Origin of the sequence: Nocardioides seonyuensis, from assembly GCF_004683965.1 — a bacterium.
In the GTDB taxonomy this organism is placed as follows: domain Bacteria; phylum Actinomycetota; class Actinomycetes; order Propionibacteriales; family Nocardioidaceae; genus Nocardioides; species Nocardioides seonyuensis.
The window spans coordinates 3106351-3331792 of record NZ_CP038436.1 but is presented as its reverse complement, the minus strand read 5'-3'; the positions used below and the strand labels follow the sequence as shown (position 1 = coordinate 3331792).

Genomic DNA, 225442 nt, shown 5'->3' with positions numbered 1-225442 from the left:
TTCCGCGGCACCCACACCGCCGGGCGTACGCCCGAGGAGCTTCGCGAGCTCGTCTCCCACGCCGGAGCCGAGCTGGAGCTCGCACCCGCCGAGGTCATCGTGGAGTGGGCGGTCGCGACGTTCGGCGAGCGGTTCTGCCTGACCTCCTCCATGGGGGACGCCGTCCTCGCCCACGTCGCATCGACCGTCGCTCCCGGCATCGACGTGGTCTTCCTCGACACCGGCTACCACTTCGCCGAGACCATCGGCACCCGTGACGCCGTGGAGGCGACCATGCCGGTCAACCTCATCACCATCACACCGAAACAGACCGTCGCCGAGCAGGACGCCGAGCACGGCAAGGACCTCTTCCAGCGCGACCCGGACGCGTGCTGCGCCCTTCGCAAGGTGGCGCCGCTCGCGGATGCCCTGGCCCGGTACGACGCCTGGGCCACCGGGCTGCGCCGTGCCGAGACCCACAACCGCGTGATCGCGCCCGTCATCGGCTGGGACGCCCGCAAGGGCAAGGTGAAGGTCTCGCCCCTGGCGCGGTGGAGCGACGAGCAGGTCGAGCGCTACATCGTCGAGAACAACATCCTGGTCAACCCGCTCGTGCACGACGGCTACCCCAGCATCGGCTGCTGGCCATGCACGCGGCGCGTGGCGCCGGGCGACGACCCGCGCAGCGGACGGTGGGCCGGCACGGCCAAGACCGAGTGCGGGATCCACTCATGACCTTCTTCCACACTTCGAGACGGTCGCAGCGCGACCTCCTCAGCACAAGCACTTCGAGACGGTCGCTGCGCGACCTCCTCAGCACAAGCGACAACGACGTCGAGCCCCTTTCACCCAGCACCAACTCGCACGATGGGAGGCACCCCTGATGGCTGCTCCTGCTCTGGTGGCCCTGGCCCACGGAAGCCGGGACCCTCGTTCGGCCGCCACGATCAAGGCCCTGGTGGCCGAGGTCAAGGCACTCCGGCCCGACCTGCGGATCGAGACTGCGTTCCTCGACCTCTCCAAGCCGTCCTTCCAGACGGTGGTGGACCGTCTGGTCAAGGCCGGGTTCGACGAGATCGTCGTCGTACCCCTGCTGCTGACCGAGGCCTACCACGCGAAGGTCGACGTCCCCGAGGCCATCGCGGAAGCGAGCGCACGACACTCCGGCCTGCGCATCCAGGCCTCCCGCATCCTCGGCATGGAGGCCGCCTTCCTCGAGGTGCTCGACGTCCGGCTGCGCGACGCCCTCAAGGCCGCTCGTGTGCGCGAGCTCGACGCCCTGGTCCTGGCCGCGGCCGGGTCCTCGGACCCGCTGGCCAACCAGTCGGTGGCACGCATCGCGCGCACGTGGGGCGCCCGGCACAAGCTGCCCGTCACCGCCGCCTACGCCTCCGCCGCACCTCCGGCTACCGGCGAGGCGGTGCGCGCCTTCCGGGCCGAGGGGAGGCGCCACATCGCCGTGGCGTCGTTCTTCCTCGCGCCGGGCACCCTGCCCGACCGGGCCGGCGAGCTGGCCCTCGAGGCAGGCGCCGTCGTCGTCTCCGACCCGCTCGGCGCCCACCCCGAGGTGGCACGCGCCGTGCTGGCCCGCTATGCCGTCGGAGCCGTCGAGCTGGTCCCCGTCTGAGGCGACGTACATCGACGCGCAGCCCGGTCAGCCGACGAGCTGCTCCAGCAGGCGCTCGAGCTGGCGGGCGGGATCGTCGGTGACGCCCCCGTGGACGGGGCCCGGCTGCAGGACGGTGCTGCGTGGGGCCTTGAGGAAGCCGAAGCGCTGCCCGGGCGACTGGCGGGCTGCCGCTCCCCCTCGGTCGTCACCTCGGCAGACACCTTCGACGAACGTGAGGGCCTCGCACACCTGGTCGAGGTCGAGCAGCGGGTCGAGCACGCGGAACCGGTCGCGATCGACGTGCCAGCGCACGTCGAGGAAGTCGGCGGACTGGCAGTGCAGCACCACTCCGACGTTGAGGAACTCCTCGCGGTCGGGTCGCGGGACACAGCGCAGCACGACGTACTGGTAGGACATCCTCATCGCAGCACTCCCGGCAGCCATGCGTCGCTCGCCAGGCGCGCGGACAGGAAGGCGACGTAGGCGCTGCGCAGCTCGTTCGGTGTCTCGCCACCCGGCACGGCCTCGAGCCAGGCGTCGGGCACCTCGGCGAGGATCTCGTCGAAGGCCGCCTCGCCGAGGCGATCGACCAGGTCTTCGTGCACCTGGGAGACGTGGCGAGCACAGGACTCGAAGACATGGCCGCTCACGTCCCACGGCTGCGCGGCGAACCTCGCCGGATCGCCGATGCCCCCGGTCCACCCGTGGTGGAAGTAGAGCGACGCACCGTGGTCGATGACCCACAGGTCGCCGTGCCACAGCAGCAGGTTGGGGTTGCGCCAGGAGCGGTCCACGTTGGCAGTGAACGCGTCCAGCCACAGCACGCGGGCGCCCTCCTCGTCGGACACTCCGAGCTGGGCGTCCACACCGAAGGCTCCGGGGAGGAAGTCGATCCCGAGGTTGGGGCCGGCGCTCGCGTTGAGGAGGTCCTGCACCTCCTCGTCGGCCTCGTAGCGAGCCAGCTCGGGGTCGAGGTCGAGGACCACGAGGCGCGGGGTGCGCAGGTCCAGACGTCGAGCCAGGCCGCTCGCGATCACCTCGGCGACGAGGACCCTCGCACCCTGGCCAGCACCGCGGAACTTGCACACGTAGGTCCCCAGGTCATCACCCTCCACGACGCCGGGCAGGCTGCCGCCCTCGCGCAACGGCGTGACGTAGCGCGTGACCGCGACGGTCGGCATCACCGGAGCGAGGCCTCCTCGGCGAGACGCGACTTCTCGGCGTTCACGTCGAACTCGGCGACCGGCCAGCGCAGGTCCATGCCCCGCAGGGTCTCCAGCAGGAGCTGGCCGACGGCGAGGTTGCGGAACCACTTCTTGTCGGCGGGCACGACGTACCACGGCGCGGCTTCGGTGTTGGTGCGCTCGAGCGCCACCTCGTAGGCAGTCCGGTAGTCGTCCCACAGGGCTCGCTCGTCGAGGTCCCCCGGGTTGTACTTCCAGTGCTTCTCCGGGTTGTCCAGGCGCTCCTGGAGCCTGTCCTTCTGCTCGTCGACGCTGATGTGCAGCATGCACTTGAGGACCGACGTGCCGCCTTCGACGAGCCGCTCCTCGAAGTCGTTGATCGCGGCGTAGCGACGCTCGATCTCCGCCGGGTCGGCGAGGTTCCTCACCTTGGCGATCAGCACGTCCTCGTAGTGCGACCTGTCGAACACGCCGATGTAGCCCGGCGACGGCACGGCCTTCTCGACCCGCCACAGGAAGTCGTGGGCCAGCTCCTCCTCGGTCGGGGCCTTGAAGCTGGTGATCCGGACGCCCTGGGGGTCGACGAGGCCGACCGTGTGGCGAAGTGTCCCGCCCTTCCCGCTGGTGTCCATTCCTTGGAGAACGAGCAGGACCCGGCGCTCGGAACCGGCCGTGCGCTCGGCCCACAGGCGCTCCTGCAGGTCGGCAAGCTCGTCGGCCATCGCTGCGAGCGCTGCCTTCCCGTCGGCCTTCTTCCCGGTGAACCCCGGGGCCGCGTCGGTCTCTCGGGAAGCCAGGTCGACCGGGCCCTGCGACAGCCGGATCTCCTCGACGATGCTGGACGTCATGACCCCATCATGGCCGAACCCGGCACGTGGCTCAGCCGAGCACGCGGCGAACCTCGACGCTGCATCCCACGCAGGTCGCGACCGAGCCGTCCGAACGGGGCTCGTCGAACCACGTCCCCCGCGTGAACCCGACCTTGTCGAGCAGGCGCAGGCTCGCCGCGTTGCGGTGGTCCGGCGCGGCGAAGAACGACGTCGCCTCCGGTCGGCGCCGCCGGGTGCGCAGCATCCAGGCCCAGAGGGCTTGGGTGCCGATGCCGCGCCCGACCCACTCCGGCTCGCCGATGACGTAGTCGCAGCCGATGGCATCGGGATCGGGCGCAAGGATCGCGAAGTCGGGGTAGTCGCCGACGCGGTAGTCCTGGACGAAGCCCACCGACCGGCCGTTGACCTCGACCACCCACATCCGGGTCGGCGTCATCCCGTCGACGGCGGCGGCGTACTTCTCCGTGACGGTGTCCAGCGTGGCCGGACCGTCCCCGTGCCACCAGCGGTCCACATGAGGCTCCGCGCGCCAGCGTGCCACGTCTCGAAGGTCGCCTCGAGTCATGGCACGCACGGCGACGACGCGATCGTGGTCGATGAGCCAGCGCTGCGGCTGTGCCGAGAGGTCCTGCGGCACCGGGTCGCCGGTCGCGGTCGCCGTCGTCCGCAGGGCGGCCTCGTAGGCGGACTCCCCGGGCCGCACCACTCCTGACAGCTCGCGGCCCTCGTGGGCCACCACCAGCCGGGGTGGCGCATCAGCAGCGGGCATGTGAGTGACCCTAGGGGCACTCACATGTCGTCAGGAAGCGCATCGGCACCGAGCTCAGCACGCACCACCGCGAACGCGAGGCCGGCGGAGTAGCCCTTGCGGGCGAGCATTCCCGCCAGGCGACGGGTGGCGGCTTGCTGGTCGAGGCCCTGGACTGATCGGAGCTTGCGACGCACGAGCCGACGCGCGGCCTCGCGTTGGTCGTCCTCGTCGATCTGCTCCAACGCTTCCTTGATCGTCTCGTCGTCCACCCCCTTGCGTCGCAGCTCCTGGGAGAGCGCACGGGGAGCGAGGCCTCGGCTGCGCTGGCGGCTCTCGACCCACTGGTGGGCGAACGCGGAGTCGTCGACCAGGCCCACCTCGGTGAAGCGGTCCAGCAGCCTGGTCGCCAGCTCAGCCGGGACGTCCTTCCTGGCCAGCTTGTCGGCGAGCTCCTTGCGGGAGCGAGCCTGGCCGGTGAGCGCGTCGAGGAGGATCTTGCGAGCCACTGCCTCGTGGTCGGCCTCCGGTCCTTGCCCCTGGTGGTCGGTCGGGACTGCCTGTGCGCTCGGAGTCGGGGTCGGCGTGGGTCGTGGATCACCGACCCACGCCTCGACTCCGAGCTGGACGTCGCCGGCCCACGTGGGTGCGGGACGGGTCTCCTCAGGCATCGGCTGGCGGCTCAACGACTCAGAAGTCGTTGACCCCGATGGGCTCGTCACTGAGGTCATCGGCAGGCTTGTCGACGCTCGGAGTGACACCGAGCTTCTCCAGGATGAGCTTCTCGATCTCGTTGGCCAGGTCGGGGTTGTCCCTGAGGAAGTTGCGCGAGTTCTCCTTGCCCTGGCCGAGCTGGTCGCCCTCGTAGGTGTACCAGGCGCCGGCCTTGCGGATGATCCCTGCCTCGACTCCGACGTCGATCAGGCCACCCTCGCGGCTGATGCCCTTGCCGTACATGATGTCGAACTCCGCCTGCTTGAACGGCGGGGCCACCTTGTTCTTGACGACCTTGACGCGGGTGCGGTTGCCGACCATGTCGGTGCCGTCCTTGAGCGTCTCGATCCGGCGCACGTCGAGGCGCACCGAGGAGTAGAACTTCAACGCCCGACCACCCGTCGTGGTCTCGGGCGAGCCGAACATCACGCCGATCTTCTCGCGCAGCTGGTTGATGAAGATCGCGGTGGTGTTGGAGTTGTTGAGGGCACCGGTCATCTTGCGCAGCGCCTGGCTCATCAGCCGTGCCTGCAGACCCACGTGGCTGTCACCCATCTCCCCCTCGATCTCGGCCCGAGGCACCAGCGCGGCCACGGAGTCGATGACGATGAGTGACAGGGCACCGGACCGGACGAGCATGTCGGCGATCTCGAGCGCCTGCTCGCCGGAGTCGGGCTGGGAGACGAGCAGCGCGTCAGTGTCCACGCCGAGTGCCTTGGCGTAGTCGGGGTCGAGCGCGTGCTCGGCGTCGATGAAGGCCACGATGCCGCCCATGGCCTGGGCGCTGGCCACCGCGTGCAGGGCGACCGTCGTCTTGCCGGAGGACTCCGGACCGTAGATCTCCACCACCCGGCCGCGGGGCAGACCGCCCAGCCCGAGCGCCACGTCGAGCGCGATCGACCCGGTGGGGATCACCTCGAGAGGGGCACGCGTCTCGTCGCCCAGTCGCATGACCGAGCCCTTGCCGAACGACTTCTCGATGTTGGCGAGCGCGGCATCGAGTGCCTTCTCGCGGTCTCCACCAGCCATGGGGGTGTCCTTGTCTCTTGTCGGGTACCAGGTACATCGGCGACGCTAGGGCGAGCCACCGACAGTCCCTGATCAGGACCCTCGAACCTGTGGACAACCTCGGCCTGCGTCGTACCTGTGGAGACAAACTATCCCGAACAGGTGTTCGATGCGAGCATCACTCCGGGCGTGTCGTGCGTATCGTGACGCCGGCCGCCACGACCCCGACGGCGAGCACCGAGGTGCTGTAGGCGAGCCAGGAGTAGCCCCACTCCCCCACCACTGGCCCGGACAGCGCCCCGGCGCCGGCCGCAGCGAGGAGCATGAACATGTCGGAGCCGCCCTGCACCTGGGTACGGCGCTCGAGCGGCGCGCGGTCCGCGATGGTCGCCGAGGCGGCGACCGTCGCCATCGACCAGCCCAGCCCGAGCAGGAACAGGCCCAGGGAGATGTGCCACGACATCCCGGCACGCGACGCGCCCGACAGGACGACCGAGGCCATCAGCACGACACCGCCCGCTGCCATGACGGGACCACGCCCCACGCGGTCACACGCGCGTCCGACCAGGGGCGAGAACGCGAACATCCCCAGGACGTGGATCGAGATCACGAAGCCGATGACGTCGAGGTGGGCGCCGCCGTGCTCCATGTGGAGCGGGGTCATGATCATGACGGCCACCATCGCGGCATGTGCGCACGCCTGCGCCGCGACCGATGCCAGCAGCAACGGGTCCGACACGATGACACCCAGTGCTCCGCGCGGAGACGCGTTCGCGACGTCGCGCGTGCCCACGGCTGGCTCGGCGGCCGCCCCGGCATCGGCGAGCGCCCTCGCCGTGAGCAGGGGGTCGGGCCGCATCCCTGCCCAGACGACGCCGGCCGCGGCAAGCATCATGATCCCCCCCACGAGGAAGGGGCCCGTGAGCTCGGGGACCCCGACGCTCCGGGCCAGGACGCCCGAGGGCCCGCTGAGGTTGGGGCCGAGGACGGCGCCGATGGTCGTCGCCCACACGACGGTGGAGAGGTCGCGCGCCCGGTGCTCCGGGTGGGCGAGGTCGGTGGCCGCGTAGCGCGCGGACGCGTTCGCAGCCGTCGTGGCGCCGAGCAGGATGGCGCCGACCAGGAGGAGCGCCATCGAACCGACCTCCCCGGCCACGACGGCCAGGAGTGCGCCAGCCGCCCCGGTCAGGAGCCCGGCCACCTGCCCCAGCCGGCGGCCGCGCAGGGCCATGACACGGGCCAGCCAGAACGCGAAGAGAGCGGCTCCGAGAGTCTGCGCACTCTGGACGAACCCTGCCTGCGCCTCCGACCCCGAGAGGTCGCGCGCGAGGAGGGACGCCGTCGCGACCCCGACGGTGATGCCGACCGCCCCGACCGCCTGTGCGACGACCAGCGGCCGCACGGTACGACGCTGGATCGCCTCGACGTCGACCTGCGTGACGGCCTGCGTCATCGCTCGGACACCGGAAGCTCCAGGGTGCGCCAGACCGCCGCCCACACCTGCTTGGGGGACACCCCTGCCGCCAGCGCCTCGCTGGCCGTGCGCCCGTCGAGCTCGGACATGACCGTCATGTCAGCCCAGCTGCGCGAGTAGTCGGCGCCGAGCGCGTGGTCCATCCGGTCCCAGAACTCGGTGTGCCTCACGCTCGCTCCGCCAGGATCTCGAGCCAGCTGTCCCCCTTGGTGCCGGTCCCGCGGGTGACCGTCTCGACCTGCCAGCCGGCGCCCCGCAAGGTCTCCACCAGCGGCTCCTCGCGCCAGAACACGAAGCGACGCGGCACGGTGACGCTGCCGTGGGTGGACCACGCCTCGCCGTCCCCCTCCTTGACGCCGACGTGCAGCACTCCCCCGTGGCGAGTCGCCTCTGCCAGGCGGCGCAGGACCACCGGGAGGTCCTCGCGCTCCACGTGCAGCAGGCAGGCGCTCGCCCATACCGCGTCCCAGGGGCCGCCCAGCTCGTCGACCAGGGGGTCGAGGACCTCCGCCTCCTGGCCCGCCTCGCGCAGGAGCGCGACGAAGCCCGACGAGATGTCGGTGCGGTGCACCACCAACCCGCGTGCCTCGAGCTCGAGGGCGTCACGGCCCCCACCGCTTCCGATCTCGAGCACGCGCGCTCCGTGGCCGGCACGCTCGGCGAAACGGTCGAGCAGGTGGCGTACGTCCTCGGTCATGCCGGAGGTGCCCTCGCGGTAGGCGGCGGCGAACTCGTCGTAGGCCCGCACGGTCGCCCCCTTGGGGTCCCAGCCGATGTCATGGAGGTGGTGGACGACGTCGTGGAGGTGGTAGCGACCGAGTGTCTCGACGGTGAACTCGCTTCCGTTGGAGCGCACCCCGCGACGGCCCAGCTGGTCGGTCCGGACGCTCGCATAGAGACCGGCCACGTCGCCGGCCGCCTCGACCAGCTCGACGTCGACGGCCTGCGGGTCCTGCTCGGAGTACTTCTCGGCGACCGCTGTCTCGTCCTGGTCCCAGTTGGCGAAGGTGGGCGTGTCCTCGGCGAGCATCGCCCGCAGCCTCTCGGCGAAGATCGTGTGCACGTCGCGCACGTGGCAGGCGTACTCCAAGGGCGACCAGGTGCCCGGATCCGGTCGTTCAGCGGCGTCGGGCCCGCGCAGGGCACGACCGAAGAGCCACGTCGTGTCGCGCAGCAGCTTGGGCAGGTCTTCCACCCCGTGGGCCGCAGCGTCGAACCCGCACTCGGGGCAGCGGCGCTCGAGCACCCAGGTCCAGTCCTTGGTGTCGGGCTCGATCGTCATGACGCACATCCAACCAGCCCTGACGGGTGCGCCACGACTCGGATTCCTGCCGCCGGACGCCGAGATGGCGTCACACTTGTCCAGGGCGCGGAACCACTGGTCTGGACCGGTGCGAACCGTTCGGCGGGGTCAGTGGCACTAGGGGGTGTGATGGGGACCGAGGAGACGGGATGGGAATCCCGGCACGCACCCGAGGAGAGTTCCGACGCCGACCTGGTGCGGGCTGTCGGTGCGGGTGACCGTGCCGCCCTGCGGGAGCTCTTCCAGCGTCACGAGCCGTGGCTGGCCACGCGTCTCGGCCGTCGATGCGCCGACCCGGCCATGGTGGACACCGCGATCCAGGAGACGTTCCTGACGGTGTGGCGCAAGCCGTCGGGATGGCGTGGCGAGGGCGAGGTGGCGGCCTGGCTCTGGGGCATCGCGGTGCGCTCGCTGCTCCACCAGCTCCGGCCGCGCGCGAGCGTGGTCGACCGGCTGCGGGGCCTGCGCGGGTCCCCGATGGCGTCGGCCGAGGAGGAGGTCCTGGCCCGGGTGGAGCACAGCGACGTCGGGCTCGCCTTCGCCCGCCTCTCCCCCGAGCTGCAGGCGGTCGTCCAGGCGACCGTCCTGGACGGGCTCACCACCCGCGAGGCCGCCGCCCTGCTGGGCATCCCCAGCGGCACCGTCAAGAGCCGGATGAGCCGCGCTCGCTCCGAGCTGAGAGAGGCAATGCTGTGACGCACACGTGGCACGCCGAGGAGCCGACCCTCCGCTCGTGGGTGGACGGATCCGCCGAACCCGTCCTCGCTGCCTCCCTCGAGGCGCACCTGCTCACCTGTGCGGAGTGCCGCCGTCGCACGGCGGCACTGTCACCGCCCACGCCCGCCAGCGACGCCGTCCGACGCTGGGAGTCACTCGCCGACGTCATCGACCAACCGCGCCGCAGCAGGCTGACACGGCTGGGACTGGCGACACCCGCCCAGCGCGGTGCGTGGCTGGCTGCCCTCGCGTTGCTCCTCGCGCTGCCAGCCGCGGTGGCGCTCCTCGGTGGCCGCCTCCCGCTCCTCCTCGCGCTGGCACCGCTGGCGCCGATGGCCGCCGTGGCGGCCGCCTACGGGCGGTCCATCGAGCCCGCGGGCGAGATGGCCCTCGCCGCCCCCGTCGCGGGCCTGCGCATCGTGGCCCTTCGCAGCCTCGCGGTGGCGCTCCCGGCCGTCCCGCTCGGGATCGGAGGGGCGCTGGTCGTCGGCCTCCCGCTCGACGCCGCGCTCGCGTGGCTGCTGCCCGGCGCGGCGCTTGCGGCACTGGTGCTCGCCGCGGGCACGACCCGGGTCGACCCCGCGACGGTCGCGGCGGGGCTGGGCTCGGTGTGGGCCTTGGCCGTCAGCATCCCGCCGGCTGCCCGCAGGGTTCCTGCGCAGACCGTGGTCGACCTCGTCGCCTCCACACCTTTCCAGGCCACCGCGCTGGCCGTCGCCATGCTCGCGGTCGCCGTCACCATCGCCCGCCGCGACCACGTCGCCTACCGGAGGACCGCATGACCACCACGGCCCGTCACACCACCCAGCTGGTCACCGCATCCCGACTGACCAAGAGGTTCGGGCCGCTCGCCGCCGTCGACGAGGTGGACCTCTCGGTCACCGGCGGCATCGTCGGACTCCTCGGACCCAACGGCGCCGGCAAGACCACGCTGCTGCGCATCCTGGCGACGGTGCTGGCTCCCGACGCCGGCTCTGTCTCGATGCTGGGCCTTGACCCCGTGAGCCCCTCGCAGCGCACCGAGATCCGGCGCCGGCTCGGCTACCTGCCGCAGGCACCGAAGCTGTACGGCGGCTTCACGCCGCTGGAGATGGTCGACTACGTCGCCGTGCTCAAGGAGCACACCGACCGGGCGTGGCGCCGCCGCGAGACCCGCGACGCGCTGGAGGCGCTCGGGCTGGGCGACAAGATGCACCGTCGCATCCGCACGCTGTCGGGCGGCATGCAGCAGCGGGTGGCGCTGGCGGCCGCGATGATCGGCTCTCCCGAGCTGCTCGTGCTCGACGAGCCTGCCACCGGCCTCGACCCGGAGCAGCGCATCGCCCTGAGGTCGGTGCTCGCCGGCTCGGCTCGCGAGGGCACGGTCCTGCTCTCGACCCACAACACAGCCGAGGTGGCCGCACTCTGCCAGCAGGTGCTCGTGATGGATCGGGGTCGCATCTGCTGGTCGGGCACGCCTGCCGAGCTGGCGGGTGCCGCCCAGGGTCGGGTGTGGGAGTCGGAGTCCGAGGAGCCGACGGCGGTCCGCAGCTGGGTCACCGGACCTGGCAACCGTCGCCACGTCGGCGACCCACCGGCCGGTGCCGCCTTGGTTCCCGCCACCGTCGACGACGGCTACCTGCTCGTCACCAGGTTGTCGCGATGATCGCCGTCCACGTCCAGTCGGCGCCCCCCACCTCCCGGGCCGTGCGCTGGCTTCCGCTGGTCGGGCTGGGCGGAGTCCTGCTGGCCGCGGCAGCCGTGTCCGACGCTGCGAACGGCCCGGTCGAGACGGTGCTCCTCGTCGCCACCGCCGCGCTGGCAGGCGGAGCCGTGGCTGCCCTCCACGACCCGGCAGCGACGCTGCTGGCCGCGGTCCCCACCTCGGTGATGCACCGGCGGGCGCTCCGCCTGCTCCTGGTCGGCGTGCCGGTGCTCGCCCTGTGGTGGTCGGTGGCCGGGCTCACCTCGGGCGCCGACGCAGCCGGTCTTGGTCGACTCCTCGCCCTGACGACGGCAGGCCTCGCCGTGGCGGTCTCCGTCCGGCCGCACGCTCGCGGGGTGCTGGTGGGTGCCTCGGCGCCGCTCGTCTGGTTCGGCCTCGACCACATGGCAGTGCTCGACGGCCTGCCGGCCGACGCGGCCGGTTGGTGGCGGACCGATCCGTGGGCCGTGGTCGCGGCCGCGCTCCTCGTCTGCGCGCTCAGGCGTGCCTCATGAGCGCCGTGACGACCGCGCCGCCATCCGCCCGGTCCTCCACATCCACGCACGTGCTGCCCGCCCTGGTCCGGATCGAGCTTCGTCGGGTGTCGCGCAGCCCGTGGCCTGCCGTCGGCCTGGCACTCTCGCTGTGGATGCTGTGGTCGCTGACCCCCACGCCGGGCGAGTGGCCCGGCGCGACCTACCAACAGATGGCCACGTCGACCCTGCCCCTGCTCTTCGCGATCTCCGTCACCGCCGCGATCTCCTTCCAACGGGGCCGCACCGAGGTGGCTGCGGCGGCCCCCGTGCGAGAGGACCGCCGCGCGCTGGCCCGACTGGTCGGCCTGGCGCCGCTGGTGGCGCTGGCAGTCGTCTTCGCAGCCGCGATGGCGTGGCGGCAGCGAGACATCGGGGGCCTGTGGCTCGGGGTCGAGCCGGGGCGCACTACCGAGGCCCTCTACACCTTGGGCGAGCTGTCCCAGCACGTCGTCCTGGCAGTGCTGGCCGTCTGCCTGGGCGCTGCCCTGGGCCGTCGTACCCCGCACCTGGTCGCGGCGATCCCTCTCCTGTTCGTGATCTGGTTCGTGGTGTTCGTCTACTGGCTGTTCGGGCACCGTGCGGTCACGCCGTTCTCGGTGCTCCAGGTCCAACCAATCCAGGTCCCCGTCGGGCCGCCGTCCGCCGACCCGCTGGCCTTCCCCTCGCACTGGCTGCTGGAGGCTCCCGGGGAGTACAGCCAGGTGTGGTCGCGCGCCTTCGTCTCCGAGGCACTGGCCTGGTGGCACGACGTGTGGCTCGTCGGTCTGGCCCTCCTGCTGCTCGCCGCCGCACTTCCAAGCGGCGTCGTACGGCTCCGGCTCCTGGCGGCCGGATCGAGCCTCGCCGTGCTGGGCGCCGTCGCCCAGGTGGTGGTCATCCCGTGAGGAAGCCGGTGCTCGCCGCGATCCTGCTGTCGTGGGCGCTCTCCTCGTGTGCCGCAGCCGCCGGCGACGACGACGGGGAGATCTTCTTCCCCGGCCCCATGACGGCACAGCCCGCGAAGTCGCCCGAGGCCGTCCCGGTCGTGATCGACACCGACCTGGCTCCCGACGACCTCGCAGCCATCGCCCTGCTGGTGCGCCACCCGGACGTGGACGTCGTGGGCATCACCGTCCCGACGACCGGCGAGCTCACCTGCGTGGGCCTGCAGCTGCTGCCCGACCTGTTCCGGGGAATGCGTGCGTCGCCCCCGCCCGTGGCCTGCGGGGGCAGCGCCCGCGGGCCCGAGGGGCTCCCGTTCCCGCAGGCGTGGTCGATGGGGGCCATGCAGCACAGCGGACTGGTCGTGGACGCCGATCCGACTCCCCTGACCCCGTCCCGGCTGTCCTCCTCGGAGCTGATCGCTCGACTCGCTCGACGGCACGAGGGCCTCCACGTGGTCGCGCTCGGCCCGCTCACCGACGTGGCGAGGCTGCTGCGCCGCAACCCGGGCGCCTACCGCCGACTGGCGGGGATCACGTCCATGGCGGGGAGCGTCGACGCGCCCTCCCACGCCCCAGGCGTGGCTGAGTGGAACGCCGCCGCTGATCCAGTGCCGTTCGCACAGGTCCTCGCGGGGCCGGTGCCGGTCACAGTCGTCCCCGACGACCCGGTGGAGCGCGGAGCTCCCGCGGGCCTGCGTGGCCCCGTCGTCGGCAGCCTGGGTCGAGACCCGGCCTTCGAGACGCCGGCCTACTGGGACCTCGCGACGGCCGGCGTCTTCATCTCGCCGGATGCCGCGACGGTCATCCCGGGGACGTGGGAGGTGGACGTCACCGAGGATCGTGGACGGTTGCGACGCACCGGCGACGGGCCGGTGCACGTGGTCACCGCGCTCGACCCCGCAGCGCTCGACCGGGTGTACGCCACCGCGTTCGGGTGAGCGGTCCCGCACGGCCCGGGATGCGGACATCCCGGGGTCCCGACATGGGGAACGACACACTGGCCCCGTGACGACCGACACCGACTCGCCGGAGACCAGCCCGGCGAGGAAGCAGCGGCCGTTGTGGGTCGAGGTGCTCGCGCGCCTGCTCATCGGGTTTGGCGCGCTGGCCCTCCTCACCAGCTTCGTGGCTCACCTGTACGTCATCCCGTCCGGATCCATGGAGCCCACCCTGGTGCCCGGCGACCGAGGACTGGCCCGGATCGCCGGCGTGGACGCCGACGACCTCGAGCGGGGCTCTGTCATCATCTTCCGCCACGGGGCCACCTGGGACTCGGAGCGGATCACCGAGCCCGACAGGGCGATGGACCTGCTGCGGTACGCCGGTGACGTGGTCGGGGTCGGGCCGAGCCACCACGACTACACCGTCAAGCGGGTGGTGGGCCTTCCTGGCGAGACCGTCTCCTGCTGCGACGGACGCGGTCGTCTCCTGGTGGACGACGAGCCGCTGGAGGAGCCCTACGTGGTGACCGACCTGCCGTTCGCCGAGGAGTCCGGCTGCAGCCGCGCCGGGACTGGAGCGCCGTCGATCCGTTGCTTCCCGGAGGTGACGGTGCCCGAGGGCTCCTACCTCGTCCTGGGCGACAACCGTGCCAACAGCTCCGACTCCGTGGCACTGTGCCGTGGCCTCACCGACCGGCCGTGCGAAGCACGGTTCGTTCGTGCCGACCAGGTCGTCGGCACGGTCGGCTGGCGCTTCTGGCCACTTCCGCCGGGCGATGCGCTCCGAGGCTCCTGAGGTCAGTCAGGTGAGGAGGAGCTTGTCGAGCCGCCTGCGAACCAGCAGCAGCCCCAGCACACCCATCACGAGCAGGTAGGCGACCGACACCGCGCTCGACCACGTCAGCGCGCCGGTGGTGAGCTCGCGGCACAGCACGACCCCGCGGTAGAGCGGCGTCGCCTCGACGACCCAGCGCACCGGCCCGTCACCGAACGCCTCGACGGGGAAGAAGGTGGCCGAGAACAGGAACATCGGGAGCTGGACCAAGGTGATCTTGTCGAAGTCCTGGAAGGACTTCATGTAGGTCGTCAGGCCCATGCAGACCGCGCTGAAGGCAAAGCCGATCAACAGGGTCGCGGGCAGCGCGAGCAGCGCCCACCAGCTGCTGATCATTCCCATGGCCAGCATGACGAGAAGGAACGCCGCGGAGTAGGACGCACCACGTAGCTGGCCCCACAGGATCTCCCCGCGCGCGACGTCCGCGGTGGTCAGTGGCGTGGCCAGCATCTGGTCGTAGAGCTTGTCGTACTTGAGCTTGAAGAAGACGTTGTAGGTGGAGTCGAGCAGGGCACCGTTGAAGGCGCTCGCGGCGAGCATCCCGGGGGCCACGAACTCGGCGTAGGGGATCGACTGGCCGTTGAACTCGAACGTGTCGATGAGCTGTCCGACACCGATGCCGATGGAGAACAGGTAGAAGACCGGCTCCAGGAATCCGGTGAGGAACAGCTTCCAGTAGCGCCGGTAGGTCGTGTAGTTGCGCAGCGTGATGGCCGACAGGGCGCCCCAGGGCGACAGGGCCGGAGTGGTGGCGCGGTGATCGAGGCTCATGAGTCGCCCAGCCTCTGCTCGAGGCCGCGGATCGCCCACCACCAGCCCCAGGCCGTGATCGCCGCCAGCACCACGAGGTGCACCGCGGCGAGCGGCCAGTCGACCGTGTCCAGGCAGAGCATCCGCGAGAGGTCGACACCGTGCCACAACGGCGTGAGCCGGGCGACCCAGGCCAGCAGCGGCCCGAGGTTGTCGATGGGGAAGAACGCCCCGGAGAACAGCGTCAGGGGCACGACGCCGAGCCGGAAGATCACGCCGAAGCCCTCCTCGGACGTCATCCGGGCGCTCACCCCGAACACCACGGTCGCGAATGCCATCCCCACGAGCAGCTGCGCAAGCCAGGCCAGGAAGGGCCCCCACCACGACTCGAACAGCCCGAACGGCGCGAGGACGAGCATGAACACCGCTGTCGCCGAGCCGATCCTGCTCAGCACGAAGAGGAGGTGGGCGTTGACGATGTCACGCACTGCCAGAGGCGTGGCCATCTGCGCGTGGTAGCTCTTGTGCCACTTGATCCCGCCCATGACGGGGTAGGTCGTCTCGCCGACAGCCAGCTGCATGGCGTGCGCAGCCACGAGTCCGGGGACGATGTAGGCGAGGTAGGACGTGGCACCCTCCAACCGAGCCGGGTCGCCCTCGATGAAGCCACCCAGGAGCACGCCCATGCCGACGACGTAGAACAAGGGCGAGACGAAGCTCGAGATGATGCCGCCACGCCACGTGCGCTTGTAGACCGTCCACCAGTAGTCGACCTGGCGCCCGACCCCGTCACGGGCGGTGAGCGAGGTGCTCATCAGTCGACCAGCGATCGGCCGGTGAGCCTGAGGAAGACGTCCTCGAGGGAGGAGCGGCGCACGAGGGCGGCGACCGGTTGCAGGCCGCGCTCGTGCACCTGCGCGAGCACGGCCTCACCGTCGTCGGCATAGACCAGCAGGCGGTCGGGCAGGACCTCGATGCGCTCGCCGAGGTCCTCCACCTTGCCGACCAGGGACTCGTGCTCACCGACCCCGAACCGCAGCTCGGCCACCTCACGCGTGGAGTAGTGCTGGATCAGCTCGCGTGGGGACCCCTGGGCTGCGATGAGCCCCTTGTCCATCACCACGAGCCGGTCGCACAGCTGCTCGGCCTCGTCCATGTAGTGCGTGGTGATGACGAGCGTGACCCCGGCCTGCTTGAGACGGAAGAGCTGGTCCCACAGGACGTGACGGGCCTGCGGGTCGAGGCCGGTCGTGGGCTCGTCGAGCAGGAGCAGCTCGGGGCGGTTGATGAGGGACCGGGCGATGGTCAGGCGCCGCTTCATGCCGCCCGAGAGCTCCTCGACCTTGGCCTTGGCCTTGTCGGTGAGCACGGCGAACTCGAGCAGCTCGTGGGCGCGCTCACGGCAGGTCGCCTTGTCGATGCCGAAGTAACGGCCGTAGATGAACAGGTTGTCGAAGACGTTGAGCTCGTTGTCGAGGGTGTCCTCCTGGGGGCACACCCCGATGCGCGAACGGATCGCGGGCCCGTCGGACGTGGGGTCCATGCCGAGGATCCGGAGCTCTCCGCCAGTGACGGGGCTGACGGACGCGATCATCCTCATGGTGCTCGACTTGCCGGCCCCGTTGGGGCCGAGGAAGCCGAACGCCTCGCCGCGACGGACCTCGACGTCGATCCCCTTGACCGCCTCGAACTCACCGAAGGACTTGCGCAGGCCAACGGCCGAGATCATCGCGTCGCTCACGTGGACCGACCCTAGAGGAGCGGCCTGACATCCCTCGAACCCATTGCGTCCGAGCGTCCCGGCGCGGTGGATCCCAGCAGCGCCCGAGTCAGCACGGCGGCGTCGTCCTGCAGTGCCTCGCTCGCCGCGATCAGGTCTGCGTCACCGGGGGCGCGGCCGGCCAGGGCGGCGTGCAGGACTGCCCGCCGCACCAGCTCCTTGGCGTACGACGCCGCGCTCCCGGCAGCCACCCGGGCGGCCTCGGCCACCGCCTCCTCGGAGAAGTCGACCTGCGCGCCGTACAGCTCGATCAGGCGGCGTCGGGACGCCTCGTCCGGGAGGGGGATCTCCACGGCCAGGTCGACCCGTCCCGGACGCTGGGCCAGCGCCTTCTCCAGCGCCTCCACGCGGTTGGTGGTGAGGAGGAAGACGACGTCGGCGTCCGGGTCGAGCCCGTCCATGGCATCGAGGAGGGTGAACAGCAACGGAGAGGGACCACCACCGAAGTGGTCGTGGTCCCGGTCCTCGGCGATCAGGTCGCAGTCCTCCAGGACGACCATCGCCGGCTGGTGTGCGCGGGCGATCTGTGCGGCTGCGGCCACGTGGCCCATCTGGGTGCCGGTGAGGGCGATGACGGTCGTGTCGGGCTGGGCACCGATGAGGTGGCGCACGGTGTGGGTCTTGCCCGTGCCCGGGGGGCCGTAGAGGAGGATCCCGCGCTTGAGGTGCTGGCCTCGCTCGCGCAGCTGCTCACGGTGCTGGGCCAGTCCGACCACGTGGGCGTGGATCTCGTCGAGGGTGCCGTCCGGCAGGACGACGCGCTCGGCGGGCACGTCGGGCCGGCGCACGAACGTGATGCCCGCGGCGGTTCGTTCATAAGGATTGTCGGTGAAGGTGAGGACCTGTCCCCTCAGGATGCTGTGGTTCATCGCCTGTTCCCTCACCTCCGAGAGGAGGGCGGAGGCCACCTCGGGAGCCGGTGAGAGGACCTCGAGCCTCGACTCGGAGCCGTACTGCCGGTTGCCGGCTCGTTGGAGGACCGCCACGGGCGCGCCGTCGAAGGCGAAGAGGTGGAGCCCGAAGGCCACCGTCGCGCGCTCAGAGTCGGGTCCGGTCGCCACGTTGAGCCGGTCGACCTGACCCTGCCTGAACCTCCCCCACTGTGCCTGCTCCATGAGGTCGCTGAGCGAGCTGTGGTGTCGCTGGTCGCCACCTCCGATGCCGACGAGCTCTCCCGAGGCGTCACGTTCCGCGATCGATGCCAGCGCGATGTCGGTGTCGGCCCACCGGTGGAGGTCGATCGTCTGGGAGACCACGGGCACCTCGTCCGCGGGGACACCGAGATGGGCGTCGAGCCGTGGCAGCAACGGGTTGCCCCGCTTGGCGGCAGGATCCTCCTGCGTCAGCTGTTGCACCAGTCGGGCGAGAGCCGCCCTGAGATCCGCGTCGCCCACAGGGCTGCCGTCCGTGTCTTCCCCCGCGCCGGTCGTCATGGGCGTGAGCCTAGGGGTGGAGCACCTCGGCTGGTCGGCACGAACCACCCGCCACGGCTACCGTGTGGCCATGAAGAGGGACTCTGTGCCGAGCGGCTCGCCCTACGAGCAGGCCATCGGATTCCGCCGGGCGGTCCGCCTGGGCGGGTCGATCGCGGTCAGCGGCACCGCCCCCGTGTGGCCGGACGGTCACGTGGACCCGGACCCGCGCGCCCAGGCCCGCCGCTGCTGGGAGATCGCCATCGAGGCCCTTGCGGGACTCGGCGGCACCAAGGCCGACGTGATCCGCACCCGCCAGTACGTCGTCGACGCCGCCGACGCAGACGCGGTGGGTCGCGTCCACGGCGAGGTCTTCGGCGACGTGCTGCCGGCCAGCACCATGGTCGTCGTGGCCGGCCTGCTCGACCCGCGCTGGAAGGTCGAGGTCGAGCTCGACGCCGTCGTGGACTGACGCCCCCCAGCCGCTCGGGCGGCCGTCGGTGTCGGTGCTCGGTGAGACACTGGCGCCGTGCACGCCCTCGACCGCTTCAGCGAGCCCACACGGGCGTGGTTCGAGGCTGCGTTCGCGGAGCCGACTCCGGCCCAGGTCGGTGCGTGGGAGGCGATCGGCCAGGGACGTCACGCCCTCGTCGTGGCTCCCACCGGCAGCGGCAAGACACTCAGCGCCTTCCTCCACTCGCTCGACGCCCTGCACACGTCCGGACCGCGGGACGACCGGTCGCGCCGCACACGGGTGGTCTACATCTCCCCGCTCAAGGCCCTGGGGGTCGACGTCGAGCGCAACCTCCGCGCTCCCCTGACGGGGATCCGCCACACCGCCGAGCGTCTCGGCACGTCCCTGCCGGAGGTCTCGGTCGGGGTCCGCTCCGGAGACACCCCGGCGGCCGACCGGCGGCGTCTCCAGAGCAAGCCGCCCGACATCTTGATCACCACCCCCGAGTCCCTCTTCCTCATGCTCACCAGCCAGGCCCGGGAGACCTTGCGGGGCGTCGAGACCGTGATCCTCGACGAGGTGCACGCCGTCGCGGGCAGCAAGCGCGGCGCCCACCTCGCCCTGACCCTCGAACGCCTCGACGACCTCCTCGAGCGTCCTGCCCAACGCATCGGGCTCAGCGCCACGGTGCGACCTCTCGACGAGGTCGCCCGCTTCCTCGGGGGCAGCGCGCCGGTCGAGATCGTGGCACCGCCGAGCACCAAGGAGTGGGACCTCCGCGTCGTGGTCCCGGTCGAGGACATGACGGCCCCGGGGGACTACCAGGAAGAGTCCGACGACCCGGTCCCGAGCCGCTCGATCTGGCCCCACGTCGAGGAGCACGTCGTCGACCTGATCGAGCAGCACCGCTCCACGATCGTCTTCGCCAACTCCCGACGCCTGGCCGAACGGCTGACCGCACGACTCAACGAGATCGCGGCCCAACGCGCCGGTGAGGAAGGGGCGCCGCCCGGTTCACCGCCCGCCGCGATCATGGCCCAGTCCGGGGCGAGCGCGGGCGCGGCCACGCTCATCGCCAAGGCCCACCACGGGTCGGTCTCCAAGGAGCAGCGCGCGCAGATCGAGGACGACCTCAAGCGCGGCCGCCTGCCCGCCGTCGTCGCCACGAGCAGCCTCGAGCTCGGCATCGACATGGGCGCGGTCGACCTGGTGGTCCAGATCGAGTCCCCGCCGAGCGTCGCCAGTGCACTGCAGCGCGTCGGCCGTGCCGGGCACCAGGTCGGCGAGACCAGTCGCGGCGTGCTGTTCCCCAAGCACCGCGGCGACCTGGCCCCCACCGCGGTCTCGGTCGAGCGCATGCGCGCCGGAGCGATCGAGAGCCTTCGGGTGCCGGCCAACCCGCTGGACGTGCTCGCCCAGCAGGTGGTCGCCATGACCGCCGTGGAGGCTTGGGACGTCGAGGAGCTCTACACCCTCTTCACCCGGGCAGCCCCCTTCGCCCAGCTGCCACGCAGTGCCTTCGAGGCCACCCTCGACCTCCTCGCCGGGCGTTACCCCAGCGACGAGTTCGCAGAGCTCCGTCCGCGCCTGGTGTGGGACCGCGTCGCGGGCTCGCTCACCGGCCGCCCCGGCTCCCAGCGTCTCGCCGTCACCAGCGGTGGCACGATCCCCGATCGCGGTCTCTTCGGCGTGTTCCTCGTCGGAGAGGGCACCGGCCGGCGGGTCGGCGAGCTCGACGAGGAGATGGTCTACGAGTCGCGCGTGGGCGACGTCTTCGCCCTCGGTGCGACGAGCTGGCGGATCGAGGACATCACCCACGACCGCGTGCTCGTCACGCCGGCACCCGGCATCCCCGGGCGTCTGCCGTTCTGGAAGGGTGACACGCTCGGCCGCCCCGCGGAGCTGGGCGAGGCCGTCGGCGCCTTCACCCGCGAGCTGACCGCCCTCCCGGCCGAGCGTGCCACCGCGCTGGCACGGGAGCAGGGGCTCGACGAGTACGCCGCAGCCAACCTCACGACCTACCTCTTCGAGCAGCTGGAGGCGACCCGGGTCGTCCCCCACGACAGGCAGATCGTCGTCGAGCGCTTCCGCGACGAGCTGGGCGACTGGCGACTCGTCGTGCACTCCCCCTACGGCACCCCGCTCCACGCGCCGTGGGCACTGGCGATCAATGCCCGGCTGCGCGAGCGACACGACGTCGACGGCCAGGCGGTCGCCTCGGACGACGGCATCGTCGTACGCATCCCCGACACCGACGCGGAGCCACCGACCGGTGAGCTCGTGGTCTTCGAGCCCGAGGAGATCGAGCAGATCGTCACCGCCGAGGTGGGCGGCAGCGCCCTGTTCGCCTCACGCTTCCGCGAGTGCGCGGCTCGCGCCCTGCTGCTGCCCCGGCGTGACCCGGGCCGGCGGAGCCCGCTGTGGCAGCAGCGCCAGCGGAGCGCGGCGCTGCTCGAGGTCGCGGTCCGCTACCCGTCGTTCCCGATCGTCCTCGAGGCGGTGCGCGAGTGCCTCCAGGACGTCTACGACCTGCCCGGCCTGGCCACGTTGATGCGACGGCTCGCCAACCGTGAGGTCAACGTGGTCGATGTCGCGACCGACCGGCCCTCACCCTTCGCTGCGAGCCTGCTGTTCGGCTACGTCGCCCAGTTCGTCTACGAGGGCGACTCCCCCATCGCCGAGCGCCGCGCCGCGGCCCTCAGCCCGACCAGGGGCTCCTCGCGGAGCTGCTGGGCCGCGCCGAGCTGCGCGAGCTCCTCGACCCCGAGGTCCTCGCCGAGGTGGAGGCCCAGCTCCAGCGACTCTCCCCCGACCGGCAGGCCCGTGACGCCGAGGGAGTGGCCGACCTGGTGCGCCTGCTCGGTCCCTTGTCCAGCAGCGAGGTGGCGTCCCGCGCCTCCTTCGACCCTGGTGACGCGCTGGCCCAGCTCGAGGCAGCGCGGAGGGTCGTGCAGGTGCGGATGGCGGGCGAGGAGCGTTGGGCAGTCGTCGAGGACGTCGGCCGGCTCCGCGACGGGCTCGGCGTGCCCGTCCCACCCGGCACCCCCGAGGTGTTCGGCGAGCCGGTCGAGGACCCCATCGGTGACCTGGTCGCGAGGTTCGCACGCACCCGCGGTCCGTTCACGGTCGAGGACGTGTCGGCGCGGCTGGGGCTCGGGTCCGCCGTGGTCCGGCACGCCCTGCAGCGACTCGCCGGTCGCGGCCGTGTCCTCGACGGTGAGTTCCGACCGGGTGGCTCGGGTGCCGAGTGGTGCGACGCCGAGGTCCTGCGACGGTTGCGGCGTCGCTCACTGGCGCGCCTGCGCCAGGAGATCGAGCCCGTGCCCCAGGACACCCTGGGACGGTTCGCGCCGACGTGGCAGCACGCCGTGCGACGCGGCTCCCGTGGCCTGCGGGGGGTGGACGGCGTCGCCACCGTGATCGAGCAGCTGGCGGGATGCCCCCTGCCGGCGAGCGCCCTGGAGTCGCTGGTGCTGCCGGTGCGAGTCAGCGACTACGAGCCCGCACATCTCGACCAGCTGACGGCGGCGGGCGAGGTGCTCTGGGCAGGGCACGGCACGATCCCGGGCACCGACGGCTGGGTGAGCCTCCACCTGGCAGACCAGGCCGACCTGAGCCTGCCCGAGCCCGACGTCGAGGACCTCGGCCCCCTCCACACCAGCGTGCTCGCAGCGCTCGAGCCGGGCGGCGCGTGGTTCTTCCGACAGCTCTCCGACGCGGTCGGCAGCCAGGACGACGCCGCGCTGAGATCCGCACTGTGGGACCTCGTCTGGTCGGGTCACGTCACCAACGACACGCTGACCCCCTTGCGGGCCCTCGTGCGCGGCGGCCGTGGAAGCCACCGCAGTCGTCGTTCTCCGCCGCGCACAGGCCGGCTGCCCACCAGAACGGGACCGGCCGACGCTGCTGGGCGCTGGTCCGTGCTCCCGCCCGTCGCCGCCGACCCGACCCGTCGCGCCAAGGCCGCCGCCGAGCGATTGCTCGAGCGCCACGGTGTCGTGACCCGCGGAGCCGTGGCTGCCGAGCGTGTTCCCGGTGGCTTCGCGGCGGTCTACAAGGTGCTGAGCGCGCTCGAGGATGCCGGACGCACCCGCCGCGGCTACTTCATCGAGGGACTCGGAGCTGCGCAGTTCGGGACGGCCGGGGCCGTGGACCGCTTGCGCGCGCTCGCCGAGGTCGCTGCCGACGCCAAGCCCGTGCCCGTCACCCTCGCCGCGACCGACCCCGCCAACCCCTACGGTGCGGCACTCCCCTGGCCCGAGCCGTCCAGCGCGGAGAACGGCCACCGACCGGGCCGCAAGGCGGGCGCCCTGGTGGTCCTGGTCGACGGGGCGCTGACCCTCTACGTCGAGCGCGGCGGTCGCACCCTGCTCACCTGGTCCGAGGACGGAGACCGGCTGGCTCCGGCCGCGTCCTCCCTGGCCGAGGCGGCGCGTGCTGGCGCCATGGGCGACCTCCTGGTCGAGAAGGTGGACGGCGAGCAGCTCCTCGGCTCGGGCCTCACCCCGGCGCGCCAGGCGCTCCAGGACGCGGGCTTCGTCTCGACGCCGCGGGGGTTGAGGCTGCGTGCCCGAGGGTGACACCGTCTGGCGTGCCGCACGCATGCTGGACCGCGCGCTGAGCGGCCAGGTGCTCTCGCAGACCGACTTCCGCGTCCCACAGCTGGCGACCACCGACCTGTCGGGCGGCACCGTCACCTCCACGGTGTCGCGAGGCAAGCACCTGCTCACCCGCATTCGCGTCGACGAGGGGGAGGCTCGCGGCGAGTGGTCTCTGCACACCCACCTCAAGATGGAGGGTGCGTGGCGCACCTACACGCCCGGCGAGCGCTGGCGCCGCCCGTCCCACCAGGCTCGGGTGGTCCTCGAGACGCCGACCGTCCAGGCCGTCGGCTTCAGTCTGGGCATCGTCGAGCTGGTCCCGGGATCGGCCGAGTCAGGGATCGTCTCCCACCTCGGGCCCGACCTGCTCGGACCCGACTGGGACGAGGACGAGGCCGTCCGGCGTCTGACTGCCGCTCCCGAGGTGCCCGTGCACCAGGCGATCCTCGACCAGACCAACCTGGCCGGCATCGGCAACATGTACGCCGCAGAGCTGTGCTTCACCCACGGAGTCCACCCCAGCGCCCCCGTCGGCGCGGTCTCCGACCTGCGGCGTCTGGTCAGGCGCGCCCAGCTGATGCTCGATGCCAACAAGGAGCGCGCCGAGCAGAGCACCACCGGCGACCTGCGTCGCGGACGACGCACGTGGGTCTACCGACAGGACGGCAAGGGCTGCCGCCGTTGCGGGACCCGTGTCGCGGTCTCGATGCTGGGCCCTGCTGGACGCGAGCGCGCGGCCTACTGGTGCCCGAGCTGCCAGCCGGCACCGGACTGAGCCACTCAGGGACGATCAGGCGGCGGAGGCCACCACGTCGCCACCCGAGCGAGCAGCCGTGATCGGAGTCGTCTGGACGCCCAGGGCCAGCTCCTCGACGGCGACCGCCTCGGAGACGTCACGCAGCACCTCGGACAGCGGGAGGTCCATCGCCTGGCACAGCGACGCCAGCAGCTCGGAGGACGCTTCCTTCTGGCCGCGCTCGATCTCGGAGATGTAGCCCAGGCTGACCCGGGCGTCCGCGGACAGCTCGCGCAGGGTCATGCCTCGCTGCATCCGGGCGCTCCTCAGCACCTCGCCGAGCAGTCGACGGAACAGCACCATGTGGCAACCTCTCCTGTGGACCTGCTGAGGGACGTGTGGGGACAACGTCTGGCCAACGCTACCCGACCCCCTGATCTTCCCGCCCGAGGATGCCGTCAAGAAGCGACACCGCCGCGCGGCAGGTGGCCTCCCTGACCTCGTCACGCCCTCCGGGCAGCGCCAGCAGACGAGACGTGGCCCCCGTCGCGCCGGCGACGCCGACCCAGACTGTCCCGACCGGACGTCCTTCCTGCTCGTCCGGCCCCGCCACACCCGTGGTGCTGATGCCGAACGACGCCCCGAGCAGCTCCCTCACCCCGGTCGCCATGGCCTCCGCGCACTCCCCCGACACCGCGCCGTGCCGCTCGAGAAGGGACGCCGGGACTCCGAGGACCGACTGCTTGACGTCGGTCGCATAGGCGACGACGCCACCTAGGAAGACACGCGAGGCCCCCGGCACGCTGGTCAGGCTGCCTGCCAGCAGCCCGCCGGTGAGCGACTCGGCGGTCGCGAGGGTGAGACCGGCGGCCGAGAGACGTCCCAGGAGGTCGTCGACCGGTGACATGCCGCGAGCCTAGACCCCGTGACCGGTTCGGGACGTGCCCTACGTTGGAGCGCATGGCACTCCCCATCGAGGACTACGCCCTGATCGGTGACCGCGGCACGGCAGCCCTCGTGGGCCGGGACGGCTCGATCGACTGGCTGTGCCTGCCCCGCTTCGACTCCCCCGCGTGCTTCGCCGCGCTGCTCGGCACACCTGAGCACGGGCGATGGTTGCTGGCACCAGCGGCCCTGGCGTCGGACACGGAGTCGGTGTCGGTCAGTCGGCGCTACGTCGGGCCCTCGAGCATGTTGGAGACGACCTTCACCACCGAGAGCGGAGAGGTCGTGCTGCTCGACCTGATGCCCTCGGGCGACGGCCGCGCGGACGTCGTACGCCGCCTGCGGTGCACCCGCGGCACCGTGCGCATGCAGCACGACTGGGCGGTCCGCTTCGACTACGGCAACGTCACCCCGTGGGTGAGCCGCGAGAAGGTCGCCGACCAGGAGGTCATCGTCGCGATCGCCGGTCCCGACAAGCTGATGCTCCGCGGCCCCCGCCTGCCCCACCCCGGCAACGGTCACCGGCGCCACCACACCGACGAGTTCGACGTCTCCGAGGGTGAGGAGCTCACCTTCAGCACGACCTGGGTGCACTCCTGGCACGAGCTGCCCCCGCCCATCGGGTTCGACGAGCGGATCGCGGCGACCCTCCGGGACCACGAGGAGTGGTCCGACCACTGCGACGCAGACCTGCCCCACGCCGACCTCGTGCGCCGCAGCCTGGTGACCCTGCGCCTGATGACGCACGCGGAGACGGGGGGCATCGTCGCGGCACCGACGACATCGCTCCCCGAGCACTTCGGCGGGGAGCGCAACTGGGACTACCGCTTCTGCTGGCTCCGAGATGCCGCCCTGACCCTCGAGTCGCTCCTGGTTGCCGGCTTCGCCAACGAGGCACGTGAGTGGCGTGACTGGTTGCTGCGCGCGGTCGCGGGCGACCCGCACGACCTGCAGATCATGTACACCGTCGACGGCGCCCGCCAGCTGCCCGAGCGCGAGCTCGACCACCTGCCCGGCTACGCCGACAGCCGCCCGGTCCGCATCGGCAACGGCGCCGCCGGGCAGCGTCAGAACGACGTGCTGGGCGAGGTCATGATCGCCCTGGAGCTCTCCCGCGCAGCCGGCATCGAGGAGTCCGCCCAGAGCTGGGCGATGCAGCGCGCGCTCGTCGAGGAGCTCGCCGAGCACTGGGACCGACCCGACCACGGCCTGTGGGAGATCCGCGGGCCCGCGCGCCACTTCACCCACTCCCGCGTCATGGTGTGGGTCGCCTTCGACCGGGCCGTGCGCGCGGTGGAGGACCACGGCTTCCCCGGGCCGGTCGAGCAGTGGCGAGAGCTGCGTGACCGGGTGCGCGAGGAGGTCCTCGACCGGGGGTACGACGCCTCGCGCGGCACCTTCACCCAGCACTACGACACCAACGAGGTCGATGCCTCCCTCCTCACCATCCCGCTGGTGGGGTTCCTCCCCGCCGACGACCCGCGGGTGCTGGGGACGATCCGCGCCGTCCAGGAGGACCTGATGCGCGGCGGCCTGCTGCTGCGCTACCGCACCGAGTCCGGCGTGGACGGCCTGCACGGTGACGAGCACCCCTTCCTGGCCTGCAGCTTCTGGCTCGTGTCGGCCTACGCCGCCGCTGGGCTGCAGGAGGAGGCCGAGGAGCTCATGGGCCGGCTCTGCGGGCTCGCCAACGACGTCGGACTCCTCTCAGAGGAGTACGACGTCGTCAACGGCCGGATGGCGGGGAACTTCCCGCAGGCCTTCAGCCACCTGACGCTGGTGCAGGCAGCGCTGGCCCTTCGGTAGCGGCCCCCTCAGCGCGTCCCTGCATGAGGCGCGCTGATCCCGACGACCTCCGGGTTGTGGTCGGAGGAGGCGAACACGTCGGGGCGGTAGAGGTCGGTGCCGATGTAGTTGTGCCGGCTGTACTGGTAGAAGACCGACTCGTTGGCGTTGATCTCCCACACGTCGACACCGGTGACGAGCTCGAGGGCCGCGGGGCTGGCGAAGACGTGGTCGAGCGAGCCCGACATTCCGGCGAAGCTGTAGCTCTTGTCGACCGAGGTGTCGTCGGACTCCAGCCGGGTGTAGCCGGCCGCCTCGATGGCCTGCACCGGGTCCTCCTGGGAGTAGGCGTTGAAGTCGCCAGTGAGGAACACCGCGTCGGTGTGCCGCGCACGGGCGTAGTCGGCCGCGAACTCGGTGAGCGCCTCCGCCTGGGCGACGCGCAGCGGGTTCCAGCACCCCTGTCCGCTGTCCTCGTCAGCGGGGTCGGAGACGCCGCTGCATCCCTTGGACTTGAAGTGGTTGGCCACCACGGTGAAGGTCGTCGCGCGGCCGCCGCCGACCCGCCGGAACGCCTGCGCGAGTGGCTCCCGCGAGTCGGCGAACGCCGGGTGGTCGAGGATCCTGCCCGGCCCGACCACCGAGACGGTCGAGGGGTCGTAGATGAACCCGGTGCGGATGACGTCCTCACCGCTGGGGACGACGTCCGGCGACGGCACGTAGGCCCATCGCTCGGCGCCCGCGTCGGCGTTGAGTGCACCCACCAGGGCCGCGATCGCCTCGTCGCGGTCGTGGCCGTCGACGACGAGGGAGTTCTCCAGCTCCTCGAGCGAGACCACGTCGGCGTCCATGGTGTTGATGGCCTTGACGATCTTGACCTGCTGGCGCTCGAGGTCCTCCTGCTCCCACGCGCCGCGCGGGCCGTTGTCACCGGAGCACCGGTTGGTGGCGACCGGGTCGTCGTCACGATCGACGTAGGCGGTGCACCCGGGCACGTCGGTGCCGAGGGTGGTGAAGTAGTTGAGCACGTTGAACGTCGCCAGTCGCAGGTCTCCCCCGACCTGCCGCGGCTCGGCGGGGCGGTCCTGCTCGAACGTCATCAGCCCGGAGGGCACTCCGACGACCTGCCGCTGAGGCTGGAGCTTCCAGCCGAACCGGTAGTCCAGGACCACGGGCTTCTCGAAGGTGACCGAGGCGCCGACCCGGACCGTGTGGTCCGCGGTGAGCCACGGGACCGGGTCGTCCTGGCCGGAAGCGGTGTTGCGGGTGTTCCAGTAGTTGACCGAGCTCCCGTCGTCGAGCACCACGCGATGGGCGTCGTTGTAGGTGGTGCGGGCGGCGATGCCGGCGGCGTCCTGGGCATCGACCACCTCGGTCGGCGTCATCAGCGGGACCTCCGAGCCGGCGGCCAGGCCGATCTCGCCGTAGAAGTTGCTCGAGGTGACACCGAAGTCGTAGGCGTCGGTGACCGTCGTCGGCGCCGACGGCAAGAAGGCCTCGCCCTCGAACTCCTCGCGCAGCGCGTCGAGCTCGGATCCCGTGGGACAAGCCGTGCCGGGAAGCGCGCAGTCGGTGCCTGGAAGGACGGTGTTGGGGACCACGGCCGGCAGGGCGGCGATCTCGACGGTGCGCGAGGCCGCCAGCTCCGTCATGCCACCGAACTCCTCGACGACGCCCTCGACCTCGACGGAGTCACCGACGGTGATGTCGGAGGAGAAGTCGGGGTCGTAGACGAAGATGCCGTCGGAGGCACCGGGCGTGGTGTCCTCGCCACCGGTCTGGATGTAGAAGCCGTTGAACCCGCCCGTGGGATAGGCCGCGGTGACCACTCCGCGCGTGACGACCTCCTGGCCGGCGATCGGGCTGGCCGCCCCGGTGCCCTGGATCTCCGCGATGGTCCGCGCGGTCGGTCCGGGCGGGACCACCACGCCGCCGCCCGATCCCTGGGGGTCGGGAGCACCCTCGGAGAAGTCGGCGGCGTTGTCGTCGGTGTCGACGCCTGCGGTCCTCGAGGCCGAGGTCGTCGTGGTGAGGGCCACACCCGTCCGCACGGTCTCGAACGTGTCCGCGGACGTGCCGTAGCCGACTGCGTCGACGAGTCCGCCGGCGGTCACGCCCGCGACGTCACCACGTGCTGTGACGGCGCTCGTGGAGCTGGCGAGGAAGACCACGCCGCCGGACTGGGAGAGGCTCAGCCCCACCACAGCGTCGGGGTCGGGCACGCCCGGGGTGCCGGGGACGGAGCCTGCGTTGCCCGACTGGACCAGGAAGTGACCGCCAGCGGGCACGCTGCCCGACAGGCCTGCCACCTGGGCGGTGGCGCCGGTGTTGGACTTGTACTGGACCGACCATCCCGCGAGCGACACCGCCTCGGCGGTGGGGTTGTGGAGCTCGATGAAGTCGTGGCTGAAGCTGGGAGAGCCGGTGCCGCCGCCCCCACCTCCGTAGACCTCGCTGATCACCAGCGCGGTGCCGGTCGTGTCGGCGAGAGAGGGAGTCGGCAGTGCGACCAGGCCGGTTGCCAGGGAGACGGTGAGGGCTGAGGCGAGACGCCAGCCCCGAGGAGTGACAGACAAGGGTGTGCACCTTCCGCGAGATGTGATCCGGGTCACCTTAACCCCGAACGGCGACATCGGCCCTCCCGGACGTCGTCTGGGGCGTGAACGCCGGATGTCGGTCCGTCAGCAAGGTCAGGCGTGGGCGGCCAGCCTCCGCTGGCGCCACCACTCGCGGTAGAACTCATAGCCCGACCAGAGGGTCATCGCGACGGCCCCCGCGAGCAGCACCTGGCTGAGGTAGAAGAGCCACTCACCCGTCGGACCAGGCCAGAAGTCGAAGGCTCCTCCATGGGCCTCGCCGTGCGGAAGCGGCCAGAGCAGACCGGCCAGGGCGAGTGCCTGCAGGGCGGTCTTGACCTTCCCGCTCTGCGCCGCTGCGATCACGACGTCCTTGGCGACACTGAGCCGGAGAAGCGTCACGCTCCACTCCCGCAGCAGCACCAGGGCGGTCACCCACCACCAGACGTCCCCGACGATGGAGAGGCCGATGAAGGCCATCCCGGTCACGGCCTTGTCGGCGATCGGGTCGGCGATCTTGCCGAAGTCGGTGATCAGGTTGTGCTTGCGGGCGAGGTCACCGTCGATCTTGTCGGTGATCATGGCGACGGCGAAGAGCGCGAACGCGACCCAGCGCCACGTCGCGTTGTCACCACCGTCGTGCAGCAGGGCCCACGCGAAGAACGGCACCATCAGGATGCGCAGCGTGGTCAGGACGTTGGCGATGTTGAGGTTGGACACCTCGGACTGGGTCGTCACGGTTGGCCCCCGACCTGCGCGACGAGGTCCACGCCGTCGGTGGCGACGACGGTCGCGTTGACGACGTCCCCCACGGCGATCCCGGACGGGGTGTCCAGGAGCGTGGTGGTGCCGTCGACCTCGGGGCCCTGGTGGGCTGCCCGGCCCTCGACGACCGGCTCGCCGTCCTCGACGTCCAGGCTCTCGACCAGCACCGACACGGTCTCACCGAGGCGCTCCTCGGCGCGCTGGGCGTTGAGCTCCTCGACCAGGGCGGTGACGTGCTCGGTGCGGGCGCGTACCTCGTCCTCGTCGAGCTTGCCGTCGAAGGACTCCGCCTCGGTCCCGTCCTCGTCGCTGTAGCCGAACACACCGGTGACGTCCATGCGCGCCTCGACGAGGAAGTCGCACAGGACCTGCAGCTCCTCCTCGGTCTCGCCGGGGAAGCCGACGATGACGTTGGAGCGGACGCCGGCCGCCGGTGAGAGGGCGCGGACCTGCTCGAGCAGGCCGAGGAAGCTCTCGGGGTCGCCGAAGCGACGCATCCGGCGCAGCACCGTCGCCGACGCGTGCTGGAACGACAGGTCGAAGTAGGGAACGACGCCCGGCGTGGTCGCGATGGCCTCGATCAGGCCGGGCCGCGTCTCGGCCGGTTGGAGGTAGGAGACCCGGACCCGGTCGATGCCTTCGATCGCCGCGAGCTCGGGCAGCATCGTCTCCAGGAGCCGAAGGTCGCCGAGGTCCTTGCCGTAGGACGTGGAGTTCTCGCTGACCAGGAACAGCTCACGAACACCCTGGGTCGCCAGCCACCGACCCTCGGCGAGCACGTCGCTGGGCCGACGACTCACGAACGAGCCCCGGAAGCTCGGGATGGCACAGAAGGAGCAGCGCCTGTCGCACCCGGACGCCAGCTTGAGAGGCGCCATGGGTCCGGCGTCGAGACGGCGCCGCACAGCCCGGGGTCCGGTCGCCGGCGCACCGGTGCCGATGTCGGAGGTGTCGGCGTGCCCCGGCACCGAGATGCTCGAGGCGTCACGGTCCACAGGCGAGATGGGCAGCAGGAGGCGTCGGTCCGACGGCGTGTGCGGGTGATGGACCTCCCCAGCGACGATCGAGCGCAGCCGGGCCGCGATGTCGGGGTAGTCGTCGAAGCCGAGCACCGCATCGGCCTCGGGCAGTGACTCGGCGAGGTCCTTGCCGTAGCGCTCCGCCAGGCATCCCACGGCCACGACGGCCTGGGCACGACCTCCGTGGCCGGCAGATGCCTTGAGGTCCGCCGCGGAGAGGAGGGTGTCGACGGAGTCCTTCTTGGCCGCCTCGACGAACCCGCAGGTGTTGACCACGACCGTGTCGGCGTCCTCGGCATCGTCCACGAGGACGAAGCCGTCGGCCTCGAGCCGACCGGCGAGCTCCTCGGAGTCGACCTCGTTGCGGGCACACCCCAGGGTCACGACCGCCACGTGGAGCGGCTGGCCTGGTCCCGGACCGGGGTGGCTCGGGGCGGGGGCCGTCGGCGTGGAGGTGTCGGTGGTCATCGCGCCTGAGTATGCCGGGTGGGGCGCCGAGTCGTCGCATGCACGAGCAGGTGAGCGCGCTCACCCGGGGCGCTCAGTGCGCCACGAACGTCCCTTGACCCGCGATCCCGGGCTCGCCCACCGGCTTGGCCTCCCCGCCGTCGAGGCTGACGGTGAGGGCACCGTCTGTGGAGTCGACCCGGACGGGGGGCGAGGCGTCGAGGTCCTTGGTCTCCCCCGCCGCAAGGTTGCCCTTGAACACGATCTCGCCCGCCCCGTCGCGCACGACGACGTGCGCTCCGCCGGCGACCGCAGCCACCTTGACCGGCACCGGGTCGGCCAAGGGGGCGCTGCCGACGCCGTCCGGGCCACCAGAGCCGTTGAGCACCGGTGTCTCGCTGCGCAGCTCGGCGGGGGTGTCCATGACCAGGCGCGCGACGGACCAGCACAGCACCAGCGCCATCACCACCGCCACGAGCAGGGACCAGTTGGGGCCGCCTCGGGTGCCACGGATGGAGCCGTGGGCGCCCGTCGCCAGCTCGGCCTCGAACACGCGGCGCGGGTTGATCGGTGCCCTGGCGTAGCGCTCGTCGTAGGACTCCAGGAGCGGGGCCGCGTCGACACCGAGGATGCGAGCCAGCGTCCGCAGGTGCCCGCGAGCGTAGAAGTCACCACCACACGGCTCGAAGTCGTCCACCTCGATGGACTCGATGACGTGGGGCCGGATGCGGGTGCGGTCAGCGAGCTGGTCGATGGTGAGGCCGAGGCGGGTCCGCGCGGCCGCGACCTCCGGCCCGATCACGGGGTCCTCGGCCGGCTCGATCTCGAACTCGTCGATGACCAGCGGCTCGACGGACTCGCCGGCGCGGGCGATCGGACGCACGCGGTCGCCCCAGGCCTGGGTCTCCTCGACCAGGCTCACGCTTCCGGGTCGACGCAGCTCGCGACCCTGCTCCGCCTCGGGAGCGTCGGCGTCCTCGGGCGCCTCGACCTGGCGGTGGACCTCGGAACGTCGTCCGGCGCTCGAGTCGCGCAGCGGCACGGGCGTCGCGCTGGCGACGATCTCCGGCTCCGGCGGGACCGGACCCGGCTCGTCGGCGAGCTCGCCCTGCTCAGGCGCCTCGACGCCGGGCTCCGAAGCCGTGCCTGCCGCCTCGGTCGGGCGCGCCGAGGCCTCGACCTGGACGACGTCGCAACGGTCGTGCGCGATGGCCGACAGCGCCGCGGTGAGGCCCGCGTGCGCTCCTGTCACCTTGGTCGAGAGCCCGAGCGGAAGTGCGAATGCCGAGCCGTGGAGCCGGCGTGAGACCTTCGCCTGCCAGCGGCCGAGACGGTCCAGCCCGGAGAAGAGCAGCTCCTCGTTGTGGGGGACGACCACGAGGCGTCCGTCGCGCAGCGGGCCACGACGCGGTGTGTGCTCCAGGTGGTGCACCGCACTCCACGGCAGGCCGTGCCAGCGCCGACCCAACCGCATGCGTACGCCCTGCGCGTCCAGGACCAGCAGGGGCGTGCGGGCGTCGACGAAGCCCGCCAGCCAGTAGGCGCCCAAGGCGCCCATGACGACGGCGAGGAGCCAGTCGAGCAGTGCCCCGGTCTGGGCGGCGCGCGCGAAGTAGGCGATCCCGACAGCAGCGGCAGTCAGCCCGACCGCTGCCGCGGTGCCGGCGTGACGGCGTACCTCGACGGGGTCCGCGACGAGCGCGAGCGACTCGTCGGGACGCTCGTCCTCGGACCTGGTGTCCTCGACCTGGTCCTGCGTCGTTGCTGCGGTCATGGCGTCGGATCCCATCAGGCTCCCCCCTCCAGCGTGGCGATCACGGCATCGATCTCGTCGGGCTTGACCAGCACGTCGCGCGCCTTGGAGCCCTCGCTCGGCCCGACGACTCCCCGGCTCTCCAGGATGTCCATGAGGCGGCCGGCCTTGGCGAACCCGACGCGCAGCTTGCGCTGCAGCATCGAGGTGGACCCGAACTGTGTCGACACCACCAGCTCGATCGCCTGGACGACCAGCTCCATGTCGTCGCCGATGTCGTCGTCCAGCTCGCGCTTGGACTGCTGCGGGGCTGTGACGTCCTCGACGTAGGTGGGCTCCAGCTGCGCCTTGCAGTGCTTGACCACCTGGTGGATCTCGGCCTCGGTGACCCACGACCCCTGCACGCGCACCGGCTTGCTGGCTCCCATGGGCAGGAACAGTCCGTCGCCCTGGCCCACGAGCTTCTCGGCCCCGGGCTGGTCGAGGATCACGCGGCTGTCACCGAGGGAGGACGTGGCGAAGGCCAGCCGGGACGGCACGTTGGCCTTGATGAGGCCCGTGACGACGTCCACCGACGGTCGCTGGGTGGCCAGCACCAGGTGGATGCCGGCTGCGCGGGCCAGCTGGGTGATGCGCACGACCGAGTCCTCCACGTCGCGCGGCGCCACCATCATCAGGTCGGCCAGCTCGTCGACGATGACCAGGAGGTAGGGGTAGGGCGTCAGCTTGCGCTCACTGCCCGCCGGAACCTCGACCTTGCCGGCTCGCACGGCCTTGTTGAAGTCGTCGATGTGGCGGAAGCCGAAGTTGGCCAGGTCGTCGTAGCGCATGTCCATCTCGCGCACGACCCATGCCAACGCCTCGGCAGCCTTCTTGGGATTCGTGATGATCGGGGTGATCAGGTGCGGCACGCCCTCGTAGGCGTTCAGCTCCACCCGCTTGGGGTCGACCATGATCATCCGCACCTCGTCGGGTGTGGAACGCATCAGGATCGAGGTGATGAGCGAGTTGATGAACGACGACTTGCCCGAGCCGGTGGCGCCGGCGACCAGCAGGTGCGGCATCTTGGCCATGTTCGCGACCACGAACCCGCCCTCGACGTCCTTGCCGAGGCCCGCCACCATCGGGTGGTGGTCGGCTCGCGCCGTGCTGGACCGCAGCACGTCCCCCAGGGAGACGATCTCCTTGTCGGTGTTGGGGATCTCGATGCCGATCGCGGACTTGCCCGGGATCGGGCTCAGGATGCGGACGTCGGCGGAGGCGACGGCGTACGCGATGTTCTTCGACAGCGCGGTGACCTTCTCGACCTTGACCGCCGATCCCAGCTCGACGACGTAGCGCGTGACCGTGGGGCCACGGGTGTAGCCAGTGACCTGGGCGTCGATGCCGAAGTCGTCGAGGACCTGGGTGAGCCGGTCGACCACGGCGTCGCTGGCCTTGGACTTGGCCTTGTGGACCGACCCTGCCTTGAGCACCTCGTTGGCGGGCAGCGAGTAGGCGATGTCGCCCGACAGGGCGAGCTGCTCGACGCGCTCCGGCAGGGGCGTGTGCGGGGGCGGCTCGGCGTGCTCGGAGTCGTCCACGACGACCGGCGTCACCTCCGTCGGCGCATCGGCGAACAGGTCGACGCCGACGTCGGTGCCGTCCTCGGAGTCGGTGTCCGTCGCGACCTTGCGACGGCGCCGCTTCTTGAGCTCGCGGTCGCTCAGCACCGGGCTGTCGTAGGCCGGGTCGCCCATGTCGGGGTCGATGTCGTCGTCGTCCGTGCGGGCATGGCGCCGCGACCGCCCGAGCGCGGCAGGTTCGGCCCCCTCCGGGGCAGGCGTCCTGCCCAGCGCCTTGTCGCGCAGCGCGCCCAGGCGGGCCGGGATCTGGTAGATGGGGGTCGCAGTGATGATCAGCACCCCGAAGAACGCCAGCAGGACGAGCAGCGGCACGACGACGTACGACGTCTGCATCAGGTCGAGGAGCAGGCTCGAGGTGACGTAGCCCACCGCCCCGCCGGCCTCCTGCAGGTTGCTGGCGTCACCGAGCTGGGGCTCGGGGTTGCCGTTGGCGATGTGGACGATGCCGAGGAGACCGAGCCCGAACGCCGTCCACCCGATCACCTGGCGACCGGCCGGGCCGTTGCGCTCAGGGTCGCGGAGGGTGCGCCAGCCTGCGTAGACCAGGAACAGCGGGACGAGCCAGCCGACCTTCCCGACAGCGCCGGCGGTCATCGATCGGGCGAACTCCATGACGCTCCCGGGCAGCTGCCACCACACCGCAGCCGCCACGACCACGGCCAGGCCCAGGATGAAGAGTCCGGCCCCGTCGCGGCGGTGCTCGGGCTCGAGGTCGCGGGCCGACTGTCCGATCGACCGGGCCACGGCGCCGACTGCGTGGGCAGCACCCAGCCAGACCGAGGCGCCCGCACGTCCAGCGGCACCGAAGGTGCGCGAGACAGGACCCGGCCCGGTGCGCACGGCGCGCGGAGCGGGTCGGCGCGCGGACGCGCCAGAACGGCTCCGGCCCTTCGAGGAAGCGCTGGGGCGTTTGCTGGTACTCCGTGATCGGGTGCTCGAGCTCTTGGAACGAGAGCTGCTCGAACTCCGCGACCCCGGCGGGGAAGACGTACGGGTCGCCATGCTCGTGACCCTACGGGAGAGTCACACCAGCCACATGGATCACACCGGCGCGTGTCGCGGTCAGGGCGAGGAACGCAGGGGCAGGCTGAACCGGAAGGTGCTCCCGGCACCGAAGGTCGACTCGACCGTGATGTCGCCTCCGTGCGCCTGCGCGATCCGCGCCGCGATCGGCAGGCCCAGGCCCGTGCCCGGCACCGAGAGCGCGTCCGGGTTGGTCGAACGGTGGAATGCCGAGAACACGTGGCTGCGATCGGCCTCGGAGATCCCGAGCCCCGTGTCGGTGACGAAGACGGTGACGTTCTCGGGTCCGACGTCGAGGCCGACGGTGACCCGGCCGCCCTCGGGGGTGTACTTGACCGCGTTGTCCACCAGGTTGTCGACGACCCTGCCGAGCTCCTCGGCGTCACCGAAGACGACCGAGGGGGCGGACGGCTTCTCGAACACGATGGTGACCCCGGCCTGGGCTGCGCGCAGGGACAGCAGCTCGATGCTCGCCTCGCAGAGCTCGACGAGGTCCACGGCCGATCGCACGACCTCGCGGCGCCCGGTCACCTTGGAGTAGTGGAGCAGGTTGGCGATCAGCCGGTTGAGGCGCTGGCCGTTGCGGATGATCGCGTCGAGCGAGGTCAGGCCGGGCTGCCGCTCCTCGAGAAGCTCGGCGTGGCCGATGATCGCGGTGAGCGGGGTCTTCAGCTCGTGGGAGATCGTGGCGATCAGCTCGCTGCGGTAGCGGGCCAGCTCGCGGAGCTCCTCGACGAGGCGTTGCTCGGTCTCCAGCACGCGCGCCTGGTGGACGATGCGACCGAGCTCGCGACCGACTTCGCCCAGTGCGTCGCGCTCGGCCGACGTGAGCGCCAGGCGCTCGGCCGGGAAGGCGAGGACGATGTAGCCGAGGAGATGCTGGCGGGTCGTGATGGGGCAGATGACGACGCGCTCCGCACCGAGCCAGTCCATCACGCTCTGGAGGTCGGCACGGCTCCGCGGCACCCGCTGCGACCCGTCGTGACGCGTGACCTCCACCGGCTCGCGCGCCAGCTCCGGCTCGACGAGGTCCCGCCGCAGCCCTGGGATGTCCTGCCCGACCGGGTAGCGGATGGGGTGGCCGGCACCGTGCTCCGGCCCCCGCCCCTCGTCGGGGAAGCACAGCACCCACGCCTGCATCGAGTCGAGGCCGTCGGCGAGCGCGATGACCACTCGATTGATGATCTCGTCGAGGTTGCTCTTGCCTCCTGCGCGGACGATCTCGTTGACCATCTCCCCCAGGCGGACCCGCTCGGTCAGCCGCTCGCGGCTGTGGGCGTTGGAGAGCGCGAGTCCCGCCTGGACGACGAACATCTCGAGCAGCTCGCGGTCGTCGGCGTCGGGGATCCGGCCGCCCGGCGGCAGGTCGACCGCCATGTTGCCCAGCAGCTCGCCCGTGGCGGAGTAGAGGGGCGCGTAGAGCGCCGCTTCCGGGTGCCACGCATCGTCACTCTCGCTGACCTCGACCTCGGGGATCCAGGCAGCGCTCAGCCGGGCGTCCGTCATCCGTCCGGGCGGGACGTAGCGCAGGATCCCCCAACGGTCGGCCTGGCGGAACTCGTCCATGATCTGGTCCGAGGGCGTACGGCGGCCCAGGATCTGCTCGATGACCTCAGGTGGGCCGGCGACGTTCGTCATGACGAGCACGTCGCCCTCGATGCGCGCGATGGCAGCCACGCCGTAGCCGAGGACCTCGACCACTCCGTGGACGATCTCCTCGAGGACGTCCTGGGTGTCGGTGGACGCGTTGACACGACGCATCAGCTCGGACAGGCGACGCATCGCGCCCAGGTTGTCCGTCATGCCCCACCCCCTCCGGCCTCCTGTCGAGGAGTCTAGGAGTGCGGCGAGCTGCCTCGCTCACGAATCCAGATCAGGCCTCGATGACGATGGGGATGATCATCGGGCGCCGCCGGTGGGTGCGGTTGACCCAGCGTCCGACCACGCGCCGGACAGTCTGCTGCAGCTGGTGGCTGTCGTCGACTCCCTCGCGCACCGCCTCGGCGATCGCATCGATGATCGGCTGCCGGATCTCCTCGAAGGTGGACTCGTCCTCGGCGAACCCGCGGGCGTGGATCTCCGGGCCGGAGACGACCTTCCCCTGCACCGTGTCCACCACGAGGATGACCGAGATGAAGCCCTCCTCGCCCAGGATCCGCCGGTCCTTGAGCGAGGACTCGCTGACGTCGCCGACCGTGGAGCCGTCCACGAAGACGTAGCCGACCTCGACCTTGCCGGCGATCGCCGCGACGCCGTCGACGAGGTCGACCACGACCCCGTCCTCGCCGAGCACGACGTTCTCGACCCCGGCCTCACGAGCCAGGTCGGCGTTGGCACGCATGTGGCGGATCTCCCCGTGGACGGGCAGCACGTTGCGAGGCCGCACGATGTTGTAGCAGTAGAGGAGCTCACCCGCGCTGGCGTGCCCGGAGACGTGGACCAGGGCATTGCCCTTGTGCACGACGTTGGCGCCCCAGCGCGACAGGCCGTTGATGACGCGGTAGACGGCGTTCTCGTTGCCGGGGATCAGCGAGCTGGCGAGGACGACGGTGTCGCCCTCCTCGATGTGCACGAAGTGGTGGTTGCGCTGGGCGATCCGGCTCAGGGCACTGAGCGGCTCACCCTGGGAGCCGGTGGAGATCAGCACCTGCTTGTGCGGAGGGAGGTCGGCGAGCTCCTTGGCCTCGACCATCACCCCGGGAGGCACCGTGAGGTAGCCGAGGTCCTGCGCGATGGCCATGTTGCGGACCATCGAGCGTCCGACGTAGCCAACCTTGCGACCGTGGGCGACGGCGGCGTCGAGGATCTGCTGGACACGGTGCACGTGGGAGGCGAAGCACGCCACGATGATGCGCTGGTCGCTCTTGGCGAAGACCCGGTCAAGGACCGGGGAGATGTCCTTCTCGGCCGTGGTGAAGCCGGGCACCTCGGCGTTGGTGGAGTCGGTCAGGAACAGGTCCACCCCCTCCTCCCCCAGCCGGGCGAACGCGCGCAGGTCGGTGATCCGGCCATCGAGGGGCAGCTGGTCCATCTTGAAGTCGCCGGTGTGGAGCACCATGCCCGCGCCGGTGCGGATGGCCACCGCCAGGGCATCAGGGATCGAGTGGTTGACCGCGACGAACTCCAGGTCGAAGGGGCCGAACGAGATCCGGTCGCCCTCCTTCACCACGTGGTGGACGGTCTCCTTGAGACGGTGCTCGCGAAGCTTGGAGCCGAGCAGCGCCAGGGTCAGCTGGGAGCCGACGAGCGGGATGTCGCCGCGCTCGCGCAGCAGGTAGGGCGTGGCCCCGATGTGGTCCTCGTGGCCGTGGGTCAGCACGAGTGCCTCGATGGCGTCGAGGCGGTCACGGATCGGCTCGAAGTCCGGGAGGATCAGGTCGACCCCGGGGTGGTGGTCCTCGGGGAACAGCACCCCGCAGTCGACGACGAGCAGGCGGCCGTCGTACTCGAAGACCGTCATGTTGCGACCGATCTCGCCGAGACCGCCGAGGGGGGTGACGCGCAGCCCTCCGGGGGCCAGGGGGGCCGGTGCGGACAGCTCGGGGTGTTGGTGGCTCAAGGTGCTCCTAGTGAGGGGGTCAGAGAAGTCCCGACGCAGCGAGGCCCGCCCGAAGGGCGTCGACCTCGTCGTCGGTGAGCGGCACGAGGGGACCGCGGACGTTGCGGTTGTCGAGGACGCCCAGCAGCTGCAGCGTGGCCTTGGCGGTGGTGGCGCCGTAGTTGGGGACGCCCATCACGGCGTCGAAGGCGGGCGTGAGCGTCTGGTGCAGGCGCAGGGCCTCCGCGTGGTCACCCCGGAGGAACGCCTCGATCATGGCCTTGAGCTGGCTGCCTGCCGCGTGCCCGACGACGCTGACGAGGCCGCAGGCGCCGTAGGCGAGGCAGCCCAGCGTGGCCGCGTCGTCGCCGGAGTAGACGGCGTAGCCCATGTCGACCAGGCGGGAGGCGCCGGGCAGGTCGCCGGTGGCGTCCTTGACCGCGACGACGGTGTCCCAACGACGGATCGCCTCGTAGGTCTCCAGGGAGATGCGGGTGACGGTGCGGCCCGGCACGTCGTAGAGCATGACCGGCAGGTCAGCCGCCTCGACGACGCTGCGGAAGTGGTGGAGCACTCCGGCCTGGCTGGGCTTGTTGTAGTAGGGAGTGACGAGCAGCATGCCGTCGACCCCGACCTTGGCGGCCTGCCTGGCCAGCTCGACCGAGTGTGCCGTCGCGTTGGTGCCGACCCCGGCGATCACGTGCGCCCGGTCCCCGACCGCGTCCTTGACCGCCTGCAGGATCTGGACGTCCTCCTCGACCGTCGTGGTCGGCGACTCACCGGTCGTGCCGCTCACCACGACACCGTCGTTGCCGTGCTCGACCAGGTGGACCGCGATGCGGGCGGTGGCGTCGAGGTCGACGTGACCGTCGTCGTCGAACGCCGTCGCCATCGCGGTGAGGAGGCGGCCGAACGGGGCAGCGCCGTCCATGGCCTGGGGGGACGTCATGGAGGTCAGGTTATCGCTCCGCGTCCGGTGGTCACGCCATACTCCGTGCCATGACGTACGACGACGTGCTCGCCGACCGGGTCCGCACGCTGCTCGCTGGGGTGGACGACGTCAGCGAACGGGCGATGTTCGGCGGGCTGGGGTTCATGGTGCGCGGCAACATGGCCCTCGCAGCCAGCAGCACGGCCGACCTCATGGTGCGCGTGCATCCCGACGATGGCGAGGCGTGGATCGACGGCGAGGCCGTGCGCCCGATGGAGATGCAGGGGCGCGTCACCCGCGGCTGGCTGCTCGTCGACACCGCCGCGCTCGTGGAGGACGAGCACCTCCAGGAGTGGGTGGACCGGGGTGTGGCACGCGCCCTCAGCCTGCCGGCCAAGTGACTGTCCGCCGCCTTGTGGGTGCGAGCGCCTAGGCTCACCCCTGTGAGCCGACGATGAGCAAGATGGACAACCTGCGCGCCATGCGCGAGGCGCGCTACGCCGCGATGACCAAGCGTTCCGAGGGCACGCCCGACACGGCGAAGTCCGCCGCTGCGGCGCGGAAGCGAGCCCCCGTGGCGCCGCCTACCCCTCCCGCGGCCGAGCCGGGCTCCCCGGGCGCTGCCTCGACCGACGGGAAGGCAGCGGTCGACGAGCCCGCGCTGTGCGGCCACCGCAACATGAGCGGCCGCACCTGCACCCGCGAGCACGGCCACGCTGCCAAGAGCCACCGCTACTCCTGAGCGGGCTCACGCAGCTTGGCGAGGACGTGGTGCTCCAGCATCGGCGCCAGGTCGTCGTACTCCCCTGCTGCGGCTGCCGCCATGTCCGTCCAGCGAAGCTCGGCGATCTCGCCGAGCGCAGAAGGCTCCGCTGCGACGTCCTTGCGGGCAAGGAACACCGTCGAGTGCAGCTCGTGCCCCGGCTCGTTGGCCGTCTCCGAGACGAACTCCCCGAGGAGCACCAGGTCCGCGACCTCGATGCCGACCTCCTCGCGGGTCTCGCGGATCGCGGCTTCGAGCGCACTCTCCCCCGGCTCGAGCTTGCCACCGACCAGCATGAAGCGGCTGGTGCCCTGCTTGCGCACGGTCAGCACGTGACCGTCCCTGACGAACGCCACAGCCGCCACCACGATCGTCCGGTCCATGGCGGCAGTGTGCCCTTCTCGGCCGGGCGGTCGCGCAGCCGTGGTCACCACGTGACCTGCTCGGGGTCGGTGACGAGCATCGGATCCACACCGCGCAGCTCTGCCTGCCCGGCGCTGCCGTGCAACGCGGTGAAGTCGAGGCCGGTCCGTTCCTCGAGGAGGTCGAGCGACACCTGATAGGTGTCGAAGTCGTCGAGGAAGCCCTCGGGAGTGAGCGACTCGAGGCCGTCGAGGCTCTGCGTGAGCAGGAAGGCCTTGAGCCTGACCTGCCCCCCGATCCGGTAGGCCACGACCTTCCAGTGCTCGCGCGGCAGCTGGACGATGTCGCGGTAGACCGGGTCGTCCTCGGCGAGCACAGGCCCGGCGAACAGGGTCACTCGACGGTCTTCGAGCCCTTCGAGGGCCAGGACGGCGTTCTCGAGCAGGCCCCACACGCCGCCGCGACCCGACTGGTTGAAGCCGGCGCGCTGCGGAGTGATGTTGGTGAAGAAGAACGAGTCGGAGCCGGCCTGCCTCGCCTCGGCGAGGGTGGCACCCCAGAGCAGGTCCGAGCGCCGGGCGACGTGGCCGCGGTCCAGGTCGTTGTCGTCGTACGCCCGCTCCCCGGTCTGCGCGTCGGCCGGGACACGGGGGTCGAGCTTGAACCGCTCCCCGGACCGTGAGATCGAGTCGCTCGGGAAGAGCGTCAGGCCGTCGATGTTCCACGCCACCCACCACGCCAGACGCCGTGCAGGGTGCATGCAGACCGTGAAGTGCGTGTAGTCGAGGGCGTCGCCGTCCTCGCCCGCGGCCGCGGGTGGTTCGAGAGTCGTCCCGAGGAAGTCCTGGTCGTACCCGAGGTCAGCCATGGCTCGAGTCTGGCGCAGGGGCGGCGAGGGCTCAGACGAGGGAGGCGACAAGCAAGTCATAGGTCGCCTCGACGGCTCCGGCCGTGCTCTGGATGACCACGGCGCCCGGGCGCGTTCCTGTCAACGACTGCAACGCCGCATGACGCTCACGCAGGGCGTCGTCGCCCCCTTGGGCTGCGACCAGCGCGTGCACCGTGGCGTGCCACGGGGCGTGGGTGTCAGCCTCCGCTCGGCGGTTGAACCGCGCCACCGACGACTCCCGGTCATCCATCAGGATCCGCTCGATGAATCGGGCGTTGCATCGACGAGCAGCCGCCTCGAACAGGGCGATCTCCGCTGGATCGATCAACAGCTGCGGAAGCACGACGTCGCGGCCACTGGTCAGATAGCCCTCGATCATTCCCAAGGCAGCCGGGCGTATGAGAGATCCGGCCAGCTGGAAGTCCTGCGACCATCCACCGATCAAAGTGCGCAGGACGTCGATGTCGCAGTTGAGCACCCCGGGATGCTGGGCGACGTAGCGCCGCGCGATCGTGGACTTGCCGATGCCGGGCGGTCCATTGAGGTGAAGGAGGCAGGCCACGTCCAGCTCCTCCGGCAGGTCGACAACCTCTTCAGGTTGTCACACGTGCCTCCCTCCACCACCGGGCTGGGGGGTGGTGGCCTCGCGGCGGGTCGAGGACTAGGACTGCTATATGGTCTGGCGCACCACACGATCTCGGGGGAGACAATGCGTCTTGCACACCTCAGCACTGCCCGCGCGCGTGTCGGCATCGCCGCCGTGGCTGTGCTGGCCATCTGCGCCACGTTGCTCCCGATGGGGGCTGCCGCAGCCGCGGAACGTCGCCCCGACGGCTTCAGCGGCTACGCGTTCGACGCTCGGTGCGCGCCGACCCAGGAGCAGATGGACGCGTGGTTGACCTCCTCGCCCTTCTCCGGTGTGGGCATCTACATCGGCGGGTCGATGGCATCGTGCCGGCCGACCGCCAGTGACCCCGGCCAGCCGCACCTCGACGCCACGTGGGTGGCTCGGCAGCGCGCCGGCGGATGGCGCCTCCTGCCGATCTGGGCCGGCCCGCAGGCCGCGTGCCACACGCTCTACGGCGACCTGATCGATGCCAACCCCGCGGGCTCCTACGCCGCGGCCGACGCACGTGGACGCGCGGAGGCAGCTGCTGCCGTGGCTCGCGCGCAGCAGCTCGGCCTCCCCGCCTCCAGCACGCTGTGGTACGACCTCGAGGGCGGCTACGACGTCACGAACGACGACTGCCGACGTTCCGCGCTTCGCTTCCTGAGCGGCTGGACCTCCGCACTGCACGACCTCGGCTACCGCTCGGGCGTCTACTCCAGCGTCTCTGCCGGCATCCACGCCCTGGACAACGCCGACAACCTGTCACCCGGCTCCTACGTGATGCCCGACCACGTCTGGTACGCCTGGTACAACGGCCGCGCAGACGTCGCCATCGACCCGCAGTGGGTGCGGCCGAGCAGCTGGGAAGGCCAGCGCGTCCACCAGTACGAGGCGCACACGAGCGCGACGTACGGCGGCGTCTCGCTCACCATCGACCGCAACTTCATGGAGATCGACGGCGGCGCGCAGCCTCCTCGCTCCACCCGCCTCTGTGGCAGGACCCGCGTCGACTTCAGGACCTATCCGCGACTGAAGCCCGGCAGTCGCGGCGTCCGGACCAAGACGCTGCAGTGCGTGCTCAGGAAGAACGCCCGCTACCGCGGAAAGCTGGACGGTCAGTTCGACCGAGGCGTCCTCAAGGCCGTGCGGACCTTCCAGCGCCGCCACGACCTCCGCGTCACGGGAAGGGCCGATGCCGCCACTTGGACCGCGCTCTTCGCCAAGGGTTCGACACCCATGCTGAAGGTCGGCGCTGCGGGCCAGCCGGCCCTGCGCCTGCAGCGGTCCTTGCGCGCTGCCGGGTTCCGGTCGGTGAAGCCGACGGGAGTCGTCACCGACCGCACCGCGACTGCCGTGCGCAGGCTCCAGCAGCGTCTCGGTCTGGACGCCACGGGCGTGGTCACGGCCGACACATGGTCGGCGCTGCAGCACGGGAGGCGCTGACAACCAGGGGTCAGGCCGTCAGCCGGCGCTCCAGCCAGACCCACTCGAGCCCCTCGCCGATCTCGCGGCGGGTCTCGACCCACTCCTCGGCGGCATAGACGGGGTAGAAGGCGTCTCCCTCGGGCTCGAGGTCGACCTCGGTCAGGACCTGGTGGGTGGCGTGGGGCAGGGCAGCCTCGTAGACCTGTCCCCCGCCGGCCACCATCACGTCACCGGGCAGGTCGGCCGCCAGCTCGAGGGCGGTCTCGAGCGAGTGGACCACGTGGACGTCGTCATGGCCGGGATCGAACGTCAGGTCACGCGTGATCACGATGGTGCGGCGGCCGGGCAGGGGCCGCCCGATGGAGTCCCAGGTGAGCCGTCCCATCACCAGGGTGTGGCCCAGGGTCTCCCGCTTGAAGTGGGCGAAGTCGTGGGGCAGGTGCCAGGGGATCCGGCCCTCGTGCCCGATGACGCGGTTGCGGGCGAGGGCAGCGACGAGGACGACGCGCTGGTGGGGCCGAGTCATGGGTGGGCAGCTCAGACCGCGATGGGGGCCTTGATCCCCGGATGCGGGTCGTAGCCCTCGACGGCGATGTCGTCGAGGTCGAAGGCGTCGATCTCGGTGATAGCAGGGTTGAGGACCAGCCTGGGCAGTGCTCGGGGCTCGCGGGTGAGCTGGAGCCGGGCCTGCTCGAGGTGGTTGGTGTAGAGGTGGGCGTCGCCGATGGAGTGCACGAAGTCGCCGACCTCCAGCCCGGTCACCTGGGCGACCATGTGGGTGAGCAGCGCGTAGGAGGCGATGTTGAACGGCACGCCGAGGAACGTGTCGGCCGAGCGCTGGTAGAGCTGGCACGAGAGCCGGCCCGGCCCGGACTCCGACGGCGCGACGTAGAACTGGAACATCGTGTGGCACGGCGGCAGGGCCATGTCGTCGACGTCGGCGACGTTCCAGGCCGAGACGATGTGACGGCGTGAGTCGGGGTTGGTGCGGATCCCCTCGACCAGCCGGCTGACCTGGTCGACGTGGCGCCCGTCGGGCGTGGGCCACGAGCGCCACTGGTAGCCGTAGACGGGGCCGAGGTCGCCGTTGTCGTCAGCCCACTCGTCCCAGATCGTGATGCCGCGGTCCTGCAGCCACTTCACGTTGGTGTCGCCGCGCAGGAACCACAGCAGCTCACCGAAGACCGATCGGGTGTGGACCTTCTTGGTCGTCACCAGGGGGAAGCCCTGGGAGAGGTCGAAGCGCATCTGGTGGCCGAACACGCTGAGCGTGCCGGTGCCGGTGCGGTCGGTCTTCTCCACCCCGTCGTCGAGGATGCGCTGGAGGAGGTCGAGGTACTGCTGCACGAGCCAGACTCTAGCCGCGGCGACCGTCAGCCCAGGTCGACCCGCCCGCTGATGGTCGTACGCGTCTCTCCCCCGATCCAGATGTCGTCACCCTCGGCCTGCACCTGGACGCGGCCGGCCCTCCCCAGGGCGGTGCCCTGGGCGGCGACGTACGACGAGGGGAGGGTGCCGTCGGCGATCAGCCACTGCGCGATGCCGGCGTTCAGCGAACCCGTCACGGGGTCCTCCGGCACCGCCAGCTCGGGGGCGAACCCGCGCACCTCGATCGCGCACTCGGAACCGGCCGGATGCAGCCCGACCACCCCGAGGTCGAGGTCGCGCATCGCCGCGTAGTCGGGGTCGAGGGCGAGGACGGCGTCGGCGTCGCGGAGCAGCGCAGCCACCCACCCGGGTCCGTTGTCGACCCACTGCGCAGCGAGGACCTCGGGGACCTCGATCCGCAGCGCCCGCGCGATCGCTGCGACGGTGTCGGCGTCAGCCGGTCCGGACCGCCGCAGGGGCGGAGCCGCGAACGCGAGCACGCCACCACGGCGCACGGTCACCAGACCCGCACCGCACTCCTGGACGAGGTCGTCGCCGCCCGGCTCGCCCCCGGCCTCGAGCCACGCGTGCGCGCTGCCGAGGGTGGGGTGGCCCGCGAAGGGCAGCTCACCACCGGGGGTGAAGATCCGCAGCCGGTAGTCAGCCCCGGGCATGGTCGGGGTCAGGAGGAAGGTGGTCTCGCTGAGGTTGGTCCACCGGGCGAACGCGGCCATCTGGTCGTCGGTGAGGTCGTCGGCCCCGTGCACGACGGCCACGGGGTTGCCCAGCAACGGGACCGAGGAGAAGACGTCGACCTGGCGGAGCTCGTGGGTCATCGTGCCGCCCCCGCCAGCCTGGCCAGGTCGTCGCCGACCAGCCGCTGGGTCGTCCACTCAGCCAGCGGGCTGGCGCCCAGCGAGCGGTAGAACTCCACAGACGGGGTGTTCCAGTCGAGCACCGTCCACTCCAGACGGGGCAGGCCACGCTCGACGCACACCTGGGCCAGGGCCGCGAGCAGCGCCTTGCCGAGACCTGTTCCGCGGTGCTCGGGCAGCACGAAGAGGTCCTCGAGCCAGATGCCGTTGCGGCCGGTCCAGGTGGAGAAGGTCAGGAACCACACGGCCATCCCCACCACCTCGCCGTCGACCTCGGCGACGTGGCAGGAGGTGTGGGCCTCACCGGACTCGGGGAACAACGCGCGAGCCAGGTCGTCCGGCGTGGCCTCGACCGCGTCGGGCTCCCGCTCGTAGTCGGCCAGCGCGTGCACCAGCTGGAGGATGACGGGGACGTCGCCGCGGACGGCAGGGCGGATGTTCACGACCGTGAGGTTAACGCCGCGGCCCGACAGCCTCGACCAGGATGCTCGGCAGCTTGGGGCCTCGCCTCACCTGAGCCGGAACCCCTCGGCCGGGATGCCGCCCTCGGCCTCCCGGCACGACCCGTCGGGCTCGCACAGGACGAGCACGCGGTGCGACGACGCGGGGATCTGCAGCGAGTTGTTGCGGTCGCCTCGCCGTGAGTCGAGGACGAAGGCGCGACCGCCGTCGGGGAGCACCGTGCCCTGGACGACGTAGGTGTAGCGGCCGAACGGCAGGTAGTCGGGCAGGGACGGAGGGAACAACAAGTCCTGAGGCGGGTCGGCCAAGGCAGAGACGTCGCCGCCACCGTCGACCTCGATGACCTCCCCGTCCTCGAGCCGCACCGCGGCCCCGTCGCCGAACGCGACGAAGGAGTCGACGTCGCGCAGCTCGACCACGACCTCGGCCAGGTGGAGCTCCTCCCCGGCGTACCACGGGACGGGCAGCGGGTTGGTCTCCTCCCGCACGTCGGGCCGTGAGCCCCACCAGACCAGCGCGGCCACGACCAGCGCGGCAGCGACCAGCCCGAGGAGGTATCGCCAGACGTCCCGCCACCGCCGGCTGCGGCGCAGCGCCTCGGCCTGCTCGAGCCAGGGCTCAGGACGATCCACCGGACGCGTCGGGTCGACCCCGACGGTCGTGACGGGCGGCGTCGAGCCGGGCTGGTCAGGCAGCCCGGTGCGCTCGCGAAGGGCCCGCCAGACGTGGACGTCGACGCTCTCCTCGTCCACGAGCCGTCGCCACCCGCGCCGGTTGGCGACGAGCACCTCCGCGACGGCCAGGCGCGCCTCCGCGGACGCCACGCCCTCGCGCTCGAGGGCGGCCACGAGCAGGGGCCAGCGAGCCTGGAGGTAGTCCGAGAAGTCCGCGTCGGCGACCATCTCGCCTCCGTTCGGGTCGCCGGCTCCGGCGGCAGGTCAGGCGCTCAGGGACATGGGACCGTAGACGGTCCGGTCGTGCTCGAAGAGGGTCACCGACGCGACACCGTGCTCGGCGAGCTCGGCCCAGATCTCCCCCACCCACGACTCGGCGTCGCCCTGGTTGTGGAAGCGCTGGTCGAAGCCCTCGAGCTCCACCACCGAGCCTGCCTCGTCGCGCAGCTCCCACCACCAGGGCCGGTCGGAGGCCGAGGGCTGCCTGAAGGTCGGCGGCTGTCCCGGCAGCATCACGACTCCCGGACGGAGGTGTCGACGAACGGCGGCTTGACCAGCTGGAAGATCTCGCGGCGTCCGCGCACGTCCACTCCGACCTCTGCGTCCTCGGCGACCATCGTCGGGATCAACGCCAGGCCGATCCCCTTCTTCAGGGTCGGCGAGAACGTCCCCGAGGTGATGTCGGCCAGCGGCACGTCCTGGGTGAGCGTGACGCCCATCCCTGGTCGAGGTATCCCGCGCCCGGTGGCGATCAGTCCCCGCAGCCGGCGCCTGGGGCCCTCCTCCTTCACCCGGGCGACTGCCTCGCGCCCCCAGAAGGACTCCTTCTTCCAGCCCACCGCCCAGGAGAGGCCGGCCTCGACCGGGTTGGTGTCGAGACCGATGTCCTGGCCGTGGAGGGGGTAGCCCATCTCGGTGCGAAGCGTGTCGCGGGCGCCCAGCCCGGCGGGGAGGATGTCGTGCTCGGCACCGGCGGAGAGGAGCTCGTCCCACAGCTCGAGCGCCGCGGAGTTGGCCACCACGAGCTCGTAGCCGCGCTCGCCGGTGTAGCCGGTGCGGCACACCACGACCCCGGTGCCGGACGTGCCGAACTCGGCCTCCACGAAGGACATGTACTCGTGGCCGGTCGGGAGGCCCACGCGCTCGAGGACCTCGTCGGACCTCGTGCCCTGCACCGCGAGGACGGCGTAGTCCTCGTGGTGGTCGACGACCTCGACACCCTCCGGGGCCTCGGCGCGCAGCCGGCGGACGACCTCGGCCGTGTTGGCGGCGTTGGGCACGAGCAGCACGTGCTCGTCGTCGTGCCAGTAGGCGATCAGGTCATCGACGATCCCGCCGGTCTCGTCGTCGAGGCAGAGGGTGTACTGGGCCTTGCCGGGACGGATCTTGGCCAGGTCGTTGGAGAGCGTGGCGTTGACGAAGTCGGCTGCCCCGGGGCCCGACACCATGACCTTCCCCAGGTGGCTGACGTCGAAGATCCCGACCGATGAGCGGACCGCGGTGTGCTCCTTGACGACGCCGGTGGGGTACTCCAGCGGCATCGACCAGCCGCCGAACTCGGAGAACTTGGCACCGAGCGCCTCGTGACGTTCGTGGAGCGGAGACATCCTGAGCTCAGCCATGCTCGCAACCTACCGCAGCGAGCGGTGTCGCAGACCTCGCCTAGCATGCGACGGTGACGACCTACACCCTCCGCAACGCCAACCCCGCCAAGACCAGGACCGACGCCGTGGTCGCCGGCATCGTCTCCACGGCGACGGGCCCCCGAGCGTGCGAGGCCTCGACCGAGGTCAGCCAGGCCTACGGCCGCGCGTGGCTTCCCCTGCTGGCCAACCTGGGCGTGACCGGCAAGGCGGGCGAGGCGGTGAAGATCCCGACGGCCGGTGCCATCAACGCTCCGCTGCTCGTCCTCGTCGGCCTGGGTGCCGACGAGACCGACCACGCCTCCGTGCGCCGGGCAGCCGGGGTCGCCGCCCGCAACACACCCAACGCCGCCTCGGTGGCACTGGCACTGCCGGCCGACTCCCCCGCGCTCGTCGCCGCCGTGACCGAGGGACACCGCCTCGGCGGCTACTCCTACGTCGTCTACAAGTCGGCCGAGAAGTCGTCCCCCGGGCCGGGCGACGTCGTCGTGCTCAGCCCCGCCGCACGCCAGTCCGCCGCCGCCGCCGCCTTCGAGCAGGCGCAGGTCGTGGCAGACGTGGTGGCCGGCTGCCGCGACTGGGTCAACACCCCGCCCGGCGACCTGACGCCCCCGCTCTTCGCGGACGCCGTGACCACCGCCCACGGGCGGCTCACCAGGGGCCGCGGCGCACCCAAGGTGGCGCTCGAGGTGTTCGATCGCGAGCAGCTCGCCGAGATGGGCTGCGGCGGCATCCTCTGCGTGGGCGACTCCTCCGACTCCCCCGCCCGGCTCGCCAAGCTCACCTGGTCCCCCAAGAAGCCGGTTGCCCACCTCGCCCTCGTGGGCAAGGGGGTCACCTTCGACTCCGGCGGCCTGACCATCAAGCCCTCCTCCGGGATGAACCACATGAAGGGCGACATGGCCGGTGCGGCGGCGGCGATCCAGGCGACGTTCGCGATCGCCCGCCTCGGCCTGCCTGTCAAGGTCACCACCTTCGCGCCCATGGCGGAGAACATGGTCTCCGGCACCGCCATGCGCCCCGGTGACGTGGTGTCGACGCGTGCGGGCCGGACGGTCGAGATCGCCAACACCGACGCCGAGGGGCGCATGCTCCTCGCCGACGCCCTCGCGCTCGCGGTCGAGGAGGAGCCCGACGTCATCGTCGACATCGCCACCCTCACCGGCCACATGCAGGTCGCCCTCGGCGACAAGGTGGGCGCCGTGATCGGTGACGACGACGTCGTACGACGCCTGCTCGACGCGGGCGCGGCGGCCGGCGAGGCGCACTGGCCGATGCCGATCCCCGAGGAGATGGCGGACCGGATCACCAGCTCCAAGGTCGCCGACCTGCTCCAGCACGACTGGGTGCGCTGGGGCGGCGGCCTCTATGCCGCCGCGTTCCTGCGAGAGTTCACCGGCGGGATCCCCTGGGCCCACCTCGACATCGCAGGCAAGGAGATCAACACCGGCGGACCCTACGGACACGTGCCCTCCGGCGGCACCGGGTTCGGAGTCTCGACGCTCGTGGCCTACGCGAGGTCGGTGGCCGACCAGGGCGTCTAGGACCTACTTCCCGCCCGCCTTCTTGCGGCGGTTGTAGTCCCGCATCCGCTGGGGAACCCCGACGACCGCAGCGTCGTAGGACGGCACGCGGTGCTGGTTGGCGAAGTCGTGCGCCCACTTGACGCTCGGGACGCGACGCCGGGTCCACTCCCCGTCGTGCGCGACCAGCAGGAGCGTGACGTCGCTGACCGCGGTGCGCGGCTCGACGAACCCCTCGACCCCGCGACGGGAGCTCACGAACTGCTCGAGGTGCCGCACGTCGGCCCCGTCGGAGGCGCGCACGGTGGTCGAGCCGGTGCGTGCGGCGTCACGCGCCGGGCGGCTGGTCCGCCCGGAACGGCGGAAGCGATCGAGGAAGCCCATGCCGTGCATTGTGCCGCGTGACCGGGTACGGGGGTTGCCGAGGCCCGGTGTGGACAGGCTCACAAAGAGTGCAAGGATGGACAGCACCTCGAAGTGAGCTGAATTCTCAGGGCGAAGACCCGTGCGGAGGAGTGTTGGTGGCTGAGTCGGAGTTCGATGTCCTGATCCTGGGTGCCGGTTCCGGTGGTTACGCCTGTGCCCTGCGCGCGTCGCAGCTCGGCCTGAGCGTCGGGCTCGTCGAGAAGGGCAACCTCGGGGGCACCTGCCTGCACGTGGGCTGCATCCCGACCAAGGCACTCCTGCACGCCGCCGAGGTGGCCGACTCCGCGCGTGACGCGGCCTCCTTCGGCGTCTCGGCCACCCTCGACGGCATCGACATGCCGGGGGTCAACGCCTACAAGGACAAGGTCGTGGCCCGCCTGTTCAAGGGGCTCACCGGCCTCATCAAGTCCCGCGGCATCACCGTCATCGAGGGCGAGGGTCGACTCACCGGTCCGCGCACCGTCACGGTGGGCGAGTCGTCGTACTCCGGGCAGTCCGTGGTGCTCGCCTCCGGCTCCTACTCGCGGACGCTCCCCGGCCTCGAGGTCGACGGAGAGCGCGTCATCACCTCCGAGCACGCCCTGCGGCTCGAACGCGTGCCGAAGTCCGCGATCGTCCTGGGTGGCGGCGTCATCGGGTGTGAGTTCGCCTCGGTGTGGAAGTCGTTCGGGGCCGAGGTCACCATCATCGAGGCCCTGCCCCGCCTGGTCGCGGCCGAGGACGAGGCCTCCTCCAAGGCCCTCGAGCGCGCCTTCCGCAAGCGCAAGATCAACTTCATGACCGGCACTCCCTTCGAGAGCGTCAAGCCCACCGACTCCGGCGTCGCCGTCACGGTCCAGGGCGGCGAGGTCATCGAGGCCGAGCTGCTGCTGGTGGCGGTGGGCCGCGGCCCGGCCACCGACGGGCTGGGCTACGACGAGCAGGGAATCGCCATGGAGCGTGGCTTCGTCCTGACCGACGACCGCTGCCGCACCAACGTCGAGGGCGTGTTCGCCGTCGGCGACATCGTTCCCGGCCTGCAGCTGGCCCACCGCGGGTTCCAGCAGGGCATCTTCGTCGCCGAGGAGATCGCCGGGCTCTCGCCCCGTCCGATCGACGAGGCCGGCATCCCGCGCGTCACCTACTCCCACCCCGAGATCGCCTCGGTGGGACTCGACGAGGCCGACGCGCGCGAGCTCCACGGTGACAACGTCACGACCGTGACCTACGACCTCGGCGGCAACGGCAAGAGCCAGATCCTCGGCACCCAGGGCTTCGTCAAGCTCGTCGGGCTCAAGGACGGGCCCGTGCTCGGCGTCCACATGGTCGGCGACCGCGTCGGCGAGCTCATCGGGGAGGCCCAGCTGATCTACAACTGGGACGCCCACGCCGAGGACGTCGCGCCGCTCGTGCACGCCCACCCCACCCAGAACGAAGCGCTCGGCGAGGCCCACCTCGCCCTGGCCGGCAAGCCCCTGCACGCGCACTCCTGACACTAGATTCGACGACAGCCTCACCACTGCCCCTCCCCAGCGAGCGAAGGAATCCCATGGCCTCCGAAGTCACCCTCCCCGCACTCGGCGAGTCCGTCACCGAGGGCACCGTCACCCGCTGGCTCAAGCAGGTCGGCGACACCGTCGCCGTCGATGAGCCGCTGCTGGAGGTCTCCACCGACAAGGTCGACACCGAGATCCCCTCGCCCGTGGCCGGCACGCTGCTCGAGATCAAGGCCAACGAGGACGACACCGTCGAGGTCGGCGCCGTGCTCGCCGTCGTCGGTGACGAGGGCGAGGGCGGCGGCTCTGCCGAGGAGTCTGCAGAGCCCGAGGCCGAGCCCAAGGACGAGGCCGAGTCGGAGAAGAAGGCCGAGCAGGAGGAGCAGGTCGCCGAGGAGACCGGCGAGCTCCCGGAGGGCGACTCCACGCCTGAGTCGGAGAAGGAGGACGCCCCCGCGCAGGAGGAGCCCGCCGCCGAGCAGCAGGCCGCGCAGGAGTCGTCCGACAGCTCGGGCTCCGGCGGCTCGGGCTCCGGCGGCTCGGGCTCCGGTGGCTCCGGATCGGGCACGCCGGTGACCCTGCCGGCCCTGGGCGAGTCGGTCACCGAGGGCACCGTCACCCGCTGGCTCAAGCAGGTCGGCGACGAGGTCGCCGTCGACGAGCCGCTGCTGGAGGTCTCGACCGACAAGGTCGACACCGAGATCCCCTCCCCCGTCGCGGGCACGCTCCTGGAGATCAAGGCCGAGGAGGACGAGACGGTCGAGGTCGGCGCCGAGCTCGCGATCATCGGCTCGGGCGACGCCGCCCCGTCGGCCTCCTCGGAGCCGTCCGGCGACCAGGGCACGCAGCAGGACGAGGGCGCCCAGAAGGACGAGCAGCGCCAGGCTCCCGCCGCTGAGGACGCCGACGCACAGGCACGCGAGGACCTGGCGGAGCAGTCGGCCGAGGAGAAGCCCGCCGAGGAGCAGCCCGCCCAGGAGCAGACCGCCCAGGAGCAGCCGACCCAGGAAGAGCCCAGCCAGGCGAAGCCCGAGGCTGCGCCGCAGGCGAGTTCCCAGCCTGCGGAGGAGAAGGGTGGCGAGGAGCAGAGCAGCCAGGCCGGCGGTCGCGACCAGTCGGCGTACGTCACCCCGCTGGTGCGGAAGATGGCAGCCCAGAACAACGTCGACCTCAGCTCGGTCCAGGGCACCGGCGTGGGCGGTCGCATCCGCAAGCAGGACGTGCTCGACGCCGCAGCCAGGGCCAAGGAGTCCTCCGCTGCACCGGCCGCCTCCGCCTCGCCCGCAGCCGCACCCGCTGCAGCAGCGCCGAGTGGCCAGGCCACCGCGAGCGCGTCGCCGTCCCCGCTGCGAGGCACCACGGAGCCGGTCTCGCGCCTGCGCAAGATCATCGCGGAGCGCATGGTCGAGTCGCTGCAGACCTCGGCGCAGCTCACCCAGGTCACCGAGGTCGACGTCACCGCCATCGCACGGATGCGCGACGCGGCCAAGGCCGACTTCCTGGCGCGTGAAGGCGTGAAGCTGAGCTACCTGCCGTTCTTCGCCAAGGCGGCGATCGACGCGCTCAAGGTGCACCCCAAGCTCAACGCCGCCATCGACACCGAGAAGGGCGAGGTCACCTACTTCGACCGCGAGAACGTCGCGTTCGCGGTGGACACCGAGAAGGGCCTGCTGACCCCGGTGGTCAAGGAGGCGGGCGACCTCTCGATCGCAGGGCTGGCCAAGAAGATCGCCGACCTCGCCGAGCGCACCCGCACCAACAAGATCGGCCCCGACGAGCTGTCCGGCGGCACGTTCACGATCACCAACCTCGGAAGCGTCGGGGCCCTGTTCGACACCCCGATCCTCAACAAGCCGCAGGTCGCCATCCTGGGGCCGGGTGCGGTCGTCAAGCGTCCTGTCGTGATCGACGACCCCAACCTGGGCGAGACGATCGCGGTGCGCCACATGGTCTACCTCGCGCTCACCTACGACCACCGCCTGGTCGACGGCGCCGACGCCGGGCGCTTCCTGCAGGAGATCAAGAAGCGCTTGGAGTCCGGGCAGTTCGAGATCTGACGCGCGTGGCCTGATTCCCGCCTCTCGGTCCGCCGGGAGGCGGGAAAACCACGTGCTGGGTGTCGGTGCCGGCCGATAGCGTGAAGCCACCGTGAGCACCGCCACCATGCCTCCAGCGCCCGTGCCCACCCCGCACCCCGCGCTGGTCGATCCCACAGCCGACCGACGACCGGTCGACTGGCGACGCGTGCGCCGCCCCTTGACATACCTCGCCTTCGCGATGTCGTTGGTCAGCGCCACCGGTGTCTCCCTCGGCAGCGTGGTCGCCGGACAGCTGGCAGAGGACCCCACGCAGGCGCTGGTGTCGCTGCTGGCGATCTGTGTCGTGGGCTCGGCGGTCATCGACACCCTCGCCCGCACGATCTGGGCCACCGTGTGCGACCGCGCGGAGGGCCAGCTGCGCGCCGACCTGCTCGACGCGGCCCTGGCCCAACCCGTCTCGGCACTCACCGAGCAGGCCGTCGGCGAGGTGCTCGACCGCATCGATGACGACACCTGGGAGGTCGGCCAGCTGATGCGCTGGGGGGTCTGGCTGGCCGCTCGCACCGTCCTGGCGTCCGGTCCGCTGTGGCTGGTGGCCAGCCTCACCTGGTGGCCCGCGGCCTTCCTGTTCCCGCTGACGATCGCGGCGACCTTCCTCGTCGTACGACGCCTGCTCCCCGAGATCACGCGTCTGAAGGTCATCGAGGAGGCCGCGTGGACCGACCACGCAGCCGCTACCGAGGAGGGCGTGGCCGCGCGCGACGACCTGCGCACCAGCCTGGGCCAGGCCCATGTGCTGCGTCGCAGCGCCGCGCTCAGCGCCACCATCCACAAGGCCCTGCGTCGCGTGCTGCTGGTCGAGACCCGGGCGACACGGCGCAGCGGTGTGCTGCTGCACGCGTTCCTCGCGGGCGTGGGCGTCGTCGGCGTGGCCCTGGCGACCGCCGACCAGCTCTCCACCGCCGCGCTGGTGACCCTGTTCCTCGTCACCACCACGTTCGTCGGACAGGTCGACATGCTGGCTCGGCACCTGCCCGACCTCCAGGAGGGGTTCGGGGCCGTGCTGCGCCTGCGCGACATGATGGCGTCGCCCGCCGAGCCGGTCGGAGGGGACTCGCTCCCCGAGGGTCTCCTCGACCTCGAGTTCCGCGACCTGCACTTCTCCTACGAGGCCGGCACCTTCGCCCTCGGCCACGTCGACCTCACGATCCACGCCGGCCACACGTGTGCCCTCGTCGGCCGCACCGGGTCGGGCAAGTCCACGCTGGCCGCACTTCTCTCGCGCGCGGTCGAGCCTGAGCCCGGCACCGTGTTCCTCGGTGGGGTGGACGTGCTCGACCTCGACCTGCAGGAGCTGCGCCGTGCAGTCGGCGTCGTCACCCAGCGCACCGAGATCCTGGCCGGCACGCTGGCCCAGAACATCACCCTGTTCGGCCCCCAGCCGCGTTCCGAGGTGGAGGCCGCGATCACCGAGCTGGGCCTCACCGGCTGGGTCGCCGGTCTGCCCGACGGGCTGGACACGCTTCTCGGCCCGGGCGGCACCACCTTGTCCGCAGGTGAGGAGCAGCTCGTCGCGTTCGCCAGGCTCCTGGTCCGCCACGTGCGGGTGGTCGTCCTCGACGAGGCGACGGCTCGCATGGATCCGGTCACCGAGGCCCGGGTGGTCCGGGCGGCGGACCGCCTCATCTCGGGACGCACCGGCATCCTCGTGGCCCACCGCCTGAGCACCACGCGACGAGCCGAGTACGTCGCCGTGCTCGACTCCGGGAGGGTGGTGGAGCAGGGCACCCGTCCTGAGCTCGCCCGCGCCGGTGGTCCGTTCAGCCAGCTGTTGGCAGCCTCCGCCGACGAGGCCTGGGACGCCCGGCCCGAGGAGCGCCCGGAGCCTGACACGGAGACCTCCATCGGCAGCCTGCGCCGCTCGACCTCTCCTCCCCCCGCGCCCGAGCTCGACACCAACCCCAGCCTGGCGCGCGCCACCTGGAGTGCTCTGCGCATCGAGCCGCGGTGGGGCCTCTTCGGCGCCCTGCTCTTCCTGCTCTCCTCGATCACCGGAGCCTTCGGCGCCGTCACCGGCTGGGTGTGGGGTCACATCGTGGTGACCCTGCAGACGGGCGGGGACCCCTGGCCGCTGAGTGCAGGCCTGGTGGTGTCCCTCCTGGTGGGACCGGTGCTCCTGGCCTGGGCGTTCCTGCTCTACCCGCACTGGTGGATCGCCGTCCGCCTGCGGGTCAGGCTGACCGTGCTGCGCGGACAGACCAACCAGCGTCGGCTGGCACGCACTCCCCCCGGCGAGGTCGTGGCACGCACGCTCGACGCTGACAGGCTGGCGCGCTACGCCGACCGCTGGGTCGACTTCGTCAACGGTCTCTTCGTCACCCTCATCACCTCGCTGATCGCCGGCACCTGGCTCGCTGGGCTCGTGCTGCTGGTGGTGATGGTGACCTCGGCCCTGGCGTCCTCGCTGGGTCGCCGCGTCGCGGGGCGTTCCGCGGCGGCGGCGTCGACCGCCCGAGCCCGCTTCGGCCGTTCCCTGGTCTCGGCGCTGGAGTCGGTGCGCACAGTCAAGCTGGCGGCCGCCACCGACCAGGTGCACCACCACCTGCGCTCTGTCGACAGCGGACGCGTGGATGCCGCGGTCCGCGAGCACCGGGTCCAGAGCCTGCTCGACGGCGTGCCCGGAGTGATGGTGCAGTGCGGCGTCGTGGCGTCCTGGGCGGGTTACCTCACCGGACAGTGGGGGCTCGCCACGGCGCTCCTCGTCGCCAATGCCGTGAGCGGTTTCGACTGGTTCGGCCGGGTTGCCGGCGCGGTCGTCACCGAGGCGCCCGGCGTCAACGCCTGGATGCGTGCCACCAGCGACCTCGCCGGTGGCGGGGACCTGATGGCCGTCCCCGACGACATCGACCTCGTCTCCGGGACCGCCCCCGCGCCGCTGACCCCCGAGCGGGAGCCGCTGCGCTCGCTCCGGCTCCGTCAGGTCGACGCAGTCCACGACGACGGCACCGTCGGGGTGCAGGGGGTCGACCTCGGCGTCGAGGCCGGTGAGTTCGTGCTGCTGCTGGGTCAGGTCGGGTCGGGGAAGTCCAGCCTGCTCGGCGCCCTCGCCGGCCTGATCCACTCGGAGGGCACGATCGAGTGGAACGGCGAACCCGTCACCGACCCCCAGGCCCAGCTCCGGCCGCGCCGGGTCGCACACATCGCCCAGGTTCCGCGGGTGCTCTCAGGCACGTTCGCCGACAACATCGCCCTCGACCACGCCCGCGACATCGACGGGCCCGTGGACCGCGCGCGTCTCGGCCTCGACGTCGAGCGCGCCGGCGGCGCACACGCCCTGGTGGGACACCGAGGTGTCCGTCTCTCGGGTGGTCAGGTGCAACGGCTCGCACTGGCCCGAGCGCTGGCTGCGGAGGCCGACCTCCTGCTCGCCGACGACGTGTCCTCGGCGCTCGACGCGGCCACCGAGCTGGAGCTGTGGGCAGCCCTGCGGTCAGCCGGAGCGACCGTCATCGGCGCCACCAACAAGACCGCCGCGCTCGCCTCGGCAGACCGGGTGGTGGTGCTGGCCGAGGGCCGCGTCGTCGACGAGGGCCCCTGGACCGAGCTCGCGCCCCGCTGGTCCCACCTCGCGGGGTGACGCTGCGCTGGCAGGCGTGAGTTGGGTCCGTCTGGTTGGGTTTGACCATGCGCGTCCTGATCGCGGGAGCCTCGGGGTTCCTCGGCACCCACCTGTCCGAGCACCTGCGCGTGCACGGTCACGAGGTCGTACACCTGGTGCGCCGCCCCGCAGAGTCGCCGCAGGAGTCGCAGTGGGACCCCGCCGCCGGGCGCGTCCAGCCGAGCGTGGTCGAGGACGCCGACGCGGTCGTGAACCTCGCCGGCGCGAGCATCGCGGGCAACCCCCACTCCAAGCGCTGGGCCCGGGAGGTCAGGGACAGCCGGGTCGACACGACGGCGCTCCTGGCCCAGACCATCGCTGCGTGTGAGCGACCGCCCGCCTTCCTCGCCGGCAACGGCATCTCCTACTACGGCGACCACGGGGCCTATGAGCTCACCGAGGACAGCGAGTCGCTCGGCGACGCCCTGCTGACCCGGGTGACACGGGACTGGGAGGCGGCGACCGAGCCTGCGCGAGATGCCGGCGCCCGGGTCTGCGTCCTGCGCACGGCTCCGGTGATGGACCGCGGCTCATCCCCCTTGAGGCAGCTGCGCCTGCTCTTCTCGCTGGGGCTCGGCGCCCGGCTCGGCGACGGTGAGCAGTACATGCCGATGATCTCGCTGCGCGACTGGGTCGGCGCGGTGGCCTTCCTCCTCGAGTCCCACGACCTCTCGGGGCCCTTCAACCTCTGCTGTCCGCAAACGCCCACGAACTCAGAGTTCACCCGCGCTCTGGCAAGCGCGCTGCGTCGTCCGGCCATGCTGGCAGCGCCCACGGCGGTGTTGCGTCCCGCCCTGGGCCGGATGGCCCCCGAGATCCTCGGCTCCGTCCGGGTTCGGCCGGCCGCTCTCGAGCGTGCGGGCTACGACTTCGAGGACGAGGACGTCGACGACGTGCTCGCCGCCGCCCTGGCCTGATTGCTCGGCCCAGGTCACACCGTCCGGATCACCCGGGGCGCACCTCGGCCACCAGCCACCGGCCACCCACTCGCTCGAAGGCGATGGCCCTGGTGCTGGCGCGGTCAACCGGCAACGGAACCCGGACGCCGCGCTCCCCGACGGCCACTCCCCCGACGAGCCGATCTGTGACGACCAGGTGCAGGCGTCTCCTCGTCGCGGACGTGGCCGTGATCTCGAGGACCTGCGTCCTGAGCCCGATGACGCGCAGGTCTCGTGCCGTCCAGCGGCGCAGCGCGGCGACATCCGCTGCGCCGGTGTGTGAGCCCGGCACGTAGAGGCGGGCCAGGCCTGCGCCGTCCCCTCGCGCCCACGCCCGCGCCCGCGTGCGATCCCAGGCGCGCAGGACGTCGGCTGGTCCGTGGGCGGCTGCGCGTGGCGAGGACTGTGGCGAGGAGCGTGGTGACGCCGGCGTCGTACCGGTGAGGGCCTGCGCACCACCTCCACCATCACCACCCGGGCGCAGGACCACCACGCCGAGGGTCATCGACAGGCACACGACCGCGATGGTCAGCAGTGCGGGGAGGAGGCGTCGCGGGTCCACGTCCTCACCCTTGCCCAGCCCGCAGCAGCGTGGGGCGTTCTCCACAGGTGATCTCGTGACGGCTGTCCTCTCGGCGTAGGGTCGTCCTCATGTCCTTGGAGTTCCAGATCGCGGGCCTCGGCGACGAGGCCGTCGACTACCTGGCGGCATGGGAGCTCCAGCGCGAGGTGCACGCGGAGGTCGTCGCGGGCGCGGCGCCCGACACCGTGCTGCTGCTCGAGCACCCACCCGTCTTCACCGCCGGCAAGCGCACCGACCCCCACGAACGCCCCGTCGATCCCGGTGGCGCCCAGGTCATCGACGTCGACCGTGGCGGCAAGATCACGTTCCACGGCCCGGGCCAGCTCGTCGGCTATCCCGTCGTGCGACTTCCCGACCACGTCAAGGTCGTCGACTACGTGCGCCGCGTCGAGGAGGCCCTGATCCACGTCTGCGCCGACTTCGGCGTCGCCACCGCACGGGTCCCGGGCCGCAGTGGCGTGTGGCTTCGCGCGGACGACCGGGGTCCGGAGCGCAAGATCGGTGCCATCGGCATCCGCGTGAGCCGCGGCGTGACGATGCACGGCTTCGCCCTCAACTGCGACGTCGACCTGGGGTGGTACGACCGGTTCGTCCCGTGCGGGATCTCCGATGCTGGGGTGACGTCGCTGAGCGCCGAGCTCGGCCGCGACGTGCCGGTCGCGGAGGCGCTCCCACGCGTGCGTGCCCACCTGACCAGCTACCTCGCCTGGCAGCCCTACGACGCGACCCCCGACTACGAGGCGCGGCCCGAGCCGGGTCGCGCCCCTCGCATCCAGCTCGTGACGCCGGGGGCCGGCTCGGTCTGATCCGCACTGCTGGAACGGCGCGTCAGGCTGGCCGAGGCCCGCGGCACCCGCCAGACTCTCCGGGCGCCACCACGCAGGTGCGCGCACGCAGACGAAGCGGGGGCGCAGGCATGGCGACGAGTACGACACCGGGTTCGGCCACGGTGATCAGGACGAGGGGGCTCCGCAAGGAGTTCAGCGGACGCGGCGGTCGTCGGATCGCCGTCCAGGACCTCGACCTCGACGTGCCGGTCGGTGGAGTCCACGGATTCCTCGGGCCGAACGGCTCGGGCAAGACCACGACGATCCGGATGCTGCTCGGCCTGGCCGCACCCACGGCCGGCACCATGCACCTGTTCGACCAGGAGGTCCCGGCCTCGCTGCCAGAGGTGATGGACCGGGTCGGGGCCGTCGTCGAGTCCCCCAAGTTCTCCCCGACGTTCACCGGCCGCCAGAACCTGCGTCTCCTCGCCGGGAGTGTGGGCAAGGGCCGAGGCGACGTCGACGAGGCGCTCGCGAAGGTCGGGCTCGCCGAGCGCGGCGACGACCGCTTCGGGGGCTACTCACTCGGCATGAAGCAGCGCCTGGCGATCGCGGCGACGCTGTTGAAGAGACCGCAGCTGCTGATCCTCGACGAGCCGACCAACGGTCTCGACCCGGCGGGCATCCGTGAGATCCGGGACCTGATCAAGGAGCTCGGCGCGACCGGGGTGACGGTCCTGCTGAGCTCCCACATCCTCGCCGAGGTCCAGCAGGTGTGCGACTCGGTGACCATCATCGGCAACGGCCGTCTGCTCGCCGCCGGTCGTGTCGACGAGCTGGTCGCCGGCACCGGCGGGCACCACGTCGTCGTGGAGGACCGAGATGGTGCCCGTCGCCTTCTCGAGGCGGCCGAGCTGGCCGTCTCCACGACGGCCGACGGCCTCCTGGTGGAGACCGCCCGACCCGCATCGGACATCACCCGCGTGCTCGCCGAGGGCGGCATCTGGCTCAGCCAGCTGTCACCAGCAAGGGCCGACCTCGAGTCGGTCTTCCTCGAGCTCACCGCCGACGAGCGGATGGGCGCCATGCCGAGGCCGGAGGACTTCCGATGAGGAGGCTGCTCATCGTCGAGCTCGACAGGCTCCGCTGGCGCCGCGCGGTCGTCGTACTCCTGGCCGCGGCCGTGCTCGTACCCACGCTGATCTGGCTCTCCCAGGCCTGGAACACCCGGCCTCTCAGCGACGCAGACCTCGCGGACGCGCAGGCCCAGGCAGCCAGGGACGCGAGCGCGGCGTGGGTCCAGCGGGACCTGGCCCGCTGCGAGCGGAACCCCGGGCGGTTCGGCGGTCCCGGGACGACTCCCGAGGCCTGTGCGGAGATGATCGTGCCTCGCGCCGAGAACTACCTCTGGCGTGAGCCCCTCCAGGTCGAGAGCATCCGGGAGAACGACGCCGTCGCAGTCGTCACGATGCTGGCGGGGCTGCTGTTCCTGATCGGTACGACCTTCGTCGGCCATGACTGGAACACCGGCTCCATCAGCAACCAGCTGCTCTTCGAGCCCAGGCGGCTGCGGGTGTGGGGCGCGAAGGCTCTCGCTGTCCTCGGGCTCGGCCTCGTGGTGTCAGGACTGGTGCTCGCCGCGTTCTGGGGAGCGACCGCGCTCCTGGCCGACCAGCGAGGCATCGCCACCTCCGGCGAGGCCTGGGCGGCGGCCCTGGGTTCTGCCGCGCGGGGCGTGGTCCTGTCGGCGCTCGCCGGATTCTTGGGCTTCTCGCTGACGATGCTCTTCCGCAGCACCGTCGCGACGCTCGCGGTCGGTTTCGCCGTGTTCGCGGGTGGGTCGCTGGTGGTGCTGGGGATCTTCGGCGACGGGGCGATGCGGTGGCTGATGCCGACCAACGCGATGGCCGTGCTCCTCGACGGCTTCGAGTTCTACGCCTACACCCCTGCCTGCGAGGCCGCCCAGACGACGATGGGCCAGATGACGATGGAGGAGGGCGTGGTCGACCCGTGCATCCAGCACCTGTCGCTCCAGGCCGGTGCGGCCTACCTGCTCGTCGTGCTCGCCGTGGTCACGGCTCTCTCCCTGTGGTCGTTCCGGCGCCGCGACCTGCCGTGAGGGAGCTCACCAGGCGAGTTGGGACCACAGTCACCGGGTCGTAGAGTGACGAGGTGACCTCCGCCTCCACTCCCGCCTCTCCCACGGCTGAGGGGCGCAAGCTGCTCCGCCTCGAGATCCGCAACGCCGAGACACCCATCGAGCGCAAGCCTGAGTGGATCAAGACGCGCGCCAAGATGGGCCCCGCCTACCAGCAGCTGCAGGGCCTGGTGAAGGGCGAAGGCCTCCACACCGTGTGCCAGGAGGCGGGCTGCCCCAACATCTTCGAGTGCTGGGAGGACCGCGAGGCGACGTTCCTCATCGGTGGGGACCAGTGCACCCGGCGCTGCGACTTCTGCCAGATCGACACCGGCAAGCCCCAGCCGCTCGACCGCGACGAGCCGCGTCGCGTCGCCGAGTCGGTGCAGAAGATGGAGCTGCGCTACGCCACCATCACCGGCGTCGCCCGCGACGACCTGCCCGACGGCGGCGCCTGGCTCTACGCCGAGACCGTCCGGGCGATCCACGAGCTCAACCCCGACACCGGGGTGGAGAACCTCATCCCCGACTTCAACGGCAAGCCCGACCTGCTCACCGAGGTGTTCGAGTCGAGGCCGGAGGTCCTGGCCCACAACGTGGAGACCGTCCCCCGCATCTTCAAGCGGATCCGTCCCGCCTTCCGCTACGACCGCTCCCTCGACGTGATCACCCAGGCGCGCGACTTCGGCCTCGTCACCAAGTCCAACCTCATCCTCGGCATGGGTGAGACCCGCGAGGAGGTCAGCCAGGCGCTGCGCGACCTGCACGAGGCCGGGTGCGAGCTCATCACCATCACCCAGTACCTTCGCCCCTCGGTCCGGCACCACCCGGTCGAGCGCTGGGTCAAGCCCGAGGAGTTCGTGGAGCTCGCGGCGGAGGCCGAGGAGATCGGCTTCTCCGGCGTGATGTCCGGACCGCTGGTGCGTTCGTCCTACCGGGCCGGCCGGTTGTACCGTCAGGCCATGGACCAGCGCAACGCCGCGTCCCTCACCTCCTGACCCAGATAGGCACCTCGATGTCGACCCCCGCCGCTCCCCCCACCTCCCGGCGCAAGCAGCTCGTCCAGACCTACCGGATGTCGAAGAAGTCCGACCCGGCCATCGGCCTGTGGACGCTGGGTGCCTTCGTCGTGGGCGCCACCCTCGGCTTCGTGCTCATGTGGCTGCTGCCAGGCGACGGCCTCCTCTCGACGATCCTCTCGGTCGTCAGCGCGCTGCTCATCGGCACCCTCTGCGCCCTGATCATCTTCGGTCGCCGCGCCCAGAAGGCCGCGTTCGCCCAGATGGAGGGCCAGCCGGGAGCGGCAGCAGGTGCGCTCCAGATGCTGCGCCGCGGCTGGAAGGTCGACCCCGTCGTCGGGTTCACCAAGCAGCAGGACGTCGTGCACCGCGTCGTCGGCCCCCCCGGCATCGTCCTCGTCGGCGAGGGCACCAGCCACAACCGCGTCAAGCAGCTGCTCGCCACCGAGCGCCGCAAGCACGAGCGGGTGGCGTCCGAGGTCCAGATCCACGAGCTCATCTGCGGGCGCGGCGAGGACGAGGTCCCGCTCCCCAAGCTCACCCGCACGGTCACCAAGCTGGGACGCTCGGTCAAGCCGGGCGAGATGACCGACATCCTCCAGCGCCTGAAGGCCCTGGACGCCCAGCGCGGCAAGATCCCGCTCCCCAAGGGTCCGGTCCCCACCTCGATGAAGGGGATGCGCTCGCAGCAGCGCGGCCGCTGATCCCTACAGCGCCACCGTCTGCGACCTGACGGCGAGGTCGTGCAGGCCTCGGCCGTCCTCCTTGAAGACCAGCGGCGGGACCACCAGTGCGACGAGGATGCTGCGCACCAGGGCGGGGATGAGCCCGAGCGGCTGCGACGAGCCGTCACGTCGTACGACGCGCAGCCTGGTCACCAGCTTGCCGAACGACCCTCCCAGCAGTGCCGTGAACACGGCCGTCTCCACCACGAAGACCAGCAGCACGAACCACTCGTTGTAGTCGAGGCCCTGGAACGCGATCACGGCCAGGCTGGAGGCGGCCCAGTCGATCACCAGGGCCAGGATGCGGCGTCCCCACGACGCGGTCTCGGTCACCGCCCCAGCCTAGGTGGAGGATCCCGTTGGCCTCCCGTTCGGGTCGGTGCGCCCACGTGCACCTCGACGCATGCCGGGCATCTGTTACATGCCCGAAACAATCGGGATACGGTCAAGAAACCGTCCGCGCCTACTGTCGCGGGCACCGGCGCAACGTCGCGCTGCCTACTTGGCCGCAACATTCGGCTGGCACGGCCCCCGAGGCCCCAGCCCAGGAGGATGCATGTTCAGCAACAGCGAAGAGCTGCTCAAGTACATCAAGGACGAGCGCGTCGAGATGGTCGACGTCCGTTTCTGTGACCTTCCCGGCGTGATGCAGCACTTCACGGTGCCCGTGTCCTCCTTCGACCAGTCGGTCTTCGACGACGGGCTCGGCTTCGACGGCTCCTCGATCCGGGGCTTCCAGGCGATCCACGAGTCCGACATGCAGCTCTACCCCGACCCGACGACCGCCTACATCGACCCCTTCCGGGTGGCGAAGACGCTGGTCGTGAACTTCTTCATCCACGACCCGATCACCGGCGAGGCCTACAGCCGCGACCCTCGTAACATCGCGAAGAAGGCGATGGCCTACCTGGCCAGCACCGGGATCGGCGACAAGGCGTTCTTCGCTCCTGAGGCCGAGTTCTACGTGTTCGACAACGTGCGCTTCGAGACCTCGGCGAACGCCGGGTTCTACCACATCGACTCCGAGGCCGGCGCCTGGAACAGCGGCTCCGAGGACAACAACCGCGGCTACAAGGTGAAGTACAAGGGCGGCTACTTCCCCGTCGCTCCCTACGACCACTTCGGCGAGCTCCGCGACGAGATGGTCATCGAGCTCGAGAAGGCCGGCCTGCAGGTCGAGCGCGCCCACCACGAGGTCGGCACCGCGGGCCAGGCCGAGATCAACTACAAGTTCGACGAGCTGCTCAAGGCCGCCGACGACGTCATGAAGTTCAAGTACATCGTCAAGAACACCGCCTGGCGCAACGGCAAGACCGCGACCTTCATGCCGAAGCCGATCTTCGGCGACAACGGGTCGGGCATGCACGTGCACCAGTCGATCTGGAGCGAGGGAGACCCGCTCTTCTTCGACGAGACGGGCTACGGCGGGCTGTCCGACATGGCGCGCTACTACATCGGCGGCATCCTCAAGCACGCGCCGTCGCTGCTCGCCTTCACCAACCCGACGGTGAACTCCTACCACCGCCTGGTGCCCGGCTTCGAGGCCCCGATCTCGCTGGTCTACTCCCAGCGCAACCGCTCGGCCTGTGTGCGGATCCCGATCACGGGTGCCAACCCGAAGGCCAAGCGCATCGAGTTCCGCTGCCCGGACCCCTCGGCGAACCCCTACCTCGCGTTCTCCGCCCTGCTGCTCGCCGGTATCGACGGCATCCAGAACAAGATCGAGCCGCCGGCTCCGATCGACAAGGACATCTACGAGCTGCCGCCGGACGAGATGGCCGACATCGACCAGGTCCCGACGTCGCTGGACGCCGTCCTCGACAACCTCGAGCGCGACCACGACTTCCTGACGGTCGGCAACGTGTTCACGCCCGACCTGATCGAGACCTGGATCCAGTACAAGCGCCAGAACGAGATCCTGCCGGTGCAGCAGCGTCCGCACCCGCACGAGTTCGAGCTCTACTACGACATCTGAGCAAGAGGGGCGACACCGCCTCTGACCTGCACAAACGCGAAGCCCCTGCCCGGGTTTCCCCCGGATTCCCCCGAGGATCCGGCGGCCCACGGGCGGGGGCTTCGGCGCGCCTGCGTGCCGGGAGGCAGCTGTGAGCGGCCGCGGTGGACCGCGGAGCCGCCCCGTGGAGGTGTTGGGCGGTGTCGCCGTGTTCGCCCCCGCGAAGCCCAGCGGCTACTTCAGGCTGCGGTGGACCGGCCTCGACGGACGGCGCGCGGACACCTCGGGCGGGCGCGACCTCGGCGCTGCACGGGCCAAGGCGGCCGACATCGCCGCCGGGCTCGCCCGGGCGGCCGGCCCCCAAGCCACCGCCACACTGGGCGAGCTCTTCACGAGGTACCTCGACGAGGGACGCAGCCCGTACACAGGCCGGCGTTGGAAGCGATCGACCCGTATCCAGATCGAGGACAACCTTGGCCGTGCCCTGCGCGGACACGCTCACGTCGCAGCCATGGACGTCACCCGCGAGGTGCTCGACCGGATGCGCGCCGAAGCAGGGACACCGCACATGGTCCGGATCAACACCACGGCGCTGCGAGCGTTCCTGCTCTGGGGCTACCGCCACTCCCCCAGCTTCTTCACCATCGCCCAAGCCGAGCTACTTCCCCCTCGGGTCGTCATGCCGGCACCCGCGGTGAAGGGCACCCAGGCACCGACGCGACGGACCCGGGCGCGTCGGGTAGGGCAAGCGGATGAGTACGTTCACGAGGAAGACGCCCCTTCCGCCGCCCAGGTCCGGGCGCTCTCCGCCGCGCTCGAGCGGTTGGCGGGCCCTTGGGGCGCCCTCGCGCCCGAGCTCGCCGCGAACTGCGGGCCACGCTGGGGTGAGCAGTTCCAGCTGCGCGCCCCGGACGTCCATCTCGACGGGTGCGAAGAGGCCCAGCAACCCCACTTCCACATCGACTGGGCCGTCGACCCGGGCGCGCCAGCGAACTGCCCGAACGGACGACGCGCCCGACCGAAGGGCGACAAGACCCGGATCGCGCCCCTGCCGACCGAGTCCTTCACGGGTACCCGGTTGAAAGCAATGGTTGTTTCGCGCCTGGAGGCAGTGCGGGCTGAGCAGCACTCCGGCGTCAACCCCGACGCCCTGCTGTTCCCAGCGCCGCGCGGTGGCATCTGGTGGCATTCGGCGTTCGAGGCCTACGTGTTGAGGTGCGCGATGGAGGAAGCTGGATGGCCGCTCCGCGTCTGGGAAGAGGAGCGGGACGTCTGGGACGCGCGTAACGAGAGCTACACGACCCGGACCCGGACCCGAACTCTGGCGGTGATGCCATGGCACTCGCTCCGCCACCGGTTCGCGCGGGTTGCCATCGACTTGTACGGAGCCGACCCCGGGGTCCTGATGGCACTGGGCGGGTGGGAGAACGAGCTCACCGTGCTGCACCGCTACTACCGCACCGGCCGCGAGCACACCCAACGTGGACTAGCGCTGTTCGCTAGGCAGTGACTCGATGCCGCGATGTCGGACGGTCATCCCTCGCCGGCCAGCTTCATGACCAGAACGGCGGTGCGGAGTCTCGAAGGAGTGTCCGCATCCCAGCCGGGACACTTGGTTCCGGGCGGGACACTCGGGCTTCCGGCCGAGACACTTACGTTCCGAACGGGACACTTGCATCCGCACGGTGGCCTGCGACGAGTGGTCTTGCATCCTGTACCCCGGAGTCCAGAGGGGGAGACGCAGTCGAAGGTGGTGCTCGTCTTGGAGTCGGCGGCAGGCCTGGCTACCCCATCATCCGCGGCCCGACCATGGGGTGCATGCCGTTCCATCCGCCGCCACGCGAGCCGCTCATGCCGTGCATTCCGTGCCATCCGCCATCGCGTGGGCCGTGATGCCAGTCAGCCCCGAACCAGTCTCGCAGCCACCGGCGCATCTCAACGATCTCGTCGTGCTGTTCGTTGCGGATGGTTCGAGCTAGCGCCGCGACCTCGTCATGCTGGGCCAGTCCCCGCGCCAGCAGCCGCTGCGACATCATCACCGCTGCCATGTGGTGCCAGGTCATGTCCTGCAAGAACACCTGGTCCAGTCGCTGGCCGGACAGGCCGGTCAGGTCTCGCATCATCGGCTCATAGTCCGGTTGCTCGGTCCGGTTCGGGTACCAGTCGGCCAGCCACTGCTGCATCTGGTCGATCTGGGTGGACTGTGAGGTGACGATGGCGGCACCGAACTCACGCATCTTCGCGAGCGGTGAGCGCCGCAGCTCTCGTGCCGCCGCTACCGCTTCTTCGTGGTGAGCGACCATCTCGGCCAGGTAGGCGTTCTCGCTGCTCACTCGTACCCCGTGCATGCCGGGCATCATCGGTCCAGTTCCGTCCCCACCCGGCTGCCAGTTTCGATGGGGCCGGTCGTCCCGGTCAGACATCATCATTGCGCCGCCGGGACCGGACCATCGGTCATCGTTGTCCGCAAGGTTCACTGCGACAGCCGTGGTTGCCCCTACCAGGAGCACCGTCACGACGGCCACGAGCCACACAACAGGGCGTCTCATCTCAAACCTCCAAGGTTCGCTCCCTCCACCGTGCGCTCGGCGGGAAGCGATGACCAGAGGCGAACGTCCCGCGCCCTGCTCAGAAGGGTCCCCTAGGGGCGGCGTGGCTGGTGCCGACGCTGAGTGACGGTCGGCCCGGTCCGCTACCAGTCGAGCTCTTGGCAGCCGTTGTCGGCTGCTGCTTCGACCTGCAAGGTGGCGTGCTCGATGCCGTGGTCGGTGCGCAGCACCCGTCGCGCCTCGGTGAGGACAGAGGTTGCGGTGGTGTCGCGGGCGACGAGGTGGGCGGTGGCGACGTGCATGCCGGAGGTGAGGGTCCACACGTGGAGGTCGTGGACGTCGTCGACGCCGTCGATGGCCTCGAGGTCGGCGGTGACGTTGTCCAGCTCCATCCCGGCGGGGACGTGCTGGCCGAGGACGGCGAGGACTTCGCGGCCGAGCATGACCGCACGCACGGCAACGAACGTGCCGATGGCCAGCGCCACCAAGGTGTCCCAGTAGGACTCGCCGGTGGCCGCGACGAGGAGGCCGGCAGCGATGACGCCAACCGAGCCGGCGGTGTCGGCCACGACTTCGAGGTAGGCGCCCTTGACGTTGAGGCTCTCGGCGGCGCCGCCGCGCAGCAGCACCATCGCGATGACGTTGACGAGCAGGCCGAGCGCACCGACGACGAGCATCGGGCCGGTCTCGACCGTGACGTTCTCACCGATGCGGCCGACGGATTCGACCACCACGTACACAGCGACACCCAGCATCAGGAGAACGGCCAGACCGGAGGCGAAGACCTCGGCACGGTAGGACCCGTAGGTGCGGCGTCCGGTGGTGTCACGTCGGGTGGCGATGCGGGTGGCGACGAGCGCAGCACCCAGGGCGACGACGTCGGCGGCCATGTGCCCGGCATCAGAGAGCAGTGCAAGAGACCCGGACAGCAGGCCGTAGGTGAGCTCGACGACGAAGAACACGGCGATGAGGCCGAAGGAGACGGCGAGGCGCCAGCGGTGCCGGCCGCCGGCATGCCCAGCCGCGGGGCCGTGGCTCTGTCCAGCGCCCATCAGACGGCTTCCTGCGTCGGCCGGCGCCGGTCGGCAGCGGGTGCGGCCGGGAGGTGCCCCAGTCCGGGGATGAACCGGCCGACGGTGGCCGCGTACGTGGCGTAGGACTGGCCGTGGGCACGCAGCAGGTAGGGCTCTTCGACGACGCGGACCTGTAGCTGCAGTGCCACGAGGAGCAGGACGAACCCGAGGAGCGCGACGAGGTTGGGGACCATGAGCCCGAGGCCGAGTCCGGTGGTGGCCATGGCGGTGAAGATGGGGTTGCGGACCAGCGCGAACGGACCGGTGGTGACGAGGTCGGTGGATTCGGTCTCGTCGACGCCGATGCGCCAGCTAGTGCCCATGGCGAGTTGGGTGGCGAAGGTCGCCGCGATGCCGGCGAGAGCCGCCGAGACGCCGAGCAGCTGGGCAGGGGCTGCGTCGAGGGCTGCGACCGGGTCGAGTCCGAGCAGGGCGGTGACGGGCCCGAGGACTCCGGCGATGAGCGCGACGGTGAACAAAACTCCGGCCCACCACTCCGGGGAGCCGAAGCGACCGGAGATGCCTCGCCAGCCGGAGTCACCGGTACGGCGCCACTGCACCCACGTGCGCAGGCCGAACCCGACACCGAGGTAGACCGCGTAGAAGCCCAGCCCCAGGACCGCGGGCGTCGTGCCCGTCATCGGTCCTCACCGCCCGGGCGGCCGATCTGGAACACCTCGGGTGCCGGCGCTGTCTCGGCGGTCTGGTCGGCGGGTGTGCAGCAGCCGTCGGTGCACGTGCCGCCGGCGCAGCCGCACCCGGAAGCAGCGTCGCCGTGGTCGTGAGCGGACGAGGCCATGGGCGCGCAGCAGCCCTCTCCGCGCCAGGCCTCGCGGCCCTCCTTGACCGCGACGGCGGCGATGATGAGCCCCGCGATGGGGTCGGCCCATGACCAGCCGAGGGTGGCGTTGAGGACCAGCCCGACGAGCAGGACTGCGGACAGGTAGGTGCACAGCAGGGTCTGCGTGGAGTCGGCGACAACCGCATTGGAGCCGAGGGCCTTGCCGGTGCGGCGCTGGGCCCAGGATAGGAACGGCATGATGACCAGCGACGCTGCAGCCAACGCGATGCCCACCGTTGATGTGTCGGGGTCGTGGTCGCCCAAGAGTGCCCGGACTGACTCGAAGGTGACGTAGGCGGCGAGCGCGAAGAACGACAGCGCCATCAGCCGGAGCGCCTGCTGTTCGCGGGACTCGGGGAGCCGGTGGCGGAACTGCCACAAGATGATGAGCCCGCTGGAGACCTCGACGATCGAGTCGAGTCCGAACCCGACGAGCGCGACCGACCCGGCGATGATGCCGGCGGAGATGGCGATGACCGCCTCGATGAGGTTGTAGGTCACCGACGCGCCGGCGAGCAGCTGGGCACGGCGACCGAGGCGCGCCTTGTCCTGAAGCGTCAGCGCGGCAGGGGCGTGCACGTGGGCGGTCATCAGGCGTCCGTGAGGAGTGTGTCGGTGCCGAAGTTGGGGCACAGCGTGACCGCGTCACCGGTCAGAGCGAGGAGCTGCTCGGCGGTGGCGAGCAGGTCGAGCACGGCTTCGGGGTGGGTGAGAGAGAACAGAGACGCGCGGCCCTGGGGGCGGGAGTCGACCAGGCCGCAGTCCTTGAGACAGGCGAGGTGCTTGGACACCGTCGACTGGGCGAGCCCGAGGTGCGCCATCAGGTCGACGACGCGGTGCTCACCAAGGGCGAGGTGGCGGAGGATGATGAGCCGGTTCCGGTCGCTGAGGCCGTGGAAGAGGCAGGCGGCAGCGTCAAGGCCCGCGCGTTCGAGGGACGCGGGCGGTGCAGTAGCGGCAGCATCATCGGTAGTTGGCATCATAGTTCGGCGATGTTAGCGCACCGAAACGTCGGTGTCGTCCCCGGGTGGACGGCGGTACGCACGCATTGGCGTCCTCAGGGGAGTTCCTGCCGTGTTCGGGCCTGGTCGCCCATGCCACCCACTACACGTTCGTCGACTCGTCGGAAGGCAGAGCCACTCCGTTCCGCCGGCTGTGACGGTGGCTCAGTCCAGCGTGTCGGTGACTGGCTGGCGAAGTCTTGATAGCGCCGCGCCGGGCTACGCGGGGCCAAGAGGCCAGCCTCGGCCCACATCTCGACGAGGGAGTAGCCGTCTGCGTCGGCAACGACGGTGCAGATGAGACCGTCGTACAGGCCCCGCCGAGGTGTCGCCACTTCAGCAGGAGTGCGGGTGTCCGCCCGTATGGGCCGGCTGGAGCTCCGACCCGACCCCATCGCCACGTGATGCGATGCAAAGCTCCCACTTCCGGTTGCTTCGGATCCCAGGCCGCCTCAGGGATGCGGCGAAGCTCTTGGATGTCGGGATCCTCGGCGTAGCGCGAGAAGTGAGCGCTCCGTTGGCCCGCTACTCCCCCCTCTCCCGCCTTTGAGTAGCGCGCCACGTCGATGTAGCGCGGCCGCAGCTGTGGCAGCTTGTCCGCCAGCGGGCTGTACACGGAGCGATCGGTGAAGAGAGTCATGCGGCGTGCCTTCTGCGAGTGACTCCCCGGTGGAGTCGTCCCGACGCATGGTGTGGCGTCAGTTGCCCCACGCAATCAATCACACACATCCTCCGGACCTTCCGGAGCAGGCCCGGAGGTTCTGCCCATGCGCGACAGGTCGCACACCTGCAGCACACTCGGGGCTCCCCCGCCTACGTGCGTCCGCTCGCGCCGCCCACGTCTAGCTCCTCAGCCCTGCGAACGTGGACGCGTACGGTGACGACGACGGGCGGAAGCGCGCCGACTTCAGTTCCTTCGAATGCTCCGTCCGACACTGCCGCGAGATCCTCCAGCAACTGACGGAATCCTCGAACGCGGTCACTACGGCTTGTGGTGTCAGTGGGAGTGGAGGTGTTCATGCAGCAGACAGTCCGTATCGACACCCTGTCGCCACCTATCTCATGCGGGTTCTCGTGGGAGTGTCCGGCGTTCCTCGCGTGGGACTCTCACGACGACACGCTGACGCACGCAGACGACGGTCATAGCCGAGCGCCGCCCCAGCGAAGAGTCCGGCACGGATGGTATGGCCCAGAGCCGATCGGGGTATAGGTCATGCAATGGTCCCTCGCAAGCGACCCTTCACGCGACGAGCCCCTTCGCTCGTCGGGTGCCTCATGGCCGGCTTCTTCGTACTCACCGGCGTGTCGGGCGACAACGTGTTCGCCCGCCACGTGGGCATGACAGCGCCGGCACCTGCGGTGGTCTCCGACGTGGCCGGTGACGTCGACGCCGCCCCCTCATTCCAGGGGGTCCGACGCGGAAAGGGCGACGGGCCTGGATCCCGATCTGGTCATGATGCTGGAGACGGGGCCAGCGCTGCGCATCTCCTGCACCTGCTCGGCGCGTGCCTGACCTTGCTCGGTGTCGGCGTCCTGCTGTTGTGCCGGCGCGGTTGGTGGCGTGTCTCGGCGTTCTCGCACAGCGGCGTCCGCCGAGTGCTGCTCCTGGCCGCTCACTGGGTGGCAAGTGCCCGTGGAAGTCCGCCACTGCTTGCTCCACCTCGCACGTCTCCGGTGATGCGGACATAGGGGTTCCAGCGCGGCTGGGCAGCGCACCACGTGATGCCCAGTCCCGTTCGCCAACCCAGGACCGCATTCACGAGAGACGGAGAAACTCATGACCAGCACGATCAGCGACATGATGAAGACCTACCCGGCGGAGATCAACACCGACCGCGAACTCCTGGCGCAATGTGTCGAAGCATGCGTGGAGTGCGCTCAGGCGTGCACGGCGTGCGCCGATGCGTGTCTGAGCGAGGAGATGGTCGCGGAACTGACCAAGTGCATCCGCACGAACGCGGACTGCGCCGACATCTGCGAGGCGACTGGCCGGGTGCTGTCACGCCACACCGGCTACGACGCCAACATCACCCGGGCGGTGTTGCAGGCGTGCGCTCAGGCCTGCAAGTCCTGCGCCGAGGAGTGCGAGCAGCACGCCGAGATGCACGAGCACTGCCGGATCTGCGCCGAGGCCTGCCGGCGGTGCGAGGACGCCTGCAACCGCCTCCTCAGCGCCATCGGCTAACGCGGCCGCGTGGGATGGCCGGATCCGAGCGGTTCGGTCATCCCGTGCGCGCCTGTCCGCAACGACTTCGATCCTGAGGAAGACAAGATGAACCAGCGTCAGCAGAAGGAACCACAGAATGCCAGCCATCCCGGGGCCGGCGAACATTCCGAGCCCGCAGACAGCAACAACGGAGACCACGGCCGCGAGTCGGGCGGACACCACGAGGCGAAGATGTACCTGCGCTTCGGGCTCATGATCGCGACGTCCACTGTCGTCATGTTCGGGCTCACGTACACCAATGCGTTCAGTGCCGATCATGTCCGCTTCAGCGAGGAGCGCGTGTACATGGCGCTCCTGATGGGCGCGGCGATGGCACTGATCATGCTCGCCTTCATGTGGGGAATGATGTACCGGAACCGCGCGGTGAACATCGGCATCGTCCTCGGCGCCATCGTGCTCGGTGGAACTGCGCTGTACCTGTCGCGCTCGCAGGCACTCGTCGATGACGAGAGCTACATGGAGGCGATGATCCCCCACCACTCGATCGCGATCCTGACCAGCGAGAGAGCCGGGATCGAGGACGTTCGAGTCCGCGAGCTGGCGGACGGCATCGCGGCGGCGCAGCGCAAGGAGATCAAGGAGATGGACTGGCTGGTCCAGGACATCGAGGAGAACGGACCGGCCACCACGAAGGCGGAGGCCGACGAACGCCCCGTCCCGGAGTTCGGGGGGTCCGCCGCCGGCACCCCAAAGGATCAGTGGACGGCACTGGGGATCCTCGACCTCGTGCTGGCCCTCCCTCATCTGGGCTTGGCACAGCGCTGACCCAACGCAGAGGCTTGCCGGCGTCCGAGCCGGCAAGCCATCTGCGGGAGTCAGCCCACGGGCTGCAGTCGCTCTTCCGCCACCGGCCCCGCGCCAGATGGCTGATTCGGGAGCCGGAGGCGCTTCAGCAGCAGCGCGTTGACCGCAACCAAGAAGCTGGATCCTGACATCGACAGCGCGGCCACCTCCGGGCGGAGCACAAGGCCGAACGCGGGCTCGAAAACGCCCGCTGCGATGGGGAGCGCAATCGCGTTGTAGCCCACCGCCCAGCCGAGGTTCTGGCGCATTTTCCGCAGCGTGCCGCGCCCGATCGTCAGCGCCACCGGGACGTCCAGCGGATCGGACCGCATCAGGACGACGTCCGCGGCCTCGATCGCGACGTCCGTGCCCGCACCGACTGCGATGCCGACGTCAGCCTGCACCAGCGAGGGTGAGTCGTTGACGCCGTCGCCCACCATGGCCACCGTGCGGCCCTGCGCCTGCAGCTGCTGGACCTGGTGCGCCTTGTCCTCGGGCAGCACCTCGGCGATGACGTCGTCGATACCGAGCTCCTCGGCGATCCGCTCGGCAGTCGCGCGGTTGTCGCCGGTCAGCATGGCCACCCTGATGCCCGCCTGGTGGAGCGCCGCGATCGCGGCAGCCGAGGTCTCGCGGACCGCGTCCGCAATGCCGAACACGGCAACGACCCGACCGTCGACGGCGACGAACACTGCCGTACGACCTCCCGACGCGATCTCGTCGCGCCTTGAGCCGAGGTCGCCGATCGTGATGCCCTCCGACTCCATGAGGCGTCGGTTGCCAATGGCGACCTTGTGGCCGTCGACCTCGGCGAGGGCGCCGATGCCGGTGACGTTGCGGAATGCGGTGGCGCGCAGCCGAGGAACATCGGTGGCTTCGACGTACCGGACGACGGCACGGGCGAGAGGGTGCTCGGACTCGCGTTCGAGTGCGCCCGCGAGGGCCAGCACCCGGTCGTGGTCGAAGTCGCCGACCACGACATCGGTGACCTCGGGCTCTCCCTTGGTGAGGGTGCCGGTCTTGTCGAACACGACGGTGTCGATGCGGGCGGAGGACTCGATCGCGGTGGCGTTCTTGAACAGGATCCCACGCTTGGCGCCGAGGCCGGAGCCGACCATGATCGCCGTGGGGGTAGCCAGCCCCAGGGCGTCGGGGCAGGTGATCACGACAACGGTGATGGCGAACAGCAGCGCGGTCTGCACGCTGGCGCCGGCCGCGAGCCAGACCAGGAACGTTCCGACTCCACCCACCAGCGCAACCAGGACCAACCAGAACGCGGCCCTGTCTGCGAGCCGCTGCCCGGGGGCCTTGGAGTTCTGCGCCTGTTGCACCAGCGCGACGATCTGGGCAAGGGCGGTGTCGGCGCCCACCTTGGTGGCGCGCACCCGGAGCGTGCCGCTGGCGTTGACGGTGGCGCCGATGACCTGGTCGCCGGGTGCCTTGTGCACGGGGAGGCTCTCGCCGGTGACCATGGACTCGTCGACCTCTGACTCGCCCTCTTCGACGGTGCCGTCGGTGGCGATCTTCGCCCCGGGCCGCACCATGAGCAGGTCATCGACCTGGACCTCGGAGGTCGGGACCTCGACGGGCTCGCCGTCGCGGAGCACGACGGCCATCGGCGGGGCCAGGTCCAGCAGGGTGCGGATCGCGTTGTTGGCGCCGCCTCGTGCTCGCATCTCGAACCAGTGGCCGAGCAGCACGAATGCGGTGAGCATGACCGCGGCTTCGTAGAAGACCTCGCCGCCGCCGGTGACGGTGACCCCGAGGGAGTAGAGCCAGCCGGCGCCGACGGCTACGGCGACCAGCACCATCATGTCCAGCGTCCTGGCCCGGAGTGCTCGCCAGGCGCCGTCGAAGAAGATCCACGCGGAGTAGAAGATGACTGGCAGGGACAGGATCAAGGCGAAGATGTCATCGCGCATACCGAACGGGGCGGCCGCGTCGAAGCCGAGCATGTCGCGCCCCATGGGCGAGTACAGCGAGACGGGCACGGCGAGCAGTACGGCGACCAGGAACCGGTTGCGCATGTCGCGGACCATGTCGGCCATCGACATCGAGCCGTGTCCACCGTGGCCCATCGCATCGTGTGGTGACGAGACCGGCGAAGCCGGACCGGCGTGGCCGCTGTGCGCGTCGTGGCCGCCATGTTCGACCTGTTGAACGTGGCCGACGTGGTGCTCGTGACCTGGTTCGAGCATCGGGTCGCACACGTGGCTGGGAACAGACTGCCCGGCGCAGTGGAAGCCGCACTCCCGGACCCAGTCGCGCAGCTCGCTGATGCTGGTGCGTTCCGGGTCGTAGACGACGGTGGCGGTCTGGGCGACCGGGTTGGCGTCGACGGTGAGCACGCCGGGCTGGCGTGAGAGCACGGCCTCAGCAACGTTCTTGCTGGTCGCCCACTGAACCCCGGACACCTCGAGGACGGCGGTCGCGCGGCCGTCACGCGGCGCGTCGTGATCGTGGTGCCCGGTGTGGTGTTGGTGCGTGGTCATCGTCGTGCCTCCACCTTGGAAAGGTTGGTCTTGGTCGGGTCGGGGTCGGGGTGCGGGGTGTCGGTTGATTGCGTGGAGACCGCTTGGAACCGGCGCAGCCGCAGGCTGTTGGAGACCACGAACACCGAGGAGAACGCCATCGCGGCGCCGGCGATCAGTGGGTTGAGCAGGCCGAGGGCGGCCAGGGGCAGTGCCGCGACGTTGTAGGCGAAGGCCCAGAACAGGTTGCCCTTGATGGTGCGCAGGGTGCGGCGGGAGAGCCGGATCGCGTCGACGGCGGCGCGGAGGTCGCCGCGGACCAGGGTGAGGTCGGAGGCCTCGATGGCGACGTCGGTGCCCGTTCCCATGGCGATGCCCAAGTCGGATGTCGCCAGCGCGGCGGCGTCGTTGACGCCATCCCCGACCATGGCGACGGTGCGGCCCTGGCGTTGCAGGCGTTCGACGACGGCGACCTTGTCGGCCGGAAGGACCTCGGCGATGACCTCGTCGATGCCCACCTCGGCGGCGACCGCGCGGGCGGCGCGTTCGTTGTCTCCGGTGAGCAGCACCGGCCTCAGTCCGAGGTCCTTGAGCTCGGCCACGGCCTGGGCGCTGGTGGGCTTGATGGCGTCGGAGACCACGACGACACCGCGGGCCGCGCCGTCCCAGCCGGCGGCGATCACGGTCCGTCCTTGCTGCTCGGCGTCATCGACCACCTGCGCCAGCTGCGCGTCGAGGGGTTGGCTCCATTCCTGGGCGAGCCAGCCGGGCCGTCCCGCGACGACCGCATGGCCCTCGACCATCCCCGCGACCCCGAGGCCCTGGGTCGAGGTGAATCCCTCGACGTCGGGCAGGCGAGTTCCGAGTTGTTGGCTGGCGCCGGTGGCGATGGCCTGGCCGATGGGGTGTTCGGAGGCGTTCTCGAGGGCTCCGACCAGCCGGAGCAGGTCGGCGTCGTCGACGTTGTCGGCGGGGACGGCGTGGACGAGTTCCATCCGTCCGGTGGTCACGGTGCCGGTCTTGTCCAGGACGATGGTGTCGACCACCCGGGTGGACTCGAGGACCTCGGGGCCCTTGATGAGCACGCCGAGCTGGGCGCCGCGGCCAGTGCCGACGAGCAGGGCGGTGGGTGTGGCCAGCCCGAGGGCGCAGGGGCAGGCGATGATCAGGACCGCCACTGCGGCGGTGAACGCCGCCGTGACGGTGTGGCCGGTCAGCAGCCAACCGGCGAGTGTGGCCAGGGAGAGGGCGATCACGATGGGAACGAAGACCGCAGAGACGCGGTCTGCGAGGCGCTGGACCTGGGCCTTGCCGTTCTGGGCGTCCTCGACGAGCCGTGCCATCTGTGCCAGCTGGGTGTCGGCTCCGACGCGGGTGGCCCGGACCACCAGGCGGCCGCCGGCGTTCACGGTCGCGCCCACGACGACGTCACCAGGGCCCACCTCGACGGGGACTGGTTCTCCGGTGAGCATGGAGGCGTCGACGGCCGAGGTTCCGTCCTCGACGACGCCGTCGGTGGCGACCTTCTCGCCGGGGCGCACGAGGAACCGGTCCCCGACCGCGAGCTGGCTCGCCGGCACACGTACTTCTGCGCCGTCGCGGAGGACGGCGACGTCCTTGGCGCCCATGTCGAGCAGGGCGCGCAGTGCCGCACCGGACTGGCGCTTGGCACGGGCCTCGAAGTAGCGGCCGGCGATGATGAAGGTGGTGACCGCGGCTGCGACCTCGAGGTAGATGTGGACATCCGCCTCGCCGTCGGGGAAGAGGTCGAACGGCATCCGCATCCCGGTCATTCCGGCGTGGGTGAACAGCAGTGCCCACAGCGACCAGAGCCAGGCTGCGGTGACTCCGACGGAGATCAAGGTGTCCATAGTGGCGGCGCCGTGGCGGGCGTTGGTCACCGCGGCGCGGTGGAACGGCCAGGCGCCCCAGACCACGACGGGCGAGGCAAGGGTCAGGGAGATCCACTGCCAGTTGTCGAACTGCAGCGCAGGGATCATCGACAGGGCCAGGACCGGTGCGGTGAGCACGGTGGAGACGATCAGGCGCTGCCGCCAGCTCGCGGCCTCGCGGTCCCGGTCGTCCGATTCGGGCTCGGCAGTGGTGGATTCATCGCCGGTCACCGGGACGGGCACAGCGGCGGTGTAGCCGGTGGCTTCGACCACGGTGACGAGATCGGAGGGGCTGAGCGTCGTCGGGTAGCTGACCTTGGCCTTCTCGGTGGCGTAGTTGACCGTGGCGGTGACTCCGTCGAGCTTGTTCAGCTTCTTCTCGATGCGGGCGGCGCAGGAGGCACAGGTCATTCCGCCGATGGCGAGCTCGACGTCGTTGACGGCACCAGGCGTGCTGGCCTTCAGTGTCATGACTGTGCCTCCTGCAGGGGACGGGGGTTCGGTATGAAAGTTGGAGCCTCAGGCGAGCTGGTAGTCGCCGGCCTCGTCGAGGGCAGCGGACACCTGGGACTGGTCGAGGCGCTGGGTGCTGGTGACGGTGACCGAGGAGGTGCCGCCGGCGACGAGGTCGACGGTGACGTCGGTGACCCCATCGAGACTCCTGAGCTCGCTGGTGACGGCGCTGGCGCAGTGACCGCAGGTCATGCCGGTGACGGCGTAGGTGTTGGTGGTCATCTGGTTTCCCTTCGTTGCGGCGGTGGCGGTCGATTCAGTGTTGGTGCCTGTGGAGCTTCTGGTCTCGGTGCTGGATCCGCAGCCGCACCCTCCGCAGCCGCACCCACCGCCGTCTGCGGAGGTGTCGAGCAGCTGGAGGTCGGTGCTGGTCTTGGTCGTGGGCATCAGTACTCCTTCGTTGAACGGGTCGGTCATGAGCGGACGAGTCGCCGGATCGCTGCGGAGGCCTCGTTGAGCTTCTGCTGGGCCTCGGCGGGGTCAGTGGCGTGCGTCAGACAGTGCTCGAGGTGCTGGTCGAGGAGAACCAGCGCGACACCTTCGAGGGCCTTGGTAGCGGCCGAGACCTGGGTGAGGATGTCGATGCAGTACTGCTCCTCATCCACCAGTCGCTGCAGACCGCGAATCTGGCCCTCGATGCGGCGCAGCCTTGTCAGGACTGCCTGCTTCTCGGTGATGTAGCCCGGTTCGACAGCCATCGCGACCACCTCCTACCTGTTCCGGTCTCGGGTATCTGCTCTCATTTGAGGATACCCCCTAGGGGTACGGAAGCAAGGCTGCCGGAGAGACCTTCATCGAACCTTCATCAGGCCAGGCCGCTGCCTTGGAGGTCAGGCGCCGAGCTTGCTGCGGACCTGGTCGAGGAGGTCCTCGGGGTCCAGCCACATCGAGGGGTACTCGCCGTACCAGCGTTGCCGCCCCTGCTTGTCGATGAGCACGAAGCTGTGGCCGGGGAGGCCGGCGTGCATGCCGTTGCCCAGGGTGCCGTAGGCCTCGGAGACGGTGCCGTCGTCGAGCAGGAAGGGCGTGGTGACTCCGTTGGCGGCCATGTCGGCGGTGATCTGCTGACGGGTGTTCATGACGATCGGCAGCACCGTGATGTCCTCTTGTGCCAAGGCGTCGGCCTGCTTCTCGATCTCGCCCATCTGGACGATGCAGGACTGGCAGCCGGCGCCCTCGGAGAAGTAGAGGAGCACGTTCTCGCCGCGGTGTCGGGCAAGGGTGTGTTGGTTTCCGGCGGTGTCGGTGAGCGTGAAGTCGGGGGCCGTGCGGATCGTGTTGGAGGACTCGGGGCGTGAGCTGAGCATCATTGCCGCGACGACGGCGACCAGGGCCAAGGCACTGACGAGACCGATCGTGATGCGCAGGCGGCGGCGACGACTTGCTGCACGCGCAGCCTTTTCGGCGTGCAGTCGGCGTTCATGGCGCGATTGCTCGGCGGCCTTGTGTGACATGACGGTTCCTCCAGGGTCCTGGTCAGCTGTGGTGTTCGGGGTGAGCGTCTGCCGCCGGGGCGTGGCAGGCGGCGTGCGCGTCGGCCTCCACGCCGGTCGACGGGGCCGGTCGGTGCCGGTCACGCAGCGTCGCGATGACGAACACTGCGGCGAGGCCCAGGACGGCGAGTCCGAGCACGGGCTCGGGAACCGGGTCGGTCCAGGCCTCGATGCGGCCGAGGATCTCGGACAGTCCCTTGCCGATGGAGACCTGGAACCCCGGACCACCGGTCATCTGGCCGGTGTTGGCCAGGTAGATGACGAAGCCACCCATGAGCGTGAACGCGACGGCGACCGCGATGTTGATGGTGTTGGTGGCCAGCGCCCTGCCCGCCAGCCGGAGGCGGACCGGCTTGGCCCGCAGGATCCGCCGCTCCCCGAGGCGGAAGCGGTCCCAGAACAGGGCCATCAGGAACAGAGGGAACACCATGCCGAAGGTGTAGGCCAGTCCGAGGGTCACTCCTCCGATGGCGGAGCCGGACAGGGCGGAGAGGGTCATCACGCCAGCGAGCACCGGGGCGCAGCAGGAGCTGGCGATTCCGGAGAAGACCCCGAGGGTGAAGAAGCTGGCCGAGTCCCCACCGGTGGTGTCGGGGGCCCGGAGGAAGGACGGCATGCTCAGCATCCGGCCGGACAGGCTGAGTCCCGCCAACGCCAGCATCAGCGCACCGCCGGCGTAGTACAACGGTGCGTGGTAGTTCGCGATGGTCGAGGCGACCAGGCTCATGCCGAGCGTGATCGGCACGAGCACGAGCGCCAGCCCGGCAGCGAAGACGAAGGTGAGCGGCAGCAGTCGCCACCGCCGGTTCTTCACCGCCACCGCCAGGTAGGACGGGGCGAGGAAGACGATGCAGCACGGCGCGAACAGGGCGACGCCTCCGGCGAAGAACGCGGCGAGGACCGAGCCGGTGGTCAGCAGATCACCCATGGTGAGTCTCCCTCGCAGCGGTGACCGCACCCTGCGCCTCGTCGTACCTGCCCTTCAGGAGTTTCTCGAGCTTGCGTCGGGGCAGACGGCCGCTGCTGAAGAAGGTGTCGTCGAGGAGGACCAGCGGGCTCATCGGCGCGCGGTGGCGTGCCATCAACGCGCGTCCCGCCTCGCTGCGCACATCCACGTTGTCGACATCCAGTGGGTAGCTGGCTGCGAGCGCCGCGAGCGCCCGGTGCGCGTCTTCGCAGAAGTGGCAGGCCTCACTGTCCACGACGATGATCCGTACCGGCTCGGATGCCGGCGTGGGTGGGGACATGGCTTCCTCCAAGGCGCTGGTTCGACAGCGTCCAGCATCAGAGGGGTCCTCGGCGAAAAGCGGCGAGGTTGTGTGAAGGTTCGCTGAAGATGCACGGCCGTTGGTCCCCGAGGCCCGGGGTCTGATGGCCCTACCGGAGACCTGGCAGGCGCACCGTGAACACTGCACCGAGTCCGGGCCCAGCGCTGGACGCCGAGATCCCGCCACCGTGCGCCTCGACGAGCGCCCGCGCAATGGCCAGCCCGATGCCCGAGCCACCTTGACCTCGGTCGCGGGCGGTGTCGGCACGGTAGAACCTGTCGAACAGGTGCGGCAGGTGCTCGGCCGCCACCCCCTGACCGGTGTCGGCGACGCGATACTCCACCCAGTGGTCGATGCGGCGGCAGGACAGGGTCACGGTCCCATCCGCGGGAGTGTGGCGCAGGGCGTTGTCGAGAAGGTTGCCGAGCACCTGTCCGAACCGGTCGACGTCCACGCGGACCTGGCCGGCGTCGGCGAGCTCGGTGCGCAGGTGCACCCCCTTGGCGGCGTACCGGTCCCGGGCGACGTCGGCGGCCCCAGCAGCCACATCGGCCGCGGCGACCGGGCGCAGCGTGACATCGAGGCCCTCCTCCGCACGGGAGACCGCTGTCATGTCCTCGGCGAGGCGGCGCAGACGGCCTGTCGAGCCGCGGATGATGCCCAGGGTGTCGTCGTCCAGGGCTCGGACGCCGTCCTCGACTGCCTCCAGGTGGGCGTCGATCGTGGCCAGGGGCGTGCGCATCTCGTGGGCCAGGTCGGCCAGCATGCTGCGCCGGGTCGACTCCGTCGCCTCGAGCCTCTCCGCGAGGCGGTTGTAGGTCTGTGCGAGGGAGGCGAACTCGCCACCCAGACCGGGATCAGGCACCCGGGCGTCGTACCGTCCGGCGGCGATCTGTGCTGCCCCCGCGGCCACGTTGCCGATCGAACGCTGCACCCGGCGGCTGAAGTACCACGAGACCGCCAGCGCCGCGAGGACCGAGGCGAGAAGCGCCAGGGAGAACGAGACCACCAGCGCCGAGGCGAAGGCCTCCTCCACGTGACGGGTCTCCTCGAGGGTGTGGGTGTCGCCGGCTTGCTGGAGGTGGTCGCTGAAGATGCTGGGTCCGACGACGGACGCGACCAGCCAGGTGGTCAGGGCTCCGGCCACCAGCACCAGGGCTTGGGCGACGAGGAGCCGCGCGGCGAACCGCGGCCGGACACGGACCGTGTCCGCCGGAAGTGCGGAGCCGGTCACTGTCCCGTGCCCATCCGGTAGCCAACACCGCGGACGGTCCGGATGAACCGGGACTGGGTGGCGTCGTCATCCAGCTTGCGGCGCAGGTGACCGACGTGGACGTCGACCAGGTGCTCGTCACCGACCCACGAGGGTCCCCAGACGGCGTCGATGAGCTGGCGGCGGCTGAACGCCATCCGCGGCCGCTCGGACAGGGCAGCGAGGACCTCGAACTCGGTGCGCGTCAACGCCACTGGTTCGCCCTCGAGCCACACGTCGCGTCCCAGCGGGTCGATGACCAGCGCGCCGAAGGTGCGGGCGCCTTCCAGGGCATCGGACGACGTGCCCAGTGGACGGGGCCTGCGGAGCATGGCTTGGATCCGTGCCATCAAGATCCGCGGGCTGAACGGCTTGGTGAGGTAGTCATCAGCCCCCACCGAGAGTCCGATGAGCGTGTCGACCTCCTCGCTGCGCGCTGTCAGCATCACCACATAGGCATCGGAGAAGGTCCGCAGCTGCCGGCAGACCTCCACACCGTCCAGGCCGGGCAGGCCCAGGTCCAGCACCACGACGTCGGGGTCGACGGCGCGGGCGGCCTCCACCGCCTCGAGCCCGTCATGGACCACAGCCACCTCGAAGCCGTCGCGCTCGAGGTAGCTGCCGATGAGTCCCGCCAGTTGCGTCTCGTCCTCGACCACCATCGCCCGCAGACCGCTTCGAGGCCGGCCACCCGCAGCGCCGGCTGCCGGAGAGCCGGCCTTCTCGTCCCTGCCGTCTTCGCCCATACCCGCCATGGTGGCAGTCCTCCCCCCCGTCAACCGCGGGTCAGCACCGGTGACGGCACGTTCTTCAGCGAACCTTCACATGAACGCGACCCAGAGGCAGTGGTGCCCGGGCGACCGTGGGAGCCACGAGCCGAGCGAAGGAGCTGAGGACAATGATGGGCTGGTACCACGACGGCATGGGTTGGGGCGGTTGGATCGTCATGACGATGGCCATGGTCGCATTCTGGGCGCTGGTGGTCTTTGCGGTCCTGGCCTTGTTCCGCACGCAGCGCTCCGGCGGGTCCACCCCGGACCACCGCGATCCGATGCAGATCCTTGACGAGCGGTTCGCCCGAGGCGAGATCGACGAGGACGAGTACCACGCCCGCAGCAGCGTGCTGCGCGGCTCGCTGCACTAGCACGCTCATCCCCTTCCCCGTCGCGGCATGATGACCACGCATTTCCGTCAGGCACAGGAGTGACGATGTCCGAGCCTCACACCGCCACCGGGGTGGCGAACGACCGCCTCGACGAGCCCAGCGCCAACGACTCAACCGATGAAGCTACCCAGCGTCGGGGCGCTCTGATCACCGTCTGGAGTGCCGTCACGGCTGTGTTCAGCGGCATCATGGGCCTGCTCCCCCACCTGCTGCACCACGTCGGGCTCCTCGGAGGGGCGGTACTGGTCACCGGGGCGACCGGCAACCTGCTGTTCGCCGTATTGGGATTGGTCTTCTCCCTGCCCCTTCTCCGGCGCCTCTACCGGCGCTTCGGCACCTGGAAGGCCCCCACCCTCGCGTTGGCCGTGTTCGCGCTGATGTTCTCGCTATCGGCCTTCCTCATCGGCCCCGCCATCAGCGACGACGAGCCGAATCCAGGCCGCGACCGGACCCCGGTGCAGACGCCAGATCCTGACGAGCATGAGAGGCACCACGACTGACATCCCACCCGACACCGAGCGAACGACGGAGGAGTCCATGGAAACCGCAGTCGCCCTGGTGCAGGCCTATCTGCACGTCAACGGGTACTTCACCGTCGCCGAGCACCCCGTGTTGGGGACGATGCACAGTGGCCAGGTGCGCACCGTCACCGACCTCGACCTCCTCGTCTATCGCCTACTTGGTGCTGGCGACGTCCTCGTCCAGCGGAGCGCCCGACGCGCAGCCGAGCACCTAGTTTCGGCAGAAAGGTGCCGTAGGTGGGTAAGAGTCCTCCCGCGAACTACGCCCCGCTCAACCGATCACCCGCCCCGCGCCCCTCACCTCCGTCAGGCGCGGCGTTGTCGACTCAGCGTGGCGGCTCTTGTTGGTGAGACCAAGCACTTGCGGGTGCCGGCGTGCCGAGCACCTGGGGCTCGAAACTGAGGGCACTTGGAGCATGTGTTGCCTCGGGTGGCACGGTGGAAGACGACGCGACCCATTCAGGAGGAACCAACCCGTGCGTGTTGAACTGCTCTACTTCGATGGCTGCCCGAACTGGACGGTGGCTGAGGAACGGCTCCACGAGGCGCTGCGGTCTGTGGACCGCGATGACGTCCACGTGGCCAAGGTGCGCGTCGGTAGCGCTCAGGAGGCGGAGGAGCTCGGGTTCATCGGTTCGCCGACCATCCGTGTCGACGGTGTGGACCCGTTCGCGTCCGGTGGCGAGCAGGTGGGGCTGGCGTGCCGAGTCTACTCGACCCCGGGCGGGCTCGGGGGCTCCCCGACCACGGACCAGCTGGTGCATGTGCTGGCGTGAATCGGCTACTGCTAGTGCTCGGCGGCACCTACCTGTTGGCCGCCGTTGGGAGCCGGGTCGCCGAGCAGTTGGGGCCACCGCCTGCGACTGCGGCGATGACTTCTGGTGCCGACGCCCCGGCCTGATCGTGTGCCGCTAGGTCTTCCCGCGCGGGCACCGAGCGCACGTCGCGGAGCATCAGGTTGCCCTGGGCCGGGACCGGCCCTGACCAAGCCAGGGCCTACTCAGGGAAGTTGAACCGGCGGCCGCGGACGCGTTGCGGGTCCGCGGGGCGGTGGCGGCGCACCGGATGGGGCTCCCGTCCAACGTCGAGCTCGCTGGACAGGCGTCCGCGCAGCCGGGTGAGCCAGCCGCCTAGAAGTGACCGCGGCACCCATCATTCCTCCCACCTAACCTGTCTCTGCCGGTTGTCGCGGAGCCCTACCGCCCATCCGCAGCTCGGTGCCAAGTGGATCTTCAGTGAACCTTCACGAGACGGCGTCGGTCACCTTCACCGCCCGGCGAGACCCTCGAAGTGGACCAGAAATCAGCGGTCCCCGAAGTTGGAGGAAACCATGAGTAACCGTTGGAGCATCAACATCACCCCCGCCGAACGCGTCGCTCGCGTCGCCATCGGCGGCCTCGCTGCGTTCGCCGGCGCGTTCTTGCTGGGCGGAGCGGCCTCCACCGTGGCGGTCGTCCTCGAGCTGCTGCTGGTGCTGGCCGGCCTCGACCTGGTCGTCACCGGGGCGCTCGGACACTGCCCCCTCTACGCCAGGCTCGGCCACGTGTCCGCATCCCTGAAGGGGAGGACGTCATGAGCACCCCGAACGGCATGGACCGGGAACCCCTCCACAATCCTCAGGCATGGCCCCACCCGGAGTCGCCTGCGACCACTGAGACCCACCACGCCGCGCGGGAGCCCGACGGCGGCGCTCACGGCGCGCACGGTGGTCACGGGTTGATGATGATCGCCTGCTGCATCCCGATGCTCGTCATCGCCGGCCTGCTCTTCGTCACCGGCGCCGCAGGTTCCGGCATCATCTTCACCGCCCTGCTGTGCACCGCGATGATGGCCGCCATGATGTTCGCGATGCCCGGCGGTCACAAGTAGCCCGAACTTCAAGCCACACTCGGCACAGGGACGTGAGCCGACATGAAGACCCGGGTTAGAGCCTCGGTCCCGGTCACCCGCCGGTTCCTCACGACGCGCCCGGTCCGCACCGGGGCTGGCGCAGCCGGGATCGGGCTCGCCCTGATGCTGATGCTCCTGCTTGCCGGACTCTGGGTCGGCGTCCAGGACCGCGTCACTACCTACGACGACCACCTCGGCGCTGACCTGGTCGTGGTGCCCGCCGGAACGCGCAACCTCTTCGCCGACCCCGGCGCTCTACCCGCGCCGACGGTCGCGACGATCTCCCGGATCCCGGGAGTGACACACGCCGCGCCGCTGCGCACCATGTATCAGATCCTGGAGCTGTCCCACGGCAAGGCTGCCGTCGCCGCGGTCGCCTATGACCCCGGCAGCGGTCTCGGCGGCCCGTGGGCCTTCGCCGACGGCCGTGCCCCAGAAGTCGTCGACGAGGTGGCCGTCGATGCTTTGTGGGCCGAGCAGCACGACTTCACCCTCGGCGATCGGCTGCCCATCCTCGGACACCCGATGCGGGTGGTCGGCCTCACCGACGACACCGCCCTGTTCATGACCCCGCTGCTGTTCACCACCACGGCCGGGATGGACGAGATGCTGCGGGCTACCGGCACCACCGGGGCGGTGCTGGTCACGACCGAGGACCCCGATGACGTCGCAGCGCAGCTGCGTGACGAGGGGTACACCGTGCGCAATCCTGCCGAACTGCGCGAGGCGTCGCTGCGGCTGGCTACCGACATCTACGGCTTGCCGGTGCGACTCATGGTGGGCGTGGCTTTCGCAGCCGGCGCCCTGATCGTCGCGCTCGTGGCCTACACCCGGGTCACCGAGCAAGAGCGGGACCTGGGCGTCCTCAAGGCCCTCGGCGCCACCCCCGGCCGGCTTCGCCGAATCGCGGTGACGGAGACCGTGGCCCTCACGGTGCTCGGCACGCTCGCCGCGATCGTCCTGCTGGTTATCACCCGGGAGCTCCTCGCCTGGTGGCGACCCGCGTTCCCGGTGCTGCTCACCCCCGGCACCATCGCCCAGACCGCCGCCGCAGCGGCCACGATGGCGCTGCTCGCCGCATGGCTCCCGGCACGCCGACTCAATGGGCTCGACGCAGCCTCCGCATTCCGGAGCGGACGATGACCACCACCATGCACCCCACTCGGCGGCCATCCGATCACCCACGACGCGCCCTCGCGGAGCGAGCCGTTCCCGTGGGGCGCCGCTTCCTGTTCGCCGACCGCCGCCGTGCCACGCTGACCGTTCTCGGCGTGGCCGCATCCCTGCTGCTGGTCCTCGTCCTCGGCGGCATCTTCGCTGGAGCCGTCGACCGGGTCACCTACTACATCCGCACCTCCCCGGCCGACGTGTTCGTCTCCCAGGAAGGCGTGCGCACCATGCACATGTCCGCCTCGTCCCTGCCTGCGGACACCCCCGAGCGCGTAGCCGACCTACCGGGAGTTGCCTGGGCCTCTCCAATCGCGTTCGCCTCAGGCTCGGTGGCCGGGCCACAGGGCCGGCAGTTGTCCTACCTCATCGGCTACGACGCCCCCACCAGCCGGGGCGGCGCCACACGGCTCGTGGCCGGCCGCACACCCATCGCCGGCGAAGCCATCCTGGACGAGCAGGCAGCCAACCAGCTCGGAATCCAGCTCGGCGACCGGTTCACGGTCATGGGCACGTCCCTGCGCGCTGTCGGCTTCTCCACCGGCGGCAGCAGCATCACCAACACCACCGTCTTCGTCGAACTCAGCGAGTTCGCCCGAATCCACGACGCCCGTGTTTCGTACGTCCTCACCGGACTGGACCCAGGCGCCGACGCACAAACGGTCGCGGACCGGATCGAGGCCGAGATCACCGGGGTCACGGCGCAGTCCCGCGAGCAATTCGCCGACTCCGAGGCCCGCATCGTCACCGACATGAGCGCCGACCTGCTCCGGCTGATGTCCAGCATCGGTCTCGTTATCGCGCTCGCCGTCATTGCCCTCGGGCTGATGACGGCCACCTTGAACAGACTGCGGGACTTCGCCGTCCTCAAGGCCCTCGGCGCCCGGATACCTCGGCTCGCGGCAGCGGTGGCGATGCAGGTCCTACTCACCGTCGTACTCGCCTCCGCCGTCGCCACCACCGCCGCGCTGGCGCTCGCGTGGTTGCTGCCACTCGCCGCGCCAGCGGTCCAGATCTCCATCACCACCGCCGCCATCGCACAGACCACCAGCACAGCGCTCCTGGTCGGCCTCATCGCCGCCCTGTGGCCGCTGCGCCGCATTGCGTCCCTCGACGCGGCAACCGCCTTCCGGGAGACACGATGAACAGCAACGCGCACTCCACCCCCGGCACCGCCCCGGTGCTTTCGTCACCCGGCGGCAGCGGGCCCCCGAGCCATTCGAACAGGCCCGGAGTGCTGACCGTTCGAGGGCTCACAAAGACCTACCGGTCAGGCGATATCGCCGTAGACGCCGTGCGAGCGGTCGATCTCGACCTCGCCTCCGGCGAGGTGCTCCTCGTGATGGGACCGTCCGGATCGGGCAAGACCACCCTCCTGCTGATGCTCGGCGCACTGCTGCGGCCGAGCGCAGGCTCCATCACCGTCACCACCCGTGACGGCGTCGAAGTGGACATCGCCGCGGCGCGTGAAAAGGAGCTCCCCGCGCTGCGGTCGCGCACCTTCGGGTTCATCTTCCAGGACTACGCCCTGCTCGACGCGCTCACCGCCACCGAGAACATCGCCGTTGCTGCCAACCTGGCCGGGGTCAAGGGCCTCCCCGCGCGCCAGCGCGCCCGCAACCTGCTCGACCGCGTGGGCCTTGCGCACCGGGCAGCGGCACGGCCCTCTCAGATGTCCGGTGGCGAACAACAGCGAGTCGCCGTGGCACGTGCGCTCGCCAACGACCCACCCGTTCTGCTCGCGGACGAACCCACCGCCAACCTCGACGCATCCCGCGGCCGAGACCTCGCCCGACTGCTTCGCCAGCTAGCCGACGAGGACCGCCGCTCGATCATCATCGTCAGCCACGACGATCGACTCCGGGAGATCGCCGATCGCGTGCTCTGGTTGGAGGACGGGCATTTCCGCCACCTCGCCGCCCTCGCTGTGGACCCGGTCTGTCGCATGCAGGTCGAACCGAACGGACCCCACGCCGATTGGGGCGGACAGCAGTGGTGGTTCTGCTCAGACGCGTGCCGACGGGAGTTCCTCACCCAGCCGGATCGGTTCGCTCCACCGGCGACGTCCATCGAGAGCGTCCTGCCCCAAGAGCCAACCTCGAGCTGAAGATGGGCCAGTTCGGTGTCCATCGACGGGGCCCGACCTTCATCGGTTCTTCAGCGAAATCCCGCGAATCCGACTGGGTCAGGCCGGGAGGGTGATGACGCGGTCCCGACCGGGCCGATCTCGTCCTTGCGAAAGGTTCACCCATGAGCTCAACCTCCGGCACCGATCCCCACACGACCACTACCCGGCCCCCGAATGACCGCCACGAGCGGAGTCGACGGATGCGCGTGGCTGCACTGTCCGCAGGTGCCCTGGCCACGCTCGCCGCAATGGGTGGACTTGCCGCGCTCAACGACAACGACGGCGGCGCAGACGAGGACCCGACCGAGGCAGGCCTCGCGAGCCACCGCGGCATGGTGGAGGGCACCGTCTGGATCGCCAACGAGGGAGGCGGCTCCCTCACGGCGATCGACGCCGCCACCAACCGGGTCGCGACCACCGTCGCCGGCGTCGAGGGACCACACAACGTGCAGGTAGCTCCCGACGGCGCGTCGGTGTGGACAGTGAGCGGCCACGACGGATACGCCGCGATGCTGTCCGCTGAAAGCCTGGACCTGCACGGCGTGGTTCCGACCGGCTCCGCACCAGCCCACGTCGTGGTCTCACCCGACGGGTCCACGGCGTACACCTCGAACGGCGCAGACAACACCGTCTCGGTCATCGACACCTCCACCATGAAGGCCATCAGCACCGTCGAGGTGGGCCAGGGCCCGCACGGCCTCCGACCCAGCCCGGACGGCCGCTGGCTCGTTGTGGCGAACGTCGCCGACACCACGCTCAGCGTCATCGACACGAGGAACAACCGGCTGGTCACAGACGTCGAAGTAGGGAATGCGCCCGCCCAGGTCGCCTTCTCCCCCGACGGCCGGTTCGTCTACGCCTCCCTGAACGGCGCGGACGCCGTGGCCAAGGTCGACATGACGACGCGCGAGTTGGTCGACACGGTCGCTGTCGGAGACGGACCCATCCAGACCTACGTCAGCGGCGACAACCGCTACCTCCTCGTCGCCAATCAAGGCACCGAGGACTCGCCCGGGACCACGGTGTCTGTCATCGACACCAAGACGTTCACCGTAAAGGCCGAGGTGGAGACCGGCCAGGGCTCCCACGGCATCGTCATCGACCCCTCGAGCCGGCACGCCTACATCACGAACATCTATGGGGATGACGTCGCAGTCCTCGACCTCGACGAACTCAAGGTCGTGGCCAGAATTCCTGTGGGCGACAAGCCCAACGGTGTGAGCTTCTCCTCGCTCGCGTTGGACGCCGAACGCGACAACGTCACACTCGATGTCCCCGATGCGCCAGGAGGGCCTGACGACGAGATGGGTGATGGGCACGAGGAGGGCCACGAGAGCGGTCACTGATCGTCGGCACCACACGGACGTCGCCTCCTGTCAGCCATCGGGTCGCAGAGGCCCTGTGCGCGAGACGGCTGGTCGGAACGAGCCGAATGGGTACGGCTATCTGGACCTGGCAACAAACAAGGATGTGCGTCGCCGGTCGGCGACACGCATGGATGGAGGAGACTGATGGCTCACACGAAGATGCTGGATGCCTACCCCAAGGACGTCGGCAAGATCGACAGGGACAAACTGGCCGAGTGCATTGCGGCGTGCTTCGAGTGCGCGCAGGTGTGCACCGCGTGTGCCGACGCATGTCTGGCCGAGGACATGGTCGCTGAACTCGCGAAGTGCATCCGCACCGATCTGGACTGTGCAGACATCTGCCTGGCCACCGGCAACGCGCTCTCGCGACACACCGGCTACGACGCCAATGTGACCCGCGCCTTCCTCGAGGCCTGTGCGACCGCCTGCAAGGCCTGCGGCGACGAGTGCGAGAGCCATGCCGACATGCACGAGCACTGCCGAATCTGTGCTGAGGCCTGTCGACGCTGCGAAAAAGCCTGCCGGGACCTTCTCGGGTCGCTCGCTTGAGGTGCTGAGACCGCAGCTTCGGACGGCACCGTCCGGGTGTCCGACGACATGGCCTGCACCGACGCGGCCTCCCGCTGAACAAGCCAGCCCCCTCTCGCGTGGACGAGAGGGGGCTGGTGTGGTGCTGTGGATTGGCACGCCGCTCAGCGCATCTTGCCCTCCTCCTGGGCGTAGAAGGGACGGCTGCAGAGGATGACTGGCCCAGCTGAGAAGCCCGCCTCGTCGAAGAGAAGGGTGGTGGCGTGGCCGAGCTGGTCTTCACAGGCACGAAGGAGCAGAGCGTCAGACATGCTCTCCGTCCACATCATCGTCCCGTTGCGGAAGATCGGCGAGTGCGGATCCGGCAGCTCCGGGTAGTCGTAGGTCCAGAAGCGGTCGGGCTGGTCGGAGATGAAGTTGGGCGCGGCGCTCGACCACAGATGGGTGGTCAGCGGCGCGGGGATGGACAGGGTCAGGGTGAGGGTCTTGTTCTCGGTCATGGCACGGACGGTGACGGCCTTCAGCGACTGCGCAACCAACTCCACCCCTGAAGCGCTGGGAGCAGTTCCTGGCACAGGCGTCGTGACCGACGGGAACACGTCGACGGGCGTCAGTGCTGTCGTTCACCCGACAGTGAGTTTGATGCGCTGGTCGGGCTCAAGCCGAAGGTCGGCTGGGTCCCCTGGGAACCGGGTGCCGTTGCTGGTGACGGTGACCTTCTGGCCGACGGGCGCCTTCACTCCGCCGACCTGCGTGGGCGTGAGGGCAACGCCCCACTGGGTGAAGAGCTGGCCGAGGGTGAACTTCTCGCCGACCGAGTGGGCCTCGATGTGGATGGTGCCGTCACCTTCATGCGTGTGGAGCGCGGACATGGCGCCGGTGGTCGGGTCGACCCCGATGTTGGGCGGCAGGGGCACCGGCTGTCCAGCGATGTCGATGCTCAGGACGGGGTGGTAGTGCTCGGCCGTGCCCATCGGGCCGAGGTCGAGCCCAGCGGCCGCAACGCGCTCTCGGACGTCGCTGGGCGCCGGCCACGGCGGAACTGACGTGTTGTCCGGAGAGGCGTCCCCGGAGCCGGTCGAGTCCGAGACGCCGGCGGAGTTCGAGCGAGTGCTGGCGGTGCTGGGGTCTTGGTCGCTACATGCACCCAGCGTCAGGGACAGGGCGGCTGTGACGGCGACGGCCGCCAGTTGTACGTGGGTGGGTCTATTCATCAGGGTCTTCTCTGTGCGGGTGGGCCAAGGCGCAGCGTGCGAGCGGGCGCAGGACCACGAGGCGGTGGGCAAGGGGAAGCCGAGCCGAGCGGACGTCGCCGATGTGCGGGTGACGTCCGCCTGCCTCCGGTTCAGGAGTCCAGAAGGCCGTTCATGGTCTCGATTTCCTTGTTCTGGGCGTCGATGATCTGGCCGGCGAGCTCGACGGCGTCCTTGAACTGACCGTCCTCCTGCTCGGTCTCGGCCATCTCGACTGCCCCCTCGTGGTGCTCGACCATCATCTCGAGCCACATGTCCTGGAACTCCTCGTCGGAGGCGTTCTCGAGGGCGTCCATGTCCTCGGAGGTCATCATGCCCGGCATGTCGCTGTGGCCCATGTCGTCCATGGTGTCCGACATGTCGCCCATGTCGTGGCCGGCGTTGGCGTGATCGCGCATGGTTTCCGGCACTTCCTCGTCCCACTCGGTGAGCCAGTCCGCCATCGTCTCGATCTCCGGGCCCTGCGCGGCCCGGATGTCTTCGGCGAGCGCCTGGACCTCCGGGTCCAAGGGCCGGTCGAGGGTCAGGTCGACCATCGACAGTGCTTGGGCGTGGTGGGTGATCATGTCGCTGGCGAAGGTGACGTCGGCGTCGTTGTGCTCGGTGGTGCTCACCTCGGCCGAGCCGCCGGCACCGCCGGCGTCGGTGTCGTCTCCGCAGGCGGAGAGGCCGGCGCCGAGGGTGAGGGTGAGCGCGAGGGCGCCGAGGGCGCGCGTGCGGGTCCTGGTCTTGCTGAGCATGGGGTTCTCCTGGATGTGTGTCAGATGCGGGTGGGGCAGGCAACGGCTACACCCGGCGCGCGGCTGCCCGTGGCGCGCAGCGGTGACCGGGGTGGAGGGCCTGTCAGCACCTGATGACGGAGAACTGCCACACCGAGGGCGGGCCGGTGCTGCGTACCCAGTGGAACGTCCGCTCGAGGACGTCGGCCGGGAGGAACACGGCCGGTCGAAGCGGACGGACGAAGCCGACCGCAAGACGCGCCAGCAACGGCAGCGCGGCGGCGGCGAGCATGCCGATGCACTGCATCACCATGCTCGCCATGTCGTGACCCGGGCCGGAGCCGGGGTCGCCGCCACCCCCGGTGACTGCGTCCGTGGAGTGCGGCCCAGCAGAGGGGACATGCCCCTCATGGGAGTCCACTGAGGGCATCGCCGGGTGGTGATCAGAGGTCGTGCCGGTCATGCTCGTCGCGTTCGACGCCGCCGGAGCTGCGGGGGTGCCGTGGCTGGCCAGGGCGTGCATGCCGAGGATGCCCACGACCAGCGCGGCAATGAGCACGGCAAGTCCCATGGGGCTCGCGGCCCGCGCAGCCGTCGGCGCCCGCAGGGGCCTGCGGGTGCCGACGGTCGCGGCCACGGTGATCATCGCTGTCAATGGTACGGAGCATCCGTTCTCAGCCCGGCCTGTGGGTCCGTCGGCGCAGCGCGTTGACGATGACGCTTCTGGATCTTCAGCCGCTGACCGATCCCTCAGGGCATTGGAGACCGAGCTCCCCGAGGACCGACATGGCGTCCCCGAGCCGTGCGTTTGTTGCAACCAGCGGGCGCAGCCGGCTGGCGATCTTCATCTGCCTGCTCACCACGGCACCATGGAGGGCGCCTACGGCCGTAGCCGCCGCGACGTGCAGTTCATCCGTCGGATGCCCGAGGAAGGCCCAAGAGGTTTCCCGTAACTCGGTCTGAGAATTACATGATTGTTCTTCCTTCATCGGCGTGGCGCGCTTGACGAACGGCTCATAGGCTCTCTCATCGTGCCCCATGAGCCACAGTTGTCCCTGCAGTCACAAGCGTCACTCAACGCCTGGTCGAGCACGCTATGCATCGGGCGCCGCGTTGTCCGGAGCACGACCTGGCTTGCGCTGCTGACGGTCGTCGCGTTGCTGGCACTCCCCCAGTCAATGGTGAAGGTCAGCCTGAGCGGATCGACCTACCTGTGCACGGGGTACGCGGAGTGCCAGGCGGCGGGCTACACCCACGCCGGCTACAAACAGGCATCCTCGACGATGTACTGGCGCATGTACGCAGGGCACAACTGCACCAACTACGTCGCCTACCGGCTGATCCAGAACGGCATGCCGAACAGTCGCCCGTGGGACGGAGGTGGCAACGCGCGCCACTGGGGCGTGGAGATGGCTTCCCTCATGGACCAGGTCCCGCGGGTCGGCTCCGTGGCGTGGTACCCGGCCAACGTCTCCCCCGCCGGACCTGCCGGACACGTCGCCTACGTGGAGCAGGTCATCTCCCCCACCGAGATCATCGTCTCGGAGGACTACTGGGGCGGCGACTTCCACTGGCGGCGCATCACCCAGACCGGGTCGGGCTGGCCCAGAGGCTTCATCCACTTCAACGATCGCGCGGTCGAGGCGACGACCGCACCGGCGATCGCCGGAGCGCCCGTCGTGGGGGCTCCAGTCGAGGTGTCGACAGGGACGTGGTCCCCCGCACCCACCCAGGTCGCGCTCCAGTGGCTCGCCGACGGGGTCGCGATCCCCGGCGCCACCAGCACGACCTACGTACCCACCCCCGAGGTCAAGGGCCAGGCACTCGCCGTCGAAGTCACTGCCGCCCTCGAGGGCTACTCCCCGGGAGTGGCTGTCCTGACGACCGAGGCCGTGGCCCCCGGCCTCCTTCAGGCCGCCGGGCTCCCAGCCATCCAGGGAAACCCGGAGGTGGGCCAGACGCTGACGCTCAGCGCGCCCTCCTGGTCGCCACAGCCAGCCAGGACCAAGACGCAGTGGTTCGCCGATGGAGCTCCGCTCCGGGGCGAGAACGGGACGACCCTCGTGCTCACCCGGGACCACGTCGGCAGCCGCATCAGCGCGCGCGTCACCGGGACCGCGAAGGGCTACCGGAAGTCGATCTCGGACGCGGTGGAGACCGGGCCCGTCCTGGCCAAGCCCGTCACGATCACCCGGCCGTTCTCGATCACGGGCCGAGCCGAGGTGGGGCGCACCCTGGTCGCCCGGCCGGGCGTCGTACGGCCGAGCAACGCCTCCGCCACCTACCGGTGGCTACGAGACGGACAACCCATCGCCAAGGCCAGGAACGGGAGGTACACCCTCCGGCGCAAGGACGTCGGTCGGAGCCTCGCAGTCGAAGTCACCTTGACCCAACGGAACTTCCGTGCCACCACCGACACCGTTCCGCTGTCGGCTTCGATCACGACAGTTCCCACCATGCGGGTCCGCTCCGACGCACGCCGCGGACGCGTCGCTGTCGACGTGCGTGTGCGCGCTCCCGGCGTACGCCGACCGGAAGGCGTGGTGTCGGTGCGAATCGGCGGACGGGTCGTCGAGGGGCAGCTCACCCACGGACGCGCCCGACTGGTCGTGCGCAAGCTGGGCTCTGGCACGAAGCCGCTGGTCGTGCGCTACCGCGGTACCGACCTCGTCCAACCCGCAGTCTCCCGTTCGACCATCGACGTGCCCGGCCGCCGCTAGCTGCACTTGCGTGTGGCGCCCCTGACGTGGCGCCTGACCCTCCTCGTGCTGGCGCCTGACAGCAGGACCGCGGTTTGGTCTGGACGGCAGACCTCGGCCGTCCCGCAACGGCAGGGTCCTCGTCCGTCCGCTCGGTGCTCGAGGGTGGGAGCCTCGCCGCACTGGCTGGGGGGTGACAGTCGGCGGTCTTCCCCCGAGTTTCCCCCGAAACGTGTCTTCACAGACGGCTACGAAACCGATTGTGACGGCAACGGAACCTGGCACAATGCGGTTCTGACCTGCGCAAACAGCGGGAATCCGCCATCAGCACGAGTGGAGTTTCGGTGCTACTACGACATCTGATCCGGTGGTCTCGCTGACCTGCAGGTTCGCCTACTGATCCGCGTCTCACCTACGAAACGTCCCTGGACTGCCCTCAGCGTCCAGGGACGTTTCGGTTCTTGTGTGTGGCACCACCTCTGGAATGACCTGAGCTCGCGCGGTCGAGGACTGTCGCTGGCTCATCGGGCCACCTGGTGCTCCTCCCGGAGCATCGCCCACTCGTGCTCGAGCACCGCCCACTCGGTGAGCGTCACCCACTGTCCCTTGAGCCACTCACAGTCCACTCGTCGCGCCTCTTGGCGCATGCCAAGCCGACGGGCCACCTTGACCGAGGCCTCGTTGCGCTCATCGATGACCGCGGAGAGCCGATGCACGGGCATGTGTTCGAAGGCCGCTCCCGCAAGGGCACGAGCGGCCTCGGTGGCGTAGCCGCGCCCTTGGGCGGCGGGATTGATCGTCCATCCGACCTCGCACTGCTCGTGCGCGGTGCTGCGCCAGAACAAGATGACGTCCCCGATCATCTCGCCGGTGGCCGTCTCCTCGACTGCCAGCATCCACGCATCGCCGTCCTCGCGCAGCTCGGAGCGCGTGTAGGTGTCGCCTTCGAGCCTGCTGGAGATCTGGGCGCGCGTGGCCGGCTCGATGGGCGCGTAGCGGCACACCTCCGGAAGCGACCTGTAGGCGTGGAAGGCCAGGAGATCGCGCTCGCCGTCGAACGGCCGGATTCTCAGCCGATCGGTCACCAGCGGGAGCTTCACGCTGAAGCGACTCATGTTCGCTGCTCCTCGATCGGGAGGCCGACCTCGGCCGGGAGTGATGCCGTCGCCATCATGACGAGCACGGTAGTGAGGTGTGAAACAATTCGCGACAAAATGATTTTTCCCTCAAACTAGGTGGGGTCCGCGCATGCACGATGCAGTCGACAGCCACGTCGATGTCTGGGTGAAGGAGCTGCCGTGGCTCGACCCCGTCAAGGAAGAGGTCCTTTCCCGGATCGACCGCATCGCCGGACACGTCAACGCCGGACGAGCCGAGACTTTCGCCGCCAACGAGTCCGCCCTGTGGCAGTACAAGACCCTGCTCACCCTGCGCAAGCAGGGCCCGCCCTATGAGCTGAGCCCATCCCGGCTGGCAGAGCAGCTCGGCCTCACCCGCGGAGCGATCTCGAGTCGCCTCGCACTGCTGGAGGACCGGGGCCATGTCGTGCGCCACCACGACCACGTGGACCGTCGGCGCGTCACCGTCGCTCTCACCGCGGCCGGGCACCGTCACGTGGAGACGATGCTCGAGCGGGAGGAGCAGCGCGAGCTTGCGGTCCTTGCTCCACTGACCGATGCCGAGAAGAACCAGCTTGCTGAGCTCCTCCGAAAGATCGTGGTCGACCTGTGAGGTGACCCCGAGCCGCCAGGGGTCCTGACCACTCGCGTCGCCGACTCACCCGTGCTCCTCGCTCATCACCGCTCGCACCTCCACAGCGCCGTACGCCGCCGTCGGCATCCGCGCGGCCCACTGCTCGGCAGCTGACGCGTCGGCCACCTCCACCAGGTAGAGGGCGAACATGCCCTCGGGAGTGGCGTCTCGACCCGACAGCCGAACAGGCCGGCCGCGCTCGTCCGACGTGCATGCCGTCGCGTGCTGCACATCGTCCAGAGCCAGGGACCAGACGAGGTCCCCGGAGTCACTCAGGGACTTGTTGAACAGGCCCCAGTCCCTCATCTCGTCGTCATGCGCAGGCGATCCCTCCACAGGACCCTGACCCTCACGGAATCGGTTGACCAACACGTAGCGCGGCATCGAATCACCTTTCAGCACACCCGCTTGCACCTTGCAAGCGGAATCACCGTAGGCAAGACCGCTTGCATGATGCAAACGGATTAACCCACCCTGATCTCACTCCCGATCCGGTTCGCTGCACCTTGTCGACGAGTGGGCGTCTCGACGTAAACTGATTGCATGACGCAAGCGGATGGAATGTCCAGACTGGCAGTTGCCACTCCTCGGTCCGGGTGCCCCATCAACCTCACCGCTGAGCTTCTCGGTGACCGATGGAGCCTGCTGGTCCTGCGGGACCTCGCATTCGGCGGGCCGCGCCACTACCGGGAGCTGCTCGCCGGCTCCACCGAGTCGATCGCGACGAACATCTTGTCCGGACGGCTGAGAAAGCTCACCGCTGCCGGGATGCTGACGAAGCGCGCCGACCCGACGCACGCCCAGCGCTTCGACTACTGCCTTGCCGAACCAGCCATCGACTTCCTGCCCGTGCTCGTCGCCATCAGCATGTGGGCCTCCAGGTGGCTTCCCGTCGATCCGAGCACCACTGCCATCGCCGAGGCGCTGGACGACGGCGGACCGGAGCTGCAGGCACGCTTCATGGACGAGCTGAGGTCCGAGCACCTCGGCGGTCATGCCCCCACGGATGGTGCGCTGCGCCTCTCCCTCGCCTGACTCCCCCCGGGTGCCCTTGAGCGGGTGCCGCCGCACTCTTGCGCCCACACTGTCGATTTCACCGCCGCCCGTTCGTTGCGACAGCGACGACGGTCCACCCGGGCTGGTTCGTTCCGGAGTACGACGATCGAGAGGCTGGCACGATGCGGAGACTGACCTGTGGCATGAACGTGAGCCTGGACGGCTACATCGCAGCACCCGGCGGCGACATCAGCTGGGGCACGCCGAGCGACGAGCTGTTCCAGTGGTGGTCGGACCGTGTGGCGGCGACCGGCACGGCGCTGTACGGGCGGATGCTGTGGGAGAACATGAGCTCCCACTGGCCGACCGCCGACCAACAGCCTGGTGCCACACCGGCAGCGACAGAGTTCGCCCACCGCTGGCGGGACATGCCGAAGGTGGTCTTCTCCTCGACGATCACCGAGGTCGACTGGAACGCGCGCATGGCCCTCGGTGACGCGATCGCCGAGATCGAGCGACTCAAGACCGAGGACGGCGGCCCCATGGACATCGGCGGGGCCAACCTCGCCGCCGTGGCCGCGAGGGCCGGTCTCATCGACGAGTACGCCATCGTCACCCACCCGGTCCTGGTGGGGGCGGCACGCCGTTCTTCACAGCGCTGGACCACCCGGTGAGCCTGAGCCTCGTGGAGACGCGCACCTTCCCCGGAGGGGTGGTCCTGACGCGGTACGACACGAGTCCCTCAGGCCGGAGGGGCGGGGGCGGCGACACCAGCGGCGTCCGCCGTGGCGCCTGATGATCCCGCACGAGTCCGCTCCAGCCGACGTACTGACGGGAGCAAGGCGACCAGCAACGATCCTCCGGCCATGACAGCCGCGCACACCCAGAGCCAAGGCACGACGCCAGTGGTCGCACTGATGGGTCCGACCAGCGCCAGCCCCACCGGCCGGGCGAGGAAGGAGCCCATGAGGTCGAAGGCGTAGACCCGCGCCAGCTTGTCGGGAGCGATGTTCTGCTGGATCGACAGGTCCCAGTTAACCGAGAAGATCTCGAGTCCGAAGCCGTGCAGGAACGCGCCGACGAGCAGCACCGTCATGCTTCCCCCGAGGGCGATGGCGGCCGGGAAGCACGCGGTCAGCGCGAGAAGCACTGTCCCGACCAACAGACCGCGGCGCGGCCGGAAGCGAAGGGACAGCAGGCCCCCTGCCATGAAGCCTGACATCAGCGCGGCCAGTGCCCATCCCCAGGCCACCTCGTCCCAGGTGTCACGCACCACGATCGGTCCGAGCACACCCTGAACGCCGCCGTAGAACAGGTGGTACAGCGTCGCCTGGAGGATCAGCACCCACAACCAGCTGTGTCGGGCCACCTCGCGCGCGCCCTCCCCTAGGTCGTGGAGGAGCGACCCCTGTCCCGACGCCGTGGTCGGCGGGACGTCGAGACGGTGGAAGCAGGCCGCCGCCACCGCGAACGTCACGGCGTCCACGGCGATCGCCCACCCCGAGCCCGCCACCGCGACGAGGATGCCGGCTCCGGCGAAACCGATGATCATGGCGGTGTTCTGCAGCAACCGCCTCAGAGCCACGGCCGAGGGCAGGACTTCGGCGGGCACGGTCTGCCGGGTGAGGGCGGCCGACGACGGCCCGCTCAGGGCCGACAGCGCCCCGTTGAGCATGCCGACGGCACCGAGCAGGGTGATGCTGGACCAGCCACCGATCAGGCTCGACGCTATGAAGGCCTGCGTGAGGGAGGCACCAAGCGCCGACCCTTGGAGCAGCACCGCCCGCGGCACCCGGGCCCCGAGCACTCCGCCGAACCAGGACGAGAGGCACTGACCCCGCCCAGCCCGACATCACGGAACTGGAACACCGACGTCCGAGATGGCACGGATGGGTCAGACTGTGCCGCATGGAGCAGCAGTCGGACACCTCCCCCAAACGCGCCGACGCGCGCAAGAACGTCGCCGCGATCCTCGACGCCGCCACCCGCTGCCTGGCGCGCGATCCGGACTCCAGCCTTGCCGAGATCGCACGCGAGGCAGGGGTGGGGCGGGTGACTCTCTACGGCCACTTCGACTCGCGCGCGACACTGATCGCGCGAGCTCTGGACGAAGCCATGGCACGTACGGAGGAGGAGGTCGGCGGTGTCGACCTCGGCGGTGACCCCGTGGAGGCCATGGAGCGGCTGCTGGCTGCCTCCTGGCGGATGACTCATCGCCACGGTGCCCTCGTCCAGGCTGCCGAGAAGACACTGGAGCCCCACGATCTCAAGGCGGCGCACGAGCAGGCCGTCACACGCATGCGCACGCTCCTGCGTCGCGGTCGGCGAGCCGGGTGCTTCCGCAACGACATGCCGGTGGCGTGGCAGGTCACCCTTGTCCAGAGCATCCTGCACGGGGCGTCCGGGGCCGTCTACAGGGGCGAGCACTCGCCCAGCGAAGCAGCGCGGCTCGTCGTCGCGTCCGCCCTCGGGGCCCTCCGTCCTCCTGCCGACCCCTCGAGCGCGCTCGCCACCTCCTCTTCAGCCAAGGCACCACGAACATCGCCACGATGACGCCCAGGCTGACCTGACCGGCGTACCTGTCGATGAGCAGGACCACGTCGACCGCGCGGTGGCCCAGGGAGTAGCCGAGGCCGGCGACCAGGCTGGTCACGAGCACGGCACCAGCGACGTCGCAGAGCACGAACGTGACGAGCCGCATTCCGGCCATGCCTGCGATGGCGTAGACGATGGGCGTCGGGATGCCGGGCAGGACGGCCGCGACCACGGCCACGCCCAGGATCCAGGGACTCAGCCCCGCCGCGCGCTGGACGTACTGCCGTGCTCGCTCACGGGTGGTGAAGACCTCGACGATGCGGACGTTCCACTGCCGCCCGGCCCACCACATCAGCCAGTCGAACTTGGCCATGCCCACGATGCCGGCGACGACCACCAGCCACAGCGGGGCCTCACCCACGCGGGCAAAGGCGGCTGCGGCGCCGACCGCCATCAGGTCACCCGTGAGGAGCTCCAGCGCGACCGGGTGCGAGGCGAGCAGGAACGGCTTCAGCGGCCGGGTCACGACGCCGAGCACCACGATGCCGATGAACGCACCGACCAGGAACCTGTCGGCGCGCGTGGCTCTGCCTTCCCACAGCCGGTACCTCTCGGGCCACGGCACAGACAGCCATCGGCGCACTCCCCCGGTCGGCTCGCCGCCATCGGTCGCGCCTGCCTCCGACTGTGCTCCCATCAGACCTCGGGTCTGCGCATCACGATGGACACGAGCGCCGCGGCGACGAGTGAGACTGCCACGACTCCGGCGAGCGCCCTGGCGATGCCGTCGTCGCTCGCGCCGCTGATACTGGCCGCCGCGAGGCTGGAGGTGGCAGCCACCCCGAGGGCGGCCCCGAGCTCGTGGAAGGTGCTCAGGACGCCAGAAGCGATCCCTGCCTCGTGGTGTCCGACGTGGGAGAGCGTGGTGACCGACGCACCCACGAAGACCGCGCCGAGCCCTACAGCAGCCAGGCTCATGCCGACCACCAGCATCGCGCTGCCGTCCATGAGCAGCGGAACGCCGCTCCCGGCCGCAGCGAGGAGCATGCCGACCGCGGAGACACGCCGCGGTCCTTGGCTGCCGATCAGCCTCCCGGCCGCGTTGGCTCCGGCGATGCTGCCTGCGGCGACCGGCAGGAACAGCAGACCGGTGGCCAACGCACCGAACCCGCGCAAGTGCTGCAACGAGAAGGTGCCGATGAAGAACAGCGAGATCATCACTGCCGTGGCCACCATGATGAGGAACGTTCCCGTCGCGACTGAACGCCGACCGAGCAGCGCGGGGTCGATGAGCGGGGCGTCGACTGTCCTCTGGTGAACAGCGAGGACGATGTAGAGGACGACAGCCGCCCCCACGGGCAGCAGCGTCGCACCGGACCACCACCCGCGCTCACCTGCGTTGATCAGCCCGTACGCCGCACTGCCGGTGCCGAGGGTCACCAGCAGTGCACCCACGACGTCCAGCCGAGCGGTGGCGGCCCTCGGTCGATCGCTCTCGAGCGTCTGCCCGAGGACCAGCAGGATCACCACACCGATCGGGACGTTGACGTAGAACACCCACGACCATCCGGGACCGGCGGTGAGCACACCTCCGAGCAGGACGCCCAGTGCAGCGCCCGTGCCACCGAGGGACGACCAGATGCCCAGTGCCTTGTTGCGCTCCTCGCCGTCGAAGAGCTTCACCACCAGGGACAGCGCGGCAGGCGACATCAAGGCGGCGCCGAGGCCCTGCCCGACTCGACCACCGATCAGGACCTCCGCGTTCCCCGAGAGTCCGGTGACCAACGAGGCAGTGGTGAAGATCGTCAAGCCTGTCAGCACCACGACCCTGCTCCCCCAGAGGTCGGCGAGCCGGCCGCCCAGGAGGAGCAGGCCGCCGAAGGCCAGCGTGTAGGCGCTGACCACCCAGGTGAGCGCCGATCTGCTCAGCTCCAGGTCCGCACCCATCCGGGGCAGCGCGATCGCCACGACTGTCACGTCGACGATCAGCATCAGCTGGGCCACGCCGAGCAGCGCAAGCAGTCGCCAGCGCTGCGGATGGGCATCTGTGACGGGTGTCGCCGCTCCGTCCGGCTCTGCCGCAAACGACTTCTCGTCCATCTCAACTCCTGCTAACTTGAACATCGGTGTTCGGGTATTGCTCGGCACCTTAACTTGAACACTGGTGTCTGACAATGCACATTGGAGGTGTGATGCTCGATCCACCGATGCAGGAGCCCGCACGACTGGCTGCACTCGTCGAGGAGTCCGAAGAAGAGATCCGGATGCCGTGCCAGCACCACGATCCGGAGCTCTGGTTCCCGAAGAACGCCGAGACGGCCCGCCGCGCCAAGGCGCTGTGTCGGACGTGCCCGATCCTGAGGCCGTGCCTGGACGTCGCCCTCAACACCGAGGGCGCGTCGGGAGTGTGGGGTGGAGAGCTGTTCGAGAGCGGCACCCTGGTGGCTCGGAAGCGCTATCGCGGTCGACCTCGGCGCGACCAGACCGAACAAGCAGGGTCAGCGGGGAGCGTGGCGTAGGCTCGCCTGAACGAGAGGCGTCACCATGACCGATCAGACTTCCACGAACTTGTCGGTGCTGCTGAGGGCCGTCAGCGCAGCACGCTCGGAGGTCGAAGACGCACGACGCCTCAGGGCCGCGCCCGGGTCCGCGCCGGTCGCTGCCGAGCAACGGGTGCTGCTGGAGGCACTGGAGCAGTACGCCGCCGCGCTGTCCCGCCAAGGAAGCCCGATGCCCTACCGGATGCGCGACGAGCTCGCGATGTACCGCGCGATGTTCAGCACCAGACGTCAGCGGTGATCGGCGGAGCAGTCTCAGAGGACGGCGCCACGAGGAGCGACCTCGATGACGGCCACTCCCCTCGCGTACAACACCAGCAGACGGTCGCCGTGCCTGCAACGCAGGACGCCTGAATCGCCCGACAGCGTGGACACGACGTGGTCGACCAGCGCATCGTCGTCCTCCGCGCCCGGGTCCTCGTAGGTGACGTCGATGCTGTCGCCGCTGACCAGCCTCACACGCAGAACCACTCCGGCCGCGGACCCGTTCGACGTCGTCATGACGTCCGCCTCTCGACCGTCACCGACCTCCCGGGCGGAGGCCTCGTCGCCGGTCACTCGCCTGAACCCTACGCTCGGCGCCCCCACGCGCGCTCGCAAAGGTTTGCACGTGTCACGCACGCCCAGGGCTTACACTCAGGACTGCGCAACAGATGGCTTGCAAGGTGGCATCTTTCCCGGAGGGCTTCGTGCTCCTGCGCACCCCAGCACGACGACGACGTGCCGGGAGGCCCGATGCAAGGCTTGCACGCTCTGGTGGTGGAGGACGACCCCGACATCGCCTCCGTCATCGAGGAGACACTCGCTGCGGCGGGCTTCGAGGTGACCTGCGCCGCTGATGGGCGAGCCGCCGTCGAGGCTGCGCGCAGCCGCCCGCCCGACCTCGTGACGCTCGACATCACCCTGCCGCAGATGGACGGCATCGAGGTCTTGCGGCATCTTCGCGAGACCAACGACTGCTACGTCGTGATCGTGTCCGCCCGTACCGACGAGATCGACAGGCTTGTCGGGCTCGAGGTCGGCGGCGACGACTACATCGTCAAGCCGTTCTCGCCTCGCGAGCTACGGGCTCGGGTCGCCGCCCTCTTCCGGCGACCGCGCGGCAGCGTCGGACCGGACGGGTCCAGCACCGAACCCGACCGTCCAGCGGGCTCGGAGCCGGACCGCTCCGCCGATACCCGGTCAGCCGTCATCGACTGCGGTGCCGGTCTGCTCGTCGACGCCGATCGCCGCGAGGTCCAGATCGACGGCAAGACGCTCGACCTCACGCGCATCGAGTACGAGATCCTCGCCCACCTTGCTGAGCGCCTCGGGACGGTGTGCACCCGCGAGGAGATGGTCAGCGCCATCTGGAACAGTCCGCTGGTCCACGACCACCACCTGGTCGACGTCCACGTCGCCAACCTCCGCGCCAAGGTGAGCAGGCACTCCGACAGGTCCTGGCTGCGCACCATTCGGGGCATCGGCTACCGCTTGGATCGGGCCTGAGGTCACCCGCGCGCCCTGACCGGTCCGACGACTAACCCTCCCCCGCGAGGTGGCGCACGATGCTGGGCATGGGAACCACTCCGACGTACCTCCCGGCGTTGTCGGTGCAGACCACGAGCTCCGACCACCGCCCGTCGGTCCGGGTGAGGGCACGTCGGGCCGCTTGCGCGATGGGCGTGTCGAGGTTGACCTTGATGTCGTCCCACAGTGCGGTGGTCACGCCGGTCGCGTCGCGCAGCGCCACCGGTCGACTGTGCACGTCCAGTACGACGACCGGGCCCGGGCTGTCCGAGGCGGCGGGGTCGTCGGCGGACGCGGTGGCGCAGGTCTGCAGCAGGTAGCGCAGGCTGGAGGCATCGCTCTCCCGCGCCAGCGACATGAGCTTGAGCGCGGTGTCCGGGTCGAGCCCTGCCCACGGTGGGGCCGGTCGAGCCAGGAAGTAGCCCTGTCCGAGCGGGATCCCCATCCGGGCCAGCACTTCGGTCTCGGCCCAGGTCTCGATGCCCTCCGCAAGCAGCCAGGCGTCCAGCCGATCGGCCAGGGTGCCCACCATCTCCAGCAGCACGCGCTTGGCTTCGTCCTGGTGCACGTCGGTCACGAGGTCACGGTCCAGCTTGATGAGGTCAGGTCGGAGTCGCAGCATGGTGTTCAGGCCTGCATGCCCTGCCCCGGCATCGTCCATGGCGATGAGGGCACCGGCCTCCCTGAGCCGTTCGAGCTGCTCCAGCAACGGCTGCCAGGAGCCGATCGGGGCGTGCTCGGTGAGCTCGATGAACACGCCGTCGAGGCGGCCGGCCTCCTCCAAGGTCCGCTGCACCACCGGGTGGGTGAGGACGTCAGGGCCGAGGTTCACCGTCAGGAACGTGTTCACGGGCAGGGCGTCGCGGTGCCGCAGCGCCGCCCGCAGGGCCGCAGCCTCGAGCTCGGCCAGGCGACCGGCTGCGCGTGCGGCCGCGAACCACTGGTCGGGACCACGTGGGCCCGGCTCGGAGAACCGGGCCAGCGCCTCGTAGCCGACGACCACTCCACGCGTCAGGTCGACGATGGGCTGGTAGTGCGCCTCGATGCCGACGTCGCGAGCGGCAGCATCGAGGAGACTCGGCCAGTGGGGATCGTCGACGGACGTCGACGACGAGGTCACGCCATCTCGACGATCCGGGAGCGCACCTCTGCCACGACGTCCGCGGGCACCGTGTGCATGCCGTGGACCACGTCGGCGTGACGCGCCACCTCGACCAGCACCTCGTCGTCGCTGTCGCACACGAACCGTGCGTCGCACCCTGGGACCACGTCTCCACAGGCGAACATCTTCATCCTCGGCACCTCTCTCTGGAACGTGTTGGTCTCAGTGGCCCTGGCCGCTGAGAGAGCCGGTGGCTCGGGCCTCGGCCAGGCGCTGCTCGAGGCTCCGGTGCCGGGGCGCCTGGGTCGACTCCTGGCCCTGGAGCCCCTCCACGTGGCCGAGCTCGCTCTCGGACACGGTCGTCACGGTTGCGTCGTCCCTGCCCTTGACGACCGCCTGGGCGGCCTTCACCAGGTCACGCTCCGAGATGGTCTTGCGGTGCAGCTCGGCCGCGTCGCGGAGCACTGCCTCGATCGCGCTCGCCGGGCAGGGCTTCATCAGGAACCTGTGGATCTGCCCCAGGTTGATCGCGTCGATCGTGGACTGCATGTCCGTCTGCCCGGTCAGGAGCAGGCGGACGGTGTCGGGGTACTTCTCCCGCACTGCGGTCAGGAACCCGACTCCGTCCATACGGGGCATGCGCATGTCGGACATGACGACTGCGAACGGCGGGGTGCTGCCCATGATGCGCAGCGCCTCTTCGCCGCCGAGAGCCGTCGTGATGTCGAACTTGGTCCGAAGCTGTCGACGCAACCCGTCGAGGATCGCCTGCTCGTCGTCCACGAGAAGGACTCGCGCGAGCGTGGACTGAGTCGTGGATGCGATGCCGCTGGGGCGTGTCATTGGCGGTCCTTCGTGTTCATCGGACGGGTTGGCAGGACAGGGACGGAGCGAGACGGGTCGAGACCTTCGCCACACCATCGGCCGGCGGGGTCGCGTCCTGAGACATTCGGCCGGAGTGACTGCGTGCTCATCCGGTCGACCCATCGACATGTGGATCCGCCAGTGGGAGCGTCAGCACGAAGCTGGACCCGACCCCGAGGGTGGAGTGCGCGGCGATCTCGCCCCCCATGGCGCGAGCGAGCTGCCGGGCGATGAAGAGCCCCAGCCCGGTGCCGCTGGTCGACATCACCATCGGGTCCTCCACGCGGTGGAACTTGTCGAAGACGAGGTCGAGCTGGTCGGCGGGGATCCCCTGCCCGCGGTCGGTTACCGTGACCCGACCGAGGCGCCCGACCGTGTCGACGGAGACATCGACCGGCCTGTCCGCCTCGGAGTACTTGAGGGCGTTGGCGACGAGGTTGCTCACGATCTGCACCACCCGCGTCGAGTCGCAGACGATGCGCACGGGTGTCGCGAGACTGTCGAGGTGGAGACGGCCGGACGCCTCGGGGAAGTCGTCGCACGCCACTGCAACGAGGCTGCCCAGGTCGGCCTCACTCGTCGACAGCGAGTGAGCCGGCTCCGCCTCGGACGTGATCGTCGAGGCTGTGAGCAGGTCCTCGACGAGCCTCGCGAGATGGTCGGCACGGTCCACGATCACGCCCAGGGCACGCGCGCGCTGCTCCGGGGACATGGAGTCGCCCCGGTCCCGCAACATGCCGGCGTACCCCTTGATCGGGGTCAGCGGGGTCCTCAGCTCGTGCGAGACGGTGGCGATGAAGTCGTTCTTCATCCGTTGCACCCGGCGCTCGGCGGACAGGTCGCGGACGATGATCACGTCGCGGACCAGCACGTCGCCGTCGAAGACTCCGGCGTGCGCGAACCTCGTGTCCCGCCTCTCCCCGTCGGCGCGCACCAGCTCGGCGTCGACCGCGCAGTGCGGGAGCCCCGGGGACATCCTCCGGGCGCCTTCGGCGAACGGGTCGACCCTGGTGCTCTCCTCGTTCTCGACCACCACGACGTCCCGGATCATCGCCCCGACCGCCTCCCCCGCGGGGACGCCGGTGATGCGGGCCATGGCGGGGCTCCACACCTCGATCTCACCGTGACCGGCCAGCACCATGATCCCGTCGCTGGCCTGGTCGACGACGGCACGGAGCTTGCTGGTCTCCTCGACCAGGCGGACCATGTGGTCTGCGTTCTGCAGAGCCACCGCGAACGAGCTCGCCAGGGAGCTGAGGGACGTGAGGTCCCGCTCGCGCAGCCGGCTCTTCGCGTTGGTCGCCACGACGACAGTTCCGGCAGGAAGGCCGTCGACCACCACCGGTGCCGTCATCGCGCTGCTCCAGCCCGGCGGCAGGTCGGCATCCTCGACGATCTCGAGGCGCCGAGTGCTGTCGAGCCGGCCGCAGTCGACGGTGACGGGCCCGGCGTCGGGGACCGAGTCGTCCACCTGTGCGCCGCTCCCGTCGTCGAAGCGCACGAGTGAGACCTCGGCGTCGAACTCCTCCCGCACCATGTGCAGGAACGCGGACACAGCCCGTTCCCGGGTGGGGCCGGAGGCGAGCACCTGGGAGTACTCGAGGACCCGGGCCGAACGTCGCCGTTCCTCCTGCTTCTCCACCGACGCGCCGTAGGCGTAGCGCAGGGCGACTGCGGGTAGCACCGAGCACGGGAGGAGCACCGGGGTGGCCACCGACATGGCCAGGGCCGTCCCCGTCACGCCGACGGTCCCGATGATCGTGAGGAACGACAGCGGTGCGTCCTCGCGTACGACGTCCCAGGGACGAGCACCGGCGATGGCGCCGAGGAGCACCGCCATGTGCACCAGGTTGATCGCCACGAAGGCAGCCGTGGCCACGATCATGGCGAGGACGAGCCTGACGTCGAACACCCCGTCGCGGGGCATGATCCAGTGCACCAGCAAGGCGGCTGCGCACGACGCCGTCGTGTAGACGCCGATGTTGTACAGCACCTTCAGCGCGTCCCGGCGTCGTACGACGTAGGCGAGGAGGATGCCGGCCAGCGTGACGATGACGGCCTGCCGGAGCGGCAGCACCAGCGCGTTGAGGAGCACGACGCCGTCCAGCAGGGTCAGCTCCTCGACCGCGTCCCCGTCGTGCCGCATCCGTACGGCGATGAGCTCGGCAGCGCACGTGAGGACGAGCAGAACCAGTGGCAGCCATCCACCCTCGAGCCACGAGATCTCGAACGCGCCCGCATGGGTGTCACCAAGGGCGAAGGTGAGGAGGAGGACCGTGACGCCGATTCCCACCGTGCCCGCGACCACCTGGTGCACCGAGAGTCCCACCTGGGGCTCCGGGGCCGGCCCGGGTCCGGGACCGGCGCCGAGCAGCGCTGGGTCCTGCTCCTCAGCGAGCGTCGCCACCGTCGTCACCTCACCGCTTCCGGGTCAGTTCCACGCCAGGGCCCAGGAGCGGGCCGCCCAGTCGTCGCCGGCCCAGGAACGTGCCGCCCAGTCGTCGCCCGCCCAGGAACGTGCCGCCCAGTCGTCACCCGCCCACGAGCGTGCCGCCCAGTCGTCGCCCGCCCAGGAACGTGCCGCCCAGTCGTCGCCCGCCCACGAGCGAGCCGCCCACGACCTGGCTGCCCACTCCTCGCCCGACGTCTGGTCATCGCCCCACGCTGTGGCCGCCCACGAGCGCGCAGCCCATGAGCGAGCCGCAGGGTTCAGGGCCGCCCAGGACCGCGCGGCCCACGAGCGAGCCGCAGGGTTCAGCTGGTTCCACGCCTGCGTGGCAGCCGCCTTGTCCCCACGGGCGAAGGCGTCGGTCAGCGCCACCCAGCGGCCGGGGCCGCCCGGGACAGGGCTCGTCGAAGTCGGCGTGTGGGGGATCTTCGAGGTGCGCGCGAGCTCGAGGGCTGCGCGGAGGTCCAGGCCTCCGGCACCGGCGCCCGTCACGCGGGCGAGCTCGCCGTCCTGGTAGGCCGTCCTTGTGAGGAGGTACTTGACCTGGTCGGGCCGCAGGCGCGGGCTCGCGGAGAGGATCCCGGCCACTGCTCCCGAGGTCACCGCGGCGGACGCGGACGTCCCGGAGGCGCGGACGTGTGCGTCACCGACGCGGGCGTCCGGGTAGGTCAGGTCGATGTTGCTGCCAGGGGCGAGCAGGCCGACGACGTGCGCGCCGGGAGCGACGAGGTCCGGCTTGCTGACCCCCTGGTCGGTGGGGCCGCGACCGGAGAACGCGGTCACGCTGTCGTCCGCACGGGACGCGGTGGAGGCGTCGGCGAGGCCACCCGCGGTGAGGAGCCCCGGATCGGTTCCCGGGCTGTTGACGGTGCCCTCGGCCGGCCCGGTGTTGCCCGAGGGGACCACCACGGTGAGTCCTCGGTTCCACAAGGTCCGCAGTGCTCGGTTGAGCGGGTCGACCTGGTAGGGCAGGGGGCTGTCCGAGACGAGGGAGAGGTTGACGACCGAGGTGCCGTACTGCTTGGCCGTGTCGGCCACCTGCTGCAGTCCCTGGAGGACCAGGATCAGGCTGGTGGCGCCGGTGTCGTCGGCGACCTTGACGTCGAGGATCCTGGCTCGCGGAGCCACGCCCTGGTAGCGCCCCTGCGAGGAGACGCCGCTTGCCGCGATCACGCCGGCCAGGTAGGTCCCGTGCCCGAAGCCGTCGCCAGGTCCGGTCCCGGTCACGTCGATGTGCTCGAGACGGCCATCCAGCTCTGCGACCTCGGCCACACCGGTGTCCACGAGAGCGACCGTCACGCCGGCACCCTCGTCCCCGGTCGCTGCCAGTCCGAGGGTCTCACGCACCAGCGCGCTCTTCTTGACCTCGCCGGGCTCCTCGGAGGCGAAGGCCACGGCCCTGTCCGGGACGACCGTGTAGCCGCTCGGGAGCGAAGCGCCCGCCGGCAGCTTCGCGACGACCCCGTCTACCAGGGCGAGCTCCGCAGTGACCTCTCCCCCGGCGACCCGCACCTGGTGGGCCGTTGCGTCGGTGCCCGGGCCGGTGACGACGACGGTCGCGGTGCCGCCGTCCACCACGGCGGGCTGGCCCGTCGAGGCAACCGGAGCCAGGGCAGCCAGGCCCCCGGTCACGAGCAGTGCGGTGATCCCCCCGACCCAGCGCCGTGGCGCGCGACGCGCAGCCTCTCGGGATGGCGTGCGGTCCGTCTGGTCAGTCATGGTGCCCCTCCGGGTCATCGCGCTGGTCCTTCCTGTGCCGTGCACCCCTGGATGGGGAGTCGGATCTCGAACGTGGTGCCGATTCCTTGGTGCGAGTCCACCGAGATGGTTCCCTCGTGCTTGTTGACGATCGCCCGGACGAGGGCGAGCCCCTGTCCGGTGCCGCGCCCGACTTCCTTCGTGGTGAAGAACGGCTCGAAGATCTGGAGCTTGAGGTGCTCGGGCATCCCGCCACCGGTGTCGCTCACCGAGACGACCACGTCGTCGTCGTCCGTGCGCGTGGCGATCGTGATCTTGCCGTGACGCCCGGTCTCCTCGATGGCGTCGGCGGCGTTCACGACGAGGTTCAGGAAGACCTGGTTCAGGTCGCCGAGGTTGCACACGACCGGAGGCAGGTCCTCGAAGTCCAGCTCCACGTCGGCGAAGTAGCGGAACTGGTTCTGCGCGACCGTCACGGTCGCGCGGAGCGCCTCGTTGAGGTTCGCCGGGGACTGCTCCCGAGAACCGGGGTGGCTGAAGGTCTTCATCGCGCGCACCAGCGAGGCGACGCGCTCGACGCCGTCGAGGCTCTGCTGGATGGCGAGAGGCACTTCCTCGGAGAGGTAGTCGATGTCGGCGATGCCTTCGGCGCGGTCGATCTCGACCTGTCGCTCGGCCCACGACATGGGGTTGCCGTCAGGGCTCAGGACGTCACGGTAGGAGCAGACCAGGGTGAGCATGGTCTCGTAGCACTCGGCGAGGAACCGCGTGTTGTCCCCGACGAACTGGATGGGGGTGTTGATCTCGTGCGCCAGTCCGGCCGAGAGCCGCCCGAGGGCCTCGAGCTTGGACAGGTGCTGCGCCTCCACCTCGCGTGCGTGGCGAGCGGACACGTCGGCGATGACGCCGACCACGCCGAGGACCCTGTTCTCCTCGTCGACCAGAGGACGGGCGAGCAGCTCGACCATCACCTCGTCGCCGGTGAGCCGGGCCAGGCGGCACTGCAGGACCGGCGGCGTGGTGGTCCCTCGGACCTCGTCGAGCCAGTCGCCGAAGCCCTCTTCGTCCTCGGTGTGGAGGAAGTCGCTCAGACGTGCTCCGAGCGAGCGCACCACCCCGAAGCCGCTGAGCTGGCTCCAGGTGGGTGTGAGCGACACCAGCCGATCGCTCTGGTCGAGGTGGAAGACCACGTGGCCCGCCTTGTCGACGACCGTGTGGTACGACAGCAGGGTCCGGCGCAGCTCGAGGAGACGGACCGCCTGCTCGGCCAGCGAGCGGAGGAAGTGTCGCGTGCGCTCGTCCAGGGCGACGGGGTCGGAGTCGGCCACGAACAGGCAGCCGAGGGTGTAGCCGTCGCTCGTGACGCACGGCACCGCCACCAGGGCGCCGGCCCCGATGGCGCGTCCGAGTACACCGGTGCCGGTCGGGGCGGCGGTTGACGTGCCGAGCAGCTGGTCGGCCGAGAGCTCCTCGGGGTCGGCACCGAGCAGGGACTTGAACCACACCCGGTCGGAGCCGAAGAAGGCGATGCCGGCGATGTCCGTGCCGGCGATCCCGCGAGCCAGGTCGGCAAGCTGGTCGAAGCCCTCGTCGGGAGGGGTGTCGAGGATCGTGTAGCGGGCGAGCGCACGAAGGCGTCCCGCCTCGTCGGAGGACGGGAAGGGGGTGGCGGACAGGTCACGCTCCGCCACGGTGACGCTAGGCACAGGCCGACCCGGTGGCGAGGTAGCCGAGGACGCGGAGGAGCTGCTCGGAGTCGATGGGCTTGGGCAGGAGGAAGTCGACGCCCCCGGTCCAGGCCTCCCACGACTGGGAGTCCCCGGCAGCGGCGGTCACCATGACCACGGGGAGCTGCGAGCCACCGTCGGTGCGACGGATCTCGGTGAGGACCTGGTGCCCGCTCATGCCGGGCATCATCACGTCGAGCAGGACGCAGTCCGGGCGCTCGGTGCGAATGGCCTCGAGGGCCGCCGGACCGTCGATCGCGAAGCGCACGTCGTGCCCGTTCATCTCCAGGAGGTCACCGACGTAACCCCTGACCCCGGCGTCGTCATCGACAACGAGTACGGCTGACATGGCGGTCTCCTTCCGCTGCCTACCGCCATCCGTGGCGGCTGGTGATACAGGTCACCGAGTTGCCGATCGGCAGGGCGGAGGCGTTCCTGAGGAGTTCTCGCGAGACTTTTCTCGCGTCAGGGAACCGGGTCGTCAGGGGCGCACGTGGAGCCCCAGGTTGGCGGCCGCGTCGCGGAGCTGTGACGACAGGATCAGCGCGCCTCCAGTGACGGACGCGGTGTTCGCCGTCGCTGTCGCCTGGTTGGCATGGAGGATGCCGACGAGCTTGCCCCGGCCGCTGAGGTCGTTGCCCGACACGCTGACGCGACCGGCGACCAGCTCGACCGGTCCGGAGTCGACCACGTTCTCCCCGATCCTGGCGCTCGCCCAGGCGAACCTGTCCCCGTCGTCCCGGCTCCCTGCGTCGAGCAGCCACGCGAACCGGTTCTGGTGCAGGTCCAGCCGGGCGGGCCCAGTCTCCACGGAGGGCGGGTCCTCCGCCTTCTCGACCAGCTCCTCCAGCCTCTCCTCCAGCTCCTCGATGCGATCGGGGGACGCCACACCGTTGGTGCTGATCCCGCCGGCCAGGTCGTTGCTGACCACCCACACCGCTCCCCTCATGCGCTCGAGCGCGATCGCCGCGCGCGCGATCCCCGAGACGGCATCGACGCCCGCAGCCATCTCGCGGATCTCGGGAAGGACCTCCTCGAACTCCTCGGCGGAGGCACCGTCGCGGATGAGTCGGGCGATCCGGTGCAGCGTCTCCGCGGACGGACGGTGCGAGGTCGACAGCCAGTCGAACGCGACGAGCTGGTCGGCGGCGTGCTCACGCCGACTGACAGCCGCGCGTCGGTTGCTCGCCACCAGCCGGTCGAGCTCCTCCCGACTGCCCGTCCGAGCCGCCTCGAGCAGCGCCTTGACCGGGCCGGTGAAGGGGTCGGAGTCCTCCTCCCCCTTGACGTGCGAGGCCCGCATCGCGCAGTCGCGGATTCGCGTCGGGCCGCACTCGAAGAGGTGCACGAGGACAGGCAGCTCCGGGCTGTCGGTGCGCACCCGCAGCCCGTGGAACGTCACCTGGATGCAGCCGGCCACGAGCACCAACCCGTCCGACAGGTCCTCGGCCCCCACCAGGTCGAGGTCGCTCAGCTCGAGCACCTCGAGCTTGTGAAGTCGCAACGGGGTCGCCAGGTGGAGCGTGGCACCACACCCGTGCACGTCCAGGCGCCGCAGGTAGTCGATCTCGGAGCCGTCCCACCGGTGCTCCCCCGGCAGGAGGCACACGCAGGCGATCCCCTCGCGTCGCTCCGCAAGGTCGCGCAACGCCTCCTCGAGCGTGGCGTAGTCGCCCCCCTCACCCACGGTGGCGCAGCACTCGGCCGTCTCCGACCCACCTCCGCGCAGGCAGAGCGTGTCGAGCGCCTCCTGCACCGTCGCCACGCCGGACAGGTCACTGCACGCGCCCGGCTGGTAGGCCACCTTCGACGCGAGCCGGGTGCGCGCGCTGAACCGGACCGGCAGGCCGACAGCGTTGCCGCCCCAGTCCAGCAGGCGCGCCTCCAGGGTCTGCAGCACGAAGGGGTCGACCGCCCACTGGACCGCCGCCGTGCCATCGGCCGTCGTCGCGACCGTGACCGGCCCGCTCCCCCCGTTCACGGTTCCGGACCCTGACCCCACGAGGGTGAAGCGGACTGACCGACCGGAGACCGGGATCGGTCCGCGGGAGACGCCCACCCGGGGCGCGACCGGCAGCGGGACCGGTGCCGGCGCGAGCGTGTCGGGAGTGACCTCCTGCCCGTCGCCCGCGACGTAGAACAGGCTCTCCATCCCGCTCAGTGGTGGGAACACCGGCCGTACGTCGACCACGGTGCCGCCGTCGACGACCGCGAGCCCTGCGTAGTGGGCGTGCACCCCCAGGGCAGGCTGGGCGGTGGCGACGTGGCCGGTGGGGTCTGCAGTCCGCGCCGGGACCAGCCAGTGGTCGCCAGTCCGGAAGACACCGCCGACGGCGTCGGAGCTGAAGCCGACGGTGATGCCGTGCTCGAGGACCAGCTTGGTGCCTGGTCCGGGGATGGTGATCGAGCCGGTGGCCAGCGCAGGGTCGACCACTGCGTTGCCACCCTCGTCGAGGAGGGTGCCGCCCTGGTCCCAGCGTCGTACCCGCAGGTTGCTCCCAGCCACCGGCCTGCCCTGGGAGTCCAGGGCGAAGTCGGTCGCGACCAACGGGGACTCGAACACGATCGTCCCGGTGTCGGTGTCGATGCCGCCCGGGGTCTTGATCCGGCGAAGGACGCCGGGGGTGCCCGCCAGCTCCCGAGCCTCGTCCAACAGCTCGACCCACTCCCCCTCGTGGAAGGAGAGCACCCGGTCGTGCCCGAGCCGGTCGACCACGACCCGATCCAGTGCGCCACCCACCGACACGACGCGCGCCGCCACCGTGGCGTTGTCGCGCGACCAGGTGAACGTCGCGGTGCCCGCCGGCCCGGGGCGGTGCACCTGCACCCGGTAGAGCTGGTTCTCGACACCGGTGTAACCGCCCGTGGGGGCGATCAGGCACGGATCGGGGTCGGTGTCCGCGGTCGCGGTGCCCACGGTGAGGCGGGAGGTCGCGGGTGCCTCCACGCTGGTGAACCACGGCTGGGTCAGGAAGGGTGCGCCCGGCACGTAGCCGGTCGGCACCGGCACGGTCTTGACCTGCCAGACCGTCCGGTGCCGGGTAGTGGTGTCCACGCCGAGCGCCGGCTCGACCAGTGAGGGGTCGTCCACCGACGTCACCTCCCGGCGCCACACCTTGAGGTAGACGAGGTAGCGACCGGCCGTGGGCAGTGGCGGAGGTTGCGGCAGGTGCGGCTGCGAGGAGTAGGCCACCGACCCGGTGCCGGCGAGCTCGGCCAAGGGGTGCTGCCAGGACTGCGGCGTACCGCCGTGGTTCTCGGCCAGGATCCCGTCGACGTACGCCCGCCCCGGCCCGATGGTCAGGCTCGTCCCGGCGAGGGTCACCTTGAAGCCATCGGGTGTCTCCGAGGGCACACCTGAACGCCCGACGACGTCGAGCGTGCCCACCTGGGTCCGCCGCTTCGCGACCGCCGCGGCGGTGTTCCAGTCGTCGTCGGTGAGGAGCCTGCCCTGTTGCAGCAGCACGGCGGCGTCGTCCTTGCGGGCGTCGTGGCTCCAGCGGGAGTAGTCACCGTTCATGGTCAGCTCCTTGTACTAGGACTCGTGGACGACTCCGGCACGCAGGCCGAGTCGGAGGTACTCGTCGAACCGGGTGCGCAGGTCGGCCTCCCGCTGCGGCTCCTGCAGCCGCCGGTGCACGCCCATCTCGGACTCGTCCTCCGAGCCCCGCCGGATGGCGTCGGCGACGCTGTCGGCGAGCCGGGCGTAGCCGGGCGCGGCGAAGGAGAGCGAGGTGAACTGCGGGACGTCGCCGGGCTCCACCGGCGCGCACCGGTAGCGCCGCGGGCTCCGAGAGCCGGGAGGCAGGTAGCTGAACCTCGCGCAACCGGACTGACGGTCGGCCACCGACACCTGGCCCAGGAGCAGGGAGTCCGACACCTCGAGCTGTTGGGGGGTGGTGCGGCCGACGACGGTGCTCGACCGCACCGAGAGCGCGCCGCAGGGCCCGATCGCGAGGCGCGTGATGTCGCCCGCGTCGACGACGGAGTCGAGCACGTCGACGCGGGTGCGCTCCATGGCCTTGATGGCCCCGGTGATGCTGCGCTCGACCACGAGCCGGGTGGCGTCGCGCTGCACGTCCACCCCGAGCCCTCCCGGCTTCGTGGGTGCACCTTCCGGCGTGAGCGGACCGCCGGGGACCAGGGTGCAGTGACGCACGGAGAGACGCGCCAGGGAGGCGGTGGCCGGCACCACGACCGGGTGGCCGACGACCTGGAGCCCGTTGAGCTCCACCTCGGCACCTGCTCCGCCCTGCACCGTCATCGGCCCCGTGAGGACCAAGGTGGGGCGGCGTCCGTCGGCTGCCCGGAGCGAGACCCGGGATCCAGCGGCCGCGGAGACGGTGAGGCTCCCCTCGTAACGCCCGGAGTCGGTGATCTCGACGGTCCCCGATCCGCCGAGGGCGGCGAGAGCGGCCTGGACGGTGGTGTGGTCCTGCGGCACTCGCAACCGCGTGGAACCCGACTCGGGGAACGTGTGCGCGCGGGCGTACTCCCCGCCGAAGGCGCCGTTGACCCCCGCGCGGTGGAACATCACGGTCACCGGGACAGCGGCCGGTACGACGAGTCGGCCCAGCTCCGGGTCGATGCCGACCTTGCCTGCAGGCGGGGTGCGCATCCAGCCGCTCCCCGAGGTCGCCAGGTTGAGGGCCACCACGTCGCCGACCGGCACGAGCACCCCGTCGAGCCACACCGCCAGGCTGCGCTCGGGACCGTAGAGGTGGGGCAGGTCGTCGAGGAGCCGACGCCGCGTGATCGGCCCGGGAACGTTGCGAGGCCCGGCCAGGTGGCTGATCTCCTCCTCCCGCTCGGGTCGCTGGACGAGCTGGCAGTCGATGCCGAGGGGGTGGAAGCGCAGCCGGGTGGTCGAGCCCGAGTCACGGACTGCGGGGGTCCGCTCGAGGCGAAGCGCGTGCAGTCGCCACACGAAGGCAGCGATGTTGGAGATCGCGGGACGGGCGGCTCCGGACTCGACCGCGCGGACGTCCAGGGTGCGCGGTGACGCCTCGAAGGCCGTGCCGACCCGGTCGACTGCGGAACCGCGGCGCAGGTCGGGGGTGATCGCCGCGGAGGGTCGTACGTGGTTGAGCGACTGCGTGGTGACCAGCCTGGTGAACAGCTCCGCCACGGCTGCCCCGGGATGACCGGTGACGTCGCGGGCGAGCTGTTCCAGCATCGAGGCGGTGCCCTTGCGTCGCCGGAAGGCGATGGTGTGGCCGATCTCGGCGCGCCGGTCCCAGGCCACCCCTTCGCCGGACTCCGCCGGGTGCAGCAGCCGGTAGCCGATGAGGTCTCCCAGGTACGGCAGCACCCACGGTGCCGCGGTCTCCAGGAACAGGTCCTCGTAGAGCTGCTCCAAGCTCTCCTCGAGGACCGCGACCTGCTCGCCGACGAGGGAGAGGAAGGCACCCAGCGGTCCACGACGCAGCTTGGCCCGCAGCACCTCGCGGCGCAGGCTGTCCTTCTCGTCGGCAGCACCGCCGAGCGCCTCCAGCGCCAGCAGCTCGGTCTGCTCGCCCGGGGTGAGCTGCTCGGGCAGGCGACTGGCCAGCTCCTCGTCACGGATCCGGTGGATGGCCGGCAGGAGAGCGAGCAGGGACTCACCGGTGGTCGTCACGCCATCACCTCCACGGTGAGGCCGGCGTCGGAGAGGAGCAGGAGCTCTGCCCCGAGCACACCGTTTCCTGCGGTGTCGAGCCCACCGCGATGTGCCGGCACGCGCGGTTGGACGGTGGTCGAGCCGGGGGCATCAGGTCGGCGCAGCACGTCGATGTCGACGGCGACGACGCCGGCTGCCCGGTGCACCGCCTCGACCACCTCACCCAGGCTGGTGGGTTGCCCGAGCTCGCGCGTGTCGAAGGCGAACTCGGCCAGCAGCAGGCGTCGTACGTCCGCCAGGACCAGGTCAGCCAGCCTGCCCGGCTCCGGCAGGACCTTGAGCCGGACCTCCAGGGGCACCGGCCGATGGCTGAGCAGGTGCACGACAAGTCGCTCGTCCCCGTGGTCGCGCAGCGCCTTCAGCACCCGGCCGTGGGTCGGCACCGACGGGTCGACCACGGCTCCGCCGGGGCCGGCCAGCGTCAGCACGAGCCCACGGGCCGGGCCGTGCGGCACCCACCCGGCGGACACCTTGGCCACGCCCGGCTGGGCGCGTGCGAAGTCCTCGGCGTCGAGCAACGACACGACACGGTCGAGGGTGCGCACGGTCGCGGGAGCGTTGCGCCGCGCGTCGTCGCGGGGCTCGGGGTCCTCTCCCCCAGTGCCGGGCGTCGGGTTGTCGACCGCCGCGATCCCCAGTGGCCTCGACAGCAGGGTGGTGAGCTGACCGGTGCGCACGTTGCCGCCAGCCCCCAGGCCGGTGCGGTGCCGCACACGCACGTTTGCCTGACCGGTCGGCAGCCGGGCTCCCTCCGCTCCGTCGCCGAACCTGACCACGGTGGTGCCGTCGTCGGCGGTCTCCAGCACGTGGACGCGATCACCCGGCGCGGCTCCGAACAGCGTGTCCCGGCGAGCCCAGAGCACGTCGTCGACGCGCACCTCCAGGGCAGCCTCGAGGCCGGCGTCGGTGGCGAGCCACGTCAGCGGCTTGTGCTGGAGTGCGAAAGACTGGCCGGGCACCCGGGCGTCGCCGCTTCCCAGGACCTGCCCGACGCTGGCTCCCTCGGTGGCCGGGGCGACGTTCGCGTTGACCCGTGTGCGGGCCCTGTCGTAGTGACGGAGGAGCGGCTCGGCGAGCCGCACCGTCGTCACGGGCAGCCCGTCGGGTGCGGCCGACAGCTGCACCGCGTCCGGTGAGTCGTCGACCAGCACCACCTCCGAGTGCTCGGGGGTCCCGGGGAGGGCACCGTGGAGCTGGCCGCGGACGGCCAGGGGCTGCCCCGCGCTGAGCGGCACCTCACCGACGAGCTGCAGCTCGGAACCGGACAGCGCGGTGGTCGTCGGGTCGGAGGTGAGGAAGACGCGGTCGCTCTGGGTCAGCACGACCCCATCGCGCCTGGTGAACTTGTGGCCAGCTGGGAGGTCGAGGTCGAGGGAGAGGCGAGTGACCTTGCCGCTCACGCCGAAGGCGCTCAGGGACGGGTGGGTGACGCCGTCGATCTTGGCCAGGTGCTGGAGGGCGCCCTGGACGAGGAGCGCCCAGCCGCCCTTCACGACCTGGGGGTAGGGCTGGTCCAGGTCGAGGTCGGTCAGGCTGAGCTCGAAGCTCTTCCACTCCCCCGTCGTGCTGTCGTAGAGCGCATCGCGCACGTCCGAAGGGATGGCGAGCAGCCGGGGGTCCGGGGCGTTGTGACCGAAGAGGGGCGCGCGGAGGCGGAGGACGTGCAGCTCGGTCCCGGCGACGGGCAGAGCAGGGAGAGCGGATGACAGGTCCACCCGCGTACGACCCGCCACCGGGTCCTCGGACACCTCCGCCACGGTGGGCGCCGCCCACTCCGAGCTCGTGCTGGAGGCGATCCGCTGCGGGCCGACGACGAGGAGCACGTCGCCGCGCTGCACCCGGTGTCCGACACCGGCCAGGTGGACGGAGGTGCGTCCCGACAACGACGTCGGCCAGCTGGTGCTGACCGGGGCCAGGGCGTTGCCACCGGCGGTGGCGATGATCTCGGTGACTGTCTCGAAGGTCACCGGGGCCTCCTCCTGCCCGGGCACGCTCTGCACCTGCGTCCCGACAGGCACCCGGACCGGTTCCAGCGGGACGTGCGGAACGGTGACCGGCTCGTCGACGGTGAACGCGAGCCACGCGTCCGCGGCGACGCCGGGGCCGGGGCGGTAGCCGATGAGCCGGGAGAGCTCGACCACTGACAGCCGCTCGGTCGCGGTGCGGAGGTAGTGCTCCTGGACGTAGCGCTCGGTGTAGAACGTGATCACGTCGACCATCGCTGCGAAGCCGTCGGCCAGGGCGACCGTCAGGTCGGCGTCGTCGCGGGCCCCCAGACCTGCGAGCGCCGGTAGCTCGTGGTCGGACATCCCGCGCAGGATCGCCGCCTTCGCGGAGCCGTGCCGGGCGACCCTGTAGTCGACAGCGGTCAGCCCGGGCGCGTTCAGGACCCGCTCCGGCGTCGCGGGCGCTCCTGCCCCGCAACCGCACGCCTCCGTGCAGTCGCCGCAGTCACCATCGCATCCGTTCACACTCACCCCGCTCCTCTCCCTGTCATGTCGACCTCACTTGCCGCCGTGCAGGACCAGCCGGAGCACCCCGTGCTCGGGGAAGTCCGGGTCGCTCTCCAGTCGGGCCACCTCGAGCCGACCCATCGGTAGCCGGCCGTCCTGCAGTCCCAGCGGCGAGGGCGAGCCGAGCCGTCCGAAGACCGTGGCGTGCACCGACTCCACGCCCGGCACGGCACTCGCAGCGGCCAGGATCGGCGAGAGGTGCACGGCCTGGCCGAACGTGAAGGAGGCCGGGTGGAAGAGCCCACGGCTGCCGTCCGGGGCCTCTGCCGCAGAGAGTCGGCTCTCCAGCCGACGACGCACCTCGGCCCGGAAGTGCTCAGGCTCCACACACACCTCGAGCTCCAGCTCGATCGCCACGAACCTCGGCCCGTCGACCTCGAGGTCGTGCCCGACGGTGCGGAACGGCTCGACGTGCTCGCGCAGCCTCTCCTCGAAGGTTCGGTCGACCACACCGTCGCCTGCCGGGTCGACGATCAGGAAGACGGTGTGCCAGCTGCCGGTCCAACGCAGCTCGGCGGCGGCGCGCTGCACCCCTGGCATCTCGACCGCGACCCGCTCGTAGTCGGCCGGCGTCACGGCCCGTCGTTGGGTGCGGAACGCCTCCGGCGCACGGCGCCGGACCTGGGCGATCGTCTCGGGAGGGGTGCCGCCGCGTGCCGGGAGCGGGTTGCGCGCCGACAGCACGCGGCCGTCGGAGCTGATCACGTGGGCGATCGCGTCCGTGCCGACGTTCCCTGCCTCACCGTTGCCGACCCGGTACGACGCCGTGAAGACCTCAGCCGTCCGCGGCGGGCGCCCGTGACCGTGGGCGCCGAAGCGCAGCCGGCAGGACCCGTCGGCCTCGACCTCGGCCACGACGTGCGGGTCCTCCGGTCCGGAGTCCAGCAGGTCCGGCACGGCCGTCCAGTCGGTCGTGTCGGCGTCGAGCGTGCTGTGCGGCCACAGCTCCGGCCGGGCAGACGCGGGATCGGTGCGCAGGACTTCGGCAGCCGGTGACGCCGGGTCGAAGCGCATCCACTCACGGTCGCCGTCGGCGTGGCGCACCGGGACGGTGGCTGCCTGGCTCAGGGGGCCCTCGTCCAGCTCGGGCAAGAACCTGCCGCCCGTGGCCTGCCCCAGGGGCGAGGCGAGGGTGCGGCCGTGATCCGCGAGCACGGTGTTGCCCCAGGCCTCGGCTCCCCCGGCGACTGCCGGCAGTCCCGCGGCGAGGTCGCCGGAGGAGGTGACGCACAGGCCGAAAGGCAGCGCATCCTCGGCCGCCCAGGCCACCCGCGTCACGTCGTCGCCGGTGAGCGGGTCGGTCAGCCGGGCGCCGCCGTCGAATGCCTCGACCGTGACCAGGCGTACCGGGTGTCGCACCGTGGGATCGGCGTCGGCCTCGAGACCGGTCACCGGGCTACGGGTCTGCGCCAGGACCACCACGTCGCCGACAGCCAGGTCCGGGAAGTGCCCGGCCAGTGCCGCCTGGCACGTTCCTGGTGCGAGGGCGAAGTCGGGGAGCCCCCAGTCGTGCAGGCCGATCGCGTTGTGGGCGGCGAAGAACCGGAGGGGCGAAGGTGCCACGGTGCGCTCCAGGCTCGCGACCATCGGCTCGAACCACTGCGCTGCGGAGGAGCTCGCCACCGCCTCCTCGCGCGAGCCAGGGACGACGCGGTCGGGGAGGTCCGGCACCCGGGTCAGGAAGGTGAGCACGCCGGGTGCCAGCGCCACGTCTGCGGAGACGCGCACCTGGACCCAGGTCCGGGCGTTGCACCCGTCGTGCATGGCGTAGTCCACCAGCCGGGCGTGCCGGCGTACCGATCGCCGGAGCCGGGCAGTCGACAGGTAGGCCTCGGTCGCGATCGCGTCCTGCTGGTAGCTGAGCCGGTCGCCGATGTGGGCGAAGAGCTCGACCAGGGTGACCCCGAGGTCCGCCGGGGTCCGGTCTCCCCACTCCGGGTTGAGCAGGGAGACACGGTCGAGGATGAGTCGTCGGAACGTCGCGTAGTCCTTGGCCAGGCGGTCGATTCCGGGGTCCGTGCGCGGGTGCGGCAGACAGACGTGGCCCCGTCGGCAGTCGAGGTCGCTGGGGCAGTCGACCTTGAAGGAGAAGTCGATCCCGTGCAGGAGCGGGTCGAAACCTGCGGGAGGTCGCTCGTCGACGGCCGAACGGACCAGGTCGAGCCGGTAGGGGGAGGTGTCTCCGGCCCACGAGGTCCGCAAGGTGACGGACTCGGAGCCGGTGGACATCACCGCCACCGTCGGCGCGGGGATGCGCTCGCCACCACTGACCAGGATCCCGGTGGGGCTCAGCGCCAGCTGGTGGGTGGCTGTCAACGGGTTGACGAAGTGGACCACCAGCTTGCGCTGCCAGAGCATCCGGTCTCGTCCGGGACCGGGCGGCGACGCTGCGTAGGCAGCCTGTTCGTCGGCGGGCAGCTCGGCCGGCTGCAGGTCGGCCACCTCCAGCCAGTCCACGGCGTTGAGCTGGGGGCTGGCGGCGACTGCGACCCGGCGGGCGTCGGCGTCGGCACACCTGAACAGGAGCGGGTCCATCAGCCTGCTCCCCGCCGCTCGAAGGTCTCGGTGTGCGACTCGCCCGTCCGGTTCTCCACGAAGGTCACGTGGATCCGCAGGGTGGAGTCGTGCGCGGTGACGGTGACCTGCTCGACCTGGATGAGGTCGCCGAGCCACTGCTGCAGCCCTGACCGCACGAGGAACTCGGTCGTGGCGGACAGCTCGTCGGACAACCCGTCGAAGGGCAGCTGTGCAAGGCCGGCGCCGAACGTCGGCCGGTTGATCCGCTCACCGGGTCGGGTCATCAGCACCTGCTCGATCAGCCCTCGCAGCCACACCGCGTCGCCGGCGTTCGCCGTACGACGCCGACCGTCGAACCCGTAGGGGTGCCGCAGGTGCATGGTCCCTCCTAGCTCGCGATGACCCGGGTCTGGGCAGACACCGGAAGCAGGGGCGTCCCCGTGGGCACGCACGTGGAGGTCCCGGACTGCAGGACCACGGGTTGGCCGAGCACCATCACGCGCGTCGCGCCGACGGTCCACTGCCCGGTCACGCACGGCCCGTTGCCGCCTGGGGGCACGAACGCACAGCCCGCGACGAGCCACGGACCGGGCACGGTGGCCACGGGCATCCCCGAGACCAGGACCCGTGCCATCGGCATCGAGGGCGTGGCCTGCCCGCCGTGCGAGCAGGTGACCACCGCACCGCTGTGGAGGATCGGCCCGGGCACGTCAAATCACCGTCAGCGCGCCGTTGTTGATGGTGACGGTGGGGCCGGTCATGACCAGCGAGGCGCCCTTGCCGTTCTGGATGTAGATCCCGGTGTCGTTCACGATCAGCGTCGCCCCGGTCGCGCTCTTGAGCATGATCCCGCCGGTCGGTCCCGGAAGGTCGGAGATCGCGAGGGTCTGCTGACCCGCGGTCTGCAGGACGATGCTCGGCGAGACCGGCAGTCCGGCCTTGGCCAGGGTCGGCGGATCGGACGGCGCCCCCCACCGGCAGCCGCTCCAGATCGGTCGCGACGGGTCCCCCGCCTCGAACTCGACCCACACCCCGGCACCGATCGGCGGCACGAACCAGGACCCCATCGAGGTGCCTGTCGGGCCCGCGAGCGGGACACAGGCCTCGGCCCAGCTCGACGGCACCAGGCCGAGCACGTCCGGGACCGTGAGGAGCAGGCGTCCCATGAACTTGGGGTCGACGTTGTTGACCACGGTCCCGCGGTACTTGCCGAACCATGTCTTCGTCCCGGCTCGCGTGGCCGAGGGGTTGGTCGTCTGGGCTGGCATCGGGCGCTCCTCAGCGGACGGGGACCACGGGGGTCGGGGAGACCAGTCCGTCGCGCGAGAGCGTGAAGGACTGCTTGTAGGAGCTCGGGGAGAGCTCGTGGGTGACGGTGTTGACGTAGTAGAGGCCGTCGTAGGCGAGGCCGACCCCGCGCACGCCGACCAGCTGCCGCGCACGCAGCGGCCTGCCGTACGTCGCCACGTCGAGGCTGCCGCTGACGGTGATCGCGTCGGAGGAGCGGAGCAGGTCACCCAGGATCCGCTTGGCGGCCTCGGCCGGCTCGAGCTGGCCGCCTTCGGCGAACTCCACCCGCGCCGGCGGGGTGGGCCGCAGGCCCAGCGGGGGACGGACCGCACTGACGTTGGGCACCGGGATGGGCACGGGGACCTTGCGGGTCACGGGGTCGAAGATCGTGTAGACGGTGACCTTCTTCGCCTTGCCGTCGAGGGAGACGGAGAGCGACTCGACGTTCGTGGCCTCGTCAAGGTCGACACTGAGCGCGGGCTGTGGGACGGGCACCCGGACGTCGGGTCCGAAGTAGGCGACGTTGGTGCCCGGCAGCGGCCCGGGCTCCACGTAGAACACGTAGCCGCACCGGTCTGCGTGCTGTCGTACGTAGTCGAGGTCGGTGCCGGTGTGGGTGTCACAGCCGTCGAGGGGGTTGCGCAGGGCGCTGACGATCGGCGGAACCACCACGGGGGCGATGCCGAGCACGGCGTACTTCGCCAGGATCGCGTAGAGCTGGGCGACCTCCGGCATGGCGGGGTAGCGCATGAAGGGCATCTCGACCAGGTCCATGAGCACCGACAGGTCCTCGCCGATGATGCTGAGCGTGGAGCCGCCCGGAGTGCTGGAGGGCGTCACCTCGTGGTGCGTGACGACGCCGTCCGCGAGCACGTGGGGAACCCCACGGATGGTCACGAGGATGATCACGCGCGTGGTGATCGGGTCGAGGTAGCCGGCCGGAAGCAGGACGCGGGTGATGTCGGAGGTGCGGTCGGCCTCCATCACGATCTGGAACCCGGTCTGGGCCGCGCCGACGTTGACCCGGACCGACACCACCGCGTCCATGACGCTGCGGAGGGCCGGCACGGGGACTCCCGGACCGATCAGCAGGGTGAGGTCTGCGGACTCGATCATGCGCCACCTCCCGGCAGCCCCGCGGGCAGGGTGATCCGCAGCCGCCGGCCCGGTCGGCTGACGAGCTCGTCGGGGTCCAGGCACAGGTTCGCGTCACAGATGCGCCAGGACAGCTCGGGATCGGAGAACGCCGCGGCCGCCACCAGGTCGAGCCGGTCCCCCGGCTCCACCTTGTGCTCACCCACCTGGACCAGGGCGTCGGGGTCGGGGAGGAAACGGCGCCGCAGGTATCGCACCGGAGTGCCGTCGGCTCCGACACCGGTGGCCAGAGGGGTGTGCCGGTAGCGGCTGTTCGGCCCGAACGGCGAGACGCTCGCCCCGGCCTGGGAGAGCACCGCTGCGAGCTGCTGGCGTGCCTGGTCGTCGCTCATGAGACACCTCCGATACCGAGGGACGAGAGGGAGGCGTCGGCGACCTGGCGCGAGAGGGCCGCCTTCGTCTCGAGGTAGGTGAGATAGATCCCGCCGCCGCGCTGGTCGTAGCCCAGGTCGCCGGCGGTGAGCACGCGCATCCCGAGGGAGACCTTGGCCCGCACCGGGTTGAGCAGTGCGTCGAACGCCTCCTCGGTGACGGTGAGCTCGGTGATCTGGACAGGCAGGATCCGCTTGGCGCTCCAGACGAACAGGGTGAGGGGTCCCTGCGAGGGGAGGATCTCGATCGCCCCGGAGGAGGCGAGGGCGTCTCGGCGGCGCAGCTCGCCGACGCTGGGGTGGACCAGCTGTTCGAGTGCCGCAAGCATCGGGTGGACCCCGAGCTCGGCACCGGCCCCCTTGTCCATCGCGTCTGTCGCGTCGAGCTCGACCTCGATCCGCAGCGTCTCGGTCGGCGGGTTCCCCACGCGCAACGCCTCGGGGCCGCCGTCGGCACCGGCGAGCTTGAGGGTCCGGGCGACGCTGTCGGGGTTGTACTGCAGCATCACCACGCGGCGTACGGCGCCACTGCCGGGGTCGACCTGCACCAGGCCGCCCTTGACCAGGCGGGGGCTCAGCACGGCGGCACCGTCCTTCCCACCTCGCGGGCGACCTCGCGTGCGACCGTGCGAGCGACGACGTCGGTGACTGGCCGGTCGCCCAGGCCGCCGCGGTCCCGCAGCGCGTCGTCGAGCGCCTGACGTACGACGGCCTCGTCGGCGCGGCCATCGGCGCCGAGCGCCACGGAGAGGCAGTCGACGTGCACCTCGACGTGCATCATGGCCCCTCCCCGTCGCGGCCGCCCCAGTTGACGGGCTTCGTGGCGACGCCTTGGACCTTGAACCACTTGCCGACCAGGTCCCACAGGCTCCCCCGCTGCACCGTCTTCCGACTTCTCGAGAGGTAGAGGATCGTGGAGTCGCGGTACCACCGACCTGTGAACGCCCATCGGTTCTTGTCGCGGTCGAGCGGCCAGAGGTTGTCCCACTCGTTGTCCCCGCCGAAGCCGACATCCTGGACGTGGTCGATGTCGTTGGTCTCGAGTCCGGTGACGCCGACCCTCACCAGCGCCTCTCTCATCTGCCTCTGCCGAGATGGGATGCGGTGGGACCGGGTCCGCTTGATGACGCTGTTCACCTCGATGATGCGGGGCTTCTTGACACCGATAGTGACGGTGGTCCTGCTCGTGAGGGCAACTCGGTGGCGGGCCGGGACGTCCGCCGGGAACGGGACGGTGACCCCTGGTGTCGGCAGGTGCAGGCCGCCCTTGTTGCCGCGGTACCAGCCCCGGTCCTTGTACCACCACAACGGGATCGCGTCGTCCCTCGTCAGGCCGGTGTGCAGTCCGGTCGGGTCGTCGACCACGGCGATCTCGCGCTCGGGGACCCTTCCCATCCGCCCGACGATCTGCACACCACGATGTCCACCCCGGCGGCCCTGCGCGGCGACGTACTCGGTGCCCAACGAGCCGTAGTGGAACGGATCCTTGTGTACCTGGACTTCCTGGCGCACCTCCCCGATGCCGCGGCGGTGGGCAGGCAGGCTCGGCACCCAGGCGACGATCGCCTTCCTGCCGAGTTCCCAGCGCTCGCGGTAGCCCATCTTCAACGTCGCGGTCGCAGGAGTACCGCTTCCTGCCGCTCGCTTGCGAGCGATCTTCAGCTGCCACTCGCCCCGTCGGGGCACGCGCGCCACCGAGACCCTGCCCGCCACCTTCGAATGACGCGTGGCGATCCTTCGACCCTGGGCGCGCAGAGCCCTGTCGGTGATCCCCTCGGGATGACGGCCCGGGAGCTGGCTCACCTTGCGCTCGACCTCGAGCCATTCGAGCGACGTGGCGCTGCCCTGGGACTTCTTGGCGGCGGCATCATCGTCCCCCTTCGCGTCCGGGGAGTCCTGGTCGCCCTTCTTCCGGGTGGACGGGTCGTCCTGCCGCGCGTCCTTCTTGTCTTCCTTCTTCTTGTCTTCCTTCTTCTTGTCGACCTTCTTCGGGCTCTTGGGGGTCTTGCCGGTGGTCTTGGGCCTGGGACGGGGCGGTCGCTTGGCGCCGCCGAGCCGTAGCTTGGTCTTCGCCGCACCCGGAGCGGCGTACTTGGCCCGACGACCTCCGGCGGCCCCGCTGATGACGCCGAGGAGCCGTTCCCCCAGGCCTGGGTCCTGCATTAGGCGCTGCAGCTCGTCTCCGACCACGCGGGCCAGGTAGCCGACGAAGGGGTAGAGCAGTGCACCGACGAGCACAGACTTGTAGCTGAGCAGCTTCACCGACTCCAGGTCACGTCCACTGGCGCGGTAGCGCGCGAGCAGTGCGTCCATCTCTCGCACCCCGCGCGGGATGTTGAGCAGGATCTGCCGGAGCCCGTCCTGATCGATGTCGGAGGGGATGTCGAAGTGTGCCAACAACGTGGCCATCCCCGTGCCGTTCTCCAGCTGGGTCAGCATCCGCTGCACCAGCGCGTCCTCGAGGTCGGACGCCTCGACCACGGCCGCCTCCAGGGCCTCGTCGTCAAGGTTGGGGTCGTCGGCCAGGTCCAGCAGCTCTTCGAGCCGGGACAGGTCTCTGCCGAACTCAGCCTCGAATGCCTGGTACGTCGTCCAGGCGCTGGTCACCTGCGAGATGATCGAGTTGATCTTTGTGTAGGTCGAGTAGACCCGCTCGATCTTGACCAGGAACTTTCTCAGGTTGTTGAGCCTGTTGATCAGCATCACGGCTCGTCCAGCGGCGACGGCTGTCCCGGCCGGTCCCAGCAGCATGCCGATGACGTAGCCGGCACCGATCTCGGCCGCCAGCCAGGTGATCTCCTCTAGCACGTAGTCGCGGATCCCCGCGATGCTCTTGGTCAGCTCCTTGGCGGAGGCCTCGATCTCCGGGGACTTCGTGCTGGCCCCGGCGAGGAGTCCCTCCAGCATCATCATCTCCCGGAAGACCGGGAGCTTCTCGAGGTCGATGGGGTCGAGGTCGGCACCTTTCAGCGCTGCCGCCACCTCAGGGTCGGTGACCTTGTTCTTGATGGCGGCCAGGTTGGCCATTCCCTTGTTTAGGCCTTCGATCTGGACCGCTACCTGCGCATTGGCTGCTGCCGAGCTGTCCAGGGCGATGCGCACGTTGGCCGGCAGGGGCCCGGCTTGGGCGTCACCCATCAGCTCCTGGTTGACGCGCAGGAGCTCGCGGTCGCTGGCGCTCAGGGCGAGGTACTTGTCCAGCTCGGCGGAGGCGTCGATCGGGCTGGCGGATTCCACCGCAGCGTTCTTGAGGTACTTCACCACGTCGTCGAGCTCTGCGGGCGACATCTCGGCCAGCTTCGCGACCTGCTCCTGGGTCATCGGCTTTCCGCCCACGTCAGGGAGGTTCTTGAGGCGTAGCAGGACGGCGTCGACCTTGGCCTTCTTCTCGGCCGGGGTCTCCTTGGGGAGCTCGACGTCACTCTTCTTCTCGCCCCCCTTCTTGCCCTGTGAGGCGGACCCATCGCCCTTGTCCCGCCCTGCGCCTTCACCGCGGCCCCCGCTCCCGGCCCCCTTGCCCTTGCCGCTGCTTCCGGCGCCCTCGGTCTGGTCCTTGGGCGCCTTCCGCGTGCGTGCGTCCACCGGGGAGCCGGCGTTGCTCACCTCGAGCACGTAGGTCGAGTCCGCGAGGTCTGCCCACGTGGGTATCCCCTTCGGCGGAGAGGCCCAGAAGTCGATCACGCTCACACCCGGAGCCCGGCCGCTGGGATCTCGAACGAGGTCCTTGCTGCTGCCCGTCTTGTGCTCGCCCTGGTAGGTTCCGGCGGGCAGGGGGGACGACGTCGAGCTCAGCTTCATGATGAACGTGCGATCGTCGGAGAGGGTCACGAAGATGCGGCCCTGTGCCGGAGCGATCACCACCTTCGTGATACCCACCGGGTTGCGCAGCACCATGCCGGCCAGACCAGGGTCTCGGCGCTGCTGGACCACGTGAGCGAGCTCGTGGGCGAACAGCCGGCGATCCGCCGGGTTGGAGAGGATCGGCTCCCGACCGAAGGTGATCGTCTCGCCGCGGGTGAAGGCCCGCGCCCCGTGGGCGAGCGAGCTTGCACGAGCCGCGGAACCGGTGATGACCCGGACGGTGGAGAAGTCGGCGCCGAACCGCGGTTCGAAGAACGCCGACTCGGCGTCGGTCAAGGCGCGCCCCGGGCCACGCTCGGGAAGTCGTACGACGCGCGGTCGAGCAGTCCGCGCGGCCGAGGACACCGCTCGGTCGGCGGCTCGGTCGGCGGTGACCTCGAGTCGATCGGGAACCTTCATCATGATCCCGCCTCCCACCCGGCCAGGTCGGCCGGCGCGAGCACCCGGTCGGACTTGGCCAGCTCGGCACGTGCGGCCCACGCGAGGTCGGACATGGTGACCGGTCCCCCGGCCGAGGCGGCCCGGAACGCGGCCGCCCTGGCGATGTTGCTGATGGACCCACCGCTGAGGGACAGCGAGGCGAGGCGTGCGTGGTCGAGGTCCCGGGTGGGCGTGCGGTCCGGGAAGGCGCCCTCCCAGATGAGACGCCGGTGCATCGCGTCGGGGAAGGGGAACTGCACGATGAAGCCGAGACGGCGGACGAACGCCTTGTCCAGGGCCGCTCGGGCGTTGGTGGTGAGGATGGCGAGGCCGCGATAGGACTCCATCCGCTGGAGCAGGTAGCTGACCTCGATGTTGGCGTACCGATCGTGGCTGTCGGTCACCTCGGTGCGGCGCCCGAAGAGGGCGTCGGCCTCGTCGAAGAGCAGGATGGCACCCTGCTGGTCTGCGCGGTCGAAGACGCGTGCGAGGTTCTTCTCCGTCTCGCCGATGTACTTGCTCACCACTGCCGAGAGGTCGACGTGCAGGAGCTCGAGGTCGAGCTCGGCAGCGACGACCTCCGCCGCCATGGTCTTGCCGGTCCCGGGCTCTCCCGCGAACAGCGCGGTCGAGCCGAGCCCGCGGCTGCTGCGATCGGCGAACCCCCAGTCGTCGTGCACCACGCAGCGGACACGTACCTGGTCGACCATGGCACGGAGGAGCTCGACGCGGTCGGGTGGCAGCACCAGGTCCGACCACCTGGCCCGGGGCTCGATGACCCTGACCAGGGCATCGACGTCGCCCCGCCGCAGCTGGCGACGCAGCCGGCCGCCCACGGCGGACGCCCCGTCGAGCAGGGCCAGCGAGGCACCCTGCTCGATCTCACGGGCGCTGAGGCGGTGGGTGGCGGCCAGCAGGTCGACCTCGGCGAGCACCTCCGGGTCCGTCACCCCCTCCAGCACGGCCCGCCAGAGCTGCCGCTGCTCGGCTGACTCGGGTCGTCGTACCTCGTGGTGCACGACGTCCGTGATCGGGACCGCGTTCCGGCTGCTCAGGACCACCGGGCCGTCCAGCCGATCCAGCAGCGCCGATAGCGCGCCGGTGTCCGTGCGGTCGTCGACGTCGATGACGAGCGACGCGCCGGACAGCAGGGCGCTGCGGGTCCACACGGTCGCCAGGTGGGCGCGCTCGGCCGGGTCTGCCGGGAGGTCGGAGCCTCGCAGGCGGTATGGCGCCAGGCCCAGGTCGACCGACGTCAGCCATGCGACGTCGAGACGGCCCTGCTCGTCGTCTCCGTGCAGGCCGATCACCTGCCAGGGGGCCGTCGGGTCCCTCCAGCAGCGGGTGACGGCCTCGGTCACGTCGCCGTGGGAGCCGGCCATCAGCGCAGCGGACCGGAGCGGGTGCACGAGCGGGACCAGCCAGGGGTCGAGGTCGTCGATGCCCAGCAGGTGGTGGAGCACGGGTTCGGCGACCGAGAGCGGGGCGTCGACGAGCCGTCCGGGGCCGACGTCGAGGAGCTGCCAGCGGCGCAGCTGCGAGCCCGGCGCCAGCGCCGACCAGTGACTCTCCGGCAGCACCCGGTCCGCCACCGACCAGGTGACGTTCCCACCGTGCCGCAAGAGCGCTCGGCCCACGCCCTCGTGCACCTCGGCCCCCAGGCAGAGCGCGACCAGGCCGCGCTCGAAGCGAGTGAGCGCGAAGACGTCGGCCAGGGTGTCTAGGGGCGTCCGAGCCCCGGGTTCCTCGGCGAGCATCGCGTCGTCCCGGGTCTCGCCGTCGAGCAGTCGAGCCAGGTGGTCGAGCTCCCTGTCCAGGAGGGCCCGGTCTCCTGTGGGCCGTGAGTCCACGACGCTCATGACACGACCACCTCCCGCGGGAGGAACTTCGGCGGGCTGGCCGCCCGGTCCACCACGGTCGACTCGACGCCGTCGACGCGGAGCCGGGCCAGGTGGGTCCCGACCGGCGCGTCGCGGACGACGAAGCTCAGCGAGCCGGTGGTGCTCGGGTGCGGCTGTGCGGGGACCTCCCGCGAGCCGAGGATCAGCGCCGCCGACTGGTCGGGCTCGACCGGCGGGGAGCAGGTCAGGGAGACGACGGCGTCGCCGGCGCTGTCTCGGGCCACTGCGAGCGGAAGGGGCGTGGTGATGGTGGGGGCGAGGACCAGCGGCAGCTGGTTGGTGGTGCGGACGGCATCGCCCGGCTGGGCGGTCACCGCCACAGTCACGTCATAAGTGCCCACCGGCAGGGTCCCGGGCACGACGAAGGTCAGCCGACGCCGGTCTGCGCTGGCGCCCAGGACGACCTGGTCGCTGCTGCGTCGCCGCGGACTGACCAGGCGGACGACGCGGCCGACGCCCGCCAGCAGGTCGCCCTCGGCGGTGACCGTGCCTCCGCTGACCGACACGGGCTGCCCTCCGGTGGGGGCCAGGGCAGTCAGCACCGGGTAGCGCGGCGCGAGGTCCGGAGTGGCGCTCACACCCGCTTCCCTGTCACCGGGGAGCCGCTCGCCGCGCGTCAGGACGGGCAGCGCCACGACCGCTGGCGCGGCGGCCTCGATCAGCAGCACCGAGACCCGGTAGTAGAAGCTGGGGCGGTACTTCGCGCCGAACGCCGACCACAGGCGCGACGTCTCCTCCGAGCTGAGCGACTCCGGCGTGATCCGCAGCTGCTCCACCTGGGCCGAGAGACCCGCTCCCAGGGAGCTCGGCAGCAGGGTCGTCAGCTCCTCGCGCGTCAGGACCGGGTGCTGGTGGAGCACCTGCATCCCCAGCCCGAGCAGGTGCTCGGGGACGAGCTGGCCCGGCCCGTAGGCGGAGAGCACGAAGTGCAGGTCGATCCCCAACGGCGGGTTGGCCGTGCGGGATCCACCCGCGTCGAAGGAGGGCAGGTCGACGTTGCGCCACCCCTGGTTGAGTGAGACCCGGTGGATGAAGAGGTTCACTCCCGTCAGCGCACCGGTCCCGCTCAGGGTGTGCTGGTCGGGTGGCAACGCCGTCACGGTGGCGTGCCCGCTGGCCAGGACGCTGTCCACGTCGACCTCGGCGAGCCAGTTCTCCACCAGCTTGCGCAGCGCCTCGGTCGCCGCGGCCACCGCCGCGCCGGTGCTCACGACCAGCCCCGGCGGGGGCGGGCCAGGTAGTCCTCGAGGCTGAGGCGGGGCTCAGGACGGGTGGGCCGGGCGGCTGCTCCGGCGGGAGCAGCCTTCTGCTCTGCGGGTGCGCGGACCTCGATCCTGCCGATCCTGACCGAGACGGTCAGGGGCTGCTCGACTGGTGGCTGCTGCACCGGCGGCTGGCGCGTCGCCGGTGACGGCGCCCCTACGACCCTCTCTCCGGGCCTCTCGGGGCGAGCTGCCTCCGCATGGGCGCTTGCCTGTCGTGTCTTCGCGTCCACCAGGGGTGCCGGGAGCGGCGTGGACATCGACTCGACACGCGGCGCGGGGTCGCCGTGTCGCGGCGTGAGCCTGCGAGCAGTCGTCGGGTGTTCTTCCTGCGGCGCCTCGACGGCAATGGCTGGCCTGCTCGGCGCACGGTGCTCCCCCGCCGGCTCGGGACGTACGACGACCTGCTCGTCGTACGTCGGCGGCGTCGAGGTCCGGTCGATGCGCTGGACGCGGGCCGTCTCGCTCCCCGGCGCCGGTTCGATCCGCCCGACTCCGCCCACCATCCCGGGCGCGCGGGCCACCACGGGCTCCGCGACGCTCGGCAAGGGTGGGCTGGCCGACTCGCGGGACGGCAGGTGCTGGACGGGCGGCGCCAGCACGAGCTCTTCCTTCTCCACCAGCCCGTCTCCGGGGGCGTCCGGCTCCCCCGCGAGCGGCTCGAAGCGCGACGACAGGAGGGGGCGCAGGCTCGGTTGGTGGGTGCGCTGGCGCTCGACGAGGCGGGAGAGAAGGGTCGTGGCGGCCGTCATGGCGTTCAGCCCGCCATGTCCAGGGCGAGGTCCAGGTAGGCACGGCGCCGCGCGTCTGACAGCTCGAGCACGTCGCTCTCGGTCCAGCCGAAGGCCCTGGCCAGCGCAGCCACGTCCGCCAGCAGCCGGGCACCCTCGTGAGCGAGCTCGGCGGTGACGAAGCGCGCCGGTTCGAGCACCTCGCTCCAGGGCTCCCCACAGCCCGAGCACGAGCCGGTGAGGAGGATCTCCGCGCCGGGGTCGTGCTCGGCGATGCTCGCCGCCACCACGGCTGCCAGCTCCTCGCTCACAGGCTCGGGGTGGACATCCTCGTCCTGGTCGAGCGCCGCGAGCACCAAGAGGTCCCGGGCACGTTGCGGCGACGGCGCTGCCACGGCTGCGGCGAGGTCCCTGCTGGTCAACGCACGCAGGGACAGCGTGCGGCCCTGGTGCTGGACCTCCCACGGCGAGCTCGCAGCCCCGCCCATCCGCTCCAGCAAGTCTGCGACGCTGAGCTCCAGGGTCGACGCCTCCCCGCACTCGGCACAGGTCGCGCAGGCCCGGAGACGGTCCCCCAGCAGCCGACGGCGCAACGCGAGCAGGGCCGCGTCGCGCTGGCCGAGGGGCAGGTCCGCCGGGTCCGCCAGGTCCTGGCACGCGACGGCGAGGCACCGCACTGCCGCGTCCACGGGGTGCATCCCCGTGACCGCGTCCAGCAGGCGCAGACGCATCAGAGGGGCCAGGGCCATCAGGACGGCTCGCTGAAGGTCGGCTCGGTGGGCTCGGTCACGGCGTAGTCGCGCTCCCAGCCCTCGTTCTCGAGCTTGATCGTCTGGATAGCCACGGCATTCGCGTTGGCGTCGAGGTCGGGCTGTGCCTGGAACTCCGAGACCCAGCACCGGTTCACCTGGTAGGAGATCGCGACCTGTCCGGCCTCGTTGTACATCTCGATGATGATGTTCTTGCGGAAGTCCTTCAGGGACACCTCCGAGCCGAGCCCGGAGCCGAAGTTCCACACCTTGTTGGCCCACTTCTCGAACTCGGGATCGTGGGTGACCCCGCGCTCCAGCGTGATCGGCTCGAACTTGGTCCGCCCGGGCGACTTCCTCGAGGTGGACGGGTCGCCACCCTCCCGGTGCTCGACGACCTCGGTGGTCCGTTTGAGCGCGCTGACCTTCGAGACGCCGGCGACGTACCTGCCGTCCCACTTCACCCGGAACTTGAAGTTCTGGTAGGGGTCGAACCGCTGGGCGTTGACACTGAACTTGGCCATGGTGCTGCCCTTTCTCGAACTGACCTAGACCGCGATCTGGCCGGCCAGCTGCTGGATGGAGATGAGCACGAACTCGGCCGGCCGCAACGGGGCGAAGCCGACCGAGATGTTGACGACGCCGCGGTTGATGTCGTGCTGGGTGGTGGTCTCGCGGTCGCACTTGACGAGGTAGGCCTCACGCGGGGTGCTCCCCTGGAAGGCGCCCTGTCGGAAGAGGTCGTTCATGAACGAGCCGACGCTGAGGCGGATCTGTGCCCACAGCGGCTCGTCGTTCGGCTCGAAGACCACCCACTGGGTGCCCCGGAAGAGGCTTTCCTCGATGTAGAGCGCAGTGCGTCGCACCGAGAGGTACTTCCACTCGGACGCGAGCTGGTCGGCTCCGACGAGGGTGCGGGCACCCCAGACGACGCGACCGGCGACCGGGAACTGGCGCAGGCAGTTGACGCCGAGCGGGTTGAGGCGTCCGTTCTGCCCGTCCGTCAGCGTGTAGTCGAGCTCGTCGACGCCGAGGAGGGTGGCCTCCATGCCGGCGGGGGCCTTCCAGATACCGCGTGAGGCATCGGTGCGGGCGATCACCCCGGCCACCGCACCGCTGGGGGCGAACGTGTCGGGCCGGTTCTCGCGGAGCGGGTCCGGGGACTTCACCCGGGGGTAGTAGAGGGCGCCATTGGCGCTGCGCGTGGTGACCGCCGAGATCCCGCTGATGACCGCGTCGGGGTTCGCCCAGCTGCTCGGCGGGTCGACCAGGACCACTGCCCTGCGGTCCGCGGCGTAGCCGAGGGCCGCGTCCCAGGTCGCCTTGCCCACGTCGGTCGTGCGCGTGAGCGGGGGGATCACGATCAGGTTGACCATGTCTGCCAGGTCGAGGAGCCACAGTCCCTGCCGTGCCGACTTGGCAGCCGCCCCGCTCACCTGGGTGTCGGTGATCGCGTTGCCGTCGGAGCCGTCGGAGCCGAACGCGGTCGAGCTGGAGGCGTACTCGAGGGCGTCCGCGCCGGCGGGCGCGGCTCCGCTGGCCGTCGGGCGAGCCGCTGGCACGGCCCCGCGGGTGCGCACCAGCTCGGACCCGGCTCGCAGCACTCCAGTGACGAATCGGGGGTGCTGGGGCTGTGTGGAGACGTTGAGGAAGCTCTCGACCTGCCCTGTCGCGGTGTCCTTGACCAGCAGGTTGAACCGGGAGTCAGCGGGCTCGCCCGGTGCGGCTGCCACGTCCTCCACGCGCACCCGGAGCCGACTGCCCCAGGCGCCCTCGTCGGCGGCCTCGAGCCCGAAACCGGTGGGCAGGGTGGCGGTCGCCCGTGCTGCGCCGTTCATGACCCTTCCGACGAGCGCGTCGCGGCCCCCGTTGAGGAAGTACTGGGCCACGGCGTAGCCCAACGGGCTCTCGGCCCACAGCCCGCCGTAGATGCGGGAGAACTCGGCGAAGCTCTGCACCAGCACGGGCCGGTCTGTCGGGCCACGCAGGGTCCGGCCGATGAAGGCGGTGATCGACGTCGCGACGCCGGAGATGGTGCGCACGCCGCTGCTGACCTCGCGGACGTAGACACCGGGATAGGTGAGATTCACGGTCATCGCTTCGGACTCCCTGGGCTGTGGGGCTGGATTCGGTCTGGTCCGGGCCGGTCACGACGTCGCGTCGCGGCCGATCATGAGGTCGACGACGGCGTCGGAGGCGCCGGCGTTCGCGATCGTCAGGCTTGCGGGGTTGCCGGCGAGGTCGGCGGCGCCACCGAAGAGGAACTGCGGTTGGTCGAGGGTGATGGTCTCGGAGCCCACCTCGTAGGTGAGGTCGTCGCTGGGCGCCTCGGGCAGCAGGACGAGGCACGAGATCAGCCCTGCGGAGCCGGGGCCGAGGTCGACGTCCAGGTCACCCCCTGCCGGCACGGTCACCGAGAGCTTGTCGTAGGCGTCGACCTCCAGGACTCCGGACCCGCTCAGCTGCGGGCCGTCCTCGGCGCGCACGGTCACGTCCCAGATCAGCTTCTCGGTCATGTGCTTCTCCTGTGGCAGGTAGTGGGTGGTGGCTCAGCTCGCCGGGGTGGCTCGCCTCCGGATGACCTCGGTCAACAGCCGTGGGGAGAGCAGGCCGAGCGCGGTCCGCTGGGGAGCGAGCTCCCAGAGAGCGGCGTGACGGCCGTCCTCGACGGCGGCGAGGATCCGGGGGTACGGCCGGGTCCGCTCCAGCCAACGGCTGGCCTGCGACTCGTCGGAGCAGTTCCAGACCACCAGGTCGATGTCGGCGAGCCCCGGCCCGGTGTCCGCCAGGTCCGCGAGCCCTGCGGGACCCGCGACGCTCGCGACGACGTCGATCCCCCCGTCACGGCTGACGGCGTCGGAGATGATGTCGCCCAGCAGTCCGCTGCAGCCCACCAGGCAGATCCGCACCTGCCCCGTTCCCGGCTCCGTCCCTGGCTCCGCCATGCCCGCCCCTCACCGACTCGTGGACCACCAGTACGACGCCTCGGCTGCCGACCGCACAATGGGCCGCGGGATCTGACTTGGATCCAGGAGGGGGCCCGGTACTGGGCCCCCGACGGGTCAGCCGAGCGGGACCGGACCCTCGATGTACTGGACCTCGGGCTGCTCCAGGACGCCTGTGATCTCCGCGCGGGCCGTCGCCCCGCACTTGGCGAGGACGTTGTGCACGTGGTTCTTGACCGTGCTCAGCTGGAGGTCCAGGGCGCGGGCGATCTCCTTGTTGGACATGTCGCTCTGGATCAGGCGCAGCACCTCGCGCTCACGCCTGGTGAGGGCCAGGAAGGCCGCAGCCACCGGCCTGGACCGCGCCTGTCTGCTGATGTGCTGGATGAGCTCCGCTGCGACCCGGCCCGAGCAGGCGACCTCTCCGCGTGCCGCCGACCGGAGCGCGCCGGCGACGTCCTCGAACCCCGCGTCGCGCGAGACGTAGCCGTAGACCCCGGCCTCGGCACAGGCGACCACCTGGGGTCCTTGCTCGGGGACGCCCAGCACCACCACACGCAGGGCGGGGCGGGAGGTCACCAACGAGGCGATCGTCTCGACGGGGGCGGACATGCTCATGTCCAGCAGGGCCACGTCGCACTCCTGGCGGCGTGCCGCCGAGACAGCGCTCGCGGCGGTCGAGGCGCTGGCCACCGCGGAGACGTCGGGCAGGGCCCGCAGCAGGTCTGCCACACCTTCGCGGTAGAGGCGGATCTCTGTGACCACCAGGACCTTCACGCGCTCTGCTCCTCGTGTGGATGTCACACGACCCGGTGCGGTGAGAGAACACGTCGAGCGCCCGAGCCGGCCGTGCGAGCACCGCCGGTTTTTCTTCCCCGTTGCCCGGGTGGCGCGAGCCGCCCGGACCTCCATGGCACCACCGACGTCCGCCCTTCGTCCACCTGGTCTGGACCTGGGCGTGCTGGGTCAGGCTCGCGTGATCGTCCCCGCGTCGCCACGCTTGAGGTGGCGGGAGATGACGAGTCGCTGGATCTGGTTGGTGCCCTCGAAGATCTGCATCACCTTGGCCTCGCGCATGTAGCGCTCGACGGGGAAGTCACGGGTGTAGCCGGCGCCTCCGAGCACCTGCACCGCGTCGGTGGTGACCTTCATGGCGTTGTCGGTGCACACGAGCTTGGCGACGCTCGCCTCGCGCCCGAAGGGCAGCCCGCGGTCCTTGAGCCGCGCGGCTGCGAGGTAGGTCGCCCGCGCGCTCTGGACGGCTGCCTCCATGTCCGCGAGCACGAAGGCGAGGCCCTGGTGGTCGATGATGGGCTGTCCGAAGGTCTCGCGCCCCTGCGCGTACTCCACGGCCTGGTCGAGTGCTCCCTGGGCTAGCCCGGTGGCGACAGCGGCGATGCCGAGCCGCCCCGAGTCGAGTCCGGCGAGGGCGATCTTGAGCCCGTCGCCCTCCTCCCCCAGGCGCCGCTCGACCGGGACGCGGACGCCGTCCAGGCGCATCGTGGCGGTCGCGGAGCCGGTCAGCCCCATCTTGCGCTCAGGGGGGTCTGCGGAGAGGCCCTCGGCGTCGGCGGGGACGAGGAAGCAGGAGATCCCGTTGCGGTCGTCCGAGGTGCGCGCCATGACCTTGTAGAAGTCTGCGTGGCCGCCGTGGGTGGTCCAAGCCTTCGCACCGTCCAGGACGTAGTGGTCGCCGTCGAGACGCGCCGTCGTGCGCATCGCGGCCGGGTCGGATCCCGCGTGCGCCTCGGAGAGGCAGTAGGCGCCGAGCAGCTCGCCGCCGAGCATGTCGGGCAACCACTCCCGCTTCTGCTCCTCGGTGCCGAACGCCGCCAGGCCGAAGCAGGACAGCGCGTGGACCGACGTACCGACCCCCACGCTCGCCCAGACAGCGCCGATCTCCTCCAGCACCTGGAGGTAGACCTCGTAGGGCTGGCCCCCTCCGCCGTGCTCCTCCGGGTAGGGCAGGCCCAGGAGGCCCGCCCGGCCGAGGAGCTGGAAGACCTCGCGCGGGAAGGTCTCGGTCGCCTCGGCCTCGGCGCTGCGCGGGGCGAGCTCGCGGCCGGCGATGTCGCGGACCAGCTTGAGCAGCTCGACGGACTCGTCGGTGGGCAGGGTGCGGGAGGCAGGCATCGGGTGCTCCTGTGGTCGTGCGCGGACAGGTCCACTCATGATTCTCCAGCCCGGTGCATGACGAGGCACACACCGGGGCACCTGCCCTGCGATGACGAGCAAGGTGACGGACCACGAGAGCGACGACTCGCGGCGCGAGCGCAACGAGACGCCGGCCGAGCGCGCCGACCGCAACTGGAACGAGCTGCTCCAGGAGCTGCGGGTCAGCCAGACCGGTGTGCAGCTGCTCGCCGGCTTCCTGGTCACGCTGCCGTTCCAGTCGCGGTTCGAGTCCCTCACCGACTTCCAGAAGGACTGGTACCTCGGGCTGCTCGGTCTGGCCTTCCTCACGGTCGGGGTCACCCTCACCCCCGTCGCCATCCACCGACGGCTCTTCGGCGGCGGAGCCAAGCGGGAGATCGTCAGCGCAGCGCACGTCATGACCGGGCTCGTGCTCGCACTGATCTCGATGCTCCTCGGCGGCATCGCGTTCCTCGTCGTCGACGTCGTGCTCTCGCGCACCGAGGCGGCGTTCGCCGGTGGCGGCTCGCTGGCGGTCCTGCTCCTCCTGCTGGTCGTCGTCCCCCGGGTGGTCAACCAGCGGTTTCAGCGCTCCCGATGACTGCGGACCGCCGTCGCCACCAGCTCGCGCGCCGGCCCGGCCGGAGGCTGTGACCCGTCCCTCCAGACGGCGTTGAGCCGACGGGTGAGGTCGAGGCTGGTCACGGTGACGGCGATCAGCCGGCCCGTGGCGAGGTCGTCGCGGACGGCGTGGGCGCCGAGCACGGCCGGGCCGGCTCCCGCCGCGACGGCGGAGCGGACGGCTGCGGTGCTGGACAGCTCGAGGGCAGGGGTCGCGACCAGCAGCCCTTCCAGGGCGCGCTCGAGCACGGTCCGGGTGCCCGACCCCTGCTCGCGCACGACGAGCGGGGTTGCCGCGAGCGTGCCCGCGGAGACGCGGCGGCGGGATCGCTGCGCCCACTCGTGGTCGCGTGCGACCACCACCACGAGCTCATCGCGCCCGACGAGCCGGTGGCGGAGCCCGGTGGGCGCGTCGGGTCCCTCGACGAAGCCGAGCTCCACCTCACCGACGGTCACCATGGCGGCCACTCGAGCGCTGTTGGTCGCCGTCATCGTGAACTCGGTGGGCGTCAGCCCGGCCCGCGACTGGTCGGCGCGGACGCTGACCAGCCACCCCGGCAGCAGGTGCTCGGCGATCGTCAGGCTCGAGGCGATGCGCAGGTGGGCGCGCCGGTCCGACCGCAGCGCCGCGATGCCGGCGTCGAGCTGCGCGGCCTCGTCGAGCACCCGCGCCGCCCACTGGACGACGAGGTCGCCCGTCGGCGTGAGCGAGGAGCCCCGTCGCGTGCGGACGAGCAGCGGCATCCCGATCACGGACTCCATGGTGCGGATCCGCGAGGACGCCGCCTGCTGGGTGATGCCCAGCGCCTCGGCCGCGGCGCTCAGGCTGCCGCACCTCGCGACCTCGACGAACAGCTCGAGCGCACGGAGCTCCGGCACATGGGGTCCCAACACATCCCCGACCCTACCTTTGCCACAAGCCAGGATTGTGACCACCCAACCACAACCTCGTTCTGTGGGCGCGGCTCCGTCGCCAGACTCGTGACATGACCTCTCCTGACACCGTCCTGCGCGTGGCGATCGTCGGCGCCGGTCCCGCCGGGATCTACGCCGCCGACCAGCTCGTCAAGGCTGCCCGGGTCGAGGGCGGACGCCCCGTGTCCGTCGACATCCTCGAGCGACTCCCGGCTCCCTTCGGGCTGGTCCGCTACGGCGTCGCTCCCGACCACCCCCGCATCAAGGAGATCGTCAAGGCGCTGCAGCGCGTCCTCTCCCACGACGAGGTCCGTCTGCTCGGCAACGTCGACCTCGGGACCGATCTCAAGCTCGAGGAGCTGCGCGAGTTCTACGACGCCGTCGTCGTCGCGACGGGAGCCATGTCCGACCGCTCGCTCGGCATCCCCGGCGAGGACCTCCCCGGCTCGTTCGGCGCGGCCGACTTCGTGTCGTGGTACGACGCCCACCCCGACGTCCCGCGCACGTGGCCGCTCGAGGCAGAGCACGTCGCCGTGCTCGGGGTCGGCAACGTCGCGCTCGACGTCGCACGCGTGCTGGCCAAGACAGGCGAGGAGATGCTCTCCACCGACATCCCGCCCCACGTCCACGAGGCGCTGGTGGCCAAGCGCGCGACCGACGTCCACGTGTTCGCGCGGCGCGGCCCGGCCTACGCGAAGTTCTCGCCCCTGGAGCTGCGCGAGCTCACCCACTCCCCCCACGTCGACGTCATCGTCCACCCCGAGGGCTTCGAGGTCGACGAGGCGAGCATGGCGCACATCGCGAAGAACAAGCAGGCCAAGATGGTCCTCGACACCTTGGCCAACTGGGTCGGTCGCGAGCCGGAGGGCAAGGCGCACCGCATCCACCTGCACTTCCTCGAGCAGCCCGTGGAGATCCTCGGCGACGACGCACCCAGTGGGCGCAGGGTGACGGGCCTGCGCACCGAGCGCACCCGCCTCGTCGGCGACGGATCCGTCGAGGGCACGGGCCAGACGACCGACTGGGACGTCCAGGCGGTCTACCGTGCCGTGGGCTACCGCAGCACCGCGATCGCGGACCTGCCCTTCGACGACCGCGCCGCGGTGGTCCCCAACGACGGCGGACGGGTGCTGGACCTCGACGGTCGACCGCTGCCCGGCACCTACGTCACCGGCTGGATCAAGCGCGGGCCCGTCGGACTCATCGGACACACCAAGAGCGACGCGGCCGAGACGGTGGCACACCTCCTCGCCGAGACGACTCCCACCGCGACCGCGCGGACCACCGGCGAGGTGGACGCGTTCCTGGTCGAGCGCGGCGTCGACGTGGCCGACCTCGACCACTGGCTGCGACTGGACCAGCACGAGATCGCCCTGGGAGAGGCCCAGGGCCGACTGCGGGTCAAGGTCCCCGGGCGCGAGGAGATGTTGACCGCAGGTCGCGACTGACCGTCGCGCAGGCGACCGCGACTGTTCACCTCGAGGTCGCCGGGAGGTCCGCCCGGGTCGGTTGGCTGGAGCCATCAGCCAGCACCGCCCGACCCGGAGGACCTCCTGTGACTCTCACCCCGCAACGCCGCCTGCTGCCCATGGCCGGCAACACCCACGGAAACCGCAGCGCCGTCACCTGCCACCTGCGCTGCGGCGACGCGTGCTTCCAGGAGGTGCCCAACACCACCGAGACGTCGTACTTCCGCGACGTCGCGGCCAGCGCCCTCAGCCGACGCACCCTGCTCGGCGCCTCTGCCGCAGCGGCGACGACCGCCCTCGTGGCGACCACGCCGGCAGCCGCATCGCCGGGCCGGGGGGCCGGAGCGCGGGCCGCCGCCAGGACCAGCGCACTGGCCTTCTCCCCGATTCCACCGGTCCCGGCCAGCGTCGACGACGTGAGCGTGCCCGCGGGCTACCGCTGGGACGCGATCCTGCGCTGGGGCGACCCGATCTTCGCCAAGGCCCCGGAGTTCGACCAGGACAACCAGAGCGCGGCCGCCCAGGCACAGCAGTTCGGCTACAACTGCGACTACCTCGACATCATCGTGACCGACCGCAAGGGCACCCGCGCCCAGCTGGTCACCAACCACGAGTACACCAACGAGAACATCATGTTCCCCCCGGGCACGGACCCCGCCGAGGTCGTCCGGATCGCCTGGGCCGCACACGGCATGTCCGTCGTCGAGCTGCGTCGGCGGCACGCCGGCGACGTGTGGAAGTACGACCGGACCGGCCGCACCAACCGCCGCATCACCCTCGAGACCCCGATGACCTTCGACGGCCCGGCGGCCGGTTCGACGCTGCTGCAGACGGCGGAGGACCCACGCGGCATGCGCGTGCGCGGAACGATGAACAACTGCGCAGGAGGTACGACGCCCTGGGGCACGGTCCTCTCCGGCGAGGAGAACTTCAACCAGTACTTCAAGGCCGGCGGCACCGACCCCCGCGAGAAGCGCTACGGCCTCAGCGCCAACGGCGACAGCCGCAACTGGCGCTCGGTGGACTCCCGATGGGACGCGGTCTCCAACCCCAACGAGCCCAACCGCTTCGGCTGGATCGTCGAGGTCGACCCCTCCGACCCGCGCTCGACACCGGTCAAGCACACCGCGATGGGCCGCTTCAAGCACGAGGGGGCCCACGTCATCGTCAACGGTGACGGCCGCGTGGTCGCCTACATGGGCGACGACGAGCGCTTCGACTACGTCTACCGCTTCGTCTCGCGCGACACCTACCGCGCGGGCAGCTCCAAGAAGGACCTCGCCCACAACAAGACCCTGCTCTCCGCCGGCGACCTCTCCGTCGCCCGCTTCACCGGGGACGGTCTCGAGGACGGCGTCAGCGACGGCGCCGGTGAGTGGATCCCGCTGACCGTCGACGGCGAGTCAGTGGTCCCCGGCTTCACCACCGAGGAGGTCCTGGTCTTCACCCGCCTGGCGGCCGACGTCGTACAGCCCACCAAGATGGACCGGCCCGAGGACGTCGAGCCCAACTTCGTCAACGGCTTCGTCTACGTCGCGTGCACCAACAACTCCGACCGCGGCAAGGTCGGCAAGGAGGGTGCGACCGAGCCCAACCCTCGCAACCTCAACAAGGACGGCCACGTCGTCGAGATGATGCCGACCCGGGGGGACCACACCGCCGACACGTTCGCGTGGAACCTGATCCTGATCTGCGGCGGGCCCGAGACGGCAGGCACCTACTTCGGCGGATGGACCGGGCCGGTCTCACCGATCTCCTGTCCGGACAACGTCACCTTCGACTCCGAGGGCAACCTGTGGGTCTCGACCGACGGCCAGCCCGGAACGCTCAAGCTCTCCGACGGCCTGTTCAAGGTGCCCGTCGCCGGTCCTGAGCGCGGCCGCGTGCAGCAGTTCCTCGGCGTGCCGCGCGATGCGGAGACGTGCGGACCGGTCATCCACGACCGCGACGGCTCGGTGTTCGTGGCCGTGCAGCACCCGGGCGAGGACGGCACCTGGGGCGCGCACACGTCCCACTTCCCTGACTTCGTCCCCGCAGGTACGACGCCCCGCCGGGGCCAGTTCGCCGGCCCCCGACCGTCAGTGGTCCAGGTCACCCGTCGCTGACACCGATCTGTCCCAGTCGGCCTGGTGGACGTCGAGGCGCAGTCCTCGACTCACCAGGTCGACACCGGGGCCGAGCAGCACGATCACCGCCAGCGTGCCGACGCCGACGGTGGCACCCAGGAGCCAGCCGACCAGGGCTCCGCCGCCCTGCACGAGGCTGTAGCTCCACCGGAAGTGGATCGGCGGGTCCCAGGCCAGCGCCGCGCCCTCGGCGGGTCCCGCGCCGGTGTGGCTGCCCAGGTAGACCGCGATCCCGATGGCCAGCACCGGGAACGCCCCGCCGAGCAGGAGCCCACGACCCACCAGCTCGGCCGGCGTGGTGAGCAGGTCCAGGGTCCACGAGACGGTGAACCCGACCAGGAGCACCTGCACGACCGTGCCGACGCCAGGACGGACCCCTCTCAGTGCCGCCATCGCCACGAAGACCACTCCGACGAGAAGGTTGACGATCCAGAACTCCATGCCGGTGGCGATCGAGAGGCCGTTGACGAAGGTGGAGTAGCCGTCGGACCCCAGGTCGGCGGTGAGGAGCATGCCCACCCCGACACCCAGCACCACGCAGCCGCCGACGAGCATGAGGGCGCGCTGAGGAGCGGTGGTCGAAGTGCTCATCGCAGCTCGTCCGGCGCCCAGCGTGGCCACCCGGGCGTTCCCATCGGCCGGCCCTCGACGTAGCGGGCGACCTCCCTGAACGGCTGCGCGGCGACCGAGTTGTCGTAGAAGACAGTGCGGTCGGCGTCCTCCCTGGCCTGCACCACGCAGGTCCACAGGCGTGCGTGGCGCTCCCGGATCTTCGTCTCCGGGACGTCGTGGCCTCCCCTGACGACACGCTCTGCGACTCGGGCGACACTGAGCTCGACAGGGACGAGGACGACGTGCAGGCGCACGAGGTAGCCGCACGCGGTGGCCTGCCGCACCAGCTCGACCTTGCTCGGATGGCTGAAGACGGTCTCGGAGATGAACGAGACCCGCTCGTGCAACAGCTCTTGGCGCCGTTGGGCCGCTGCCCTGGACGCCTCGTAGGCATGCTCGGCCTCGGCTCCCGGCCAGGTCTGTGCCGCGATCACGTCGGCGTTGATGAAAGGCAGCCCCGTGACCGGAGCCAGGATCCGCTCGACGAAAGTGGTCTTGCCCGCCCCGTTCGGCCCGGCGAGCAGGTGGAGGACCGGGGTGCTCACGTCCTCTTCTCAGTCCGCGGTGCGTCGGACGAGGTTGCCCTCGGCATCCACCTCGGACCAGGACTGTCCGGACTTCGTGAGCTCGGCCTGGAGGTCGAGGCCGGCCAGCGCCGACTCGACGCGCTCGTCCCACTCGCTGCGCACCACGGCCTGCTCGGGGTCGGCCAGGGAGTCGTAGGGCGCCTTGCCGGCGAGCACCCGCTCGATGTCCTTGTGGTTGATCGTGCGGGAGGCCTCGAGCTCGCGCCCCAGCCGCGCCCAGTGGCTCAGCTGCTGGGCGGCGCTGCGACTCATCAGGGCTCCACTCGCCTTGGCAGCCTCGAAAAGGTCTCCGTCGATCCGGGTCGGCATCGTCGACACCAGCACCACCTCCGCGTCCTACTGTAGCAAGTTGCTACGCCTCCACCCTGCTGGAGACAGCCGCCGCGAGCGCGGTCGTCACCGGGACGGCCGCGACGAGCCCCAGGGTCGCGACGGCGCTGCGCACGATCTCCTGGGCGATGACCTGGTCGGTCACGACGCCGCCGAGGGAACCGTTGTTGGCCATGATCAGGATCAGCAGCGGCAGCGAGGACCCTGCGTAGGCGAGGATGATGGTGTTGATCACCGATGCGATGTGCGAGCGTCCGACGCGGGTCCCCGCGCGGTAGAGCTGCAGGAAGCCGTAGGCCGGGTTGGCCCGGGCCACCTCGCCGACCGTGGCGGCCTGGGTGACGGTCACGTCGTCGAGCACTCCGAGGGAGCCGATGACGATGCCGGCCAGCAGCAGGCCCTCCATGTTGACGCTGTAGGAGGTGCCGACGGCGGTGGAGATGTCGTCGGTGATCCCGGTGAGGTGCAGGGCGGCGACGGAGAACGCCGACAGGGCGCCGGTGATGGTGAGGCTGGCCAGCGTCCCGAGCACCGCCACGGTCGTGGACAGTGTGAACCCGTGGGTGAGGTAGAGGACTGTGAGCATGATGGCCGAGGACCCCACGATCGCCACCAGGAGCGGCGGCTCCCCCGCCAGGATCGCGGGCACGACGAAGAACAGGAGCAGCGCGAACGTCACAGTGAGTCCGGCCAGCGCGGTGATCCCCCGCCAGCGGCCGAAGGCCACCACCGCCAGCACGAAGGCGGCCGCCAGCATCCACAGCTGGTTGGCGCGCTGGTGGTCGACGATCGAGAAGTTCGCCCCCTCGGGCGTCTCGGTACGGATCAGGACGACGTGGTCGCCCTCCTCCACCTCCGGGGCACCCGGACCGTTCGGCAGGGTCACGTCGATGGTGCGCGGCTCGTCCTCCTCGGTCAGCAGCACGCGCGCGGCCCCACACCCGTTGACGTCGTCGTCGAGGGTCTCCGGGCACGCCAGCCGCTCGATCTGGACGATCTCCCCCGCGAACTCGGGCGCGGAGCCCTCGTCCTCCGGGACCTCGAGTCCCGGCGGCCACAGCACGACGAGTGCGACCACGGTCGCGAGGGCGATGGGCGCGATCACGGCCAGGGCGAGGCGTCGTACTCCGGCGGACTCAGGAGCGGCGTGACGCGGGTGGTGGGCACCCAAGAGTCAGAGTCTCCTCACCTGACCTGGACCGACGGCGCAGGCCGGCCGCCTGGCAACTGCCCGCCGATGCTAACCGAGCCACGTCGTCGCACCTGCAACCTGTTGACCTCCGACCGCGCTCGGGAGCAAGGTCGTCGTGACGAGCGTGACCCGGCCGCTCGCGTCCCGGTGAGGAGGAGCAGATGAACGCCGCTGACCGACCGATCCCCCCGCTCGTGCGCTGCACGCGCCGACTCGAGGAGGCCTCCGCCCTCGACGGGCCGGTGAAGTCGCTCGAGCCGCACGTCCGTGCGATCTTCGGCAGCGGGGCCCGTGGCTCGATGCTCCGCGGCGACTGGCTGGGGCACGCCCTCCACCCGGTCCTCACCGACCTGACCGTGGGCAGCTGGATCTCCGCCTCCCTGCTGGACGTCCTCGGCCGGGGCCGTTGGTCGGCGCCGGCGCAGAGCCTGGTGGGCACCGGGCTCCTGGCGTTCGGTCCCACCGCCTGGACAGGCTGGGCGGAGTGGTCAGAGGCGGAGCAGCGCGAGAAGCGGGTGGGAGTCGTCCACGTCGGCCTCAACGCCGCCTCCGCCGTCGCCTACCTCGCCTCGTGGACAGCGCGGCGACAGGGGCGGCACGGCACCGGCGCTGGTCTCGCGTTCGTGGGCGCCGGGATCTCCGGCGCCGGCGCCTACCTCGGCGGCCACCTGGCAGTGGCCCGCAAGGTGGGCAGTCGACACCCGGCCTTCTCCGACCGGGCCGCCGAGGAATCCATGTCGCTCTGAGCCCGGCCCTCGCCTACCGTGGCGCCCATGGATCCCCTCGACGCCGCTGACCTGCGCGGCGTCTTCGTCAACACCACCAAGGGTGCGGCCTCCCGGATCCCGGTGCCCGACCTCACTGGCGTGCGGTGGGAACACCTCGACTTCCTCGGCTGGCGTGATCCCGGCAACCCGGGCGCGGCGTTCCTGGTGACGTCGTACGACGGCGTCCCGCGCGGCGTCGCCCTGAGGCTGCCCAGCAGCAAGGGCCCGTCCAAACGGCAGTCCATGTGCTCGCTGTGCCACACGGTGCACTCGAGCAGCGGCGTGGCGCTGATGGTGGCCGCGCGCGCCGGCAGGGCCGGCCGGGAGGGCAACACCGTCGGGACCTACCTGTGCACCGACCTCGCCTGCTCGGCCTACGCGCGCGGACTCAAGAAGCCCGACCGGGTCCAGCCGCACGAGACCGTCACTGCGGAGGTCAAGGTCGCGAGGTTGCAGCTCAACCTCGAGGCGTTCGTGCGGCGGGTGGTCGCCGTCGCCTGACCAGCTGGTCAGGACACCTCTTCGTAGTCCGGCTCGGTCGACACCATGCGCTCGTGGGCCGTGTTGCGCGCCGGCGCCTGCTGGCCCCGAGCCACCGACCCGACCGCGGCCCCGAGTCCGAAGGCGGGCATGTTGCCGTAGAGCGACTCGATGCGATCGGCCGGCACGACGTAGGTCTCGTGGAAGATGCCGACGTCGCCCGTGGGAGCGGCGGCCCTGTTGAAGGCGGCCCAGGCGGGCGCATGGCTCTTGGCCGTGTCGCGCGCATAGGCGCCGAGCTGCTCGGCGCTGCGCCAGTACTGGACCACCATCAGCGTGCGCCCACCGAAGAGCAGCGTGGCCCCCAGCAGTCCCGAGTCGGGCTGCGCCTCGAGCTCCTTGAGCATCCGGGGCATCCCGACGAACGAAGGCCACCATGACCGCACCCGGCGCAGCCGGTTGATGCGCATGCCGATGACGAACACCACCACGTCCTCGTCCTGGGGTACGGCGACGTATTGGCCGCCGCGGACACCGTGCGGCGCGCGAGCCGCCGCCGTGGCATACCCCCTCGGGACTCGTCTCGTTCCGCTCATGACACGCCTCCTAGATAGCGATACTTTCTAGCAAGACAGTGACACTATCAACAGCGGCCGTCAAGAGCAGTGCAGGAGGTTCTCACCGTGCGGATGTCAGAGCTCTCGAAGCGGACAGAGGTCCCCGTGGCGACGATCAAGTACTACTTGCGTGAAGGCCTGCTCCCCGATGGCGAGCGGATCACTCCCCGCCTCACTGAGTACGACGACCGGCATGTGCGGCAGCTCCGCCTGCTGCGCATCCTCCGCGAGGTGGGTCACGTGCCTGTCGAGCGGCTACGTGGCCTCATCGCCGCGGCAGGCTCCGGCGAGGAGACGATCCACGAGCTCTTCGCCGAAGCCTCCGACGCCCTCTCCCCCACGCCTCCGGAGCCGGACGAAGCCCACGAGATGGCGCGCCTGGTCGTCGACGACATCGTCGCCCAGGCGGGCTGGACCCACACCCGCGCCAACAGCCCTGATCGCGACCTGCTCGCAGCGACCCTTGCCACCGTCATCCGTCACGACACGCACCCCGGCGGACCTGAGGACCTGGTGCCCTACGTGGAGGCGGCCGACCGGATCGCGCGCTACGAGCTCGGCCGGCTCGACGACGCCAAGGACCGGCAGGGACTCCTCGAGGAGATGGTGGTCGGACGCGTCACGTTCGGCGAGGTCCTGGCTTCCCTGCGGCGGTTGGCGCAGGAGCACTACAGCTACGAGCGCTTCGGCGAGGATCACCGCGGCTGACCCGATCTGGGTACTCGCAGGGCGCGACACTGGTCAGGTGGTGGTCCGAGGGAACAGGATGAGGCGTGTTCATCGCCACCATCCCCGAGGACTCCGCCACCGGAGCACTCGCGCACTTCTACCGACAGCAGAAGCAGGCCTGGGGGTTCCTCCCGAACTACGCAGGGGCCTTCTCCACGCGTCCGGAGGTGGCGGAGGCCTGGACCCAGCTCAGCTCCAGCGTGCGCGAGGGCGTGGACCGGCGTCGTTTCGAGATCGCCACCATCGCCGCAGCCAGGGCGCTCCGCTCGACCTACTGCACCGCCGCCCACTCGAAGTTCCTGCGGGACGTCTGTGACGACGAGGCGACACTGGCCGCGCTCGCGGAGGACCCCAGTGGCCAGGGGCTCGATGAGCAGGACCGCGCCGTCTACTGGTTCGCCGGCCAGGTCGCTCGAGACGCCTCGTCCGTCCGGCAGGAGGACGTCGACGCGCTCCGAGCCGTCGGACTGGACGACGGCGACATCGCGGACATCGTCTTCGCCGCCGCCGCACGGTCCTTCTTCACCCGTGTCCTGGATGGTCTGGGAGCCCAGCTGGACGTGCAGACCGCGGAGGCGTTCGCCCCGGAGGTCCTCGAGTCCCTGGTGGTGGGACGACCCGTCGCAGACGGCTGACTGCGTGCAGCACCGGCGACCTAGGTCGTCGCGCTCGAGTGGTGCTCGCGGTAGAGCACGTACAACCGCCGCAGGAACTCCTCGAGCTCGGAAGCGAGCTCGTCGTCCAGGGACGGGAAGGAGAAGGTCGCCTTGCCCGTGCGTGTGGACTGGAACCTCGCGGACGAGGGCTGGAGCGTCTCCGGCCACGTGTCAACGGCGATCGCGTAGAGGCTCACCTTGCGTGCGCTCCGCTGCACTGCCGCGAAGTAGTCGTGGCTGCCGGATCCGGGCCAGCGCAGCGAGGGCATGCCGTAGATGGTCGCTTCCTCGAGCTCTTCCCTGTAGGGCTCGAGGAGCTCCCAGATCCGAGCTTCGACACTCTCCAGATCAGCCATCGGCTCAGTCTAGGAACGCGGCGGCACTGTCAGCGGCGCTGTCGGTGTCAGTAGTCCGCACTAGAATCGAACACGCATTCGAACAGTGAATTCATCCTGAAGGGACCCTCCGCTTGAGCATCTCCGCCAGCGACCCGCAGCACGGGTGGCGTGCGCCGGGCACCGAGCTGGTCGCCTCGCCGCACGTGGCAAGGGTGCTGGCGCGGGTTGGCGAGGCGCTGGACGAGCTCGGCTCGCTGCCGCTGGGCGCGCTGTCTGACCCGGACGTGACGCGGGTGCTGGAGGCGGCGACGTCCGCGGTTGGTCGGGTGACCGCGCAGGCGTGCCGGGTCAGCGCTGAGGCGGATCGGCGCCGGTTGGGTGATGAGATCGGGGCACGGCACACCCATCAGTGGTGGGCGCGACGGACGCGGCTGACCCGCGGCGAGGCCGCACGGCTGGTCCGTCTGGGCAAGAGGCTCGAGGAGGACCTGCATCTGCCGGTCGGTGAGGCCTTGGCTGCTGGCTCGTTGCGGGTGGACCAGGCGCAGGTCATCGTGGCTGCGGTCGACGCGATCCCCGACGAGGTCGAGACCCCCGACGGCCAGGTCCGCCACATCGACGCCGACATCCGTGCGCAGGCGCGTGACCACCTCTTGAAGATCGCCGCCGAGCACGATGCCAAGGTGCTGCGCCGGGTCGGCAAGCGCATCCTCGACGTCGTCGCCCCCGAGGTGGGTGAAGCGTTGGAGCAGCAGCTCCTCGAGAAGGAGACACAGAACGCCGCCGCGACCGCCTTCCTCAAGCTCCACGACGACGGCCACGGCAAGACCTGGGGCCGCTTCGCCCTCCCCACCCATCAAGGCGCCGCACTGCGCCTGGCGTTGCACGCGATCGCCAACCCCGCCCGCCACGACCACGACGAGCTGAAGGACGCCAAGACCGAGGAGTGGCGACCCACCCCGCAACGGCTCGGGCAGGCGTTCGGCGAGTTCATCGAGCGCTACCCCGCCGACCAGCTCCCCCAATCCGCGGGCGTGAACGCCACCGTCGTGGTCACCCTCGACCTCAAGGCCCTCCACACCGGCCTCGGCGTTGCGACGTTGGGCAACGGCGACCGGATCAGCGCCTCAACCGCCCGACGTCTCGCCTGCGAAGCAGGGATCATCCCGCTCGTGCTCGGTGGGAAGTCCATGCCGCTCGATGTCGGCCGGTCCAAGAGGTTCCACACCAAGTACCAGCGCATCGCGCTCACCGTACGCGACAAGGGCTGCACCGCCGAAGGCTGCGACATGCCACCGGACGCCTGCCACGCCCACCACGACCTCGAATGGACCGCCGACCACGGACCCACCAACGTCGACACCGGGCGCCTGCTGTGCCCCCACCACCACCGACGAGCCCACGACAAGCGCTACGAGACACGCACCGGCCCCGACAACAAGGTCAGCTTCCACAGACGGACCTAGACCAGGCTCACATGACCGAGTCCGACTCCAGCTCTTGGATGCGAGCCCGCAGGCTGCGCTCAGCGAGGCGCCACAGGGTGGCCGAGTGGGCATGCAGGTGATGGGCGCCGGTGCCGGGCCGCGCACTGTCGCGACGGGCCTCCTGCATCACCGCGCGCGCAGCGAAGTCATCAGCAGCCCCCGTGAGCTCGCCGATCAGCGAGACCCGCTCGAACGTCACGCCCGTCATGAAACACAGGGTGCCCTCGAGAAGCAGCCAGGTCGGTCAAGAGCGTGAAAAAGTGCTCAATTTTGGCGGGACCCAGCTTCTCGCCACTCGCCTGCGCGGTGCCGGGATGCGAGTCTGTCGGACGTGCCCACACCAGAAGACCTCGGCTCCCGCGACGACGACTCGGACATCGCAACCGTGGATGCCATGCTCGACGCACTGGCCCGCAGCGATGTCCGGGCCGCCGGGGCCCTCCTGACACCCGACGTCGAGTGGCGCAACACCGGCCTGCCGACCGTGCGCGGCCACCACGTGCGCCGGGCGTTCAACGCGATGGTCAGGTCCGGCATGTCCTTCTCCGTGGTGACCCACCACCGCGCGGCGGACGACGGCGTGGTGCTCACCGATCGCACCGACGTGCTGGGGATCGGACCACTACGGTCCGTCTTCCCGGTGCGCGGCACCTTCGTCGTACGCGACGGGCGGATCGCCGTCTGGGACGACCAGTTCAGCATGCGGCAGTTCCTGGTCGGCTTCTTCCGCCGCCTGCCCAGCGGTGCCACCTGACCGAACTCGCCAGACCGCACGCGGCTTCGCGCGACGACCTCAGTCGTCAAGGCACCGGATCCGTTGGCACTAGCCGTGCGGTCGACTCCTGAGCATCATGTGGTTCGCTGGCTTCAGGGGTGGAGGGCATTCCCTGGACCGTTTCGATCTCCGCTTCCTGTTCCACACCGCTGTCCTGAACCTCGTCGGAGGGTGTAGACGGCGATGCAGCAATCCCCGACTCTGCACCGTCCTGCGATGAGTAGTCGGTAGACACCAAGGCGGGGGACACAGCTTCGTCGACCTCGGTTGGCTGGATGGGCACCGGCCGCATCTTGGGCGGGGCCGCGGACCACGCCCTCAGCGCGCCGAGCACCTCGCCATAGAACGAGTCCACGGCCGACAGGACTGAGTCAATGAAGGCGCCACGTCCGCGTCCCCGCTTGGTGCCGAGGGGCGTGCTCATGGCCAGGCGGAACGCCCTGAGCTCCTTCGTCGGGTCGATGACGAGGCTTCCTGGTTGTTCGCGAACGGTCGAGAGGAGCTCAGCCGCCTGCGATCCTCGCGCATGGGCCACGAATGCTTCGATGCGTGTCTTGTCGGGTGCGTTCTTGAGCTGTCGCACGAGCCAGTTGACGCGCGTCGTGCCGCGACCCTCACGCGGGGCATCGACATCCACGTGGCAGGTCACGCTGCCAGCACGGAGGTCCGCAGTCACTACGAGGTGCCCGACGGTATCCGGGATTCGAATGGCGCCAGACAGTACGCCGCTTGCGCAGAGAGACTCGGCAAGCAGCTGCGCACGCAATGTTGGATCGGCAAGCTCCTTGCGTGACAGAACCGGGATCACTTCGGTGCCGAGCTGACGGCCCAGCTGGAGACTCGAGAAGCGCAGGAGCGCGTCGAAGCGCGCCACAACCTCAGCAATCCCCTTGTCCGAGGGGCGCAGTGTCCCTGCGGCGACCTGATCACGCACTCCAACCCACGCTTCGCCCATGTCTTCGAACTCGAGTGCACCGGACTTGCGGTGTTCCAGGTATCGGATCAGCTCACCCAGGATCCAAGCCTGCTCAGGGTCCGCCACACCTCGGAACTCCTTCTGCAGCACTGCATCTGCGAGCACCTTGGACCAGGACACGTGGTGCAGCGCAACCCTTCGAAGCTTCCGCTTGTCCACCTTGGTCGGATGCTGCCCAGCGATGGCGGGGATCTCGTTGGAGATGGTGATGACTGCGTCGAAGTCGTTCTCGCGGGCGATGTCGAGGTAGTTCTCCAGTTGCTCGGTGGCAAGCTTGTTCGGACCCGTCTTGACCTCAACCAGCGCAGTCCATGTCGTCGTTCCGCGGGAGACACGGATGAGGCCGTCGGGATAGAGACGCTGCTCGCCCAGCATGAATGGCACTTCGATGAAGCACTCGAGCGTCCCGGCAGGAGCACCGAAAGGTTTCACGAAGCCGCGACCGAACTCCTTGACCGCAGAGAGCACAGCCAACAGGGCTGACGTCGCACGCCGCTCCTGTTCCTCCGCTCCATTGATTCCCGATGTCGGGATCAATCGCGCCTCGTGCCAGGACTCCTCGCCCATCGGTCCTCCCCCTCCCTGCCGGCGGGCCCGAGCGGCCACGACGTCCAGCAGGTCCCGTGACGTTAGCGAAGAAGGCTCTCCGTGTGGGCGGAATCGAACGACGCAACCATCTCTGGAGCCGGACGAGCGAATGGACGCCGAAGTCGACGCCGTGCTGGACTCCGGCCATGACCCGCGTGCTCTCCCGCCAGGACGTCGACTTCCTCCTCTACGACTGGTTGGGGGTCGACCGGCTCGCTGAGCGCGAGCACTACGCCGAGCACGACCGGGAGACCTTTGACGCGACCCTCGACCTCGCCGAGAAGATCGCCGAGGACGTGTTCGCGCCGATCAACCAGGTGCTCGACGCCCAGGAGCCGAGGATGGGCTCGGACGGCAAGGTCGAGCAGCCCGAGGAGCTGGCGAAGGCGCTGCGCGTCTACGCCGACTCGGGGCTGACGGCCAGCAGCTTCAGCCACGACCACGGCGGAGCCCAGCTGCCGTACGTCGTGAGGGCGGCCGCGTCCACGTTCCTCGGTGCGGGCTCGGTGGGCGCCTACGCCTACCCGGCGCTGTCACTGGGTAACGCCAGCCTGCTCGTCGCCCACGGGACGACCGAGCAGGTCGCGAAGTACGCCGTACCCCAGATCGAGAGCCGCTGGTTCGGCACGATGTGCCTCTCCGAGCCCGACGCCGGCTCGTCACTGGGCGACCTCACCACCACGGCCGTCCCGCAGGACGACGGCACCTACCGGCTCACCGGCTCCAAGATGTGGATCTCCGGTGGCGACCACGAGCTCACCGACAACATCGTGCACCTGGTGCTCGCCCGCACACCCGGAGCCCCGGCGGGGGTCAAGGGCATCTCGCTGTTCGTCGTCCCCAAGTTCCTGGTCGGCGACGACGGCAGCCTCGGCGAGCGCAACGACGTGGCCCTGGTGGGGCTCAACCACAAGATGGGCTACCGCGGGACCACCAACACTCTGCTGTCGTTCGGCAGCGGCGCACACGAGCCCGGTGGCCGGCCCGGGGCAGTCGGCGAGCTCGTCGGGGAGCTCGGTCGTGGCCTCACGGTGATGTTCCACATGATGAACGAGGCTCGCATCGGTGTCGGGGCCGGCGCTGTCGCCCTCGGCTACAACGGCTACCTCCGCGCCCTCGACTACGCACGCACCCGCACGCAGGGGCGCCCGCTGGCGCAGCGGGACCCCGCGACCGCGCCGGTCCCGATCATCGACCACCCCGACGTGCGCCGAATGCTGCTGACGCAGAAGGCGTACGTCGAGGGCGGGCTGGCGCTCATCCTCTACTGCGCCCGGCTCGTCGACGAGGCTGCCACCGGCGACACCGCCGAGGCCCGCGGAACGGCCAGCGGGCTCCTTGACCTCCTCACCCCGGTGGCGAAGTCGTGGCCGTCGCAGTGGTGCCTGAAGGCCAACGACCTGGCGATCCAGGTGCACGGCGGCTACGGCTACACCCGCGACTTCACCGTCGAGCAGCTCTACCGCGACAACCGCCTCAACCCGATCCACGAGGGCACCCACGGCATCCAGGCGCTCGACCTGCTCGGTCGCAAGGTCCCCCAGCGCGAGGGCGCCGACCTCGGCGAGCTCGCCGCTCGCATCGGCGACACCGTCGCGCGGGGCAAGGCCCTCGGTGGGGCAACGGCCGAGCACTCGACCGCGCTCGCGGCGACGCTCGATCAGCTCCTGGAGACGACCCAGGGCCTGCTGCTCGGCGGTGACGTCGAGGCCGCCCTGGCCAACGCGTCCTACTACCTGGAGGCCTTCGGGCACCTCGTGGTGGCGTGGCTGTGGGTCGAGCAGGAGATCGCCGCCCACGGACGCGAGGGCTCGTTCTTCGAGGGCAAGCGCGGCGCGGCCCACTACTTCCTCACCTACGAGCTCCCCCTGGTGGAATCGTGGCTCGGCATCCTCCGGACGGGCGACCGCACCACCGTCGACCTCGACCCGACCGCCCTGTGAAGGGGGACGCGATGGTCGACCAGGATCCACCCGCGCGCGGCCTCGACGAGGTCATGGCGCGACGCTTCCTCACCACCGACGCGGCGCGCCCCGAGAAGGTCGCGACGTGGCACGCCCGGGGGCGTCGTACCGCCCGGGAGAACATCGCCGACCTCGTCGATCCCGGTTCCTTCGTCGAGTACGGCCGGTTCGTGACAGCGGCCCAGGAGCAGCGCAGGGAGCTCGCCGACCTGGTCGTCGACGCGCCAGCCGACGGCATCATCGGCGGTACGGCGACCGTGCAGGGTGTCCCGTGCGCCGTGCTGTCCTACGACTACCTCGTGATGGCCGGCACCCAGGGCATGCGCGGCCACCGCAAGTCCGACCGCCTCATCGAGCTGGTCGAGCGGATGAGGCTGCCCGTCGTCTTCTTCACCGAGGGTGGTGGCGGACGGCCCGGCGACACCGACATCCCGCTGGTCTCCGCGCTGGACGTCGGCTCGTTCGCCCTGTGGGGCGCGCTCGAAGGAGTCGTGCCGCGGATCGCTGTGGTTTCGGGCCGCTGCTTCGCCGGGAACGCCGTCCTGGCCGGGTGCGCCGACCTCAGGATCGCCACTCCCGACGCGAACCTCGGCATGGCAGGGCCCGCGATGATCGCCGGCGGCGGGCTCGGTGACGTCTCCGCCGAGGAGATCGGCCCCGTCGCCGACCAGTCCGCCAACGGCGTGCTCGACATCGTCGTTCAGGACGAGGCGGAGGCGGTGGAGGTCGCGCGTCGGCTGCTCGGCCAGCTCGGCGGCGGCACGACCGCGGCGGGCGTCTCGGGAGACCAGGCGGAGCTGCGGACGCTGCTCCCCGACAACGACCGGGAAGCCTTCGACGTGCGCCCGGTGGTGGAGGGCCTGGCCGACCTCGACAGCGTGACGTGGCTGCGCGAGTCGTGGGCACCTGAGCTGGTGACCGCGCTGGCGCGCGTGGAGGGCATGCCCGTCGGTGTGCTCGCCAACCAGTCGACCCACGTCGCCGGTGCCATCACCGGTGAAGCCGCGAGCAAGGCGGCTGACTTCCTCGAGCTCTGCCAGCGGTGGCGGCTGCCCGTCCTCTCCCTGGTCGACACCCCCGGCTTCATGGTGGGCCCCGAGGCCGAGCGGGGCGGCCTGGTCAGGCATGCCTCCCGCATGGTGACGGCCGGCGCAAAGCTCACCGTGCCCCTGGTCGGCGTCATCCTGCGCCGCGGCTACGGCCTCGGCGCCCAGGCCATGCTGGGCGGCAGCACCCACCGCCCGCTGCTCACCGTCGCCTGGCCGCAGGCGCACCTGGGCCCGATGGGGCTCGAGGGCGCCGTGCGGCTGGGCCTGGCCAAGGAGCTGGCAGCGATGCCGGAGGACGAGCGGGAGCAGGCCGTCCGCGAGCACACCGCCGCCTACGAGCAGCACGCCCGTGCCCTCAACGCGGCTCGGGTCTTCGAGATCGACGACGTGGTCGACCCTGCCGAGACCCGCTCCCTGGTGGCCCAGACGTTCCAGCGAGCAGCCACGAACTGACCCCAGCGAGCGCGGCCCGACGTGGCTAGGGTGAGGCGATGGCGTCCGTACGACAGGTCCAGGTCACCTTCGACTGCGAGGTCCCCGAGCGCGTCGCTCGCTTCTGGTGCGAGGTGCTCGGCTACGTCGTGCCCCCGCCACCGCCGGGGTTCGCCGACTGGGACGAGTTCAACCGCAGCCTGCCGGTCGAGAAGCAGGACTCAGCCTTCGCGTGCGTCGACCCGACGGGGGCAGGCCCGCGACTGTTCTTCCAACGCGTTCCCGAGGGCAAGACCGCCAAGAACAGGGTCCACCTCGACGTGCGGGTCGGCACCGGCCTCACGGGCGACGAGCGGCTCGCCACCCTCGAGGCCGAACGCGACCGACTGGTCGCGCTCGGCGCGACCTGTGTCCGTGTCCTACGGGCCGAGGGTTTCGAGGAGTCCTGCATCGTGATGCAGGACGTCGAGGGCAACGAGTTCTGCCTTGACTGAGCCGGGTCCGTGCTCGAGCGACCACCGCTGAGGATGCACTCACGCCCGTTCCTCGTCACCGCGGCAGTCGCACTGACGTCCGTCGCCCTCCTCGCGGCGGCGATCACCCTCGGCTGGCTCGGCCCGGACGTCGGGCGCGGTGCCAACTTCTGCGAGGCCGCCCGCGACGGGCTGCTGAAGCAACCGGCCAACACCCTTTCCAACGCGGGATTCGTGGTGGCCGGACTGCTGGTCGCCTGGCACGCGAGAACGCGAACGCCTGGCCAGGTGATGTCCACGTCCCTGGCGACGTCGTACGCCTGCGTCGTCGTGCTGCTCGGTCCGGCGTCCGCCGCGATGCACGCCACCCAGAGCGCGTGGGGCGGCCACCTCGACATGCTCAGCATGTACCTCGTCGCCGGCTTCGCTGCGTCCTATGCCTGGGTCCGCTGGGCACGCCGCGGGTCGCGCGCGTTCGCGGTCGCCTACCTCGCCTGCCTACTGGCCTGCGAGCTCGCCGGGCTGTGGTCCGAGCCGATCCCGGTGTTCCTCTACGCGGGCAACGTGGCGTTCGGGAGTCTCCTGGTCGCCGCTGTGGTGCTCGAGACCGCCCTGTGGCTCCGCGCTGAGACCCAGCGATCCATCGGCTTCGGGTTCGCTGCCCTCGGTGCGCTCTTGGTCGCTTTCACGATCTGGGTGCTCAGCCAGAACGGCTGGTGCGACCCGCACTCGCTGGTGCAGGGGCACGCCGCGTGGCACCTGCTGTGCGCCGTGGCGGCGTACTTCCTCGCTCGGCTCTATGCCTCCGAACGTCGGGTGTGACCAGCCTTCGACGCGATGGGGGGCACTGACGAGAACACCCGCCAGCGCAGCGCCGAGCCAGCCGAGGGAGAGGTCGCCGATCGTGTCGGCGTACGCCGTCGTGGAATCGCTGCCCCTGGCGACGAACGCGAAGTACTCCCACAGCTCCCAGACCAGCGCCAGGCTCAGGCCGGAGGCGATGGCCACCTCCAGCCGGCGGCGTAGCGATGCCCCCTCGAGACCGCACAACAGCACCACCGCGGCAGCGACCAGGCCGGTGTTGACCAGGTGGATCAGGTCGTCGAACCACACCACCCGGTCGTAGAGGTCGAGGCGGTTGCCGAGGATGTCGGAGAAGCCTGGGACCGTGAGCAGCAGGTCGGCCGCCCAGGGGTAGCGACTCCGGGCACCCAGCAGGTGGGCAGTTGGGATGACGAAGGCGAGCAACGGGTAGGTGAGGGCGCGGGTCATCGGCGCCTTCCCCTCGAGGTTGCCCCAACCCGGGTCCACGACGACCCTGGCCAGCAGCAGCATGAGGAGGACCTTCGCGAGGACGTCGAGGACCACCACCCAGGCAGGAGTCTCACCTCGCGTGGCCGGTATGACCGCGTGACCGGGTCGCATGTGTGTCACCCCTCTCCGCATCAGCGGACGAGCAGCTCCTGTGGCTCCATCCTCCTGCGGGCTGCGCAGGCGCGACAGGGTCGAACGTCCCAGCAGCCCGGGTGCGTGCGAGCCGGCTCAGCTTCCCTGTCGATCGATCTCCTCGACCACGTGCTCGGCGATCGCCAGGCTCGAGGTCGCTGCCGGCGAAGGCGCGTTGCGGACCGAGGTGACGCCGCTCGCATGCGTGATGCGGAAGTCGTCGACGAGGGTGCCGTCGCGTTCGACCGCCTGCGCCCGCACCCCGGCTCCCCCGCGGACGACGTCGGAGGCACCGATGGCGGGGACGTAGGCCTGTGCCGCACGCATGTAGGCCTTCACCGAGAGTGAGCCACGGACCTCCTTGAGCCCGGTACGCCAGTGGTGGCGCGCCAGTGCTCGCGAGCCCGGCCAGGTCGCGATCTCCCGCACGTCGCGCCAGGACAGGTCGGAGCGCTGGTAGCCCTCGCGCTGCAGTGCGAGCACCGCGTTCGGGCCGACCTCGAGCCCGCCGCCGGCTCGGCGGGTGAAGTGCACTCCCAGGAAGGGATAGCGCGGGTCTGGGACGGGGTAGACCATCCCGCGCACCAGCTCCTGCTTGGGGGGCAGCACCCGCATGTACTCCCCGCGGAACGGGATGATCCGGGGCCCGTCCTGGCCGTCCGCCATCCGCGCGAGGCGGTCGGCCTGGAGCCCGCCGCAGAGCACGACCCGGTCGACGACGTGGCGGCGCGGCCCGCAGCCGAGGACGATGCGCCCCGCCTCTCGCCGCAGGGCGGTGACCTCCGATCCGAGGAGCACCTCTCCCCCGGCGGCCTCGACCTCGCGAGCCATCGCCTGGGCGATCGCGACGTAGTCGGTGATCGCGGTCGCTGGCGAGTGCAGGGCGGCGAGCCCGGCGGCGTACGGCTCGACCTCACGGATGCCGGCTGCGTCGAGGCGCCGCAACCCCGGGACTCCGTTCAGCACGGCAGTGTGCTCCAGCGCGTCGAGCCGGGCGATCTCGTCGTGGGTCACCGCGACGACGAGCTTGCCGCACTCCTCGTAGGCGACTCCCTGCTCGGCGCAGTAGTCCCGGAGGAGGAGACGGCCGCGGGCGCACAGTGTCGCCTTCAGGCTCCCCGGCCTGTAGTAGATGCCCGCGTGCACGACACCGGAGTTGTGTCCGGTCTGGTGGCGGGCGAGCGCGTCCTCCTTCTCCAGCACGACGATGCGCGCCCCGGGGCGCCGACGGGTGAGCTCACGGGCGACCGCCAGCCCGAGGATGCCGCCGCCGACGACACCCACCGTCTCCTCGCCCATGCGGGCACCCTAGGGCTCCCAGCGCAGGAGGTCGCCGGGCTGGCAGTCGAGCGCCTCGCACAACGCCTCGAGGGTGGTGAAGCGCACGGCCTTGGCCCGGCCGTTCTTGAGCACGGCGAGGTTGGCGGGGGTGATCCCGACCTGCTCGGCGAGCGTGCCGACCGCCATCTTGCGCTTGGCGAGCATCACGTCGACGTCGACGATGATCGGCACTCAGATCACCTCGTCCAGCTCGGACTTGAGCGCCTTGGTCTCGGAGTCCAGCGCGACGGCCTGCGCGAGCAGCGTCCTCATCACGTAGACCACGAGTGCGACGCCTGCGACCACGAGGGCGAGTCCGCAGATCAGGCCCACGAGACCCGGGGCCACCTCGTCACCGGGCGTCGCGTGGTTGGCGAACCTGGCCACCACGGCGACCGAGAATGCCAGCACCGCGGCGGCACCGATCGCGGCGATGACCATGTCGACGTACCGGAAGGCGGCGTGGGAGAACACCGTCCCCCTGCCCACCATCGTGAGCAGCCGCCAGATGCACACGGCGACGACCTGCAGCATCAGGACGCCCAGGACGCCGATCACCACGAGCGAGACTCCGATGCCGGTCGGCGGCTCGTCCGTGTCGAGCCAGAGCAGCGCGACCATGCCCACCTGCACCACCACCGACCCGACCAGCGCGATGGCGATGACCGCCCTCAGCGCCCTGGTTGCCCACTTGCTCATTATCGACTCCTTTATGTCGTTCGTCGATGACAATCTATCGTTTCACGATAGATCGCGCAACTTGGCCCTATGCTTCGTGCCTCCAGTCGCCCACCGTTCAGGTTCGCCGGACCTCCCCGTGAGGTTGACGCCTGCTGGCAGATCCTTCCGGGTCCGATCGACACGGGGCACGGCTGCGAGTGTGACGCCCACGCACGCCTACGGTGAACGGGTGAGACTGGAAGAGGTTTCCCGCTACGCCGAGTCGCTCCCCCGGGTCAAGCGCAAGGGAACGGCGTCGCGTCCTGCGTGGTACGTCGACGACCGCCTGGTCATGCGCCTGCACGACCCCGACACGTTGGTGATCCGGGTTCCGCTCAGTGAGCGAGAGTCGCTGCTCGAGCGCTATCCGGACTGCTTCGGCGTGCCGCCTCGAATGGAGGCACACCACAAGGTCGAGGCCTATCTCCATCGAGCAGAGCCTGCCGCTGTGCGCACGGCCATCGACCTCGCATGGGAGATGCAGCACTACGAGGCGAGGCTCGCGGAGCGGGCATCCGAGGTCCGGTGCCCCACGTCCCGACGCCTGGCTGGCCGCACACGCAACCCATTGATTGCGTGGAGTGCCTCTGCGCGCAAGCGGTCCACAAGACACCGGCAAGGCCTTCCGCACAGAATCGGACCCATGCACCCCATCGACAACCTGCCTGCCGGCCTGACCACCCGCGCCCTCACCCTCGACGACGCCCCGGCGGTGCTGTCCGTCATCGCCGCCGAGGAGGTCGTCGACCTCGGCGAGCCCGAGATGACGCTCGAGGACGTGGTGGCCGACTGGCGGCGACCCAGCTACGACATCACCGCGAGCACGGTCGGTGTCTTCGACGGAGACCGGCTCGTCGCCTACGGCGACCTGAGCGATGCCGACGTTGCCTACACGGCGGTGTTGCCGTCCTACCAGGGCCGCGGGATCGGTACGGCGCTCGCGCGCTGGTTGCAGGCGACCGCGCGCGCCGCCGGCTCCACGCGGATCGGGACGCAGGTACCGCAGGGATCGGCGGCGGAGCGGCTGATGCGGGATCTCGGCTACGAGGAGCGCTGGACGGCGTGGGACCTCGAGCTGCCACCGGACCGCGAGATCAGTGCTCGTCCGCTGCCGGAGGGTTTCACCATCCGCGACGATGCCGAGGCCGACCGGGAATCCGCCTGGAAGCTCATCGAGGACTGCTTCCTCGAGTGGTCCGAGCGCGAGCGGATGAGCATGGCGGACTTCGGTGCCAAGGTGTGGGGACGGCCCGGCTTCGAGCCGTGGAACCTGCGCCTCCTCACCACCGCCGACGGGGACGTGGTCGGTGCGACGCACGTGTTCCTCGCCGGCGACGGCGGCTACGTCGCCAGGATCGCCGTACGCCCGGACCACCGTGGCCGGGGCCTGGCTCCTGCCATGCTCGTCGACGCCTTCAGGCTCGCCCGCGAGCACGGAGCCGTCCGCTGCTACCTCTCCACGGACACCCGCGCCGGCGCGCGCGGGCTCTACGAGAAGGTCGGCATGGAGGTCGCCTCCACCTGGGTGAACCTCGCCGTCACGCTCTGACTCCCGCGGCACCTAGGCTGGGTTCCCATGCCCGAGCCACTCAGCCCCGTGCCCAGGCTGCTGCTCGCCGTCGACGCGCCGTCGCTGCTGCACCGGCAGCACCACGCCCGCAAGGGCACGCGGCTCCTGGATCGTTCGGGACGCCCGGCGTGGGCCCTGCACGGCATGGTGCGCCAGATCATCGAGTCGATCGACGCCTTCTCGCCCGACGCGGTGGTCTTCGGTCTCGACGACCGCAGCGGGTCGCTGCGTCGGGAGCGCTACCCCGACTACAAGGCCGGCCGCGCACCCAAGGACCCCGAGCTCGTGGACCAGCTCGAGCGATCCGGTGCCCTCCTCGACGCCCTGGGTCTGGCCACCCTCACCCCCGCGGGCCTGGAGGCCGACGACGTCAACGCCTCGGCGGCCGCCTGGGCGACGCAGAACGGGTGGGAGTGCGTCATCGTGACCTCCGACCGCGACGCCTTCGCGCACATCAGCGACGACACCCGGGTGCTGCGCCTGATCGACGGCGGCATCCACGGCTCTCCCCTCCTCACCCGCCGCAGCCTGCACGCGATGTACGGCGTCTCGGCCGACAACTACCTCGCCTACGCCGCACTCCGCGGCGACGCGAGCGACAACCTCCCGGGCGTCACCGGGATCGGCGAGAAGTCCGCGGCACTGCTCCTGGAGGTCGCCGGCTCCATGGAGGCCGTGTGGGCGGACCTCGAGCACGACCAGGGCCGCTCGCTGGTGGAGGCGCTCGACGGCTGGGCGGCCGAGACGGGAGCGCGCCGCCTCGGCGCTGGTGCCGTACGACGTCTCAGCGCCACCGGCGCGCGCGAGCGCTACGAGTTCAACCTCGCCCTCATGGCCGGCCGCGAGGATCTCGAGCTGGGGCTCACGCCCGACGTCCCGGGCTCCCCCGGGTTGTTGCCGCTCGACCCCGAGCGCGTCCGCCGGGTGATGGACTTCCTCGGCGTCGCGGCCACCACCGAGCTCGCCCTCAAGGTGCTCACCGCCACCCCGGCATCCACTGCCACCACGTGGGACTGAGACCTCGCCACTCGGGTACGTGCCCTCTCCAGCCACTCTCGGAGGGACATCCCATGGCAGAGAAGTCCGACGGGCTCACCGGAGCCGCGAAGAGCATGACGTCGAAGGCCGCGCAGGCGGCCGGCAAGGTCGCCGACAAGGCAGAGAAGCTGATGGAGCCCCCGGTGCCCGGAGCCCCTGGCAGCGAGCCACCGAGCCTCGAGGAGCCGACCGAGCCCCGCGAGCCACTGCCCCCGAAGCCCGACCAGGGGGCACCCGACAGGAGGACCCCCACCGGGGCGGACACCGACGTCCCGGCGGAGGCGATGGGCCAGCAGGGCGCCTACCTCACGACCGCCCAGGGTGCGCGGCTCCGTGACACCGACCACTCCCTCAAGGCGGGGCCCCGCGGACCGACGCTCCTCCAGGACCACCACCTGCGCGAGAAGGTCATGCACTTCGACCACGAGCGCATCCCCGAGCGCGTCGTCCACGCCCGTGGTGCGGGCGCCCACGGTGTCTTCGAGGGGTACGGCGCGGCGGACGACCTCTGTCGGGCCGCGTTCCTCGGCAAGGGCGTCGAGACCCCGGTCTTCGTCCGCTTCTCGACGGTCCTGGGCTCCCGCGGATCGGCCGACACGGTGCGCGACACCCGCGGGTTCGCGACGAAGTTCTACACCGCGGAGGGCACGTTCGACCTCGTCGGCAACAACATGCCCGTGTTCTTCATCCAGGACGGCATCAAGTTCCCCGACATCGTCCACGCGGCCAAGCCCCACCCCGACCGGGAGATCCCGCAGGCGCAGAGCGCCCACGACACGTTCTGGGACTTCGTCTCCCTGCACACCGAGGCCCAGCACCACACGATGTGGAACATGTCCGACCGCGGCATCCCGCGTTCCTACCGGACGATGGAGGGCTTCGGGGTCCACACGTTCCGCCTCGTCAACGCCGAGGGCGCCACGACGCTGGTGAAGTTCCACTGGAAGCCCCGGCTCGGGGTCCACTCCCTGACGTGGGAGGAGGCGCAGATGCTCAACGGGATCGACCCCGACTTCCACCGCCGTGACCTCTACGACGCCATCGAGGCGGGCGCGTTCCCCCAGTGGGAGCTGGGCATCCAGGCCTTCCCCGACACGCCGGAGCAGACGTTCGAGGGCATCGACCTGCTCGATCCCACCAAGTTCGTGCCCGAGGAGATCGCGCCGGTGCAGCCGATCGGGCTGATGACGCTGAACGCCAATCCCACCAACTTCTTCGCCGAGAGCGAGCAGGTCGCCTTCCACGTGGGACACCTGCCGCCGGGGATCGACGTGACCGACGACCCGCTCCTGCAGGCCCGGCTGTTCTCCTACCTGGACACGCAGCTGAACCGGTTCGGCAGCGCGAACTTCGGCCAGATCCCGATCAACCGGCCGCACGCCCCCGTCAACGACATGCTGCGCGACGGCTACATGCAGCAGGGCGTGCACGCCGGCGCGGCGCCGTACCGCCCCAACTCCCTCGACGGCGGCTGCCCCTTCCACGCCGGCACCGACACCGCGTTCCTCGACGTGCCGGTGCAGGTGCCGGCCGCCTCGAAGGTGCGGGAGGCCCCGGCCTCGTTCGCCGACCACTTCAGCCAGGCGCGGCTCTTCTGGCGCAGCATGACGACCGTCGAGCAGGAGCACATCGTCCGCGCCTACACCTTCGAGCTCGGCAAGTGCTACGAGCAGGCGGTCAAGGAGCGCCAGCTTCGCGCGCTGGCCGCCATCGACGCCGACCTGTGCGCCCAGGTGGCCCTCGGGCTGGGACTTCCTGCTCCGGCGCCCGACGCGACCGAGGTGCTCGACATGGATCCCAGCCCCGCGCTGTCGCAGGTCGGACGGAGCTGGCCGCTGGACGGCCGCACGGTCGGGATCGTCGTCGACGCCGACGGTGATCTCGAGGGCGTAGACGCCGCCCGCCGCGCCGTCCTCGCGGCGGGGATGGTGCCACTGGTCATCGCGGCTCGCGGCGGCGAGGTGGGCGGAACCACGGTCCAGCGCACCTTCCTCACAGCGCGCTCCGTCGAGTACGACGCCGTGCTCGTCGCGGGTGCTCCCGCGCCGGCGCCGGATGCGATGCCACTGCGCGACGCCAAGAGCGGTGCCGATTCGACCGGAGCGCTCGACCCGAGGGTCGTGCTGCTCCTCTCCGAGGCGTGGCGGCACGCCAAGGCGATCGGGGCCTGGGGTGCTGGCCGGGAAGCGCTCGGCGCGCTCGGGATCGAGGCGGACCAGCCGGGCGTCGCCCTCGGTGACGACGTCGACGCGGTCGTCGCGGACCTGTTCGAGGCCATGGGGCTACACCGGGCGTGGGAGCGCTTCATGGTCGAGGCCTGAGCCGACTCGCGTGCCTCGTGGCATGCCCTGCCGGTGCACGGGTACCGGCAGGGGCATGAGCGAGGAATCCCAGCAGCGGCCAGCCCAGCAACAGGAGCCGCCCGGCATCCAGTCCCGGATGGACCCGGAGCCGGACTGCGGTGAGGACAGCTACCAGGGGCACGGGCGCCTCACCGACAAGGTGGCGGTCATCACCGGAGCAGACAGTGGCATCGGCCGCGCGGTGGCGATCGCCTACGCCCGGGAGGGCGCCGACGTCGTCATCTCCTACCTGGAGGAGCACGACGACGCCGCCGACACCGCGCGCTACGTGGAGGAGGCCGGCCGTCGCGCCGTCGTGGTCGCGGGCGACCTCTCCGACCCCCAGCACTGCCGTGACCTGATCGCCCGGACCGTCGAAGAGCTCGGCCGCGTCGACGTGCTCGTGTGCAACGCGGCCTACCAGATGACCAGGGAGTCGCTGGAGGAGATCCCGGACGAGGAGTGGGACCACACGATCGCCACGAACCTGTCGGCGATGTTCCACCTGTGCAAGGCCGCCGTGCCACACATGGGATCGGGCTCCTCGATCATCGGCAGCTCGTCGGTCAACTCCGACAACCCCAACCCCACCCTCGCGCCGTACGCCGCCACCAAGGCGGCCATCGCCAACTTCTGTGCCAGCCTCGCCCAGATGCTGGGCAAGCAGGGGATCCGCGTCAACAGCGTCGCCCCCGGGCCGGTGTGGACGCCCCTCATCCCCTCGACGATGCCACCGGAGAAGGTCGCGGAGTTCGGGGCCGACACGCCGTTGGGACGTGCCGGCCAGCCGGCCGAGCTCGCGCCGGTCTACGTGCTCCTCGCCTCCGACGAGGGCAGCTACGTGTCCGGCGCTCGGGTGGCGGTCACCGGCGGGCGGCCGGTCCTGTGAGGCCGACCGGGGGCGCCGGGTGCACGTGTCAGGCGTAGACCTGGCCTACCTCGTCGCGGGGGTCACGCTGGTCCTGGCCCTGATCGTGCCGACGCTGGTGCAGCGCGTCGCGATCTCCTCGCCCATCGTGCTGCTCGCCATCGGGCTCCTCCTGGGCCTGTCACCGATCACCGACGGCATGCCGCTCGACATGCGGGAGCATCGCGCGGTCATCGAGCACGTCACCGAGCTCGCCGTCCTGATGGCCCTGATGGGCGTGGGCCTGGCGATCGACAGACCGCTGCGGCTCAGGGACGCGGCGAGCCTGCGCACCTGGTCGCCCACGTGGAGGCTGCTGGCGATCGCCATGCCGCTCTCGGTCCTCGGCGTCGCAGCCCTCGGGCTCGTCGGCGGGCTCTCGCTGCCCCTCGCCGTGCTGCTCGGCGCAGCGCTCTCCCCCACCGATCCCGTCCTGGCCTCGGACGTCCAGGTCGGCGGCCCCGACGTCGAGGCAGGCGGCGACGTGCCCGCGGAGGACGCCGGCCCCGATGAGGGCGGCGGCCACGAGGAACGCAGCGAGGTGCGATTCGCGCTCACCTCGGAAGCCGGGCTCAACGACGGCCTCGCCTTCCCGTTCGTCTACGCCGCCCTGGTCCTGGCCGCAGAGGGCAGCGGCATGTCGCGCCTGGCCGAGTGGGTCGGCTTCCACCTGGTCCTCCGCGTGCTCGTGGGCGTGGCCGTCGGAGTCCTGGTCGGCTTCCTGCTCGGGAAGCTGTACTTCCGACGGAAGTCCGAGCTCACCAGGATCGCCGAGCGCGGCGCTCCGTTGCTCGCGCTCGCAGCGCTGCTGACGTCGTACGGCGCGGCAGAGGTGCTGCAAGGCTACGGATTCCTGGCCGTCTTCGCCTGCGCGATGACGCTGCGCGCAGCCGAGCGCAACCACCCGCACCATCGCAACATGCACGACATGATCGCCCGCCTGGAGCTGCTGCTGACCCTGCTGGCGCTGCTCTACCTCGGGATCGCCCTCGGTCACGGGTTGCTCGGCGAGCTCACGTGGTGGGGTGCTGCCATCGGGCTCGCACTCGTCTTCGTGATCAGGCCGCTGGCCGGGTGGGTGGCGCTCTCGGCCTGGCCCCGGCCTGCTGCGGAGCCCGGCGGACTCACCCGCGCCGAGCGCGGCGCGGTCGCGTTCTTCGGCGTCCGCGGCATCGGTTCGATCTTCTACCTGGCCTACGCCGTCGGGGTCCTCCAGACGACGGTGGAGGCGTGGCTGTGGGCGACCGTGGCGTTCACGATCGTGCTCTCGGTCGTGGTGCACGGAGTGCTCGCCACGCCCGTCATGCGCCGGATCGAGGCACAGGAGGAGGCGCGTCGCTGACCCGGCTCGCTCAGGCGTCTGCCATGGCGACGTAGCGACCGTCGGGGGTGACCGGGTGGTCCTCGTTGATCGCCTCGACCGCCTCCGTGAGCTCGTGCTCCTCGGGCCTGCGGTCGAGGTGCACGCCCGCGATCATGCACCGCACCGACCCACCAGCCAGCTCGATCGTCGGGATGTCGACGGCCACGATCTCGCAGGACTCCTCGATGGCCGCGACCTGGTCCGGGCGCAGGCTGCGGCGAGCACGTGCCGACATCGCCATGATGTAGCGGCGTCGGCCGTCCGGGGTGCGGCCGCACAGCTCCACGGCGTTGCCCGCGAACTCACGGACCTGCGCCTCGGTGAGCTCGACGACCTTGCGCCCGTTGACGGACAGCCGCTCTCGAACCTGGGCACGCCGTCGGACGTCGGGGATCATCTCCAGCGCGAACATGGCGACGTCGGTGCCGACGCAGGCGATGACGTTGGTGTGGTAGACCGGCACCCCGGCGGAGTCGATCGCGTCGAAGGCCATCGGCTCGTAGTTGAAGTCGGTGCAGAACCGCTCCAGGACGGCTGTGTCGGCCCGGTAGCTGCGCGCGGTGTAGGCCACCCGCGAGACGTGGTCGAGCACCATCGCACCGGTGCCCTCGAGGAAGACGCCGTCGGGCTCCAGGCCGGAGTAGTCGATGATCGACTGCACGCGGTAGCTGGACTTGAGCATCTCCAACACGTCGTGGCGGCGTTCGTGGCGGCGGTTGGAGGCGTACATGGGGTATACCGCGACGTAGCCCCCGGCGTGGGTCGAGAGCCAGTTGTTGGGGAAGACGCTGTCGGGGCGCGTGTGGTCCTCGTCGGCGAAGACGTGCACCCGCACGCCCGCCTCGCGGAGCGCGTCGGCGAGGGCGTCCATCTCGGCCAGAGCCTTGGCCGAGGTGACGTCGTCGGACTGCCCCGCGGGCACGTCCGCCTGGAAGGCGTTGTCAGCGGCTGTGGCCGGGTTCGGGGTGAACTTCTCGGCGCGGATCAGGATGACGGTGGAAGGTGCTTGTGCGCTCACGGACGGAGGCTAGACGATCCCGGGACCGTACGGCGTCAACACCCCTCCGCGGCAGCCCGCTGCGCGCAGGGCGCAGCGGGCCGCTCGGAGCTCACACGCCCAGGTTGAGGGCGCCGAGGATCTGGTTCAGCAGCGTCTGCAGCTGTCCCAGCAGTCCGCTGAGCAGGCCGCCGCCGTCGAGCAGACCGGCAACAGCACACAGCAGGTTGCCCAACAGGTTCCCGGCACCGGCAACAGCGACGATGTCGAGCACGACTCGCTGGAGACGGATCTCCAGCCCCAGGATGTTGAGGTCCAGGGGCCCCAGGACGAGGTTCAGGATGTCGCAGGCACCGGCGCCCGCTGCCATCCGTGCGCTCGTCACCGACTGGCCACCGATCTTCTTGATCGGGATGTTCTTCACGCCGGAGAACTTCGTGTTGGGGCCTTCATCGACGACGACCCCGCGCAGGAAGCCCTTCATCATCAGCGCTCCGTCGCGCTCGATCACCTTGATCGGTGTGAAGGTGCCCCGGACACGGTCACCGTCCGAGGTGCGGCCCACCACCTGGCTGGTGATCTTGCCGACGTCGGACTTGCCGACGACCGGACGCTCCGAGCTGATCGCGGCAGCGCTGCCTGCGCCGAACGTGGCCAGCCCGAGCACCAACGCGAGACCCAGCACCCCTGCCGTGACTGCTTGCTTCATCATTCGTGACACATTCTTCATGGTTCCTCCACGATGGAGTAGCCCCCCGAGAACGACAGGCGCCGTCCCTCGACTGACCCCGTACCCACCCGTGACCTACGCAACCGTGTGGCACCATCGAAGCCATGAGCGACTCGGTGACCAGGTCAACCACGTCCGACCAGTTCGAGGTCCACGTCGACGAGAAGTCGGTGGGTCGTCTGCAGTTCGTCGACCACGACCCCGGCAACGGGGAGCCAGTCCAGCGCGTGCTGTTCCACACCGAGGTCGACGAGGCCTACGGCGGCCGCGGGCTGGCCGGGAAGCTCGTGGGCGAAGCACTCGACGCGACACGCGCTGAGGGCCTCCAGGCGGTGGCCGTCTGCGCCTACGTGAAGAAGTTCGTCTCCTCGCGACCGGAGTACGACGACCTCGTCGTCCCCGCGACCCCGGAGGCGCTGGCCGCCGTGCCGGGGCGGTGAGCGGTCAGAGCTGCCGCTTGAACCAGTAGGTGGTCTCGGGGCCGGGAACCACCTGCACCATCTCCCAGCCGCTGCCGCCGAGCGTAGAGATCAGCTCCTCCCACGTCTCGGCGCCCTCGACCAGCCGCTCGGGGTCGGCGTTGTAGCCGCTGACCTCCACGTTGCCGTCGTCGTCGACGTTGATCTCCAGGTGCGCCCATTCAGCCATGTCGCTGATCCTGCCATGCCGGGCCCAACCGCGGGGACGCTCCGAGCTCCCATTCGGCCATCACGTGGCACGCCCCCGACTCCCACCACGCCAGCTGGAGCGTCGTGAGCGTGCACGAGACCGGGACGAGCCCACCCAGGAGCCGCCTGGTGGAGTCGATCGACACCACCTCGCTCGCGGCGTCCAGCGTCAGGTGCGGGTCGACCCGGGGGCCGAAGCGCCCGCCGTACGGCACGAACTGGGGGAAGGCCTCCACGAGCCGATCGGTGAGTGCGCGCAGCTCGAGGTCCGGGTCGGGTCGCAGGTGGATGATGCCGCTGGGGAACTGCGCGAGCTCGGCGAGTCGGGTCGCGATGGGCGGTGTCGCAGCGGCGATCCCCTCGATCCGCGTCAGGGTCGACTCGTCCGGGCTCGGGTCGAACGGGCCGAGCGCGGTGATGTGCGCGTGGGCGAAACGCGGGTCGGCGGAGACGAAACCGGTGTCGTAGTGCCCGGTCCTGGCCACCACCCAGTCCTCCAGCGCGGCGACCGGGAGCTGCAGGACGGAGTGGCCGGGCACGCACGAGAGCCTCCCATGCCCGCGGATAGGCTGCTGCCCCTCATGGACTCCTTGACGCCGCCTTCTGCCGCCATCGCCGCCACTGCCGCCGAGAGGTTGGCCGGACTTGCCACTCCGCCGGGGGCCCTGGGTCGCCTCGGCGAGCTCGGCGTCTGGCTGTGCGCCGCGCAGGGAGCGTGCCCGCCCGAGCCGCTCGACGACGTACGGCTCGTCGTGTTCGCGGGCGACCACGGCGTCGCCCAGCACGGGGTGTCTGCCTACCCTCCGGCCGTCACCGCCGCCATGGTCAGCACGATCGTCGCGGGCAGGGCCGGGGTCAGCGCGCTCGCGCAGGCCCATGGAGTGCACGTCCGGGTCCTCGACGTCAGTGTCGACGGCGACGTTCCCGGCCTGCCCCCCGAGGTCAGTGCCCACAAGCTGCGGCGCTCCTCCGGAGCACTGCACCTGACCGATGCGCTCTCCCCCACCGACACTGCAGCGGCGTTCGAGCTGGGTCGCCGGGTCGCGCGCGAGGAGATCTCTGCCGGCGCCCAGCTGCTCATGTCCGGCGATCTCGGCATCGGGAACACCACCCCGGCGGCGTGCCTGGTGGCTGCAGCGCTCGGCCTCGGGGCCGACGAGGTCGTGGGGCGCGGGACCGGCATCGACGACGCCACCTGGGCCCACAAGCGCGACGTCGTCGCGGCTGCGCTGGTCCGCGCCGGCGACCGCGTGGACGACCCCCTGGAGACGCTGACCGCGATGGGCAGCGCCGACCTCGCTGCGACCGTCGGGTTCCTCGTCGCTGCGGCCGAGTCCGGAGTCCCCGTCCTGCTCGACGGACTCATGTCGGTCGCTTGTGCCCTCACCGCCGACCGTGTCGCCCCGGGCGCTGCGGCGTGGTTCGTCGCAGGTCACCGCTCGACCGAGCCGGCGCAGGCACACGCCCTCAAGGCGCTCGGGCTCGAGCCGCTGCTCGACCTGGGGATGCGGTTGGGCGAGGGCTCGGGCGCGGTGGCTGCCGTGCCGATGCTGCGCTCGGCGGTCGCCGTGATGCGCGACGTCGCGCTGCTGTCAGAGATCTTGTGACGCGACTGCGCGACGGCTGGCTCCTGGCCACCGGGACCCTCACGGTCCTGCGGGTGCCTCCACCGACCCGTGTCGACCGAGGTGTCGCGGGCGCCGCGATGGCGCTGGCGCCGATCGCCGCGGTGCCCCTCGGTCTCGCCGTGGCCGGGGTGTGCCTCCTGGGCGAGTGGCTGGACGTGGCGCCGCTGGTGACGTCGTACGCCGTCGTCGGGACGCTTGCGCTCGGAACGCGGGCGCTCCACTGGGACGGCCTGGCCGACACCGCCGACGGACTGACGGCGTCCTACGACCGCACTCGTTCCCTGGAGGTGATGCGGCTCGGGAACATCGGTCCGGCCGGCGTGCTCGCGATCGTCCTCGTCGCCAGCCTGCAGGCCGCCGGAGCGTCGGCACTGGTTCCTCTCGAGCACGGCTGGCTGGTCCTCGGACTGCTGGTCGTGGTCTCGCGCAGTGCCCTGACGCTCGCGTGCGTGCGGGGTGTCCCGCCCGCTCGACCCGACGGCCTGGGTGCCCTGCACATCGGCTCGGTCGGGCCCCTGGTCGCTGCCGTCGTCGCGTTGACCGCCGCAGCCGTCGCCGGGCTGGCCCTGCACCTCGACGGCTCGCCGTGGATCGGGGTGGCAGGCTGGCTCGCGATGGTGGCAGCGGTCCTGCTCCTGCTCTTTCGTTGCGTACGACGTCTCGGCGGCGTCACCGGCGACGTGCTGGGTGCTTGCGTGGAGGTGGCGCTGATGGTGCTGCTTGTCTCCGTCTCCGTGCAGCCGGGGTTCTGACCCGGGGCCTGTCGGCTCTCGCGGCCCCCGCCGGTGCTGTGACACACCACGATCAGAGCCGCAGGACCCGGCCTGCCACGACGAGGTGGACTTCGTCGCACGCGGTCGCGACCCGCTGGTTGACCGTGCCGAGCAGGTCGCGGAAGAGCCGGCCCGACCGGTGCTCGGGCACGACTCCCAACCCGACCTCGTTCGTGACGACCACGACGTCGTGGGGGCTTCGCTCCAGCGCGTCGATGAGCGTCACCAGGTGGTCCTCGACCAGCGCGAGGACGTCGTCGTTGGGGCTCTCCCAGGCCTGCGCCTCGTCGATGACCGCCGTCAGCCAGGTGCCGAGACAGTCGATCAGGACCGCCCTGTCCGCGGTGTCGATCTCCGCAGCCAGGTCAGTGGACTCCCGGGTCGTCCAGGAGGCGGGTCGGCGGGCCCGGTGGGCCCGGATCCGCGCGACCCAGTCGGGATCGGTCTCGACGTCCGGCACGGGACCCGCGGCCACGTAGCACGCCGTGCGGTCTGCCAGCAGCGCCTCCGCGTGACGGGACTTTCCCGAGCGCACTCCCCCGGTCACCAGGACCTTCACACCAGCACCACCAGGGACGAGAGGGCGACCAGCCACGACACGAACGACCCGACGAGGAAGTACTCGGTCATCTGGTGGACGTGGTGCTGCTCGCCGCGCGAGGACAGCTCGGGGAACCGCAGCAACCCCTTGGCGGCCACCACGATGCTGGCTGCCGTGATCTGGCCCGCCAGGGCGAGCGCAAGGATGAAGACCCGCTCGAGCGGGCCCAGGAGCCTGCCGCCCTTCATCGGCGTGGGCGGCATGGAGCCGTCCCGCATGGGGTTGAGGGTCCCGGTCACCTTGAGCACGAGCCGGACGATCACGTTGCCGGTGGAGAGCTGGACGCCGAAGGCTCCCACCAGGAGCAGGAACCGGTCGGCCGACAGGCCGTGGAGCAGTGGCACGGCGACCCCGTCGAGCCACGACTCGAGCGCTCCCGCCGCCGGAGTGGCCGCTCCGGAGAAGCCCACGCCCAGACAGATCGCGAGGCCGAGCACCACCAGGGGCAGCCACACCGGCCCCCGCCCGAAGCCCCTTGTCACCGTGACGCCCCACAGGACCACGAGCAGGGCGACGACCGACAGGGCGGCGAGATCCCGACCAGTCGTCAGGCCCGCGGCCAGCGCCACGAGGAGCGCGCTCGCGACCCCGACGAGCTGCGGGAGCGCCCGCACGTGCCACACGGAGTGGGTCAGGTCGGTGGCGGCGAGCCCGATAAGGAGCACTCCGAGCCAGCTCATCGCTCCCCTCCCATGTCAGACCTCTCCCATCAGCTCGTGTGCGCGGACCAGCGCCGCCAGCCCGTCGGCTCGCACACGCTGCGACACCGCGGAGGGACTGATGCCGAGTGCCTCGGCCAGGACTCGCTGTGTCTCACCCGACAGCAGACCACGCAGCACCGACATCGACCTGGCCGACAGGCCGGTGACGCGCTCGTCCCGAAGGACCAGGGCCGCGTTGACCAGGCGCGGGTCCGGACCCTCCGCGCCCTCGGCCAGCCGGTAGGCGGTACGCAGCGAGCGCGTGCCGGCACTCCCCTCGGCCTCCTCGACCGCCTCGATCGCCGCGCGCGCCGCCCACCACCCGGGCCCGTCCTCGACCCCTGTGCGAGCATCGAGCACGGCCGTGGCGCCCCAGCCGATCCCGTGACGCACGTCCTGCCCGGGTGCCAACCGCACGCGGATCAGCAGCGACGCCTGCACGGCACTCCCCACGTCGGGGAAGGTTCCCTGGAACTCGTCACCGGCAGTGATCCACAGGGGCCGGACGGGCGAGGTCATGGCGTTGACCTCGCCGAGCACCTGGTCCAGGTGGGTGTGCAGCCGGGCGCGGTCGAGCGACGTACGAGACGCGATGAGGTCCCCGATCAGGGTGGCGACCACGCCCGCGGGATGAGCTGTCGGCTTCATCTTTCAAGAATGAAGTGAAGAACTTCATTTGTCCAGCAGTGAAGCATTGACCTTCCTCACTCGTCCCAGAACACTCGCTCGACCACGCCGTGCGCACGGCGGGTGGCACGCAGGTAGTCGTTCAGCATCCCGTCAGTGGATCCCGGCGCGTAGCCGAGCACGTTCGCGACCGCCGCCCGTTCGCGGGCATCCCGCGGCAGCTGGTCGGCGGCCTTGCCGCGCACCAGGGTGACGGCGTTCCGCACCCGACTCACCAGCCGCCACGCCTCGGCGAGCGTCGCAGCGTCCTCCGCGGTGATCAGGTCGGCCTTCACCGCCGCCTCCAGGGCGGGCAGCGTCTGGGTGGTGCGGAGTCCCTCGACCCGGCCGGCGTGGCGCATCTGCAGCAGCTGCACGGTCCACTCGACGTCGGCCAGGCCGCCGCGACCGAGCTTGAGGTGGGTGTGCGGGTCCGCGCCGCGCGGCAGCCGCTCGTCGTCCACGCGGGCCTTGATGCGGCGCACCTCCACGATGTCGTCGTCGCTCAGGCCATCGACCGGGAACCGCAGGGGGTCGATCAGCTCGATGAAACGCGCGCGCACCCCCTCGTCACCCACCACGGGGTCGGCACGCAGCAGAGCCTGGAACTCCCACACGTGCGACCACTTGGCGTAGTAGGCGGCGTACGACTCCAGGGTGCGGACCATCGGCCCGCCCTTGCCCTCCGGGCGGAGGTCGGCGTCCACCTCGAGCGGCGGGTCCGTGGCGGGCAGTGCGAGCAGGCGACGGATCTCCCCGATCACCGCCTGGGCGAAGGACGCTGCAACCTGCGCCTCCGCGCCCTCGACGGGGTCGTGCACGAACATCACGTCGGCATCGCTGCCGTAGGACAGCTCGAAGCCGCCGTAGCGCCCCATCGCCACGACCGCGATGCGGGTGGGCGCCTCGGCCAGTCCGCGCTGGGCACGCACGGCCTCCATCGCGATGTCGAGAGTGGCCTGCAGGGTGGCGTCGGTGAGCCTGGTCAGGCCCCGCCCGACCACCTCGATGTCGGTGCCTTCGACGAGCTCTCCGGCGGCGATGCGGAGCAGCTCTCGGCGCCTGACCGCACGGACAGCGCGTACGGCGTCCTCGGCGTCGTCGTGACGTCCGGCCACCGCCGACATCTCGGTCAGGAGCGCCTCCGCTGAGAGGGGCTCGAGGGACTCCCCCAGCATCTTGACCCCGCGCGGCTCCCGCTCCAGCAGGTCGGTGGCGTAGCGCGACGTGCCGAGGATGGTCGCCAACCGCTGGGCGACCTGCCCCTCGTCACGCAGCATCGTGAGGTACCACGGCGTGCGGCCGAGGGACTCGCTGATCCGGCGGAAACCCCACAGCCCGGCGTCGGGATCCGGCGCGTCGGCGAACCACTCCAGGAGCACGGGCAGCAGGGTCCGCTGGATGTCGGAGGTGCGGGAGACGCCGCTGGTGAGGGCCTCGAGGTGTCGCAGGGCAGCCTTGGGGTCGGCGTACCCCAGTGCCGCCAGGCGCTCCTCGGCAGCCTGCAGCGAGAGCCGCGCGTCCGGGCCGGGCAGCTTGGCGACAGCACCGAGCAGCGGGCGGTAGAACAGCTTCTCGTGCAGCCGGCGCACCTCGCGCCGGTGGTGGCGCCACTCCTTCTCGAGGGCAGCGGCCGGATCGGACATCAGCCCCAGCGAGCGGCCGAGTCGACGCAGGGAGGGCTCGTCCTCGGGCACGACGTGGCTGCGGCGCAGCGCGAACAGCTGGATCCGGTGCTCGAGCCGCCGTAGGAAGGCGTAGGCCTGCGCGAGCGCCTCACCGTCCCGACGGCCGACGTAGCCGCCACGGGTCAAGGCAGCGAGCGCGCTCAGGGTCGCACCGCCCCGGAGGGAGGTGTCGGCCCGCCCGTGCACGAGCTGGAGGAGCTGCACGGCGAACTCCACGTCGCGCAGGCCACCGGAGCCCAGCTTGAGCTGACGCTCCGCCTGGTCCTTGGGAATGTTGTCGAGCACCCGGCGTCGCATGGCCTGCACGTCACCCACGAAGCCGTCGCGCTCGGCCGCGCTCCACACCATGGGCGCGATCATCTGGACGTACTGCTGGCCCAGGTCCATGTCGCCGGCCACCGGTCGCGCCTTGAGGAGGGCCTGGAACTCCCAGGTCTTGGCCCACTTCTCGTAGTAGCCCTGGTGGCTGGCGAGCGTCCGGACGAGTGGGCCGCGGGATCCTTCGGGCCGGAGGTTGGCGTCGACCGGCCAGATCGTCCCCTCCGCGGTGTGGTCCGAGCAGACCTGCATCAGCTGGGAGGCGAGCTGCGTGGCCGCTCGCAGCGCAGTCCCGTTGCCGCCGTCGCCCGCGTCGTCGTGGCCCTCGGCCGGCTCGAAGACGAAGATGACGTCGACGTCGGAGATGTAGTTGAGCTCGTGACCCCCGCACTTGCCCATGGCGACCACAGCCAGTCGGGCACAGGTCGCGGTCTCGCCGACCCGCGCCCGGGCGACGGCCAGCGCAGCGTCCAGCGTCCCGGCGGCGAGGTCGGAGATCTCGGCGGCTGCATCGTCCAGACCGACGTCGTGGGCCAGGTCGCGCGCGGCGAGGCGCAGCAGCACCCGTCGGTACTCCACCCGGAGCGCGTCGACGGCCTCGGCGTCGGCGAGGGTGGCGATCGGCACGGCGGCCCACGGGTCGGCCCCGACAGCCCGCATCAAGCCGGACCGCACCGCGAATGCCGGGGGCCGCGTGGTGGCCAGCGTCGGGTCCTTCAGCTCGCGCCACTGCTGTGGGTGCCGGGCGAGGTGCTGCGCCAGTGCCTGGCTCGCTCCGAGCACCCGCACCAGCCGATCGGCGGCGTCGCCGTCGGTGGCCAGCTCACGCAGCATCGCCCCACCGCTGCCGGCCTCGTCGTCGTCCAGTGCCTCGACCAGCCGCAGGAGGCCGTGCAGGGCCAGGTCCGGGTCGGCCGCCTGGGCCAGGACGGGCACCAGGTCCGCGCCGGGCTCGCCCAGCGCGGCCAGCCGCTCCAGGGCGCTCGCCCCGTCGACGAAGCCGACCCGCACGAGCTGTCCCGCCGTGGTCACGACCGGCCGCCCGCCAGCTCGACGAAGCGCTCGGCCACAGGTTGCCAGTCACGGGCCAGGTCATCGCGCGCCTCGACGAGCTCTGCCAGCGCGGCCTCCTGGTCAATCCCGCGGAGCCTGTGGTCGTCGTAGTCGGTCTCGGCCCAGCGCCTGACCACCGGAAGGTCCACCTCCGGGTGGGCCTGGGTCCCCCAGGCGGCCACACCGAACCGCGCGACCTGCAGGCTGCCGTCGGGCGCAGTGGCCAGCGTCGTCGTACCGTCGGGGGCTTCCACCACGATGTCGTTGTTCCATTGCAGCACCCGAGCGCCTGGTCGGGGAGCGAACAACCGGTCGTCCTCGACGCCCGCGACCCAGCCCACGGGTTGCAGTCCGACCGTCTGGCCCGCCGGGTTGGGCTCGACACGCCCGCCCAGCGCCACCGCGACGAGCTGGTGGCCGAGGCAGATGCCCAGCAGCGGCACCTCCGCCGCGACGAGCGCTCGCAGCTGCTCCTTGAGGGGTCCGAGCCACGGCACCGTGGCGTCGTCGTCGGCGCTCATCTCGCCGCCGAGGACGACCACGCCGTCGTACGACGCCAGCGCACCGAGAGCCTCACCGGCGTGGGGACGTACGACGTCCAGCTCGGCGCCGGCGTCCCGGAGCCAGGTCCCCAGCAGGGCAGGGGGGCACGTCGGTTGGTGCTCGACGACGGCGATGCGGGCCACGGCTCAGAGCACCGGCAGCATCCGGTCGCGCTCGAACGCCGAGACCTGCGTGCGGTACTCCTCCCACTCGGCGCGCTTGTTGCGCAGGAAGAAGTCGAAGACGTGCTCGCCGAGCGTCTCGGCCAGCAGCTCGGAGTCCTCGGCGATGTTGATCGCGTCCCACAGGCTCTTGGGCAGGGGGGAGATCCCGAGCGCCTTGCGTTCGCGCTCGGTCAGCGACCACACGTCGTCCTCGGCCTCGCGGGGCAGCTCGTAGTCCTCCTCGATGCCCTTCATCCCCGCAGCCAGCACCACGGCGAAGGCGAGGTAGGGGTTGCACGCCGCGTCGATCGTGCGCAGCTCCACCCTGGTCGACTGACCCTTGTTGGGCTTGTACATCGGGACGCGGACCATCGCGGAGCGGTTGTTGTGCCCCCACGAGACGTAGGAGGGTGCCTCGCCGCCCCCAGCAGGCGCTTGTATGAGTTGACCCACTGGTTGGTGACGACGCTGATCTCGCTGGCGTGGCGCAGCACGCCGGCGATGAACTGCCGACCGGTCCGGCTCAGCTGGTACTCCGCGCCGGCCTCGAAGAACGCGTTGCGGTCGCCCTCGAAGAGCGAGACGTGCGTGTGCATCCCCGACCCGGGATGGGTGGTGTAGGGCTTGGGCATGAAGCTGGCCCAGATGTCCTGGCCGAGAGCGACCTCACGCACCACGGTGCGGAAGGTCATGATGTTGTCCGCAGTGGTGAGCGCGTCGGCGTAGCGCAGGTCGATCTCCTGCTGGCCGGGGCCGCCCTCGTGGTGACTGAACTCCACCGAGATGCCCATCGCCTCGAGCATCGTGATGGCGTCACGGCGGAAGTCCGAGCCACGGGACTGGGCGGTGTGGTCGAAGTAGCCGGAGCGGTCGACGGGGCGCGGCTCCTCACCCTTCCCGGGCATGTCCTTGAACAGGTAGAACTCGATCTCGGGGTGGGTGTAGAACGTGAAGCCCTTGTCGGCCGCCTGCGACAGCGTCCGCTTCAGCACGTGGCGCGGGTCGGCGTAGGACGGGCTGCCGTCAGGCATCACGATGTCGCAGAACATCCGCGCCGTCGCCGGCCCGCCGTCCTCCCCACCGCGCCACGGCAGGATCTGGAAGGTCGAGGCGTCCGGGTGGGCGAGCATGTCGGCCTCGTAGACGCGGGCGAACCCCTCGATCGCCGAGCCGTCGAAGCCGATGCCCTCGTCGAAGGCGTTCTCCAGCTCCGCCGGGGCGACGCTCACGGACTTCAGGAAGCCGAGGACGTCGGTGAACCACAACCGCACGAAGCGGACGTCGCGCTCCTCGAGCGCCCGGAGTACGAAGTCTTCCTGCTTACCCATGCGAGCAGCCTAGGCCCCGCCACTGGTCGAGGAAGGCCGACGTCCACCCCGCCGCTGGTCGAGGAAGGCCGACGTCCACCCCGCCGCTGGTCCAGGAAGGCAGACGTCCACCCCGCCGCTGGTCGAGGAAGGACGAAGTCCTGTCACGAGACCACGGGTCACCGGCAGATGTTCACGTCCTGCGAGCCGAGCACCCCGTCCCACACCCGCCGCATCGGCTCGAGCCAGCTCTGCGTGGTCGGGACGAAGGCGATGCTGCCCGGCACCCGGCGGTGGACGCCCCTGACCTCGACCTCCTCGACCACCAACGGGATGGTCAGGTTGCGGCGGCGGGTGCCCTCCCAGCACGCGGAGGCGCGTCGCTTGGTGACTGCCTCCTCGAGGGTGACGGGATCGCCGACCTGCTCGCCGTTGTAGCGCCACGCCACCGTCGTGGCGTAGCCGGTGTGCCCCTCCCAGGGGGCGCGCACGGTGACGGACATGCCGTTCGTACGACGCGGCGCGAGGCGGAAGGTCACCTCACCGTCGTGGACGGTGCGCGAGCCCGAGGCCCAGGTGTGCACCACGTCGGCGTCGAGCGTCTCGCGGGCCTGCATGAGCTGCACCTCGCAACCCTCGCAGTCCTCGACCGCGAACGTCAGGGTGGTCCGCGCGGCCGACTGGCGAGCGTGGTCCGCGCCCTCCGTCCCCGCAGAGGCGGCAGGTCCGGCCAGGGCCGGGGCGAGCAGTGCGGCCAGCGTCGCAGCGCCGGCCAGCGAGGTGAGTCGTCGTACGTCCATCAGAGTTCCTCCGTGTGAGTGTCTTCCCCCAAGACGCGGCAGGCGCCACGGAGGTTGCAGTCGACCTCAGGCCTCGGGCACGTCCCGCTCGATCTCGGCGAGCCAGGCCGTCCCCCGGGCGTCGCTGGGCATCCGCCAGTCGCCGCGGGGACTCATCGTGCCGCTGGCCGAGACCTTGGGGCCGTTGGGCAGTGCCGACCGCTTGAACTGGTTGGCGAAGAACCGCCTCACGAACAGCTCGAGCCAGGTGCGGACCTCGGCCAGGTCGTAGGACACCCGGGCGTCCTCGGGGAAGCCCGGCGGCCACTCCCCCGCATCGGCGTCACGCCAGGCGTGCCACGCCAGGAAGGCGATCTTGCGAGGGCGGTAGCCGTGGCGCACGACGCAGGCGAGGGTGAAGTCCTGGAGGTTGTAGGGACCCACCGAGTCCTGCGTCGCCTGCGGCTTCTTCCCCTCCTCGATGGGGACCAGCTCCGGCGTGATCTCCTGCGTGAGGATCTCCGTCAACAGCTCGTTGGAGGCGTCGTCGAGCTCGCCGTGGGAGACGACCCAGCGGATCAGGTGCTGCACGAGGGTCTTGGGCACCCCGGAGTTCACCGAGTAGTGCGACATCTGGTCACCGACGCCGTAGGTGCACCAGCCGAGCGCCAGCTCGGAGAGGTCACCGGTCCCGACGACGATGCCTCCTCGCTGGTTGGCAAGGCGGAAGAGGTAGTCGTAGCGCAGGCCGGCCTGCACGTTCTCGAACGTGACGTCGTAGACCTTCTCGCCGCGCGCGAACGGATGGCCCATGTCGCCCAGCATCTGCTCGGCGGCTGGGCGGATGTCGATCTCCTCGAAGGTGACACCGAGCGCCTCCGAGAGCCGCGTCGCGTAGCCCTTGGTCCGCTCGCCGGTCGCGAACCCCGGCATCGTGAAGGCCAGGACGTCGCTGCGCGGGCGACCCAGGCGGTCCATCGCCTTGCAGGCCACGATGAGCGCGTGGGTCGAGTCGAGGCCACCGCTGACCCCGATGACGGGCTTGACGTCGCCGATGGCCTGGAGACGGCGCTCCAGCCCCGACACCTGGATGTTGTAGGCCTCGTAGCAGTCGAGCTCGAGCCGGGCGGGGTCGTCGGGCACGAAGGGGAAGCGGTCGACCTTGCGCCTCAGGCCGATGTCCCCGGAGGGCGGGTCGAGCTCGAACTCCACGACGCGGAACGCCTCGCTCTGCGTAGCGCGACGGTTGTCGTCGAAGCTGCCCTGCCGCAACCGCTCCTGGCGGATCAGGTCGAGGTCGACGTCCACGACGGTACGACGGGCGCCCTCGGGGAAGCGGTCAGTCTCGCCGAGGAGCCCGCCCACCTCGTAGACCATGGTCTGGCCGTCCCAGGAGAGGTCGGTGCTGGACTCGCCCTGGCCCGCGGCCGTGTAGATGTAGGCGGCGAGGCAGCGTGCGCTCGCGCTGCGGGCGAGCAGCCTGCGGTCCTCGGCCCTGCCAACGGTGATGGGACTGGCGGAGAGGTTGGCCAGCACGGTCGCACCGGCGAGCGCAGCCAGGGCGCTGGGAGGCACCGGCACCCACATGTCCTCGCAGACCTCGACGTGCAGCCGCAGCCCCTCCACGTCGGTGGCGTCGAAGAGGATGTCCGGTCCGAACGGCACGTCCTGCCCGGCGATCTCGATCCACTCGCCCGCCGTGTCGTCACCCGCCGCGAACCAGCGCTTCTCGTAGAACTCGCGGTAGTTCGGCAGGTACGCCTTCGGGGCCACCCCGAGGACCTGTCCGCGGTGGATGACGACGGCGCAGTTGTAGACACGGTTGCCGTGGACGAGCGGAGCGCCGACGACCAGCACGGTCATCAGGTCGACGCTCGCCTCGACGATCTCCTGCACCGCCACGAGGGTGTCGTCCAGGAGCACGTCCTGGAGGAAGAGGTCGTCCACGGAGTAGCCGGTCAGGCAGAGCTCGGGGAAGACCGCGACCGCGACGCTCTCCTCGTGGCAGGCGCGTGCCTGCTCGAGCAGGGTCGCGGCGTTCGCGGCCGGATCGGCGAGGGTCACGGGCAGCGTGACGGCTGCGACGCGGGCGAATCCCTGGGCATAGGCCGAGTAGAAGTCCACCCGGCCACTCTAGGGAAGTCCCGCCTCGCTGGTTGAGGTGCGAGCGCAGCGAGCCTCGAAACCGGGCCATCCACCCGGGCCATCCACAGGGCGCGCGCGGACGGTTTGAGGAGTGCGGACCTGCGGAAGGGTGCTTGCATGACCGCGCACACTCCCGAAGACCCGATCGAGGCAGACCCGATGCTCCGCGTGCTGCGTGAGCGCCACCCCGAGGTGGAGATCGTGCTGCTGCCGGGGCCGGTGGCACCTGATCGGCCAGCCACGCCACTCGCCTCGCCCGCAGACCTTGCCGGGCTGGCGCGCGAGGTCGACGACCTCCTCGACTCACTGGTGTCGCGCCTCGCCCGGCACCAGGCATGGCCCGCCGACCCGGCGCGCGAGGCACGGTGGAGGCACGAGCCGAGTGCTGGTGCGCGGAGCAGGTTCGTCCACCGCGAGGTTGTCGTGGTCGCGGCCGGGCTGGCCGAGGGCGACAACGTCGCCCTGCTCCGCGCCACGGGCAACGCCCTGCTGGGGCTCGGCTGGGACGCCCGCCCTGTCGCGGGCTCCGCTCCGCGTCTGGTGGCCCGCCGGGGCGCCGCCCGCGCCTCCGCGCTCGTGCGTCCCGGGTCGCTGCAGGTGGTCGTCACCTCCGGGCACGTGCTGACGGACGCGGAGGACCTGTCGTGACGATCCGGATGTGGACCGAGGCCATGACGCGCGCGCAGGTCGCCTGGGACGACCAGGCCGAGGCGCTCCACGGCCCCTTGCGCAACCTCGCCCAGGCCGAGGCTGAGCTGCTAGGCAGCCGCGTCGGACCGGTCGCCGCCACGTTCCTGGCGACCTGGGAGACGCGGGTCGACGGGCTCCGCAGGGCTGCCGCCGCCCATGCCGACGCCCTGGCAGGAGCGGCGTACGACATCCACTCGGCCGACGCCGAGACCGTCCAGGGGGTCCAGGACCTCCTGATGTGGGCTGACCGCGACGCGCAGCCCTTCTCCTACGGACCCACGCCGTGACCGCGATCGACGTCCCTGCCGCGCGGTCGGCTGCGCCCGAGCCCGAGGTCCAGCCCGGCGCCAGTGCCGTGCTCGTCGACCTCCGGGCCGCCGCAGCCGGTGCTGACGACGTGGCCAGCTGGGCGCGGGCGCACGGTGCTCCCGACGACTGGTCGGGAGACGCCGCCGAGGCCGCCGGTCACGCCGTCACGCGATTCGCCGACGACACCGCCGCCGTGGCTGCCGCTCTCGAGAAGGCCTCGCTCGCCGTCGACGCCTACCTGACGTCGATGGCGCAGCGACGGCTCGAGCACGTCGACCTGATGGAGCGGCGCCGGAGCCTCAACGACGACCGCCAGGAGCTGGTGGGCCGGATCTCCGGCGCCACCGAGGCCGACGTCCCGCAGCTCAGGGCCGACGCCGCGGGCCTGGCCGGGAGGATGACCGCCTTCGACGCCGACCTGCAGGCGTGGCACGACCGCATCCGGCGCGACGAGGACACCTGCATGGCCGCGCTCCGGTCGGTCGACACGGTCGCGGAGGGCGAGCGGGCGGCGACGGGTGCACTGGTGGACACCGCCGCGCTGGTCGAGCGGCTCGAGCGGCTCGGCAACGACACCGACGCGGTGCTTGCCTGGTGGAACCGCCTGAGCGACGCCCAGCGCAACGCCCTCCTCGTCAGCGACCCCGACCTCATCGGAAACACCCACGGCATCCCGACCGGCGATCGCGATGAGGCCAACCGGGCCAGCGTGCAGCGCGACCTCGAGCTCCTTCTCGGCCGCGAGGAGGCGGGCGAGGAGCTCAGCCCCGAGGACGCGCGGTGGCTGGAGAACGCCCGGTCGGTCGAGCAGGCCATCGCCAACGCCGAGCGGCTGCCCTACTCCGAGCTCGACCTCGAGGTGTTCGTGATGGCCTACCAGCCCCACGCCTTCGGCGGCGACGGGGTGGCAGCGGTCGCTTTCGGCAACCCCGACACCGCCGACCACACGGCGGTCTACGTCCCGGGGATCATGAACGACGGCACCACGATCGACGAGAACTCCCTCGACGCGCTGGCACTCCACAACCAGGCGAGCGCAGGTGGCTCCTCGGTCGCGACCATCGCCTGGATCGGCTACGACTCCCCCAACTGGAATCCCGACGGCTCGGTGCTGGGCTACGGCGAGTCGGCCCTGGATGCGGGCCACACCGTCACCGAGGCCAACGCCGAGCACGGCGGCCGCCTCCTCTCGCAGTTCGTCGACGGGCTCAACAGCACTCATCAGGGAGGCGCAGACGCCTCCCACCTCACCGTGATCGGCCACAGCTACGGCTCCACCACCTCGGCCCACGGCGCTGCCGACGGGATGGACGCCGACACCCTCGTGCTCATCGGCAGTCCGGGTGCCGGCGGCGGCGTCGCGCACGTGTCCGACCTGGGGATGCATGAGGGGCAGGTCTTCGTCGGCTCGGCGGCCCACGATCCCGTCACCTGGCTGGGCGGCAAGGACGGCGTGCTCCCGGGGACCTGGGACGACGGCATCGGGCTCGGCGAGGACCCTTCCCAGGCCGACTTCGGCGCCCACAACTTCGAGGTCGACCCCGGCGCTGCCTTCGAGGGGCCGGACGGCCTGGTCGAGGTCGGCCTGCTCGACAACCACGTCTCCTACTTCGAGGAGACCAACCCCGCCCTGGCCAACATGGCGGACATCGTGACGGGCCAGGGCGAGGACGTCGCCGACACCGGCGGGCGCGACCAGGACGCCCGTGACCACCTCTACGACTGGCTGGGCGAGGAGGCCGTCCGCCAGGGCGAGCAGGCCTACGACGACATCATCGCCCCGGTCGTGGAGACCTTCGACGACCTGTGGCCAGGCAGCTGGCCGTGAGGATCCGGGACATGACTAGATTCGCGGCCATGCGACTCCACGTGATGGTCTCTGCCGTCGCCGCCATCGGGCTCGTCGCCCTGCTCAGCGCCTGCACCGGCCCGGGCTCGGGCGAGTCACCCGACGGCGAGCCCGAGGGGAGCGCAGAGCAGACCGAGCGATCGGCCCTCGCCACCGTCCGTGAAGGCGTTCCCCTCGCCGTGGAGGCGATCGGCGGCGACCGCGTCCGCGCGGAGGCCGGGTGGACCGCCTGCATGCCGGAGCTGAGCTGGAAGTACGACGGCGCGGGTGTCTTCAAGGCGCCCGAGGGCGAGGTCAAGGGTCAGCTCGAGGCGATCCGTTCCGCCCTGCTCGGCGCAGGCTTCGCCGACGTCACCAAGGTCGACGACCAGGTGGCCGTCGAGCGCGACGGTCTCACCCTCGCCTTCTCCCCGCACCTCGCCACCGGGGACCCCGAGGCGTGGCAGCTGTCGTTCCAGACCGACTGCCTGGCCCTCTCCGGGGACGACAAGGAGCGCGCCGAGGCCGACACCCCGACGCCTGTCGACGGGCTCGAGTGAGCGACCACTGCCAGAGGCCCACGCCCTGTGCCACGCTGACGACATGAGCGTTCGTGACGCCTTCATGCGCGGTCTGGCGCGCCAGCTCGGCCATCCTGCAGGACTGCGCGGCAGAGTGGTCGCGCGCAGCCTCAACAAGGGCAACCTGGCTCCGGTCCTTGCTGCGGTCGAAGCCACCGGAGCCCTGCCCGGTCAGCAGGTCGCGGACATCGGGTTCGGCGGCGGCGTGGGCCTGCAGCCCCTTCTCGACCGGGTCAGCCCTGGCGGTCACGTGCACGGGGTCGACATCGCCGAGACGATGCTGGACGCAGCGCGCAAGAGGTACTCCAGCGAGGTGGCGAGCGGATCCCTCACCCTCGAGGCTGGCGACCTCACCGCACTGCCGCTGCCCGATCACTCGCTCGACGCGCTGATCACGACCAACACGATCTACTTCGTCGAGGACGTCTCCCGCGCGTTCCGCGAGATGGCGCGTGTGCTCAAGCCCGGCGGCCGGGCGGTGATCGGCTGTGCCGACCCTGACTTCATGACGAACCTGCCCTTCACCCAGCACGGCTTCCGGATCCGCCCGATCACCGAGGTCGTCGAGCTGATCCGGGGGGCCGGGCTGACGTTCCTCGAGGACCGACCGGTCGATCACGGCAACCATGCCTTCCACCTCCTCGTCGCGGAGTCACCCGCCTAGCGGTTGCCGATCAGCGCGGGGGCGAATGCCGCCAGGCGCAGGTCCCGGTCACCTCGTGACAGCACCTCGAACTCACCCGTCTCGTAGGTCCACGCCACGAGGTGGCTGACGCCTTCCTCGGGTTCCATGGTCCGGAAGTCCATGGGCCTCACCATCAGGAGAACGGTCGCCTCGTCGAGGAAGCCGAGCGCGGTCAGGTGACCGTTGTCGCTGTAGACGGAGTTCCGGTCGCGGATGGGGGCGAAGGCGAGCACCTCGCCGCTGGCGGGATCGACCACCACCGGCCCCGACCTGGGCACACCGAATCCGCCCGATCCGGGGTTCCCGGTGTAGGCGACGAGGCCGAAACGAGTCACGAAGCGCTCGCCGTACCCTCCGAGAATGACCGAGGACGCGTCGTCATGGTCGTTCCATGTCCGGAGCGCACCGTAGGCCTCCGCTCGATCACGGACGGTCCCGGTGTCCGGATCCACCATCACACCGCCTCCGTACATCCCACCGAACGGCGCTGGCGCACCCTTGCCGTCGAGGTCCACCAGCCACGGCCGCTTCCAGTGCAGTACGACGAAGCCCTCGTCGCCCGGCAGCCACAGCAGACGCGGACGGGTGTCGAACGGCCCCTCCAGCGCGGGCGGCCACGAAATGACGCTCCGACCCCCGTTCGCCTCCACGACCAGGATTCCCGCATCGGTGGACATGGCGACCCTCGCGCCGTCCGGGCTGATGGCGGGATCGACCACGTCGCGCAGGCTGCGGCTGATCGCATCCGCCGTGCCGGGCACGCTCCGCCACTGCTGGTCGCTCCCCAGGACGCGCAAGTCCGCACCCTCCTCGGGCCACGCGACCACGATGTCCGGCAGCGGCTGTTCCTGGATCGACGGCGCGATGGTGGGTGGGTCGAGGTCGGTGGGCAGCACCGAGGCTCGCATCGGGGCCTCGGTGAGCGTGAAGGGGTCCCAGACCGGCTGGGTGGCGTCGTCGCTGTCGACGGGATCCGACGAGGTCGAGGGCACCGGGCTCGGCGTCTCCGCCGGCCCCACCCTCTCGTTGCGATCGCCCACGTGAAGCGCAACGGCGCCTCCGACGAGGACGAGGGAGGCTGCGATGCACGCGAGCCCGGCACGACGCCCGCGTCGACGACGCTCGGCCGCGGCCCATGCCGTACCAGCCAGATCGGGGGCGACCACGTGGTCACTCGCTCGGGCCAGGACGTCCGCCAGCTCGTGGTCCTTCATGGTGTCCTCCCGATGAGTTCGAGCAGCTCGGGGGCGCCGTCCCGGAGCCGGGCCAGCGCGGCCGCGTTCTGGCTCTTGACCGTCCCGATGCTGACTCCGAGGATCTCCGCGGTCTCCCTCTCGGTGAGGTCGTCGAAGTGGCGGAGCACCACGACGGCGCGCTGTGCGTGGGTGAGTCGCTGCAAGGAGCGCTGCACGACCAGCGCGATCTCCGGCTCGCTCGCGGCGACCGACACCTCGCGCACCTCGACGAGTACGTCGCGCCTCCGGCGCCACCACGAGATGTTGTCGTTGGTGATGATGCGGAGCGCGTAGCCCAGCGCGTTGCCGTCGTGCAGCCGACCCCAGCGCAGCGCCACCTTGGTCAGCGCCTCCTGGACGAGGTCCTCGGCGCGGTGCAGGTCACCGGTCAGCAGGTACGCCGAGCGCAGGAGCTGTCGCTGGCAGCCACCCGCCCACTCGGTGAACCCCTGCTCGTCCATCGACCCTCCTCCACCCAGTCAACGCGATCCCGACCCCGAATGGTTGGCACGACATCTCCCCGCGGGACCGATGTCGCTGCGTGACCGGCACCACAGCGTCGTACTCGCCGGTCACTACTAGCCTTGAAGACGGTCCGTGGACTCCAGCAGGGAGCCGCGAGATGACGAGGAGTGACCATGAGCGAAGAGACCGCGCCCTACGGCTCCGGCCCCGCCACCAAGGACTCGGCGAACGCGCCGGCTGCGCCCGTCAAGCGCGTCCGCACCCATCATCTCCGCGAGATGAAGGAGCGTGGCGAGAAGATCACGATGCTGACGGCCTACGACATGTACACCGCCGCCACCTTCGACGAGGCCGGGATCGACCTGCTGCTGGTCGGTGACTCGGCCTCCAACAACGTCTTCGGCAACGAGACCTCGCTGCCCGTGACCGTCGACGAGCTCCTTCCGCTCACCCGTGCGGTCGCACGCAGCGTCACCCGGGCGATGGTGGTGGGCGACCTGCCGTTCGGCAGCTACCAGGCCAGTCCAGAGCAGGGCTACCTCACCGCCGTCCGCTTCATGAAGGAGGCCGGCGCCCACTGCGTGAAGCTCGAGGGCGGCGCGGAAATGGCGCCGGTCATCGAGAAGTGCACCCAGGGCGGCATCCCCGTCATGGCCCACATCGGTTTCACCCCCCAGAGCGAGCACACCCTCGGCGGCTACCGCGTCCAGGGTCGCGGCGAGACCGCCGAGCGGATCCTTCGCGACGCCCGTGCCGTCCAGGAGGCCGGAGCCTTCGCTGTGGTGATGGAGATGGTGCCGGGCGACGTCGCCGAGCAGGTGAGCAAGGAGCTCGTCATCCCGACCATCGGCATCGGCGCCGGCAACGGCTGCGACGGGCAGGTCCTGGTGTGGCAGGACGCCTTCGGCCTGCGCACGGGCAGGATGGCGCGCTTCGTCAAGCAGTACGCCGACGTCCACGGCGCCCTGCTCGAGGGGGCCCGGGCCTACGCCGAAGATGTCCGCGCCGGGACGTTCCCGGGCCCGGAGCACACGTTCTAGCCCCAGGGTGGCGGCACACGACATCGGCTCCACCGAAGGTGGCGGCACCTGACGCCTCACGGCCCGATTTCCATGCGCTGTGCCGCCACGGTCGCCGTACGACATGTGATGTGCCGCCAGGGTGCCGCAGCTCTCGGTCACCACGCCAGCCTTCCGACGTCCCTCCCGTCGGCGTACGGTTTCGGCCATGCGGAGATCTCGTCTCGTCGCCCTGGCCCTGCTCGCGCCTCTGCTCCCGCTGGGGTTCGCCCCGGGTCACACGGCGCCGCCCGAGCACACCGCGACGTCACGGGTCGCCGCGACGAAGGGTGAGCTCGCGGCCCGGGCACTGCCGGGCCTACGGGTCCGCACGGTTGCGCGAGGGCTCGACCACGCCTGGGACGCGCAGCCGGCGCCCGGCGGCCGCATCCTCGTCACCGAGCGTGACCGCGCCCGCATCAGCGTCGTACGACACGGCAAGCGACGCACCCTGGCCAACCTGTCCAAGCTCGTGTGGGTCTCCGGGGAGACCGGCCTGCTCTCGATGGCGGTCGATCCGAGCAGCCGCACCCTGTGGGCGTGCCATGGCGCCACCACCTCGCGTGGTCACGAGGTCAGGGTCACCAGGTGGAAGGTCAACAGCTCGTGGCGGTCGCTGAGCAAGCGCCGTACCGTCCTGGGCGGTCTGCCCGCGACGAGCGGTCGCCACGGGGGTTGCCGGCTGCTGCTCGACCGCCGCAGCGACGCTCTCTACGTGGGCACCGGGGACGCCGCCGTGGGCACCAATCCTCGCGACCTCGAGTCCCTCGGCGGGAAGGTGCTCCGCCTGGTGGCGAGCACCGGGAAGCCGCACCCGAGCAACAACTGGGACGATCTGAGCGGCGCCCGGCGCTACGTGCTGACCTACGGCCACCGCAACGTCCAGGGGCTCGCCCTGCGGCCCGGCGGGACCGTCTGGTCGGTCGAGCACGGGAGCTACCGCGACGACGAGGTCAACCTGCTCGTCGCCGGCGCCGACTACGGCTGGAACCCGGTCCCCGGCTACAACGAGTCCGTGCCGATGACCGACCAGTCGCTCCCGGGCAAGCAGGAGGACGCAGCCTGGTCCTCCGGCGAGCCGACGGTCGCGACGTCGGGGGCGGCGTGGGTCCGCGGCAAGAGGTGGGGCTCGCTGCGGGGCACCCTCGCCGTGGCCGCCCTGAAGGGATCGCGGGTGCTCTTCATGGGCTTCGACGACATCGGGGCGTTCCAGTCGATGCGCCAGCCCCGGGCGCTGCGCAAGTTCGGACGGTTGCGCTCGGTGACCTCGACACGGAACGGTGACCTGCTCGTCACCACCGACAACGGCGACGGACGGGACCGGGTCCTGCGGGTCAGCCCCAGGTGAGGTAGCGCGCCCCCAGCACGATCGTCGCGAACCACACCACCGCCATCGCCACCGCGAGGACCGGCAACATCCTGGGTCGGCGGACGAACCACGCCACCGAGACCAGCAACGCACCGACCCACGCCACGACGAGGAGCGCGACCGCCCACCACGGGGTGGCCGTCACCAAGGGCGTGGTCACGATCATGAAGAGCACGCACGCCATCCCCACCATGCCTGCGATGGCCCACGGCGACGGGGCCTCGCGCACGGGAGTGCCGGTCACCTCAGCTGTCGGGCGTGCCGTCGGCGAGGCCGTCCCCGGAGGCCGGCCCGTCGTCGTTCCAGTCGGGGTCGTTGTCCCAGGCCTCGTTGCGCTCCTGCACGCGCTCGAGCGCGCGAGAGGCCTCCTCGGCCGACTCGTAGGGCCCGAGGCGGTCGGCGTTGCGGCATCCCTCCGAGCCTTCGACGGCACGGTGGGTCAGGCAGAACCAGTACTCGTTCTCGCTCATGGCTGAGAACCTACAAGAGCGGGCCGGAAACTACACTCGCCCTCGTGTCCACCGCTGCCCCCACCGTCCAGCCCGCCGTGATCTCGCCGCGTCGCCCGGTGCCCCCGCACATCCCCCGTCCCGAGTACGTCGACCGCCCGACGCCCGCGAAGTTCACCGGGTCCGAGGTGAAGGACGCCGACACGATCGCGCGGATGCGCGTCGCCGGACGCCTGGCAGCGCAGGCACGCGAGCTCGTGGGCTCCCACGTCGTCCCCGGCATCACCACCGACGAGCTCGACCGGATCGGCCACGAGTTCCTCTGCGACAACGGCGCCTACCCCTCCACCCTCGGCTACCGCGGTTTCCCCAAGTCACTGTGCTCCAGCGTCAACGAGGTGATCTGCCACGGCATCCCCGACAGTCGCGTGGTGCAGGACGGTGACATCGTCAACATCGACATCACCGCCTTCATCGGTGGCGTGCACGGCGACACCAACGCCACCTTCCTCGCCGGCGACGTCGACGAGGAGTCGCGGCTCCTCGTCGAGCGCACCAGGGAGGCCCTCGACCGCGCCATCAAGGCCGTGCGGCCCGGACGTCGCATCAACATCATCGGCCGGGTGATCGAGTCCTACGCCCGGCGCTTCGGCTACGGCGTCGTACGCGACTTCACCGGCCACGGGATCGGCACTGCCTTCCACTCGGGCCTGGTCGTGCCCCACTACGACGACGACTACTTCTCGACCGAGATCCAGGCCGGCATGACGTTCACCATCGAGCCGATGCTGAACCTCGGCACCCACGACTACGACATGTGGGACGACGGCTGGACCGTGGTCACCAAGGACCGCAAGCGCTCGGCCCAGTTCGAGCACACGCTGCTCGTCACTGACACCGGCGCGGAAGTGCTGACGCTCCCCTAGACTGGTCCTGCGAATGGGCTGGCCGGGCGACCGCGACACCTCCGCTCCGGCGGTAGTGGCGAGGAAGGTCCGGGCTCCACAGGGCAGGGTGATGGCCAACAGCCATCCGGGGCAACCCGCGGGACAGTGCCACAGAGAACAGACCGCCTCCCGGCTTGCCGGGCGGCAAGGGTGAAACGGTGGTGCAAGAGACCACCAGTGCTCCGGGCGACCGGAGCAGCTAGGTAAACCCCACCCGGAGCAAGATCAGACAGTGCGCGTTCGAGGGCGGCCCGCCCGAGCGCACGGGTAGATCGCACGAGGGGGTCGGCAACGGCTCCCCCAGATGGATGGTCGCCCCGCCGCACCAGCGGCGGACAGAACCCGGCCTACAGGCCAGCCCATTCGCTTCACGTCCCGGTCAGGTGCCGTCCTCGGTGAGGGTCGTGATGGGGAGCCAGTCAGCTCCGAGGAGCTGGGCGAGGTCGGCGAGGCCGGTGGTGTCGCCGCCCACGGTGTCGGAGGCAGCGGCGATCCGCTCCACCATCACCTTGCCGACCTGCTCCTCGACGGTGCCTTCGGCGTACGCGATGTGCCACGGCGAGACCTGGTGGTCGCGGTGGGTGCGGCCGGTCACCTGCCGTCCGGCGATGCCGGAGAAGCGCGCCTGGTGGAAGACACCGACCCGCGGCGCTGTGCTCGCACGGCGGCCGTCGGCGAGGGTCTCACCGGCGTGGAGGCTGATCGAGGCGACCGTGGTGAAGACGCAGACCGGCGCCTGCCCGGTCTGGAACCGGAGCCGCTCGGCCTCTGGGTCGAACCGGTCGCGACCGTAGATCGAGGCGACTTCGATGCCGAGGTCGCGCAGCCGGTCGGCGATCGGGTCGGCGGCGGTCGCGACGAACTCGACCGAGCACGCCACCTGTCGTTCGGCCTGGACCTGCTGGGCGATCCAGGCAACCGTCGAGTCGACGCGGATGAGCCCGGCCTTCTGCCGGAACCGCAGGAGGGCGGCCCGCCCCTTCGCCGTGTTGCGACCGCGCCGGGCGATGTCCATCTCACGACAGAACTCTCCCCACTCCGCCTCGTACGCCGTCCGCTCGGCCGGCGTGAGCGTCACGGGCATGCCCGAGATCGGGACCGGCCCCCAGGCCGCGGCGCGGTGCAGCATCGCCGGGGGCCGCTCCTCGTCGAGCCAGCCGCGCACGAGCTTGAGGTCAGCAGCCCGCCGCGCCGGGTCACTGGTCCACGTCGCACCGTAGCGTCCCGGTTCCACTCCGACGCCGTGGCGCTCCAGCGCCGCGGCGAAGACCTCCCCGGGTCGCGTCGTCGAGGTCCACTCCTTCATCGACTCCCCCATCACCTGCGCATAGGCCGGAGCTAGGTACGGCAGCTCGAGCGGCGTGTGTCCGGGCGTCGCGGTGGTCGCGATGACGAACGGTGCCTTGTCGTGCGGCTTTCCGTGTCCGGAGATCCGGGCCCAGAGCTTCCACCGCTTCGTCGTCGTACGTCGCAAGGCGTGGGCCTCGTCCGCGATGATCACATCCCAGGTGTGGTCCTTGACCTTGTCCAGCCTGTCCCACGTGATCACGACCCACTCCAGACCGCCGTCTCCCAGCGCCGTGATCGTGCGACACCAGTGGCCGATCGTGATCGCGGCGGGCCGGTCGGCCACCACGAGCACCCGTCGCGCACCCCGGAGGTCGCCCACCGCGGTGGCCCCGAGGACGGCGGAGATGGTCTTGCCCACACCAGGCTCGTCGGCGAGCAGGAACTGCTGCCCTCCCGCCGCGGCCCGCGCAGCGATCGCATCGGCTGCCTCGAACTGGATCCTGCGAGGCTCGAGCGCGTCTGTCGGCTCGGGGTTGGACGTCGGATCGTCAGGATTGAGCGTGTTCTCGATGAATCGACCGAGCGTGTAGGGACCCGGAGAATAGGGCGCGAGGTGCGCGGGCAGGGCGCGCCCGACGTACAGGTGCGTCTTGAGGGCAGGGTGCCAGATGGCGCCCTCGACCTGCGTCCCGTACGGCACATCCAGCACCCAGAGCCGCTCCCCCGGCCCGGCGGTCGGTAACGGCCGCTGTTGCTGTCGCGCGCCCCTCGGGCGCGAGGAAGCGCTGCGTCGACGAGCACTGGGTCGTCGAGAACTGGCCACCACCGGACGTTATCGCCGTCTCCCCCGCGAATAGAGCCGCCTCGCCCACGTCCGCAGCGCTGTAGAGCGCCTCACCGTATGGATGCCTCCTTGCCCGCATCCGTTGACGCCATTGCGGCGGAAAGACGTGCTCAGTCGGGTTCGGGCGGAGCAGCCGGATACTCGACTCCGAAGTGGTTTGCGATCACCGACGTGGTCTCGCAACCCCAATCGACGCGCTGAGCGATTGGCTCGTCCTCGAAACCGCTGTCGCACGCGCCGCTGCCGGATCCGCAGTCGCGATGGAGCATCAAGATGCGTCGGGCGAGAGGGTCGTCGATGGAGTTCAATCGACGCATCGCGTCGACCCATCGGGCCACTGGAGTGGGCCGATCATCGATTTCGTAAACGACGTCCATGTGAAGCCGTTGACTGGCTTCCTCGTCGTATTCGTACCGCGTCATGAAGGGACGCTACTTCGACCAACTGGCTGATCGCTCGCGAATCCACAGACGCGATCGTCTGGCGGATACCGCCCACCTCCCTGGGACCAGGGTCAGACACCGACAAGCGGCGAATCGACGCAGGTTCGACCCAAGCCCTTTCCCGCTCGGAGAGTGTCGCGTGCCGGGTCTGATGGAGGCTCTCATTCCACGGAAGGATGAGAGTCATGGCAGCACCGAGGAAGTACCCCGAGGAGCTTCGGGAGCGGGCGATCCGGATGGCGGTCGATCTGCGGCGTGACCCCGCGACCAGGAGCGGCGCGTTGCGTCGGGTGGGTGAGCAGCTCGGGATCAACCCCGAGACGCTGCGCAACTGGGTCCAGCAGACCGAGATCGACGAAGGTCATCGCCCCGGTGTGACCAGTGATGAGGCGAAGCGGATCGCCGAGCTCGAGCGTGAGGTCAAGGAATTACGACGGGCGAACGAGATCCTGCGGACGGCGTCGGCTTTTTTCGCCGCGGCGGAGCTCGACCGCAAGCTGAAGTGACCACCGCGGTGCTGGTCGACTATATCGACCAGCACCGCGACCAGTTCGGGGTCGAGCCGATCTGCACCGTCCTGCGCAAGGCCGGGACGCCGATCGCCCCGAGCACCTACTACGCCGCCAAGACCAGGCCACCGTCCGCGCGGGCGGTGGCCGACCAGGGTCACCTGGAGGTGATCCGGCAGGTGCACGCCGACAACTACGGCGTCTACGGGGTCCGCAAGATGCACGCCGAGCTGAACCGGCGCGACCACCGGATCGCCAGATGCACCGTGCACCGGCTGATGCGCGGCGACGGGCTACGTGGGATCAGTCGGGCCAAGGGCCCCAGGACCACCGTGCCGGGTGCCGGCCCGGACACCCGGCCGGACCTGCTGGACCGCGACTTCAAGGCGCCGGCACCGAACCGGGTCTGGGTCGCCGACATCACCTACTGCCGCACCTTCGCCGGCTGGGTCTACGCCGCGTTCGTCATCGACGTCTTCTCCCGCCGCGTGGTCGGGTGGCAACTCTCGAAGAGCCTGCGCACCGACCTGGCCCTGGACGCCCTCGAGATGGGGCTGTGGACCCGTCAGCACGCCGGCCAGGACACCACCGGGGTGATTGCGCATTCGGACAAGGGAGTCCAGTACCTCGCCGTGCGCTACACCCAGCGGCTGGCCGAAGCCGGGGCCGTCGCGTCGGTCGGATCCACCGGCGACTCTTACGACAACGCCCTGGCCGAGGCGTTCAACTCGCTGTTCAAGGCCGAACTGGTCCGCAACAAGGGCCCGTGGAAGAACATCGACGACCTCGAGATCGCGGTCGCGGAGTACATCGACTGGTTCAACCACCGACGTCTGCACGGCGAGATCGGACTCGTTCCTCCGGTCGAGTTCGAGGAGCAACACGACAGGCACAACCCCGCACCGGCTACCGTCGGCGCGTTAGTTCAGAGCCTCCACTGAACCCGGCACGCGACAGATCCTCGACTCACTGGCCGAGAGCCTCACCGGTGACCTCCATTCCCGCCCCGACCAGCTCGTAGAGCCGTACCGTCGCGGTGTACCGATGTCGAGGGCGTGGCAAAGCGTCGAGGGGGGTATCCGTTATGGGCCTGTTCAATAAAACCGAAGAAGAGCAGCAAGCGGCAGCAGCCGCTAAGGCGGCGAAGCAAGCCGAACGAGAGGCCGAAGCTTTCGCCGCCTCGCCTATCGGGCAGGCACGCACGGCGTTTCAGCAAGGAGACCGGCTCTTCCAGGTCGACTTCGAGGTCATGAGGCAGACGGCTGAGATCGTCGCGATGATGGGCAGCTTCAACACCAGTAGGGCCAACGACCCAACCGCGGTGCTCAATGGGATCGCAGCCGAAGGTTGGGATCTGATCACAGGCTCGTTCGTGTTCGTAGTGCAAGGCGAACAGAGCCGCGACAAGTTCTTGGCGTCTGGGCAGAACGTCGCTGTTAAGGGAGCCACCGTGGGCTATTACCTCTTCCGTCGAGCGGAGGAGAACCGCGTCACATCGCCGTCATAGTCGAGGGAGCAGGGCGTTGTCCGCCGTCAGGCACATCGCACCGCAACGCGGCGAAATGACGCGACGAGCGGTGACCGGATAACGGCCGTCCCCCGGCCACAGGCAAGCCCCTTCGACCACACCGCTCACTCGCCAGCACCCGACGTCGTACGTAGAAATGCCGTGAGCTGTCCCCACAGGCGTGCCCTGGCGCGTTGGTTCGACAGCGCCAAGGCGCCCGCAAGAGGCCCGTATATGGGTTCCGGGTCGTAGGGGACGAGGGACCCGATGCCGTGTCCAGCCTGCGGGTACGCAAGCAGCAGGCTCCGGCGGTGCACACCGTGCTGCTCGCGTCGAGAAACGATCGCGCGGGCGAAGGCGCACGAGTCCCACACCTGATCTGCGCCGCCGCAGACCAGCAGCATTGGCCCGTCGATGTCCTGCACCGGGATCACTGAGCGTGGGAACTCGTCGGGCCGCGGATCGTTGACCGTTCTCGTCCAGGGAACAGGCCGCCCCTGGAAGCTCCACGCAGATTCGCGTGCGGCCCGACTCGACGAGCCAGCCCCGCGGAGGCCCGCGTGAACGACCCCCGAAGGAACCACGGCGACGACGCCGTGGACCAGTCGCGGGTAGCGCACTGCGACCAGCTGTGCAGGTTCGCTGCCGCGAGAGACGCCAAGGACGTAGATGCGGCTGGGGTCGACACCGGGCTGCTTGCGCAGCCACCGGAGTGCTGTGGCGAAGTACTCCAACGGGATGTTCCTCAAGCTCTTCGGCAGGCCCGGCTTTCCGAAGTAGGCGACGGTCAGGGTGGGGTATCCCTCGGCCGCTAAGGCCGTGCCGGGGAGCTCCATGGAGTTGCCGCCCTCAGAACCCCCGAAGGCAAGGATCGCCGGCCGACTCTTGGAGGCACCTCGATCGGAGTGTCGGTAGAAGGCGCCATCGAAACCCTCCTTCGTGACTGACTGCTCGGTACGCCGCACACCCGGGCCCAGCTGGCGCAGGAACTCCGTCTGGGCCACGAGCTTGTCATCGGCGAGCACCTCGATGCGGAACTCCTGCGGTGACCCCGTCCAGAAGTAGTAGGCCGGCTCCGTGGACACGTCCTCCTGCTGGAGCGTCTCCAGCAGCCCCATGCCGTTCACGCCTTGGTAGGAACCTTCGAGCGCTCTCGCGTCGTCGAGCATGAGCGTGCCGTCCGTCGAGGAGCGAAACTGCGCCGACGACGTCCAGCGCACACCGTCACCGTCAACGGATGTCAGCGTGACGGTGTGAAGCCGTCGCGGCTCCAGACCGGTCACCGTCACCGAGACCGGATCCACGAGCCGTGACTGCGCCGGCACGACCCGTAGGGAGACTTGCGTGGGAACCTCGCTGGAATCGGGCTCCTCCGACGGCTGGCTACCTGTGCAGCCGGCTGTGAGGACGAGCGCCAGAGCGGTGAGCGTCCATGTGACGGCTTGGAGCTGCCCGCGCCACCCCTGCTTGCTCACGCGTAGAACGGTAGCGACTCTTCGGCGGTGAGGGGCCCATGCCACTCGCGCCGATCAGAGCGTGAACTCCACCTTGCGAGTCTCCACGTCAGCCGTGGTCAACCGCACCGAGACCTCCTCACCGACCGGCAACGGCCCACTCCCGACGACTCCCGCCTCGATGGCCGGTTCCTGCACGGTGACGTCGCCGCGGGTGTCGTCCTTCTCGTCGACCTCCACGACGACAGCCGAGAACTCCTCCCCCACCCTCGGCGCGAGCACGGCGGCCTCGACGAGGTTGAGGATCGCGTTCTCGTACTGGTTGGCCCGGCGACTCGACTCGCGCATGGTGTCGGGCAGCTCGTGCAGCTTCTCCAGCACCCAGCCCGGCACGTCCTGGTCGGCGCAGAGGGCCACGCAGATCTCCAGGGCGTAGCGGTCGACCAGGCGTCGCAGCGGCGCGGTCACGTGGGCGTACTCGGACGCCAGGGCGGAGTGCTGGGCCTGCTCGGGGAGCTCGCCGTCGAAACCGACGTAGCCCGACCCCCGCAGGATCCGGGTGCAGGCCACGACCATGGCGGCATGGTTGGGCTCGGCGGGGTCGAGCGAGCGGATGAAGTCGGGGTAGAGCTGCTCGGCGGGCCACTCGATCTTCAGGGCCTTCGCCGTGCGGTGCAGCCGGGTGATGTCACGGTGGTCGACCGGAGGAAGCGTGCGCAGCAGGCCCACCCGCGCATAGACCATCAGCGACGCCGCAGCGAAGCCGGTGAGCAGGGAGATCTGCGCGTTCCAGCTCTCCACCGGTGCCATCGAGCGGAACTCCAGCCGCCAGGTGCCGTCCTCGTCGACGATCTCCTGCTCGGGCAACGGCAGCGACACTCCCCCGCGCGCCGCCTCGCGAGCGATCCGGAGCTCACCGACCTCACGGAGGATCGTGAACATCTCGTCGGCGGTGCCGGCGTCGATCTCCTCCTGGAGGGACGCGTAGTCGAGCTTGGCGCGTGACCTCACCAGGGCCCGCTCGACGTTGGCGTCGGTGCCCTCGCCGGTGGCGTCGACCTTGATGGTCCACACGAGCGCAGGCCGCACCTCGTCGGGCAGCAGGGAGCCGGCGTCCTCGGAGATCACCTTGGGGTGCAGGGGGATCTTGGAGTCGGCGCCGTACAACGTCTCCCCTCGCCGGTTGGCCTCCACGTCGATCGGGTCGCCCGGCGTGATGAATGCGGTCAGGTCGGCGATCGCGTAGCGCACGACGTACCCGTCGCCGTCGCGCTCGAGGTACATGGCCTGGTCGAGGTCCTGGGCCGACTCGGGGTCGATGGTGACGAACGGGACGTGGGTCAGGTCGAGGTCGGGCAATCGGGGGGACGCCGCGGCCGCTGCTGCGGCGCGCTCGACGTCGTCGGGGAACTCGGTGCTGAGCCCCAACTCGGCCTGGATGGCAGCGATGCCCTCGCGCAGGCTCTCCGGCTGCACTGCATCGTCGCCGGCGCGGACACTGATCACGCGGTTGCTGGGCATGTCACGACCCTAACCAAGAGTCCCCACCTCCGCCGCCTACCCTTGCCGCGTGCTGATCCTGCTGCCCCCCAGCGAGGGCAAGACGACCCCGCGCCGAGGCAAGCCCCTCGACCTGGCGACGCTCTCCTCCCCCGGGCTCACGCCGGCGCGCCAGCAGGTCCTCGACGCGCTCGTCGCCCTCTCGGCCCGGCCGGACGCCGCCCAGGTGCTCGGTCTCGGCGCGACCCAGGCCGACCTCGTCGAGTCGAACGCCCGCCTCACCACCGCCCCGACGGCCCGCGCCGACCGCGTCTACTCAGGCGTGCTGTACGACGCCCTGGGCCTGGAGTCGCTGAGCCCCGCCGGGCGACGTCGGGCCACCGCGCGTCTGGCGATCACCTCGAGCGTCTTCGGCCTGGTGCGCCCCGGGGACCGCATCCCGTCCTACCGCCTCTCCGGCGACGTCACCCTCCCGGGGCTCGGTCCCGTCGCGGGGCTGTGGCGTGAGCACTTGGGCGAGGCGATGACCACCGCGCTCGGCAGCGGGCTGCTGGTCGACCTCCGCTCCGGCACCTATGCGGCGTTCTGGCGCCCCCCGGCCGAGCTGGGCCCGCGGGTGGCGACGGTGCGCGTCCTCCACGAGGCCGACGGGGTCCGCAAGGTGGTGAGCCACTTCAACAAGGCGACCAAGGGCCGGATCGTGCGTGCCCTGCTCGAGGACGGCGCAGCGCCGCGCACACCAGCCCGGCTGGCCGACGACCTGGTCCGCCTGGGGTGGAAGGTCGAGCTCGGCGAGTCCACACCGAAGGGCACCCAGCTCGACGTCGTCGTGACCGAGGTCTAGAGGCCGGACTCGTCGGTCCGCACCAGGATCCGCTGGCACTCCTCGCAGCGGATGACGTCGTCCTCGGGCGCCGAGCGGATGCGGGCGATCTCGGAGGCGTCGAGGGTGAGCTGGCAGCCGCCACACTCCCGGGCGCGCAGGTGGGCAGCCCCGACGCCCTTCTGCTCGCGCAGCCGCTCGTAGAGAGCGAGCAGGTCGCTGGGCAGCTCGTCGGCGGCAGGCTGGCGGTCACCGGTGACCTGGGCGAGCTTGGCGTCGATCTCGCGCTGCTTCTCGTCACGGGCTCCGATCAGCTCGGCGAGCCTCGCGTCCACGTCAGCGACGCGGATGGCCAGGCCGTCGAGGACCTGCTGGGCCTCCTCGAGCTGCTCCATGACCTCGAGCTCGGCGTCCTCCAGCGTGTTGATGCGGCGCTCGAGGGAGACGAGCTCGTGCTGCATCCGCTCCAGGTCCTTGGGATTGGTGATCTGGCCGGTTTCCATGCGGTTGCGGTCGCGCTCGCGGCGGGTCTTGACCTGCTCGACCTCGCGGTCGGCCTTCTTCTGCTCGGCCGTGAGGTCGTCGACGACGATGCGCGCGTCCCGCTGCTGGTCGCCGATCTGCTGCCGCTCCGCCTCCAGGCTCTCGATCTCGCCGATCTCGGGCAGGTGGGCCCGCTGGTGCCGCAGCTGGGCGGCACGGGAGTCGAGCTCCGCGAGCTCGAGCAGCTTGAGCTGGTGGGCGGGATCGGCCTTCAACGGCTCTCCTCGGAGTGGATCAGGGGCGGAACTGCCAGGGATCGGTGCAGCGGGTGCTGACCCGGGTCTCGACCCTATCGCCCAGTGCCTCGACCGCCCGCGCCTCCACCACCGGCAGCCACGTCCACTCGGCGGCCCAGTGGGCCACGTCGATGAGCGCGGGACCACTGCCGGCGAACGCAGTGGCCTCGAGGAACTCCCCGGCGCGGTGGTGCCGCAGGTCGCTGGTCACATAGACGTCGACGTCGTCCCTGCCCACGAACCGGTCGAGCAGGAAGTCCCCGGACCCGCCACAGACGGCGACGCGCCGGACGCGCCGCTCCCGGTCACCGGCCACCCGGACGCCGTGTGCGGTGTCGGGCAGCGCGGCCGCCACCCTGGCGGCGAAGTCGGCGAGCGACTGCTCCTCGACCTCCCCGACCCTCCCGGTGCCGGTCGAGGCGAGCCCCGGGTCGGCCAGGGGCACCAGGTCGAAGGCGGGCTCTTCGTAGGGGTGGGCGTCGAGCAGGGCCCGCACGACCGAGCCACGCAGCGAGCGCGGCAGCACGCTCTCGATCCGCACCTCCTCGACGACCTCAAGCGAACCGACCGACCCGATCGCCGGGTCGGCGCCCTCGAGCGGCCGGAAGCGGCCCTCGCCTGGCATCGAGTAGGTGCACGAGTCGTAGTCGCCGAGAGCGCCGGCACCCGCCGCGGTGACTGCCTGTCGTACGGCGTCCGCTGCCGCCAGCGGCGCGAACACCACGAGCTTGTCGATCGGGCCCGAGGGCGCAGGCACGATCGGCGACAGGTCGCGCAGGCCCAGCGCGTGGGCCAGCGCCTCGGAGACCCCGCCCACCGCCTGGTCGGCATTGGTGTGGGCGGTGAGCAGGGCGCACCCGGCGCTCGACAGCGTGTGCAGGACGCGACCCTTGGGGGTGTCCGCCGCCACGCCGTGCACCGCGGTCAGGAACAGCGGGTGGTGCACGACCAGCAGGTCAGCCCCCCACTCGACCGCCTCGCGCGCGACCTCGAGCGTCGGGTCGACCGCGAACATGACCTTGCCGACGCCGGCCTCGGGATCGCCCGTGACGAGACCCACCGCGTCCCAGGAGTCGGCCGTGGCCGGGGGGTACCACCCGTGGATCAGGTCGACGACGTCACGCAGGGTCGATGGGGTCCGGTCAGGCATGGGGGCAGGCTAGTTGACCTGCCGCTCGGCGCCTTCCCAGTAGGCCTGCCGGAGCTTGAACTTCTGCAGCTTGCCCGTCGCGGTGCGCGCCAGCTCGTCGCGGAACTCCACGCTCGTCGGGGCCTTGTAGCCGGCTGCCCTGTCCTTGCACCAGGCGATGAGGTCGGCCTCGCTCGCTTCCTGGCCTTCCGCCAGGACGACGAGCGCCTTGATCGTCTCGCCCCACTTCTCGCTGGGCACCCCGATGACGGCGACCTCTGCCACGGCCGGGTGGGAGAAGAGCACGTCCTCCACCTCGATGGAGGAGACGTTCTCGCCACCGGTGATGATCACGTCCTTCTTGCGGTCCTTGATGATGAGGTAGCCGTCCTCGCCGACGGTCCCGCCGTCGCCGGTGTGGAACCACCCGTCGACCAGGGCGCGGTCGGTCTCGTCGGGGCGCTCCCAGTAGCCCTCGAGGATCACGTTGGAGCGCGCGAGCACCTCGCCGTGCTCGTCGACCCGCAGGGAGACCCCGATCGCCGGCGCGCCCGCACGCACCAGCTTGGCCGCGCGCTCCTCGGCCGGCAGGTCGTCCCACTCTGCGCGGGAGCGGTTGATCGTCAGCAGGGGCGAGGTCTCGGTGAGGCCGTAGATCTGGACGAACTCCCAGCCGAGCTCCTCCTCGACGCGCACGATCGTCCTCGTCGGAGGCGGCGCCCCGGCCACGATGATCCGCACCTTGTCCCGCCCGGGGATCTCGCCCTCCCAGGTCGCGGCGGCATCCAGGACTGCGGCCACGACGGCGGGCGCCGCGCACATCACCGTGATGCCGTGCCGCTCGACGCGTCGCAGGATCTCGGCACCGTCGATCTTGCGGATGACGACCTGGGGCACGCCCAGGCCCGTCATGGCGAACGGCATCCCCCAGCCGTTGGCGTGGAACATCGGGAGGGTGTGGAGGTAGACGTCACGATCGGTGACGCCTGCGTGCAGTCCGAAGGTGACGGCGTTGGTCCACAGGTTGCGGTGGGTCAGCTGGACACCCTTGGGACGCGCCGTCGTCCCGGAGGTGTAGTTGATCGTCGCCGTCGCGTTCTCGTCCGGCTCCCACGGCCTCGGCTCGACGCCGGGCGCGGCGAACATCGCCTCGTCGTCGCCGATCACGAACTTGTGCTCCACGTCGATGTCACGCAGGGAGTCGGCGAGCTCGGGATCGATGTAGAGGACCCGGGCTCCCGACTGCGCGACGATGTAGGCGATCTCGTCGGGCCGCAGGCGGAAGTTGATGGGCACCAGGATGCGTCCCGAGCCGCACACGCCGAAGAACGACGTCAGCAGGCGTGAGCTGTTGTGCGAGATGACCGCGATGCGGTCCCCGACCTCCATCCCGAGCTCGTCGAGCCTGGCGGCCTGTCGTCGCGCCAGGTCGTGGACCTCGGCATAGGTCAGGTCCGGGAGGGGCTCGGCGGGCTGGTCCGGCTCGTCCACGAAGCCGACACGCTCGCCGTAGACGGACGAGGCACGGACCAGGAAGTCGTTCACGCTGAAGGGCACGTACATGCAGCAACTGTGGCACGCGCCACCGCTCGCGGGCGAGGGTCGTTCGGCGGACGGCGGCCCTGTGGCGACGAGCGGCGCGTGCCGGGAGATGAGAGGACTCTCATCCACCACTCACCTCGGTCCCACCATCGGGCAGGATCATGTCCCCATGCCCTTCTGGAAGCTCCTCCTCGTCCCCCTGGGCGTCCTCGTCATCGCGGGGGCCTACGCCGCCGGTGTGCTCGCGGAGAGCCCGGCCGCCCCGACGCAGCTCGCGCCGATCGTCCTGCAGGACGAGGCCGAGCAGGCTGTTCCAAGCGAGCGGGGCGAGCGGCGCCAGGACGGGCCTCGACGGGGGAAGCCGGCCGAGCCGACGCCTGAGGCGACGCGCGAGGCCTCTCCTGAGGTGGAGGATGATGACGACGAGGATGACGACGTCCGGGTCGTGATCCCCGAGCCCACCGAGGTCGACGATCGAGAAGATGACCGTGAGGACCGGGGTGACGACAGCCGGGACGACGACGACTGACGTGACGTCCCAGCGCCCGGCCGCGCCCGCAGCCGGGCAGCGGCCGCGACCGCAGTGGCTCCGGTCGGTGCGGACGCGCATCGTGGTCACGATCATGGTGCTCACGTCCTTGGCGATGCTGGGGGCAGGGGTCGTCGTCTACGCCCTCGAGTCCGACCGGATCGACCAGCGTGCGCGCGCCCAGATCGAGCAGGAGGTCGCGGAGCTGCGAGAGCTGAGCCACGACCCCCTCACCGGCGAGCGTTTCCGGGACGTCCAGCGGCTCCTGGAGGTCTTCTTGAGCCGCAACGTCCCCGACGACGACGAGATGCTCGTGGGCTACGCCGAGGGTGACGCGACCCTCCGCACCCGCAACCGCCACGGGGAGGACGTCCTGGAGGACCCGGCCTACCGCTCCGAGCTGGAGCGCCTCATCGAGGACGGCGGGTTCGGCACGCTGCAGCACGACCGGTACGGCGAGATCTGGCTCACCGTGGTGCCCATGCAGACCCAGGACGCGGCGGGTCGCACGACCGACTCCGGGGCACTGGCCCTGGTCACGTTCCTCGACGACGAGCACGAGGAGCTCAACCGCACGATGACGACCTACGCGGTGGTGGCCTTCGTGAGCGTCCTGCTCATCGCCCTGATCGCGGCCTTCCAGTCCGGTCGGTTGCTGGCTCCCCTACGGCGCCTGCGCGAGACGGCGGAGGAGATCACCGAGACGGGTCTCGACCGCCGCATCCCCGAGAGCGGCAACGACGACATCACCGCTCTCACGAGGACCATCAACGGGATGCTCGACCGGCTGGAGTCGGCCTTCGTCGGGCAGCGGCAGTTCCTCGACGACGCGGGGCACGAGCTCAAGACGCCGCTCACGGTGCTCCGCGGCCACCTGGAGCTCGTCGACCCGACCGACACCGCAGACGTGGCAGCCACCCGCGAGCTGCTCCTGGAGGAGGTCGACCGGATGGGGCGTCTCGTCGGTGACCTGATCCTGCTGGCCAAGAGCCGGCGACCAGACTTCGTCACCCTCGAGGAGGTCGACCTGGCCGACCTCACCGAGACGGTCCTGGCCAAGGCCCGCGCGCTCGGCGACCGCGAGTGGGTCCTCGACGAGGCCCCTCGCGAGACCGTCAGCCTCGACCAGCAGCGCATCACCCAGGCGATGCTGCAGCTGGCGGACAACGCCGTGAAGCACACCGACGTCGGCGACACGGTGGCCGTCGGGTCGGCGGTCGAGGCCGACGTCGTACGCCTGTGGGTGCGTGACAGCGGCGACGGCATCCCGCCCGCCGACCGCGAGGCGGTGCTCGAGCGCTTCGCTCGCAGCCGCGTCCGCTCCGGCGACGAGGGCTTCGGTCTCGGCCTCAGCATCGTGGCAGCGATTGCCGACGCGCACGGCGGTGGTGTACGCATCGAGGACGCCCGGCCGTCACCCGGGGTCCACGTCGAGATCCGAGTCCCACGGAGGGGTGAGCAGACGTGGCCCAGATCCTGATCGTCGAGGACGAGGCACGCATCGCGTCCTTCGTCGCCAAGGGGCTCAAGGCCGAGGGCCACCAGCCCACGGTCGTGGGCGACGGGCAGGCGGGCCTCGACGAGGCACTCTCCGGCCGCTACGACCTGATGGTCCTCGACATCGGCCTGCCCGGGCTGGACGGCTTCGAGGTCCTCGACCTGCTGCGAGCCCAGGGCAGCCGCATGCCGGTCATCGTGCTCACCGCCCGCGACTCGGTCGGCGACACGGTCTCGGCCCTGGACGGCGGGGCCGACGACTACATGGCCAAGCCCTTCCGCTTCGCCGAGCTGCTCGCCCGCGTGCGGCTGCGCCTGCGCCAGGCCGGCGACGGCCCCGGCGGCGCCTTCGAGGACACGCTGAGCGTCGGCGGTGTCCGGCTCGACCGGCGCACCCGCGTCGCCCAGGTCGACGGACGCGACCTCGAGCTCTCAGCCCGCGAGTTCGCCCTGGCCGAGATCTTCATGCTCAACCCCGGTCAGGTCCTCACCCGCGAGCAGCTGCTTGACCACGTGTGGGGCTACGACTTCGACCCCGGGTCCAACGTGGTGGACGTCTACGTCGGCTACCTGCGCCGCAAGCTGGGAGGCAACGCGATCACCACCGTCCGTGGGGTCGGCTACCGCTTCACCGCACCTTGAATCCCGCGAGCGAGCCGCGGGGCTGGCGGGCCAGCACGGGCTCGAGGGCGTCGACGACCTCGTGCGGCAGGGGGCGCCGCGCGGGGTCGCGCTGCAGCGACGCCGTGATCACCTCGACGACCTCTCCGGGCACTCCGGCCGGCAGCGCGGCCGGTTCCTCGGCCACCTGCGGGAACCGATCGACCAGAGCGTCGGCGTCGGGGTCGCCGTTCCGGAACGCGCGCTCCCCGGAGACCGCCTCGAACAGGGTGGCCCCCAGGCCCCACACGTCACTGGCGTGGGTGGGCGGGTTGGTCTCCCCCGGGTCGCACTGCTCCGGCGACATGTAGGCATCTGTGCCGATCGGGTGGCGCAGGTTGCGGGCGTCGCCCTCGGGGCGCGCCACCGACAGGTCGATGAGGCGCGCCGGCGAGCCCATGATGACGTTGCTGGGCTTGATGTCGAGGTGCGTCCACCCGACGTGGCGCAGGTAGTGCAGCGCCGAGGCCACGTCGATGGCCAGCGGAAGGTACTGCTGCTCCTGCAGCGGACCGTAGCGTCGGATCAACGTCGAGAGCCTGGGCCCCTCGATGTGCTCGAGCACGACGTGTGGCCGCGGCCCGTCGTCGTCGTGGCGCAGGCCGCGTACGACGACGGGGTGGTTCACCCTCGCCAGCGCCTCCACCTCGCGGCGCAGTCCGCGCCGCGAGGAGGAGGAGTCCAGCTGGTTCGGGCGCAGCAGCTTCACCACGACGGACGAGTAGGTCACTTCGTCGAAGGCCAGCCACGCCTCGTACGACGCACCGCCCCCCAGCCTGCGCAGCCCGGTGAGGTCCGGCGTGAGGGCGTCACCCTCGGTGAAGCCCCACGAGTCGGCCCGCTGCCTGGTCTCCGTCATGGTCATGGTCAGCCGCGGGTGTCGTTGCGGCTGCGGTCGTTCGTCGAGTTCGCCGACCAGTCGCGCTTCTTCTTGTCGGTCTTGCCGTCGCGGGTCCAGTCGCGGGTCTTGTCGCCACGGCTGCGGTCCTTGTCGCGGCTAACCTTGGAGTAGCGCGAGTTGGTGTTGTCGTTGCTCTCCCGCGACTGGCCGGTGCGGGTGTCCGTGTCGTCGTCGTTGGTGTCGTCGTCATCGTCGTCGGCCACGAGCACGAGCTCGACCTGGTCCTCCTCCCGCTTGACGGCGTCATCAGCCGCCTGGACCGTGGGGGCCTGCATGCCGATCAGGCCGATGACTGTCGCGCTCGCAACGCCGAGCAGAGCAGTGGGGATGAGCTTTCTCATGGCAGTTCCTCTCGTCGGGGCCGGCTGGCCCGGTGGACGAGGACTACGTTGCTCCGCCGGCGTGAGGGGCCCGTGAGGCGCCGATGAGAGGCCTCTCATGAAGGCCGATCCGAGACGTGCTGGGTGCGTCGGGACGGTTTCGAACCGCCGACCGCTCGGGTGTAAACCGAGTGCTCTACCGCTGAGCTACCGACGCGCGGCGCATCACCCTACATCGGACAAAATGAAGTCGAGCTGCTGGCGTCTCGGGTCACCAGCAGCTCGACAACCACGAGATTACGCGACCGGTCCAAGGTCGTCATCACTTCAACCAAAATCGCCGAGAACTTTCGATTGGTCTAGACCACTTTGCCGAGCTGGACGAGGTGCTCGTCCAGGTCACGGCCCTCGGGGTTGGCGTTGTGCACCGCCCAGCGGAGATTGCCGTCGAGGTCGACGACGTACGACGAACGCCGCGGCCGCCCCTTCACCTCGTCGAACACCTCGTAGCGCGAGGAGACCTCTCCATGGGGCCAGAAGTCCGAGAGGAGAGGGAAGTTGAGTCCCTCGGCGTCCGCGAACGCGCGCAACGAGTAGACCGGGTCGCACGAGATCGCGAGCACCTCGGTGTCGAAGGTCAAGAACTCGTCGAGCCGGTCGCGCACGCCCGCCAGCTCGCCTGTGCACACCCCGGAGAACGCGTAGGGGTAGAACAGGATCACCACGGCCTTGCGACCTGCGAACGAGCTCAGTGTGACGTCCTGCCCGAACTGGTCGCGCAGGGTGAAGTCGGGTGCCGGTCCGCCGAGCTCGAGACCGGCCCCGGTCACGCTTCCTGCCACTCGGCGAGCTCCCGCTTGAGGATCTTGCCGGTGGCGTTGCGCGGGATCTCCTCGAGGAAGACCACCTCGCGCGGGACCTTGAACCGGGCGAGGTGGGCCTTCACGTGGTCCTTGAGGTCTGCCTCGGACACCGGTCCGTAGACGGAGACGAAGGCGCGCAGGCGCGTGCCGAACTCGGGGTCATCCACACCGACGCACGCAGCCTCGGCGACTGCCGGGTGGTTCACCAGGCAGTCCTCCACCTCCTTGGGGAAGACGTTCTCTCCCCCGGAGACGATCATCTCGTCGTCGCGCCCCTCGATCACCAGGCGACCCTCGTCGTCGAGGTAGCCCACGTCTCCGGTGCTCATGAGGCCGTCGATGACCTCCTTGTTGCCACCGCCGGTGTAGCCGTCGAAGAGCATCGAGTTGCCGGCGAAGATGCGTCCCGTCGTCCCGGCCGGCACCTCCTTGCCGAGCTCGTCGAGGAGCTTGACCGTGGTGGTGGCCGCGGGGCGGCCCGACGTGTGCGGGTGCGCCCGCATGTCCTCCGGGGTCGCGATGCTCACCAGGGACACCTCGGTGGAGCCGTAGATGTTGTAGAGGTTGTCGCCGAAGGCGTCCATCCACGCGGTCGCGAGCTCGCCGGGGAGCGAGGACCCGGAGGCGGCGACGACCTTCAGGTGCGGGAGGTCGTAGGAGTCGAGCGTCTCCTTGGGCAGCGACAGCGCCCGCGTGAGCATCACGGGGATGACGATGGCGGCGTCGCACTCGTGGTGCTTGAGCACGTCGAGGAAGGACTTCGCCTCGAAACGACGGGTCAGCACCGCGGTGTTGCCCATCAGCAGGATGATGAGGAACTGGCTCAGGCCCCAGAAGTGGAAGAGCGGCGCGGCGTCGTGGACCCTCCACCCGGACTTGTAGGGCACCCGCTCGAGGAGACCGACAGGTACGTCGATGTGGGCGGCGCCGCGGGCGGCGCCCTTGGGCGTGCCGGTGGTCCCGGAGGTGAGGATGACGAGCTTGCCCATCTCCTTGGGAGCGCGCCGCTTGCTGCGCGAGCCCCTGTCGATGGCGTGCTCGATGGTGTCGACGCCGGTCGGCGCGCTCGTCCCCTCGACCCACGCCAGCATCCGGGGAACCTTGAATCCCGAGCGGTCGACGAGCTCGGAGAACTCCTCGTCGAGGATCATCATCTTCGCGCCCTCGCGCTCGCAGACCTCCTTGAGCTGGCGGCCCGAGAACGAGGTGTTGATGAGCAGGGCATGGGCGCCGAGCTTGGTGACGGCGACCGCCGCCACGATGAATCCGCTGTGGTTGCGGGCCATGAGCGCCACACCGTCGCCCTCGCCGATGCCTTCGCGCGCCAGCGAGTCAGCCAGCGCGTTGCTGCGCTCGTCGAGCTCGCGGTAGGTCAGGGACCCCCGGTCGTCGATCACCGCGACGCGCTTGGGGAACCGCGCGACGGCCGCACCCCAGGTCCCGGCGAGCCCGAGGCCGTTGCCGGCCACGGCGCGGCCGAGCTTCAGCAGTGTCACCGGACCGAAGGGCCGGACGACGCCGGCCTTGCGGAAGACCGAGACCGGGCTCGGCGCGCTCTCGGACTTGGAATCGGCAGTGTGCTTGCTCATCGGGTGGTGCCTCCTGCAACGTGAAAAGTTGGCCCACCGTACCCGGGTTGCGGTGTGGCTGCTCCGGATCTCAGTGCTTGGGGGCGACCAGCTTGGTGGCGGACCAGTCCGCCGAGACCGCGATCGTGGTCGTCGTGGAGAGACCCGCGATCGGAGCCGCCTCCGCCACGTCCGCAGGATCCACCGTGTTGGGCCGACCCACCTTGGGCGTGAACAGCCAGATGGAGCCACCTGCGACGAGGTCCGTCAAGGAGTCCACCAGACCGTCGACCAGGTCGCCGTCGCCGGCGCGCCACCACAGCACGACGGCGTCCACGACGTTGCCGTAGTCACCGTCCACCATGTCCGCGTCGATCGCGTCCTCGATGGCGACCCTGAGCTCGTCGTCGGTGTCGTCCTCCCAGCCGAGCTCTTGAATCACCATCCCGGGCTTGAAGCCCAGGCGCGCTGCGGCACCTGCTGCCGGGGCGGCTCCGCCACCCACCGTCGAGCTCACGCCACGCCTCCGTTCGTAGATTTCTCTCGTCACCGTGCTGATTGCACGTCCCCGCTCGCGCGGAGTGGGGTGTAGTCCACCGGAGTTGAGGCACTGACGCAACCCTGTCCCGTCCCACGGGCGGCACGGCCGCCTGCATCGGCGTACTCGCGGGTAGATTTCGCGGCTCGTCGCACCATGCAACGATGAAGGCGTGAGTGAAGACGTCGACACCAGCACGAAGCCCGAGTCGAGCCCGCAGCACGCGCCCAGGGCGGTGATCCACGAGGGCCTGCCGACCCAGCTCCCTGACATCGACCCCTCCGAGACACAGGAGTGGCTGGAGTCCTTCGAGGCGATGATCGACGAGCGCGGTCGCTCCCGGGCGCGCTACGTCATGCTCCGCCTGCTCGAGCGCGCCCGCGAGAAGCAGGTCGGCGTCCCTGCCCTGCGCTCCACCGACTACATCAACACCATTCCTCCCGAGCACGAGCCGTGGTTCCCCGGCGACGAGGACATCGAGCGCCGCATCCGCGCCTTCATCCGGTGGAACGCCGCGGTGATGGTCTCCGACGCCAACCGACCCGGGCTCGAGGTGGGCGGCCACATCGCGACCTACCAGTCGGCTGCCTCCCTCTACGAGGTCGGCTTCAACCACTTCTTCCGCGGCAAGGACCACGAGGGCGGTGGTGACCAGGTCTTCATCCAGGGCCACGCCTCCCCCGGCATCTACGCCCGCGCCTTCCTCGAGGGCCGGCTCAGCGAGGAGCAGATGCTGAACTTCCGCCAGGAGGTCCAGCACGGCCCGGGCAAGGGGCTCCCCTCCTATCCCCACCCGCGCCTGATGCCCGACTTCTGGGAGTTCCCCACGGTCAGCATGGGCCTCACGGCCCTCAGCTCGATCTACCAGGCGCGGTTCAACAAGTACATGCACAACCGCGGCATCAAGGACACCAGCCAGCAGCACGTGTGGGCGTTCCTCGGCGACGGCGAGATGGGCGAGCCGGAGTCCCTCGGCGCCATCTCGCTCCCCGCCCGCGAGGAGCTCGACAACCTCACGTTCGTCATCAACTGCAACCTCCAGCAGCTCGACGGCCCGGTGCGCGGCAACGGCAAGATCATCCAGGAGCTCGAGTCCGTCTTCCGCGGCGCCGGCTGGAACGTCGTCAAGGTGATCTGGGGCCGCCAGTGGGACGAGCTCCTGGCCAAGGACGTCGACGGCGTGCTCGTCAACGCCATGAACAGCACCCCCGACGGCGCCTTCCAGACCTTCTCCGTCGAGGACGGCGCCTACAACCGCGAGCACTTCTTCGGGCAGGACCCGCGACTGCGCGAGATGGTCGCCCACATGTCTGACCGCCAGATCGAGAAGCTGCCGCGCGGCGGCCACGACTACCGCAAGGTCTACGCCGCGTTCGACGCAGCGACCAAGCACGTCGGGCAGCCGACCGTGATCCTCGCCCACACCATCAAGGGCTGGACCATCGACGCGTTGGCCGGCAAGAACGCCACGCACCAGATGAAGAAGCTCAACCTCGAGAGCCTCAAGCTCTACCGCGACCGTCTCTACCTGCCGATGAGCGACAAGCAGATCGACGACGCCTACGAGTCCAACAAGACGGCCCCGTTCTTCCACCCGGGCGACGACTCCCCCGAGATCCAGTACATGCTCGAGCGGCGCGCCCAGCTCGGCGGCTCCCTGCCCAAGCGGGTCGACCGGAGCAAGCCGCTGAAGCTGCCCGGCGACGCTGTCTACTCAGAGCTCAAGCAGGGCTCGGGCAAGAACAAGATCGCCACCACCATGGCGGCGGTGCGCCTGCTGCGCGACTGGATGAAGGACCCGGAGATCGGCCAGCGCATCGTCCCGATCGCTCCCGACGAGTTCCGCACCTTCGGCATGGACTCGATGTTCCCGAGCGCCAAGATCTACAACCCCGGTGGCCAGCAGTACGAGTCCGTCGACCGCAAGCTGCTGCTCAAGTGGCGCGAGTCCGAGGAGGGCCAGATGCTCCACGAGGGCATCTCCGAGGCGGGCGCCCTGGCGTCGGCCACCGCGGCAGGCTCGGCGTACTCCACCCACGGCGAGCACATGATCCCGTTCTACATCTTCTACTCGATGTTCGGGTTCCAGCGCACCGGCGACTCGATCTGGGCGATGGCCGACCAGATGGCGCGCGGCTTCCTCATCGGGGCCACCGCCGGCCGCACCACGCTCACCGGCGAGGGACTCCAGCACGCCGACGGCCACTCCCCGCTCCTTGCGGCGACCAACCCTGCGGTCGTCCACTACGACCCCGCGTTCGCCCACGAGGTCTCCCACATCATGCAGTCCGGCCTCGAGCGCATGTACGGCGCAGGCGCTGACGGCAGCGGGCCCGAGAACGTCATCTTCTACGTCACGGTCTACAACGAGCCGATCTCGATGCCGCCCGAGCCCGAGGGGATCGACGCCGACGCCCTGCTCAAGGGCATCTACAAGTACGCCGACGGAGAGGGCGACGGGCCGCGTGTCCAGCTCCTCGCCTCCGGCGTCGGCTTCCCGTGGATCCAGCAGGCCCAGCAGCTGCTCGCCGATGACTGGGGCGTGCGCGCCGACCTCTGGTCGGTCACCTCGTGGAACGAGCTGGCCCGCGACGCCATCGACACCGAGCGCGACCGGTTGCTCGACCCCGCGTCGCCGGGTCGCGAGCCCTTCGTGACCAAGCAGCTCAGCGGGGCCGGGGGTCCCTTCGTCGCAGTGAGCGACTTCATGCGGGCCGTGCCGCTCCAGATCGCGCGATGGGTCCCCGGTGACTACCGCGTCCTCGGCGCCGACGGGTTCGGATTCGCCGACACCCGCCCGGCCGCTCGCCGCTTCTTCAACATCGACGCCGAGTCAGTCGTCGTCCAGGCGCTCCAGGCCCTCGCCGACGCGGGCGAGGTGCGGCCCGAGGCGGTCACCGAGGCCTTCGCCAAGTACCGGATCGACGACCCCACGGCCGTGAGCGGCATCGCGCAGGAGGGTGGCGACGCCTGACCGGGCGGACGCCTCCGTCACCGCGCCGCGCCGCCGCAGCCCTGCGCGGCTCGTCGGGTGCGCTCAGCACCGCGGCGACGGCCCAGATGGCGGCCGAGCTGCCGTGGTTCTCCACCCTGAGCGCCCAGCACCGCTCGTGGGTGGGGCTCATCGTCCAGGCCGGCATCCGCGGCTTCGTCGACTGGTACGACGCCGAGTCACGTGGGGCTGACGAGCCCCAGGCCAACGCGGGCACCCTGGCCTCCTCGGTGTTCGGAGCCGCGCCGCGCGAGCTGACCGGGGTGATCACGCTCCAGCAGACGGTCGAGCTGGTCCGGCTGAGCATCGCCGTGGTCGAGGCCAACATCGACGACCTCGTCGATCCCGACGACGTGGGCGACGTGCGCAGTGCTGCGCTGCGCTACGCCCGCGAGGTCGCGTTCGCGACGGCGGAGGTCTACGCCCGTGCTGCGGAGTCACGAGGCGCCTGGGACGCTCGGCTCGAGGCGCTCGTGGTGGACTCGGTGGTGCGCGCAGAGGCCGACGAGACGGTGCTCTCGCGCGCCAGCGCCCTGGGGTGGGGTGCCCACGGCGACGTGGCGGTCGTGCTGGGGGCGGTTCCCCCGCACCGCAGCGAGGTCGACGTCTTCGCGGCCGTACGACGCTCGGCCCACGAGGCAGGCATGGACGCGCTGTGCGCGACGGCCGGTGACCGTCTCGTCGTGGTGCTCGGTGGGGTGAGCGAACCCCACAAGGCCGCCGGCCACGTGGTCGAGCACTTCGGTGACGGTCCGGTCGTGGTCGGGCCGGTGACCGCTGACCTGAGCCACGCCCACGCGTCGGCGCGCGACGCCCTCTCCGCCCATCGCGCCGCCCTGGGGTGGCCGGAGGCCCCGCGTCCTGTCGGCAGCCTCGAGCTTCTGCCCGAGCGCGCTCTGTCCGGCGACGGCCACGCCCGACGTCATCTCGTCGACGAGGTCTACCTGCCGCTGGTCGGTGCACGCGGGACGCTGCTGGAGACGCTGACGGCCTGGCTTGCGCACGGCGCCTCGATCGAGGGCACCGCACGCGCTCTCTTCGTCCATCCCAACACCGTGCGCTACCGCCTGCGCCAGATCGAGGAGCTCACCGGGTGGTCCCCCACCAAGCCGCGTGACGCCCTCATCCTGCAGATCGCCGTGATCCTCGGGCGCCAGTCCGGACGAACGCCCCGCGACTGATTCTTGTAGGAACCCTACAGAGTTTCGGGTGCGTGTTTCGTTCGCCTCAGACGTCCGCCCCGGGTGTCGAACCCGGCAGAGTGGACCTGTGCTCGTCATCGTCGCCCCCGGACAGGGGGCCCAGACTCCAGGGTTCTTGACCCCATGGCTCGAGGACCCCCGGTTCGCCGCTCGGTTCGACTGGCTGGCGACCGTGGCGGGGCTAGACCTGGCCCACTACGGCACGCAGGCCGACGAGGCCACCATCCGCGACACCAGGATCGCCCAGCCGCTCCTCGTCGCGACCGGTCTGGTGGCCGCCCTCGATCTCTTCCCCCATCCGGCTGACGCCTTCGCCCGCATCGGCGCCGTCGCCGGTCACAGCGTCGGCGAGCTCACGGCCGCAGCGGGCGCCCGTGCGATCACCGCGGAGCAGGCGATGGTGCTCGTCCGCGAGCGCGGCGCCGCCATGGCCAGGGCCGCGGAGTCGACCCCCACGGGGATGACGGCCGTCCTGGGGGGTGACCGGGACGACGTTCTCGCCACGCTCGAGCGACACGGACTGACCGCCGCCAACGACAACGGACCGGGACAGGTCGTCGCGGCCGGCACCACCGCCCAGCTCGAGGCGCTGGCCGCCGACCCTCCTGCCAAGGCACGCCTGGTCCCGCTCAGCGTGGCGGGCGCGTTCCACACCTCCCACATGGCACCGGCCGTCGACCGGCTCAAGACGCTCGCGCTCTCGGTGTCGACCCACGACCCCCGCACCCCGGTGATCTCCAACCGCGACGGTCAGGTCGTGCACGACGGACGCGACGTCGTCCGCCGCATCGTCGGGCAGGTCTCCACCCCGGTTCGCTGGGACCTGTGCCTGGAGACCATGAGCGACCTGGGCGTCACCGGCATCATCGAGATGCCTCCGGCCGGCACCCTCACCGGCATCGCCCGGCGCGCCCTGAAGGGCGTGGAGACGTTCGCCCTGAAGACCCCCGACCAGCTCGACGACGCCCGGGCGTTCGCCGACAAGCACGGCGAGGCCTCCCTCATCGAGACCTCGCCCACGTGGCGGATGGTGGTCTCTCCGGCCAAGGGCACCTTCCACCTCGACCCGGCCGCCGCCGGAGCACTCGACCTGGCGCCCGACTCCGCCCTCGGCGAGGTCGCCAGCCTCCGAGACCGCACCACGGTCACCGCCGCCCATGGCGGCCAGGTGGTGGAGTGGCTCGTCGAGGACGGCGACCTCGTCTCCCCCGGCCAGCCGCTGCTGCGGCTCCACCCTCGGGCAGGCAGCTGATGGCCGCCCTGCTCCCCTCGACCGGTGCCGCCCACGCCGCCCTCCTCGGCGTGGGCGCCCACCGGCCCTCACGGGTCGTCCCCAACTCCGAGATCGTCGACGCCATCGACTCCAGCGACGAGTGGATCCAGCAGCGTTCGGGCATCAAGGAGCGGCGATTCGCCGAGGACCACGAGACGGTCCAGATGATGAGCGTGGCTGCGTCGCGTGCCGCGCTGGAGCGCGCCGGCATCGAGGCCGCCCAGATCGACTGCGTCGTCGTCGCCACCGTGAGCCACCTGCTCCAGACGCCCGCCATCGCCCCTGCCATCGCGAGCGAGCTGGGGACCGACCACGCCGCGGCCTTCGACATCTCCGCCGCGTGCGCGGGCTTCTGCCACGGCGTCGCACTGGGCTCCGACCTGGTCCGCGCGGGTAGCGCCACCCACGTGCTGGTCATCGGGGTCGAGCGGCTGTCCGACATCACCGACAGCCATGACCGGGGAACGGCCTTCATCTTCGCCGACGGTGCCGGCGCTGCCGTGGTCGGTCCGAGCGACACCCCTGGCATCGGCCCGGTCGTGTGGGGCTCCGACGGCGAGCAGTACGACCTCATCCGTCAGCGTGAGGACTGGCGCGATGTCGTCGGCACTCCCGAGGCGCCCGGGTCCGGCCTCATGCCCCACCTGTCGATGCAGGGCAACCAGGTGTTCCGCTGGGCCGCCTTCGAGATGGGCAAGATCGCCCAGGAGGCCCTCGACCGGGCCGGGCTGTCCATCGACGACCTCGACGTGTTCGTCCCCCACCAGGCCAACATGCGCATCATCGACGCGATGGCTCGATCCATGAAGCTACCGAGCCACGTCCGAATCGCTCGGGACATCGCAGAGTCGGGCAACACCTCGGCCGCGTCCGTGCCGATGGCGCTCGAGCGCATGATCGCCGAGGGCGAGGCCCGCAGCGGCGACACGGCGCTCCTGGTCGCGTTCGGGGCCGGGCTCGCCTACGCCGCCCAGGTCGTCGTGGTCCCCTGACCGACCTGTTCACAGTTCACCCGCAACACCCACCACAGAAGGGAAGGCCCATGGCCACCACCGAAGAGATCCGCTCCGACCTCGCCGACATCGTCAACGAGGTCGCCGGCGTCGACGCCGACGACGTCCAGCTGGACAAGTCCTTCGTCGACGACCTCGACGTCGACTCGCTCTCCATGGTCGAGGTCGTCGTGGCCGCCGAGGAGAAGTTCGGCGTGACGATCCCCGACGACGAGGTCAAGAACCTCAAGACCGTCGGCGACGCCGTGGCCTACATCGAGCGGGCTCAGGGCTGACATGGCTCCCACCCGTGTCGTGGTCACCGGCCTCGGTACGACGTCCCCGGTCGGCGGTGATGCGCCGTCGACCTGGCAGGCGCTGCTCGCCGGGACCTCGGGCGTTCGCCGACTCGAGGAGGAGTGGGCCGAGCAGATCCCGGTCCAGATCGCTGCGCGGGTGGCCGTGGAGCCGGCAGAGGTCCTGGACCGGGTGAAGGCCCGTCGCATGGACCGGTCGACCCAGTTCGCCATGGTGGCCGCCCAGGAGGCGTGGGCGGACGCTGCACTCGGCGAGGGGCAGGTCGACCCCGAGCGGCTGGCTGTGTCCCTGGCCTCGGGCATCGGCGGTGTCACGACGCTGCTGGCCAACCACGACGCGCTCAAGGAGAAGGGCGCCCGGCGTGTCTCGCCGCTGGCGGTGCCCATGCTCATGCCGAACGCTCCGGCGGCGAACGTCTCGCTCGCCTACGGTGCCAGGGCCGCCGTCCACGCACCGACGTCCGCGTGCGCGTCGGGCAACGAGGCCATCTCGATGGCGCTGGACCTGATCCGCCTGGGCCGCGCAGACGTCGTGCTCGCCGGGGGCACCGAGGCTGCGATCCACCCGCTGCCGATGGCCGCGTTCGCCCAGATGATGGCGCTCTCGAAGAGCGGCAGCGGAGACGACACCACCGACCCCACCGCCGTGTCGCGTCCCTGGGACACCGCGCGCGACGGCTTCGTGCTCGGCGAGGGCGGCGCAGTTCTCGTGCTGGAGTCCGAGGAGCACGCCCGGGCGCGTGGTGCCAAGGTCTACGCCACCGTCCTCGGCGCAGGCATCAGCAACGACGCCCACGACATCGCCCAGCCCGACCCGCAGGGTCGTGGTGGCACCCGTGCCATCCGCATGGCCCTCCGCGAGGGCGACGTCGACCCGGCCACCGTGGTCCACGTCAACGCCCACGCCACCTCGACCCCTCAGGGCGACATCGCCGAGGGCCTGATGCTGCACGCGGTGCTCGGCGAGCACGTCGACCGGTGCGTCGTGACCAGCACCAAGTCCATGACCGGCCACCTGCTGGGCGGGGCGGGCGCGCTCGAGGCGGTGGCGACCGTCATGGCGCTCCACGACCGGGTGAGCCCGCCCACGATCAACCTCGACAACCTGGACCCGGCAGTCGAGCTGGACATCGCCACGACCGCACGCGACCTCCCCTCGGGCGACATCGTCGCGCTCAACAACTCCTTCGGCTTCGGTGGCGCCAACGTCGCGGTCGCCTTCGGGAGCGCCTGATGAGCGCCACCGCCGCTACGCCGCACGCACGTCCTGCGAAGCTGCCTCGGGAGCAGGACCCCCGTCATCCCGTGCTCCGTCTCACCGCCCTCTTCGACGAGGGCACCATGGAGCTCATCTCCCCCGACGACGACTCGGGCATGCTCGCCGCCGTCGGACGGGTGGACGGCACAGCCGCGGTCGCGTTCTGCAGCGACGCCACCGTGATGGGCGGAGCGATGGGTGACCTCGGGTGCCGCGTCGTGGTGGATGCCTATCACCGCGCCATCACCGAGGGCGTGCCCATCATCGGCCTGTGGCACTCCGGCGGAGCCAGGCTCGCGGAGGGAGTCCTGTCGCTGCACGCGGTGGGACGGATCTTCCACGTCATGACGCAAGCCTCGGGGGTCGTGCCCCAGGTCTCGGTCGTCCTCGGACCCGCCGCCGGTGGCGCTGCCTACGGGCCTGCGCTAACCGACGTCGTGATCCTGGGTCCCGAGGGGCGCATCTTCGTGACCGGTCCGGACGTGGTGCGCTCGGTGACCGGCGAGGACGTCGACATGCTCCGCCTCGGCGGGCCCGAGCCGCACGGTCGTCGTTCAGGCGTGGTCCACATCCTCACCGACTCCGAGGCCGAGGCCCTCGACCGCGCCCGAGCCGTCACGGCGCTCCTGGGCGCCCAGGGCAGCCTCGAGGCCGCCCAGGTCGAGGACTCCGACCTGGAGGCACTGCTTCCCGAGTCCAAGAAGCGGGCCTACGACGTGCACCCGCTCGTGGCAGGACTGCTCGACCCGGACACCATGCAGGAGCTCCACGCGCGATGGGCTCCCAACATCGTCACGGCCCTGGGCCGTTTCGGTGGGCGGACGGTCGGCGTCGTGGCCAACAACCCCTTGCGACTCGGCGGCTGCCTGGACTCCGCCTCCGCGGAGAAGGCCTCCAGGTTCGTCCGGATGTGCGACGCGTTCGGGGTGCCCCTGATCGTGCTCGTCGACGTGCCGGGATATCTCCCGGGCGTGGGTCAGGAGTGGGACGGCGTCGTACGCCGCGGGGCCAAACTGCTGCACGCCTTCGGCGAGTGCGTGGTCCCCAGGGTCACCCTCGTCACCCGCAAGACCTACGGCGGGGCCTACATCGCCATGAACGCGCGCTCTCTCGGGGCCACGCGCGTCTTCGCCTGGCCCGGCGCCGAGGTGGCGGTCATGGGGGCCGTGGCCGCCATTCGGATCCTCCACCGTCGCAAGCTGCTGGAGGTCTCCCCCGAGATCCGGCCACAGGTCGAGGCGGAGCTGGCCGCTGAGCACGAGCAGATCGCCGGCGGCGTCGACAAGGCCGTCGAGATCGGCGTGGTCGACGAGGTGGTCCCACCCGCGCGCACGCGTTCGGCGATCGCCGCGGCGATCAGGCAGGAGATCGACACCGTCGGCGTACGACGGGGTCGGCACGGCAACATCCCGCTCTGAGCGCTGGTCAGACCACCTGGTGGAGCCAGCGGACCGGTGCACCCTCGCCGGCGTGCCGGAACGTCTCCAGCTCGTCGTCCCAGGGCTTGCCGAGCAGCTTGTCGATCTCGAGGAGCAGCGTCGTGTCGCCTAGGGCGGCCTTGACGACTGCCGCCTTCAGACGGTCCTCGGGGATGAGGATGTCGCCGTGCAGGCCGGTGACGGCGTGGAAGACCCCCAGGTCGGGCGTGCATGAGTACCTGCTGCCCTCGGAGGAAGGGGTCGGCTCCTCGGTGATCTCGAACCGCAGGTGGTTCCAGCCGCGCAGGGCTGAGGCAACCGCGGCGGCGGTCCCCGCGGAGCCCGTCCACGACAGCTCGGCCCGGTAGGTGCCCGGCTGAGCCGGCTGGGGCGTCCAGTCGAGCGAGACGGCAACGCCGAGGACTCCCCCCACGGCCCACTCGATGTGTGGGCAGAGCGCAGAGGGAGTTGAGTGCACGTAGAGAATGCCCCGCGTCCCCGGACCGTCCGGGCGGGTGGCAGTGCGTGTGGTCACCGTGGCCTCCTTGGGTTCAGACGCTCCAGATGCGCCTTCCCCAGCCATCTGTCTG

216 protein-coding genes, 1 tRNA gene, 1 other RNA gene, 5 pseudogenes and 1 other annotated feature (1 of these 224 cut by a window edge) are annotated in these 225442 nt (G+C 70.6%); of the genes and pseudogenes, 91 read left to right on the top strand and 132 right to left on the bottom strand.

All coding sequences use genetic code 11. The annotated features are described in order from the left end of the window. Positions 1-714, top strand: partial view of a phosphoadenylyl-sulfate reductase gene (locus EXE58_RS16185; RefSeq protein ID WP_135268822.1) — the 3' portion only. It extends 30 nt beyond the left edge of the window; 714 of the gene's 744 nt are visible here — the last part of the coding sequence; the start codon falls outside the window, past its left edge; its stop codon occupies positions 712-714. Positions 715-862: 148 nt separating this feature from the next. Further along, on the top strand, positions 863-1606 hold the full coding sequence (locus EXE58_RS16180) for a sirohydrochlorin chelatase (RefSeq protein WP_135268821.1): 744 nt from the start codon (positions 863-865) through the stop codon (positions 1604-1606). A 27-nt stretch (positions 1607-1633) separates the two neighbouring features. On the opposite strand, the gene EXE58_RS16175 is transcribed toward EXE58_RS16180, so the two are convergent. The 9 genes from EXE58_RS16175 to EXE58_RS16135 all read right to left on the bottom strand — a co-directional run bounded on the left by EXE58_RS16175 (position 1634) and on the right by EXE58_RS16135 (position 8828). After that, positions 1634-2011: a DUF3037 domain-containing protein gene (locus EXE58_RS16175; protein WP_244242266.1), complete on the bottom strand. Its 378-nt coding sequence runs from the start codon at positions 2009-2011 to the stop codon at positions 1634-1636. Beyond that, positions 2008-2769: a HipA family kinase gene (locus EXE58_RS16170; protein WP_135269641.1), complete on the bottom strand. Its 762-nt coding sequence runs from the start codon at positions 2767-2769 to the stop codon at positions 2008-2010. The genes EXE58_RS16175 and EXE58_RS16170 overlap by 4 nt, the downstream gene beginning before the upstream one ends. After that, positions 2769-3620 (bottom strand): polyphosphate kinase 2 family protein, encoded by an 852-nt coding sequence (locus tag EXE58_RS16165; RefSeq protein WP_135268820.1) that lies wholly within the window; start codon positions 3618-3620, stop codon positions 2769-2771. Before EXE58_RS16165 ends, EXE58_RS16170 begins: the two co-directional genes overlap by 1 nt. 31 nt (positions 3621-3651) lie before the next feature. Then, entirely contained in the window at positions 3652-4371 is a 720-nt protein-coding gene (locus EXE58_RS16160) for a GNAT family N-acetyltransferase (RefSeq protein ID WP_135268819.1), read from the bottom strand. Positions 4372-4391: 20 nt separating this feature from the next. Next, positions 4392-5021 carry a regulatory protein RecX gene (locus EXE58_RS16155; RefSeq protein WP_135268818.1) on the bottom strand — a complete coding sequence of 210 codons (630 nt, stop codon included), beginning with the start codon at positions 5019-5021 and terminating at the stop codon, positions 4392-4394. A gap of 19 nt (positions 5022-5040) precedes the next feature. Further along, positions 5041-6093 carry a recombinase RecA gene (gene recA / locus EXE58_RS16150; protein ID WP_135268817.1) on the bottom strand — a complete coding sequence of 351 codons (1053 nt, stop codon included), beginning with the start codon at positions 6091-6093 and terminating at the stop codon, positions 5041-5043. A gap of 157 nt (positions 6094-6250) precedes the next feature. After that, on the bottom strand, positions 6251-7525 hold the full coding sequence (locus tag EXE58_RS16145) for an MFS transporter (RefSeq protein WP_135268816.1): 1275 nt from the start codon (positions 7523-7525) through the stop codon (positions 6251-6253). Continuing rightward, a complete protein-coding gene (locus EXE58_RS16140; protein WP_135268815.1) occupies positions 7522-7716 on the bottom strand; it encodes a DUF3046 domain-containing protein in 195 nt (64 codons plus the stop codon). The genes EXE58_RS16145 and EXE58_RS16140 overlap by 4 nt, the downstream gene beginning before the upstream one ends. Then, entirely contained in the window at positions 7713-8828 is a 1116-nt protein-coding gene (locus EXE58_RS16135; RefSeq protein WP_135268814.1) for a class I SAM-dependent methyltransferase, read from the bottom strand. Before EXE58_RS16135 ends, EXE58_RS16140 begins: the two co-directional genes overlap by 4 nt. 150 nt (positions 8829-8978) lie before the next feature. On the opposite strand from EXE58_RS16135, the gene EXE58_RS16130 reads away from it, so the two are divergent. From EXE58_RS16130 to lepB, 7 genes are all read left to right on the top strand, one after another. Further along, entirely contained in the window at positions 8979-9545 is a 567-nt protein-coding gene (locus EXE58_RS16130) for an RNA polymerase sigma factor (protein ID WP_135268813.1), read from the top strand. Continuing rightward, positions 9542-10348, top strand: a complete 807-nt coding sequence (locus EXE58_RS16125; protein ID WP_135268812.1) for a zf-HC2 domain-containing protein — start codon at positions 9542-9544, stop codon at positions 10346-10348. The genes EXE58_RS16130 and EXE58_RS16125 overlap by 4 nt, the downstream gene beginning before the upstream one ends. After that, positions 10345-11211: an ABC transporter ATP-binding protein gene (locus tag EXE58_RS16120; protein ID WP_135268811.1), complete on the top strand. Its 867-nt coding sequence runs from the start codon at positions 10345-10347 to the stop codon at positions 11209-11211. The genes EXE58_RS16125 and EXE58_RS16120 overlap by 4 nt, the downstream gene beginning before the upstream one ends. Then, on the top strand, positions 11208-11765 hold the full coding sequence (locus EXE58_RS16115; RefSeq protein WP_135268810.1) for a hypothetical protein: 558 nt from the start codon (positions 11208-11210) through the stop codon (positions 11763-11765). Before EXE58_RS16120 ends, EXE58_RS16115 begins: the two co-directional genes overlap by 4 nt. After that, positions 11762-12670, top strand: coding sequence for a hypothetical protein (locus EXE58_RS16110; RefSeq protein WP_135268809.1), 909 nt, complete (start codon positions 11762-11764; stop codon positions 12668-12670). The genes EXE58_RS16115 and EXE58_RS16110 overlap by 4 nt, the downstream gene beginning before the upstream one ends. After that, the gene (locus EXE58_RS16105) at positions 12667-13647 is read left to right on the top strand and encodes a nucleoside hydrolase (RefSeq protein ID WP_135268808.1); all 981 of its coding nucleotides are present in this window, start codon (positions 12667-12669) and stop codon (positions 13645-13647) included. The genes EXE58_RS16110 and EXE58_RS16105 overlap by 4 nt, the downstream gene beginning before the upstream one ends. 67 nt (positions 13648-13714) lie before the next feature. Next, complete coding sequence (lepB, locus tag EXE58_RS16100; protein WP_167288956.1) at positions 13715-14446, top strand: signal peptidase I; 732 nt, start codon at positions 13715-13717, stop codon at positions 14444-14446. 6 nt (positions 14447-14452) lie between these two features. Here the strand turns inward: lepB and EXE58_RS16095 are convergent, their stop codons facing one another. From EXE58_RS16095 to EXE58_RS16080, 4 genes are read right to left on the bottom strand one after another with little or no spacing between them, the layout of a single operon-like run. Beyond that, positions 14453-15256: an ABC transporter permease gene (locus EXE58_RS16095; protein WP_135268806.1), complete on the bottom strand. Its 804-nt coding sequence runs from the start codon at positions 15254-15256 to the stop codon at positions 14453-14455. Then, complete coding sequence (locus tag EXE58_RS16090) at positions 15253-16050, bottom strand: ABC transporter permease (protein ID WP_135268805.1); 798 nt, start codon at positions 16048-16050, stop codon at positions 15253-15255. The genes EXE58_RS16095 and EXE58_RS16090 overlap by 4 nt, the downstream gene beginning before the upstream one ends. Further along, on the bottom strand, positions 16050-16976 hold the full coding sequence (locus EXE58_RS16085; protein ID WP_244242265.1) for an ABC transporter ATP-binding protein: 927 nt from the start codon (positions 16974-16976) through the stop codon (positions 16050-16052). Before EXE58_RS16085 ends, EXE58_RS16090 begins: the two co-directional genes overlap by 1 nt. Before the next feature lie 11 nt (positions 16977-16987). Next, positions 16988-18448: an AAA family ATPase gene (locus EXE58_RS16080; protein WP_135268804.1), complete on the bottom strand. Its 1461-nt coding sequence runs from the start codon at positions 18446-18448 to the stop codon at positions 16988-16990. A 70-nt stretch (positions 18449-18518) separates the two neighbouring features. Between EXE58_RS16080 and EXE58_RS16075 the strand changes: the two genes are divergently transcribed. The 3 genes and pseudogenes from EXE58_RS16075 (at position 18519) to EXE58_RS16065 (ending at position 24257) form a co-directional block, all read left to right on the top strand. After that, entirely contained in the window at positions 18519-18899 is a 381-nt protein-coding gene (locus EXE58_RS16075; RefSeq protein WP_135268803.1) for a RidA family protein, read from the top strand. Between the two features lie 57 nt (positions 18900-18956). After that, a pseudogene (locus EXE58_RS20510) lies at positions 18957-23461 on the top strand (ATP-dependent helicase). After that, complete coding sequence (locus EXE58_RS16065; RefSeq protein ID WP_135268802.1) at positions 23448-24257, top strand: DNA-formamidopyrimidine glycosylase family protein; 810 nt, start codon at positions 23448-23450, stop codon at positions 24255-24257. The pseudogene EXE58_RS20510 and the gene EXE58_RS16065 overlap by 14 nt, the downstream one beginning before the upstream one ends. Positions 24258-24272: 15 nt before the next feature. Here EXE58_RS16065 and EXE58_RS16060 read toward each other — a convergent pair whose 3' ends face one another. Then, on the bottom strand, positions 24273-24581 hold the full coding sequence (locus EXE58_RS16060) for a helix-turn-helix domain-containing protein (protein ID WP_135268801.1): 309 nt from the start codon (positions 24579-24581) through the stop codon (positions 24273-24275). 58 nt (positions 24582-24639) lie between these two features. Further along, a complete protein-coding gene (locus tag EXE58_RS16055; RefSeq protein WP_135268800.1) occupies positions 24640-25125 on the bottom strand; it encodes a CinA family protein in 486 nt (161 codons plus the stop codon). Between the two features lie 53 nt (positions 25126-25178). Here EXE58_RS16055 and EXE58_RS16050 point away from each other — a divergent pair, with 53 nt between their 5' ends. Further along, positions 25179-26969 (top strand): glycoside hydrolase family 15 protein, encoded by a 1791-nt coding sequence (locus EXE58_RS16050; RefSeq protein WP_135268799.1) that lies wholly within the window; start codon positions 25179-25181, stop codon positions 26967-26969. 8 nt (positions 26970-26977) lie between these two features. Here the strand turns inward: EXE58_RS16050 and EXE58_RS16045 are convergent, their stop codons facing one another. From EXE58_RS16045 to dapA, 8 genes are all read right to left on the bottom strand, one after another. Further along, positions 26978-29524: an ExeM/NucH family extracellular endonuclease gene (locus EXE58_RS16045; RefSeq protein ID WP_208544053.1), complete on the bottom strand. Its 2547-nt coding sequence runs from the start codon at positions 29522-29524 to the stop codon at positions 26978-26980. Between the two features lie 114 nt (positions 29525-29638). Next, entirely contained in the window at positions 29639-30262 is a 624-nt protein-coding gene (pgsA, locus tag EXE58_RS16040) for a CDP-diacylglycerol--glycerol-3-phosphate 3-phosphatidyltransferase (RefSeq protein WP_244242264.1), read from the bottom strand. Further along, positions 30259-31776: a 30S ribosomal protein S12 methylthiotransferase RimO gene (gene rimO, locus EXE58_RS16035; RefSeq protein WP_135268797.1), complete on the bottom strand. Its 1518-nt coding sequence runs from the start codon at positions 31774-31776 to the stop codon at positions 30259-30261. Before rimO ends, pgsA begins: the two co-directional genes overlap by 4 nt. Positions 31777-31849: 73 nt before the next feature. Then, positions 31850-33529, bottom strand: coding sequence for a helix-turn-helix domain-containing protein (locus EXE58_RS16030; protein WP_135268796.1), 1680 nt, complete (start codon positions 33527-33529; stop codon positions 31850-31852). Between the two features lie 14 nt (positions 33530-33543). After that, complete coding sequence (locus tag EXE58_RS16025) at positions 33544-36135, bottom strand: FtsK/SpoIIIE family DNA translocase (protein ID WP_208544052.1); 2592 nt, start codon at positions 36133-36135, stop codon at positions 33544-33546. Between the two features lie 60 nt (positions 36136-36195). Beyond that, the gene (locus tag EXE58_RS16020) at positions 36196-37959 is read right to left on the bottom strand and encodes a GAF domain-containing sensor histidine kinase (RefSeq protein WP_135268794.1); all 1764 of its coding nucleotides are present in this window, start codon (positions 37957-37959) and stop codon (positions 36196-36198) included. 70 nt (positions 37960-38029) lie between these two features. Next, positions 38030-39715 (bottom strand): ribonuclease J, encoded by a 1686-nt coding sequence (locus EXE58_RS16015; RefSeq protein WP_135268793.1) that lies wholly within the window; start codon positions 39713-39715, stop codon positions 38030-38032. A gap of 19 nt (positions 39716-39734) precedes the next feature. Next, positions 39735-40643, bottom strand: a complete 909-nt coding sequence (gene dapA, locus EXE58_RS16010) for a 4-hydroxy-tetrahydrodipicolinate synthase (RefSeq protein ID WP_244242263.1) — start codon at positions 40641-40643, stop codon at positions 39735-39737. A gap of 50 nt (positions 40644-40693) precedes the next feature. Between dapA and EXE58_RS16005 the strand changes: the two genes are divergently transcribed. Both EXE58_RS16005 and EXE58_RS16000 read left to right on the top strand, forming a co-directional pair. Further along, positions 40694-41026, top strand: coding sequence for a TfoX/Sxy family protein (locus EXE58_RS16005; protein WP_135268792.1), 333 nt, complete (start codon positions 40694-40696; stop codon positions 41024-41026). A gap of 53 nt (positions 41027-41079) precedes the next feature. After that, complete coding sequence (locus tag EXE58_RS16000; protein ID WP_135268791.1) at positions 41080-41367, top strand: hypothetical protein; 288 nt, start codon at positions 41080-41082, stop codon at positions 41365-41367. On the opposite strand, the gene EXE58_RS15995 is transcribed toward EXE58_RS16000, so the two are convergent. Genes EXE58_RS15995 through EXE58_RS15985 form a run of 3 tightly spaced genes read right to left on the bottom strand, consistent with a single transcriptional unit; the run spans position 41358 to position 43202 of the window. Continuing rightward, positions 41358-41771: an NUDIX hydrolase gene (locus EXE58_RS15995; RefSeq protein WP_135268790.1), complete on the bottom strand. Its 414-nt coding sequence runs from the start codon at positions 41769-41771 to the stop codon at positions 41358-41360. The two genes, EXE58_RS16000 and EXE58_RS15995, sit on opposite strands and share 10 nt — an antisense overlap. Before the next feature lie 44 nt (positions 41772-41815). Further along, positions 41816-42619 carry a DNA/RNA non-specific endonuclease gene (locus tag EXE58_RS15990; protein WP_167288954.1) on the bottom strand — a complete coding sequence of 268 codons (804 nt, stop codon included), beginning with the start codon at positions 42617-42619 and terminating at the stop codon, positions 41816-41818. A gap of 31 nt (positions 42620-42650) precedes the next feature. Further along, entirely contained in the window at positions 42651-43202 is a 552-nt protein-coding gene (locus EXE58_RS15985; RefSeq protein ID WP_135268788.1) for an AAA family ATPase, read from the bottom strand. Positions 43203-43349: 147 nt separating this feature from the next. Here EXE58_RS15985 and EXE58_RS15980 point away from each other — a divergent pair, with 147 nt between their 5' ends. Next, positions 43350-44693, top strand: a complete 1344-nt coding sequence (locus EXE58_RS15980) for a glycoside hydrolase domain-containing protein (protein WP_167288952.1) — start codon at positions 43350-43352, stop codon at positions 44691-44693. Positions 44694-44703: 10 nt separating this feature from the next. Here the strand turns inward: EXE58_RS15980 and EXE58_RS15975 are convergent, their stop codons facing one another. From EXE58_RS15975 to gcvT, 7 genes are all read right to left on the bottom strand, one after another. Further along, positions 44704-45201: a dihydrofolate reductase gene (locus EXE58_RS15975; RefSeq protein WP_135268786.1), complete on the bottom strand. Its 498-nt coding sequence runs from the start codon at positions 45199-45201 to the stop codon at positions 44704-44706. 11 nt (positions 45202-45212) lie between these two features. Continuing rightward, positions 45213-46022 (bottom strand): thymidylate synthase, encoded by an 810-nt coding sequence (locus EXE58_RS15970; RefSeq protein ID WP_135268785.1) that lies wholly within the window; start codon positions 46020-46022, stop codon positions 45213-45215. A gap of 26 nt (positions 46023-46048) precedes the next feature. Continuing rightward, complete coding sequence (locus tag EXE58_RS15965) at positions 46049-46879, bottom strand: PhzF family phenazine biosynthesis protein (protein WP_135268784.1); 831 nt, start codon at positions 46877-46879, stop codon at positions 46049-46051. Further along, positions 46876-47361, bottom strand: a complete 486-nt coding sequence (locus EXE58_RS15960; RefSeq protein WP_135268783.1) for a GNAT family N-acetyltransferase — start codon at positions 47359-47361, stop codon at positions 46876-46878. Before EXE58_RS15960 ends, EXE58_RS15965 begins: the two co-directional genes overlap by 4 nt. 66 nt (positions 47362-47427) lie before the next feature. Continuing rightward, positions 47428-48282, bottom strand: a complete 855-nt coding sequence (locus EXE58_RS15955; protein WP_135268782.1) for a hypothetical protein — start codon at positions 48280-48282, stop codon at positions 47428-47430. Positions 48283-48318: 36 nt separating this feature from the next. Next, complete coding sequence (locus tag EXE58_RS15950; protein WP_208544051.1) at positions 48319-48567, bottom strand: hypothetical protein; 249 nt, start codon at positions 48565-48567, stop codon at positions 48319-48321. Beyond that, positions 48567-49676, bottom strand: a complete 1110-nt coding sequence (gcvT, locus tag EXE58_RS15945) for a glycine cleavage system aminomethyltransferase GcvT (protein ID WP_135268781.1) — start codon at positions 49674-49676, stop codon at positions 48567-48569. Before gcvT ends, EXE58_RS15950 begins: the two co-directional genes overlap by 1 nt. 53 nt (positions 49677-49729) lie before the next feature. Between gcvT and EXE58_RS15940 the strand changes: the two genes are divergently transcribed. Next, positions 49730-51241: a leucyl aminopeptidase gene (locus tag EXE58_RS15940; protein WP_135268780.1), complete on the top strand. Its 1512-nt coding sequence runs from the start codon at positions 49730-49732 to the stop codon at positions 51239-51241. A 3-nt stretch (positions 51242-51244) separates the two neighbouring features. On the opposite strand, the gene EXE58_RS15935 is transcribed toward EXE58_RS15940, so the two are convergent. After that, positions 51245-51604 carry a hypothetical protein gene (locus tag EXE58_RS15935; protein WP_244242262.1) on the bottom strand — a complete coding sequence of 120 codons (360 nt, stop codon included), beginning with the start codon at positions 51602-51604 and terminating at the stop codon, positions 51245-51247. A 137-nt stretch (positions 51605-51741) separates the two neighbouring features. Here EXE58_RS15935 and lpdA point away from each other — a divergent pair, with 137 nt between their 5' ends. The 4 genes from lpdA to EXE58_RS15915 all read left to right on the top strand — a co-directional run bounded on the left by lpdA (position 51742) and on the right by EXE58_RS15915 (position 59735). After that, entirely contained in the window at positions 51742-53118 is a 1377-nt protein-coding gene (lpdA, locus tag EXE58_RS15930) for a dihydrolipoyl dehydrogenase (protein WP_135268779.1), read from the top strand. A 56-nt stretch (positions 53119-53174) separates the two neighbouring features. Then, positions 53175-55178: a 2-oxoglutarate dehydrogenase, E2 component, dihydrolipoamide succinyltransferase gene (gene sucB / locus EXE58_RS15925; protein WP_135268778.1), complete on the top strand. Its 2004-nt coding sequence runs from the start codon at positions 53175-53177 to the stop codon at positions 55176-55178. Between the two features lie 91 nt (positions 55179-55269). Continuing rightward, positions 55270-58797, top strand: a complete 3528-nt coding sequence (locus EXE58_RS15920; protein ID WP_244242261.1) for an ATP-binding cassette domain-containing protein — start codon at positions 55270-55272, stop codon at positions 58795-58797. A gap of 47 nt (positions 58798-58844) precedes the next feature. Next, positions 58845-59735: a TIGR01777 family oxidoreductase gene (locus tag EXE58_RS15915; RefSeq protein ID WP_135268777.1), complete on the top strand. Its 891-nt coding sequence runs from the start codon at positions 58845-58847 to the stop codon at positions 59733-59735. 28 nt (positions 59736-59763) lie between these two features. On the opposite strand, the gene EXE58_RS15910 is transcribed toward EXE58_RS15915, so the two are convergent. Continuing rightward, positions 59764-60318, bottom strand: a complete 555-nt coding sequence (locus EXE58_RS15910; RefSeq protein WP_135268776.1) for a hypothetical protein — start codon at positions 60316-60318, stop codon at positions 59764-59766. An 89-nt stretch (positions 60319-60407) separates the two neighbouring features. Here EXE58_RS15910 and lipB point away from each other — a divergent pair, with 89 nt between their 5' ends. The 5 genes from lipB (at position 60408) to EXE58_RS15885 (ending at position 64966) form a co-directional block, all read left to right on the top strand. Next, positions 60408-61145 (top strand): lipoyl(octanoyl) transferase LipB, encoded by a 738-nt coding sequence (gene lipB, locus EXE58_RS15905; protein ID WP_135268775.1) that lies wholly within the window; start codon positions 60408-60410, stop codon positions 61143-61145. 143 nt (positions 61146-61288) lie between these two features. After that, positions 61289-62218 (top strand): ABC transporter ATP-binding protein, encoded by a 930-nt coding sequence (locus tag EXE58_RS15900; RefSeq protein WP_244242260.1) that lies wholly within the window; start codon positions 61289-61291, stop codon positions 62216-62218. Then, on the top strand, positions 62215-63225 hold the full coding sequence (locus tag EXE58_RS15895; RefSeq protein ID WP_135268773.1) for an ABC-2 transporter permease: 1011 nt from the start codon (positions 62215-62217) through the stop codon (positions 63223-63225). Before EXE58_RS15900 ends, EXE58_RS15895 begins: the two co-directional genes overlap by 4 nt. Before the next feature lie 53 nt (positions 63226-63278). Then, positions 63279-64241 carry a lipoyl synthase gene (lipA, locus tag EXE58_RS15890; RefSeq protein ID WP_167288950.1) on the top strand — a complete coding sequence of 321 codons (963 nt, stop codon included), beginning with the start codon at positions 63279-63281 and terminating at the stop codon, positions 64239-64241. A 17-nt stretch (positions 64242-64258) separates the two neighbouring features. Continuing rightward, on the top strand, positions 64259-64966 hold the full coding sequence (locus EXE58_RS15885; protein WP_135268772.1) for a DUF4191 domain-containing protein: 708 nt from the start codon (positions 64259-64261) through the stop codon (positions 64964-64966). Positions 64967-64969: 3 nt separating this feature from the next. Here the strand turns inward: EXE58_RS15885 and EXE58_RS15880 are convergent, their stop codons facing one another. Beyond that, entirely contained in the window at positions 64970-65320 is a 351-nt protein-coding gene (locus EXE58_RS15880) for an RDD family protein (protein WP_135268771.1), read from the bottom strand. A 223-nt stretch (positions 65321-65543) separates the two neighbouring features. Between EXE58_RS15880 and glnA the strand changes: the two genes are divergently transcribed. Continuing rightward, a complete protein-coding gene (gene glnA / locus EXE58_RS15875) occupies positions 65544-66962 on the top strand; it encodes a type I glutamate--ammonia ligase (protein WP_135268770.1) in 1419 nt (472 codons plus the stop codon). A gap of 163 nt (positions 66963-67125) precedes the next feature. After that, positions 67126-68451 carry a tyrosine-type recombinase/integrase gene (locus EXE58_RS15870; protein WP_135268769.1) on the top strand — a complete coding sequence of 442 codons (1326 nt, stop codon included), beginning with the start codon at positions 67126-67128 and terminating at the stop codon, positions 68449-68451. 274 nt (positions 68452-68725) lie between these two features. Here the strand turns inward: EXE58_RS15870 and EXE58_RS15865 are convergent, their stop codons facing one another. From EXE58_RS15865 to EXE58_RS15845, 5 genes are all read right to left on the bottom strand, one after another. Continuing rightward, positions 68726-69274 (bottom strand): DUF305 domain-containing protein, encoded by a 549-nt coding sequence (locus EXE58_RS15865; protein ID WP_167288948.1) that lies wholly within the window; start codon positions 69272-69274, stop codon positions 68726-68728. Between the two features lie 359 nt (positions 69275-69633). Continuing rightward, on the bottom strand, positions 69634-70542 hold the full coding sequence (locus EXE58_RS15860; protein ID WP_135268767.1) for a cation diffusion facilitator family transporter: 909 nt from the start codon (positions 70540-70542) through the stop codon (positions 69634-69636). Next, positions 70542-71204, bottom strand: a complete 663-nt coding sequence (locus EXE58_RS15855) for a methyltransferase family protein (RefSeq protein WP_135268766.1) — start codon at positions 71202-71204, stop codon at positions 70542-70544. Before EXE58_RS15855 ends, EXE58_RS15860 begins: the two co-directional genes overlap by 1 nt. Then, positions 71201-71995, bottom strand: a complete 795-nt coding sequence (locus EXE58_RS15850; protein WP_135268765.1) for a cation diffusion facilitator family transporter — start codon at positions 71993-71995, stop codon at positions 71201-71203. Before EXE58_RS15850 ends, EXE58_RS15855 begins: the two co-directional genes overlap by 4 nt. Further along, positions 71995-72387, bottom strand: coding sequence for an ArsR/SmtB family transcription factor (locus EXE58_RS15845; RefSeq protein WP_167288946.1), 393 nt, complete (start codon positions 72385-72387; stop codon positions 71995-71997). The genes EXE58_RS15850 and EXE58_RS15845 overlap by 1 nt, the downstream gene beginning before the upstream one ends. Before the next feature lie 1795 nt (positions 72388-74182). Here EXE58_RS15845 and EXE58_RS15840 point away from each other — a divergent pair. Further along, on the top strand, positions 74183-74590 hold the full coding sequence (locus EXE58_RS15840; protein WP_135268764.1) for a four-helix bundle copper-binding protein: 408 nt from the start codon (positions 74183-74185) through the stop codon (positions 74588-74590). 9 nt (positions 74591-74599) lie between these two features. Then, positions 74600-75397 carry a DUF305 domain-containing protein gene (locus EXE58_RS15835; RefSeq protein WP_244242259.1) on the top strand — a complete coding sequence of 266 codons (798 nt, stop codon included), beginning with the start codon at positions 74600-74602 and terminating at the stop codon, positions 75395-75397. 50 nt (positions 75398-75447) lie between these two features. Here the strand turns inward: EXE58_RS15835 and EXE58_RS15830 are convergent, their stop codons facing one another. From EXE58_RS15830 to EXE58_RS15790, 9 genes are all read right to left on the bottom strand, one after another. Further along, a complete protein-coding gene (locus tag EXE58_RS15830; protein ID WP_135268763.1) occupies positions 75448-77907 on the bottom strand; it encodes a heavy metal translocating P-type ATPase in 2460 nt (819 codons plus the stop codon). Further along, complete coding sequence (locus EXE58_RS15825) at positions 77904-80249, bottom strand: heavy metal translocating P-type ATPase (RefSeq protein WP_135268762.1); 2346 nt, start codon at positions 80247-80249, stop codon at positions 77904-77906. Before EXE58_RS15825 ends, EXE58_RS15830 begins: the two co-directional genes overlap by 4 nt. A gap of 48 nt (positions 80250-80297) precedes the next feature. After that, the gene (locus EXE58_RS20395; RefSeq protein ID WP_341869508.1) at positions 80298-80678 is read right to left on the bottom strand and encodes a heavy-metal-associated domain-containing protein; all 381 of its coding nucleotides are present in this window, start codon (positions 80676-80678) and stop codon (positions 80298-80300) included. Between the two features lie 26 nt (positions 80679-80704). After that, positions 80705-80989 carry a metal-sensitive transcriptional regulator gene (locus EXE58_RS15815; protein WP_135268761.1) on the bottom strand — a complete coding sequence of 95 codons (285 nt, stop codon included), beginning with the start codon at positions 80987-80989 and terminating at the stop codon, positions 80705-80707. Positions 80990-81121: 132 nt separating this feature from the next. Then, positions 81122-81745, bottom strand: a complete 624-nt coding sequence (locus EXE58_RS15810; RefSeq protein WP_135268760.1) for a peroxiredoxin family protein — start codon at positions 81743-81745, stop codon at positions 81122-81124. 22 nt (positions 81746-81767) lie between these two features. Beyond that, a complete protein-coding gene (locus tag EXE58_RS15805; RefSeq protein ID WP_135268759.1) occupies positions 81768-82712 on the bottom strand; it encodes a cytochrome c biogenesis CcdA family protein in 945 nt (314 codons plus the stop codon). Then, a complete protein-coding gene (locus EXE58_RS15800) occupies positions 82705-83031 on the bottom strand; it encodes a glutaredoxin (protein ID WP_135268758.1) in 327 nt (108 codons plus the stop codon). Before EXE58_RS15800 ends, EXE58_RS15805 begins: the two co-directional genes overlap by 8 nt. Positions 83032-83161: 130 nt before the next feature. Then, positions 83162-84286, bottom strand: coding sequence for a sensor histidine kinase (locus EXE58_RS15795; protein WP_135268757.1), 1125 nt, complete (start codon positions 84284-84286; stop codon positions 83162-83164). Then, positions 84283-85050 carry a response regulator gene (locus EXE58_RS15790; protein ID WP_425271659.1) on the bottom strand — a complete coding sequence of 256 codons (768 nt, stop codon included), beginning with the start codon at positions 85048-85050 and terminating at the stop codon, positions 84283-84285. The genes EXE58_RS15795 and EXE58_RS15790 overlap by 4 nt, the downstream gene beginning before the upstream one ends. A gap of 176 nt (positions 85051-85226) precedes the next feature. Between EXE58_RS15790 and EXE58_RS15785 the strand changes: the two genes are divergently transcribed. From EXE58_RS15785 to EXE58_RS15740, 10 genes are all read left to right on the top strand, one after another. Further along, a complete protein-coding gene (locus EXE58_RS15785) occupies positions 85227-85448 on the top strand; it encodes an SHOCT domain-containing protein (protein WP_208544050.1) in 222 nt (73 codons plus the stop codon). Between the two features lie 65 nt (positions 85449-85513). After that, entirely contained in the window at positions 85514-85969 is a 456-nt protein-coding gene (locus tag EXE58_RS15780; RefSeq protein WP_208544049.1) for a hypothetical protein, read from the top strand. Positions 85970-86466: 497 nt separating this feature from the next. Continuing rightward, positions 86467-86766, top strand: coding sequence for a DF family (seleno)protein (locus EXE58_RS15775; RefSeq protein ID WP_135268756.1), 300 nt, complete (start codon positions 86467-86469; stop codon positions 86764-86766). 554 nt (positions 86767-87320) lie between these two features. Further along, the gene (locus tag EXE58_RS15770) at positions 87321-87566 is read left to right on the top strand and encodes a YgaP family membrane protein (RefSeq protein WP_135268755.1); all 246 of its coding nucleotides are present in this window, start codon (positions 87321-87323) and stop codon (positions 87564-87566) included. Continuing rightward, positions 87563-87859, top strand: a complete 297-nt coding sequence (locus EXE58_RS15765; protein WP_135268754.1) for a hypothetical protein — start codon at positions 87563-87565, stop codon at positions 87857-87859. Before EXE58_RS15770 ends, EXE58_RS15765 begins: the two co-directional genes overlap by 4 nt. Before the next feature lie 42 nt (positions 87860-87901). After that, a complete protein-coding gene (locus EXE58_RS15760; protein ID WP_135268753.1) occupies positions 87902-89023 on the top strand; it encodes an ABC transporter permease in 1122 nt (373 codons plus the stop codon). Further along, positions 89020-90192 carry an ABC transporter permease gene (locus EXE58_RS15755; protein WP_244242258.1) on the top strand — a complete coding sequence of 391 codons (1173 nt, stop codon included), beginning with the start codon at positions 89020-89022 and terminating at the stop codon, positions 90190-90192. The genes EXE58_RS15760 and EXE58_RS15755 overlap by 4 nt, the downstream gene beginning before the upstream one ends. 149 nt (positions 90193-90341) lie before the next feature. Beyond that, positions 90342-91154, top strand: coding sequence for an ATP-binding cassette domain-containing protein (locus EXE58_RS15750; RefSeq protein ID WP_244242257.1), 813 nt, complete (start codon positions 90342-90344; stop codon positions 91152-91154). A gap of 221 nt (positions 91155-91375) precedes the next feature. Further along, positions 91376-92521 (top strand): YVTN family beta-propeller repeat protein, encoded by a 1146-nt coding sequence (locus EXE58_RS15745; RefSeq protein ID WP_208544048.1) that lies wholly within the window; start codon positions 91376-91378, stop codon positions 92519-92521. Between the two features lie 165 nt (positions 92522-92686). Beyond that, entirely contained in the window at positions 92687-93091 is a 405-nt protein-coding gene (locus EXE58_RS15740) for a four-helix bundle copper-binding protein (RefSeq protein ID WP_135268751.1), read from the top strand. A 143-nt stretch (positions 93092-93234) separates the two neighbouring features. On the opposite strand, the gene EXE58_RS15735 is transcribed toward EXE58_RS15740, so the two are convergent. From EXE58_RS15735 to EXE58_RS15720, 4 genes are all read right to left on the bottom strand, one after another. Further along, a complete protein-coding gene (locus tag EXE58_RS15735; protein WP_135268750.1) occupies positions 93235-93570 on the bottom strand; it encodes a hypothetical protein in 336 nt (111 codons plus the stop codon). A gap of 123 nt (positions 93571-93693) precedes the next feature. After that, the gene (locus tag EXE58_RS20150) at positions 93694-94044 is read right to left on the bottom strand and encodes a hypothetical protein (RefSeq protein WP_244242255.1); all 351 of its coding nucleotides are present in this window, start codon (positions 94042-94044) and stop codon (positions 93694-93696) included. A 371-nt stretch (positions 94045-94415) separates the two neighbouring features. Next, a complete protein-coding gene (locus EXE58_RS15725) occupies positions 94416-95063 on the bottom strand; it encodes a DUF305 domain-containing protein (protein WP_135268748.1) in 648 nt (215 codons plus the stop codon). Positions 95064-95166: 103 nt separating this feature from the next. Further along, a complete protein-coding gene (locus tag EXE58_RS15720) occupies positions 95167-95688 on the bottom strand; it encodes a hypothetical protein (protein ID WP_135268747.1) in 522 nt (173 codons plus the stop codon). A gap of 511 nt (positions 95689-96199) precedes the next feature. Between EXE58_RS15720 and EXE58_RS15715 the strand changes: the two genes are divergently transcribed. Then, on the top strand, positions 96200-97762 hold the full coding sequence (locus EXE58_RS15715) for a CHAP domain-containing protein (RefSeq protein WP_135268746.1): 1563 nt from the start codon (positions 96200-96202) through the stop codon (positions 97760-97762). Between the two features lie 500 nt (positions 97763-98262). Here the strand turns inward: EXE58_RS15715 and EXE58_RS15710 are convergent, their stop codons facing one another. After that, the gene (locus tag EXE58_RS15710; protein WP_135268745.1) at positions 98263-98856 is read right to left on the bottom strand and encodes a GNAT family N-acetyltransferase; all 594 of its coding nucleotides are present in this window, start codon (positions 98854-98856) and stop codon (positions 98263-98265) included. Between the two features lie 133 nt (positions 98857-98989). Here EXE58_RS15710 and EXE58_RS15705 point away from each other — a divergent pair, with 133 nt between their 5' ends. Further along, entirely contained in the window at positions 98990-99472 is a 483-nt protein-coding gene (locus EXE58_RS15705; protein WP_135268744.1) for a MarR family winged helix-turn-helix transcriptional regulator, read from the top strand. Between the two features lie 45 nt (positions 99473-99517). Here EXE58_RS15705 and EXE58_RS15700 read toward each other — a convergent pair whose 3' ends face one another. Then, positions 99518-99877: a YciI family protein gene (locus EXE58_RS15700; protein WP_135268743.1), complete on the bottom strand. Its 360-nt coding sequence runs from the start codon at positions 99875-99877 to the stop codon at positions 99518-99520. Positions 99878-100036: 159 nt separating this feature from the next. Between EXE58_RS15700 and EXE58_RS15695 the strand changes: the two genes are divergently transcribed. Continuing rightward, a complete protein-coding gene (locus EXE58_RS15695) occupies positions 100037-100528 on the top strand; it encodes a winged helix-turn-helix transcriptional regulator (RefSeq protein ID WP_135268742.1) in 492 nt (163 codons plus the stop codon). A 143-nt stretch (positions 100529-100671) separates the two neighbouring features. Next, positions 100672-101285 (top strand): annotated as a pseudogene (locus EXE58_RS15690) (dihydrofolate reductase family protein). Here the strand turns inward: EXE58_RS15690 and EXE58_RS15685 are convergent. Further along, the gene (locus EXE58_RS15685; protein WP_135268741.1) at positions 101232-102296 is read right to left on the bottom strand and encodes an MFS transporter; all 1065 of its coding nucleotides are present in this window, start codon (positions 102294-102296) and stop codon (positions 101232-101234) included. The pseudogene EXE58_RS15690 and the gene EXE58_RS15685 sit on opposite strands and share 54 nt — an antisense overlap. Positions 102297-102397: 101 nt before the next feature. Between EXE58_RS15685 and EXE58_RS20145 the strand changes: the two are divergent. Beyond that, positions 102398-102577: pseudogene (locus EXE58_RS20145) on the top strand (helix-turn-helix domain-containing protein); the annotation flags it as partial. Positions 102578-102857: 280 nt separating this feature from the next. On the opposite strand, the gene EXE58_RS20140 reads toward EXE58_RS20145, so the two are convergent. Together EXE58_RS20140 and EXE58_RS15670 are read right to left on the bottom strand one after the other, a co-directional pair. Beyond that, complete coding sequence (locus EXE58_RS20140; protein WP_135268739.1) at positions 102858-103721, bottom strand: DedA family protein; 864 nt, start codon at positions 103719-103721, stop codon at positions 102858-102860. Further along, on the bottom strand, positions 103721-105124 hold the full coding sequence (locus tag EXE58_RS15670; protein ID WP_135268738.1) for an MFS transporter: 1404 nt from the start codon (positions 105122-105124) through the stop codon (positions 103721-103723). Before EXE58_RS15670 ends, EXE58_RS20140 begins: the two co-directional genes overlap by 1 nt. Before the next feature lie 92 nt (positions 105125-105216). On the opposite strand from EXE58_RS15670, the gene EXE58_RS15665 reads away from it, so the two are divergent. Beyond that, positions 105217-105543 carry a WhiB family transcriptional regulator gene (locus EXE58_RS15665; protein WP_244242253.1) on the top strand — a complete coding sequence of 109 codons (327 nt, stop codon included), beginning with the start codon at positions 105217-105219 and terminating at the stop codon, positions 105541-105543. 25 nt (positions 105544-105568) lie between these two features. Beyond that, positions 105569-105823: a hypothetical protein gene (locus EXE58_RS15660; protein WP_135268737.1), complete on the top strand. Its 255-nt coding sequence runs from the start codon at positions 105569-105571 to the stop codon at positions 105821-105823. Positions 105824-105837: 14 nt separating this feature from the next. Here EXE58_RS15660 and EXE58_RS15655 read toward each other — a convergent pair whose 3' ends face one another. Continuing rightward, positions 105838-106140, bottom strand: a complete 303-nt coding sequence (locus EXE58_RS15655) for a hypothetical protein (protein ID WP_244242252.1) — start codon at positions 106138-106140, stop codon at positions 105838-105840. Positions 106141-106317: 177 nt separating this feature from the next. Here EXE58_RS15655 and EXE58_RS15650 point away from each other — a divergent pair, with 177 nt between their 5' ends. Then, complete coding sequence (locus tag EXE58_RS15650) at positions 106318-107070, top strand: response regulator transcription factor (protein WP_135268736.1); 753 nt, start codon at positions 106318-106320, stop codon at positions 107068-107070. 31 nt (positions 107071-107101) lie between these two features. On the opposite strand, the gene EXE58_RS15645 is transcribed toward EXE58_RS15650, so the two are convergent. The 29 genes from EXE58_RS15645 to EXE58_RS15505 form a co-directional block, all read right to left on the bottom strand. Further along, positions 107102-108211, bottom strand: coding sequence for an EAL domain-containing protein (locus EXE58_RS15645; RefSeq protein WP_167288942.1), 1110 nt, complete (start codon positions 108209-108211; stop codon positions 107102-107104). After that, positions 108208-108384 carry a DUF1059 domain-containing protein gene (locus tag EXE58_RS15640; protein ID WP_135268734.1) on the bottom strand — a complete coding sequence of 59 codons (177 nt, stop codon included), beginning with the start codon at positions 108382-108384 and terminating at the stop codon, positions 108208-108210. The genes EXE58_RS15645 and EXE58_RS15640 overlap by 4 nt, the downstream gene beginning before the upstream one ends. A 31-nt stretch (positions 108385-108415) precedes the next feature. Further along, positions 108416-109036 carry a response regulator gene (locus EXE58_RS15635; RefSeq protein ID WP_167288940.1) on the bottom strand — a complete coding sequence of 207 codons (621 nt, stop codon included), beginning with the start codon at positions 109034-109036 and terminating at the stop codon, positions 108416-108418. 127 nt (positions 109037-109163) lie between these two features. Further along, positions 109164-111464: a PAS domain-containing sensor histidine kinase gene (locus EXE58_RS15630; protein ID WP_135268732.1), complete on the bottom strand. Its 2301-nt coding sequence runs from the start codon at positions 111462-111464 to the stop codon at positions 109164-109166. 24 nt (positions 111465-111488) lie between these two features. Further along, positions 111489-113225, bottom strand: a complete 1737-nt coding sequence (locus EXE58_RS15625; protein WP_167288938.1) for a S8 family serine peptidase — start codon at positions 113223-113225, stop codon at positions 111489-111491. 14 nt (positions 113226-113239) lie between these two features. Then, positions 113240-114895 carry an ATP-binding protein gene (locus EXE58_RS20135; RefSeq protein ID WP_244242251.1) on the bottom strand — a complete coding sequence of 552 codons (1656 nt, stop codon included), beginning with the start codon at positions 114893-114895 and terminating at the stop codon, positions 113240-113242. Between the two features lie 7 nt (positions 114896-114902). Further along, positions 114903-115280, bottom strand: a complete 378-nt coding sequence (locus EXE58_RS15615) for a response regulator (protein ID WP_135268729.1) — start codon at positions 115278-115280, stop codon at positions 114903-114905. 132 nt (positions 115281-115412) lie between these two features. After that, positions 115413-118451 carry a DUF6519 domain-containing protein gene (locus tag EXE58_RS15610; RefSeq protein ID WP_135268728.1) on the bottom strand — a complete coding sequence of 1013 codons (3039 nt, stop codon included), beginning with the start codon at positions 118449-118451 and terminating at the stop codon, positions 115413-115415. 15 nt (positions 118452-118466) lie between these two features. Continuing rightward, positions 118467-120548: a hypothetical protein gene (locus EXE58_RS15605; protein WP_135268727.1), complete on the bottom strand. Its 2082-nt coding sequence runs from the start codon at positions 120546-120548 to the stop codon at positions 118467-118469. Then, positions 120545-123061 (bottom strand): putative baseplate assembly protein, encoded by a 2517-nt coding sequence (locus tag EXE58_RS15600; RefSeq protein ID WP_135268726.1) that lies wholly within the window; start codon positions 123059-123061, stop codon positions 120545-120547. The genes EXE58_RS15605 and EXE58_RS15600 overlap by 4 nt, the downstream gene beginning before the upstream one ends. Positions 123062-123094: 33 nt before the next feature. Further along, positions 123095-125638, bottom strand: a complete 2544-nt coding sequence (locus EXE58_RS15595) for a putative baseplate assembly protein (protein ID WP_135268725.1) — start codon at positions 125636-125638, stop codon at positions 123095-123097. Further along, a complete protein-coding gene (locus EXE58_RS15590) occupies positions 125638-126000 on the bottom strand; it encodes a GPW/gp25 family protein (protein ID WP_135268724.1) in 363 nt (120 codons plus the stop codon). Before EXE58_RS15590 ends, EXE58_RS15595 begins: the two co-directional genes overlap by 1 nt. A gap of 8 nt (positions 126001-126008) precedes the next feature. Continuing rightward, on the bottom strand, positions 126009-126329 hold the full coding sequence (locus EXE58_RS15585) for a hypothetical protein (RefSeq protein WP_135268723.1): 321 nt from the start codon (positions 126327-126329) through the stop codon (positions 126009-126011). Position 126330: 1 nt separating this feature from the next. Continuing rightward, complete coding sequence (locus EXE58_RS15580) at positions 126331-126888, bottom strand: phage baseplate assembly protein V (protein WP_135268722.1); 558 nt, start codon at positions 126886-126888, stop codon at positions 126331-126333. Positions 126889-126898: 10 nt separating this feature from the next. Continuing rightward, positions 126899-128026, bottom strand: coding sequence for a hypothetical protein (locus EXE58_RS15575; RefSeq protein WP_135268721.1), 1128 nt, complete (start codon positions 128024-128026; stop codon positions 126899-126901). Then, the gene (locus EXE58_RS15570) at positions 128023-128397 is read right to left on the bottom strand and encodes a LysM domain-containing protein (RefSeq protein WP_135268720.1); all 375 of its coding nucleotides are present in this window, start codon (positions 128395-128397) and stop codon (positions 128023-128025) included. Before EXE58_RS15570 ends, EXE58_RS15575 begins: the two co-directional genes overlap by 4 nt. Then, positions 128394-129017 carry a hypothetical protein gene (locus EXE58_RS15565; protein ID WP_135268719.1) on the bottom strand — a complete coding sequence of 208 codons (624 nt, stop codon included), beginning with the start codon at positions 129015-129017 and terminating at the stop codon, positions 128394-128396. Before EXE58_RS15565 ends, EXE58_RS15570 begins: the two co-directional genes overlap by 4 nt. Further along, positions 129011-129217 (bottom strand): hypothetical protein, encoded by a 207-nt coding sequence (locus EXE58_RS15560; protein WP_135268718.1) that lies wholly within the window; start codon positions 129215-129217, stop codon positions 129011-129013. The genes EXE58_RS15565 and EXE58_RS15560 overlap by 7 nt, the downstream gene beginning before the upstream one ends. Continuing rightward, positions 129214-132699 (bottom strand): eCIS core domain-containing protein, encoded by a 3486-nt coding sequence (locus EXE58_RS19775; RefSeq protein ID WP_208544047.1) that lies wholly within the window; start codon positions 132697-132699, stop codon positions 129214-129216. Before EXE58_RS19775 ends, EXE58_RS15560 begins: the two co-directional genes overlap by 4 nt. Further along, entirely contained in the window at positions 132696-134576 is a 1881-nt protein-coding gene (locus EXE58_RS15550) for an ATP-binding protein (RefSeq protein WP_135268717.1), read from the bottom strand. Before EXE58_RS15550 ends, EXE58_RS19775 begins: the two co-directional genes overlap by 4 nt. Next, positions 134573-135829 carry a Pvc16 family protein gene (locus EXE58_RS15545; protein WP_135268716.1) on the bottom strand — a complete coding sequence of 419 codons (1257 nt, stop codon included), beginning with the start codon at positions 135827-135829 and terminating at the stop codon, positions 134573-134575. The genes EXE58_RS15550 and EXE58_RS15545 overlap by 4 nt, the downstream gene beginning before the upstream one ends. Continuing rightward, the gene (locus tag EXE58_RS15540; RefSeq protein ID WP_135268715.1) at positions 135826-136632 is read right to left on the bottom strand and encodes a hypothetical protein; all 807 of its coding nucleotides are present in this window, start codon (positions 136630-136632) and stop codon (positions 135826-135828) included. The genes EXE58_RS15545 and EXE58_RS15540 overlap by 4 nt, the downstream gene beginning before the upstream one ends. Positions 136633-136637: 5 nt before the next feature. Next, a complete protein-coding gene (locus EXE58_RS15535; protein ID WP_135268714.1) occupies positions 136638-137360 on the bottom strand; it encodes a hypothetical protein in 723 nt (240 codons plus the stop codon). Beyond that, a complete protein-coding gene (locus EXE58_RS15530) occupies positions 137360-137884 on the bottom strand; it encodes a phage tail protein (RefSeq protein ID WP_135268713.1) in 525 nt (174 codons plus the stop codon). The genes EXE58_RS15535 and EXE58_RS15530 overlap by 1 nt, the downstream gene beginning before the upstream one ends. A gap of 24 nt (positions 137885-137908) precedes the next feature. Beyond that, on the bottom strand, positions 137909-139456 hold the full coding sequence (locus tag EXE58_RS15525) for a phage tail sheath family protein (protein WP_135268712.1): 1548 nt from the start codon (positions 139454-139456) through the stop codon (positions 137909-137911). 51 nt (positions 139457-139507) lie between these two features. Next, positions 139508-139876 carry a hypothetical protein gene (locus EXE58_RS15520; protein ID WP_135268711.1) on the bottom strand — a complete coding sequence of 123 codons (369 nt, stop codon included), beginning with the start codon at positions 139874-139876 and terminating at the stop codon, positions 139508-139510. Positions 139877-139909: 33 nt separating this feature from the next. After that, entirely contained in the window at positions 139910-140305 is a 396-nt protein-coding gene (locus EXE58_RS15515) for a hypothetical protein (protein ID WP_135268710.1), read from the bottom strand. A 117-nt stretch (positions 140306-140422) separates the two neighbouring features. After that, positions 140423-141082 (bottom strand): LuxR C-terminal-related transcriptional regulator, encoded by a 660-nt coding sequence (locus tag EXE58_RS15510; RefSeq protein ID WP_167288936.1) that lies wholly within the window; start codon positions 141080-141082, stop codon positions 140423-140425. Between the two features lie 189 nt (positions 141083-141271). Continuing rightward, a complete protein-coding gene (locus EXE58_RS15505; protein WP_135268708.1) occupies positions 141272-142438 on the bottom strand; it encodes an acyl-CoA dehydrogenase family protein in 1167 nt (388 codons plus the stop codon). 91 nt (positions 142439-142529) lie between these two features. Between EXE58_RS15505 and EXE58_RS15500 the strand changes: the two genes are divergently transcribed. Beyond that, a complete protein-coding gene (locus EXE58_RS15500) occupies positions 142530-143039 on the top strand; it encodes a DUF6328 family protein (RefSeq protein WP_135268707.1) in 510 nt (169 codons plus the stop codon). On the opposite strand, the gene EXE58_RS15495 is transcribed toward EXE58_RS15500, so the two are convergent. Then, entirely contained in the window at positions 143024-143953 is a 930-nt protein-coding gene (locus EXE58_RS15495) for a LysR family transcriptional regulator (protein ID WP_208544046.1), read from the bottom strand. The genes EXE58_RS15500 and EXE58_RS15495 overlap by 16 nt on opposite strands. A gap of 92 nt (positions 143954-144045) precedes the next feature. On the opposite strand from EXE58_RS15495, the gene EXE58_RS15490 reads away from it, so the two are divergent. Together EXE58_RS15490 and EXE58_RS15485 are read left to right on the top strand one after the other, a co-directional pair. Continuing rightward, complete coding sequence (locus EXE58_RS15490) at positions 144046-145422, top strand: FAD-dependent oxidoreductase (protein WP_135268706.1); 1377 nt, start codon at positions 144046-144048, stop codon at positions 145420-145422. Between the two features lie 107 nt (positions 145423-145529). After that, complete coding sequence (locus EXE58_RS15485) at positions 145530-147548, top strand: PhoX family protein (RefSeq protein ID WP_244242250.1); 2019 nt, start codon at positions 145530-145532, stop codon at positions 147546-147548. Here EXE58_RS15485 and EXE58_RS15480 read toward each other — a convergent pair. Genes EXE58_RS15480 through EXE58_RS15465 form a run of 4 tightly spaced genes read right to left on the bottom strand, consistent with a single transcriptional unit; the run spans position 147522 to position 150269 of the window. After that, positions 147522-148160, bottom strand: coding sequence for a DUF6198 family protein (locus EXE58_RS15480; protein ID WP_135268705.1), 639 nt, complete (start codon positions 148158-148160; stop codon positions 147522-147524). The two genes, EXE58_RS15485 and EXE58_RS15480, sit on opposite strands and share 27 nt — an antisense overlap. After that, positions 148157-148726 carry an ATPase gene (locus tag EXE58_RS15475; protein WP_135268704.1) on the bottom strand — a complete coding sequence of 190 codons (570 nt, stop codon included), beginning with the start codon at positions 148724-148726 and terminating at the stop codon, positions 148157-148159. Before EXE58_RS15475 ends, EXE58_RS15480 begins: the two co-directional genes overlap by 4 nt. 9 nt (positions 148727-148735) lie before the next feature. Continuing rightward, entirely contained in the window at positions 148736-149077 is a 342-nt protein-coding gene (locus EXE58_RS15470) for a TA system antitoxin ParD family protein (RefSeq protein WP_135269621.1), read from the bottom strand. A 43-nt stretch (positions 149078-149120) separates the two neighbouring features. Continuing rightward, the gene (locus tag EXE58_RS15465) at positions 149121-150269 is read right to left on the bottom strand and encodes a YibE/F family protein (RefSeq protein ID WP_135268703.1); all 1149 of its coding nucleotides are present in this window, start codon (positions 150267-150269) and stop codon (positions 149121-149123) included. 182 nt (positions 150270-150451) lie between these two features. On the opposite strand from EXE58_RS15465, the gene EXE58_RS15460 reads away from it, so the two are divergent. Together EXE58_RS15460 and EXE58_RS15455 are read left to right on the top strand one after the other, a co-directional pair. Then, positions 150452-151036 (top strand): DUF2231 domain-containing protein, encoded by a 585-nt coding sequence (locus tag EXE58_RS15460; protein ID WP_135268702.1) that lies wholly within the window; start codon positions 150452-150454, stop codon positions 151034-151036. Between the two features lie 27 nt (positions 151037-151063). Then, positions 151064-151558, top strand: coding sequence for an FBP domain-containing protein (locus EXE58_RS15455; RefSeq protein ID WP_135268701.1), 495 nt, complete (start codon positions 151064-151066; stop codon positions 151556-151558). Positions 151559-151566: 8 nt separating this feature from the next. Here the strand turns inward: EXE58_RS15455 and EXE58_RS15450 are convergent, their stop codons facing one another. Further along, positions 151567-152133, bottom strand: coding sequence for a DUF4188 domain-containing protein (locus EXE58_RS15450; RefSeq protein WP_135268700.1), 567 nt, complete (start codon positions 152131-152133; stop codon positions 151567-151569). 93 nt (positions 152134-152226) lie between these two features. Between EXE58_RS15450 and EXE58_RS15445 the strand changes: the two genes are divergently transcribed. Continuing rightward, entirely contained in the window at positions 152227-152862 is a 636-nt protein-coding gene (locus tag EXE58_RS15445) for a MerR family transcriptional regulator (protein ID WP_135268699.1), read from the top strand. A gap of 65 nt (positions 152863-152927) precedes the next feature. Next, positions 152928-153518, top strand: coding sequence for a carboxymuconolactone decarboxylase family protein (locus tag EXE58_RS15440; protein ID WP_135268698.1), 591 nt, complete (start codon positions 152928-152930; stop codon positions 153516-153518). Between the two features lie 20 nt (positions 153519-153538). Here EXE58_RS15440 and EXE58_RS15435 read toward each other — a convergent pair whose 3' ends face one another. Then, complete coding sequence (locus EXE58_RS15435) at positions 153539-153895, bottom strand: hypothetical protein (protein WP_135268697.1); 357 nt, start codon at positions 153893-153895, stop codon at positions 153539-153541. 113 nt (positions 153896-154008) lie between these two features. On the opposite strand from EXE58_RS15435, the gene EXE58_RS15430 reads away from it, so the two are divergent. Beyond that, positions 154009-155343, top strand: a complete 1335-nt coding sequence (locus tag EXE58_RS15430) for an HNH endonuclease signature motif containing protein (RefSeq protein ID WP_167288934.1) — start codon at positions 154009-154011, stop codon at positions 155341-155343. Between the two features lie 7 nt (positions 155344-155350). Here EXE58_RS15430 and EXE58_RS15425 read toward each other — a convergent pair whose 3' ends face one another. Continuing rightward, on the bottom strand, positions 155351-155572 hold the full coding sequence (locus EXE58_RS15425) for a hypothetical protein (protein ID WP_135268695.1): 222 nt from the start codon (positions 155570-155572) through the stop codon (positions 155351-155353). A 123-nt stretch (positions 155573-155695) separates the two neighbouring features. Here EXE58_RS15425 and EXE58_RS15420 point away from each other — a divergent pair, with 123 nt between their 5' ends. Next, positions 155696-156118, top strand: a complete 423-nt coding sequence (locus tag EXE58_RS15420; RefSeq protein ID WP_208544044.1) for a limonene-1,2-epoxide hydrolase family protein — start codon at positions 155696-155698, stop codon at positions 156116-156118. Between the two features lie 46 nt (positions 156119-156164). Here the strand turns inward: EXE58_RS15420 and EXE58_RS15415 are convergent, their stop codons facing one another. Beyond that, on the bottom strand, positions 156165-157682 hold the full coding sequence (locus tag EXE58_RS15415) for a hypothetical protein (protein ID WP_208544043.1): 1518 nt from the start codon (positions 157680-157682) through the stop codon (positions 156165-156167). Positions 157683-157849: 167 nt separating this feature from the next. Here EXE58_RS15415 and EXE58_RS15410 point away from each other — a divergent pair, with 167 nt between their 5' ends. Genes EXE58_RS15410 through EXE58_RS15395 form a run of 4 tightly spaced genes read left to right on the top strand, consistent with a single transcriptional unit; the run spans position 157850 to position 162443 of the window. Then, the gene (locus tag EXE58_RS15410) at positions 157850-159646 is read left to right on the top strand and encodes an acyl-CoA dehydrogenase (RefSeq protein WP_135268694.1); all 1797 of its coding nucleotides are present in this window, start codon (positions 157850-157852) and stop codon (positions 159644-159646) included. Between the two features lie 11 nt (positions 159647-159657). Continuing rightward, positions 159658-161169: an acyl-CoA carboxylase subunit beta gene (locus EXE58_RS15405; RefSeq protein ID WP_135268693.1), complete on the top strand. Its 1512-nt coding sequence runs from the start codon at positions 159658-159660 to the stop codon at positions 161167-161169. Between the two features lie 38 nt (positions 161170-161207). Continuing rightward, positions 161208-161642 carry a VOC family protein gene (locus EXE58_RS15400; RefSeq protein WP_135268692.1) on the top strand — a complete coding sequence of 145 codons (435 nt, stop codon included), beginning with the start codon at positions 161208-161210 and terminating at the stop codon, positions 161640-161642. Between the two features lie 33 nt (positions 161643-161675). Beyond that, positions 161676-162443: a ceramidase domain-containing protein gene (locus EXE58_RS15395; protein ID WP_135268691.1), complete on the top strand. Its 768-nt coding sequence runs from the start codon at positions 161676-161678 to the stop codon at positions 162441-162443. Positions 162444-162476: 33 nt separating this feature from the next. Here the strand turns inward: EXE58_RS15395 and EXE58_RS20550 are convergent. From EXE58_RS20550 to EXE58_RS15380, 4 genes and pseudogenes are all read right to left on the bottom strand, one after another. Beyond that, a pseudogene (locus EXE58_RS20550) lies at positions 162477-162956 on the bottom strand (DUF2238 domain-containing protein); the annotation flags it as partial. Between the two features lie 207 nt (positions 162957-163163). Then, on the bottom strand, positions 163164-164366 hold the full coding sequence (gene lhgO, locus EXE58_RS15390; RefSeq protein ID WP_135268690.1) for an L-2-hydroxyglutarate oxidase: 1203 nt from the start codon (positions 164364-164366) through the stop codon (positions 163164-163166). 9 nt (positions 164367-164375) lie between these two features. Next, positions 164376-164579: a helix-turn-helix domain-containing protein gene (locus EXE58_RS15385; RefSeq protein ID WP_135268689.1), complete on the bottom strand. Its 204-nt coding sequence runs from the start codon at positions 164577-164579 to the stop codon at positions 164376-164378. Next, entirely contained in the window at positions 164580-165086 is a 507-nt protein-coding gene (locus EXE58_RS15380; protein ID WP_135268688.1) for a DUF2975 domain-containing protein, read from the bottom strand. Between the two features lie 211 nt (positions 165087-165297). Between EXE58_RS15380 and EXE58_RS15370 the strand changes: the two genes are divergently transcribed. The 5 genes from EXE58_RS15370 to EXE58_RS15350 are packed head-to-tail and all read left to right on the top strand — an operon-like array spanning position 165298 to position 172306. Further along, a complete protein-coding gene (locus EXE58_RS15370; protein WP_244242249.1) occupies positions 165298-166656 on the top strand; it encodes a GNAT family N-acetyltransferase in 1359 nt (452 codons plus the stop codon). A 27-nt stretch (positions 166657-166683) separates the two neighbouring features. Next, positions 166684-167694 carry a 5'-3' exonuclease H3TH domain-containing protein gene (locus EXE58_RS15365; RefSeq protein ID WP_135268687.1) on the top strand — a complete coding sequence of 337 codons (1011 nt, stop codon included), beginning with the start codon at positions 166684-166686 and terminating at the stop codon, positions 167692-167694. A gap of 53 nt (positions 167695-167747) precedes the next feature. After that, positions 167748-170036: a catalase gene (locus EXE58_RS15360; protein WP_135268686.1), complete on the top strand. Its 2289-nt coding sequence runs from the start codon at positions 167748-167750 to the stop codon at positions 170034-170036. 55 nt (positions 170037-170091) lie between these two features. Beyond that, positions 170092-170946, top strand: a complete 855-nt coding sequence (locus EXE58_RS15355) for an SDR family oxidoreductase (protein WP_208544042.1) — start codon at positions 170092-170094, stop codon at positions 170944-170946. A 25-nt stretch (positions 170947-170971) separates the two neighbouring features. Then, on the top strand, positions 170972-172306 hold the full coding sequence (locus EXE58_RS15350) for a cation:proton antiporter domain-containing protein (RefSeq protein WP_208544041.1): 1335 nt from the start codon (positions 170972-170974) through the stop codon (positions 172304-172306). Positions 172307-172316: 10 nt separating this feature from the next. Here EXE58_RS15350 and ctlX read toward each other — a convergent pair whose 3' ends face one another. After that, on the bottom strand, positions 172317-173345 hold the full coding sequence (ctlX, locus tag EXE58_RS15345; RefSeq protein WP_135268684.1) for a citrulline utilization hydrolase CtlX: 1029 nt from the start codon (positions 173343-173345) through the stop codon (positions 172317-172319). Positions 173346-173436: 91 nt separating this feature from the next. Continuing rightward, positions 173437-174036, bottom strand: coding sequence for a hypothetical protein (locus EXE58_RS19770; protein WP_208544040.1), 600 nt, complete (start codon positions 174034-174036; stop codon positions 173437-173439). A gap of 122 nt (positions 174037-174158) precedes the next feature. On the opposite strand from EXE58_RS19770, the gene EXE58_RS15335 reads away from it, so the two are divergent. Then, positions 174159-174494 carry a GNAT family N-acetyltransferase gene (locus EXE58_RS15335; RefSeq protein WP_135268683.1) on the top strand — a complete coding sequence of 112 codons (336 nt, stop codon included), beginning with the start codon at positions 174159-174161 and terminating at the stop codon, positions 174492-174494. 4 nt (positions 174495-174498) lie between these two features. Here EXE58_RS15335 and EXE58_RS15330 read toward each other — a convergent pair whose 3' ends face one another. Beyond that, positions 174499-174702, bottom strand: coding sequence for a hypothetical protein (locus EXE58_RS15330; RefSeq protein WP_135268682.1), 204 nt, complete (start codon positions 174700-174702; stop codon positions 174499-174501). Further along, entirely contained in the window at positions 174695-175261 is a 567-nt protein-coding gene (locus tag EXE58_RS15325) for a 2'-5' RNA ligase family protein (protein WP_135268681.1), read from the bottom strand. The genes EXE58_RS15330 and EXE58_RS15325 overlap by 8 nt, the downstream gene beginning before the upstream one ends. Positions 175262-175303: 42 nt before the next feature. Between EXE58_RS15325 and cobT the strand changes: the two genes are divergently transcribed. Next, positions 175304-176329, top strand: a complete 1026-nt coding sequence (cobT, locus tag EXE58_RS15320) for a nicotinate-nucleotide--dimethylbenzimidazole phosphoribosyltransferase (RefSeq protein ID WP_135268680.1) — start codon at positions 175304-175306, stop codon at positions 176327-176329. Then, positions 176326-177102: an adenosylcobinamide-GDP ribazoletransferase gene (locus EXE58_RS15315; RefSeq protein WP_135268679.1), complete on the top strand. Its 777-nt coding sequence runs from the start codon at positions 176326-176328 to the stop codon at positions 177100-177102. The genes cobT and EXE58_RS15315 overlap by 4 nt, the downstream gene beginning before the upstream one ends. A gap of 52 nt (positions 177103-177154) precedes the next feature. On the opposite strand, the gene cobU is transcribed toward EXE58_RS15315, so the two are convergent. From cobU to EXE58_RS15275, 8 genes and pseudogenes are all read right to left on the bottom strand, one after another. Next, complete coding sequence (gene cobU, locus EXE58_RS15310; RefSeq protein WP_135268678.1) at positions 177155-177682, bottom strand: bifunctional adenosylcobinamide kinase/adenosylcobinamide-phosphate guanylyltransferase; 528 nt, start codon at positions 177680-177682, stop codon at positions 177155-177157. Then, positions 177679-178404: a hypothetical protein gene (locus tag EXE58_RS15305; protein ID WP_135268677.1), complete on the bottom strand. Its 726-nt coding sequence runs from the start codon at positions 178402-178404 to the stop codon at positions 177679-177681. The genes cobU and EXE58_RS15305 overlap by 4 nt, the downstream gene beginning before the upstream one ends. Before the next feature lie 15 nt (positions 178405-178419). Continuing rightward, positions 178420-179073, bottom strand: a complete 654-nt coding sequence (locus tag EXE58_RS15300; protein ID WP_135268676.1) for a SatD family protein — start codon at positions 179071-179073, stop codon at positions 178420-178422. 56 nt (positions 179074-179129) lie between these two features. Next, complete coding sequence (locus EXE58_RS15295; protein ID WP_135268675.1) at positions 179130-182129, bottom strand: bifunctional [glutamine synthetase] adenylyltransferase/[glutamine synthetase]-adenylyl-L-tyrosine phosphorylase; 3000 nt, start codon at positions 182127-182129, stop codon at positions 179130-179132. After that, positions 182126-182836 (bottom strand): type 1 glutamine amidotransferase, encoded by a 711-nt coding sequence (locus tag EXE58_RS15290; RefSeq protein ID WP_135268674.1) that lies wholly within the window; start codon positions 182834-182836, stop codon positions 182126-182128. Before EXE58_RS15290 ends, EXE58_RS15295 begins: the two co-directional genes overlap by 4 nt. A 3-nt stretch (positions 182837-182839) precedes the next feature. Next, positions 182840-184185, bottom strand: a pseudogene (locus EXE58_RS15285) (glutamine synthetase family protein). 158 nt (positions 184186-184343) lie between these two features. Continuing rightward, on the bottom strand, positions 184344-184964 hold the full coding sequence (locus tag EXE58_RS15280) for a hypothetical protein (protein ID WP_135268673.1): 621 nt from the start codon (positions 184962-184964) through the stop codon (positions 184344-184346). A gap of 66 nt (positions 184965-185030) precedes the next feature. Beyond that, complete coding sequence (locus tag EXE58_RS15275) at positions 185031-187067, bottom strand: NAD(+) synthase (RefSeq protein ID WP_135268672.1); 2037 nt, start codon at positions 187065-187067, stop codon at positions 185031-185033. A 138-nt stretch (positions 187068-187205) separates the two neighbouring features. Here EXE58_RS15275 and EXE58_RS15270 point away from each other — a divergent pair, with 138 nt between their 5' ends. The 5 genes from EXE58_RS15270 to EXE58_RS15250 are packed head-to-tail and all read left to right on the top strand — an operon-like array spanning position 187206 to position 191160. Next, positions 187206-187736, top strand: a complete 531-nt coding sequence (locus EXE58_RS15270) for a hypothetical protein (RefSeq protein WP_135268671.1) — start codon at positions 187206-187208, stop codon at positions 187734-187736. Then, positions 187733-188065, top strand: a complete 333-nt coding sequence (locus EXE58_RS15265) for a hypothetical protein (RefSeq protein ID WP_135268670.1) — start codon at positions 187733-187735, stop codon at positions 188063-188065. Before EXE58_RS15270 ends, EXE58_RS15265 begins: the two co-directional genes overlap by 4 nt. Continuing rightward, entirely contained in the window at positions 188062-189915 is a 1854-nt protein-coding gene (locus tag EXE58_RS15260; protein WP_135268669.1) for an alpha/beta hydrolase, read from the top strand. Before EXE58_RS15265 ends, EXE58_RS15260 begins: the two co-directional genes overlap by 4 nt. A gap of 11 nt (positions 189916-189926) precedes the next feature. Continuing rightward, complete coding sequence (locus EXE58_RS15255) at positions 189927-190475, top strand: hypothetical protein (RefSeq protein WP_135268668.1); 549 nt, start codon at positions 189927-189929, stop codon at positions 190473-190475. 43 nt (positions 190476-190518) lie between these two features. Then, a complete protein-coding gene (locus EXE58_RS15250; protein ID WP_135268667.1) occupies positions 190519-191160 on the top strand; it encodes a class I SAM-dependent methyltransferase in 642 nt (213 codons plus the stop codon). On the opposite strand, the gene EXE58_RS15245 is transcribed toward EXE58_RS15250, so the two are convergent. After that, positions 191157-192395 (bottom strand): hypothetical protein, encoded by a 1239-nt coding sequence (locus tag EXE58_RS15245; RefSeq protein WP_135268666.1) that lies wholly within the window; start codon positions 192393-192395, stop codon positions 191157-191159. The genes EXE58_RS15250 and EXE58_RS15245 overlap by 4 nt on opposite strands. Beyond that, complete coding sequence (locus EXE58_RS15240) at positions 192392-192877, bottom strand: SigE family RNA polymerase sigma factor (protein WP_135268665.1); 486 nt, start codon at positions 192875-192877, stop codon at positions 192392-192394. The genes EXE58_RS15245 and EXE58_RS15240 overlap by 4 nt, the downstream gene beginning before the upstream one ends. A gap of 177 nt (positions 192878-193054) precedes the next feature. Between EXE58_RS15240 and panB the strand changes: the two genes are divergently transcribed. Beyond that, positions 193055-193921, top strand: coding sequence for a 3-methyl-2-oxobutanoate hydroxymethyltransferase (gene panB, locus EXE58_RS15235; protein WP_135268664.1), 867 nt, complete (start codon positions 193055-193057; stop codon positions 193919-193921). Positions 193922-194108: 187 nt separating this feature from the next. Continuing rightward, positions 194109-195287 carry a PQQ-dependent sugar dehydrogenase gene (locus EXE58_RS15230; RefSeq protein WP_135268663.1) on the top strand — a complete coding sequence of 393 codons (1179 nt, stop codon included), beginning with the start codon at positions 194109-194111 and terminating at the stop codon, positions 195285-195287. On the opposite strand, the gene EXE58_RS15225 is transcribed toward EXE58_RS15230, so the two are convergent. Both EXE58_RS15225 and EXE58_RS15220 read right to left on the bottom strand, forming a co-directional pair. After that, positions 195274-195552, bottom strand: a complete 279-nt coding sequence (locus EXE58_RS15225) for a hypothetical protein (RefSeq protein WP_135268662.1) — start codon at positions 195550-195552, stop codon at positions 195274-195276. The two genes, EXE58_RS15230 and EXE58_RS15225, sit on opposite strands and share 14 nt — an antisense overlap. 1 nt (position 195553) lies before the next feature. Next, positions 195554-195778 carry a hypothetical protein gene (locus EXE58_RS15220; RefSeq protein ID WP_135268661.1) on the bottom strand — a complete coding sequence of 75 codons (225 nt, stop codon included), beginning with the start codon at positions 195776-195778 and terminating at the stop codon, positions 195554-195556. Positions 195779-195822: 44 nt separating this feature from the next. On the opposite strand from EXE58_RS15220, the gene map reads away from it, so the two are divergent. Both map and rnpB read left to right on the top strand, forming a co-directional pair. After that, complete coding sequence (gene map, locus EXE58_RS15215) at positions 195823-196683, top strand: type I methionyl aminopeptidase (RefSeq protein WP_208544039.1); 861 nt, start codon at positions 195823-195825, stop codon at positions 196681-196683. 14 nt (positions 196684-196697) lie between these two features. Next, positions 196698-197070, top strand: an RNA gene (gene rnpB / locus EXE58_RS15210) — RNase P RNA component class A. Positions 197071-197083: 13 nt separating this feature from the next. On the opposite strand, the gene EXE58_RS15205 is transcribed toward rnpB, so the two are convergent. Both EXE58_RS15205 and EXE58_RS15200 read right to left on the bottom strand, forming a co-directional pair. After that, positions 197084-198703 carry a DEAD/DEAH box helicase gene (locus tag EXE58_RS15205; RefSeq protein WP_208544038.1) on the bottom strand — a complete coding sequence of 540 codons (1620 nt, stop codon included), beginning with the start codon at positions 198701-198703 and terminating at the stop codon, positions 197084-197086. A 245-nt stretch (positions 198704-198948) separates the two neighbouring features. Further along, positions 198949-199260 (bottom strand): hypothetical protein, encoded by a 312-nt coding sequence (locus EXE58_RS15200; protein ID WP_135268659.1) that lies wholly within the window; start codon positions 199258-199260, stop codon positions 198949-198951. 206 nt (positions 199261-199466) lie between these two features. Here EXE58_RS15200 and EXE58_RS15195 point away from each other — a divergent pair. Beyond that, positions 199467-200731 (top strand): IS3 family transposase gene (locus tag EXE58_RS15195; RefSeq protein ID WP_425271653.1). Its coding sequence is split into 2 segments (ribosomal slippage): positions 199467-199746 and positions 199746-200731, totalling 1266 coding nucleotides; the frame shifts between segments, so codons are not numbered across the junction. Next, positions 199745-199888 (top strand) — a sequence feature (AL1L pseudoknot). It overlaps the preceding gene by 144 nt. Positions 200732-200874: 143 nt before the next feature. Then, on the top strand, positions 200875-201297 hold the full coding sequence (locus tag EXE58_RS15190; protein ID WP_135268658.1) for a hypothetical protein: 423 nt from the start codon (positions 200875-200877) through the stop codon (positions 201295-201297). A 125-nt stretch (positions 201298-201422) separates the two neighbouring features. Here the strand turns inward: EXE58_RS15190 and EXE58_RS15185 are convergent, their stop codons facing one another. Both EXE58_RS15185 and EXE58_RS15180 read right to left on the bottom strand, forming a co-directional pair. Next, a complete protein-coding gene (locus EXE58_RS15185) occupies positions 201423-202772 on the bottom strand; it encodes an acyl-CoA thioester hydrolase/BAAT C-terminal domain-containing protein (RefSeq protein ID WP_167288932.1) in 1350 nt (449 codons plus the stop codon). Between the two features lie 54 nt (positions 202773-202826). Beyond that, positions 202827-204272, bottom strand: a complete 1446-nt coding sequence (locus EXE58_RS15180; protein WP_135268656.1) for an RNB domain-containing ribonuclease — start codon at positions 204270-204272, stop codon at positions 202827-202829. A gap of 49 nt (positions 204273-204321) precedes the next feature. Here EXE58_RS15180 and yaaA point away from each other — a divergent pair, with 49 nt between their 5' ends. Then, on the top strand, positions 204322-205095 hold the full coding sequence (gene yaaA / locus EXE58_RS15175) for a peroxide stress protein YaaA (RefSeq protein WP_135268655.1): 774 nt from the start codon (positions 204322-204324) through the stop codon (positions 205093-205095). Here yaaA and EXE58_RS15170 read toward each other — a convergent pair. The 3 genes from EXE58_RS15170 to EXE58_RS15160 are packed head-to-tail and all read right to left on the bottom strand — an operon-like array spanning position 205092 to position 208545. After that, positions 205092-205832 (bottom strand): zinc ribbon domain-containing protein, encoded by a 741-nt coding sequence (locus EXE58_RS15170; RefSeq protein ID WP_135268654.1) that lies wholly within the window; start codon positions 205830-205832, stop codon positions 205092-205094. The two genes, yaaA and EXE58_RS15170, sit on opposite strands and share 4 nt — an antisense overlap. 19 nt (positions 205833-205851) lie before the next feature. Further along, positions 205852-207003: a Nif3-like dinuclear metal center hexameric protein gene (locus EXE58_RS15165; protein ID WP_135268653.1), complete on the bottom strand. Its 1152-nt coding sequence runs from the start codon at positions 207001-207003 to the stop codon at positions 205852-205854. A gap of 9 nt (positions 207004-207012) precedes the next feature. Continuing rightward, positions 207013-208545 (bottom strand): AMP-binding protein, encoded by a 1533-nt coding sequence (locus EXE58_RS15160; protein WP_135268652.1) that lies wholly within the window; start codon positions 208543-208545, stop codon positions 207013-207015. A 148-nt stretch (positions 208546-208693) separates the two neighbouring features. Here EXE58_RS15160 and EXE58_RS15155 point away from each other — a divergent pair, with 148 nt between their 5' ends. The 3 genes from EXE58_RS15155 to EXE58_RS15145 are packed head-to-tail and all read left to right on the top strand — an operon-like array spanning position 208694 to position 211192. Beyond that, on the top strand, positions 208694-209053 hold the full coding sequence (locus EXE58_RS15155; RefSeq protein ID WP_135268651.1) for a hypothetical protein: 360 nt from the start codon (positions 208694-208696) through the stop codon (positions 209051-209053). Beyond that, positions 209007-210533 (top strand): sensor histidine kinase, encoded by a 1527-nt coding sequence (locus EXE58_RS15150; RefSeq protein WP_135268650.1) that lies wholly within the window; start codon positions 209007-209009, stop codon positions 210531-210533. The genes EXE58_RS15155 and EXE58_RS15150 overlap by 47 nt, the downstream gene beginning before the upstream one ends. Continuing rightward, complete coding sequence (locus EXE58_RS15145) at positions 210518-211192, top strand: response regulator transcription factor (RefSeq protein ID WP_135268649.1); 675 nt, start codon at positions 210518-210520, stop codon at positions 211190-211192. Before EXE58_RS15150 ends, EXE58_RS15145 begins: the two co-directional genes overlap by 16 nt. On the opposite strand, the gene EXE58_RS15140 is transcribed toward EXE58_RS15145, so the two are convergent. From EXE58_RS15140 to EXE58_RS15115, 6 genes are all read right to left on the bottom strand, one after another. Next, on the bottom strand, positions 211179-212069 hold the full coding sequence (locus tag EXE58_RS15140) for a serine/threonine-protein kinase (protein WP_135268648.1): 891 nt from the start codon (positions 212067-212069) through the stop codon (positions 211179-211181). The genes EXE58_RS15145 and EXE58_RS15140 overlap by 14 nt on opposite strands. An 8-nt stretch (positions 212070-212077) precedes the next feature. Continuing rightward, entirely contained in the window at positions 212078-212452 is a 375-nt protein-coding gene (locus tag EXE58_RS15135) for a hypothetical protein (RefSeq protein ID WP_135268647.1), read from the bottom strand. Positions 212453-212576: 124 nt separating this feature from the next. Next, positions 212577-212648: transfer RNA gene (locus EXE58_RS15130), tRNA-Val, on the bottom strand. A gap of 142 nt (positions 212649-212790) precedes the next feature. Beyond that, complete coding sequence (locus EXE58_RS15125) at positions 212791-213261, bottom strand: peroxiredoxin (RefSeq protein WP_135268646.1); 471 nt, start codon at positions 213259-213261, stop codon at positions 212791-212793. Next, on the bottom strand, positions 213258-214883 hold the full coding sequence (locus EXE58_RS15120) for an AMP-binding protein (RefSeq protein ID WP_135268645.1): 1626 nt from the start codon (positions 214881-214883) through the stop codon (positions 213258-213260). Before EXE58_RS15120 ends, EXE58_RS15125 begins: the two co-directional genes overlap by 4 nt. Before the next feature lie 70 nt (positions 214884-214953). Further along, positions 214954-215379, bottom strand: a complete 426-nt coding sequence (locus tag EXE58_RS15115; protein ID WP_135268644.1) for a DUF3052 domain-containing protein — start codon at positions 215377-215379, stop codon at positions 214954-214956. A gap of 193 nt (positions 215380-215572) precedes the next feature. Here EXE58_RS15115 and aceE point away from each other — a divergent pair, with 193 nt between their 5' ends. From aceE to EXE58_RS15080, 7 genes are all read left to right on the top strand, one after another. Further along, a complete protein-coding gene (aceE, locus tag EXE58_RS15110) occupies positions 215573-218374 on the top strand; it encodes a pyruvate dehydrogenase (acetyl-transferring), homodimeric type (protein ID WP_135268643.1) in 2802 nt (933 codons plus the stop codon). Positions 218375-218460: 86 nt separating this feature from the next. Continuing rightward, the gene (locus EXE58_RS15105; RefSeq protein WP_135268642.1) at positions 218461-219573 is read left to right on the top strand and encodes a PucR family transcriptional regulator; all 1113 of its coding nucleotides are present in this window, start codon (positions 218461-218463) and stop codon (positions 219571-219573) included. An 88-nt stretch (positions 219574-219661) separates the two neighbouring features. Continuing rightward, positions 219662-220846 carry an acyltransferase domain-containing protein gene (locus tag EXE58_RS15100; RefSeq protein ID WP_135268641.1) on the top strand — a complete coding sequence of 395 codons (1185 nt, stop codon included), beginning with the start codon at positions 219662-219664 and terminating at the stop codon, positions 220844-220846. Then, positions 220846-221859 (top strand): beta-ketoacyl-ACP synthase III, encoded by a 1014-nt coding sequence (locus EXE58_RS15095; RefSeq protein ID WP_135268640.1) that lies wholly within the window; start codon positions 220846-220848, stop codon positions 221857-221859. Before EXE58_RS15100 ends, EXE58_RS15095 begins: the two co-directional genes overlap by 1 nt. A 50-nt stretch (positions 221860-221909) precedes the next feature. Next, positions 221910-222155, top strand: a complete 246-nt coding sequence (locus EXE58_RS15090; protein WP_135268639.1) for an acyl carrier protein — start codon at positions 221910-221912, stop codon at positions 222153-222155. Between the two features lies 1 nt (position 222156). Further along, a complete protein-coding gene (locus EXE58_RS15085; protein WP_135268638.1) occupies positions 222157-223410 on the top strand; it encodes a beta-ketoacyl-[acyl-carrier-protein] synthase family protein in 1254 nt (417 codons plus the stop codon). Next, positions 223410-224852 carry an acyl-CoA carboxylase subunit beta gene (locus tag EXE58_RS15080; RefSeq protein ID WP_135268637.1) on the top strand — a complete coding sequence of 481 codons (1443 nt, stop codon included), beginning with the start codon at positions 223410-223412 and terminating at the stop codon, positions 224850-224852. Before EXE58_RS15085 ends, EXE58_RS15080 begins: the two co-directional genes overlap by 1 nt. Before the next feature lie 7 nt (positions 224853-224859). Here the strand turns inward: EXE58_RS15080 and EXE58_RS15075 are convergent, their stop codons facing one another. Then, on the bottom strand, positions 224860-225387 hold the full coding sequence (locus tag EXE58_RS15075; protein WP_244242248.1) for a DUF3145 domain-containing protein: 528 nt from the start codon (positions 225385-225387) through the stop codon (positions 224860-224862). Between the last annotated feature and the right edge of the window lie 55 nt (positions 225388-225442).

Bases quoted from the DNA above. Each gene is read 5' to 3' on its own strand.
- EXE58_RS16180 (WP_135268821.1), top strand. From the start codon at position 863: ATGGCTGCTCCTGCTCTGGTGGCCCTGGCCCACGGAAGCCGGGACCCT.
- EXE58_RS16175 (WP_244242266.1), bottom strand. From the start codon at position 2,011: ATGAGGATGTCCTACCAGTACGTCGTGCTGCGCTGTGTCCCGCGACCC.
- EXE58_RS16170 (WP_135269641.1), bottom strand. From the start codon at position 2,769: ATGCCGACCGTCGCGGTCACGCGCTACGTCACGCCGTTGCGCGAGGGC.
- EXE58_RS16165 (WP_135268820.1), bottom strand. From the start codon at position 3,620: ATGACGTCCAGCATCGTCGAGGAGATCCGGCTGTCGCAGGGCCCGGTC.
- EXE58_RS16160 (WP_135268819.1), bottom strand. From the start codon at position 4,371: ATGCCCGCTGCTGATGCGCCACCCCGGCTGGTGGTGGCCCACGAGGGC.
- EXE58_RS16155 (WP_135268818.1), bottom strand. From the start codon at position 5,021: ATGCCTGAGGAGACCCGTCCCGCACCCACGTGGGCCGGCGACGTCCAG.
- recA (WP_135268817.1), bottom strand. From the start codon at position 6,093: ATGGCTGGTGGAGACCGCGAGAAGGCACTCGATGCCGCGCTCGCCAAC.
- EXE58_RS16145 (WP_135268816.1), bottom strand. From the start codon at position 7,525: ATGACGCAGGCCGTCACGCAGGTCGACGTCGAGGCGATCCAGCGTCGT.
- EXE58_RS16135 (WP_135268814.1), bottom strand. From the start codon at position 8,828: ATGACGATCGAGCCCGACACCAAGGACTGGACCTGGGTGCTCGAGCGC.
- EXE58_RS16130 (WP_135268813.1), top strand. From the start codon at position 8,979: ATGGGGACCGAGGAGACGGGATGGGAATCCCGGCACGCACCCGAGGAG.
- EXE58_RS16120 (WP_135268811.1), top strand. From the start codon at position 10,345: ATGACCACCACGGCCCGTCACACCACCCAGCTGGTCACCGCATCCCGA.
- EXE58_RS16115 (WP_135268810.1), top strand. From the start codon at position 11,208: ATGATCGCCGTCCACGTCCAGTCGGCGCCCCCCACCTCCCGGGCCGTG.
- EXE58_RS16110 (WP_135268809.1), top strand. From the start codon at position 11,762: ATGAGCGCCGTGACGACCGCGCCGCCATCCGCCCGGTCCTCCACATCC.
- EXE58_RS16095 (WP_135268806.1), bottom strand. From the start codon at position 15,256: ATGAGCCTCGATCACCGCGCCACCACTCCGGCCCTGTCGCCCTGGGGC.
- EXE58_RS16090 (WP_135268805.1), bottom strand. From the start codon at position 16,050: ATGAGCACCTCGCTCACCGCCCGTGACGGGGTCGGGCGCCAGGTCGAC.
- EXE58_RS16080 (WP_135268804.1), bottom strand. From the start codon at position 18,448: ATGACGACCGGCGCGGGGGAAGACACGGACGGCAGCCCTGTGGGCGAC.
- EXE58_RS16075 (WP_135268803.1), top strand. From the start codon at position 18,519: ATGAAGAGGGACTCTGTGCCGAGCGGCTCGCCCTACGAGCAGGCCATC.
- EXE58_RS16060 (WP_135268801.1), bottom strand. From the start codon at position 24,581: ATGGTGCTGTTCCGTCGACTGCTCGGCGAGGTGCTGAGGAGCGCCCGG.
- EXE58_RS16055 (WP_135268800.1), bottom strand. From the start codon at position 25,125: ATGTCACCGGTCGACGACCTCCTGGGACGTCTCTCGGCCGCCGGTCTC.
- EXE58_RS16050 (WP_135268799.1), top strand. From the start codon at position 25,179: ATGGCACTCCCCATCGAGGACTACGCCCTGATCGGTGACCGCGGCACG.
- rimO (WP_135268797.1), bottom strand. From the start codon at position 31,776: ATGACCACCGACACCTCCACGCCGACGGCCCCCGCCCCGAGCCACCCC.
- EXE58_RS16030 (WP_135268796.1), bottom strand. From the start codon at position 33,529: ATGACCGCAGCAACGACGCAGGACCAGGTCGAGGACACCAGGTCCGAG.
- EXE58_RS16025 (WP_208544052.1), bottom strand. From the start codon at position 36,135: ATGGCGACCCGTACGTCTTCCCCGCCGGGGTCGCGGAGTTCGAGCAGC.
- EXE58_RS16020 (WP_135268794.1), bottom strand. From the start codon at position 37,959: ATGACGGACAACCTGGGCGCGATGCGTCGCCTGTCCGAGCTGATGCGT.
- dapA (WP_244242263.1), bottom strand. From the start codon at position 40,643: ATGACGTCCCCCCAGGCCATGGACGGCGCTGCCCCGTTCGGCCGCCTC.
- EXE58_RS16005 (WP_135268792.1), top strand. From the start codon at position 40,694: ATGACGTACGACGACGTGCTCGCCGACCGGGTCCGCACGCTGCTCGCT.
- EXE58_RS16000 (WP_135268791.1), top strand. From the start codon at position 41,080: ATGAGCAAGATGGACAACCTGCGCGCCATGCGCGAGGCGCGCTACGCC.
- EXE58_RS15995 (WP_135268790.1), bottom strand. From the start codon at position 41,771: ATGGACCGGACGATCGTGGTGGCGGCTGTGGCGTTCGTCAGGGACGGT.
- EXE58_RS15990 (WP_167288954.1), bottom strand. From the start codon at position 42,619: ATGGCTGACCTCGGGTACGACCAGGACTTCCTCGGGACGACTCTCGAA.
- EXE58_RS15980 (WP_167288952.1), top strand. From the start codon at position 43,350: ATGCGTCTTGCACACCTCAGCACTGCCCGCGCGCGTGTCGGCATCGCC.
- EXE58_RS15975 (WP_135268786.1), bottom strand. From the start codon at position 45,201: ATGACTCGGCCCCACCAGCGCGTCGTCCTCGTCGCTGCCCTCGCCCGC.
- EXE58_RS15965 (WP_135268784.1), bottom strand. From the start codon at position 46,879: ATGACCCACGAGCTCCGCCAGGTCGACGTCTTCTCCTCGGTCCCGTTG.
- EXE58_RS15955 (WP_135268782.1), bottom strand. From the start codon at position 48,282: ATGGTCGCCGACGCGGACTTCTCGGACTACCTCCAGGCTCGCTGGCCC.
- EXE58_RS15950 (WP_208544051.1), bottom strand. From the start codon at position 48,567: ATGCTGCCGGGACAGCCGCCGACCTTCAGGCAGCCCTCGGCCTCCGAC.
- gcvT (WP_135268781.1), bottom strand. From the start codon at position 49,676: ATGGCTGAGCTCAGGATGTCTCCGCTCCACGAACGTCACGAGGCGCTC.
- EXE58_RS15935 (WP_244242262.1), bottom strand. From the start codon at position 51,604: ATGGGCTTCCTCGATCGCTTCCGCCGTTCCGGGCGGACCAGCCGCCCG.
- sucB (WP_135268778.1), top strand. From the start codon at position 53,175: ATGGCCTCCGAAGTCACCCTCCCCGCACTCGGCGAGTCCGTCACCGAG.
- EXE58_RS15915 (WP_135268777.1), top strand. From the start codon at position 58,845: ATGCGCGTCCTGATCGCGGGAGCCTCGGGGTTCCTCGGCACCCACCTG.
- lipB (WP_135268775.1), top strand. From the start codon at position 60,408: ATGTCCTTGGAGTTCCAGATCGCGGGCCTCGGCGACGAGGCCGTCGAC.
- EXE58_RS15895 (WP_135268773.1), top strand. From the start codon at position 62,215: ATGAGGAGGCTGCTCATCGTCGAGCTCGACAGGCTCCGCTGGCGCCGC.
- EXE58_RS15885 (WP_135268772.1), top strand. From the start codon at position 64,259: ATGTCGACCCCCGCCGCTCCCCCCACCTCCCGGCGCAAGCAGCTCGTC.
- glnA (WP_135268770.1), top strand. From the start codon at position 65,544: ATGTTCAGCAACAGCGAAGAGCTGCTCAAGTACATCAAGGACGAGCGC.
- EXE58_RS15860 (WP_135268767.1), bottom strand. From the start codon at position 70,542: ATGGGCGCTGGACAGAGCCACGGCCCCGCGGCTGGGCATGCCGGCGGC.
- EXE58_RS15855 (WP_135268766.1), bottom strand. From the start codon at position 71,204: ATGACGGGCACGACGCCCGCGGTCCTGGGGCTGGGCTTCTACGCGGTC.
- EXE58_RS15850 (WP_135268765.1), bottom strand. From the start codon at position 71,995: ATGACCGCCCACGTGCACGCCCCTGCCGCGCTGACGCTTCAGGACAAG.
- EXE58_RS15845 (WP_167288946.1), bottom strand. From the start codon at position 72,387: ATGATGCCAACTACCGATGATGCTGCCGCTACTGCACCGCCCGCGTCC.
- EXE58_RS15840 (WP_135268764.1), top strand. From the start codon at position 74,183: ATGACCAGCACGATCAGCGACATGATGAAGACCTACCCGGCGGAGATC.
- EXE58_RS15830 (WP_135268763.1), bottom strand. From the start codon at position 77,907: ATGACCACGCACCAACACCACACCGGGCACCACGATCACGACGCGCCG.
- EXE58_RS15825 (WP_135268762.1), bottom strand. From the start codon at position 80,249: ATGACACTGAAGGCCAGCACGCCTGGTGCCGTCAACGACGTCGAGCTC.
- EXE58_RS20395 (WP_341869508.1), bottom strand. From the start codon at position 80,678: ATGCCCACGACCAAGACCAGCACCGACCTCCAGCTGCTCGACACCTCC.
- EXE58_RS15815 (WP_135268761.1), bottom strand. From the start codon at position 80,989: ATGGCTGTCGAACCGGGCTACATCACCGAGAAGCAGGCAGTCCTGACA.
- EXE58_RS15810 (WP_135268760.1), bottom strand. From the start codon at position 81,745: ATGTCACACAAGGCCGCCGAGCAATCGCGCCATGAACGCCGACTGCAC.
- EXE58_RS15805 (WP_135268759.1), bottom strand. From the start codon at position 82,712: ATGGGTGATCTGCTGACCACCGGCTCGGTCCTCGCCGCGTTCTTCGCC.
- EXE58_RS15800 (WP_135268758.1), bottom strand. From the start codon at position 83,031: ATGTCCCCACCCACGCCGGCATCCGAGCCGGTACGGATCATCGTCGTG.
- EXE58_RS15790 (WP_425271659.1), bottom strand. From the start codon at position 85,050: ATGGGCGAAGACGGCAGGGACGAGAAGGCCGGCTCTCCGGCAGCCGGC.
- EXE58_RS15785 (WP_208544050.1), top strand. From the start codon at position 85,227: ATGGGTTGGGGCGGTTGGATCGTCATGACGATGGCCATGGTCGCATTC.
- EXE58_RS15780 (WP_208544049.1), top strand. From the start codon at position 85,514: ATGTCCGAGCCTCACACCGCCACCGGGGTGGCGAACGACCGCCTCGAC.
- EXE58_RS15770 (WP_135268755.1), top strand. From the start codon at position 87,321: ATGAGTAACCGTTGGAGCATCAACATCACCCCCGCCGAACGCGTCGCT.
- EXE58_RS15765 (WP_135268754.1), top strand. From the start codon at position 87,563: ATGAGCACCCCGAACGGCATGGACCGGGAACCCCTCCACAATCCTCAG.
- EXE58_RS15760 (WP_135268753.1), top strand. From the start codon at position 87,902: ATGAAGACCCGGGTTAGAGCCTCGGTCCCGGTCACCCGCCGGTTCCTC.
- EXE58_RS15755 (WP_244242258.1), top strand. From the start codon at position 89,020: ATGACCACCACCATGCACCCCACTCGGCGGCCATCCGATCACCCACGA.
- EXE58_RS15745 (WP_208544048.1), top strand. From the start codon at position 91,376: ATGCGCGTGGCTGCACTGTCCGCAGGTGCCCTGGCCACGCTCGCCGCA.
- EXE58_RS15740 (WP_135268751.1), top strand. From the start codon at position 92,687: ATGGCTCACACGAAGATGCTGGATGCCTACCCCAAGGACGTCGGCAAG.
- EXE58_RS15735 (WP_135268750.1), bottom strand. From the start codon at position 93,570: ATGACCGAGAACAAGACCCTCACCCTGACCCTGTCCATCCCCGCGCCG.
- EXE58_RS20150 (WP_244242255.1), bottom strand. From the start codon at position 94,044: ATGGGCACGGCCGAGCACTACCACCCCGTCCTGAGCATCGACATCGCT.
- EXE58_RS15725 (WP_135268748.1), bottom strand. From the start codon at position 95,063: ATGCTCAGCAAGACCAGGACCCGCACGCGCGCCCTCGGCGCCCTCGCG.
- EXE58_RS15720 (WP_135268747.1), bottom strand. From the start codon at position 95,688: ATGATCACCGTGGCCGCGACCGTCGGCACCCGCAGGCCCCTGCGGGCG.
- EXE58_RS15710 (WP_135268745.1), bottom strand. From the start codon at position 98,856: ATGAGTCGCTTCAGCGTGAAGCTCCCGCTGGTGACCGATCGGCTGAGA.
- EXE58_RS15705 (WP_135268744.1), top strand. From the start codon at position 98,990: ATGCACGATGCAGTCGACAGCCACGTCGATGTCTGGGTGAAGGAGCTG.
- EXE58_RS15700 (WP_135268743.1), bottom strand. From the start codon at position 99,877: ATGCCGCGCTACGTGTTGGTCAACCGATTCCGTGAGGGTCAGGGTCCT.
- EXE58_RS15695 (WP_135268742.1), top strand. From the start codon at position 100,037: ATGACGCAAGCGGATGGAATGTCCAGACTGGCAGTTGCCACTCCTCGG.
- EXE58_RS20140 (WP_135268739.1), bottom strand. From the start codon at position 103,721: ATGGGAGCACAGTCGGAGGCAGGCGCGACCGATGGCGGCGAGCCGACC.
- EXE58_RS15670 (WP_135268738.1), bottom strand. From the start codon at position 105,124: ATGGACGAGAAGTCGTTTGCGGCAGAGCCGGACGGAGCGGCGACACCC.
- EXE58_RS15665 (WP_244242253.1), top strand. From the start codon at position 105,217: ATGCTCGATCCACCGATGCAGGAGCCCGCACGACTGGCTGCACTCGTC.
- EXE58_RS15660 (WP_135268737.1), top strand. From the start codon at position 105,569: ATGACCGATCAGACTTCCACGAACTTGTCGGTGCTGCTGAGGGCCGTC.
- EXE58_RS15650 (WP_135268736.1), top strand. From the start codon at position 106,318: ATGCAAGGCTTGCACGCTCTGGTGGTGGAGGACGACCCCGACATCGCC.
- EXE58_RS15640 (WP_135268734.1), bottom strand. From the start codon at position 108,384: ATGAAGATGTTCGCCTGTGGAGACGTGGTCCCAGGGTGCGACGCACGG.
- EXE58_RS15635 (WP_167288940.1), bottom strand. From the start codon at position 109,036: ATGACACGCCCCAGCGGCATCGCATCCACGACTCAGTCCACGCTCGCG.
- EXE58_RS15625 (WP_167288938.1), bottom strand. From the start codon at position 113,225: ATGACTGACCAGACGGACCGCACGCCATCCCGAGAGGCTGCGCGTCGC.
- EXE58_RS15615 (WP_135268729.1), bottom strand. From the start codon at position 115,280: ATGTCAGCCGTACTCGTTGTCGATGACGACGCCGGGGTCAGGGGTTAC.
- EXE58_RS15610 (WP_135268728.1), bottom strand. From the start codon at position 118,451: ATGAACGGTGACTACTCCCGCTGGAGCCACGACGCCCGCAAGGACGAC.
- EXE58_RS15595 (WP_135268725.1), bottom strand. From the start codon at position 125,638: ATGGACCCGCTCCTGTTCAGGTGTGCCGACGCCGACGCCCGCCGGGTC.
- EXE58_RS15590 (WP_135268724.1), bottom strand. From the start codon at position 126,000: ATGCACCTGCGGCACCCCTACGGGTTCGACGGTCGGCGTCGTACGGCG.
- EXE58_RS15580 (WP_135268722.1), bottom strand. From the start codon at position 126,888: ATGCCAGCCCAGACGACCAACCCCTCGGCCACGCGAGCCGGGACGAAG.
- EXE58_RS15575 (WP_135268721.1), bottom strand. From the start codon at position 128,026: ATGATCGAGTCCGCAGACCTCACCCTGCTGATCGGTCCGGGAGTCCCC.
- EXE58_RS15570 (WP_135268720.1), bottom strand. From the start codon at position 128,397: ATGAGCGACGACCAGGCACGCCAGCAGCTCGCAGCGGTGCTCTCCCAG.
- EXE58_RS15560 (WP_135268718.1), bottom strand. From the start codon at position 129,217: ATGATGCACGTCGAGGTGCACGTCGACTGCCTCTCCGTGGCGCTCGGC.
- EXE58_RS19775 (WP_208544047.1), bottom strand. From the start codon at position 132,699: ATGATGAAGGTTCCCGATCGACTCGAGGTCACCGCCGACCGAGCCGCC.
- EXE58_RS15550 (WP_135268717.1), bottom strand. From the start codon at position 134,576: ATGAGCGTCGTGGACTCACGGCCCACAGGAGACCGGGCCCTCCTGGAC.
- EXE58_RS15540 (WP_135268715.1), bottom strand. From the start codon at position 136,632: ATGACGGCCGCCACGACCCTTCTCTCCCGCCTCGTCGAGCGCCAGCGC.
- EXE58_RS15535 (WP_135268714.1), bottom strand. From the start codon at position 137,360: ATGGCCCTGGCCCCTCTGATGCGTCTGCGCCTGCTGGACGCGGTCACG.
- EXE58_RS15530 (WP_135268713.1), bottom strand. From the start codon at position 137,884: ATGGCCAAGTTCAGTGTCAACGCCCAGCGGTTCGACCCCTACCAGAAC.
- EXE58_RS15525 (WP_135268712.1), bottom strand. From the start codon at position 139,456: ATGACCGTGAATCTCACCTATCCCGGTGTCTACGTCCGCGAGGTCAGC.
- EXE58_RS15520 (WP_135268711.1), bottom strand. From the start codon at position 139,876: ATGACCGAGAAGCTGATCTGGGACGTGACCGTGCGCGCCGAGGACGGC.
- EXE58_RS15515 (WP_135268710.1), bottom strand. From the start codon at position 140,305: ATGGCGGAGCCAGGGACGGAGCCGGGAACGGGGCAGGTGCGGATCTGC.
- EXE58_RS15505 (WP_135268708.1), bottom strand. From the start codon at position 142,438: ATGCCTGCCTCCCGCACCCTGCCCACCGACGAGTCCGTCGAGCTGCTC.
- EXE58_RS15500 (WP_135268707.1), top strand. From the start codon at position 142,530: ATGACGAGCAAGGTGACGGACCACGAGAGCGACGACTCGCGGCGCGAG.
- EXE58_RS15490 (WP_135268706.1), top strand. From the start codon at position 144,046: ATGACCTCTCCTGACACCGTCCTGCGCGTGGCGATCGTCGGCGCCGGT.
- EXE58_RS15480 (WP_135268705.1), bottom strand. From the start codon at position 148,160: ATGAGCACTTCGACCACCGCTCCTCAGCGCGCCCTCATGCTCGTCGGC.
- EXE58_RS15470 (WP_135269621.1), bottom strand. From the start codon at position 149,077: ATGCCGACCCGGATCGACGGAGACCTTTTCGAGGCTGCCAAGGCGAGT.
- EXE58_RS15460 (WP_135268702.1), top strand. From the start codon at position 150,452: ATGAACGCCGCTGACCGACCGATCCCCCCGCTCGTGCGCTGCACGCGC.
- EXE58_RS15455 (WP_135268701.1), top strand. From the start codon at position 151,064: ATGGATCCCCTCGACGCCGCTGACCTGCGCGGCGTCTTCGTCAACACC.
- EXE58_RS15450 (WP_135268700.1), bottom strand. From the start codon at position 152,133: ATGAGCGGAACGAGACGAGTCCCGAGGGGGTATGCCACGGCGGCGGCT.
- EXE58_RS15445 (WP_135268699.1), top strand. From the start codon at position 152,227: ATGTCAGAGCTCTCGAAGCGGACAGAGGTCCCCGTGGCGACGATCAAG.
- EXE58_RS15435 (WP_135268697.1), bottom strand. From the start codon at position 153,895: ATGGCTGATCTGGAGAGTGTCGAAGCTCGGATCTGGGAGCTCCTCGAG.
- EXE58_RS15425 (WP_135268695.1), bottom strand. From the start codon at position 155,572: ATGACGGGCGTGACGTTCGAGCGGGTCTCGCTGATCGGCGAGCTCACG.
- EXE58_RS15415 (WP_208544043.1), bottom strand. From the start codon at position 157,682: ATGGGCGAGGAGTCCTGGCACGAGGCGCGATTGATCCCGACATCGGGA.
- EXE58_RS15410 (WP_135268694.1), top strand. From the start codon at position 157,850: ATGACCCGCGTGCTCTCCCGCCAGGACGTCGACTTCCTCCTCTACGAC.
- EXE58_RS15405 (WP_135268693.1), top strand. From the start codon at position 159,658: ATGGTCGACCAGGATCCACCCGCGCGCGGCCTCGACGAGGTCATGGCG.
- EXE58_RS15400 (WP_135268692.1), top strand. From the start codon at position 161,208: ATGGCGTCCGTACGACAGGTCCAGGTCACCTTCGACTGCGAGGTCCCC.
- EXE58_RS15395 (WP_135268691.1), top strand. From the start codon at position 161,676: ATGCACTCACGCCCGTTCCTCGTCACCGCGGCAGTCGCACTGACGTCC.
- lhgO (WP_135268690.1), bottom strand. From the start codon at position 164,366: ATGGGCGAGGAGACGGTGGGTGTCGTCGGCGGCGGCATCCTCGGGCTG.
- EXE58_RS15380 (WP_135268688.1), bottom strand. From the start codon at position 165,086: ATGAGCAAGTGGGCAACCAGGGCGCTGAGGGCGGTCATCGCCATCGCG.
- EXE58_RS15365 (WP_135268687.1), top strand. From the start codon at position 166,684: ATGCCCGAGCCACTCAGCCCCGTGCCCAGGCTGCTGCTCGCCGTCGAC.
- EXE58_RS15360 (WP_135268686.1), top strand. From the start codon at position 167,748: ATGGCAGAGAAGTCCGACGGGCTCACCGGAGCCGCGAAGAGCATGACG.
- EXE58_RS15355 (WP_208544042.1), top strand. From the start codon at position 170,092: ATGAGCGAGGAATCCCAGCAGCGGCCAGCCCAGCAACAGGAGCCGCCC.
- EXE58_RS19770 (WP_208544040.1), bottom strand. From the start codon at position 174,036: ATGATGAAGCAAGCAGTCACGGCAGGGGTGCTGGGTCTCGCGTTGGTG.
- EXE58_RS15335 (WP_135268683.1), top strand. From the start codon at position 174,159: ATGAGCGACTCGGTGACCAGGTCAACCACGTCCGACCAGTTCGAGGTC.
- EXE58_RS15330 (WP_135268682.1), bottom strand. From the start codon at position 174,702: ATGGCTGAATGGGCGCACCTGGAGATCAACGTCGACGACGACGGCAAC.
- cobT (WP_135268680.1), top strand. From the start codon at position 175,304: ATGGACTCCTTGACGCCGCCTTCTGCCGCCATCGCCGCCACTGCCGCC.
- EXE58_RS15305 (WP_135268677.1), bottom strand. From the start codon at position 178,404: ATGAGCTGGCTCGGAGTGCTCCTTATCGGGCTCGCCGCCACCGACCTG.
- EXE58_RS15300 (WP_135268676.1), bottom strand. From the start codon at position 179,073: ATGAAGCCGACAGCTCATCCCGCGGGCGTGGTCGCCACCCTGATCGGG.
- EXE58_RS15280 (WP_135268673.1), bottom strand. From the start codon at position 184,964: ATGGACGTACGACGACTCACCTCGCTGGCCGGCGCTGCGACGCTGGCC.
- EXE58_RS15270 (WP_135268671.1), top strand. From the start codon at position 187,206: ATGACCGCGCACACTCCCGAAGACCCGATCGAGGCAGACCCGATGCTC.
- EXE58_RS15255 (WP_135268668.1), top strand. From the start codon at position 189,927: ATGACTAGATTCGCGGCCATGCGACTCCACGTGATGGTCTCTGCCGTC.
- EXE58_RS15250 (WP_135268667.1), top strand. From the start codon at position 190,519: ATGAGCGTTCGTGACGCCTTCATGCGCGGTCTGGCGCGCCAGCTCGGC.
- EXE58_RS15245 (WP_135268666.1), bottom strand. From the start codon at position 192,395: ATGAAGGACCACGAGCTGGCGGACGTCCTGGCCCGAGCGAGTGACCAC.
- EXE58_RS15240 (WP_135268665.1), bottom strand. From the start codon at position 192,877: ATGGACGAGCAGGGGTTCACCGAGTGGGCGGGTGGCTGCCAGCGACAG.
- panB (WP_135268664.1), top strand. From the start codon at position 193,055: ATGAGCGAAGAGACCGCGCCCTACGGCTCCGGCCCCGCCACCAAGGAC.
- EXE58_RS15230 (WP_135268663.1), top strand. From the start codon at position 194,109: ATGCGGAGATCTCGTCTCGTCGCCCTGGCCCTGCTCGCGCCTCTGCTC.
- EXE58_RS15220 (WP_135268661.1), bottom strand. From the start codon at position 195,778: ATGAGCGAGAACGAGTACTGGTTCTGCCTGACCCACCGTGCCGTCGAA.
- EXE58_RS15200 (WP_135268659.1), bottom strand. From the start codon at position 199,260: ATGACGCGGTACGAATACGACGAGGAAGCCAGTCAACGGCTTCACATG.
- EXE58_RS15190 (WP_135268658.1), top strand. From the start codon at position 200,875: ATGGGCCTGTTCAATAAAACCGAAGAAGAGCAGCAAGCGGCAGCAGCC.
- EXE58_RS15180 (WP_135268656.1), bottom strand. From the start codon at position 204,272: ATGCCCAGCAACCGCGTGATCAGTGTCCGCGCCGGCGACGATGCAGTG.
- EXE58_RS15165 (WP_135268653.1), bottom strand. From the start codon at position 207,003: ATGCCTGACCGGACCCCATCGACCCTGCGTGACGTCGTCGACCTGATC.
- EXE58_RS15160 (WP_135268652.1), bottom strand. From the start codon at position 208,545: ATGTACGTGCCCTTCAGCGTGAACGACTTCCTGGTCCGTGCCTCGTCC.
- EXE58_RS15155 (WP_135268651.1), top strand. From the start codon at position 208,694: ATGCCCTTCTGGAAGCTCCTCCTCGTCCCCCTGGGCGTCCTCGTCATC.
- EXE58_RS15150 (WP_135268650.1), top strand. From the start codon at position 209,007: ATGACCGTGAGGACCGGGGTGACGACAGCCGGGACGACGACGACTGAC.
- EXE58_RS15140 (WP_135268648.1), bottom strand. From the start codon at position 212,069: ATGACGGAGACCAGGCAGCGGGCCGACTCGTGGGGCTTCACCGAGGGT.
- EXE58_RS15135 (WP_135268647.1), bottom strand. From the start codon at position 212,452: ATGAGAAAGCTCATCCCCACTGCTCTGCTCGGCGTTGCGAGCGCGACA.
- EXE58_RS15120 (WP_135268645.1), bottom strand. From the start codon at position 214,883: ATGAGCAAGCACACTGCCGATTCCAAGTCCGAGAGCGCGCCGAGCCCG.
- EXE58_RS15105 (WP_135268642.1), top strand. From the start codon at position 218,461: ATGGCGGCCGAGCTGCCGTGGTTCTCCACCCTGAGCGCCCAGCACCGC.
- EXE58_RS15095 (WP_135268640.1), top strand. From the start codon at position 220,846: ATGGCCGCCCTGCTCCCCTCGACCGGTGCCGCCCACGCCGCCCTCCTC.
- EXE58_RS15090 (WP_135268639.1), top strand. From the start codon at position 221,910: ATGGCCACCACCGAAGAGATCCGCTCCGACCTCGCCGACATCGTCAAC.
- EXE58_RS15085 (WP_135268638.1), top strand. From the start codon at position 222,157: ATGGCTCCCACCCGTGTCGTGGTCACCGGCCTCGGTACGACGTCCCCG.
- EXE58_RS15080 (WP_135268637.1), top strand. From the start codon at position 223,410: ATGAGCGCCACCGCCGCTACGCCGCACGCACGTCCTGCGAAGCTGCCT.